Source organism: Enterococcus florum (genome assembly GCF_004309355.1).
Taxonomy (GTDB): Bacteria; Bacillota; Bacilli; order Lactobacillales; family Enterococcaceae; genus Enterococcus_A; species Enterococcus_A florum.
The window spans coordinates 1-166,876 of the sequence record NZ_BJCC01000008.1; the positions used below are offsets into that span (position 1 = coordinate 1).

A 166,876-nucleotide genomic window follows, 5' to 3' on the forward strand; every position below is an offset into this window, starting at 1 on the left:
AAAAGAAAAAACTGTAGACAGCATCCATAAAATGGACTTTGTCTACAGTCTGAGCCATCTCATTGCTGAGATGGCTATCGTTCATTTTGAGGCAAATCATTTAACAAGCCTTCAAAAAGTAGTTATACTATGGACTACTAAAGGAGGAATCAGCATGAACATACGTGTATCAGAAAGTGCTGCAACGGCGCTTAAAACAAAACTTAACAGTTCTTCATTCATTCTTGCCTTAAATGACGGGTCCAATCAATTTTCCACGGTCGGCGGCTCCTGTGCTATCGGAGACAAATTCCAAATCTTCGCTACCGATGGTCCAAAAGACAATTACACAGAAAAGCTGGCTGGCAAGCCCTTTGAGATCTATATCTCTGATGGCGAAAAGCTGTTTCTTGGCGAAGAGGTTCTGATCGATTTCAATCAACGATTGAACAGCTTTGTTTTAAAAAACGAAAGCGGCATCCTCGACAACAATATTTTAGTCAAAGCATAAGTACAAGTCCTCTTGAAAAAGAGGGCTCAGACTGTAGACAAAAGACGTTCAAAACTCGTAATTTGAGTATTGAACGTCTTTTTAGCTGATTTCTTTCGAAATTTAGGACAAAAAAATAAAGGCTCTTTGCCTTTTTATAGCCAAGTGGCTAATTTCTTTAAATTCATTGCAGCAAACACCAGCATCGTATGCGTCGCAACTTTTTCCAAGCCTCGATACTTGGTCCAACGCATCCCATGCTTTTCTTTTGCATCCGCAAATATTCGTTCAATCGTCTCTTTTCGTTTTTTATAAACGGCCTTATTCAAATCTGTCAGACGAAGATGTTCCACTTCATCCATTAAATCTCCCCAAACATGTCTCGTAATGACTCGTTGGTGGTTTTTACTTTCCGTACATGTCTTTAACAGCGGACAGTTCACACATTCTTTTGGATTGGATTTGTATTCTCGGTACCCTTCTCGAGTGACCGTTGAAAAATCGAGCAGTTGATCCTTCGGACAAATATAACAATCATAATACTCATCGTAAAGAAACTCATTTTTTGATAACAAGCCCTTTTTCCCTTTAGTCCTAGTATAAGGCAAACAAGGGCGAAGGTTCAAATGAGTCAAAAAGTGAACAAATTTAGGTGTCTTATAGCCAGCATCAGCAACCACTCGTTTGATTCCAGGAAAAAGACTCTTCGATTGTTTGACGAGTTGAAAGGCAACTTGACTGTCATGAATATTTCCAGGAGTTACTATCGTGCTGAGAACAAACCCGTTGTCGTCGCATGAAGTATGGGCGGAATAAGCAAATTGTTTCTCTCGTTCACCTTTGACGTAGTAGCCGCTTTCTGGATCGGTTTTACTTATTTTTCTTTCTTTCAGCTTCACTTCCTTTTCTAAGTCCAAAGTAAAAGGGCGTTTTCCGGCTTCGATTCGTTGACGATTGATCTCATCTTCTAATTCATCTTGATAGGCTTTCGCTTCGTCATGGGTCATTTCCTTTGTGAACTTATGCTTATTAGCATTGGCTTTAATGTGAGTCGAATCAAGGTACAAATTATCCTCTGTCACAAAACCGGCTTTGACTGCTTGTTCCAAAATATAAGCAAAAATATCCTCAAACAATGTGATTTCTCTAAACCGTCGCACATAATTTTTCCCGAAGGTTGAAAAATGGGGAATTTTTTCTTCGAAGGAATAGCCTAAGAACCAGCGATAAGCAACGTTGGTATCTACCTCCTTGATCGTTTGCCGCATGGAACGAATTCCGAATAAATATTGGATAAACACTAATTTGATCAAAATGACTGGATCAACACTTGGTCGCCCTAAATCAGAGTAAGTGGCTTCGACGATTGGATAAATAAAATTAAAATCAAGCGCGGCATCGATCTTTCGAACGAGATGATCTTTGGGAACAAGATCATCAATCGTGAGCATCGCGAATTGATTTCTGCCGTTCGTATTGTTTTTGGACATCATAAAACACCACTCCTTGTATTCGATTTCATAAATCCATTATAAAAGAAAAAACTGTAGACAGCATCCATAAAATGGACTTTGTCTACAGTCTGAGTCCTCTTGAAAAAGAGGGCTTTTTTTGTTGTCGCGTTTCATAAAAAGGCTTCCAATTAAATCGTTGACAGAAGATCAAAAACTTGATAAGTTGTTATTATAAAATGATTAAATTTTAAATTAAAAAGCATTAGGTTTATTCATTTTTATTAATATGACAATTGTTATATAAAAAAAGCCCGTGCTGGGAACACGGACCCAAGACCACTTTCTCGTCCTGACAATTTTATTATAACAGAGAAAGAAGGAAGAAAAAATGGGAAAGAAAAAAGTAGTTGGGAATGATGGTAAGCAATATATCGTAAAAGAAAAGAAGCCTTTTTACAAAAAGATCTGGTTCTGGATCGTGGTGATCCTTTTGATCGGCGGCGTTGGCAGTGGATTGACTGAAGAAGATACTGCTAAAGACACCGAACCTGATATCGACCAGCTAGGAGAACCCGACAAAGACGATGCGACTCTATTGGATGAGCCTACAGATGAGCCAAAAACCGAGACATCCACACCAGAAAGGACCTCTCCAGCCCAAACAGAAGATAACTCGCTGCCTACCGAACACCGGTCCGCTCTGAAAAAGGCTGAATCTTACGCCAAAACCATGAAGATGTCCAAGCAAGGTGTCTACGATCAATTGACCTCCGAGTATGGCGAACAATTTTCTGCGGAAGCCGCCCAGTACGCTATCGAAAATCTCTCGATCGACTGGAACAAAAATGCGCTGGCTTCGGCCGAATCCTATGCCAAAACCATGAAAATGTCTAAAGCAGGTATTTACGAGCAGCTGATTTCAGAACATGGGGAGCAATTCACTCCGGAGGAAGCCCAATATGCCATCGAAAATGTTGCCGCCGACTGGAATAAAAATGCGCTGGAAACTGCAAAAAATTATCAAGACACCATGTCCATGTCTCCTGAAGCGATTCGGGACCAGCTGACCTCGGACTACGGTGAAAAATTTACCCCAGAAGAAGCCGAGTACGCTATACAAAACTTGAATAATTGATCATTCCTCGTCATCGCTCGTCAAACGAGTGATGATTTTTATTTTTTTAAGCATATTCTTTGTGATTAAACCAACAATACGATAGACTAATAACGTGGACTACCCCACCACATTTTCCTCTGTGCCGATCACTTAGTGGTCGGCCTTTCTTTTTTTAAGTTATCAAATCTATTCCTTCTTACTGAAAAGATCGTCCATTTTTATAGCTCTTATGCTATACTAATCACAAAAATAGGAGGGCTTTCAATGCAATTCAAACACATTTTACTTTTTTCAATCAAAGACTTTAATAATAACAAGGAAAAAGATGGCTATTTCCCCCACGATGGTACTGTGATCAACGTTGTAGTTAACGCAATGTCAGGCTTAAATGCTGTGGCTGTTGGTTTTACTAACAAAAGATAACACATGCGATCACATGTACTTTCGGCACAATTACCTATTTCAACTACGATACTTTTCTTAGTATAATAAAAGGAGTAAGAAGCTCGGTGGTTTGCGATGAAGGATGTGTATGCACACCTGCAGTCTTTCCTGGCTGACCACAGATCGTTCCCCCAATGATAGTCTGTTGAAAAGACAAAACTTTCCTGATTTGGTTTATTTTACGATCATTCGGTTGCTGTTTAGCGGTACTTTCGTCTTTGTCTTTCTGTTGACCCGATAGAAAAGAGGAGTTTTCCATGGAACAAGTTGCTTATGTAGGAATTATGATCACAGGAGTCATGCTGTTGATGGCCATTCTCATGAAACAAACTAATGGCCTCTTTTGGGCTCGTTTTCCTCATGAATTCATTAGGGACTTACATGATCCGCGTTTTAAGGATGAACGTCGCATCGGCAAAATGTATTGCCATTTTACTTTCACGTATATTTCGCCCTTCTTTCTAGGATTTTTGGTGATTTTAATCATCTCTTTTGTAATGGACCATTTTTTATAGACACTCTTATCTTACAAACGTGTGAGGATAAAGGAAGGTTTCTGACAGACAAAAAAAGACTGCGAATTGTTTATCCGCGGTCTTTTTTGCATTCTTTAAGCATCCTCTATTCGTATCATTTTCTTCCTATATTTTCGCCAAATCATCTAAATCAATTCTATCCGATAATAATCGAACACTACTTTATCTTGAAAGCCTAATGATTGATAAAGCTGATGGGCCCTGTGATTGGTCGTCGCTACTTCCAAATAAATTTGCTCCGGTTTTTTTGTTAAAATCTCTTGAATCGCCGTTGACAAAACAGTACGTCCAATTCCCTGCCCTCGATGTTCTGGGTTTACCACCAAGCCATAGATTCCAAAACGTCCGTCTACTTGATCTACTCTCAAGCAAGCCAAAAGCTCTTCCCCCTCTTTGTACAGCAGCGTATGTTCTAAATCATCGGCACTAAGACTGTAATCTGCCCCTTCATTCATAAAACGAGCAATTTCTTCCGCCTGATCCAGAGTCCCTTTCTCGAACTGTACAGTAGATAAAGCCTTTTGTTTGAAGTATTCCTGCTCCAGCTCCATATAGGCCTCAGAACAATCATAGCGGCACTCCGCTTGTTCCATAATTTCAACAAGCTTCTTATACTGATGATCCACGATCAACAGACACTGCTCGATCTGCCGATCCTGACAATACTTGCGCAGGTCATTCACCATTTGAAAAGAGTCTTCTCCTTCCAAAAGCAGCAGCGTTGCTTCAAGCTCTCGCGGTGCAAAGGTGGATAACCAAGCATACCCAACAAGTCGTTTTTTTCGCCAAAGCAGCAAATGATGACTCGACTGCTCCTCAGAATCCAAATAATTCAGGTCCAATTTATGCGCAATCCCGTTTTCTTCGATCTTAAAGCGTAATTCTTGCACTGCCTGCTTCTCCTCTGCGCTCAGTTTTTCTGTAAAATATCGATTCTCTATCACACGATTTCTCCTTTTTATCTGATGAACTTTCATTTCTACTGGAATTCCCCTACACGCTCTTTCACTTTAGTATAAAGAAATCTTTATTGGTTTGCTAGATGGACCAACCGTTATGTATTGCTAGAAAAATCCAAGCTCGAAAGATCCCTCGATAATCACTGTTTCCTTTCAGTATTCTAGAATAAACTCATCTCAAGAAAATACCCAAATCATTGAAGTAATAACTGAACACACCTTTGCTCTTAACTAATGAACCGTTCACTGTATATAACAATAAAAAATTGTTTATATTTACAGATAGAAGATTTTAGTGAAGCAAACACTCTCATCTGATCACATAAAAAACCTGCCATGCTGAACATGACAGGAATGATCTATTTGAAATAAAGCCTTCTCGTGAAGTATTTCAATAAGAATGGTGAGGATAAGGTGGTGAACAAAATCACCAAGATGATCGATGAGTAATAGTTTCCTGTGACCAGATGAGTCTGAAAGCCTAATTGAACGATGATCAACGCCATCTCGCCGCGGGAAATCATCCCGGAACCGACCATCAGGCTGCTTTGTCTGCCGAAGCCGGAGAGTCTGCTGCCGATAAATCCACCAGCCAGCTTTGAAATAATCGCAATGATGGTAAAAAAGAGAATAAACACGATTTGCCTGCTGAGTGCATCGAAGGTTACTTCAAGCCCAATGCTGATAAAGAAAACTGGAATAAAGACCGCATAGCCAATCGCTTCGATGTTGTACCGTACATCCTTCCAAACACTGGTTTGACCGATCGCTATCCCAGTCGAAAAGGCCCCGATGACCGAACTCAATCCGATAAAATCAGCCAGGTAAGACATACTCAAGCACAACGTCAGAGAAACAATAATCACGGAAGAGCGGGCGAATATTTTTTTACTTAAATTCATCAGATACGGCGCACCCCAACGAATCAGAAAGAAAACAGCGATGAAAAAAAGGACTTGTGCGATCAAAAAGAATCCCAGTGGTTGTTCGACACCGCCGACGTCACCGCCCAATAAAGGGGTACACAAACTAATGATCAAAACGACTAGGATATCATCTACCACCGCAGCACCCAATATCGTCGAACCTTCCTTGGTTTTAACCACATTCAGCTCTTTTAATACCTCCACCGAGATACTGACCGATGTCGCCGCTAAGATTAATCCAATGAAAAAAGACTGATTTATCGGTACGCCAAAAAGACCTCCGCCTCCTGTACCCAATACCAAGGGAAACAAGATCCCCAGCAAAGCAACAAAGACTCCTGGTTTAAAATACTTTCGTAATAAGGGGAGATTGCTTTCGATCCCGGCTAGAAACATCAATAAAATGACGCCAATCTCCGAAAAATCCTTCACCAAAATATCCGGGTGAACGATTTTCAAGCCACCATTTCCCAGCAAGATCCCCACGAGTAATTGCCCGATCACCATGGGTATCCCCATTCTTCGAGAAAAGTGGCTTGCTACGGTAACACTGACCAAAATCAGACACAACACACCAATAAAATCCATCTTATCTCCTCCACACTCGCAAACAAAAAAGTTAGCGTTAAGCCAATTGTATCCGTTTTCAAAAAGGAAGTCTATGGAAAAATAAGATTTATTAAAACACTTTTTAAAAAATGAGGGAGGTTAGGCTGCCGCTCATGAAACGATTCCTAAAGAAATAATCTGCAAATTATTGTGTTTCTTCATCCGCCCCTTCGCTAAAAATTAACACTCTTTTTTTCCTGAAGCAGGAAGGAAAGAAAAGAGCCTTTCCCATCATATACTTTGAAGAGACCGATGTCGTCCTCCTACTCATCCAAATACTCACCTTTTCCAAAGGCGGAGCCAAATTTCAAACCAAGTAATTGCGCCGATCGTGAATAGGATTAACCAAATGTATTGTGGGATTGCTCTGGAATATTCAAAATAGTACAGACCAAAAAATGTTTAGATTCCAGATTATATCTATTTTTTTGCTGTTTTTCTGAAGTAGTATCCTTCGATTACTTCCACTAAAAAACCTTCTCACCCGTTCTGTGAGAAGGTTTTGTTGGTTTGGTTAAGAAAAAAATTATATGGCTGGAGCCGCGGTGACTTCATCCAGCAGCTTAACAAATTCGTCGTATTGCTCGTCAGTCAGCAAGGATTTGTTATTCTCCTTCAGCTGTTCTACCGATGCACTATCTAGCTGTCCGCCAATTTGGCGGATATTGTTCATTAACTCTTCGTAATATTCATCTGTATCGTACCCTAGACCGTTCATAGCCTCCTGCGTCGCCTGTTCCGTCAGCTCGTCCAGCGTGATGGTATCATTCTTCTCTGGAATCTTGACCGCTTTTCCTTTGTCTTTGCTTTGCGTATCAAAGGTCAATTGAAGATTGATTTTTTTCCCATCGTTTTCCGTAGTGGTCGAAATTTTCATCTTTTGAGTCTTCTTTTTCGGATTAATGGCTACTTTAACACTCATTTTTTCTGCATCCTCAAGTGTTTTTTTCATCTCAGCGACAGCTTCTTTTTGTTTTTTGCTGCCGTTCTCTTTTATATAATTACAGTAGCCCAGCAATTCTTTTTTCGTAAACGTATGTGTTAGAGTATCCTCTTTTTTGGCAAAAGAGTCTCCCTCTAAGGTCTCCACGTACTCTTTGAACAGTTTCTTGTCTGAGAAGCCCGTAGTTCCGATACTTCCCGAACCTTTTGATGGCAAGGTCTCTTCTAATTCTTCTTCATCCATCAAAATGTACTTGTCCTTCAGCTGGTCATTCATCGCACCCCCGATGTTTTCCCCCGACAAGCTCCCCGCAAAATTCATCAGTGCTTGATAAAAATTACTGGAAACATAGGCTTTTTGGTTTTTTTGATCCAAGATCATCTCTAATGGAATCTTCTGTCCCAGCATGTCGATATCCATGTCCATCGCCAGAGCTTCCTTTTTCTTGTCAACAGAATAATCCCCGCTCATTTTCAATGCTTTCAATTGATTGGCGATCATATTGTACATCGCTGTTTCAGATGCATCTGCCGTGTTTTCCCCCGAAATCGTCAGATCATCAATCGCCATTGAGAATGTTCCCGCAGTTTGACCCGATTGACTTGCTAAAGCCTCCGAGAATTCTGTTTGAGGCTTTGCTCCGCAGCCGGATAAGCCAATCATCACCAACAATACTGCCCCCATTATCTTGCCCTTTTTCATCTTTTGTCCTCCTTTTGATAGTTCTATCATATCAATGGACAGCCGTTGGAACAATCAAATATTGAAAAAAGGAATAAGTCCTCGCATTCACGAAAAAATTCATGTTTTTAGTAATTTTTCGGGTATTTCAATGTTTTGGGATCAGCCCCACTCTTGACGTTGACGGTTGCTTTGGATCAAGGTTGCTGCGGGGATCTCAGGATGATGGTATCTGCGCCTTTTTTGAGTCTTTTCTTTAAAGTTAATGGCTTTTTCCGGACAATACTGGACACAAGCGAGGCATTGTTCGCAATGGTTCAAAAAAGCTGGTTGTCCGTCATGCATTTCAATATTGTTTACGGGACATACTTTTTCGCATAAGTTGCATGAGACACAAGCTTGACTGATTTGGTAATGACGGTCGGAGGTCTGGGCCCGCTGGATCTGCCAACGATAATAGCGGTCAAGCAATGGGATGTTTCTTCGGGTCTGCTTAATTGTTTTCATCCGCAGGTCTTCCACGATGTGCTGCAGCGCCTGATCAGCCTGAATGGTCTTTTGTTCCAGCTTTCGGCTCAAATCATACATCACGACATAGTTGGAAAACATTTTTAGCTTGGCACTGTAATGCAGGGCTTGACCCTTCTGACACAGCAAGCCATTCAGTTGAGACAAGGCATTGCCGGACAATTCGCCGAAAGTGGTGATCCCATAGACATACTCGCAGCGGCACTGAGAAAGATCCAGTTGTCGAATAAATCGTTCTGCCTGACGCGGCAGTCCTTGAAAATACGTCGGATAAATAAACCCAATGCTTTCATATGTTCCTGTTAGTGAAGGACACACCGGACAGCTCATTGATTGGATCCTGCACGGACGGAATGCTTTGCCAATGGTTTTTGCTGCATGCAGACTGTTGCCGGTACCAGAAAAATAGAAAATCAGATGTTTCATTGCTTCCACCTCGCTTCATTTTTTTCAGCATAACACTGAATCTTACTTGAGGGTCAATATGGTAAAATGAAGGAAATAGAGGAGCTGATCCAAGGCTATTCAGACATCCTCGCGATCATTGCCAGTCTGCCTCTGATGAATGCGTTTGACGAGCTTTCCGATAAAAGACAGGAGACGATTTTGCTGATCGATCAGCACTACAAGCGATTGTCAAAGACGATTTGAGAGCAATCAAAAAGACATGCTGCCGCAAATCGTTTAAATCGATGCTTGCTTATTTGGATGGTCAATCAGTCGATAGAAAACCTGTTGACTCTTTGAAATTCGAGGGCGGTTATGATAAAATAGGAACGAAAAGAGGAGTTGTGGCAACAACTCCTCCTTGCAGACCGTTTAAGACGGTGGCATCTTTTTTGGTTCAAAAATAGACCGTCAACTCGCCAAAGTTGAGACGGTCTATTTTTTTTGCTCTTTTTTGAACTTCACCCACGCCAAGAAGGAATCACTGGCCTTCGCGATCGCGGTCACGATCACTGCCGCAGCACCTATCAGAGCGATGAGTTGATCCATGGAGAACAAATCAGGCAATCCTTTCTATCTGAGTACCGCCGATAAGTTTTTAAACTCATAGGCATCTGTCCCTTCGATCGTTTTGCCAACCGTCACAAACTTCCTGCAACTATGATTGTACCATAACAAACGAAAGAGCGGGAACGAACGTTTGTCTATTGAGGTTTATTTATCAGAAAAGGAACTTTCCCATAATCGGAAAGTCCCAAAAATACGTCTTAATACAGTTCCGTTCTTCGATCCTCAAACACGGGCATTGCTTGACGAGCTTCGGCCACACGTGCTGGGTCGATCTCGATCGTTCCCGTCTCTTCTTGCTCCCCCAGCTCCAGCAGAATCTCGCCAAAAGGATCAATAACCAGCGAATGACCAGCGAACCGGTTTGCTGGGTCCTCGCCGGCTCGATTGACCCCGACGACATAGGACTGGTTTTCGATCGCTCTGGCCTGCAGCAGCTTGCGCCAAGCAGCTAAGCGTTGGATCGGCCATTGTGCAGGCACCACAAACAAATCGGTTCCTGTTTTACTGACTTGTCTGCGGAACCATTCAGGAAACCGCAGGTCGTAACAGATCATCGGCGAAACCTTGAAATCTCCCATTTGGATCGTCACGCCTTGATCGCCAGCTATCAAATACTGTTCCTCCTGCATCAGACGGAACAAATGGACTTTGTCATACCTTCCTAAATGCTCGCCAGAGGGCCCACACAAAAAGCAGGTGTTGCGGTAGTCCTTTTCTTGTTTCACCGCCACAGAGCCTCCTAAAAGGTAAATTTCGCAGTCTTGAGCCAGTTTACTCAGTAATGTTCGGGTCCGCCGCCCATTTTCGTCTGCGATTTCCGATAGACGCGTCAAATCATAGCCGGTATTCCACATTTCAGGCAGGATCACCAGCTGATCTTTTGCCAACACCATTTGTTTGATGAGTCTTTCTACTCGAGCAAAATTTTTCTCTGGTTCGCCGTAGCAGATATCCATCTGTATCAAAGTAATTTTCATTTGTTAGCTCCGATCTAAACGTTTTGCGATGCTGTTACCGATCGATTGGACCACTTGGACTAATACGATCAATAAACAAATTGTAGCATACATCACAGTGGGCTCGTTCCTTAAAAATCCGTATTGGTAGGCGATGCTGCCGAGACCTCCTGCACCAACCAGACCAGCCATAGCCGTAGCCCCGATCAAGCCGATCAATGCAATCGTCAATCCGCGGATGATCCCGCCTCGCGCTTCCCTTAGCAGTACGGTTTTTACGATATTAAAGTGGCTGATGCCCATGGACTGGTAGGCTTCGATGACACCTTGGTCAACCTCCAGAAGCGAGGTCTCGACTAAACGAGCCAAATAAGGAGCGGTATACACGATCAACGGCAGCAGGACCCCTCGCACACCAATCGTTGTGCCTACAATCAATTTCGTTAACGGTAAAATCAGGAACAGCATAATGATAAAAGGTAGAGAACGCAGAATATTGATCCCCCAGTTCAACACTGCATACGTCGCTGGATTACTGTTCAAGCCGCCTTCACGGCTCAAAACTAGAAACACCCCTAAAGGAATCCCGATAAGGATCGACACCAGCAGTCCGATGCTGACCATGATCAGCGTCTGCCCCGTCCCTTCCACGATGACCGATCCCCATTGTTGCGCAAATGTGCTCATGCGTGTACCTCCTCAATAATAATTCCTTGCGAAGCAATATAAGCTTTCGCCTCAGCAAATTCGGCTTCTGTCCCGCCTGTCAGCTGCACCAGCAGCTGGCCGTGGCGCTGGTCTTTTAAATAGCGGATATTGCCGCTCAAAATATTTGGCAGCAGATCATATCGTTTGGCAACCTGAGCCAAAACAGGCTCTGTAGCTTCCTCACCGATAAATTGCAGATGCAGCAATCGCCCTGTCGACTTGTATCCGTCCAGTACTTCTTCTGGCACATCATAGTGTTCATTCGCCCCGATAAACCGTTTAGTGGTTGGATTTTGAGGTTGAGTAAAGACTTGAATCACCGGGCCTTCTTCGATCACTCTTCCCTCTTCCATCACTGCTACCCGATCGCAAATCCGCTGAACGACATCGATTTCATGCGTGATCAAAAAGATCGTGATCCCTAAGTCCTTGTTGATCTTCAGCAGCAATTCCAAGATCGCTTCGGTGGTTTCTGGGTCTAAGGCACTGGTCGCTTCATCGGACAGTAGGATCTCTGGTTCATGAGCCAACGCACGAGCAATCGCCACTCGCTGTTTCTGACCGCCGGAAAGTTGTGCAGGATAATTGTCCTTGCGATCAGACAAGCCGACTAACGCCAAATAGGTATTGACTCGTTTTTCGATCACCTCCGCAGAGATTCCTTCCAGCTGCAGGGGTTTCGCAATGTTTTCATAAACGGTGGCGGTTGAAAGCAAGTTGTAGCCTTGAAAGATCATGCCAATCTTGCGCCGAGTCAGAAGGAGCTCTTTCTTGCTCAGCTGATTCAAATTTTGGCCGTTGATCCAGACCTCCCCTTGCGTCGGAGCCTCTAAAAAATTGACCATGCGGATCAAGGTCGATTTTCCAGCACCTGAATAGCCGACGACACCAAAAATCTCGCCCTTTTGAATTGTCAGATCGACGGCTTTGACCGCTTCGACCATATTTTTTTTCTGTTGGTAGGTTTTCGATACGTGCTTTAATTCAATCATGGTCTTCCCCCACTTCAATGTGTTTAAAATGCTGGCACGACAGATCCCTTAAAGGTCTCGTCGATAAACTGTTTAGTCTCTTCTGACTGGTAATACTCCCGCAATTTTTCAATGACTTTGTCATTTTTATTAGCCACTCGAACAGCGAACACGTTAAAATACGGATTGTTTTCCTGTGGTTCATGGTAAACAGCGTCATCATTGATCGTCAGACCAGCACCAAAGGCAAAATTGGTATTGATGGCGGCTGCGGCCAGTTCGCCCAGCTGCTGCGGGATCTGCGAAGCCTCCAGCTCAACGATTTCGATTTTTTTAGGATTTTCTGCTACATCATTTTTGGTTGCTTGGACTTCGACGCCGTCTTTTAGTTTCAAAACACCGGCCTCCTCTAGTAGTTTTAATGCGCGATATTCGTTAGTCGGGTCATTTGGTACACCGACCTTGTCTCCTTCCTTTAACTCATCCAGCGATTTCAACTTCTCTGAATAGACGCCCAGTGGAAAAACAACTGTTTTAAATGCCTGCTCAATCTCATAATTTTTGTCCTTCGCCTGTTGCTCCAAAAAGGACAAGGTTTGGTAGCTGTTGCCATCTAAATCGCCGTCATTCAACGCAGTATTCGGCGTGTTGTAATCATCAAAGGTCTTTACTTCGATTGTCAGACCATCCTCGTTTGCTTGTTTTGCCACCTCTTCTAAGATTTGCTGGTGCGGACCCGAAGTCACCCCGATCGTCACCTTATCCTCGTCTAAGGCCGCCTCTTTTTTATTGCTGCCTCCACAAGCAGCCAACAGAAGTCCTCCGGCTATTAAAACTGTTCCTGCTAAAATCGTTTGCTTGATTCCTTTTTTCATGAATGATTCCTCCTCAAATTTTTTGCCAAAAGAAAAAAACTCGCCCTTTTCCACCCACTAAGAGTTGGAAAAGGACGAGCTTACTCGCGGTACCACCTTTTTTTGCAGAATGTCTCACGACCTCTGCCTTAACTAGTACGTGTTCATACTAGAGCGTTCCTAACGAGCGCTACCCCGTCACCGTCTACCTATCGACAGTGCCGTTCAGAGACCATTTTCTACACACGTCCGCATATCTGGCTCTCACCTGCCCAGACTCTCTTTGATGCTTCGTTGTCTATACTTTTCTCTTCATCACGTTTTTCTTTTTAGCGATTTGTTATGAGTTGTATCATACCCAGACGAAATTCATTTGTCAACAGTCAATTTTCATCTTTTTCACAGTTGACTTTAATTTTAGAAAAGCTTAGACTAATCTCAATTTAAAAAACTAGGAGTTGACGATGTTTTATGGATATCACCGTTGAAGTTCGACCCGGAGCGAATCGCTACGCCACCGGCAAAGGAATTTTGCAGGATCTGCCTGCTTATTTAGTTCCTTTTAAAAAGGTTGCTGTGGTCACTGGAGAAATTTCTTTTCAAATTTTTTCCGACTATTATCAAAAAGAATTCAATTATCCGCTTTATCGCTATAACGGCAGTGCCAGTCGTGAGGATGCACAACGAATCGCTGATGAGATCGGTGAAGCCGATGTGATTCTGGCCATCGGCGGCGGCCGTGTACTGGACACGGGCAAACTTGTTGCCGAGGTCATGAATATCGAAATGATCGCCGTCCCTACCCTGATCTCAAACTGTGCACCCTTCACACCGATCGTGGCGGTCTACCACCCGGATCGAACATTTCGCGAGATGGGCTTTATGCCTAGAGCGCCTTTTCTGACCTTGATCGATTATCAGTTTTTACTGGTTACACCACAAGATTATTTTGTCGCTGGCATTGGCGATACAATCGCTAAATGGTATGAGATAATCGGCATCACCAAGCAGCTGAGTGAAGAAGAAAAAACGGCCTACATCCGCTTGGGAATCGCCAGCGCGAAAGTAATCCTAGACATTTTATTAAGCGATTCGATCGAAGGAATCGCTGATCTTAAAAAGCAACAGATTACCCCAGCGTTTGAACGCGTTGCGGATACTATCATTGGTTTGGCAGGTGAAACCGGCGGCTTTGCAGCCACTTATGGACGCTCTGCCGGTGCCCATGCTATTCACGATGGTCTCTCCTACCTAGAAGCGACTCATGCACAGCTTCATGGAAACAAAGTTGCTTACGGAATATTGGTTCAATTAGCACATACCAATGAACTTGATGAGATCAAAAAGCTGCACACGTTCTACAAAAACACAGGATTGCCGACCAAGCTTGCTGAATTAGATGTTTTAGACACAAGTAAAGAAGGTTTAGCACCTTGTACACAGCATGCTGCATCTCTAGAAGAAACCTTTAGAATGATCGATCCTGAGATAACCCCAGAACAGGTTTATCAAGCGATCCAAATCGTAGAGTCTCTTTAATTAAAGTTTACCCCCAACCTATTGAAGTATACTTCAATAGGTTTTTTATTGTTTATATTTATACGATGAAGTAAACCTTATTTAGTTTAATCAATTTAGGGTTTACTTTTTTTACAAGGTAGACCTCATTTAATAAAACAAGTTTTCACTTCAATTCATTTATGGTTTACTCTATACTAGAAATATAAAGTAAACTTCATCGCTTCATTTTAAAGTAAACTTTATTATTTATGAAGTTTACTTTTTCTTTGTCTATATACATTTATATCAATATTCATAGAACAAAAAGGTTTACTTTTTATATATAAGGTTTACTTTTATCGAATCATGTATATATAAAGTAAACTATATATCTACAATTCGATTTGCAGTTTACCTAATAAACATTAAAAGTTTACTTTTTAAAGTGAATTTCACTGACTTTATAGCTATTAGCCATGTCAAAAGTTTACTTTTATTTAGAAAAAGTAGACCTTATTTTTAAATAAAGTCTACTGTATAATATTATTTCAAAGTAAACTTCAATTAAAAAGTAAACTTCATTATACAAATATCTATATTAAAGTGTACTTCAATTTTTATATATTGTTTACCTTTTTACTCTTTTAGGTATACTTTTTTTTGCGTAAAAGCTTTTATTACAACACTACGAACTATAAATAGTTTACTCTTATTTTAATAAAAGTGAACTCTATTTATATTTTAAAGTTTACTCCATTTTTTTAAACAGTTTACTCTAATTAATCTTGGTGAAAAGTATCTTTTTAGAAATTTAAGTGACCTGTTCTATTTATCGAATTAAAGTAAACCATTATTCTTTTTTTTAGTTCCGTCTAATAAAGTTTACCATATTATTCATCATTATAGTAAACCGTATTGTAATTTTTTGCTTTTTATAGTAAACTTTAAAAGAATATGAGCAGAATAGGAGTTTACCGTATGGCCAATAAAAAAGCAGAGACCTATGTAGTGGGGAATTTTAAAGGTGGAGTAGGGAAGTCGACAACTGTCCAAATGTTGTCCTTTGAAAGTGCCTTTCGAAAGCATCGAAAAACGTTAGTGATCGATTTAGACCCTCAGGGCAATACCAGCGATGTGTTGTCTTTAACGGCTGAAAATTTCGGAAACATGGATCTCCCTGATGAATTCGATTCGACGATTTGGGAAGCTGTTCGAACAGGGGATATCGCGGGATCTATCTACAATATCCTTCCAAATTTGGACTTGATTCCTGCGAATATTTCTTTTTCTGATTTTCCAGATTATATGATCGAAAAATACCCAAGCGACAAATTGTCGCAATTTCAATATATGGAACGCTTGATCGAGCCTTTGAAACAGATTTACGACGTCATCTACATTGACGTTCCGCCAACAATCAGTACGTACTCAAATGCTGCAATGTACGTAGCGGAATATGTCATTGTGATCCTGCAGACTCAGGTAAAATCCCTAAAAGGGGCTCAGAACTACATTGATTATATGAATTTCTTCGTGGAGCAGTACGATACAGACCTAGAAGTAGTAGGGATCGTCCCGTTCATGATGCAAAAACGTGATTCTGTCGATCAGGAGATCTACGAAACCGCAAAGGATATCTATGGTGACCATCTTCTAAAAACGGTCGTCTTAAACCAAAGTCGCTTAAAACGCTACGATGGGTCCGGGATTACCTATGATATCAACAAGAATGGTAAGGTAGAGCAGTGGGATAACCGTGCACACGAGGTTTTCATGCAAATCCTTGACGAAATTGATGAGCATCGTATTTTATTATCAGAAGTGGAGTAGGGGGAGGTTAAATGGCAAAGAAAATGAAGCTTGACTCGCTTTTGACCGCGAACAAGAAGAATAAAGGCATTGAAAAGATGTCTGAATACACTAAACAAGATAAAAAAGAAGCGGAACAGCCAAAACCTAGTTCAAAAGATCTTCTAGCCAATGCACCGATCAAACGGGAAATTCCTGCTAGACAGCAACATTCTTCGTTTAGGACTACGCAAGACGCACCTTTGCGGACAACATATCGTCAACCAGAACCTGTTTCAGAAGAAAATAATCATGAAGCGGGGAAAAGAGGGCGTAAACGGCAATACTATGATCCACGTTTAAAGGCGCTTGAAATGCAGAAGATCTCTGCACGAACAAAAATCCGGATTCAAAACCTGATCAATGCCAAATTTGACGGCTTTACACCGGATAAAATGTTTGATTGGCTCTATGAATACTACATTGAGAAAGAGTTGTCAAAGGATGACCGAAACTTCTTGAACCATGTCGAAGAAACCGCCATGGAAGAGTACAAAGAGAAGCCAAAGTACCAGAAATTATTTAAAGAATTAGAAAACGATGAGAAATAGCGGTAAAAAAAGTAAACCACAAAGTACTTTCTAAGGTATTTTGAAGTTTACTTTTTTTTATTTTATTCAAGAATAAAGTAAACTTCAAAATGTTGTATTTCAAATTCGAAAGTTTACTTTTTTTTAAGAATTACCTAGTCTTCCTTGTGGATAAAATTTGCTTAAACTCGCATATCTCTCTGGGTTTATCCACAGTTTCTTCGAAAGAGGGCAGAGGAATTTTTTAAATTTAAGTTTACCTTTTTAACTTTTTCAAATTGAATTATAGTTTACCCAAAAACATTTAAAATCTATTTTGAAGTTTACTATAATTCATTTAGCAACATTTATAAAAGTAAACTTCAAAAAAAGATGTTCACAAATCGCTTTACAACGGCGTTTATATCTATTATTCTTAACATGTAAATAAATGAATCAAAAAAAGAGTCCAAAGATTTGGCGATCTTTAAACTCTCAAGGTTTGAGCTAATTTTGGCGAATTAGCTTGTCACATATAAATTAAGCGTATCGGCTAGAAAAATTGGCGTTTGTCTAACCTTTCTTTATTATACTATAAAACATCTTTTTTCTCAATCATTTATAGTGTGACGACTCTCAAATCCTTGTTTTTTTATGATTCACGGATGAATATGGAGGGAGCACTATGACCACAATTTCTTCGCAGCTCATGACTGCTGCTAACTTACCCAACAGTAACTATCTACCAATCGATCTAAATTTGATCAACAATCCAAAATACCAAGAATTGCCAATCGAGGCTCTGTTTTTGCATGCCTTGTATACCATGCGCATGACTTGCAGTATTTACAATAGCCAAAAGGACGGCAGCTGGTTGGATCAGGACGGCCTGCCTTATATCTATTTTTCAAACGAAGAGGCGGCAGATCTATTAAAAGTTTCTGAGAGAAAAATCACGAATCTAAGAAACACGTTGGCCAAACTCGATTTGATCAAGGTGGTTCGCCATGGTCTGAAACACTACCGAATCTATGTAGCAAATCCTCAGGCTCCTGCTGAAGACAGCGAAGTCAAATTGGCCTTCAAAAATTATACGACATCAAAACAACTGGTATCTGCCGCAGATTTTACAGATACTGTCCGACCTGCAAAATCTGCGGGCACGAAAACGCAAGATTTGCAGACAAGTACACAAAAACAGCTAGAAAAAACAACAAGACCAACAAATGCAACATGCGCTGCCGCTTCAAAGATGACGGACACTGCTCCTGTGGAAAAGTCCGAGAGCTTAATCGCAGGCTTAAAAGCACGGTATGTCCACCTGATTCCAGCGCAGGTATTTACTCGTTTTCTGCCATTTTGCGAAGGGGACTATCAGCAGGCCAAGTGGTATGTCGATACGATCTTCAAAGCTAAATTTGTGAGCAATCGGCAATTTATTCAGGCAGGAATACCCGCTGAATCGGATGTTCTGACCTTTGAGGGCAATGATTATTACCAACAAGGCTTGGCTGATGCTGTAGCCAAAGCAGTCGAGCAGATGTATCGGTACAAGCAGGTACGCAATCCGCAAGCATTCTTTTTTTCCTTCATGAAGGGGTATTTTACGGAGAAAACCCGGCAATATTTGGTGGATCACTATGAGCTGACACCTGAATTGGAACGAACATTTTCTTGTATTTCTCACGTACTCTCCACTGAAAAATGGAAAAAAATTCAAGAAATTGCTTAAAAATTCGGTTTTTTTGCTTTTAAGAGCGGCTCTCTCTGCTATAATGTAGCAGAGTATATTCAGAAAGGTTTGTGTTATGAAAAAATTTACAGGCACTTTTTTTGCGTACAGTGGGCTGGTCGGCTTGATTGTGGGCATGATTGCAGCGCTGTTTATGGGGTTTGTTGAGATCGGGAACCAGTGGCTTTGGCAGACAGTCCCCAATTCGTTAGGCAACCCTAGTTTGTACCCGCTCTTGGTATGTATCCTTGGAGGGCTTTCGATCGGTTTTTTTGTTCGCTATTTTGGCAAATACCCGAAAACAGCAGCTGAAATTACCCAAGAGATCCAAAAAAAGGGCAGATTCGACTATAAAGAAGCGACAATCGTGCGCACGGTTTTAGGCTCCTTGCTAGTATTGCTATTCGGTGCCAGTGTCGGACCAGAAGCGGCAGTGATCGGGATCATCGCTAGTTCATTAACCTATTTTGCAGATCGTTTAAAGGTTAAACCAGCCGTTCGAAAAGACTTTTTAGAGTTCGGCAGCGGGACGGTCATGGGCGTGATTTTTATGGCTCCGTTGTATGGTGTTGGCAGTTCGTTGGAGAATGAACGCTGGCAGGATCTATCGGAAAGTAAAATAAAAAAATATGTGTTGTATATTTTTGCGACATTTACGGGCTTTATCAGTTATTTGATCACGTATAGCTTCTTTCCAAATCAAGAACAGATTTTTGCGATCCATCGCATGTCAACGTCAATGACTGTTCCCGGCTTTTTATTGCTGGTACCGGTGATCGTATTGGGCGCACTATTTGGGAAACTATTTTCTTTCTTGCTGGAAAAAACGGAGTCCTTTAACCAGCGTATCAAAAATCCAGTTCCATTAGCGGTGGCTGCAGGGATTTTATTGGGGATTATGGGGATGATCTCACCGGTCTTTCTTTTTTCCGGGGAGCATTCGATTTTGAGTTTTACTAGACAAGCTGCGACGATGAATGCCTTTGTAATCTTGGCGTTCGGCGTTGGCAAGATGCTGATTACGATGGTTTGCTTGGCGTGTAATTGGCGTGGGGGATCGATTTTTCCGATGATTTTTTCAAGCGTGGCGATTGCGTTCGCGGTCGTTCGTGTGTTTCCTCATTCGCCGGGTCTGCTGGTGGCAATTTTTACTGCCAGCGCCTGCGGAGTGATCTTGAAAAAACCGTTTGCGACCGCCTGTCTATTTTTACTGTTTTTCCCAGTGAAATTGTTTCTTTGGGTATGGGCGGCGGCATTTTTAGGCAATGCATTGTTCAAATGGCTTCCGAGGCTGCAAGAACTTAGTGAGAAACAAGTCAACTCAAAAAAGAAAGTTCAGAAAAACAAGCCAGAAAGAAAGAGCCGAACCAAACGCTAAAAAGAGCGATCACACGACGTGGGTCGCTCAGACTGTAGACAAAAGACGTTCAAAACTCGTAATTTGAGTATTGAACGTCTTTTTAGCTGATTTCTTTCCTTTTTAGTAAACCAAAAATCCGATGGCGCCTGCCAAAACCAGTAAAGTGATTGGGCTGAGCTTCTTTTTACGCAATAAAACAAAAAAGACGGCAAACAGCACAATGGGGATCCAATTAAAGCTGCGAACCTCATACCAGTGAAGCGTTCCGCTGAAGGCAAGGGTGATCATGGACAAACTGGCTGCTGCGATCAAACCGACCGTTGCAGACTTTAAGCCGGAAAAGACTTGCTGCATTAGGACATTTTCTTTATTTTTGCTGAAAAAGTAATCCAAGGCCAATGCAATCGCACACCCGGAGCTGATACAGGCGACCGTTGCAAAAATAGCTCCCAAAAGTCCTGCGACCTGCAATCCAACGAACGTGGCACTATTGACGGCTAAAGGTCCGGGGGTCATTTGGGAAATGGTCACGATATCACTGAATTCCTGGATCGTCAGCCATTGCTGCTCAGCGACGATTTCGGCTTGGATCAATGGCAAGGTCGCATACCCGCCGCCAATACTAAGCAGCCCAATAAAGAAAAAGCTGCGAAAAATTTCAAATAACATCATGCATTAGCCACTCTCCTTTGAAGAACTACGAACACTGCCGCCAAAATTAAAATCCACAAAGGATGAACATTGAAAAAGGCATTCGCCACAAAAGCAAAAAACGGAAGGATCATCAGCCAGAGATTTTTCTCCCGCCGCAGAGCGAAGTACATATCGATCACTAAATCAACAATGATCGCCGCAACGGCTGCTTCCATCCCTTGCAGTACAGCTCGAACCATAGGGTTGTTCTGAAAGGCAGAATATGCCAAAGAAATCAACGACAAAATGACGAAAGAAGGCATGATCGCCGCAACTCCGCTAACGAAGGCACCTTTGTACCCGCGAGCTTTTTTGCCTACCAGGACAGATAAATTCACAGCGATGGCTCCAGGTGAAGATTGAGCGATCGTTGCCAGGTCCAGCAATTCTTCTTTTGATAAATCACCATGATTCACAAAGTATTTTTCCATCATGGGAATCGTGACATACCCACCACCAAAGGTAAAGGTGCTGATAAAAAAGTTATATCCAAATAAACGAACATAGGATGAAGACATAGTTTTCCCCCTTCCTAACTAAGTATACGAGACAAAAGGTCATAAGTGAAATACAATGTATTTATCAAATCTATAAGTGAATACTTATTAAGGAGGGATCTTAAGTGAATATTCGACAGCTAAAATTGTTTCTAACTGTAGCGGAATTGGAGAATATTACGGAAGCAGCGGATAAATCATTCATTTCCCAACCGGCTGTCAGTCAAACGATTCAAGAGCTGGAATCGGAGATCGGTGTTCGATTATTTGATCGTCCAGGAAAATCGATCCGATTAAATCCTGCCGGAAACGCCTTTTTTCAACGGGTGAAGCATTTCATTCGTGAATATGAATCCTTGGAGGACTTTGCAGGCTATTTGGAAAAAAAGGCACCAATGAAGCTCGGGGCAAACCTGACGATTGCCAATTTTTGGTTGCCGCAGTTATTGCCTGCGTTTATTGAAGAAGGCAATCATCTCACGGTTAGAGCGGATTCAGCTGAAACGATTGTTACAGCTTTATTGAATCAGGAATTGGATATGGCCTTGCTAGAGGGAGTGATCACGAACAAGGAGCTGACGGTCGAGGTCTTTGACCAGTATGAATTGGTGGTCGTGGTCGCTAAACACCATCCCTTGGCCCAGAAAAATCAGCTGACGGTCGAGGAATTTATACGCTATCCGCTGCTCCTGCGAGAGCAGGGAAGTGCACTGCGGGATACTTTGGACAGTTGGTTATTCATCCAACAAAAGCAGGCAGATCCGATGATGACCAGTATCAATTCACCTGCACTATTGGCCATGGCGGCGACTGGTACGGGAATAACTTTCTTGCCGGAGCAATTGGTCACGCAATCTCAGTACCAGGAACAGGTCGTCTGCTTGCGATTTCAAGAAAAACGCTTGTTTAACCCTGTCCAGCTAGTGTATCAAACGGAACATCTCTTCACAGAGACGATGAGCCGGTTCCGTGAGCGAGTGCTAAAGCAAAATCAAGGGAGTGATGAATATGGAAGCAACAACGGATAGTGTACTGCAATTTCTTATGCCGATCTTTCACTGGATCGTTTTTTTGCTGAATATGGTCTCCATATTTATTATTTTGTGGGGAGCAGCGACGGCCAGTAAAGATTTTTTCTTGAATTTGATAAGAAGTCAGACCGATCAGGTGGATCTTGCATTGGAAAATAATTTCATCAAAGCCTATTTAGGCAGCTATGTCCTGTTAAGCTTAGAAATTTTGATCGTGGCAGATATCATCGAGTCGATTCTGAACCCCACCTTTCAAGACATTATCAAATTAGCCTTGGTCGTAGTGATTCGGACAGTGATTTCTTACTTTTTGCACCGTGAGATCGAAGAAAGCCCCATGCAACAGGAAACCAAAAACCGTATGCATGCAAAATGAGGATTTGATAATTTTTTGTGAAAACGGTTTGACCGGGTAAATGTTGCTTGATACCCTGAAACTAGATGCAGGCGATAAGTTTAATCAAACTAAAAGAAAAGAAGGTATCGGAAAGATGAATGAAATGAAGATTCGCGCATATTTAGAAAAAGAAAACCTAGACGCTTTTTTCATTGCCAAGCGGGTCAACGTACGCTTTACCAGCGGCTGGACCGGAGATGACTCATTTATTTTACTGACACGAAATGAGCAATTTTTCCTAACGGATCCTCGGTACACAGAACAAGCCGCTATCGAAGTACCTCATTACGAAATCATCAACTGGCGTTTGCCAGGCAAGACTGTCGGTGATACTGTGGCTCGTTTGGCCGAAGAAAAAGGCTTAAAAACAATCGCTTTTGAAGCCGATTATTTAACGTATGACATGTATTCTGATTTTACTAAGAAAGCCATCGCGGAATTTGTTCAGGCGGGTGGAGTGATCGACCGGATGCGAGCGATCAAATCGCCAGAAGAAATCCAATACATGCGCAATGCCTGCGAGATTTCCTGTCGAGCGTTCACCCGTATTTTAGAGGATATCCGTGTTGGTGTGACCGAAAAAGAACTGGCGGCAAAATTATCTTTGTACATGGTGCAAGAAGGTGCAGATACTCAACCTTACGGCAACATTCTGATCTCTGGAGCGAATACTTCCTTGCTGCACGGCATCCCTTCGAAAAAAGCAGTTGAATATGGCGACTTCGTTTTGATGGACTTTGGTTGTCAGTACAATGGCTATATGTCCGACATGACACGTACGGTAGTAGTCGGAAAAGCCAGCGACAAGCAGCGTGAAGTCTATGAATATGAAAAACAAAGCTTAGAAGCCGCTGAAGCAGTCATGAAAAATGGTGCTCCCGTCAAGGATATCTATCAAGCTTCCTTGAAACCATTAGAAGGAACCGAGTATCCGCAGTTTACGTACCGCAATATCGGCCATAGCATTGGTCTGTTCGTTCATGAATTGCCGTATATTGATGAGCAGTACGACGATGTTTTGGAAACGGGAATGGTGATGACCATCGAACCTGGGATCTACATTCCAGACTGGGGTGGTGTACGCATTGAAGACCAAGTATTGATCACCGATGACGGCTATGAAAATATGATCAGCATTTCTCATGATTTGATTGAATTGTAAGAGGAAAATAGGCTATACTAGGGCAACGACAGCTTCCGCTGTCGTTGTTTTTCCAATTGTAAGTCCTGCTTTTCTCAGAATTAATTAATAGAAATAGATAGAGGAAACTGAGCTGAATCCACCAATCGCATCATTTAGCAGAATGGTATGCGTACGAGAATAAAAAGGATTTTCCCCAGAGCTCCCCTCAAAACTTAATGAGTTAGCCGTCCAGCATTTTTGTACGATGAATCAGTTTAGAGCAGAACATCAACAACGGAGCCAAACAATAAAAACAGGAGCTATTCACTACCTTAGCATCCACTAGAAAAGGAGGTCATCGTGTGAACGAAAAGGACCGTTTTGATTTGATTTATGATATAGGAGAAACCTTGCTGGAAAACGGAGCCGAGATCAAACGGATTGAGAGCACCATTCGACATGTCGCCGATGCCTTGAAGCTGGAGGATTTTGACAGTTTTGTGCTGATCAATGGTATTTTTATGACCGCCCGTCTGAAGGATGAAACCGTACAGGCTCGAGTCAAAGATGTTCCAATTTCACCGATCAATCTTGGACGCATCGAAGAGATCAACACCTTATCACGCCGCATCACAGAGGGCAAATATACGCCGGAAGAAGCCAGGGAACAGCTAAATCGGATCAAGCAGGAGAATTTTTCTTCCACCCCATTGAAGGTCTCTGCCTATGCTTTTGGCAGTGCGTGCTTTTGCTATATTTTTGGCGGAACGCTGTGGGATTCGATCGGTGCGCTTTTTCTAGGATCGCTTTTGGCGATGTTCACTTTTTTTGTAGCACCAAAATTAAACATGTCGCAAATTATCTGGAATATCTCCAGCAGTATGTTTGTCAGTATTTTGGCCTGTTTGATGGTTCAACTGATTCCTGTTTTACAATTGACCAGTTTAGTTACTGGCGGGATCATCTCGCTGTTGCCGGGAGTGGCCGTCGTGAATGGTATCCGCTATTTGTTTGATGGGGATTACAGCTCTGGCTGGGGACAGATGATTAATGCACTGATTACTGCCTTGTGTATCTCTGTCGGTGTCGGGATGGTTCTGCGTGTTTTCAATTGGTTTTGGTTGTAGAAAGGGAGGGATGAGCGGATGACCATGCTTCTTCAGGTAATCGCTGGCTTTTTTGGAACGATTTCTTTTGCCATTTTATTTGAGGCACCAAAAAAGTATTATTTGTATTGCGGAGCGATCGGTGCATTTGGTTGGTTGATCTATCTTGTCATTATGCATTTTTGGACCATGCCGATTACCGCGACGTTCGTAGCTTCATTGGCGTTGATCTATTTATCTCGTGAAGCCTCTTTTGCTTTGAGGGCGCCAGTAACAATCTTTTTGATCTGCGGAATCTTCTGCTTAGTACCAGGATTAGGAATTTATAATTTTACTTATAACTTTTTCATTGGTGATTCGATCCAGGCCGCACAAATCGGTATTCAAGTGTTAAAAATCGCCATCGCGATCTCTTTAGGGATTACTGTGGGCTATGAGCTGTCGCCTAAGTGTTTTTTTACCTATCGGAGACGCCAAAAAGCATTAAAATAAATATACATTTCTGCTCGAAAATCCGACGGCTTTACGATCCCTTGCGATAGTGCAAGGGATTTTTTGTTCATAAAAATACAAGAATGAGAATTGTTTTCAATAAAATAAGAATAGGATTAAACTGAAAATGTTATTTAAATCATATTCTCATGGCGTTTTAATATAACTATAGGGATTTCTGAAGGCATTTTTTGTCGAGAACAAAAAGTGTCTATTTGGCGTTGAATCTTCATTAATAGAGGGTTTTAATGAGAAAAAAGCGGATTTTTGCGGAAATGTCAAAAGAATTGTTTCATAATCATGAAATTTATAGTAAACTTATAAACGGGGTAAATAGGAAAAAAACATTTTTTTAATAAGTATCATTTAGAGAGCATTCTTATTTTAAGTTATTTTATCTTGTGTATCAAGAAGTGTTTTTTTTTGTGAAAGAGAGGACAGAGAGATTCTTTCTCTACTATCCAGCCTCGTACTATGAAAAGTGGTAAAAACAGGAGCGACTGTTTTTAATAAATGTCTGTAGCGAAAAAAAGCAAAGGAGTGAAGGATTTTGAAGAAACAACGTGTCGAAAGAGTTATCGAAAAGATGAAGGAACAAGGTTATGGTCAACTGTTGGTATCTGATCCTGCAACGATTTTCTATTTAACAGGACGCTGGATCCATCCAGGTGAACGTTTATTGGTATTGGTGATTACTCCTGAGAACAAAAACACATTGATTGTCAACAAATTATTCCCGATCGAAGAAGATTTGGGTGTAGAAAAAGTATTTATTGATGACACAGATGATGCGGTCGCAAAAGTTCTTGAATACGTGAAGACAGATGAAAAGATCGGTGTCGATAAATTCTGGCCGGCTAAATTCTTATTGCGTTTGTTGGAATTGATTCCCGATGCTAAATTGGGCAACGGTTCTGAAGTGACAGACGCGGTTCGGGCGATCAAAGATGAAGAAGAAAAACAATTGATGCGTGATGCACAAGCGGACAACGAAATAGCAATCGATCGATTGAAAAAATTACTGCCGGAAGAATTGACAGAAGCAGAAATGGCCGACAGATTAGGCCAGATCTACAAAGAATTAGGCAACAGCGGCTTCTCCTTTGACCCGATCGTGGGCTATGGTGCCAATGCTGCCGACCCTCACCATGAAACAGATGATTCCACAGTGAAGCCTGGCGACAGTGTTATCTTGGACATCGGCGGAGTGAAAAATTCTTATGCGTCTGACATGACCCGGACCTTCTTCTACAAAGAAGTTTCTGACAAAGGTCGTGAAGTGTATGAAATCGTTAAAGAGGCTAACCAGCGGGCGATTGACATTGTAAAACCAGGTGTGAAATTGTCTGATGTAGACGCGGCTGCGCGTGATTACATCACAGAAAAGGGCTATGGCGAATACTTCACTCACCGTTTAGGACACTTTATTGGGATCGAATGCCATGAAGCAGGCGACGTTTCTGCAGCAAATGACAATGTGGCCGAAGTCGGGAATATCTTCTCGATCGAACCAGGGATCTACATTCCAGGAGAAGTCGGTGTGCGGATCGAAGATTTAGTGATCGTGACTGAAGACGGTTGTGAAAACCTGAACCATTATCCAAAAGACTTAGAAATCATCGGCTAACAGATATCTTCTTCGATCCGCCTTCAATGCGGATCGAAGAAGGATTAGTGGTTCCCAAGAACCAAGGAAATCAGACTCATTCATGAAAATTTAGGAGGATGAAGATGAAAGTAGAAGAAGGCTACATGCCTTATTTAGGTCATCAAACGTATTACCGAATCGTCGGAGAAGAAGCTAACGGCAAAAAACCATTGATCTTGATGCACGGCGGACCAGGATCGACCCACAATTATTTTGAAGTATTAGATGAAATGGCTGTCGATGGCCGCCAGTTGATTATGTACGATCAATTGGGTTGCGGAAAATCAGCGGTACCTTCAGATCCTTCCCTTTGGACGAAGGAGACCTGGGTCAACGAATTGATCGCGTTGAGAGAACATTTAGGATTAGATGACGTTCATTTGCTGGGCCAATCTTGGGGCGGCATGCTGGAAATCATTTATTTGTGTGATTATCAGCCAAAGGGAATCAAGAGTATGATTTTATCCAGCACTCTTTCTTCTGCCAGCCTTTGGGCACAGGAACAGCATCGCATGATCTCATTCATGTCCGAAGAAGATCAAGCGGCGATCGCCAAAGCCGAAGCAGAAAACAACTACGATGATCCTGCTTATTTAGCAGCCAATGATCGTTTTATGGTACGCCACGCAGCGGCTGTGCCGACAGAGGACTCTCCTGAGCCTTTGCGTCGCAAGAAGGTGCCGGGAACAGAAAGCTATGTGACGGCTTGGGGACCAAACGAGTACATGCCGACAGGAACTCTGCAACCTTATGAATACACAGACAAATTGCCGTCGATTGATGTACCGACACTGATCACCAGCGGCACCAACGATTTGTCTACGCCGCTGGTTTCTAAAACAATGTTTGATGCGATTCCAGGAGCAACATGGGAATTATTTGCCCACAGTCGCCATATGCCATTTGTTGAAGAACGCGAGAAATACATGGATCTATTAGAAACGTGGCTTTCTGCTCACGACTAAAATATTTTTTTAAGAAAGAAGGAACATCATGGAAACAACTCCGGTTAAAAAGAAAAAACCTTTTGGCTTTTATGTCTGCGCATTAGGGTTTACCTTTGAGCGTATGGCATTTTATACTGCCAAATATATGCTGGCGATTTGGATTGCAACCAACGCAGCATCGGGTGGTTTAGGGATGACAAGTGCACAGGGAGTTCAAATCTCTGCTTGGTTTGTAGCAGCTACTTATATCACACCAACATTTGGAGGCCTAATTGCCGATTATTGGCTAAGTCCACGAATATCTGTTGCGGCGGGGATGATTATGATGGGAGCTGGGTATGTGATGACCTGGTTCGCGGATTCAATGGCTTTGGTTTGGGTAATGATTATTTTGGTCGCTGTCGGTACTGGATTATTCAAAGGAAATCTCTCAGGGGTAAACGCGCTATTATTTGATGATGAGAAAGAATTGAACGAGGCATTTTCTGTCCAGTATTCCTTTGTTAACATTGGTTCATTCTGTGGGACCACATTCTTGGTACTGTTGATTGATCCATTTGGATTTAACTTTGTATTCCTGATTTGTGGTATATTGCTGTTTATTGATGCATTATGGTTTATTTTCAACAGCCGTTCATTAGGTGAAGCAGGTAAGAAACCATTTAAGGTTGATCAACGTCAATTTGAATCTGCTGGTAAAAAGGTAGAGGGAGCAAATACAAAACTAACTTCTGGTGACTGGAAGCGGATCATCGCTATTATCTTGGTAACGTTGTTCTCGGTAGTTTTCTGGACGGTGTGGTATTTGGCTTATATGCCAGCATACTTCTACTTTGGGCACGGAGATGGTGCAGGATTCTTAGAACGGGCAAACTGGCTAGTTGGAAGCTTCAAAGTACCAACTTCTTATTTTGATTCTATGAATGCTTTGACTTGTATTATTTTAGGTCCTGTTTTAGGACGTTTGTGGACTAAATTGGCCAAACGCCCTCAAGGAGATATGAGTATGTTCAAGAAAACTGCACTAGGAATGATCCTAGTGGGTATTTCTTATGTGGCAATGGTCGTTGCGGACATGGTCGGTCAAGGAAGTACATCAATTATCTGGTTAGTATTGGTCAGCATACTTATGTCAGTTGGTGAAATGATCTTCTCTCCTTTAGGAAACTCATTTATTGCAAAACTGGCACCAGCGAAACTAATGGGATTACTATTAGGCGTCTGGACAATCGCAGTATTTTTCTCTCAAATGATTTATCCAGTCATTTATGCGTTGCTAGAAACTGATGTTCCAGGAGATTTCCAAATGGGCTATGGTGTACTAGCCGCAGTCGTTATCGCTTTAGGATTGATTCTATGGTTCGGCAGCAAGTCGTTGGATAAATTGGAGACAGCCGAATAAGTATTTTGCTAAAAACCAATCTCTTCGGAGGTTGGTTTTTTGTCTCAAAAATGCAAAAAATCAGCTCCTTAATCAGGTATACTGAAAGAATCAAAATAAAGAAGGAGAAGATTGATTCGCTGAAGGTTCGTTCACGAAAAGCCCAAGCCAACTCGGTGTGGCTGTTGTATTTCTGCTCTTTTTTTCTTAACTACATTCAAGGATTGCTTTATTTGACTCAGCTTCCGATTGTTTGGATCAAAACGATTGGAATAGTGGTTCCATTGTTTGATCTGTTGTTCGTGGGAGGCCTGTTGTTTTATTTCCGGGAACCCGTGTCTGCTATTGGACTAAAAAGAGAGCAGCTGGCTCAAAGTTTTTGTATAGGGGCCATTGGCGGTCTGATACTACTGCTTGGTGTTTCTTTTTATGAAGCAAGTCATCTGCAAAAAGTAAACCCAGTCTTGGGATCGATCGGAGTACATAGTCTGGTCTTGTTTATTATTGGGGTGGTCTCAGAAGAGGTCTCGTTTCGAGGCTATATCGAACCAAGAGTGAGCGCTGCTTTTCATAGTGAAGGAGCTGGTATTGTCATTACCGGTCTGATGTTTGTGCTGAGCCATTATCCAGTGAAGTGGGCTGTCAGCGGGTTTTCTTTGTGGACGTTGGAAGGTTCTTATGTCGTTGTGCTGTTCCTGCTGCATCTTTTTTGTTCAGCGGTCTATCGGAAAACGGGTTGCTTGTATGGGGCGATTTTGCTGCATTTGCTCTATAACGTGGGTTCAGCAGTACTGATCCTTTGATTTATAAACGAAACAAAGCTTTTGCATTGTGGGAAGGCTCCATTTACAATTCGTTTATAAATGAGAGGTAGTATAACAACAAACAACCTTACCCCTTTTGCATTTTTATCGCCTTTCCTGACGGCTACTCACCGGCAGGTCTTTTTTGTTTAAGCTTATTGGCCAATAAAGAAAAAATCGATCTAGTTGAACAAAGTTATTTTCGTTTATTATGTGAATCAATATACATATATATTGCATTGATTGATTCTTAAACAAACGATCAGCCGTCCTTATAGAAAGGCAGTTTTCCCAAACACCTTCCTTGTAAAAATAACATATATAAGGTCGAGTGTCGACAATCAAAAATAACTAAATTAGAATTCGAGTAGAATTGAATTAGAAAAAACTTTATTCTGTTTTATTTGACTTATCATTGTGATATTGCGATTGGAACCGTTTTTTATACATGGGGTTATTTATTAATTCACAAATTTTAAAAAGACTAAAAAAAAGCTTGTGATAGCAGGGTTAGATTCGCGAAAAATATCAATTAAATAGCGAAAGAACCTTTTATAACTAACATGAATATGATATGATTTAAACGAACTAAGGGCGGCTGATTTGCTCAAGTTCGAACAAGTATAGATGCAGGGGAGGTGAAATGAATTGACACAAATTCTTATACCATTGAAGCAACATGTCGGCGCTCCGTGCAGAGGAGTCGTCAAAGCAGGAGAAGATGTCAAACGAGGCCAATTGATTGCGGAACCAAATGGTTTAGGGGCAAAAATTCATGCGAGTTTTTCTGGAAAAGTGGTTGATGTGAGTGAAGAAAATGTTGTTTTGACAATTGACGAAGAACAAGATTTTTCAAGCTATGTTCCGATTCCGGAAACAGAGTCGATGGAACAGGCAGTTGAAGAAGCAGGAGTCGTAGGAGCCGGCGGGGCTGGATTCCCAACTTTCTTGAAATTGGCTTGTGAAATCCCTAACGGTATGTTTATTGCAAACGGTGCTGAGTGCGAGGCTTTATTGGCTCATAATGTGAAACAAATGAGCGAGCAGATTGATCAATTGATTCGCGGTGTGAAATACTGCATGGAGATGACGAAAGCACCAAAGGGTGTGATCGCTGTTAAAGGCAAACACCGTCAGTTAGTGATGCGCTTGATCAAGGCGACGGAAGCCGAAAAGGCGATTTCGGTTTATCAATTGCCGGATATTTATCCAGCAGGCGATGAACGAATGATCATTCGGGAAGTTATGGAGATCGTTTTAGAACCAGGTCAGATCCCAACAGAAGTGGGAGCGGTCGTAGACAACGTAGAAACGATCAAACGAATTGTTGAAGCGATTGAAGACCGTAAACCATTTATTGACAAGGATTTGACCGTTTCAGGACGGGTCAAGCAAAAAGAAACGGTGTTTGTGGATGTACCGATCGGAACGCCGGTCAAAACATTGATCAACAATGTTGGCGGCTACGTGGAGCCTCACGGGGAGATCGTGATTGGCGGACCAATGACTGGTCGCAGCGGTGAAGAAACGACACCGATTACAAAAACCAGCGGCGGTGTACTCGTTGCCATGCCGTTTCCACAGGAAAAACGTAAAGTCGGTTTATTGATTTGTGAATGCGGCGGCTCAGCAGAACGAATGACTGAGATCGTCAACAACATGGGTGCAGAAGTCGTGGCGTCCGAACGTTGCAAACGAATGGTAGAAGTAAATGGAAGATATAGGTGTGCCTTGCCAGGTATATGTCCAGGTCAAGCGAAAACAGTCATGTCCTTGAAGAAACAAGGCGCTGAAGTCGTTATGACCGGATCCTGTTCTGATTGAACAAACACCGTCATGGGTGTAGCTCCTAGGTTAGGAGTTCCGGTTTATCATCATACAGATCACGTACTGCGAGCAGACGGGCACAGACTATATCGTAAATTACCGACAAATTAAGAAAAAAATCTTAGGAGGAATTAACGAATGTCTATTACAGCAGAAACTGCGAAAGAACATGCAAAAGATCCTGCAGTATTATGTTGCCGTGCCGAAGCAGGCAAAGTGATCGCACCAGATGATTTAGAAGATCCAGCGATCTTTGAAGATTTGGAGGATTCAGGGCTGTTAGAAATCCCTGAAAATGCGTTAACAATCGAACAAGTACTTGGTACTACGTTAAAGGAAACCACAGATGCGTTGATTCCTTTAACAAGAGAGATTCTTGATGGGGTGAAAGAAGTGGAAGCAGCGCCAGCACCAGAAGCGGCTGAAGAACCAGCTGCACCTGCACCGTCTGAACCTGTTCACCCAGCAGCACCAGCAGTACCGTTTGCTGGAGGAACCATCAAGATCCACATTGCGGAAGGAAAAGGCATTGACTTAGAAGTCCCTATGTCAGTTGCTGGATCAATGGGCGTGGCAGCACCGCCTGCACCTGCGCCAGTTGCACCAGAACAAGCAGCCGCTCCTGCACCGCAGGCACCAGCTGCGGAGGCAGAGGTAAAAGAAAAAGTTATTCGTTCCGTTCGTCGTGACTACTTAAAAATCGACAAGGTAGAGTTTGGCGAAGAAACGAAAATTGAAGGAACCACCTTAATCTTACGTAAGATGGAAGAGATTTGTGCCGAAGCCGTTGAGCTAGAAGAACTCGTGGAAAGCATGACCTTTGAAATCATTACGCCAGATCGTTACAACGAATACAGCGAAACCATCATGGACGTTCAACCGATTGCCGCAAAAGCAGAAGGCGAAATCGGCCATGGGGTAACGCGAGTATTAGACGGTGTAGTATTGGTGGTCACAGGAACAGACGCAAATGGTGTTCAAATCGGCGAATTCGGTTCATCTGAAGGCGAATTGGATCGCAACATCATGTGGGGACGTCCTGGTGCACCAGAAAAAGGCGAAATCTTCATCAAAACACAAGTAACGATTAAAGAAGGCGCCAATATGGAACGTCCAGGTCCATTGGCGGCTCATAAAGCGTCGGATTATATTACCCAAGAGATTCGCGAAGCCATTAAGAAAGCAGACGAAGCGTTGGTTAGTGAGTCAGAAGAAATCGTGCAAAAACGCCGTTTCGGCAACAAGCGTGTCTTGATCGTGAAAGAGATTATGGGTCAAGGGGCGATGCACGATAACTTGATTATGCCGGTTGAACCAGTCGGTACCCTTGGTGCAAAACCAAACGTTGACCTGGGCAACCTGCCAATCATGTTGGCACCAACAGAAGTATTAGATGGCGGGATCCATGCATTAACCTGTATTGGACCAGCATCAAAAGAAACGTCTCGTCATTACTGGAGAGAGCCATTGGTGATGGAAGCCATGGAAGATCCAGAAATTGATTTAGTAGGTGTGATGTTTGTGGGTTCACCGCAAGCAAATACCGAAAAATACTATGTGTCCAAACGTCTAGGAATGACGATTGAAGCCATGGATATTGACGGCGCGATTGTTACCACTGAAGGCTTCGGGAATAACCATATTGACTTTGCGTCACATATCGAAGAAATCGGTAAACGCGGCGTGAAGGTTGTGGGTGATTCTTACTCAGCCGTTCAAGGGGCGCTAGTTGTCGGAAACCCAGAAATGGGCGCAATGGTGGATAACAACAAATCAAAACAAGGGATCGAAAATGAAATCTTGTCGAACAATACGTTGTGTAAAGAAGATGCCATTCGCGACTTGGCTATGTTGAAAACACTGATGGGCGGCGGCGAAATCAAAGCGGCTGAACGCAAGTGGAATCCAAATGTGAAGCTAAACAATATTGAAATCATTGAAAAGACTACCGGTAAGAAAGTAGACCTGGTGGACAATGAACAAATTTTACCTAAGAGCAAAAAACGTCAAGAGATTTACGAAAAAGACTAGATTTAGGTGACGAAAAAATTATGGACAGACTCAAATACATTTCAACGGAACAAATGTTTGAGGGAATTATTGTTGAGCTTCACGATGCAAGCGTAACAATCGATATCAAAGGACGTTTGGGTCAATTAAAAATTCCTCGACGAATGATCATATCTGAATACGATTTAGCCATTGGTCAGGAAGTCGGATTTTTAATGACCTATCCAGAGGTTTTGGAAGAGGAACCAAACGATCATTATGTTCAGGCGATCAAAGAGCATGAACGACGTCGTTTGGAAAATCAGAAAAACCGCGAGCAGACACACAGAGAGGAGAATTAACACATGGGCTTAACTGTCTTTGAAGGATTGCAGTCAGAAATTTTCGTGCCAATCACGCCGAAATCTGTCTTCACTCCGGTCAAAAAAGAGCTGAAAGAAATGCGTGTTGCCTTAGCTACGGCAGCAGGTGTTCATTTAAAGAGTGACAAACGATTCAATTTAGCAGGGGATACGACATACCGCGAAGTACCAGATGGCACGCCGAGTGATGAATTAATGGTGTCTCACGGCGGGTATGACAATGCCGATGTCAACCGAGATGTGAACGCAATGTTCCCAATTGATCGGTTGCATGAATTAGTCAAAGAAGGCTTCATTAAAGAAGCAGCACCAGTACATTACGCATTTATGGGCGGCGGGGGCGACCAAGAAGCATTTCACGATGTGACGGGTCCAGAGATCGCACAAAAACTAGTGGACGAAGAAGTTGACGCTGTCGTAATGACCGCTGGCTGAGGAACCTGTCATAGAACTGCCGTGATCGTGCAGAGAGCTATTGAGGAAGCGGGAATTCCTACTATTTTAATTGCAGCATTGCCACCAGTAGTACGTCAGAATGGATCACCACGTGCGGTTGCACCGATGGTACCAATGGGCGCTAACGCTGGCGAACCACACAATATTGAGATGCAAACAGGTATCTTGAAAGATACGTTAACCAACTTAGTAACAATTGAAACACCAGGAAAGATCGTTCCATTACCTTACGAATATATTGCACATGTATAGAAGTTAGGTGAATTTATGCGAGGCGAACCACTAAAAATCAAAGTTTTTCATATGAGTGAGGTCACTATTGGCGACCAGTTTCATATGGCACACGATCGTCTACAGATCAACAAACACTTTGATAGTGAATGCCCCGATATTCAGGAACTAACCATTCAAGTTCTCCAACCCAATCAACTAGACGTTGAGACCAATACCATCATGGATGTCATGCCGATATCCACGAAGGTATTGGGTACGTTGGGAACAGGCATCACCCATACCTTGACAGGTGTCGCAGTTGTCATGACTGGTGCCATTGAGGAAGGGGAACAGATGCATGAGTTTGGTTCATCCGAGGGATTCTTGCGGGATCACTTGAGGTTGAATCAATCTGGAACACCGAAAGACACGGATTTTATTATTTGGATTGATTTAGTGGCGAAAAAGGGCACTCCTTTTAACCGTGAGCTAAGTCTAAAAATGTTTGAAATCGTGGATCGTTATCTTCAGGAAATTCGGGAACGAATGAAAATGCTGGAGGGCAATCAGGCGGTTGAAACCCATGTTTATGAAGAAACCAGCCATTCTGGAAAACCGAAAGTAGCCTTAGTCAAACAGGTCGCCGGTCAAGGCGTTATGTATGATATGCTGCTGTTTCCAGAAGAACCAAGCGGGTTCAAAGGCGGCGTCTCGATCATAGACGTGAACAACATGCCGGTTTTTCTTTCCGCAAATGAATATCGCGACGGTGTTATCCGTTCAATGGTATAGTCTGAAATCGGACAGGAGGAGACGTTTATGGGGATCGGCCCATCAACCAAAGAAACCTCGCTGCATCATTTTCAAGACCCTTTAGTGGACCTGTTATCGCAGGACCCGGACATTGATTTCCAAGGTGTAGTCGTGGTGGGGACACCGCAGAGCAACAAAATGAAGCATTTAGTCGGCCGTCGAGCAGCAGCTTGGCTTGAAGGAATGCGCACGAATGGTGTGATTGCTTCAACAGACGGCTGGGGAAATTCTGATGTGGATTTTGCCAATATGCTGGAAGAAATCGGCCAAAGGGACATTAGCGTGATCGGATTAAAGTTCATTGGTTCACAAGCGAAGTTTGTTGTGGAAAACAGCTACACAGAACATGTTTTGGATTTTAATAAATCTGAAAAGGGCATCGAAACTGAGGTAGTTGGTGAAAATACGATCAATCATCTTGATGCAGTCAAGGCATTAGCTTCAATCAAATTGAAAATGCGAAAAGACGATCAGAAAATTAGGTAGCAGCAAGTCGTATCCAATGTATTGTTAACGGCTGATTGAGGAGCGAATTGCACTAGCTAAAAACCTGGAGGGTAAAATAATGAAAGTATCAAAAATGATCTCAGCGATCGATACACACACAGCGGGAGAAGCAGCACGTTTGATTATTGGAGGAATTCCTAAATTCCCTGGTAAGACAATGGCTGAAAAAAGAGAATATTTAGAAACACAGCAAGATGCACTACGTCAAATGTTAATGTTAGAACCACGGGGTCACCGCGATATGTTCGGCGCATTTATTACAGAACCTGTTCACGATGAAGCCGATTACGGCATCATCTTCATGGATTCAGGCGGGTACTTGAACATGTGCGGACACAATACGATCGCTGCCATGACTTCTGCAGTCGAACAAGGCTGGGTAGAAGTGAAAGAAGGCGATCGCGAAGTCAAAGTCGTTCAAGACACACCTGCAGGAATCGTTCGTGGAACAGTCCACTTGGATGAGGACTTCTCAGCAGAGTCTGTTTCATTCGAGAATGTGGAATCATTCCTTTATAAAGAAAACGTCAAAGTCAATGTTCCTGAAGTTGGCGAATTGACAATGGATATCTCATTTGGCGGAAGCTTCTTTGCGATTTTGCCTGCTTCCTCTGTAGGATTAGAAATCAAACCAGAAAATGCCTCTAAATTCAATGATTTGGGCATGATCATCCGCGATGCGGTTAATGAACAGGTTGAGATTCAACACCCTACTTTGGAACACATTAAGAGTGTAGATTTGGTCGAATTCTACGGACCGCCTACCAGCCCCGATGCAACGTACCAAAACGTGGTTGTCTTCGGTGATGGGCAAGTCGACCGTTCGCCTTGCGGAACAGGGACAAGTGCTAAACTTGCGACATTGTACGGCAAAGGTGAAATGAATGTTGGAGATACGTTTGTTTATGAGAGTATCCTATGCACGAAGTTTAAAGGTGAAATCGTAAAAGAAGCAGAAGTGGGCGGATATAAAGCAATTATCCCTCGTGTATCTGGTTCAGCGTATGTCACTGGATACAATACATTCTTAGTTGATCCGAAAGATTCCTTGAAGGATGGATTCCTATTAGGATAGAAGTGAAGGAGGGGTAAGTACCATGGTAACAATTATTTTAGCGATTTATGTTGGATTGATTTTACTGCATGCAGTAAACATGGGACGCGACTGCATCAAACACAAAGATGATTTAGGACATGGCAATTGGATTGTTTCAGGAATCATCGGGTTTATTACAGACTTTTTAGATACCTTAGGAATCGGAAGCTTTGCTCCAACCACCATGTTGTTGGATTTCACTAAGCAGTTAAGTCATGACCGCTTGCTGCCAGGAACTTTGAATGTTGGACACGGGATTCCCGTACTGGTAGAAGCATTCATCTTTACAACTGTAGTAGAGGTATCTCCAGTAACATTATTTGCTCTAGTTGGTTCAGCAACAATCGGTGCGTTTATCGGATCAAAATTCGTAACCGGTTTGCCAGAGAAGAAAGTTCAACTTTGGATGGGCTGGGCCTTGATCGTGACAGCTGTCTTGATGTTTGCACGTCAACAAGGCTGGATCGATATTCTAGGTGCAGATAATACTGCGACTGCCTTGACAGGTGTTAAATTGGTCATCGGTGTGGTTATCAACTTCTTCTTAGGGGCATTGATGACAATTGGTGTTGGTTTATATGCACCATGTATGGCAATGGTTTATATGCTAGGGTTGAGTCCGCTGGTTGCTTTCCCAGTAATGATGGGTTCATGTGCTGGCTTGATGCCGGTTGCAAGTTTGAACTTTGTGAAAACAGGTGATTATGCACGTAAAGTAAGTTTAGCGATTACAGTCGGCGGAATTATCGGGGTATTTATTGCTGCGAAATTCGTTACCGGATTGGATTTGAACATTCTAACTTATATCATCATTCTAGTTATCATTTACACTGGTATCACTTACATTCGTAAGAGTATGAAACCAGCTGCAGCATAATTGTAATATGGTATGATTAAAACTACTTCGTCCTTCTTTTGAAGGACAAGTAGTTTTTAGTGTTTCAATCCAAATTTAGTAGGAGGAAGAAAAATGGTACAGATCGTTTTAGTCACTTTGGGTTTATTCGCACTGCTGCACATTGTTGTTTTTGGAAGGGACTTAATCAAACATAAGGATAATCTAGGGAGCGGCAGCTGGCCGATCTCGATCGGGATCGGGTTTGTGACCGACTTTTTGGATACGTTGGGGATCGGGAGTTTTGCACCGACTGCGATGCTGTTGGATGTCACTAAGCAATTGGACACACCGAAAGATCTGCCGGGAACATTGAATGTTGGACACGCACTTTCTTGTTTATTAGAAGGCCTTATTTTTATCACTGTCGTGGATGTTGATCCAATTACCTTGTTCTCTTTGATCGCGGCTTCGATTGTAGGATCATGGCTGGGCTCAAAGACCGTAACAAAATTGCCCGCTTCTACTGTCCAATTTTGGATGGGTTGGGCTCTGATCGTTACAGCTGTCCTAATGGCACTGCGTCAATTAGAGTTGATTGACCTCTTAGGTGCTGGAAATACAGCCACTGGATTGTCAGGCGGCCTGCTGATCGTCGGAATCATCGGAAATGGAATTTTTGGTGCGTTGATGACGATCGGTGTTGGTTTGTATGCACCATGTATGGCTATGGTTTACATGCTGGGATTAAGTCCATTGGTTGCTTTTCCGATCATGTCGGGTTCATGTGGCGCACTGATGCCTGTGGCCAGCGTAAACTTTATCAAAGAGGGTGCCTATTCTCGGCGAGTTAGTTTAGGAATCGCTCTTGGCGGAATTGTTGGAGTAATCATTGCAGCAAAATTTGTGACTGGCTTAGATTTATCGATCTTGGTTTGGATCATTATTTTCGTAGTTATTTATACTGGAATCACTTATATTCGCAAAAGCCGCAAACCGGCTGCAGCATAAATCAAAAAAGAATCCAATTCTTGCAGGTTTTAACTTGCGAGGGTTGGAATTTTTTAGGTTAAAAATAGAAATAGCGAACAAACATGATGACAATCAATACCAGCATGCTGGAAAGAAGATGCGAGGTTGTTAGCTTCAGCATGTTCAAGTCGATCGCCAAGATGGTGACACCGCCAACTGCACGGATCTCAGTTGTCATAAGATCCAACAATTGGTTGGACAACACATCCGCGAACAGGTGAAAGTCTCCTTACATAAAACCAACTTGTCCTCGTTCATAGCAGCAGGATTCATCCCCTTTTGAAATGGCTCTCGCTGCAGAAATTCCAATTAATTTTTATTGATAATTTGCCTAGAAAACTTACATAGAGAAACGCAATACAACCTGTTATAATAGGAAAAGTGGAGGATGATATACCTATGGAAACTATCGAACAACTAATCGTCTGCGGCGGATGCAATGCAAAGATCGGTCCTGGAAATTTAGGAGAATTATTAGCAGATCTACCAAAATCTACCAATGAAAATCTATTGGTTGGTTTTGATTCAGCTGATGACGCAGCGGTAATCAAGCTGCGTGATGACTTGGCGATCATTCAAACGCTGGATTTTTTCCCAACGATGGTCAATGATCCGTACCTATTTGGAAAGATTGCGGCCGCCAATGCCCTCAGCGATGTTTATGCGATGGGGGGAGAGGTGCTGTCTGCGCTGAATATTGTGGCTTTTCCGGAAGAAAAGGATCTAAAGGTTTTAAAAGAAATCCTGCGCGGCGGGGCGGAAAAGGTGCGGGAAGCCGGTGCGATCTTGGCTGGTGGACACTCAATCCACGACGCTTCAGTAAAATATGGGCTGTCGGTTACAGGCACGATCGATCCAGCAAAGATTTATCAAAACAATACTTGTCAGGCCGGCGATCATTTGATTTTGACCAAGCCTTTAGGCGTCAGCATCATTACTGTCGGCTATAGTGCCGGCGAGATCAGTCAGGCTGGATTTGAGAAGGCTACAGACAGCATGCAAATGTTAAACAAATATGCAATGGACATTATTCGCCCATACAAAGTCACCAGCTGTACTGATGTCACAGGCTTTGGACTGGCAGGGCACTTGTACGAAATGCTGGACGAGCGATATTCTGCAGAAATTTATTCTGAGCAATTGCCGTATTTTGAAGAAGCTTATACTGGTGCGAAGGAATTTATTTTAACGGCTGGCGGCCAGCGCAATCGAAACTACATGGCGGAGAAAATCAACTTTGTGGTGGAGGATTTTGCGATCGAGGAATTGTTGTTTGATCCGCAAACATCTGGCGGCTTACTGGTGAGTGTACCTGCTGAACGGGCATCAGCTCTAGTTGAAGAGCTGCAAGCAGCGAACGTTCCGGCGAAGGATTTTGGTGTTGTCACGGAACGCATAGAAAAAGACATTGTCGTTTATTAAGGAGTGATCGAATGTATAAAATCAATGCCATTGGGAAAGCTTGTCCTTTGCCGGTGATCGAGACCAAGAAAGCATTAAAAGAACACGATGTTGTAGAGACATTGGTGGACAATGAAATTGCGACCCAAAATCTGAAAAAGATGGCTGATCAGCTAGGCTACATTTATCAAATGGAACCAACAGGAGACAATTACAACGTGGTGATCGCAAAAGGCAATCAGGATCTAGTCGAACTGACAGACCTAGAAGAAGTACAAGAGGTCGCAACAACAGACGACTACGTGGTGGTGATTGATACTAACGTGATGGGACGCGGCTCAGATGACCTTGGAAAAAATTTATTGAAGATGTTTATCTATTCGTTGACTGAGCAAGACGTGCTTCCGAAACAAGTAATCTTTTACAATGGCGGTGTGTCATTAGTAACGAAAGAGTCAGATTCCTTAGAAGATCTGCAAACATTGGCGGAGCAAGGTGTGGAGATTTATGCTTGCGGTGCCTGTCTGAACTTCTTCGAACTGACAGAGCAGGTAGCTATCGGTGAAATTACCAACATGTATCGAATCGTGGAAATGATGCGTCAAGCACCAAAAGTAGTAAAACCATAAGAGGAGCAAATGATGCAAACATATGGAGTGACCCTTTTTGACTCGACCCACGAAGCGATGAAGGCCGAGAAGGCGGCCAAAGAGGCCCAACTAAAAGTGCGAATTATCCCGACACCAGAGAAAATCCATGCTAGTTGCGGCTTTTCTTTAAAATATGAATTGAGCAATGAAGCCGACTTGCTGGCCCTTTTCCAGCAGATGGAGATTCAGACAGAAGGGTTTTACCATGCGACACGCGACGGGTTGAAGACCGAGTATGAACGAAGAAAGGATTAGCAGATGGCACATATCGTAATAGGGACGGCCGGACATATCGATCATGGGAAAACCACTTTGATCAAAGCTTTAACGGGGATCGAGACCGACACGACGAAGGAAGAAAAAAAACGCGGCATGTCGATCAATTTAGGCTTTGCCTATTTGGACCTGCCTAACCAGCAGCGGGTAGGGATCGTCGATGTTCCAGGCCATGAGAAATTCATCAAAAACATGGTGGCCGGCTTGCCAGGCATCAATTTGGTGCTGCTGGTGATCGATGCCGCCGAAGGGATCATGCCGCAGACCAAGGAGCATATCGACATTTTGACCTTGCTGGGCATTCAGGACTTTTTAGTGGTGCTGACCAAGGTGGATACCGTTGATCCTGAATTGAAGGAACTAGTAGTCGAAGATATTCGTGACCAGCTGGCGGAGACCCCATTGGCCGATGCAGAGATCCTCGAAACCGATGCAGTCAGCGGTAATGGAATCAAGGAATTGCTAGCGGCGATCCAAGCACGTTCTGAGGAATTGACGGAAACCAGCAGTTCAGGGCTTGCCCGAATCAATATTGATCGAGTATTTAGCGTCAAAGGCTTTGGAACAGTAATCACAGGCACCTTGCTGGATGGAAAAATCAAAACCGGTGATGAGCTGTATGTTTTCCCAAGTAAAAAGAAAGTACGCGTTCGGAATATTCAGGTACACGAACAAGATGTCCAAGAAGCTCAGGCAGGGCAGCGGACAGCTTTGAACCTGGCCAACATCGCCACAGAAGAATTGGAGCGCGGCGATGTCTTAGCGGCAAGCGAGAATCTAAAGCCGACTTGGATGCTGGACGTGAAGATCAAATGTCTGCCAGAGGTAGAGGCAGGGATTGGGCTTTGGGATCGGGTGCGTCTATTGATCGGTACTAGAGAAGTCATGGCTCGGACGGTGCCCCTGGGAACAGAATGGATCAAGCCAGGAACGGATGGCTTTTTGCAGCTGCGCTTAGAAGAACAGGTAGCGGTAAAAGAACGAGACCATTTCATTTTACGCACGTATTCACCAATGCATACGATCGCAGGCGGCGAGGTGCTGGACGCTGCTCCTCACAAACACCGGCGCTACAAAGTGGAGATCTTGGAGAGTCTGAGGGCGAAAGAGGCAGGCAGTATTGAAGAGGTTATTTTAGATTTTATGACCAATAAAAAACAGCCTTTTACTACCTTGAAGGAACTGCACGAATATTTAGGCCAATCACAGGAAGAATTGCGCCCTTTACTGCAGACCCTGGCAGAGGAACAGCAGGTCCTCGAAACCAAGGCCGGTTTTTTGGCTGAATCCAGTTATCAAAAGCTCCAAGCCAAAGCCGAAACCGTTTTGCACGACTACCACAAGAAGTATCGTCTGCGCCCGGGAATACCCGTAGAAGAATTCCGTTCACGGATGCGGGATCAGTTGTCTGAAAAAGAGTTATCCGCGTTGATCCGCCTGCTGAAGGAGCATGGCTGTATCAAGGAACAACAAGACAAAGTTGCTGCGGTCGACTTTACTGTGACTTTCAACAAATACCAGCAGGCTGCTAAAGAAAAAATTGAGCAAACTTTAAGCCAAAATGGGTATACACCCGTCAAAAAGGAAGAGCTTTTTGATCTAGACAAAAATGCAGAAGAAGTATTAGAAGCTCTTAGCGGCGATTCAGTGATTTTTTTGACCCATGAATATGTGCTGCTGGCCAAAACCTATTGGCAGGCAGTCAAGCATCTTCGAGAATACATTCAGCAGCATCAGCAAATCACACTTGGTGATTTTCGTGATATAACGGCGTCTAGCCGCAAAGCATCGATGCTAATCTTGGAGTACATGGATAAACAGGAAATCACTCAACGTGTAGATAATTATCGAATACTGGGGGCTTCTACAGAAACGGGGGAATAGCAATGGGGATCTATTTTGACAATGCTGCTACAACTGCTCAAAAGCCGGCGGTCATGGCGCAAAAAATGGCGGAGGTCATCGGTTCAGACAGCTATGGCAATCCTTCTCGCGGGGCTCACGGCTATTCATTGAATGCATACAGATTGGTGGCTGAGACGCGTAGCCAGTTGAAGAGTCTCTTTCAAGCGACAGAAAACTATGAGGTGGCTTTTACCAACAATGCGACAGTTGCATTGAATGAGGTGCTGAAGGGACTGCTCCATTCAGGGGATCATGTGCTGACCACTTCTTGGGAACATAATTCTGTACTTCGGCCGCTTTATCAACTGGAGCAGCAGGGGGTGACGTTAGACATCGTCAACAGTCAGGTGATGACTGGGAAGTTGAATTATCATGAATTTGAGGAAAAATTACGTCCGGAAACTACCGTTGTTATGTGCAATCATGCCAGCAATGTAACTGGCAATGTGTTAGATTTAGCGTGGATCAAAGCGTTTTGTCAAAAACATGAGCTGTTTTTGGTGCTGGACTGTTCACAAACAGCCGGTGTGATCCCAATTGATCTAGAGGACGAACAAATCGCGGCGATCTGTTTCACTGGTCACAAATCATTGTATGGTCCTCAAGGGACTGGAGGCATCTGTGTCCGCAAAGATGTGCCGCTGGAGCCGGTGCTTACTGGCGGTGACGGCATGCGTTCCTTCTCGAAGACCCAGCCAAAGGAATTGCCGACATTGCTAGAAGCCGGAACTGTAAACGTACCAGGGATTGCTGCCTTGGGAGCCAGTATCGCTTGGCTAAGGGAACAAAGCGATGCGCATGATAAGCAGGCTACGCTGAGCGATTACTTTGTCGAAGAAATCAAACGAATCCCGGAAGTTGCCTTGTACGGCGATTTTTCTGCAGCACGCGTGCCAGTATTTTCATTGAATTTAGCCGAGGCCGATTCTGCTTTAGTTAGTGATCTGTTGTGGTCTGATTTTGAGATTGCTACTAGACCTGGGTATCATTGTGCGCCGTTGATGCATGAAGCACTAGGAACTGCTGAGCGGGGTACTGTCCGGTTTTCTTTTTCAAGCTTCACGACGAAAGAAGAGATCGATCAGGCACTTGCGGCCATCAAACAGCTTGTAAACGGAAAGTAGGGAAAATATGGCGAACACCATTCAACAAATTTTGGCACACTTGCCGTCAGTCGATGTGCTGCTGAAGGAACCTTCTATTAAAACACTTGAGGACCAGTACTCGCGGGCAACCATCAAAGAGGCTGTTCAGACTGTTTTAGCCGACATTCGTCAGGCAGTTCTAACGAAGGAGCGAGAAGAATTGCCGACACAAGAAGAACTGCGCGAGAGGATCCAGCAAAAATTAGCAATACACTCTTTTTCCCTGCGCAGAGTGATCAACGGGACGGGGACTGTGATTCATACAAATCTTGGCCGATCGTCTTTAAGCCCTCGGATCAAAGAACAATTAGAGGCTATCAGCTTTCATTATTCCAACTTGGAATTTGATCTGGAAAGCGGACAGCGTGGTTCTCGTTACAGCCATTTAGTGGCAATCCTCAAAAAACTGACGGGTGCAGAAGATGTGTTAGTGGTGAACAACAATGCTGCGGCGGTACTGCTGGTGTTGAGCACCTTGACACAGAAAAAGGAAGTATTGGTCTCGCGGGGAGAATTGGTGGAAATCGGCGGTGCCTTCCGCATTCCAGATGTCATCACCTCCAGCGGCGGAACCATTGTCGAAGTTGGTACCACCAACAAAACACATTTAAAGGACTATCAACAGGCGATTACTGAAGAGACCGGAGCGATCTTAAAAGTTCATACCAGCAATTATCGGATCGTTGGTTTCACCGAAAGTGTCACGATAAAGGAATTGGCGGCACTGGCTCAACAGAAACAGCTTCCTTTGATCAATGATCTAGGCAGTGGCTTGTTCATCGACATGCGTCGTTTTGGTTTGCCCCATGAGCCGACAGTCAAAGAAGCGCTGGAGCAAGGCTGCGACATCGTGACCTTCAGCGGCGATAAACTATTGGGCGGACCTCAGGCAGGAGTGATCGTTGGGAAAAAAGAATATATCCAGCAAATGAAACAAAATCAATTGCTGCGGGCGTTGCGAATCGACAAAATGACGCTGGCAGCTTTAGAGGCTACCTTCGAGCTATACTTGGATGAGGCTCAAGCGATCGAAGAGGTGCCGGTGCTGAACATGCTGGCACAGACCGAACAGGATTGTTTGAACAAAGCAGAGCGATTGGCCGAATTGCTCAGGCCGATGACGACTCTCGAGGTCAAAATTGAAAAAGACAGCAGTGCGGTAGGTGGTGGTTCATACCCTGAACATTTATTGCCAACTTATGTGGTGGCACTGAAAGGGTCTTTGAACGCTGATGAGTTGCAGGAAGCGATGCGAAATGCGGATACACCAATCATCAGCCGCATCAAAAATGACTGGAATTATTTAGATGTCCGCACGATCGATCCGCAAGAATTTACGTTGGTCATTGAAGGAATAAGCAAAAAGTTTGGAAATAAGAGCGATGTATAAGAGGCTGTGACAGTGATGATGTCACGGCCTCTTTTCTTTACAAAAAATCCGTTTCATTACTCAAAACTGAGCGAATACTGCAATAGAATCACTCACTTTACATTGGTTTACCTGCTTGAAATCCGTAAAACAAATACGTCCCCACTCGCATTCCCTTTGTCAGCTTTCGCTGAAAAAAACATAAATCATCATGATCGATACGATGCTGCAGACCTCATAAAGCGAAGGCACTTAAATCACTGATCGCTTGTTCCACTCATCGATAACTAGGGGAACGTAGAGGTCTGAACACGACAGCCGCGATATAGGAAACCCACGCTCCCTAATAATCTTAGCCAATTAATCAATTTTTTTCGTTATCTGCACCTTATCTGCATTCTCCCATCTATATCTGCAAAAAATTCTTTACCAGCCATTCTACGTGACAAAATTGTTAGTTTAGTGACACCGGCTTCGATGGAGCGCCTAAAAAAAAGCTTGTATACTTCTGAAAAAGCATAGAGGAGAGAAGCAAGAATGAAAAAAGTAATGATTGAATTTGTGGTGGTCGTCGTTTTAGCCATTGCTGGATTAAAAATCGTGGATAAGATCGTGATGGGGGGAGACAGCTATTATGTGCAAATCACCATGGATGGAGAAAAGCTACAAAAAAAAGACGACCAGGGGAGAGCCTTTGTCGATTATCAATACGTCTTGCCTGGCTACGACAAAGAGGGAACAGAAAAGCAATTGGATTTCACCTCTAACAAGGAACGTCCTTTACGCAAAGAAGCATTTTTAAAAGTCACTTGGAACAAAAATAAAGGAGTAACTTCTTATGAAGAGGTTTCCGAAAATCAAATCCCCCAATCCGCAAGACAAGCCTTGAAAGGAGCCAATTAGGATGGAAACGATTGTATCTGTTGAAAACGTCACAAAGGTCTATGGAAAGAAAAAAGAGAAAAAAACCGAAGCCTTGAAAGGGATCTCCTTTGGGATTCAAAAAGGTGAATTCGTAGGAATTATGGGCGCTTCCGGCTCAGGGAAATCAACGCTCTTAAATCTTTTGTCCACTTTAGATCAACCCACCTCGGGCACTGTCCAGATTGATAACAAAAATATCACTCATTTAAAGGGCAACCAGTTAGCTGACTTTCGGGGACAGGAGATTGGATTTATTTTTCAAGAATTTAATCTGTTGGAAAATTTAACCGCTGCAGAAAACATCGCGATTCCCTTGTCTCTGCAAGGTAAGAAACCCAAACAAATCAAAAAAAACGTGCAGGAGGTTGCCAAGCGTCTATCAATTGAAGGGATTTTGAACAGCTACCCGGCAGCGATCTCAGGAGGACAAAAGCAGCGGGTCGCAGCGGCGCGAGCATTGGTTACAGAGCCAACCATTTTATTAGGCGATGAGCCCACAGGTGCTTTGGATTCAAAAAGCGCCCGCGATCTGCTGGACACGATGACAGATTTGAACCAACGAGATGCGGTCTCGATCTTGCTGGTGACCCATGACCCCTTTTCGGCCAGCTATTGCCAGCGGATTCTTTTTATCAAAGATGGGGTCATTCACAAGGAAATCCAGAAAGAGTCTCAAGACCGCGAAGCGTTTTATCAAGAAATCCTGACCACCATCGGCAGTTTGGAACAATAGAAGGGAGATACCCATGTTAGTAAAACTTTCCTTAAACGGAATCAAAAGCCGCTTGAGAGACTATCTCGTGCTGTTCTCCGGCCTTTTGACAGCCGCGGCGATCTTTTACATGTTTGAGTCGATTGCCAGCAATAAGAGCTTTTTAGAGAGCAATTCTTTGATCTCTTCGATCGTGATCATTTTTCATTTTGGATCGGTCCTGCTAGGGATCATCACTCTCGTCTACATTCTTTATGCCAATGGTTTTTTAATGTCCATGCGGCAAAAGGAATATGGCATGTTCATGATGCTGGGCGCAAATGCCCAGAAAATTGCTCAAATGATTTTTGTCGAAACCTTTCTTATCGGTTTTTTAGCCACCCTTTTTGGTTCGACAGTCGGAATCGGTCTGACGACACTGGTGTATCGCCTATTGACGGAGCAGTTAGGGATGACGGTCACTCACTACGCTCCTGTCAGCGGCAAAGCCTTTCTGATCACCACGCTCTTTTTTGCAGTGTTGTTCTTGATCACCGCAGTGATGAATGCGTCCTCGATCACGAAAAAAACGTTGCTGATTTTATTAAAAGAAGATCAGACACCGGTTCAGGTCAAACGCAAAGGCATTTTTCTTCTGGGGGAAACCCTGCTGGGACTGATTTTTTTGAGTATCGGCTATTTTATGATGAAACAAATCGTAACCTTTCAACTGATCGGGATTGGGGTCGCGCTCGTCACAATCGTTCTTGGTACGTACTTTTTCTTTCATTCCGTCATCATTTTTGGATTATCGCTGCTGAAACAAATCGACCGGATCGCCTTCAAGCAGTTGAATAACTTTACGTTGTCGCAGTTAAGCTTTCGAATGCAGGAATACACTCGGATGCTTTCGATGATTGCAATGCTGGTTGCACTGGCGTTAGGAGCTTTGACTGTCGGTATTGGATTTCGCAATGAGATCCCTAAAATGGCCGATGCTGTCACTCCTTATGATCTAGTGCTGAACAATGCCCAGAAAATTGACCAGCAAAAGATCAATCAGCTGCAGCCCACCACCAATGCCCGCTATCATCAGAAAGAAGACGAGCAATCAGTTTATTATGTAAAAGAAGAGTTTGACCAGAATCCCTTGATTGGACACGAATATCATCAGGTAGGCACCTATACTAAGAAAAAATTCACTGGAACCAAACTTTCAAAAAATAGTACTGCACAGGATGCTTTGAGAGAAGTTGAGTTGCCTGAACAAAAGGGCAAAGAAATTCAGTTCTTGTCGCGTACCGAATTCAATGCGTTGCCTCAGGAGGAGATGGTGCTGCAATTGATTCAGGTCAAGCGTTTTATCGCTCAATTGACACCTCTTAAACAATTAGCCGCTGAAAATGGACGAAACAATCCATCCGTTCTAGACGATGCAGGGATGTCTGGATTGAATCAGAAAACAGCAGCCTATCAGGCCTACAATACATTGTTTTCCGGCTTTGAATTCATGGGTTTCTTTTTGGGACTGGCTTTCTTAGCTATGCTGGCCAGCTGCTTGATGTTTAAAATTCTATCTGGCGCACAAAAGGATGCTGTCCGCTACGAGATGCTGAATAAGATTGGAGCCAGGAGAAATTTGCTGCGTCGATCCATGGCCAAAGAAATCGGCGTCTTGTTCTTAGCCCCAGCAATATTAGGTACCGTCCATGTGCTGTTTGGGCTTAAGATGTTTGCTGGTCTGTTGAGTCGTCCATATCACCAATTATGGATTCCATTTGGCATTTTCTTTTTACTGTACTTCCTTTACTATACACTGACAGTCTGGATGTACCGCACACTGGTCTTAAAATAGCAGATCCAATTCTTTGTTTTGTTATTTTTAGACAGACTGCATCAAATGTGAAGTTTTTATGGTAAAAAAGTAAAAATTATGTCAAAAAAATAATTTGAAAAGTCAGTACTTTCCGCAGATTTTCTTGTTTTTTGATGCTCAACTCAACGATTCTATAAATTTGCTAAACAATCCCTGTTTTAAGCTCGTTCTTTTTTGAAAAAGGATTATAGTAGATAACGGAGAATTTTAGAGTAGAAAGAAGTGGTTTCTTTGGACCGAGCAAAATGGATTTTTTCCAATCGATGGTGCTTATTGATCGTTGCCAGTGTCCTGTTTTGGGCAAAAACGATTTTGGCGTACCAGCTTGATTTTTCATTAGGAGTGGAGGGGACCGTACAGCGTATTCTTTTGTGGCTGAATCCGCTGGCCACTACATTGCTGATATTTGGACTTTTTTTGTATGTGAAGAAATTTAAACCCGCATTGGTCGTTTTATTTGCGGTAGACTCGATCAATACACTGATTTTATATTTGAATATTCTGTTTTACCGCGAATTTACCGACTTCGTAACGATCAAGTCGGTACTGGGCTTTTCGAAGGTGTCAGACGGCATCTCTGGCAGTTCCTTTGCTTTGATGAGTCCGCATGACGTTTTTTATTGGCTGGACATTGCAGCTTTTCTGGTCGGATTGTTGTATGTTTTGACTAAAAAGAAGACTGTTCAAAGCCAGCCGATTCGAAAAAGTGCCGCAGTAGCCGTGACAGCACTGTCGATTTTGATCTTTACGATCAATTTAGCTGCTAGTGAAGCAGATCGCCCGCAGCTGCTGCAACGGACCTTTGATCGGTCTTATATCGTGAAATACCTTGGATTAGATGCCTTTACAGTATACGACGGAATCAAGTCAGCTCAGGCCAACAGTGTGAGAGCACACGCCTCCAGCAATGGTCTCGAGGAAGTGACCGATTATACGAAAGAGCACTATGCTGCTCCTGATCCCAAGATGTTCGGGATTGCCAAAGGACGCAATGTCTTAGTAATCCACTTAGAAAGCTTTCAGCAATTTCTAATCGGCATGAAAGTCGACGGGCAGGAGATCACACCATTTTTGAACAGTCTCTACAATGACAAACAAACTTTATCCTTCGAAAACTTTTTCCACGAGGTCGGCCAAGGCAAAACCAGCGACGCGGAAAACATGCTGGAGACTGGCACATTTGGTTTGCCGCAGGGGTCGTTGTTTACGCAATTAGGATCAGACAATATTTTCCAAGGGGCTCCGGCAATTTTGAATCAAACAGCCGGCTACACCAGTGCAGTGTTCCACGGCAATGTCGGTAGTTTCTGGAATCGAGATCATGTCTATAAAAACCTCGGCTATCAAAACTTTTTTGATCGTTCTTATTTTGATCCCGAAGATGAAAGTCTTGGGTATGGAATCTTGGACAAGGACATGCTGAAGGAATCGGTAGGGCATCTGGAACATTTGCAGCAGCCTTTTTACGCCAAATTTATTACGGTAACCAACCACACTCCATATTACACAGACGATAAACATTTTGAATTTCCATCATTGAATACGGGCAACAATGTTGTGGATGATTATGTCCGCACCGCGCATTACCTCGATGAATCCTTGCAGCAATTCTTTACGTATCTAAAAGCCTCTGGACTGTATGATCGCTCCATGATCATGATCTACGGCGACCATTTCGGCATTTCTGATACCAACAACAAGGATTTGGCAAAAGCATTAGGCAAAGATCCGAATACTTGGAGTGAGTTTGACGATGCTCAAATGCAGCGTGTGCCGCTGATGTTCCATATTCCCGGATACACCAACGGCGGGATCCAACCGCAATATGGAGGTGAAATTGACGTTCTGCCAACTCTGCTGCACCTGCTGGGGATCGATGACAAAGCTTACGTGCATTTCGGTACAGATCTTTTTTCACCTCAACACGATCAAACTGTCGCATTCCGCAATGGCGACTTTGTTACGCCAACCTTTACAGAATTAGGTGGAAAAACCTACGATAATCAAACCGGACAGCTTCTGGAGTCCACGGCTGCACTGACTCAAGAAATCAAAAAGGACCAGCAGCAGGTCAAAAAAGCGTTATCGCTTTCTGACAAACTGAACCAGGAAAACCTTTTGCGTTTTTACACACCTCAAGGCTTTACTCCTGTTGAGGCTAAGGATTATGACTATCACAAGTTGGATGAGAAAAACAGTGCCCTTGAAACCAAAAAAGGCGTAAAATCCACCAGTATTTTCTCTCAAAATGGCGGCCAGACCACTACGGATCTCTACCCGCCTCAGTAATTTTTCAAGATTGTACATGCGCTGGAAAAACCTTGAAGAAAGCTTCATTTCTCCCTGTTTCTGCCAGCGCATTTTCTCTTGATTTTAGTTATAAAAAGCAGTTGATTTCACCCTCAAAGAATGATATGATTGTTTTGTTTCGGGAGTGGATGGGTTCTGGTGTGCCCTCTGGTCTTCAAAACCAGTATGAGGAGTTAAGAGCTTCTTGGGTGGGTTCGATTCCCACACATTCCCGCCAATATGATTATAACAGCTAATTATCCTTGACTTAGAGCCTTTTCTAAGTTGGATGGTTGGCTTTTTTGTTTTTGACCCCGCTGTTTTTTTAGTTATGGTTTGTATGCTTTTATTAAGAGTTAAAATTTTAGATAAACTATTTTTTCAAAATTTTGGTTGAGAGGTTGTTTTTTAATATGCAGTTATTGTCACTATTCCACTATTAGCACTTGTAGGGGTGATGTGTATTTCAACATTGGCATTCCTTTTGGCTCCTGATTCATTGACAATTGTTGCTTCAGCTTTGTAATACCATTGTTCTCCGGATACGGTCCAATCTTGAATAATTCCTAAAACGGAGTGAATTTTGCTCCCTTTGTAAGGAAACTCCTGACTAAACTGCTGCTGAGCTAATTCTGATAAAATCGATGTTTGCTCGGAGCTAGGAATTTCAGACATTATTGTAATATTACTAGTCTCTTGCTCAGCTACGTGTAGATCTGGAGAAGTTGAAAAATCTGTAAGAGTTTCATTATTATCAAGGGTCTCGTTATCAAAGTTATCATAGTAATCCAAAAGTTTGTTGACTTTTTTTGGGTATCTTCCATCAAAGTATTGGTCTACAATTTCTGTTAACTTTTGCCCAGATTTAAATGACGCTTCACTTTCTGTGTCATTATTCAAGAAATCATGAAGAGCTTTTATTATCATAGTGTTATATTCCTCGATATCCTCTTTTAAGGATTTTTCATTCGTCGTAACACCATCAAGTTTTTCATTATTCTCTTCAATGCCTTCAATCAAATCGTTAGTTTTCTCTTCGAAGTAATCATTTGTTTCGTCACTGGTTTGTGTTTCTAACATAATCTCAGCGAATCCGTTTGCTGAATAATCCATTATGGAACGAAGATCATCTTTGTTCAAAGATTCGTTAAAACTACAACCCGAAAAAAGTATGACAATGGGCAATATTAATAACATCCACTTTTTCATTTTTATACCAACTTTCTTCCTGATCATCTTTTAGACAATTGTATCATTAGTTTTTTTTCTTACAAAAGTGAAAAATAAAAAGACGCTCAAAAAGAACGACCAAACTAAGTCGCTAAATAACCAGAATATTTTTAAGGTAAGCGATTGATTGCAGTAGCATATCTCAAAAAAGTAATTTCTCCTCATCGAAGACTCAAACAATGTGAGGTAGGGATAAAAATGGGCAAATCCTCTACAAGATTGTAAAAGATTGCCCAATAATTCGATAAATATGCAACAGAAAAAGCCTGGTTTTACATCGATGGAGTATTATCTGCTGTATTTAAGTAAGATATGACAATCATATCCACACCGATCTCAATCAGATTGCTTATATCACGATAGTTGCTACTAAGGCAAAATAGCATGAATAACCCCTCACTCACTTCAGAATGAGGGGTATTTATCTAAATATGTTTCATGTATAACTTTTTCTTCTCTTCAAATTCTTCGTTTGAAAGAATACCTAAATCTACTAACTCTTTGATTTCTTTTAATTTGGAAATTGCTTCTTCCCTTGAAACCGAAGCCCCATCTTCATTCTCATTTATGTTGACATTATCCTCTAAGTCATCTAATTGGTGTGGTTGTAAAGAAAGTAGTTCGTTGTAATCCTTAGTATCGGCATTCAGAGTTAGAGTAATTGTTTTTTCATCAAAAATACTATACAAAACTATTTTAGCAAGAGATTTTACTTCAATCTCTTGGGTTGTCTCAGTAGTTTTAATATCATGATCTGTTCTTGATTTCTCTTTTTTCTTCTTTTTATCCTTGCCTTTCGATCCTGCATAAGCACCGACAACAGTACCTACACCGGGTAATAAAGCGGAACCTATAAGCGCTCCAGCGGCAACGCGACCAGTTTTCCCTTTTTTCTTAGTTTTAGTTCTTGAATCAGTAGTAGAAGTACCGGATGAACTGCTGTCGAAAACAGTTTTATAAGTAGGACCGTCAAAATCAGTTGATAATAAATAGTAGAATTGGGGATACTTCAAGTTAAGAACAATTCTATTATCATTGAGTTGAAACAAAGTAGCTTTATCAGAAACTCCGATAGCCGAGGCCCCAGAAGCAATATCTATATCTACTTGTAAAAAAATGCCAGTATTCTTGATGTCTTCTCTCATTGAACGCAATTCTTCAAATTCAGCTTCAATGTCTCTATCCAAGTCTTCATAACCCTGAATAATATCATCAATAGTGATTTTTTTAGAGTTAAATAGACCCAAATTCAAATCCTGCTTAATTTCTGAATGACAATCATTGCATATCTTTCTATCATCAATTAGTTTAACGGTTGTTAGCATTTTCAATGGCTCTTCACAAAACCAACAAATTGTTTCACCTTTCAAGGCAAACACCCCTTTTTATTTTAATTGTATCATTAGTTCTATTACATACAAAAGAAAATGTGAAAAAAGACATTCAAAAAAACGTCTAATTTAAGTCACAAAACAATCAGAAAAGTTTTAGTGTAGTATGAATGCCAAAAAGGTATATTTGGATAATGTCAAATAAAGGTAAACAAAAATTTTATCAACGTCTACCAAACTATTTTTACTCCATTTTGAAAAATAGCTATTTTTCATAGTGTATAATGAAAACAAAATCATTCTGTTTATTTCATGGAAAAGTTATAGTATTATAACCTATGATCAATACTTTTTTATTCCCACACATTCCCGTCAATATGAGTATAACAGCTAATTATTCTTGACTTAGAGCCTTTTCTCAGCTGAATGGTTGGCTTTTCTATTTTTCTCACCAATTTGGATTTTTCTGAAGAAAAATTTCACCCCTTGTTCTTTAAAGCAAAAAATCTACTTCCAAAAGTCAATATCCTCCAATACATCACCACTCACTCCGCTATAATAGAAAAAACAGGGAACGAAGGAGCAGGTGCAGTGTTTGAACAATTAAAAGAGATTCGTTATGACAAAGAGTTGCGGCTGGAGGCGTATCAATTCAATGGAATCGTACAAGTCTTTCCCAATCATTTTCACGAGTATTATGTGATCGGCTTGATTGAGGAGGGCCAGCGGCGTTTGATCGTCAATAACCAAGAATACACGATTGGTCCAGGGGATATGATGACGTTTAATCCGTTAGATAATCATAAGTGTGAACAAACAGATGGCGGCAGTTTAAGGTATCGCTGCTTAAACATCACGCAGGAGGTAATGGCGGAAGCTTTTCATGAAGTGAAGGGATATGCAGGGCTGCCTAGGTTTCAAGTCCCTGTACAGCATCAAGCTGAAGCAGGCGGGATGTTTCGGAACCTTCACGACAGGATCATGACCGCAGGGCCAGAGCTGGAAAAGGAAGAAGCTTTTCTAGTTTGTTTAGAGCAATTGATTACCACCTACGCGGTTTTTAAAGAAGACAAGCAGATTGATTCGAAGGAGCGGCAGGAAATTCGTGTGGTATGCGACTTTTTGGAACAGCATTATGCTGAGCGAATCACCCTGCAGCAGTTAAGCAAGATCGCTAAGCTGAATAAGTTTGGCTTGATCCGGCTTTTTACACGGCACAAAGGAATCACGCCTTATCGTTACTTAGAGACCATTCGCATCAATGAAGCAAAAAAATTACTGGAAAAAGGAGTTGAGCCTGCACAGGCGGCTTTTCAAACAGGATTTTCAGACCAAAGTCATCTGAACAGTTACTTCAACAAATTTATTGGGGTCACTCCAGGTGTTTACCAACTGATTTTTCGGGAGGAGCAGCCATGAGTTTACCGCGAACCAAGAATTCCACAGGGCACTTGATGGCATTGGTCACGATTTTGATTTGGGGGACAACGTTTATTTCCACGAAAATCTTATTGCGAAGCTTTACGCCGATTGAGATTTTATTTGTGCGGTTTGTGATTGGGTATTTGGCTTTGCTGCTGCTGTATCCGAGACGTTTCAGATTGCAGAATGTTCAGACAGAGTGGTTATTTGTCGGAGCAGGGGTCAGTGGAATTGCATTATATTATCTTCTGGAAAATATTGCCCTAACGTTTACGACTGCCAGTAATGTTGGCATTATTATCACGCTGGCGCCTTTTTTTACAGCGCTGTTGTCGGCAGTTTTCTTAGAGGCAGAGAAACCCAAAAAATCGTTTTATCTAGGATTTTTAACGGCGATCGGTGGGGTTGCTCTGATTAGTTTCAACGGAAGCACGGTGGAATTCAATCCGATGGGGGATTTGTTGGCTTTGCTGGCGGCCGGGGCATGGTCGGTATATTCAATTCTGACGCGCAAAATCAGTCAGGTGAATCTTCCTACGATCCAAACGACACGCAGAGTATTTCTGTATGGCATAATAGTGATGATCCCCATGCTTTTTTTGTTGGATTTTAATTTAAAAGGGAGCCAATTTTCCTCTTTTACGGCTGTTGGAAATATACTATTTTTAGGGTTCGGAGCTTCCGCACTTTGTTTTGTGACGTGGAACAGGGCGGTCGCTCTGCTAGGTGCAGTGAAAACCAGTGTTTATATTTACTTAGTTCCAGTGGTTACAGTTGCAGCTTCGGTGTTGATCCTGCAAGAACCTTTGACCCTGATTCTAGTGTTGGGGACTAGTTTAACTTTACTGGGGTTATGGTTATCTCAAACAACATGGAGCAAGTAAAAAGGAAGACCTTGTTCCCAAATAAGCAATGTTTGATCAATAGACACCATTAATTCATTCACTGTTAAAGTCTAGAGACCGAAAAGCTTTGGAAGAGTTAAGGTCTGCATATTCCGAACTTCAGCTGAATGCTGAAGCGAACGTTTTCAGATTCTTTTTTTAACGAAATAGTAAATATCCATCTTTTATAATATAGTTTCGGTAACTAGATTGCATTATTTAATAAATGGTGTTAAGCTACAAGCAAGAAATGTACGAGAGGTGAAAGGTATGGAAAGAGAATTTAGTCGGAAATATTTGATCACCAACGAGGTTCTGAATGCAGTCACTCATGGGATTGGCGTGATTTTAAGTGTCGTTGGGTTTGTATTCTTGTTGAAAAAGGCTGTTACGGCATTGGATTACGTTTCTTTTATCGTGTACGGAATAACCCTTATCCTGTTGTTTTTAGCTTCGACCCTCTACCATAGCTTGATATTCACCAAAGCGAGAAAGGTGTTTCAAGTCTTTGATCATTGTTCGATCTTTTTACTGATTGCTGGCACCTATACACCTTTTTGTTTGTTGCGAATTCAAGGGGTGATGGGGATCGTACTGCTGACAGTGATTTGGATCGCTGCAGTTGCTGGAGTCATCTATAAAAGCCTGACTTTGACCAAAGCCAAGCGAGTTTCTAAGTTGTCCACGATTCTATACAATGTGATGGGGTGGGCAGTCGTGATTGCGTTGCCTGTCCTTTATCAAACGATCGGAGTCAAGGGGGTGCTGACTCTCGTGGCTGGCGGCGTCGCCTATTCGATCGGCTCTTTGTTTTACAGTATGAAGGAACGAAAGTTCATGCATGTCGTTTGGCACTTGTTCGTGATGCTGGGAGCGTTGCTGATGTTTTTGGCCGTCTATTTTTATTAATCAACGCACAATGGGATTCTGTTGAAGAAACGGAATCCTTTTTTGTATGAAAAAACGATCCGCCACTCATCGAGAGAACGAATCGTTTTTACAAAAATTAGTTTTTCAAGTGGTTCAAAGCAATTTCATAGGCTTCAGCTTGTGCGTAAAGTCGTTGGATTTGAATTTCGTTTTCAATAAAGTTGATAGAGTTGCCAAGATTTTCTTGTCGGCGGTCTTCTAAACGTTCGACTTCTTTTTTCGCTTCAATCAGTTTTTCATTCAAGAATTTTTCCATGATTTCCACACCTCTTTTCAAGAATCAAGCCTAGCACTTCTGTTCTTGAAAAACAAACCAGCCGCTTGTGAAGTTAGAAGTAATCTTTTTCCGAGAAGTTGGTTTTTTCGTACGTACCTTCTTCGGCAAAGAACTTATTGTAGCGCTGTTTAAATTTTCGAAAGGCAAAGACCACGATCAGCTTGATCATGGAATAGATCGGAATCCCAAATATCACACCGACCAATCCCAATAGATCACCCATAACCAGCAAAACTACTAGGATGGTCACTGGATGGATCTTTAGACGATCACCCATGACCCGTGGCACAACGAGGTCGCCATGCAGCAATTGAACGGCAAACCAGGCAATCACGAACTTGATGACCATAAAAGTTGAAGCTTGAAAAGCGATAAACAGACCTGGGAAGAAGGCTAAAAAGGCGCCAATATAAGGGACGATACTGAGAATCCCGGCAGCCATGGCAATCACAAAGGCATAGTCCAAACCGATCAGCATGAAAACCACCCAATAAATGACTCCCAGCAGAAGCGATGCGATGATCTGCCCTTTTAAAAAGGCTCCCAATTGCTGGTTGGCGATCTTCGTCAGCTCTCTGGTGTCCATACGAAACTTCGGCGGAATGATCGCAAGAAAAGAATCGTACAGCTTTTTCGGATTTTTGATTAGGAAAAAGGCAACCAGCGGTCCAGTGAACAAGGTGATGGCGATGCTGGAAACAGCAGAGAAGAAAGTGCCTAAACCCTTTGCTCCGTCTTGCCAATTATCTGCCAGATAGCTGGTCACTTGGTTCACGATGCTGTCGATGGACGCTAAAGCCTCATCCGATTGTGTCGAGAAGGGGGTGCTGTCTAAAAAGCGTTTGACCCCGTCTTGAAAATCGTTGAAGTAGTTCGGCAGGTCGCGTACCAGATCTTCAACCTGCTGCTGGATCGTCGGGAACAGTTGGAAGCCTCCCAATACCAGCAGGCCGATCACCACCACGTAGACGATCAGGATACTGATTCCGCGGGGGATTTTTTTCCTGCTGAGAAAATCGACGATCGGATTGATCAAATAATACAGCAAAAGAGCAAAGATCAATGGCGGCAAGATCGTTGAGAAGATAACGACAAAGGGTCGAAAGATAAACGAAACCTTGGTCATGATAAAGATCGTTAAGGCAGAAAGCGCGATCAAGCCTAAGACATAGTAAGAGGTTTTTCCCCCGAGAAAGCGTACCAGCGGGGAATCTTTTTCTGAGTGCATGGATGAGTCCATCCTTTCCTAAATAATCATTCATTTGTTTAAAACCTGATAATCAATGAGCCTCGACAATATACTTTGAAGAGGTTGGAACAGCTATTTGAAAGTGAGAAGTCTCACTATAACAAAATCTTGCTCTAACTTATTTAAATGAATCTCTTGCGAATAGAGAAGTCAAACATAAAGAAAGGGATAAGAGTCGCTGATATTTCATGTGTTTTCAAGGTCTTTTACTGTTCCTTTCAGTATACCGAAAGATCAAAAAACTGTACAACTTAAATGACAAAAATTTACAAGTTATATTCTTTTGAAAGCGTTTTTTGTTGTGTTACACTGAAATAGTATTAGAGATTTGAAGTCAATTGACAGAAACGAGGTGGGTAGTTTTTCGCGTTGCATTCAGTAGAGGAGGGAATTTATGTTTTCAGTGAAACAGCGCCCTGAATTGGTTGAACAATTGAAAAGCCGACGATTTGATTTACTGATTATCGGCGGAGGGATCACCGGAGCGGGACTGGCTTTGCAGGCTGCTGCTTCAGGCTTGTCTACGGCGCTGGTCGAGATGCAGGACTTTTCAGAAGGAACATCCTCACGTTCCACCAAATTGGTTCATGGCGGCATTCGGTATTTGAAAAATTTTGATGTGGAAGTCGTGTCTGATACCGTTGGTGAACGAGCAGTCATTCAAAAGGTCGCACCGCACATCCCTAAGGCAGATCCGATGATTTTACCGATCTATGATGAACCGGGCTCCACCTTCGATCTATTTTCTGTGAAGGTCGCGATGGATCTCTACGATCATCTGGCTGGAATCAAGGGTGGCCCTTATGCAAATTATATGTTAACAAAAGAAGAAGTCTTGGAACGAGAACCGCAGCTGAAGCAAGAAGGCTTGTTAGGCGGCGGCGTCTATTTAGATTATCGCAACAACGACTCTCGATTGGTTATTGAAAATATCAAACAAGCGGTCGCTGATGGCGCAGTAGCAGTCAGCCGACTGAAGGTGACTAAAATACGTCATGATGAAAATGGAAAAGCGAACGGAGTAGAGGTCAAGGATCTGTACCAAGATCAAAGCTTTGAGATTTCTGCTGATTTTGTGGCAAATACCAGCGGCCCTTGGTCTGATCTAGTGTTGGAAACAGACCAGCAGATTGATCATACGCCGCACATGCGTCCAACAAAAGGGGTTCATCTAGTGGTTGACGGCACGAAATTGCAAGTACCGCAGCCGACTTATTTTGATACCGGCAAAGAAGATGGGCGAATGGTTTTCGTGATCCCTCGGGAAAGCAAAACCTATTTTGGTACGACGGATACGGACTATACAGGTGATTTTACTCATCCAAAGGTGGATCAGTCCGATGTGGATTATTTGCTGGAGATCGTCAATGCCCGTTACCCGGACGCCAACTTGACACTGGAGGATATCGAAGCTAGCTGGGTAGGATTGCGGCCGCTCATTTCTGATAATGCCGGCTCGGATTATAATGGAGCTAAAAGCGGCAAAATCAACGACGAGAGTTTTGAACGAATCATTGATGCGGTCAAAGGATATCTGGATCAGGAAATCAGCCGACAAACAGTAGAGAGGACGATCCAAAATATTCAAACCGCCAGCGGTGATTCAAAGGATAATCCTTCCGCGGTTTCTCGCGGCAGCGATTTAACAGTCGCCAGCGACGGATTACTGACGCTATCTGGCGGGAAGTTGACGGATTACCGGTTGATGGCCCTAGGTGCGATGGAAAAGCTGAAAACGTTATATGCGGACCAAGGCAAAGAATTAAAAGTCATTGATTCAGCAAAATATTCAGTTTCTGGCGGCAAATTCGACCCCGAAAAAGTCGATGAAGAGCTGGAAGCCCTGCGCAAGAAAGGGATTGACAAAGGCCTGAGTGAAAAGGATGCGCGTTACATTGCTGACCTTTACGGCTCAAATGCACCAGCGGTCTTTGAGAAAATAGAGGAACCTGTTTTTGACGGATTGACACATGGAGAGTCACTTGCCTTACGGTATGCCCTGGAAGAAGAAATGATCATGACACCTGTGGATTATTTGCTACGACGCAGCAACTATCTTTTGTTTATCTATGAGGAACTTGACCGTATCAAACAGCCAATCGTTGACGCTATGGCTGATTTTCTTGGTTGGGATCAACAGGAAAAGCAGCAGCACATGGAGACACTCGAAGCACAAATTGCCGAAACACAGTTAAGGGATCTTAAAAACTAAAGCCGAAAATAGGAGTGAGACAATGAAATCTTATATTATGTCGATCGATCAGGGAACCACTTCATCACGTGCAATTATTTTTGATAAAGCCGGGAAAGAAGTATCGTCCTCACAAAAAGAATTCACACAATATTTTCCAAAAGCGGGTTGGGTAGAGCATGATGCGAATGAAATCTGGAACTCCGTACAGTCTGTAATCGCCGGTGCATTGATCGAAGGCAGTATCAAGCCGGACCAAATCGAGGGGATCGGGATCACCAATCAGCGTGAGACCACAGTGATTTGGGAAAAAGACGGCGGACGTCCGATCTATCATGCGATCGTCTGGCAATCAAAACAAACCAACAGTATTGCCGACGCATTAAAGGAACAAGGACATCAGGAAATGATTCAAAAGAAAACCGGATTATTGATCGATTCTTATTTCTCCGCAACCAAGGTGAAATGGATCTTAGATCAGGTCGAAGGGTCACGCGAACGGGCTAAAAATGGGGAGCTGTTGTTCGGAACGATCGATTCTTGGCTGGTATGGAAATTGACAGGCGGAAACGTCCACGTTACTGATTACACCAATGCCAGCAGAACTATGATGTTCAACATTTACGATCTCGAATGGGATCAAGAAATTTTAGACCTGTTGGATATTCCAAAAGAGATGCTGCCAGAAGTAAAATCAAATTCAGAAATTTACGGCTATACTGAAGACTATCATTTTTATGGCAATAAGGTACCGATCGCAGGGATGGCAGGTGACCAGCAGGCAGCATTAGTTGGGCAGCTGGCATTTGAAAAAGGTACGGTGAAAAATACCTACGGAACCGGTGCATTTATCGTGATGAATACTGGGGAAGAACCAATTCTTTCTGACAATGGATTGCTGACGACGATTGGCTACGGCATTGATGGAAAAATCACGTATGCCTTAGAAGGAAGTATTTTCGTAGCCGGCTCAGCGATTCAGTGGCTGCGGGACGGCTTGCGCATGTTCCCGAATGCACCAGATTCAGAAGACTACGCAAAACGAGTGGAAGACAGCGACAATGTTTACATGGTTCCTGCCTTTACCGGTCTGGGTGCACCTTATTGGGACCAGGAAGCCCGAGGTGCGATCTTCGGATTGACTCGCGGAACGACGAAAGAGCATTTCATTCGTGCGACTCTTGAATCATTAGCGTATCAGTCTGCTGACGTTGTGAAGACCATGTCTAAAGATGCTGGACAGGAAATCAAATTGTTGCGGGTAGACGGCGGTGCTTCGAAAAATGATCTGTTAATGCAGTTCCAGGCAGACATTTTGCAAACGCCAGTTGAACGGGCATCCTTCCTGGAAACCACTGCATTGGGTGTAGCCTACCTGGCTGGCTTGGCTGTTGGTTATTGGGAGAGCATCGAAGACATCAAGAAATTTATTGATGAGGGTGCTCGTTTTGATCCAAAGATGGATCAAGAGCGTACTGATGATCTGTACAAGGGCTGGCAGGAAGCCGTAAAAGCAACTATGCAATACAAGCACCAACCAAAAGAATAGCAGAACTTTCTGGCACCATCCGATACAAAATAAGAAATTTTGAGGAGGAAACAGAATGGATACCACCATGAGTACACAATTTATTGGCGAGCTCTTAGGTACAGCGATTCTAGTTTTATTAGGTGACGGTGTCGTAGCAGGAGTGAGCTTGAGAAAGTCAAAAGCAGAAGGGGCTGGATGGATCGCCATCACGCTTGGCTGGGGGGCTGCCGTAACGATCGGTGCTTATTCTGCCGGGTATATGTCGCCTGCGCATTTGAACCCTGCTGTAACGATCGGCATGGCCATGACCGGAAATATCGGGTGGGATGCTGTTACACCTTATATCCTCGCTCAAGTTCTAGGCGGGATCTTAGGCGGAATTTTAGTCTTTATCCAATACTATCCACATTGGAAAGAGACTCAGGATTCGGCAACGATTTTAGGTGTTTTTTCTACAGGGCCTGCGATTCGCAGCTTGGGAATGAACTTAGTCAGTGAAATCATCGGCACCTTTATGTTGGTTTTTGCTTTATTGGCTTTTGGAATGGGAGACTTCGGTGACGGGCTGAATCCGATCGCAGTTGGGATCTTAATCATTTCCATCGGGTTGTCTTTAGGGGGGACTACAGGATATGCTATCAACCCAGCTCGGGACTTAGGACCGCGGATCGCACATGCTTTCTTGCCGATCCCTAACAAAGGAGATTCTGATTGGGGCTATTCATGGGTTCCAATCGCAGGACCAGTCATCGGTGCTGTTTTAGCCGCTGGATTATTTATGGTGCTGCCAATTTAACCAAAAAACAAGGACAGTCTGCACAGGCTGTCCTTGCTTTGAAATTACAATTATATTGCGGAGTAAGAAATTATTGCCGAGATTACCCAGACAACTTCTCGCTAAAAAGGTCTGGTGCTAGAATAAAAGTGGAACGCCGTTTTGGCAGTAAAAGGATGGATAGTCTAATTGATTTCGGCAAAAAAGTGGAGATCTATAAACCTCTGCTTTAAAAAAAGATCTAGGAGGGAAAAAAGTGAAAAAAATCATTAATCAACCAAAGGATGTTGTAGAAGAAATGGTGGCAGGACTGGTCGGGTCCTATCCTGACTATTTGAAACAAGTACCAGAAACGTTGGTTGTTGCACGAACGGATGAGTTTGATTCGGTAGCATTGGTCAGCGGCGGAGGTAGTGGACACGAGCCTTCTCACGCAGGTTTTGTTGGCGATGGCATGTTAAGTGCGGCGGTTTGCGGACAAGTCTTTACGTCGCCAACCCCAGATCAAATTTATGAGGCCATCAAAGCAACGGACAAGGGTAAAGGGGCTTTGATGATCGTTAAGAATTATTCTGGCGATGTTATGAATTTTGATATGGCAAAAGAAATGGCAGAGATGGAAGACATTGAAGTGGCTTCAGTCTTGGTCGATGATGACATTGCGGTAGAAGACAGCACATATACCCAAGGCCGCCGCGGAGTAGCCGGAACCGTGCTGGTGCACAAAATCTTAGGTGGTTTGGCTCGGGAAGGCAAGAGTGTCAACGAGCTGGCTGTTTACGGCGAAGCGCTGGTCAAGGATATCAAAACGGTGGGGATTGCGCTTTCTGGCGCAACTGTACCAGAGGTTGGCAAACCGGGCTTTACACTAGACGATGATGAGATGGAATATGGCGTTGGTATCCATGGCGAACCAGGGTATCGCCGGGAAAAAATCAAGACCTCCAGCGAGATCGCCAAAGAAGTCGTAGGCAAATTGAAGGCTGAATTCGGCTGGCAGTCTGGCGATAGTTACGGGGTATTTGTCAATGGGATGGGAGCAACCCCACTGATGGAGCTGTTCATCTATTTTAACGATGTCAAAGCTTTGTTGGAAGCAGATGGTATCAAGGTAGCATTCACCAAAGTTGGCAATTACATGACGTCGTTAGATATGGCAGGTGCTTCAGTGACACTCATCAAACTCGACGACAAACGAGTGAGCTTGTTGAACGAGCCTGTGCATACGATTGCCTGGTAAAAAGGACAAGGAGCGAGACAAATGTTTACACCAGATAATTTGAGAGAGACCTTCAAGCGATTCAATCAAAAAATTCAAGACAAAAAAGAGTATTTAAGCGAATTGGACACACCTATTGGTGATGGCGACCATGGCAATAACATGGGTCGAGGCATGGATGCAGTATCAGCAGCCGACTTGAGCGGCGACTTGCCCGCGATTTTCAAAACCGTTGCGATGGCGTTGATCGGGAAAGTGGGCGGCGCATCTGGGCCTTTGTACGGTACCGCGATGATGGAAATGATGAAAGCCAGCAAAGAGAGTAGCGATCCGGCGACTTTGTTGACAGCTGCAGCTGAAGGTATCAAAAAACGTGGAGGTGCTCAGCAAGGAGAAAAGACCATGCTGGACCTGTGGATCCCGGCGATTGACGTAGTGAAAAACGGGGCATTGACGGAAGCAAAACTGCAGGAACTGGCTGAGAAAACCAAAGATATCAAGGCAACCAAAGGGAGAGCTTCTTATGTGGGTGATCGCTCGATCGGTCACATTGATCCCGGAGCAATGTCGTCTGCTTACCTGTTCGAGTCGATGATTGAGGCAGGTGTGTTTGATGAATAGAGGTGTTTTGCTAATCTCTCATACAAAAGAAATACCTGAAGGCCTGAAGCGGTTGATTGGGGAAGTGGCAAAAGATGTACCCGTCACAACAGCAGGCGGCTTAGAAGACGGCGGAATTGGGACTTCAATGGAACGAATCTTACAGGCAATCGAAGACAATAGTGCCGATGAGCTTCTAGCCTTTTATGATTTAGGCAGCGCCAAGATGAATTTGGAACTGGCGATTGAAATGACAGAGAAATCGGTTACCCTTTTTGATGCAGCCTTTGTTGAAGGTGCTTATACTGCTTGTGCATTGATAGCAGCTGGGGCAGAAGAGGCAGAGATCGAAACGCAGCTAGAGGCGTTGAAGGTGAAATAGCAGGTACTGGTGATTGTTCAATCAAAAAAGCCATTGAAATGTGGAGACAGCTCTCATTTCAATGGCTTTTTCAGCTGAAATGGGAAATAGGTACTTAGTCAGCATAATTTAGTCAGTATCTGAGGGTCAAGCAATCGTCGATGCACATTTGCTTGAAAAAAACCATATGGAAGCCAACATAGAATATTGCAGTGGTGCATTTCTATTTTTGCTTTATTCAGCCACTCATTTGTACTTTTGCTCAAGCAATTATTTTTTGATCCAAACAAATAATCAGAAAGGTGAAGAGAAAAGTGATAATGGCAAAACGATTTTTTTAAATCGGTTAGGCATTTTTCATGAATATAACGCTTAAAATACAAAATTCCTAAGAAACGATAGTCTGTTACATGTATACGCCGAAAGATGATAGCTGACCCTTCCATCCGATATTTCACAGCGGTTTCAGTTAAATCAATCGCTGCATTGCAGTTTCCATTTCGAATAAGATAGCTAGAAAAATTCTTTTGAGCAATCGCAACACGGTGTGAGTTTCTTCCATAACGCTCTATCGCTTTCTCAAGTGAGTACTGGAGATATCCTTTGGCTTTTTCCAGATATTTCACCTTGTCGTATTCATCATACATATAGCAATAAGTCATCCCCAGGTCATTGTAGCAAGCACGAATAGTATAGCTATCTTTAGGTAAAACCTCATATCCAACTTTCAGATATTCTTTTCGAGTAGCAAGAGCCTGTCGCAAAAAGGATCGGTCCTTTTTTTGTAAATACTTTGAATTGTAAGCAATACCAAGTAAATTAAGCAGTTTGAAATAGGCGTACAACCATTCTTGCTTTTGATCCCCAAACTGATGATCAATTTTTTTCTTGATTCTTTTTTTCATATCCTTCAAGCGGTGAATAGCTTCTGAACATTTACCATTATGGGTTAACATGCTGGCCCATTTCCGCTCTATTCGAATATAGGTCAAGTCATCTTTGGGGAGAAAATCAGCAGTCTCTTTAAAAATCTTATATCGTTCTTCCAGCAGCCAAACTGCCTTTCCTTTCATTTTCGATACTTCATAAAAAACCGTTAAGTAGATATTTCGACACTGCACCTTTTTCAACTTGTAGTTATATGAATCTTCTTCTGGGTGCAGTAGGTTGAATAAATGCCACATTTCTTCATTCTGAGCATCGCTATCTGCTTTGTAGCTAGAGAACCTTGCCCGGAATTTCAGATAATTTTGCAATAAATAGAATCGTTCTATCGTAGGTTCTTTATATTTTTGCAAAACGGCATCTGCAACTCCTAGCGTATGAAATTTTTCAAGATATTCTTCCCCATTTTCTTTGATAGAGAAAAATTTCCCTACGTTTTTAACAAAGGGACGTACAATTTCATTAATATTTTTAAATTTTATTCTCAATGCTCCTTGCGTTAAGCTGTGGCATTCGTAATTGATCTGATTGGTGGAATTATTTCTTTTAATTAACCAGCCCATTTCAAATAATTTTCTGAAGATCAGTTTTAGTTCTGTAGCCGTAATTCGCTCATTCTTGAGGACTTCATGCTGATTTTTTACCATCAATTCTACCAATAATTCTTGATTGAGTGATGTGTTTGGTAAATGAGCAAAATAGACCATGATTCTTTTTTCTTTTTGATTTAGTCCACTATTGATAAACAAGCGAAAAATTATTTCTTGGATTGTATGGTAAGTGTCATCGTTGTCACGAACTTCAAAAGACAGAAAGTCTTCAGGCAGCAGGCTGTTGCTAGTCAAAATAATTTCCTGCAATTTTTCAATAGAGAGGGAGCCCATAAACCCAACCTGAGCCAACAGCTTGATCAGGTAAGTGTGGGAACCGAGATGACGGAAGATCGTTGTAAGCATAGGTCGATCTTTTTCTGAAATCTCAGATTTGAAAAAGTGACGAAATAGGTCAAGACAGTTCTCTTCAGAAAGCGGCGGAAAGTCACACAATCTTTGACTATACGTTGGGATGGTATCATTATCCGCATTGGCTTTTGAAGTAACTAAAATCTGCCAGCCAATCTCACAAAGGGGCGTCAGTTTTTCACAGGAAAGGAGCTGTGCGGTCGTGGTTACGTTATCAATAATCAGTAGAATTGATGAGTTGTATTCAGCCATTTTACAAACAAAATCATCCATCATACTTGTAAGGAACTGATCTGTTTCGACCTTATTCAATCCTTTCAGCATTTCTGGATCAATCGCATCAAACAGTTGAAGACGAACATCCTTTACCTCATCTGAGGGGACGGTGATAAAAAGGTTCTTTCGGGAACTTTGTCTAGAATAATGTCTGGCGAAAGTCGTTTTACCCATACCGCCAATCGAAGGAAGATAGATAGGTTGTTTAAACCTAACAAATAGTTCGTCCATATCCTTTTGCTGCTTTTCTCTTCCAATGTAGAAGTTGAATGTTTGCGTGCTGATCGTAAGGTATGTTGGAAAAGGGTAAAAAGGTAAATCTTCTGTCACTTCACCATCCAGATTATCACCGCAAACCATTCGAAAAGGGATTTTTTGAAACTTATTGTTTTGAAATTCTTTCCAAAAAGCAGCAAACTCTGGAACAATGTCCTGCAAACTATTCAGTTTTTTTTCGGGTGCTCGCTGCTCGGTATCGAGATTAAGTTTGTCAAGTGCTTGATTGAATCCATCAAAAAATGGCCCTAATAAAGCAGGATTCGACAAGTATTTTTTTTCAATAGTCAACTTATTTTTTTCCAAAATAACCACATTTAAAGCTGATTTTGTAAGAGACTTACTTGGTGCTGTGTTTTTCTCTTTCCAATTCCTCAATGTCTGCAGGGTCATGTTTTCTGCATTTCTTTCACAATAATTCAAAAATTTGTTTAGATCAAAAAGCTTCGCCACACTATATCCAATAATTTTTTGTACTTCTGCTTGATTTACTTTCAAAATGACGTTCCTCCTTTCGAAAAAACAGAACGACTGTATCATCTTCATTGTAAGGCGGAGAAATAAAATAGCAAGCAAATTAATGAGATTTTCAAATTTTTTTTCAAAGAAAAAATGTGACAAATATTGGTGGAGTATTCCATCTGAACAGGTCAAAAAACCTAATAATTCAGCGTTTTATGTCCCGTTTGAGATTTTTTTTAAGATTTTAAAAAAGCCTTTTCAGAAAATGATAGAATTTTATTATTAAAAAGCAGCCTATCCAAAGTTAGCTGTTTTTAATAAAACTTTTTTAGGAAACAGGAGGAATTGAAGATGAGAGAGCAAATTTTGCAGAGTTTACAAAGGGGATTTGCAAATAGTAGGAAGGATAGACTTTTTATAAGAGCGGGTTTTATCTCTGACCCAGAAGAACAAGAAGATGAGTAATTAATCTAATGCAAGCATTTGAAGGGAAACAAATCACTATAGGCTGTTATTCTGTTCCCCATTTTATAGATAGTGCAAAGGAGTTGTTTTTTTGAATACAACTGAAGAACGCATGATCCATTCACTTTCAATCATTGCCAAAAAATTGGAGTGGTCACAGGACAAACCGGATCATATCGTTACTGCCATTCGTACTGTTGGCCACTGTCAAACTATGGCTAATACTATCGCTAAAGCCTATCCAGAATTTGAATGGGCAGCAGCAGAATTTAATGAGCTTGTCAATCAAACGCGTATGGTCAGCATCAACGATCTAATCGCTCCTTGCATGGAACTAAGCTCGAAAGATAGTCGTTCAACTATTCTTTTGGTTTGGATTTTTTTCTTAGCTGAAAATGTGAATGGTGAATTACGAGATCCAGAAAAGGAAAAATTAGCTAAAAAGTTAATGGGTAATTTTTTTAGCGATGCGCATAGAGACAATTTTGAATTACTAGGATACGATAATTTTGCCCTTTTAGGAATTCTTTGGTTGATTGATTATGATCATTTTCGTTATCGAGTCGATTGTCAAAAGTTAGAAGAAAATGAGTGCGATTGAATCAGGTCGTGGCTTTTTTGATGGGTATGCCTAAAGAATCAAACGAAAAAAGATTTGGAGTGAGGAAAATGAAATATATTGTAATACTTGCTATTATTGTCGTTCCTGCATTATGGTTCAGACATCAAACCTTTAATAAAATTGCAGATCTTATTGCTTCTCTTGAGGAATTAGAAATACAGCTGCAAGCAGCCGTTCGCAGTGGGGATTTCTCTTCTCTTGAGATGATCACACAGCATTCTCAAGAAATTAACCGCTCATATCCATTTTTGGCTAAATTCGGTGATTTTAAGAATGTCCGGAGAGAGTATCTAAATCATTATGATCATTTTATAAATCAGTTGAATAGTGTCTATAAAGAGCTAGAAATTCAGTCTCGTGTCAACAATCTAAACAAATAGCTCTAAACGTCAACTTGGACAGAGACTGTTAAAAAAATTTGAGAGGAGGTGAAATAATGGCTTATACGTATTATTTAGAAGGGCAAACAGGTTGGGATCCAAGTAAACCGAGAACTTGCCCAAAGTGCGGTGGTACATCTTACAGCTCGAATGCAATATCTGGGAAGGCCAAATGCCCGCACTGCGGTTTTGAATTTTAAAAAGAAATCATACTCAAACTGCGTAGTTTTGCAAGAAGGAATAGAAATAAAATGAGATATTTATAGCCATTAAAATGACAATAAGCTGATCATTTTAATGGCTTCTTTCTTATTCAAATTTACTGACGAATAGCCAGGTTACTTATTGCTCGTACGTTTTCTCAATAAACGCCGCCGCTCGTTTGGCACCGTCACCATCAAAAATGTGTGCCAGCTCTTGAGCTTTTTTCAGATAAGATGGTGTTTGGATGGTCTCAATCGCCGTCAACAATTTCTTCCGTGTCAACACAAGAGGGTCAAGCCGGATGGCATTTCCGTATTCCTGACAATCGTGCAGATTCATTTTCTGTTCTTGCTGCAACCCAAAGCCGATGAAGGGCTTGCCGGACAAACAAGCAGTTTGCACAGTGCCCTCTCCGCCATGAATGATTGAAAACTGCACGTAAGGGGCCAGCAAAGGCGCCGGCAGTAGGTCCGTGATGTGAATTGAAGTTCCAGCAAATGATTGAATCGCCTCCTGAACCAAGTATTGCTTCAGAGGAGCCAAGACGACATACTCGGTTTCTTTCAGAATCGCTAAAATCCGTTTCGCCAAACGCTGATTGCCTGAGCTGCCGAGGGCCAGATAAACAATCGGCTTTTCTTGAGATTCTTGGATCAGTCGCAGGATATTTGCCGGCAGCTGTGTATCCAAGTGTGCGAAAATCGGTCCGACATTATGGTAATTTGGTGGATACTCTGATACATTAGTAAATTCGCGGAAGGTCGTGATCAGATTCTGGTCGCCATCTAGCATGTCGATCGTATACTTGGGAAGCTTGAGATCGTATTGCTGAGCGATTTTCTTAAATGCTCGCGGTTTCCAGGGGATCTTCAACATCAGCTGGTCCACGCTCTTTTTTGCCCAAGAGCCTGTCTGGTGAGTCAGCTGTGGCCGTGATAAAGCATAGGGCTTAATATAAACCAAGGGGAATTTGGCGATGCGTGCGCTGAGAAAGATCGTAACGTTGCTGCCGGTCACTACTGCTCTTGGTTTTTGCTGCTGCAGAAAAGCCAGTTCGTTTTGAACTCGTTGTGCCACCATTTCCTCGGTAAAAGGATTAGTCAAGCCCTTCATTTGATCGAGGGCAATGATTTGTCTCTCTTGCTCCTTCGTTAAAACGGGAGTCAACAGAGTAAAGGCGAAACCTGCTTTCGTAATCCAGTCTGCGAAGGTTCGGGAAAAGCCGAAAAATTGGCAGTCATAACGGGGAGACAGTTGTTTGGCTACCTCGATCATGCGCGTTGTTTCAGCCAAGTTGAACGTTGCCGGGGCAAAGACGAATACCGGACGCTGTGCCATAAAACACTCCTTTTCTAGCTGGTAGAGAAGGGATCGTTCAAGCCATTTTGCTTCAGCAATTCTTCTCCAGACAACAATAATTTATTAAGTAATTGATTCAAATGAATCATTTCATCTTCTGTCAAACGGTTCAAAAAGATCGTGTCTTCCGTATGAATCTTGTAGCTGAATGCTCGGCCTTTGTCTGTCAGCTCGATCATCAGGATTCGTCGATCTGATCTGGAGGGATACCGTCTCAGCAGTCCTTTTTGTTCCAGCTTGCCGATCATTTCCGAAGCCGATTGGGGCCGCATATTGACCAGTGACACGAGTTCCTTTTGACTGATTAATGGATACTTTTTCAGAAGCGACAGCAATTGATTCTGACCCTTGTAGGCATAGCGCCACTGTGGATGGTAATTTTTTGATTTATAATAATCTTCCAGCATGGATTCCAAAGACAGGTAATTGTTAACAATTTCTTTTTTCAATTTGTCGGTCATGGTAGATCTCCCTCGCTTTCCACTTCCATTTTATCAAGGGAGACCGGTGTCGATCGGGGATTTCAAAAAAAAGAACATCTTCTTTTTGAAGATGTTTTAAAAAAGTTGGTTATTTCCGCAGATCGTCAAGAAATTCGGTTTTACCAGCGGTTTTTTCGTCTTTCATTTTGATTACACGGGCAGGCGAACCAGCGACGACAGCCCCGGCAGGAACATCCTCCGTTACGATCGCTCCGGCTGCAACGACAGCATCCTTTCCGACACGCACTCCTTCTAAAACGACGGCATTTGCACCGACCAGTACATTGTCTTCGATGATTACAGGGGTAGCACTAGGCGGTTCCAATACGCCTGCTAAAACGGCTCCTGCACCAATATGGGCACGTTTGCCGACAGTTGCGCGGGCACCTAGGATAGCTCCCATGTCGATCATCGTGCTTTCACCGACAGAGGCTCCTATATTGATGATGGCCCCCATCATGATCACAGCGTGGTCGCCGATCGATACGCGATCTCGGATCATCGCACCGGGTTCGATTCGGGCGTTGACCTCGGTGATATCCAGCATCGGTACTGCCGAGCTGCGTCGGTCATATTCAATGTGGCTTTCAGTAATCCGATCATCGTGCTCGCTCATCAAGGCCTTTACATCTTCGGCGTTGCCGATCCAGATCCAGGAATGGCCTTGGCCAAAAATTTTGACCTGATCGCTTTTGACTGCGGCTAGGTCACCTTGAACATAGGCTTTTACGGGCGTAGTTTTTTCTGCATTTTTGATAAACTTAGCGATCTCATAAGGATCGGTTAATTTTGCTGACATCAAATTCCTCACTTTTCGTCGATTAATTGTTCCATGTTGTACAGCCCTATGGTTTTGGTGCTGATATATTTTGCAGCTTTGACGGCGCCGCTGGCAAAAACATTGCGTGACAGAGCCAAATGATTCAATTCGATGACTTCATCGGGACCCGCATAGATCACGGTATGTTCTCCTGGGATCGTTCCGCCGCGGACGGCATGGATCCCGAGTTCGGAGAGAGGATTGGCCAAATCATTGTCGTGGCGGCCATAAATATAAGTCTTTTTTTCTTGAACAGCATCGTTAACAGCATCTGCCAACAATAATGCGGTTCCGCTGGGTGAGTCTTTTTTCTGATTGTGATGCTTCTCAACGATCTCTATGTTGAAATTATCTTCCAGCAGGGGCGTGATCTCACGGATCGCCTTGGCCAGAAGATTGATTCCTAACGACATGTTGAAAGAGAAAAAGACCGCAGTTTTTTTGCTGGCTTCTGCCAAATAAGCTTTGGTGTCTTCGTTCAGACCCGTAGTGGCGATCACTACCGGCAGCTGCTTGCCTACACAATAATCTAAAACAGCAGGGACCGCCGTGTAATGAGAAAAATCGATTACGACATCGGCTGAGACATCGCATTCGTCTAGGCTTTGAAAAGTTGGGAAATCGGCGGCAAACGTTTCACGATCGATCCCAGCAGCAACAGTCATGTTCTCTTGATCTGCGATGATCTCCTGTAACACTTTTCCCATACGGCCGTTTGCGCCGTGTAAAATTACGTTGATCATTTTAGACCTCCAATCCGTAGGCAGCCATTTCTTTTTTCACGCGTTCGATGGTTTCCGATTTTGCTGCACTCAATGGCAGGCGGAAGTTCGGGTCGATTTTGCCCAAAAGACCTACACCGGTTTTTACAGGAATCGGATTGACCTCGCAGAAGATCGCGTGGATTAACGGCAATTGTGCTAACTGCAACTCTCGGCCTTTTTCGTAATCGCCGTCTAAAATCGCTTGGGTCAGCGCATGGGTCTGTCTTGGCGCGATATTGGCGATAGTGGAGATGCAGCCTTTGCCACCTAGCACCATCAATGGCAGCACTTGATCGTCGTTTCCTGAATAGACAGTAAAACCTTCAGGGGCGATCCGGCAGATTTCAGCGATCTGCGAAATGTCGCCGCTGGCTTCTTTGATGCCGACGATGTTTGGAATGGTTGCCAGTTTTTTGACCATTTCTGGAGTGATGTTGAGATTGGTGCGGGAGGCAACAGAATAAAGAATAATCGGCAAATCAACGCTCTGGGCAATTTTTTCGTAGTGTAAAAACAACCCAGTATCAGAGGCTTTGTTATAGTAAGGGGTCACGACCAATAGGGCATCTGCGCCTACTGCTTCGGCTCCTGTGGATAATTCAATCGCATGGTTGGTATCATTGACGCCGGTTCCCGCAATGACAGGCAAACGTCCAGCCGCTTTTTTGACGACGGCTTCGATCACTTGGATGTGTTCTTCGTTGGTCAAGGTAGAGGCCTCTCCTGTGGTCCCACAAGCAACGATCGCATCGGTTCCTTCTGCAATATGCCATTCTACTAGTTCATCTAATCGTTTAAAATCAACAGCCCCGTCCTCATGCATCGGTGTAACCAGCGCAACTGCTGTGCCTTCAAATATGCTCAAATCAAACACTCCTTTGTGTGTAATTTCCGAACAATGTTTCCATTGCTGGAGGATAATGCTTTAGTATCTCGAATTATAACGATAAAATGAGACTTTGTCTATTTTTTCTCATTAAAAAAACAGATAGCTGAGAAAGTAAAAAAACTCGTACATATTAGTAGAAATTGAATGGACGTGATCAAAATAAAAATTTTGGATAGTTCTCACTCCAAAAAATGCGTATAATAGAAGGAAAGCGTTTTCTAAAATGAAGGGTGTTGTTACAAATATTGAAAATCTATAAAGAAGAATTACTGCCACACATTCCTAAATTGCCGTTGCCGGATTTAGCAGATACCTTGAAAGCGCTACTGGACTGGGCGGAACCGGTGACGGATCCACAAGAATTAGCCGCCTTTAAAGCACAGACCGAATCTTTTGAAAAGTCGCAGGGACAGGTGCTGCAGGAGAGATTGAAGGCTCACCAAGCCCAAACTGCGGGCAGTTGGTTGGCAGATTTTTGGCAGGAGATGTATTTAGAAAGCCGTGGTTGTCTGCAAAGCGAATCCAACTTTGCGCTGGTGATCCAGCCGAGCTATTATGACCAGATTTCCTCTAAAGCTGAAAAAGCGGCCCGATTGATCTACTGTTTATCAGCGATTTATTTTGAGTTGGTCCAAGGACATTATCCGTTAGAAAAAAACCGGGATGATCGTCAGGTTGATATGTCCTTTTATTTAAATTTTTTCAAAAGCTGCCGAATTCCAGGGAGCCACATCGATCGTTTCTATCGCGGAGAAATGACAGCTGAAAACAGTTCGGTATTGGTGATCCATCAAGGTAATTATTATCAAGTCAAGGTCACTGATGAAGTCGGCCAACCCTATTCTTTGGAACAATTAGTGAAGACCCTCCAGACGATCCTGCAGCAAAAAGATCAAGCCACCCTAGCTGAAAAGCGTCTTGCTCATTTTACAGGCTTGCCCCGCGAGGCTTCGGCAACATTGTACCAGCAGCTGAGGGCGACAAAAACCAATCAAGCTGCATTGCGGTCAATTGAAGATGCTTTGTTTGCGGTAAATTTTTCTGCCGGTCCAGACGATACGGTGGAGGAACGGATTTTTGATCTTTTGCTGAATCCTCATGATCAATTTATCACAAAAACGCTGCAGGCTACCATTACTCAACAGGGCTGGATTGGCATTAACATCGAGCACACGGCGGTAGATGGCGTTCCAGCCATGAATCTTTTGACCAGGGTCTTCAAGCGATTTCAACAGGAGCCGCTGCAGACAGGTCGTCTTTCGAAGGTGGATTTAGCAGAACGACTGGAGTGGCAGCTGACCAAAGATGACGAGGCGGCCCTGGCGGCATGTGAAACGGTGGTGGCAGCTGAGAACAACTCCTACACCATTCAGCACAAAGTCGTAAATTGTCTAGGAAAAAAACAAATCAAGCAGTCCAAAACCAGTCCAGATGCCTTTTTTCATATTGCTTTGACCATGGCACAGTTTAGAACTTTCCACTGTCTAAAGTCAGTCTATGAACCAGTAGCGATGCGGGGTTTTTATCAAGGACGAACCGAGTGTGCCCGTGCCGTCAGCAAGGAGAAAAAACAATTTATCGAATTTTTGACGGAGTATGAATGCGCAGCGGCCACAAAAGAGCAGGTGCTGGAAGCCTTTCAGCTGGCCGCCAAGGCTCACGGAGAACGTATTCGCCAGTGCCAGCAGGGCTTGGGTGTCGAACGCCATCTTTTTGGCTTGCAAAAAATGCTGGAACCGACAGAATGTCCAGATGCCTTTTTCTCGACAGATTGCTTAAAAGCCGTCACCAGCAATTTCATTTCCACCACAGGCATTCCTTACGAACTGCTGGAATCCTTCAGCTTTGGACCCGTCGATAAAGATGGTTACGGGCTGTATTATGGTCTGTTGGAAGAAAAAATCATGTTGACTCTTTCTTCTAAAAAGGAACAGGCAGAAAAGGGCAGGGAGCTGTTGGAACAAACCGAAATGGCCTTGAAAGAGCTCTACGAACTGCTAACATAATCTATGCCAATCAACCAGCCAACCCTTGGGAGTAACGGGTTGGCTGTTCTTTGTTGTGTTAATATTTGGCGCGGCGAGCCAGACGGATATACTTCCAAAAGCGCTCAGAGTCATGGTAGAAGTATATGATCCTGCCTTCAGAAGCATCGAATTGATACCCATCTCATTATAAATAAGAGCAACCATGGACTACTCCATCTTTTCTTCGATTTCACGATTTTCCAGTTCGTAGATGAAAGGCTCGTGTTCAACCACCACATATTCTTCTAGAACGTCGATCCTTTGCATCTGTGCAGGCACTTCACCAGAATAGGTAGGCGTCAAGCACAACCCGTAGCGCTCGGATCGCAGAAAACGCCAAATCCACCACACATATGCCTCTCAGAATCGTTGAGGCAGCCTATGGCTTGTCCGCTGCTTGCTGCCGCTAGTCGTAGCGCTCATTTTGACATCTTAACCCAATAAGGCAGCGGTTAAATAGGTTGATCTGGGTGAGGAGTAAGACTGGATGTGGCTGTTTGCGGTAGATGCTGGTTGCAGGTTATATGCGAGTTTGAAGGTCCACGTAAAGGCTTCATGCGGCGAGACCCCATAGTCAAAGGCGATCTGCAAAATAGTTTGACTGTCTCAGACTTCCTTCAAGGCGATGGACATTTAGGTTATTTTTTTGAACTCTCATGTGGTATAGAAATACGAATAGTCCAGAGTGTTCCTAGACATCAGGTAACTTTTGAGGGCGAGCTGCTTCCTTGTCTCGATTACACTCAGGTGGTACTGGAGCGACTTTATAAAGAATATAACAGCAATATTTTCCATATTTTTACAGCTGAATCCCATTTCTCAAACCTAGTTTTCTAGACTTTTTTTGTGATTCATAAATGATGAACGTCATGGATTGTTTTTCTGATTGGATAAATACCGCATTTATACTATAATGATTAGAAACTATCGATAGCATTCTAATGAAACTATTAGAATGCTTTTGAAGCAAAGGGTGATTCAATGATTGATCAGGAGATTCAAGCATTAGAGGAACAAGTGACGAGGACACGCCGCGAGTTGCATCAGATTCCAGAATTAGGCCTGGAGGAATTCAAAACAGCGGCGTACATTCGAGAAAAATTAAAGGCTTTTGGAATTACAGAAATCCATGAGGTGATCGGAACGGGAACGGTGGCTGTCTTGCGCGGCGAGCGTCCAGGGAAAACCATCGCCTATCGGACGGACATCGATGCATTGCCGGTGACGGAGCAAACGGGTTATGCCTTTGCCTCGAAAACACCTGGGAAAATGCACGCCTGCGGTCACGACGGACATATGGCGACGATGCTGGGATTTATTTCTTATTTAACTAGTCATCCTGAAAAAGTGCAGGGTACGCTCGTTTTTGTTTTTCAACCTGCCGAGGAGGGACCTGGCGGAGCCAAGCTGATCTTGGAAACTGGCATTTTGCAGGAGCTGGGGGTAGAGGAGATCGTCGGGATGCATGTATTTCCTGATCTGCCCGCTGGGAAAATCGCCTGTCGGCCTGGACCGATGATGGCTCGAAATGCGGAAGTGACGATCAAGATCATTGGTGTGAGTTCGCATGGTGCGCAACCGCAGCAAGGAGAAGATGCGGTGGTCGCCGCAGCAGCTGTCGTGACGGGGTTGAATTCGATTGTTTCTCGCAATATTGGCCCGCTGGAAAATGCAGTGTTGACCTTTGGGACGATCCATGGTGGGGAAGCGATGAATATCGTGGCGCAGGAAGTTGTCTTACATGGCTCGATGCGGGCTTTTGACGATCAAGTTTATGATGAGGTTTGTCGTCGGATCGAATTACTGTCCAACGGGATCGCGGAGGGCTACAGCTGCAGGGCCGAAGTGATCTTCAACCATATGTATCGGGTGGTGGACAATGATCCGCGAATGGTACGCACGTTGGAAAAGACCGCAGCAGCCTACTACGAAGAAACACCGCCGTATTTGATTGCGGAGGATTTCTCTTTATACCAAACAGCGATGCCGGGAATGTTTTTCTTCTTGGGCATTCGTGATGAGGAAAAGGGCTATACCTATCCACTGCACAGCGGGAAAATGAAATTTGATGAAACGCATTTGTTGTTAGGCATTCAGACCTTCGTCGATTTGATCGGCGCACTAAACGAGGAGGAATAAGATGGATTATACTGTAGAAAACGGACATTTGATATGGGATGGCTGCGACACTGTTGAACTGGCAAAGGAATACGGCACTCCTTTGTATGTCTTTTCGCAAACGATGATCGAAGAGCGTTTGCAAGAGTTGCAGCGAGATTTTGTCGACAAATATGAAAATGTTCGTGTGGCTTATGCCAGTAAAGCCTTCTCCACATTGGCGATGATGAAAATTATCGAAAAACAGGGCTTTTGTTTAGAAGTTCTTTCTGATGGCGAGTTGCATACGGCGATTCAAGCCGGCTTCCCCGCGGAAAAAATCGAAATCAATGGCAATAATAAATCCCTAGCGGAGGTTGAAATGGCCATCGAACACGGTGTCGGTCGAATCATTGTCGACAGCCTGCACGAGGTTGATTTGATTTCCAGTCTGGCGCAGGAAAAAGGCAAAACGATCCAAGTGCTGTTCCGAATCACGCCAGAGGTCAATGTGGCGACACATTCCTTTATTTCCACCGGGCAAAAGGATTCAAAATTTGGTATACCGATCAATGAGGAGATTCTGTTCCCGTTGGTGAAAAAAGCGATTCAGGCAAAAGGGATCGAATTTTTAGGCTTCCACTTCCATGTCGGCAGCCAGCTTTTTGAGAATGAGGCTCATCTTGGGGCGGTGGATATCGCACTGGATTTGATGAAGGAAGTGCGGACTCGTTTTGACTATGCAGTGAGCGAGCTGAATTTTGGCGGTGGTTATGGTGTGCAATATACGGACAAAGACGTTCGGCAGCCGTATTCGTATTTTTTAGATCCAATGATGGAGCGAGTGCTGAATTTCTGTGAACGAGAAGGCTTTACTCAACCCGCGGTAGTAATCGAACCCGGCCGCAGCATCGTGGCGGAGGCGGGGATTTCGCTGCATACCATCGGAGCGATCAAAGAACTACCTGAAATCCGCAAATATGTCAGTATCGATGGTGGAATGACCGATAATATTCGCCCCGGCCTTTACGATGCGGAATACACTGGAATTCTAGCCAACAAGGCTGATCAAGCACCAATTGAAACTGTGACAGTGTCCGGAAAAGCTTGTGAAAGCACGGATATCTTAGTCAAAGACCTGAAATTGCCTGCGGTTGAATCAGGCGACATTTTTGCCACTTTTTCGACAGGCGCATACGGTTATTCGATGGCCAGCAATTACAACAAATTAGCGATTCCTGCAGTAGTACTTGTCAAGGAGGGGCAATCTAACTTGATCGTGAAACGTCAGAGCTTGGAGCAGATGATCGAGAACGAAGTACTGCCAGACTATTTGAAATGAGGTGAAAGCATGGAAATACCCTTTAGTAAAATGCAAGGAGCCGGCAACGATTTTATCGTGGTCGACAATATCGGGCTGGGCTTCTCCAGTAAACAACTCAGTAGGTTGGCCGCACAAACCTGTACACGCCGGGTATCTGTGGGAGCGGACACCCTGATCGCTATCGAGGCGGCGAAGCAAAACGGGGATTTTTATGCTCGTTATTACAACTCAGACGGTTCGGAGGCTGAAATGTGCGGCAACGGTGCCCGTTGTGTGGCTCGCTTTGCCTATGAAACCGGATTAGCCAAGGAGACCATGGTGATCGAATCAATGGCCGGCGATGTTCCGGCGAAGCGATTAGGGAAACGATTGTATCAAGTTCAGCTGAACTCACCGACGGTTTACACGGAAAGCTTGGTCTTGAAAATTTCCGGGCGAGACCTGATGGTGGATTATGTGGAATTGGGCGATCCGGGAATTCCGCATTTGGTGGTTCACTATCCTGATCTGGCCATGACCGAGCTGGAAACGATCCAGACTATGGCTCGAGAGCTTCGTCACCATCCGACCTTTAAAAAAGGTGCCAATGTCAACTTCTATGACCTATTGCGAGATGGGACCGTGGTGGAACGGACCTACGAACGCGGGGTAGAGGACTTTACGTTAGCTTGCGGAACCGGCACAGGTTCGACAGCTTATGTACTGAATAAAAAAGGACTGACACCCACCAATCCAGTCATGGTAGAAGTTTTAGGCGGTACCCTGCAGGTCAACGTGGAGGGGGAGGACCTCTTTTTGATCGGGGACACCAATCAAGTAATCCAAGGTCTGATCCTTGATGAAAATTTAGAGTTCGTTTAGTCAAAAGGCGGTATTTGAAAAAATACTGCCTTTTTTTGCGAGAACGATTGTATGGAAGGAAACAACCATAGTATACTGTTAAAAGTAAACGATACCGAAAAAGAGAGAAGGGTTTTTTTGGCAAATCAAGAGTGGAAGCTGATTATTTTCGACATGGATGGCCTACTGGTCGATACTGAACGGGTCTATCGGGACGGTTGGCTGTATGCGATCAAGAAGCATGAGGTAGTAATTCCCGATGAAGTCGTCAATAATTGGGGTGGAAAAGGTACAAAGATCATCAATCAAGAAATGATCGAATACACAGGAAGTTTAGAAAAGACCAATGAAGTTCGAGCGACCCGTGAAGCTTACTTCTTTGAGAAATTATATGATCAGCAGGTAGAGCTGAAGCCGTATGCCAAAGAAGTTCTGTCTTTTGCCAGCGAGCATTATTTAGTAGGCTTGGCTAGCTCCTCTTACGAAGGACGGGCCGGTAAAATACTGGAAGCGCTGGATTTGCGAAAATACATCCAGTTCCCGGTTTTTGGCGACAATGTTGCCAACTTAAAACCTTGTCCAGATGTGTATTTGGAGGTTTTAAAACGTGCAGAGATCGCCGCAGAACAGGCCTTGGCAGTGGAAGATTCTATCACCGGTGCCACTGCAGCCAAAGGGGCTGGACTCAAAACGGTCATGGTACCTGATTCCAGTTTTGCTGCTTCATTCGAAAAAATTCCCGAAAATGTGATCAAACAAGGACCAGACCTGCGGGTGCTGTTTGGTGTGCTGGGTCGTTCTTGATTCGGTTTGCTCCAGCTGAATAAGTTAAAGTGGAACCTGTTAAAAGAGAGTTTTGCCTTTTTTAACAGGTTTTTGCGTATCTTCAGAATAGAACGACTTTGATAGGGAACGATGCACCATGCTATACTGAAGGCATCAGCTTCTTATCGAAAGAAAGTGAGGAGCACGATGCAAAAACATAGGACTATGAATGATTTGTTGTCGAAGAAGATGCTAACGGCAAAGGGGTCGGAACATATTCTCAAAGCCTTTGTAAAGGACTGCTGCGGGATGGATTTTCAATCAGTCACCCTTTTGGAACCTTATGATATCAAGAGCTACAATAAGGCTTACAAATACCGGACATCGCTGGATACGGAGATCGAGATCCTGGGCGTGACGCAAGAAGGAGAACAGGTCATGGTTAAGCTGAAGATCCCGCAGGAATTTTACAGTTAGCTGACTAAGCACTTCAGATAGGAGAATGGACGAATGATACGGGTATTTTTAGTGGAAGACGATCAAAGCATTGCTAAAAACCTGATGCTTCTGCTGCAGGCGGAAGGGTTTGAGCTGCTTCATGCGTCTTCTCGAGAGGAGGCTCTAGCTTTGCTGGAATCAGTAACGTTTGATTTGGCTTTGGTCGATATTTCTTTGCCGGACGGGAATGGCTTCACTGTCTATACGGAGATCAAAGCTAAACAAGCCGTTCCGGTCATTTTTTTAACCGCATCCGGCGATGAAGCCAGTGTGGTGACTGGCTTGACGCTTGGGGCGGAGGATTATGTGACCAAACCTTTTCGCCCGCGAGAATTGGTGGCCCGAATCAAAAATGCCTTGCGAACAAGCAGCCCTCAGCAAGCTGTCTTTCAGCTTCAGGAGCTGCAGGTCGATACCAACAGCGGAGTGGTAAAGAAGCATGGACAGGAGCTGTTTCTCTCGGCACTGGAATACCGGCTGCTGCTGGTCTTTGTCAACAATCCCAAAAGCATTATTCCCAGAGCAAGACTGCTGGAAGAATTGTGGGATGCGGCAGGCGAATTTGTGAATGACAATACCTTAACGGTTTATATCAAACGACTGAGGGAGAAGATCGAAGAGGACCCGAGCCGACCTCAGCTTATTTTGACGGTTCGAGGTACGGGGTATCGCTTAGGAGGAAATACACATGTTTCGAAATAAGGAGCTTCGACGATTTGCAGGAGGGTATGTCTTGCTTGCCATCATTTTGAGCGCCCTCGGTTTTCGACTAGGTACAGCGGCAGGAATTCTGGTTATGAGTTCTGCCGCTGTTTTTGCTGTGCTGTTCTATTGGTTTACTCGCAGAAGATACCAGCATATCAACCGGCTTTCCGCCAAAATAGATCTGGTGCTGCATGATGCCGATCGATTGATGATCCAAGAAAGCGACGAAGGGGAGCTGGCGATCCTTCAAAGCGAGATTACGAAAATGACCAGGCGAATCCGCGAACAAAATGAAGCCTTGAAACGGGAAAAAGAACGGTTGGCAGAAGCGATGGCAGATATCGCTCACCAGTTGCGCACTCCTTTGACTTCGGCCAATCTAACACTGTCTCTGATTTCCAGCACAGCAGAGGCGCAGCAACGTCAGCTGTTTGTAAGGGAAACTGAGGAATTATTGAATCGAATGGATTGGCTTCTGACGGCTTTACTAAATCTGTCGCGTTTGGATGCAGGTGTCGTCCAGTTTAAAAAGGAGGAAATCGAGGTAAAAGTGCTGGTTCAAGCGGCGTTGCGTCCATTGCTGATTCCTCTGGAGCTGCGCGATGTGACCGTAAAGCAAACCATTGCCGAATCCGTACAGGTACAAGGAGACAGGGGCTGGCTGACAGAAGCCTTGCAAAATGTTCTCAAGAATTGCTTGGAAAATGCGGAGGAGAAGGGCACAATCGAAATTGTTTGCCGCGACACACCATTGTTTGTTGAAATCAGCATCCACGATGACGGACCAGGTTTTGACGCTTCCGACCTGCCTCATTTGTTTGAGCGTTTTTATCGGGGAAAACCCTCTGAAACGGCTGGGTACGGCATCGGTTTGTCCTTGAGCAAGAGCATCATCAAGCAACAGAATGGGACGATTAGAGCGAGAAATCATCCCAAAGGTGGGGCTGTGTTTCTCCTGCAGTTTCCAAAGTGACGAATCTCTCACCGGAAAGTCACGGTGCTGAAAGGGAAAAGCTCTATTATGAAAGTAGGCAAAGAAAGGAGTCTTACCAAATGGAGCTATTGCGAATCGAAAACCTCAGCAAATTTTATGGCACTGGCGAACAGCAAGTCGCCGCGATAAATGATGTCTCACTGACGATCGAGAAGGGGGAATTTACAGCGATCATCGGCTCTTCCGGTTCAGGAAAATCGACCCTGTTGCATATGATCGGCGGGGTGGACGTGCCCAGCAGCGGCAAAATCTACCTGGATGGGCAAGATGTCTATGCCCAAAGCAATGAAAAGCTGGCGATTTTTCGCCGCCGTCAAGTCGGGCTGATCTATCAATTCCACAATCTGATCCCTACACTGAATGTCGTGGAAAACATCACTTTGCCCATTCTGATGGACAAACGTGAAGTCAATCAGCAGCGACTAAACGAACTGTTGGAGCTGCTAGGCTTGGAAGAACGGAAAACGCATTTGCCTAACCAATTATCCGGTGGACAGCAGCAGCGGGTCTCTGTCGGCCGGGCGCTGATGAATGCGCCGGCAGTCATGCTGGCCGATGAACCCACTGGAAGTCTGGACAGCCGCAACGGACACGAAATTGTCAATCTCCTAAAGCTCAGCAACCGGAAGTACCATCAAACCTTGATTCTGGTCACTCACGATGAAAATATTGCCCTGCAGGCCGATCGGATCATTGGTATTTCGGATGGTCAAGTGGTTCGCGATGAGAGGATGACGCAGTCATGAACGTCTTCAATAAAGTCACCTTGCAAAATATGAAAAAAAGCCGTACACGAACACTGGTCACTATCATCGGTGTGATCCTCTCAACGGCGATGATCACAGGTGTAGCAACCTTTGCGCTTTCCTTGCAGTCCTACATGGTTAAAGAATCTATGGTCCGGTATGGTAATTGGCATTTGGAAGTTTTTGATGTGGATGCGGCCTTTGCAGAAAAGCTGGCAAAAGATCCGGAAGTCGCGGCTGTTGTCCCCTTTGAGAACGTTGGCTATGCCACGCTTGAGGGCGGGAAAAATCCTGACAAGCCGTATCTTTTTATGGCTGGTTTTGACACGAAAGCCTTTGACACCTTTCCGATCAAAATTACAGCAGGACGTTTGCCAAAAAACAGCAGCGAAGTGTTGGTTCCGTCTCATGTAGCCGCAAACGGAGGAGTCACTTATGCTGTGGGAGACACACTCTTTCTTGATTTAGGTACGCGGCAAATGGGAGATCACTCTTTGGGACAGGACCAGCCTTATGCCGCTGAAGAAGCACTGCAGCCAGACCAAAGAAAAATCTACACGGTTGTCGGCACCTTTGTTCGGCCGATATTTGAAAAGCGCGCTGCACCAGGCTATACACTGATAACCAGGAAGGAAAGTGTAGATAAGAGCGGCAGCTGCAGTCTCTTTGTGACGCTTAAGCACCCGCGGAAAGCCAAGTCGTTTGCCAAAGCGTTGGTTGGGAAACCGGGCTATATGCTGAATGACAATCTTCTGCGCTTCATGGGGGCATCTGATGACACAGTTTTCAATGTTTTCTTGTATTCAGTAGGCAGCATCCTAGTGCTGTTGATCATGATTGGTTCGATTTTCTTAATCTACAACTCCTTTGTCATTTCGCTGAATGAACGTACCCGACAATTTGGGATTCTTGCTTCTGTCGGCGCGACACCTAAACAATTGCGTTATTCGGTTTTGTTTGAAGGAGTGTGTATCGGGGCAATTGGGATTCCGATCGGTGTCTTAGCGGGTCTGACAAGTATTCGGCTGGTGATCCAACTGGTTGCGCAGAATTTTACTACGATCACCTCTTCAGAAGTTCCGTTGACGATGACCATATCCCTGCCGATCCTGGCTGCAGCAGTGGGAGTCAGCTTGATCACGATCTTGATCTCCGCCTATCTGCCAGCCAGAAAAGCAGCGAAAACGCCTATTATGGTCAATATTCGTCAGACTAATGAAATCAAGATTGAATCCAAGCAGGTCAAAACTGCTCCTCTAGCGGCGCAAATATATGGCTTTGAGGGGATGCTGGCTTTGAAAAATTTCAAGCGCAACAAAAAACGCTACCGCAGTATCGTGTTTTCTTTAGCACTCAGTGTTGTGCTGTTTGTGTCAGCTCGTACCTTTGGCGCGCATCTCAAGCAAGCAGCGGAGCGTTCTGCAGTGGATACCGATTACGATATCGTGTTTACCACCTCAGATATGGAGGAGCAACTGTTGTTTCAGCTGTATGACAGGTTTAAAACGGTCGAAGGAGTGACCAACAGTTCGTATCAAACGATTGCCGCCTATTCGACGAATGTTGACGCAGAAACGCTTTCAGCGGACTACCGAAAAACAGCAGGAATCAAAGCTTCCAGTGCCCCGATCCAGCTGCCGGTAGAAATTCAGTTTATTGAAGACCGCGAGTACCAGCGCTTTATTGAAAGCTTGAATTTACCGCTAAAAAAATACACTGGTCCAAATGCTAAAATGGTCGCCGCAGCTAAATCCAAGGATCAGAAACATCCCCAAGGAAAACGCGTCGATCTGTTCACTCAATCTACGCAACGTTTTTCAATCGTTCCTCAGCGGGAAGGGACAGCAGTCGGCCCAGAACAAACCATCGACGTGACCTTCATTGACAAAATACCGATCGACACCTTGCCCAGTCAGTCCGGAGCAGCGGTCAATCCCTTTGTTTTTATTGTCGTGGCACCTTTCCAGTGGAAGGAACAGCTGGTGCCTTCAGGAACGCAGCTCAATCAAGGACTGACTTTTTCCTCTAAGAATCCAGCGCAATCCGTCAAGGCAATGGAACAGATTCTCAAAGAAGCATCAGTCAATACGACCTATACCTTCTACAACGTCAATGAATTATTCGAGCAAAATCGCAATATTCTGTTTGTAGTTGATGTCTTCACATATGTCTTTGTCGTCATGATTTCATTGATCGCGATCGCCAATGTTTTCAATACGATCTCCACCAATATCCGACTGCGCCGAAGAGAGCTGGCGATGCTGCGTTCTGTCGGCATGACCGATCGTGATTTTAACAAAATGATGGTTTTCGAGTGTTCCTTTTACGGAGTGCGCGCGCTGCTGATTGGAGTGCCTGCGTCCAGTATCATTTCCTGGTTGATTTACAAAGGCATCTTCATTGACGGCTCAAATATTGTGTTCATTTTCCCATGGGTTAGCCTGAGCATCAGTATAGTGAGTGTTTTTTTGATTGTTCTGATTACCATGCTGTACGCAGTCAGCAAAATCAACAAAGAAAATATTATTGATGCATTGCGGGATGACATGATCTAGTGTGACAAGAAACCTCGAAAAACTTGGTTTTCCGAGGTTTTTTGTCAACTAAGCGAAAAAATATTCATTTTCTTCCGTTTTCGTTATAGTAGGGGTAAGAGAATAAAAAGGAGAGGATCCCATTGGCAAACGAATGGACGGAACAAGAGGCCAATCAACTGCTGAAACATCATCAAGCATTCTTCGCCAGTCACCAGACAAAAGACGCCGATTTCCGTGTCGCACAATTAAAGAAACTTAGACAAAGTATCATGGATCATGAAGCTGCCTTGATGACCGCCTTGCAGCAGGACTTAGGCAAGCATCCGATGGAATCCTACGCCACCGAGATCGGCTTTGTATTGAAAAGTCTCAGAAGCATGATCAAAAAAGTTCCTCGCTGGACCAAGGACCAGCGGGTGACAACGCCCTTTTTTCTGTGGCCCTCTACCAGCCGCATTCATTATGAACCGTATGGAACTGCACTGATTATTGGGCCTTTTAATTATCCGTTTCAGCTGTTGATCGAGCCGCTTGTCGGTGCAATCGCTGCTGGAAATTGTGCAGTGATCAAGCCTTCCGAGCTGACTCCGAACTTTTCCAAGATCATCAGTCAGATGATCACTAAGACCTTTGATCCAAAATACGTCTCGGTAGTCGAAGGCGGAGTCGATACCAATAACGCACTGCTCAGCTGTCCATTTGATTACATCTTTTTCACCGGCAGCGAAAAAGTTGGCAAGATCGTCATGCAGGCGGCTGCCAAAAATCTGACCCCGGTCACTTTGGAATTAGGCGGGAAGAGTCCTGCGATCATCACCAAAGAGGCTGATCTGCATTTGGCTGCTAAACGAATCCTCTGGGGAAAGACCCTCAATGCTGGGCAAACTTGCGTGGCTCCCGATTATGTCGTGGTCCATCATCAGGTCAAGGACGCCTTTGTCCATGAAGCCAAAAAGGTGCTCGAAGAATTTTACAGCACCCGACCTGAAAAAAGCGACAGCTACGCCCGGATCATCAACGAGAAACACTTCATCCGCCTCGTTGATCTTTTAGAGAAGACCCATGATGAATGGCTGTTCGGCGGACTGGTCAATCCAGATGATTGGTATATTGAACCGACATTGGTGGAAGCCTCTTGGCAATCAGGAGCGATGGAGGAAGAAATTTTCGGTCCGATCCTGCCTGTGATTTCTTACATGAACCTCGATGCAGCGATTCAGCAGATCAATCAATTGCCCAAACCTTTAGCCATGTATATCTTTTCCCAAGATAAAAAAGAACAGCAAAAGATCATCCATGAGACCAGCTCCGGCGGTGTGGCGATCAACAACACGATTATGCATCTGGTTTCAGACAAGTTGCCCTTTGGCGGTGTAGGCAAAGCGGGTATTGGTTCCTACCACGGAAAATACAGCTTCGAGACCTTTTCCAACGCCCGCAGTATCCTCTCCTCGAAGAAGATGGATACTCCGTTCATTTTTCCGCCTTATACGGAAAAGAAGCTGGGATGGATTCGGAGGTTGTTGAAGTAGCTAAATTCTTTCCTATTTTACATCAATAAAGATCGAAGCACAGAAAGCAGTCGTCAAATGTATGGAATGTCGGCATTGAGTATGTTTTTGCCTAACAGGGATTTGCAGCGATCACGACCTCCAGTACCTGAATCCCTACGCTCTAGGTTATCCGGATGGTGAGGATATTCCTTTTGAAGGGCTGCTGGAGGAGGTCAAAAAACTCCACGGGTCAATATACCGCTGTCAATGGATTTTGAAAGCGGCTGCAGTGAATCAAAAGAAGTTGTGAAGGAAAATGCCTTGGAGCAGATGCTGACTGTGTTTTTGCTCCCGGCCACTGGTTGAAAACAGGTAGTCACGAATCTGATACAAGAAAATTCCATGATGATCAGCATCATTTCAAACAGTGTTTTCAACGATTCTGCCAAATTAGCAGCGATCGGTGTGCACAAAGTGAGTATTGGCTCAGTCCCAGTCCGATATGTCTATCACCAAACGATTCAGCTGGCGGAGCAATCAGCAAGTCATAAGATTCAGCCGTTGATCGAAAATCCGTTTGCTTATACTTAAAGCAAATGAGTATTTTGAGAAATAGCATTATTTGCGAAGCTCGTATCATCGATTATTTTACCTAAGAGAAAATAGAAAAATCTTCCTCCTTGCCCTCATCAACACCTTGCACTATACTCACTGATAGTAAAGCACTGAGAAAGAAGGAAGACACGTGAAATCGATTTTACTGATCGGACAATCCAATATGGCTGGAAGAGGTTTTGTGAGAGAGGTTCCGCCGATTTACCATGAACGAATCCAGATGCTGCGCAACGGCCGTTGGCAAATGATGGCTGAGCCGATTCATTTTGACCGGGAGGTGGCTGGAATTGGGCCAGCGGCGTCCTTTGCTTGGGAATGGGTCGAGAATCATCCAGAAGAAACGCTTGGTTTGATCCCTTGTGCAGAAGGCGGCAGCAGCATCGACGAATGGGCACCAGAAGGAATTTTGACCCAGCACGCCCTTTCCGAAGCGCGCTTTGCGTTGGAAAACAGTGAATTGATCGGCATTTTGTGGCACCAAGGCGAAAATGACAGCTTGGATCAGCGCTATAAGGTCTACGAAGAAAAAGTTCGCGCTTTGTTTGCTTATTTGAGACAGGAATTGGGCCAGCCGGATCTACCGATTTTGATCGGTGGTCTAGGCGACTTTTTAGGCAAAAGCGGCTTCGGAGCCAGTGCAGTGGAGTACCAAGAGATCAATCAGAAAATACAGCAGGTAGCTGAAAAGGACGAGAATACTTGTTTTGTGACGGCGAAAGGCTTATCCGCCAATCCTGATGGCATCCACATGAATGCCAAATCACAGCGGAAATTCGGATTGCGCTATTACGCGGCTTTTTCGAAAAAACGTTCCGTGAACCAGCCAGTGGCAGGAGAAGAGGAGTGGATTGAGAAGCAGCAGGACACACCGATTTCTCCAGCGATTGACATGTACCTGTTGAGCAAAGAGCTGGTGCTGGGGGAGATCGATTTTGATCAGTTTATGCAGAGGATGAATGAGAAGTCTTCTAAATAAACCTGAAAAACCCCATTAAAAAACCGCTAAACCCACAAAGTCTAACGGCTCACCAAAAACATCTACACATTCATCTTTCGCCCAGCCATCCATTTGATCATTTGTGGATCAGCATGGGAGAAGAATTGACTTTCGCCGATATTTAGTTCGGCGATTTTTTGTTTGTCTTCATCGGTCAAAGCGAAATCAAACACATCAATGTTTTGAGCCATCCGGTCAGGATTGACTGATTTTGTCAACACAACTACTTCTTGCTCGACTAACCAGCGCACGATGACTTGAGCGACCGATTTTTTATATTGGTTGCCAATTTCAGTCAGCACCTTATTTTGGAAGATGTCGTTTTTACCTTCTGCAAAGGGAGCCCACGCTTCGACGGCGATGCCTTCTTCCCTCAATGCAGCGATAGCATCTGTTTGTTGCTGGAAGGGGTTAATCTCGATTTGGTTGACTTGGGGTGTGACTTTGTTGAATTCGGCCAGATCCACCGCACGATCGACAGCGAAATTGGAAATACCAATGGCCCGAACCTTGCCTTCTTCCTGCAATTCTTCCAGTGCATGCCATGCCCCATAGACATCATTGTATGGTTGGTGCAATAATAACAGATCCAAATAATCCAAACCCAGACGATCCAATGACCGTTGCACAGAGGATTTAGCTTTTTCATAAGAAACGTTTTCCACCCAAACTTTCGTGGTAATAAACAGTTCTCTGCGAGGCACACCAGATTTGGCAATGCCTTTTCCGACAGCTTCTTCATTCATATACGATTGCGCAGTATCGATGTGACGATAGCCAGCTTGGATAGCATCCAAAACCGCTTGTTCAGCTTGTGCAGGGTCAGTGATTTGATATGTTCCAAAACCTAAAATAGGAATAGTGATGCCGTTGTTTAATTTGATTGATTGCATAGATTGGTTCCTCCAATAAAAAAATTTTTTTAAGACTATTTTTTAAGACTAGTCGATATTTAGCTGGATTCATTTGGCAGACTTGTTGAAATGTTTCATTTTCCACAGCTTTTCGATCTTGTCCTCGGTCATTTCACCATTGTTGAACTTGGCGATATGCTCATCGTAAGTTTCGATCTTGTATTCCAGCAAATCACGAGTCTTGGTCATCTCTGCCAACTTTTCATCGAGCTCCGCCAGCTGGTGGCGCAAAATGTCTTTTTGAGCCAGTCGTTCATCCCCATGGATTTGGGACAATGCTGCAAAGTCCACTAGCGACTCGATTGAGACCCCCGCATTTCGCAGGTTCTTGACTAAAAACACCCAGTTCAGGTCCTTTTTCATAAATACCCGATACCCGCGTTCATCTCGAGTCACCGGGGGTATTACCCCGATTCGTTCGTAATATCGAATGGTATCCACAGTAAGACCAAACATCTCGGCCACTTCTTTAATGTTCATCTTTCGCATCTCCTTTCCTTTTTAAAACAGGAATCACTCTTGCCAACAGAGTAGTTCTCATCATTGATTAATTAGAGTATAAGTTATGAAGTGGACTCCAAGGCAAGAGAAAAGTCTGTATTTTTGAAATAATTCTCTATTATTTGAGTATATGACGAAATAAAACGACTCACAGTCTTCTAAAAATCAAAAAAAAATGAAATAGTCCTTGCCTTTGAGCTAACTTCATAGAGTAGACTTTGCTTTAAAGAAAAACAAATCATTAAAAATGACAGAAGGAGAATGTGTATGAAATGTATGATAAAAATGGGGATTTTAGGAGCGGTATTGTTCGGCATCACCGCTTGTGCGAACAATGATTCAGGAGCTGGCTCCAGTAATCCGAGCAGCACGGAATCGGCAGACTTTGCCCGCTCGGTTGAACCCTCCACCGATTTAGCCAGCAAGTTTGGTAGAACATTGGTAGTGTATTTTTCTCAACCTGAAACAGAGGACCCAGATAATATGACGACTGAAGAAGACAACAGCGCAACGGTGGTCGACGGAAAGGTTCTTGGGAATGTGCAATTTGTAGGCCAAACGATTCAAGAAAACATCGGAGCGGATATTTTCCGGATTGAACCCGCAGAGCCTTATCCGACGGATCATGAAAAATTGGTTGACTTGGCTTCAAAGGAACAAGAAGACAATGTTCGACCAGCTCTAGCAGCAACGATCGATACCATTGACGAGTACGATACGATATTCGTCGGTTATCCGAATTGGTGGGGAGACATGCCGATGGTACTGTACACCTTTCTAGATGAACACGATTTGTCTGGGAAGACCGTCATACCATTCAATGTCCACGGCGGCAGCGGATTTTCCGATACGATCGCCTCCATTGCAAAAGAAGAACCAGAGGCAACCGTGGTGGAAGAAGGTTACTCAGTGAACCGCAATGACGTAGACGACAGTGAGCCGGAAATTGTAAAATGGTTGAATCGGCTGCCGTGATGGGTATGACCCTTTTTTCGCATGAAGAGACTGGCTATGCGTGTGTTTTCAAAAAAATGGGCTTATCATTAAGGGGAAAAGAAGGGAATCTGACGAGGACAATCAAAATCGATGTGTGTGGAGAAGATGTTTATATTGCCCTTTCAGAAAGGGAGGTATTTGGGAAGTGAGGATGGAAGGCAAAAGGGTCGTGCTAAGAAAGTCAGAAGAACTAACTTTTGAAGAGTTGCTTAAAGACTATAATGGTGAGATATTACAATCGGACATACAGATGATTGAGAAGATTGATCTGTAGCGTGCGTCTCTATCAAATCATTATATGTTGTTAAATCGTTAAAAGAGGATCGATGAAAGGGACATTGTTTGAAGTGCGCCCCTCCATCGATCCTTTTTCTATTATTCCAATATCTTTGGTGACTCTCCGCAAAACGCCAACACTTCATCAAAATCACGGAATATTTGTTTTGCCAACTGTTCATCCTCACGATCTAATGAAATAAAATCATTGATCTGATACACCGATAATCCCGCTCGTTTAGCAGCCAGCAGGCCATTTTTTGAATCCTCGAATACTACTATGTCTTGTTTGGAAAAGCCCGAACGTTGGACTGCCTTATTAAAAATTTCAGGATCCGGCTTGCCATTTTTATATCATCTCCGAAGGCCGAAAAGTGCAGCCGGTTCCAGACCCCGATCGACTTTAATAACTGAGTCGCTTCATCCTTATGTGAAGAAGTAGCGACACCACAGGTTACTCTTTGCGCCTCACACAAGTCGAAAAAGCGTAGTATCCCCGGTGTCAACTCAAAATGCACTTGATCGATGTATTCTTTCCGCGTCTTCATAAACGCCGTAAACAATTCCTTAAAAGGGAAATCTGCGCCGAAATAAGCCAAGAACAATTCCTCGATCTCAGTAGTCGGGCAGCCTAAAATCGTTTTGTAAAAAGTCGTATTTAGCGAATAGCCTGCCTGGCCGATCAGCTTTTCCCAGACCTGATAGTAACACTTTTCCGAATTGATCAAGGTTCCATCCATATCGAAAATCACACACTTCATTGCTTTTCTCCTTTGCCCGTTGCCATCGTTAGTAGTAGTGTATCATGAAAAAAAAGAAAAATAAGGGTTATTTTGACAAATCCTTTTTGCCAAAGCTGTCTTTAGTTTTAGTAGCAATTTCCCCTATTTCAGGTTTCGAAAATTTGACTGCATAACTAAAACGAGAGAAATAGGTTTGTACGGGCCCGCGCAACTATTTTACCTTTAGGATAAGCCAAACTGCCTTTATCCAAAGGAAGTGAGATCTCTCACGGAAAAACCAGAGATGTCCTCCGTATGTTTAGGATTTTCGTCCGTCTTTTTGGAATTCTAGTGACAGCGGCACTAAGTCTGGGGTGCTTTTTCAGACGATCGTTTGAGATGTTTTTTTGCTGGCTTTGCTTTTCGGACTTGCGAGTCAGATCATTCTGCGAGGGATGAAATAATAAATAAGCCAAGCATTTCAAATAGCAGTGAGAAGAAGCCGCAGAGTTTAGCGTCGCTATGTTTTCTTCTTTTACATTTAAGACAAAAAAACAGTCATTTAGGAAATTTCCGCTTTTTTCCGGCAGAATTTGCTACAGTGTTGATGAGTCCGAAGAGGGGGAAAGAGACAGTGATCGTTTATGCAGTTATTTTAGGGATCGTCAGCGTTTTTTTTATCGGATATAGTTATTTATTGTACCAACACAATCAGAAGGTCAAAGCAAGGATCGCTGCTGAGTATGGCAAGGCTCCGGTCTGGTCTTCGGACGAGCGGGATTATGCCAGTATGCGGCGGTATTACCAGTGTGATCCGTTGAAGGAGCCGCAGATCGACGACATCACCTGGCAGGATCTAGACATGGATCTGGTGTTCCAACGAGTAAAAAACACACAATCCAGTATCGGAGATGAATATTGCTACCGCCTATTCCGTCAGCAGCACAATTCCGACAGTGCTTATTTCGAAGCGGCTGTCCAAGCGATGCAGCAAAATGCAGAGCTGCGGCAAACGCTGCAATTTGCTTTTCACCGGATCGGCCGCAAAACAGGAAATGGTCTGATCGAACTGCTGTTGAAGCCGACAGAATTTCCAAAAATTCCAATCATTTTAATCACATTAATGACGCTATCCAATGTAGCAGCTTTGATTTGGCTGAGACTGGATCCAGACTATGGGATCTTGGCAACAACATTAGGCTTTGCGGCCTCGCTGATCTTGTTTTCAATCGTGCTGCGAAAAATTTATGCTTCTATGGTCACTTTGGGTATGTTCACTCGGATGGTGCGAGCAGCCAAACAGATCATCAAGGAAGATCCACCTGCCTTTAAACGGGAAACAGATTGTTTAAAAGCGAATCTTTCAGTGTTTAAAAATATTTCTGCATTGGCCGATTACATTATCCAAGTGTCTGGATCAAACAGTAGCCTGATGATAATCATTACTTGCTATTTTGGACTATACGGTTTTGCGTATTTTGCAGTAGTGCGAATGCTGTGCAAGCACCGCCAGCAAGCACTGGAATTGTATCGCTGCATCGGATTTGTTGAGCTATGTATTTCAACGGCCTCCTATCGAGACAGCTTGGTTTACTATTGTCAGCCTGAATTTCATGAAGAGGAACAGCTGATATTTGAAGAGATCGTCCATCCCTTGCTGAAAAAACCAGTACCGAATTCTTGTACTCTCGGCAATAAGCTTCTAATCACTGGTTCCAATGCCAGCGGAAAATCCACTTTTGCCCGTACTTTAGCCGTCAATACGATCCTTGGACAATTACTCAATACCTGTCTTGCCAAGCAATATCGGTTCCGTCCTTGCGAAGTTTATTCGTCCATGAACCTCAAGGATGATCTGACTGCAGGTGACAGTTTCTATGTTGCAGAGGTCAAATCTGTCAAACGATTGCTAGAGGTGGCTGCTGGTTCAGGTTATCCGATGATTTTTTTAGATGAACTCTTCAAAGGGACCAATGTGGTGGAACGCATCGCTGCTGCTTCTGTTATTTTGAAACGTTTTGCCTCCGAGGACTGCTTCTTGTATTTAGCTACTCATGACATGGAGCTGAGTCGAATTTTACATGACTGCTACGATAATTACCACTTTCAGGAAGTCGTAACTGCAGAAGATATTTTATTCGATTATGTGCTGAAAACCGGTGCAACTACCGGCAGCAATGCTATCAAGCTTTTGGCCCACTGCGAATATGATCCGGAGCTTGTTCGTCAAGCAGAAGCTTGTGCGGATGCGTATCGAAAGACGGGGGAGTGGGGGAAGAGCAACGTTTAAAAGAGGAAGGCCAAATGCCTTCCTCTTTTTCAATTCTTTAATAAAAACGAGAAAAAACCGAAAATTCTGACAGAACAAACATGATACACTAACTTTAAGTAATTACATACAGAAGAGTATCATGAAAAAGCTGGCTACCTTCAACCATATTCTTGATTGGAGTAATAGCTGTAAGTCTATTTTTCGTAATCGCCATTGTCAATGAATTAAGTAAAATCGAGCATGTTCGTACAGCTGCCTAACAGTAGTTTTTTTGCAAGGCGGATGTTGATTGGCATCAAAGACTCATTTTATTCGCTACCATCTGGCCCGTTATATTTGCCTAGTAACCCTTCTTTTTACGCAATCACTTTTCTTTAATACTTCCGATGACTTGATTGGAAAAAGTCACTTGTTTATTTTTCTTTTTAAAATAGATTCAACTAGTTAACAGATCTTAAAAAAGTAGGAAATCTGATTATATAGGAATGTCTCGAATGAACAATGATTCACGCGTTTACGGAAGAAAGGGAGATTGATAATCAATGATTCAATTGTATGGCATGCCTAACTGTATTTCATGCAAGAAGGCAAGTACTTGGTTGAAAAAGAAGGGTTTGGCCTTTCAGGAGAGGGATATTTCAGTTGAGCCATTGACCGAAGAAGAACTCAAACATATTCTTTCACTATCTGAAATCAGTATTGAGGAGATTATCTCCTTGCGATCCAAGGTCTATGAAAAACTAACGATCGACTTTGATCACTTATCATTTAGAGAGCTCCTGGACTACTTTAAAGAGCAACCAAACCTGTTAAGGCAACCGATCCTTATCGATTCTTTGCGATTGCAGATCGGCTTCAATGAAGAAGAGATTCAGCAATTTATCCCGCAGGAGATCCAATATACCTTGAGGGAGGATTCAGACAAAAACCTGGTGTTGTTCAGGCCAGAAACCGACTATTGATCCCTAAAAAAGGAAGGGCTTTCCCTTTCTTTTTTTGACAAAAAATCTGTTTTAACAAGTTACATTCTACTTACAGTGAAGACTTATTATTGAAGTCGGAGAAAACACTCCGCATCACCGATCACCATCCAGAAAAGTAAATATATATGCCGCAGAAGTAAGCAAATCCTCCGAAGATAAATCCAGTTGCTTCATGCCAGCTATTAAAGGCAGCACAAATCGGCGTTGCTTCAGGAGGAGTCACTGAAAAATCCGGGCACTCTCGGTGAGAATTTGCGGCGGCATCCCTCCGCAATTCAACGAAGAAGATGTTTTTCTGCTAGAAAGAGTCAATGGCATTGATTTTGAGGAACTGACTCTTTAACTAACTAAGGTACGCGAAGTGCGATAAAAAGACCGATCGTTGAGAGAAAATGAGGTGACAAGTAAGTCTTAAGTGCTGTTGCAATCAAGCATTGAGACATTCGCCGCTCTTTGTTTATAATAGGAGAAAGCGTTGAACTAAAACGACCAAAAAGGAGAGACCATTGGATAAAGAAACGATTCGTTCCCTGTCGAAGGTTGAATTGCATTGTCATTTGGACGGTTCCATCCAGTTAAGTACCTTGAGGAAATTAGCGGAAAAGGAACAATTTCCTTTAGAGAAACTGTCGAAAGCAGCAGCACCAAAAAAATGTCTGCATTTGAAGGAATACCTGGAAAGCTTCGCCGTGATTTTACCACTGCTTCAAAGTGAAGAAAATTTGGCGATCGCTGCTTATGATCTAATTGAACAGGCCCACGCGGAGGCAATCCGCTACATTGAAATCCGCTTTGCACCCAAGCTGCATCAAGAAGAAGGACTGTCCATTGAACAAGTTCTGCAGGCTGTAGTCGATGGAGTCACGCAAGCGCAGCAGCAGTTTCCTGTATATGCACAGGTGATTGTCTCTGCGATGCGCCACCACTCAGATGAAGAAAACCAGCAGCTTGTAGATGTCATTCAGTATATGAACAGTGCGGTCATTTCTGGTTTCGATTTTGCCGGTGATGAGCAGCAGCGATCGAACGACACTATCAAAGCCTGTACAGACTATGCTGCAGCAGCAGGACTGAACCTGACGCTGCACGCTGGAGAATGTGGATGTGCCCAAAACGTAGCTGCGGCGATTCGTTTAGGAGCTGCTCGCATCGGACACGGCGTGGCAATCAAGGATTCACCCTCAATCATGCAAGAGTGTGCGCAAAAAGGCACATTGCTAGAAATGTGTCCAACCAGCAACATTCAAACAAACGCGATCGAAAACTGGGAGGATTACCCTATTCGCGACTTTATGGAACAGCAGATCAACTGCTGCATCAATACGGATAATCGAACGGTTTCTCAAACAACATTGACCAACGAATTTGATCAATTGTCCAAACATTGCGGGTTAGGCTACTCTGATATGAAGCAGCTGACCCTCAATGCGATTCACGGAGCATTCGCCTCATCGCAAGTCAAGGCACAGGTTATTGATCAAATCAATACCGATTATGACAACGTGATTCTTTCAGAAAATGAATAACGCAGCCTTGTTTTCTGCTCTCCTGACTTTTAGCGGCGGGAGAGCTTTTTTGTGTTTTTCCGATTGAAAAAGAGCCGATCACTAAACATCGATCCGCTCCGGAAAAATCGGGTGGGCAGCCCACCATATTTATAAACTTTTACAAATCAGCACAAAAAAGAACCCGACCAAGAAGTTGTAAAGTAATTCACCCGTTTCCGCAGGTAGATTAAAGGGTTTCTTGGTCAAAGTGGGTCCGTATTTATTATACCAAGTCGCAGGGGCAAAGGGAATAGAGAATGGATCAAGAGTTCCCTGAGCAGAGTGACTCCACCCGGCGCCCCATCGGATGTCCCTCGCTAAACTGAATCAAATCCCACAAATTTTCGTACAAATCCTTAAAAACAGCCACTTCGCCATAGTCCGCTGATTTAGGCTCTCTGACAAATTCAATCCCTCTTTCCAGCATCGTCCGATAATCACGGTTAAAATCGTCTGTTCCTAGAAAAAGAAAGACTCTGCCACCTGCCTGATTGCCAACAAAGTCCTTTTGGATCGGCTCAGAAGCTTTCGCCAGCAAAAGCGTAGTACCGTTCGTTCCTCTTGGAGAAACCACCACCCAGCACTTGTTTTGTTCAGCCTGATAGGTATCCTCCACCAATATAAAATCCAGCTTATTCGTGTAAAAATCGATCGCTTTATCGTAGTCTTCTACGACCAAAGCAATGTGGACGATGCTTTGTTTCATGGCTGTTTCTCCTTTTCTGATTTAAAGTCTATGAGAAAATGGTTCTATAGAAAATCAGGAAATCCTATGAAAAATACCCAGTTGATGGCTTAAGAACAATCCTTAAATAAAATAGGTAAAAATTTATCATGCTGCCCTTTTAAAAAAAGTACAGCTCGTTTGAATACTGGCCGAGAATAGTACAGAAAAATCATTAGCGGGTAAAATCATAATAAAAAAATACAATAAGCCAGCAAAACATTCAAAATAATTTTCTTCAGATAAGAAAGCGAAACAGCGCTCAATTTAGTGCGGGGACACATTTCTCTTAAATCATAAAATGTTAAAAGCTAGCTATTAAGAAGAGTTACGACGATTTTTGTAACATATACTAAATGTAAAAATTAGGCAGCTTGGAAACAAGTATGGAATGGAAAGTTCATGTAGTTGGGACTATCACGTAGAAATGCTTGAATTAATAGTTAAATAAAAAAGCTCACTCTATTTTGAAAATTAAGCAGATTAGATTAAAGATTTTTGACATTAACTTTTTTTGCTTCATTTCTCCAATGTTGACCGCTTGTGAATTAGCCTTGTCAGAAACAATACGTATGGATAAAAAGTTTATGTCATTCAAAAAGCAACATTGGGCTATTGAGGCTGATTCCATGTCAACACAATCAATGTGAAATTCACTTATTAAAGTGGTTCTTTGCTCAGAAGTGGTGACGAAACCTTCACCTGTACCAAAATTACCTATTTTTAATGAAGGATCATGTTTTGAGAACAAATGAATTGCATCTTTATCGGCTTCGTAAAAGAGTTGATAAGGAAATTTAAGTTGCGATTGCTTTTTTCGAATATCGTAATGACAGTATTTCTTTCCGAGATAAATATCTGATAAAGAAGAATTAGAAGATATTCCTCCACAAATACCAATATTAAGAACCAACTCTGGAGAAAACTTTTCAAGTAGCACTTGGGTAAAAATTGAACTATTTGTTTTGCCTTGACCGGAGCACAGTAAAATAAATTGGTGGCTGACTTGATTTGATACATAAAATTTTCTGCCCAGATATTCGAATTTTTGTACGGGGGCTAGCCTGTCTATCAATGGTTGGATTTCCAGTTCCATAGCACAAACAATTCCAATTTTCATAATAGAACCTCCAAGCTTGTTTTAGAAAATTGTACCATAAAAAATAAATGAAACCTGCTAATTAAAAGTTCCGCTAACGGAGGAATTTATGAAGAAAAACGAATTAAGGAAAATGCGAAAAACAATCCTAATATTTTTAAGGAGAACTGACGTGAAAAGCAAGAACGATTGAAAATAGAAGAGCAAATCAGACTCGATGACGCTGTTGTGAAATGCACTCAAACAAGGCTTTGGCGAAAAGGTGAAGTCATAAATTAAGATATTAAGCAAAGATATTAAGCAAAGATACAGTAAGCGGAGGCATTAGAGGAGGAATGGGCGATGAAAAAGAGAATAATTTTGGTGGTTTTTTTTATGGTATTTGTATTTTTCTCTCAGCAAGCAAATGCTGGAGAAATAAATATTCCGAAAGATGTTTCCGAAAATGATTGGGCTTATGGAAGTATTATAACGAGTATTAAAGCTAATTGGATGGAATTATCCCCAGATTCAAATTTCTATCCTAATAAAGAAATGAAAAGAAGCGAGATGATTGAAACTCTAGCTAAGTTTTCAAATGCATTAATTGATTTTTCTTCTGAGGAACAGGAAATTAATGGCAAATTTATGGATGTGAATTACAAGAATGATTCGTTCGCAGCATCTTTATATTGGGCAGAAAAAAAGAAGATTGTGAATGGGGCCAATGATTCAACTTTCAAACCAAATTCAATTTTGACGAGAGCACAGATGATAGTTTTTTTAGATAATTATATCAAAAGTCAAAATTTCCAACTTCCTGACATAAATCATGGGGAAATAAATTTCCAGGATAGGAATGAAATCCCAAGTTATGCTATACAGTCTGTTGAACGGCTTTATAAAGTAGGCGTAATATCATCTAGCAATAGCAATTTTAATCCTAACGATAACTGCACAAGAAAAATGTGTGCCTCTTTTTTAGATAAATTACAGAAATCAATTAAAAATTGTACTGCTTTTCGTTTTACAGATCAAAGTGAACCGATTCCAAGCATATCAAATATCAAGCATGAAGGAGAATACTCAAAAAAAACTAAGAACCGATTAGTTTTACAATCTTATTTGGATAACACATCAAGAAAAACCGATGTAAACATTGAAATGGATAATATAACTTTTGATGACACAATTTATGTACCCTCAAATACAAAGATAAATTTCTCGAAAAATACTGAAATCAGAACACTGGGAGAGAAAAATTTTCCGATTTTTGTTTTTGCTGATAAAGAAAGAATCAAGGAATCGAAGTATGAGAAGTATGAGGGAGTTAGTGACATCGAATTCATTGGAGCAGAATCTTCTCCGCCTACGATTAATAATATGGGAAATAAAAATGTTGTTTTTGAAATGGGGCATGCGTCAAATGTTTCTATACAACAAATTAGGTTAACAAATATGTACGGGAATACTCATTTCATTGAACTAGCTGCATCAAAAGATATAAAAATAATAGGATGCTCGTTTGTTAGTCATACAATAGGAACAAAAGCAGGCAAAGAGGCCATAAATTTGGATGTTCCTGATAAAAACACAGAAGGGTTTCCTGGAAAATACAGTAGTCAAGATAATACACCAAACATAAATATTTTAATTCAAGCGAACATTTTTGAAAACTTACCATCCGCAATCGGAACGCACATGTTCACACCTGATAGTCCACATGCGAATATTGTCGTTCGAGATAACTATATTAAAAATTGTACTAGTCACGGCATTGGAATCTACAACTGGATTTCTCCAATAATTATAAATAATCATATTGAAAACATTGGAAATCCAGATGATAAAAATAATCCGGGCATGGGAATAAAAATTAATGGAGTTATTGACCCTAAAATAAGAGATAACGTCTTCATTAAAATGAACTACACAATTCGGATAAGTCCAGCTGAATATAGTAAAAATGTAAGCAATCCTGTTTTAAGTACGTATAGAAAGATCAATAACGAGATTGACTTAGAGCAAAGAATGGAGATGATAAATGGAATGTATATTTTGGAAGTGAGATATCCAAGAATAATGATTCGAGAAAGTATTTATGATGAGTATAAAAATTTTTAAATTTTTATTAGAAGACTTTAGTAACGAAAGCTATCAAGGAGGTTTTAAATATTGGAAAATAATTTAAAACAAATCACTAGTGTTGCACAAATATAGTCAGAATAATCTGAAAACTATCTCTCGCTAAAGTTTTCAAAAAGTCGAGTGCTTACGCAACGGATGAATTTTTTCCAGAAAATTTTAGTGCCTATTTAGCTGAACCCTATAAGTGACGACAACTTATCTAATCAAAATCAACCAGGTCTATATCGTTCCAGCCAAACTTCTGCGAGTTCAAAACGCAGATAATGGAAGGAGCGCTTCAGCTGAAAGAGTGTCGCTGTTGAATTCAGTTCGATCTTTATCAAATAAGTCAACAGTGTCGCAATCAGCGTAAGAATCACTTGATTGATCGCGCCTTGTTCGCTTCGTGAGTAAAGCTGCTTGATCGTCAGATTCTGTTTTAAATGCTTGAAGAACAGTTCGATCTGCCAACGTGTCTGATACATGTCGGCGATTTCAGTGGACGAAACATCAAAACGATTGGTCACGATTCGCAAGAGACGTTGCCCTTTCGTCAAAACAGTCACTAGTCGAAAACGTTCGGTGACATGATTATTTCCACCGCCTAAAATGACGTGCTGGTCACTGATGATTTGGCCATCTGTCGTCTTTCGATGGGTAGGTTCAATTTGTTCTAAGACGGTGATCGTCGTATTGGATTTTGTCCGTGTCACAAAGAAATGGCCGTCATTGTGCAAGCGGTCAAGCAGCTTGTAATCAAAATAGCCACGGTCTACGACATAGGTGGATTCCGTTTTATCCACCAAGCATTCGAAGTGATTCCGGTCATGTTCTTCGGCATTGGTGATCGTAAAACGCTCTGGATATTGAGTGTCTCTATCCAGATAACAGAGGTTCAAATGAAGCTTGATGCCTGCTTTTGTTTTCCGAAACGTTGCCCATGGAAATCGGGTTTTGTTCAGTGGAATCGTGGTCGAATCAACGAGTTGAAGACTTGTTGTTTTCGAACTGGGTCGTTCTTTCGATACTTTCCGAGACAACTGTGTAAAGATCTCCATTAGAACATCTTGACTAATTTCAGCGGTTTTACGAGAGAGTGAGCTATAGCACAGAGACTCAATCTCGATTTCTTTACAGAGTCTGCGATCCATAAAAGCACGATCCATTTCGCGAAAGCTTGGTAGTTCTTCATAAACGGCGTGTAACAGAATTTTGATTGCGGTGGTGAAATCCAGTTTTTACTATACGAATCAAATTGAAGAATCCAATTTTTGGCTTCTTTAGATAATTCGTCAAATTTAATTGCGGAAAACCATTTCTGAAAAGATGTTTTTGCGTTATACTTATCCATGCGTTGGTCCTTTTTATTGGTCTTGGATAAGTCATCCAAGAGTAGTATAAAGGACTTTTTTGTTGTTGGATAGCGGTAAATCAAGGATTTAGTGATTGGGAATTCTTTGCAACACTAGTGAAAACAAATAAAAAAAGAAATACAAAATTTATTATCTACTTTAAGTTGCGAGCGCAGAGCTTCTGATGAGGGCGAAAGAGCGATCAGAAATTCAGGGAAAGTGAAATGGTATCAGCGAAACAGAATGAAGTTGGAACGGCATTATATAAGTCGAACTGTTGCATTGAACTTTGCTTACGAGCAAGCAAAACATCTGGAATATGTAATAGACGAAATGTTTGAGGAGATGGAGGATGGCGAATGATACCGAAATTTAGAGGAGATGTCACGATGGCGGTTGGATTCATGGTAGTTGCGTTAAGTTTGATGAAAATACTTGCTTCATCATGCCAGAGTTTGGCGGTGCTTCTACACTCTCATATGCACAAATATTTAATCATACAGCCCAGTACGTTGATATTGAGACAATAGGACAATCAACTGGCCTTAAGGACAAGAATGGTACTGAGATTTATGTAGGCGATATTATCACAATCATCGATGATGAGGAAAAAGACACTGGTTTTGGTTGGAATGAAGAAGTCATCCTTCACAACGGTGCTTTTATGGCTGGTGATGACAATTTACTTGTGAATGTAAATTTCCGCAGTGTTATAGCCAATAACATCCACGAAATAAAGTTCCGCTAACCACGACTATCAAAGAGTAAATTTGAAGTATTATTTTTATTATTGATCATACAAAAAAGAGTTGATAATTTATCAACTCAAATAGTTATTCTGTAGGAGTATTATTATCAAAAAGCGTCGTACTCTCTGGATACATCTTGTAAATTTCGTGCCAAACAAGTGTTACATCGCCATAGCCAGATTCTTCTAGCCTTTGCTGCGCACGATCTGCTGCAATTTGATAGTCAGATTGAGATAAGCTGTCAACAAAAGCTGGATCAAATTTTCCACCCATAATCATATCATTTCTTTGATCAGGAGTCATCCAATTATTTACTACTGGTGTCTCCGCATTTTGAGCAGGTTGTTCAACAGCAGGTGTTTGCGGTGTCTGGTTCGACTGGTTTGGATCGACATAAGCCGCCTCGGGTGTTTGTACTTGTTGCTGATTTTGGCTAGGCTGTTCAGTTGGCGACGTTTCTGGTGTTTGAATAGATTGTGACGAACTAGACTGCTTTGATTCAGCAGCTTTGGTGGAAGACTCCTTTTTCTTTTTGATTGTTGTGCTTACGGTAGTTTCTTTTGACTTGGTAGTTGAAGCATCCTTTTTAGTATTACAAGCGGACAAAGAAAGAAGTGACAGCGACAACAATAGAATAGTCATTAACTTTTTCATGATACCCTCCCGATTTATGTCTTGTAACACAATTGTAACATTTGAAACGGATTTGTAAAGTGGTTTTAGTAAAAAAGTTTTCAATGAATCAATTTAGTGTGAGAAGGGTAAATTCTGAAAAAAATCTGCAAACTCAGCCTATCAAGAAGGTATTTATGAATAAACAAGAAATTATTGATGGAATAAAAAGAATGCAAACTAACGCTATCAAGCGAAGCTCTGTTATTTCGAATCATTTATATGCGGAAGGATTGGCCGATGGTTGTTCTGACTGCATTAAATTTGTCGAACTACTAGACGAACCTCAGAAAGTCAAAGTGCCAGCAATCATCTATATGTGGCTTGATTATTGTAAATGGAATAACTATCCATTGAGGGCTGCTATGGATGAAGGCAATATGCGGAGTTATCAAAGAGCTACTGATCGAGAGGGTTTGCCAAAATGGTTTGAAAGCAAGGAGAACCAAGACTTGTTTTCACAGGCTTGATCAAATGGTTATGAAGAGGAGGAACCAAAATATTCAGTAATGGTTGCTGGAAAATATCTTATAAAAATGTTTCATGGCAGGCAGGATCACAAATTTGTCAGTCAAGCTGAATTGGAATTTTGGCATAGCAGTGCATACAAATTAACTCAGAAGGAAATCAAATCAATCGACGAACGTTACTGGCAGTTCGCAGTGTCAGTCGAGAAAGTGTAGGTGTGATAATGGAAGAGAATATCACGATTGAGTTCGTCAGAAATTGGATAGAGAAGCATCATTTAACAAGAAAATCGTATGAGTCAGTATTGACAGATGCGCTGACTAATAACGGACATTACTACATTGACAATCCATATTTGAGAGATTGGATCAGAGAAAATACTGGAAAGTTTAGAAACATATTGCCATATGAACTTAACGAAAACCAGCAGATAGTTCTCGAGTGGTTGAAAGAAATGTTCACCGATACAGGTGATGGCTATTTTAGTGTTATTGGTTATCTTGCAAATCCAACGACCAGAGAAGACGAACAGGATGTCGCCTATATTGCTCTATCTCGTTTGAATAATCTAGAAGAGATTCACGTCCCAGCAGCGTTCGCGGAATGAGGGCTCTCAATTGAAAAAAGCGATTAGAATTTTAGAAAGCTGTCTAGCATTTAGAGCAAAAGGATTTGAGCGAAAAGGTATTGAAAAGGCAATTCAAATTTTGAAAGAGGGGGTTAAATAGTGGGATTAATCACTCAACAACCAAACGGTAAGTATACGCGAATAAGCTATGTAGTCGATGCGCCAACACATTGGAATTGGACAGAGGAAGGATTAAGCAAATATTTACATGAAACAAATTAGTATGACTTTGAGGGACAAACGGTTGATGAGTGGATGGAACGGTGGGGCAGAAGTTTCGAGACTGCTAAGAACTATATCCCTGACATAAATCTGACAGAAAAAGAAATTGAAGATTGGTTGAAAGAGGTGGCGGAATGATTCATGCAGCCGAAATCGCTGAGAAACGAGTAGAAGCAATTGATGAAGACGAAATCAGCGATATCCTATATGATTTTGCTATAACTTGGTGCAGTGATGAGTTATCGGCTGAAAAAGAAATTGAATTTGCTCATAAAATTATCGATCTGATTATGTAAATAGATCCGGTAACCGAAGCCATCACCTAGGTTTGAAAAGGAGATAAGTATGAATAGAGCATAAGTTACGAATAGCTTGAGCGACTTGGTTAGAAAAAAATACCAAGTAATTGTAATTTTTGGGCATAAATAGTAACCAAATGCGAATCCACAGTTTAAGTTTGGCAGATACACGTAGAAAGTTGTTTGATGTACCGGAGGAAAAGTTCATGTTACATGGAATATGTAGGATGACTTTATTGTTTTGAGAAGCTAAACTAATTGGAAGCTTTAACAGAAAAATCCAAGCAATTCCTTAAAAGTCATCGCAATTGGAACAGATCAAACGGCAAAAGTACAAGGTAAAGAGTATAAATCTTAAATGATTATGAAGCATCATGTAAAGGAAACTTGACAAAAACTGAATAAAGAAGTTATACTATGTGTAAAGGAAGCTTGTCAAAAATGAGAGGATCGAATTGTGAAAAATAGAGTGGAAGAGTTGAGAAAGGCACGCAAATTGAACCAAGACCAGTTTGCAAAAGCGATACGAGTCTCAAGGCAGACGGTTAGTTCCATTGAAACGGGCAAATACAATCCATCTTTAGAGTTGGCCTTTGCCATTTCAGATTTTTTTGACCTGTCTATTGAAGAAATTTTTATCAATGAGAGGAGTGCTGAAAAATGAAAAGAAATACACTGAGGGGTGGATTCTTGTACGTCCTTGTTGGGGTCATCTTTTTGCTGTGTGGAATTTTTCTAGATACAAAACTAAATAGCCTATTTTGGGGATTTGCAGGGGCTGGGATCATTCCTGGTCTAGCCATGATCTGTAAATATGTTTACTGGACACGTCCTCAAAACGTTGAAAAGTATGTCGAGAAGATGGATGAAGAAAAAATCAACCTGCGGGATGAACGCAAAGAAAAATTTAGAAACTTATCTGGTCGATATGCGTACCTATTGGGATTGATCACTATTTGTATTTCAATCGTAGTTTTTTCTATACTATCGTCTTTAGGGGTTATTCAAAATTCAAAAATCTTACTTTTCTATTTGGGCGGATATGTGATTTTTCAGTATGTCGCAGGGATTCTTATCTTCAAACATCTTGATAAAAAGTATTAAACTAAAAAATTGAGTATCTTTGAAAAGACCGGAAGAATCGATTGTGCAAGAGAAAAGACACGATTGTGAATGGGCAGCGTGGGAAAACGAATCTGATTCCACTAACGACGGATTGTACGGACAAGGAAGGAAAATATGAAAAAAACCATCTAAAAACATAGATGGTTTCAAATCGGTTAGTCAAACAAACTAATTTGTTTCTTTTAGCTTTTTGAAGGTAATCAAGGTGGCAGCTTTAACTTGCATAGAAGTGGACATATACGAATAGGTAACTAAATCCCAACCCTCTTGTGCACGTTTGTTAATCAATTGATCCAGTTCTAATAAATCGCCTTCCTCTGCTTTGTCCGTTAACCATTTAGTTTTTGTCGATAGAATTTCTGATTTGTACTCATACATGATAAAACCTCCTGATTTATTATGTTCACATAATAGCAAGAAAAAAATGAAGAAGGCACGTTTTTTCTTAAGTGGTAGAAATTAGGGCCTGAACTGCTCAAATTTATGTTGAACCATTAATGGGTACATGAACAACTAACAGAGCGTTTCCATTTAAAGACCGAAAGTGAAGAAAAAACATGAGTAACATGATCTTTTAGTCGTTTGTAAATTTTTTTATCCAAACACAACTCCCGAATAGTCTAAAATTGCATGGATCAAAACTGGAACAAATAGAGTACCGCTCTTTTTATAAGCGAAAGCAAACAAAGCGCTACCCAAAATTCCTTGACCCAATAAATCATTGGAAATTTTAGCGATTAAGTCTGCAAAGGAACCGTTGGAAATAATGGTTGGCATAATGCTGTGCATAGCGCCGAAAAGCAAACCGCTAATGACAATTCCCGTTAGGAAATTAGATTGTTGCTCAATTTGTGTAAAGAGGAATCCTCTAAACATAAATTCTTCTGCGAAGGCGACAACTACCAGATAAAAGTAGGCTAAATAAATCCCTTTGATAGTGAAATCTCCATGAGCCAAGAACATAATCACATAGACTGCTAGCAATAGCAGAGTAACCAAACGAGATTGATTCGTGATTCCTACTATAGCCAAGGATTTTTTATTCATCCATATCAAACCAAGAATGACGAAGACAAATGATAGATTTACAACAGCGTCCATAAAAAATTTGAATCCAACATTTTGTGGAGTGATATCATTTAAAGAAATGAACCAACCTTTACTCCATAAAAAGGAAGCACAAATATAAAAAAACAAGCCATAAAGAAATGTCAGACCCACAGCACCAAATACGATTTTTTTAGATTTCATTGTTTCCCTCCGTTTTTCGTATAACGCATTCCACATTGATAATCTGATGAGACTATGGAACCTTGAAATGATGGATCAGCGATTCCTGTTGGACTCAAAAGACATCTGCCAATTTTAAGCGGTTAGAAAAGTTAAGATCGAGAATATGAAGAATAGAGGAAGCTCGAATTTTATTCCTATGACCCGGATTTTATTTCCAAATGCTCGTTCTGATCTGCGTGCAGACTCATGCCTATATTTTTAAGCTAATCGGTTGTCCGTGCCAAAAAAAGTCCATTATTGTAACGAAGGAAGAGTGAAATGAACCAAACGAGCTTTGATATGATTGCCATAGATGAGGAAAATTGATGAAGCCCTTTTACGATCATAAGCCTCCTGAAAAAGTATTTATGTAATTATATCGTATGCTTGAGTAAATACTCAACTGGTTTTAAGAGTCGCTAAACGCTATTCGTGCAGTTCAGCATCCTTTGAGTTGCATTAAACTGCCCTAGGGTACTAATTAAACTGAATAATTTTGTGGCAATGGATCAAAGGACTGTCGATAATCAGAATGCAACAGTTGCCGAAGATAATCGACCAAAAGTGAAAGAGTTCAGTGATTCTTCACCACAGAAAACCGATAAAGAGATGGCAGGACTAAGAGGTCAAATAGAAAAAATAAAGCCCGAAAAAAGCGCTGAACAATGATAAGACTGAGTTAGAGTTATGGAAAACAATAGATGCAACGTTCATACAGATGGAGTTATTCTCTCTGAAAAAAGAAGCGATGAAACTGATTAGCGGGGTTTTTGTATTCCTTCTTCAAAAATGCTAAAATAAGAACATAAGTTCGATAGCGAACCAATTTCCGCTAGGAGGATGTGTGATGAGACAAGGGTCGATTTTTGAAAAATCAAGAGAAAAGAGTGAACCACTGGCTACTCGGGTACGACCAGAAACGCTGGACGAATTTGTAGGGCAGGGCCATTTGCTAGGCGAAGGGAAGCTGTTGAGAGATATCATTGAAAACGATCGTGTCTCATCCATGATCTTTTGGGGGCCACCGGGTGTCGGCAAGACGACCTTGGCTCGGATTATTGCCAATCAGACGGAATCGGAGTTTATCAATTTCAGCGCCGTTACCAGCGGTATCAAAGAAATAAAAGTCGTGATGAAGGATGCGGAGCAGAATCTGACGTTTGGTGTAAAAACAATCGTCTTTGTCGATGAGATCCATCGTTTCAATAAAGCTCAGCAGGATGCCTTTTTACCTTATGTCGAGAATGGCAGCATTATTCTGATTGGTGCCACCACCGAGAATCCGTCATTTGAGATTAACTCGGCTTTGCTCTCCAGAAGCAAAGTCTTTGTCTTAAATCAATTAGAAGAAAACGACATTGTACAGCTGCTGAAGCAGGCGATTGCCAGCCAACGAGGTTTTCCTAGTCTGACCGTTAAAACGGACGACGAGGTTTTGAATTCTATCGCCTCATATGCCAACGGCGATGCGCGCGTGGCCTTGAACGCGTTGGAGATGGCTGTTTTAAATGGGGATAAAAATGGAGATACTGTCTCCCTGAAGCAGGACAAGCTGCTGGATCTGATCGAGAGAAAATCGTTTCTCTATGATAAAAATGGCGAGGAACACTACAATGTGATTTCTGCCTTGCACAAGTCGATGCGAAACAGTGATGTTGATGCGGCGATCTATTGGTTGGCGCGCATGGTGGAATCTGGCGAAGATCCTTTGTACATCGCCAGACGGCTGGTGCGTTTTGCCAGTGAGGACATTGGGCTGGCCGATATTCGAGCACTGGAGTTAGCCAACACTGTTTTTCAATCCTGTCAGTTTTTGGGGATGCCTGAGTGTAATGTCCATCTGACGCAGGCTGTCATCTATTTGTCCTTGGCACCAAAGTCGAATGCGGTAGATGCGGCCTATCATCGGGCCAAAAAGGATGTTTATGAGACCTTCAACGAACCGGTTCCTTTGGTCATCCGCAATGCACCGACACAATTAATGAAGGATCTGCGCTATGGTGAGGATTACCAATATGCCCATGATACCGAGGACAAGCTGACCTCAATGAAGACGATGCCGCCGTCCTTGGAAGGGCATCAGTACTATTTGCCAACGATGCAGGGGAATGAAAAACGTTTCAAGGAACGCAAGGAAGCGATCGAGAAATGGCATTCTGAGCATGATCAATAAAACAGAATAAATAGGGAAAGACTGGTCGGTGGATCAGTCTTTTTTGTCATTATCTCCGCGAAGCTAGCCCCGTCCCTTCCCAGCAAATCAACTAACTACATCAAATAAAAGGTATACAAGCTAAAGAAAGTCACCGATTCTGAGAATGCATCAACTTGTGTTGCTCGATCTATTAATGCTGGAACCGTCCGCCCCCCGTCTGCCAGTGATACAGCAAAGGCTGCTTTTTCAGCTGATTCAAAAAGGGGAGATGGCAGGTCGAGATAGTCCACCGACAGCCTATACTGCATCAACTTCAACGAATTCCCCGCAGTAAAAAGATTAATCGACCCGACTTTTTCTTGTGCTGGAATGTCGGATATGCAATAGTGGACTGTAGTACACTTTAACTGAGGAGGAAACGTAGATGAATGCTTTGGAACAGATGACGAAGGCAATCGACTATATTGAAGAGAATCTGGATGGAGAAATCGATGAAAAGGAAATAGCACGCATTGCGTTGTGCTCGTCCTATCATTTCAAACGGATGTTTTTATTTCTGATCGGCATGCCTTTGTCAGAGTACATTCGTCGTCGCAGACTGACGTTGGCTGCTCTGGATCTGCAAACTACCGACGCCAAAGTCATCGACATCGCCGTCAAGTATGGCTATTCGTCAGCCGATGCCTTTTCGCGGGCGTTTCAAGCAATGCATCAGGTTACTCCTAGCCACGCAAGAAAAAAAGGCGTCCGTCTCAAGATTCAACCGCACGTTAGCTTCACATTATCATTGAGGGGGGTCTTGGAAATGAAATATCGAATTGTCGAAAAGGAAGCTTTTTCTGTCGTTGGCATAAAGGAGCGCTTTTCTTATGTCGATAACCTTGGAGCTAGTGTTGGGCAAATGTGGGGCAGTGTCACCGAGGAAATCATGGGGAAATTACGGTCTCTGGCTCGTGCGGATCCTGGCGGTCTGGTCGGCGCCTACAGCGAGATGTATGAGGACAATACAACGGACTATTATATCGGTGTAATCACAACAGAAGAGTGTCCGGAAGGGTTCGTAAAACTGGCGATCGAAGCGCAAACTTGGGCAGTTTTCGAGATCGAAGGCCCCTTGCCTCAAGCCATGAGTGATGTCTGGGGACGCATTTTTTCCGAGTTTTTCCCAACCACCGGCTACGAGCATACCCCAGCACCTGAAATCGAATGGTATTCTGCAGGTGATATGAGCAGTGAGAGGTATGAAAGCGAGATTTGGATTCCTGTTGTAGGAGGATAAATATAGTGAAATAAGTCGTCGTATCATTACGAGAAAATGATGCGGCGATTTGTTTTTGTTCGGGGAGATAAGATGTTTGATTTCTGAACATTCTCATGCGGTCGTTACTGTCGAAACTAAGAGAAATCAAGAGTTTTGGTCGCTCTATCAACTATCATTATGATAAAATACTTATAAAATTAAAAAGTTTGGGGGGAATTGAATAGTCTTAACTGATTATTTGGTGCAGAGTTATGAAAAATAGAAAAGTGTTATGGCAAACGTGTTTATTGGTTATGTTGTGTTTGCCGCTAGCGGGGTTTAAAACTGCTGAAAATGAAGAGACCTCACTGCCTGACAACTCGCAGTCGGAAGTCAACAGTACGGTCAATACACAGGCTTCATAAGTGGCAAGGCTATCTGAACGAAGATGGCATACAAGCAGAGAGTCACAAAGGCGGAAAGCGGAATTTTATCAATCAGTCCATTACGGTCACAAAAGACAATTGGACGATCTGGAAGGATTTCAATTTTAAAAATGGCAACTCCACCAAACACTTGTATGCGAACACTTATAAAGTGACGGGATGGTACCGCCATTACAATGGATCAAAATATCTTTCACTGTACGATGACAATGGGAACTGGCAAGGCTATTTGAATGAAGGTGGTGCAAAAGCTGCTGCTTCCTACGTTTTATTAAATGCACCCTATATCAATCAGAACAGTGCGGGCTTCCCAATGGGTTGTGAGGCGGCTTCTCTCTTGCAAGCCCTGCAGCAAAAAGGATACGCTCGGTCATACAATTTGAGGAGCTTTATCAAAGAAATGCCGATGTCGCCAAATAATAATCCAAACAATGGTTTCTCTGGCAAGCCCGATGATATTAAGCCGAATATTTATCATTCAATTTACGCTAAACCATTAGCTCAATGGGGAAACAAATATGGAAATGTCGCTGATATCAGCGGGACTTCTGTGGATGGATTGAAAAACGAGTTGCGCAAGGGCAATCCTGTTGTCGTTTATGTAACAGGAAATTACGCTAAACCGATTTATGGAAACTATTGGTGGGGAACGGGAATCGATAATGCTCATATTGTAACTTTGGATGGATTCAACCAATCCAACAACACGTACCATATCTCTGACCCAAATGCGGGCACATACTGGGTATCAGCGAGCAGATTTGAAGCAAGCTATAATTTAAGAAAATCTGCCGTTGTAGTGAAATAAAAAGCTAGCAAACCATTGTTTCTTGATGGTTGCTTTTTTGAGTAGCGAAAGTGAAGAAGAAGGATTTAGCAGCAAGAATCTTTTAGACATGAGTATATTAAGTTTAGAGGGATTTTGGGCAGCTGACTAGCAGTTTTCCGTTAAAATAAGGGTTTCGGAGGTCATTCTATTTTTCAGAGAATATCAAATTTTTAATGCTTTCCTTTTTGTCTGGGTGTATAATCATTGAAATACTTAAATAATGGAGGTTTGTTTTGAAAATAAATCGATTGTTAAGAAAAGCGGGAGTTGTCGCGGTGTTATTGATCTTAGGATATTTAACAGCCATTTTTGTGTCTCGGGTGTTACTGCACAGATAAGAGGCTGAAATTTGATCCTGATTTTCTAAGGCTTATCCTTATTTTAGAAGTTGAAAATGCTCTTGATTAAAGGGGATTAAGGATAGATGGACAAGTTCAATGACGTTCTTGCGAGAATTTCAAGATAGTTGTCCGTCTAGTTTGGTGTGTCCTTTTTTGTTTCAAATTATTGGAAAAGGAGCCGAGTCAAAGGTCATTAGCTAATAAGAATATAAAAGATTTTGAATTCAAATCAATACTACATATTGTATTTGTTATTGAAATAGGCTATTAAAACCACTAAATACAGGCTTTACATTACAAGGATTTAGAGGTAAGATTATCAAGGATTTCATAGACTTATTAAATGAAAGGATGGACGAGACGATGTTGCTGATAGCTGGAACGATCGGAGCGGGCAAGACGGCCTTGACCAATAAGCTGTCTTTGGAAATGAATTCGAGACCGTTTTATGAAAATGTGGATGACAATGAAGTGCTGCCGCTGTTTTACTCGAATCCGGAGAAATATACTTTTTTGCTTCAGGTTTTCTTTTTGAATAAACGTTTTCTAGCGATGAAAGATGCGTTGAAACAAAAGGACAATGTTCTGGATCGCTCAATCTATGAAGACAGTCTGCTGTTTCACTTGAATGCCGATCTGGGGCGGGTGACTCAGGACGAGGTGCAGCAGTACGACAACCTGCTGGATACGATGCTGAAGGAACTGGAAAGTGTAGCTCCGCTGAAAAGACCGGATCTGCTAGTCCACATCAAGGTCTCCTTTGAGGTGATGCTAGAGCGGATCGAAAAGCGCGGCCGCGACTACGAGCAGGTGGCAACGAATCCGGATCTTCAAGACTATTATCGGATGGTGACGCAGCGCTATGATCAGTGGTATGACAGCTTTGATTTGTGTCCGAAGATTCAGATTGATGGCGATCGTTATGATTTTGTCGCCGACCCGCAGGCAGCCGAAACGGTATTGGGTCAAATCAAAGCAAAAACGCAGGAGCTGAACCAAATGGAAATTCAACGTCCCAGCTACTGTACTGCTCGAAAGATCGAAAAAGGGATTTTTTGATCGTTTTCTTTTTTCACTATAAAAGAATAGTATCGTTCAGGTCATCGATTTGGCCAGTTAATTACAGCAAATCTTCAGCCAAACTCTTGTGGAAGTATATCGTGTTGGTGTCGGTTTCATGTTATACTAAATTCAACGAATTCAAGAAAATAGGAGTGAAGCTGAGATGAGGTTAATGATTGAAAATACTTCGTACAAAGTCTTTTAGGGCAAATTTGTACGAAGGCAAACGATTTTTTGCCCGTTAGACTTTGTCTTTTACCATTTTAAAAGACAAAGGAGAAAGAAACATGACGTATGAAATGGACCTGTCCGCATTTGCTGAGACATTCTCGGAAAAGCCGTTAGTGATCGGCGGTTTGGCGATGGACTATTATGGTATTCGGCCTCGGGGAAAAGATATCGATCTGATTGTGACTGGCGAGGATTTTGCTCGGATTTCGGAGCAGCATCCTGGCAGACAAAGAGACAAATGGGGCGATTTGATTTTGACACTAGGGGAATATGAAATTTTACGCAGTATTTTTCGGTTTGATTATGCCTTCTTTTCAGAGGGGGCGATCGAACGGGAATACTGCAAAATCATCTCTTTGGAAAAACTATTTTTCATGAAGGTTTTGGCCTATGAAAATCAGCCAGAGGTAGAAAAGCATACACAGGATTATCAATTAATGCTGACCCATTTTTTTGAAAACTTCCAAAATAGGGAGTATGTGGAGACAATGAATCAGCATATTGAAGATTATCTGAATGCGCCAGATGGAACGATCTAAAGGTGCGGCCCGAACAACATCTCTTGCTTGATGTTGTTCGGGTCTTTTTGTGTAGTTGTTTTGAAGAGGCGATTGCTTCATAATAGAAGTTAACGAGGAGGGTGCTATGTTTCATTTGATGTTGATACTTCTGCCATTGCTTTTTTTGGTCATGATTTTATCGATCCTCTTATTTGGAGCGACCATGCTTTTGATCAGTTTATTTGGTGGGGCTGCGACGGTACTGTGGATCAAAAATCGAACTGCAAAAAGGCTGCTCTTCATCGGCTTTGCGATCGTGTCGTTAATCGGTGGAATGTGCTTGTTTCCCTTTGTAGGGATCTACGCGAATCTAACGATGCCGCTTTTTCGGACTATCACTGGCATCTTGCTCAGCCTGATCGTCTTTTTGGCGATGGGTGGAATTAAGATTTCGATGACAGTTCAGAACAAAACGGGAAGAACATTCTTGTGTATTTTGTATGCTCTAGCCGGGGGGGGGGGGAGCAGCTTTATTGGCGATTTTTTTCTATTTGCGGAAATAGGAAGCTGGAAAGATTCAATGGGCCATCTTGATTGCCAGCAGTTGCTTCAGCAGGTTTAGGTCCTTAGCTGTTCGTAGCTCTAAATAACAAGAGCGACCTTCCATGTAGGCTGTAGAGGAGAGAATTCGCTCGATGATTTCCTCAGGTAGATCGGACGTCTGTGCTGCTGCGACAGCTTTTTTTCCAAGCACAAAGGTGTTTCGGATAAATCCGTCCATCGGTATCAGATAAAACAGAGTTCTTTTTTTGCACTTTATAGTGTAGCTCCAGCCAGCTTTTTTACTGTAGAATTTCCATTCCCCAGTAACCTTGTCCGGTGAACAGACCTTTTGAGTGTGTTCAAATGCTTCTTGCCAAAGGGTATAGCTTTTGCCCAAGGCCTGCTTCAACGCTGCTTCGTCAGGCTGGATTTCTTTTTTCTTAAAAAAACTGGTTGTCATTTGATTACCTCCTTTTCTTACTATTGTAGCAGATCAATATGACAGCTGATGACAAGTTTCTTTTTTGGTTAATGACAGGATAGAGTCGATTCGGAGGGATTGTCCTATGCACATTCAGCGGTTGTTTAAGCTGACGATGTATTTATTGAATAAAAGGGCTGTGAAGGCTCAGGAGCTGGCGGATTATTTTGAGGTTTCCGTGCGTACTATTTTTCGTGATTTGGATGTTCTCAGCAACGCAGGGATCCCTATTTATACGGTACAAGGAACAGGTGGCGGGATATTTATTGATCCGGACTTTGTTTTGAGCAAAGCGACACTGACGAAAGAGGAGCAGACTCGGCTTGTGGCTGCCCTGCAAAGCTGGACGGTAGCGGACCGGCAGGAGACGACTTTTTTGCTGGATAAATTAAGAGGATTGTTTCAAACAGACGGATCGGAGCTGATCGAGATCGATTTTTCTCGCTGGGGCCATTCGGATAAAGCAACCTACGATGCGGTCATGACGGCGATTACTCAGCATCGAAACCTAGCGTTTTCTTACATTGATTTGTACCAAGCGGAAAGTACACGCACTGTTTGTCCGCTCAAACTGTTGTATCAAGAGAGAGCTTGGTATTTGAAGGCTTACGAGGAATCAAAAGGCCATCGTATATTTAAACTGAATCGGATTAACGATGTGGTGATCTTAGAGGATTCCTTTTCTCGTTCCACTGTTCCTCTGGAGCAAACCTTTAAACAAGAGCCGCAAAAATTTGATTGTATTTCTTTGGAAGTATGTTGCACAGCAAAGGTTGCGGATCGTCTGTACGATGAATTTCCTTCGAAGTCAATTGTGAGGCAAGGGGGGAGCTATTTACTGAAGATAGAGGTCCCGCAAACGCCATGGCTGGAAAGTTTTCTTTTGTCTTTAGGAACGGAGGCAGAGGTGATCCGTCCGTTGGAGCTGCGGAATCAGTTAGCCAAGACGGCTGAGGAATTGTATCAGAAGTATAGAACTACTTAATAGATGATCAGAGCAAAAAAAGATAGCGATGTGAACGGTGGGTTCCTGTAGTGACCCGAAAAAGTTAGACTTTTTAGGAGTGGAGAGGTGTTAAGCGGTGTTTCAGTGGACATCCAGAAAGGAGAATTCGTGTCAGTCATGAGCCCTTCCGGTTCAGAAAAGTTGACCCTGCTGTATGTATTGAACAGGATGGACACGATCGATCAGGGCAATGTCCAATTTATGGAACAGGAGTTGACGGCCTGTAAAGAAACCGAACTGGCGGATTTGCGTCGTCCGCACATGGGCTTTGTGTTTCAGTAGCCGATCTTTCTCAAAATTTTGACGATTCTGGGCTATATTATTTTACCAGTGATACGGAGACAACCGCAAAAAGTCTCTGAACTGACGGCACAAGCACAGGAGCTGCTGAAAAAAACCGGCATCGAGGATCTTGCGATGTGCATGGTGACACACGATGCCAAGGTGGCCGTTCAAAGTGAACGGACATTGTTTATGAAGGACGGCGAAATCGTGGATGAGCTGAAGCTTGCCAAGTTTGTTGGAAACGATAGCGATTAACGGATCGCACAGGTGAATGAGAAGATGTTGTTGAGGATTTTAATATTTGGTTAAAAGGCTGTTATCCATTTTACCAGTGGCGCTGAGCGTTATTGGTGAATGGGACGAGCCTTTTTCTCATAAATTTTTCAAATAGAGCACAAAGGCTCACCGGAAGAGCTGGACACGACGGGGCAATACATTGCAGTCGATGGTGGATGGTTGACGATTTGATTTCCGAGAGCTGGCAGTGAGAAGAAAGAGCAAGAGAAACCGACCTTCAGCGATACGTTTGAAGGTCGGTTTCTTATCGGATCGTAGTAAAGCACTGCATCAGGTTTTCGATGAAGGTATCAAAGGATTTCGACTGACTCAGTCGATGCACATTTTGCTCATCTGTACAGATCAGAGCCAAATCATCAAAAAGTTCTCGAAATAGATGCCGATTGTGATAGTTAATGGAGAGCAGAAAAACCAATGTAACTACTTGGGAGCCCCACTGGATTCCTTTTGGAGCTGCAACAATGAAGATGCCGGTTTTTTTAGCATCCATTGTTAGCGTGTGAGGCAGAGCAACTGGACCGAAAGCGGTAGAAGACAGTTTTTCTCGTTCCATCAGCTGAGTAAAAAAATCGTTGCCGACAAAACCGTCCTGCTCCATTTGAGTGCACAGCTCCTGCAAGAGAGGCTCACTCGCCATTTTTTTCTCTCTATAGATAAAATGCTTTTTATCCACTACTGACAAGAGATTTTTGCTGAATTGTTCTTTGCGTTTGATTTCCTTAAGTTCAAAAATCTTCTCAGATACTTGCTGCCGATCTTCTAGCGTGAAAAAAGGGTTGATCACGACATAAGGGGTGGTCGTGATTTGCTTTAATTTGATTGCGGAAATAATGAATTCCGTTTGAATATGCTGCAATTCTTTTTCATTGGTGAGAATGTTTGTAATATCGAGATCATCACCAAAATGGTTTTGTAGTTTCTTCATTACTTGGATGTTCATGTTGTAATAAAGCGGAACGAGCAGGGCACAATTGATTTTGGAAGTCCGTTGTTTCTGCACTTCCAGAGCGTAGCCTAAATGAAAGGCAATGTAGGCAATCTCGTCTTCAGTGATGGTGTGCGCCAACTCTCTTTGAATCACATGAGACACCTGAACAGCACAGTCATAAATCAGCGGGCATTCTTTTTTTAATGTCTCGGTCATTGGGTTTCGACAAGAATAGTCATTATCCAATCGAAAGAGTAGGTTTTTGATGTGTAACGTAAAACGAATCAAGAATTCTGGTTCATTGTTGTCAATAAAATACAATTCTGATACTTTTGAAAGGATTTTTTTTACAAGATCGAGACAGCGCTGGTCAGCGACTTCACGCAATTCTTCTGCAGAGATTTGTGTGAAGTTGACGTTCGTACCATTTGCAGAGATCAGTAAGGCCAAATCACGGACTTCTTCTTTAGGAAAATGCAGGTTGTAATGGTCTGCTATTTTTCCCGCGATGTCTGCAGCAATCTGATTGATCAAAGGTGGAATCGAACTGGGCGTTTGATTGTCGGCTTCGGAGAATTGAAAGTTGCTTTTCATCCGATCAATCGCGATCGCCAGATGGATGATGATATTGATCAATGCATAATCATTCGTAAAAAAATCATAATTGGAGAAAATTTCTGCAACGATCTCTTTGATATAGTCTAAATCAAAATCAGTAAAGCTTTCTTGCAGCTTTGTGATATCTACAAAGTTTTGCTCCAGCTCAGAAAGCAAAATCGCGTGGATCAGCTGACGTTTGGCTTTTTCCGATCCGCGTAGTTGAATAGAATCGCTGTCTTGAATAAGCACAAGGGAATGCTCAGCGCATTTCCTTTTTATTTTTTTCAAATCCTTCATCAAGGTAGATTCGCTGACGAATAATTCTTCGACTAAGTCATAGATTGCAAGGGCTTCTTCTGTCGCGGTAAGCTTGAGCAACAGATAAGCCATTCGCTCAGGAGGCGTTTCCGGCGTGCCTACCTGGATATTTTCTTGGACATTCGCTAGACGGACAGGATCAACCCGATACCCTTTGTTGGAGGAGAGAATCAATCCGGGTTCGTTTTCTTGGATCTCTGAAATATAGGATTTGATTGTTCGCTTTGACAAAGAAAACTTTTCCGCCAGCTGCGTGGAAGCTGTCCAGGAAGCTTGCTCGTTCAGGTAGCGTAGAAGCGGTAAATATTTTACTTTCAAAAAATCCTCTCCTTCACCTGCATGGTGCAAATAAATATTTGTTTCACCATATGCATTTTCTTATAGTATAACTATAGATGGTAGCGCTATCAATCTACTTTTAAAGTCTCTTAGAAAAAAACTATGCTTAAAAACGGGAGGAATCATCGTGAAAAAACTAAATGTATTACTCGTTTGCGGGTCTGGAGCAAGCTCTGGATTCATGGCAGCGAATATCAGAAAAGCGGCTTCCGCAAAAGGAATGGAATTAAAAATCACTGCTCGTGGAGAAAGCGAGATCGAAAACTACATTGATGAAATTGACGCATTAATGGTCGGCCCACATCTGGCCTATATTTTAGATGAGGTAGAGGAATTTGTAGGAGATGCACCGGTGAAGGTCATACTAATGAAACCCGACTATTATGCAACATTAGACGGTGAAAAAGCCTTGGAGCATTTATTAGAAGAGATGAAGTAGATTGAAAATAGGAGGGTTTAAAAATGAATGCGTTGATCCACTGGTTAGAAACGAGTTTTACCCCGAGAATGAATAAGATCAATAATAATGTTTGGATTGTTACACTAAAGGATTCGATTATGCAGGCATTGCCGCTGATTTTCTTAGGTTCCATCTTTTGTATGTTGGCAATATTGAATGAGTATTTTCCTTGGCTGCCTAATTTTTGGATACCGTTTGGGTGGACAATGGGCATGATCTCGTTGATCATTTCGTTCTTGATCCCTTTTAATTTAATGGAGAAAAAACGATTGCGCAAGCAACGGATCAATGCGGGGATGGCTGGTATCATTTTATTTCTTATCATTATCACCCCGCAGGTCATCACAGACGGACAACCTGGATTTAATCACAGTGCTTTAGGTGCAGGAGGGATGTTCGTAGCTATCGTTGCTGGCTTGTTTGCCGGGTTTGTCCTAAATTTGTTCGGAAAGTTCTCCTTTTTCAGTGACGAGTCAGTCATTCCAGACTTTGTTCGTTCTTGGTTTGATGCGATGCTGCCAATCGGCATCGTGGTTGTGGTTGGCTGGATAGTCGTCGATATTATTGGCTTTGATGTTTACAATTTTGTTTTAGCTATCTTTATGCCGTTACAAAATATTGTTGAGACGCCGTGGGGATTTTCTTTGATGCTGTTTGTTGTTTGTTTCTTATATTCTTTGGGCATCTCTACCTGGGTATTGACGCCGGTCTTAAACCCAGTATTGCTGGCTGCAATTCAGGCTAATATCGATGGAACGGCTACCAATTTAGTAACTGACCCAACGATCTACTCCGCGTATCTGTGGATTGGCGGAATCGGTTGTACGATGCCATTAGTGTTTATGCTGATACGCTCAAAATCAAAAAAATTAAGAGCCTTGGGAACAGCCTCCTTGGCACCAACGGTCTTTAATATCAATGAACCGATCGTCTTTGGTTGTATCGCATGGAATCCGCTGCTGATGATTCCCATGTGGCTGCAAGGAATTATTTTACCTTTGATCGTCTGGCTGTTCACGAAGGTGATCGCCTTTGCACCAATCCCGATGGAAATGTTTCAGATGTGGTATTGTCCTTTTCCGATTGCAACTTGGCTGACGACTCGTTCTGTCTCAGGACTGTTACTCATGCTGTTGATTTTTATCATTGCATTCGCGATTTGGTATCCATTCTTTAAAGCCTACGAAAAACAAGAAATGGAAAAAGAGGCTGAAGTTGTTGCAAAGGGGTAATTTTCAAATTTGGAAGAAGGGTTGATAGATGCTTAATGAACAGTTAGTCCAAGATGCCATGCAGATTATCTTACATGCTGGAGATGCACGAAAGTATTGTATGGAAGCACTAAAAGCGATCGAGAGCGATGATTTTGAAACTGCAGAGGAAAAAATGTATTTAGCAAACAAAGAAATCGTCCAAGCGCACCATATCCAAACCGATGTAATCACGGCGGAAACTTCTGGGAAAGCGGGGCAGTATTCGGTCTTATTTGCCCATGCACAGGACACACTGATGACGATTTACAGTGAGCTGAATATTGCCAAGCGGATGCTAGCCATTTTCAAAAAGTATGACCAGCGAATTCAGCAGATAGAATATCAGATGAAAGGCAGGGAGGAGCATGAATAAAGTACCAGAAGGGTTTCCTAAGCACTTTTTATGGGGAGGCGCAATCGCAGCAAATCAAGCTGAAGGAGCTTGGGACAGTGACGGCAAGGGCTGGTGTGTTGCTGACATCAACGAATTCCGTGACGATGTAGCGTTAGAAAAAAAATCAAACATGGAGACGACGATTGCTTATGTGAAAGAGGCCATGGCAAGCACAGATCGTATTTTTCCAAAACGCTGGGGAATCGATTTTTATCATACCTATAAAGAGGATTTAAAGTTACTGGCGGAATTAGGATTGAAAACCTTTCGAACCTCCATCAACTGGTCGCGAATTTTTCCAAACGGGGATGAATCTGAACCAAATGAGCAAGGATTACGGTTTTACGATGAACTGTTTGATGCGATTATCGCCAATGGGATGGAACCAATGATTACGATGTCGCACTATGAGATTCCGATCCATCTGACGACAGCGTATAAAGGGTGGTACTCTCGTGAGGTCATTGATTTCTTTGTTCGCTATGGTCAAGTGGTCTTGGACCGCTATCATGATAAAGTAAAAAAATGGATTATTGTAAATCAAATTAATTTAATCGTTCATGAGTCGTTTAACCACTTGGGGATCGGAGAAGATGTCGTAACTGATTTGTTGTCCGCCAAGTACCAAGGGGTCCATAATGAGATGGTAGCGAGTGCTTTGATTACAAAATACGCTCATGAGAACTACCCAGACAATGAAATCGGTATGATGCTGTGCGGCGGACCTTCCTATGCAGCTACGTGCAAGGCAGAGGATGTACTAGCCACAGTCAAACTGAATCAAATGGAGTATTTTTTCGCAGATGTATTATTGCGTGGGTATTATCCTGGGTACGCATTTCGCTATTTTGAAGACAAAGGAATCCAGGTCGTGTTTGGCAGTGGGGATGAAGAAGCTTTGAAAAATACAGCAGACTTTCTATCATTTTCTTACTATTACACACAAATATGCGATGAAGAATCCTACACGAAAGATTTGGGACCGCACCGCAACAAAGAATTGGATGCTAACCCTTGGGGCTGGACGATCGATCCAACAGGATTACGCATCGCATTGAACGAATTTTACGATCGCTACCAGTGCCCGATTTATATTACTGAAAACGGGATCGGTTATTTTGATGAAGTAGAGGAGGACCAGATTCACGATTCCTATCGGATTGATTATTACCGAGACCACATTAAGGCAATTAAGGAAGCGATCAAAGATGGTGTTGATCTTCGCGGTTATTACGCTTGGGGCCCGATCGATATCATCAGCTGTTCTTCAAGTGAGATGAGCAAGCGGTATGGGTTCATTTATGTTGATTTGGATGATTATGGCCAAGGCAGTGGAAAACGGTTGAAGAAAGATAGTTTTGCTTGGTATCAGCAGGTGATTCGAAGCAATGGCGAAGTATTGGAATAATTGAAAAAGTAGCGTGTTGAATAGAACCGACCTCAAAATAGCAAACTTTTTGAGGTCGGTATTTTTTTGGCTATATAGTAGGCATTTATGCCAAGAAACCAAGCAAAAAAAGAAATCCTGCCAAACAAGTAATGAAGAGGAAACGAAGCTAAAATCGATTTCGTGCAAATGTAAGCGGCGATTTCAAGGACACAGTCCAGAAAAACACCTGCAGTCAGTTCTGTTGAAGAGGGAACATTTTTTTGGGCTGACCTTTGCAAAAGTAAATATCTTTACCATCAGATCAGTCTAAACAGGAAAAAGAAATCTGTTCTTTTATCTCTAAAAGAGGCTTTTTACATTCCTTGTGAATCTGTCGTTTTAGAGTCATCTTTCACTAACAAATTTGTGGAATTTTGCCAAAAGATTGGTCTGACGCAGTAAATTCAAGGTTGAGTTTTCTTGTTTAACCAGAGATCACAAAATACATTTTATCTGTTTTCTTTTATAATACTGTTTATGAGAATAACGGCAGTTATTCTAAATAAGCAATAAGGAGAGAGCAAAATGAAAAAATGGACATCTTTGATCACTTTGACCGCTTCGGCTGCAGCAGCAATGATGGCAGCAAGCCCGGCATTGGCTGCTGGAACAGGGGACAATAATATCTCGAGCAATACGAAGGCGGGGGAAGGTTATGTTGCCACTATGGCTGAAAACGAGGGTAAATCAACAGTCCAATTCACTATCACGCCTGGGGATCTGACCTTGGATCGCGTCCCTGATTTAAATTTCAGTCAGCATGATTCTAAAGGTAAAAACGTCAGCGTCAATGCGCTTGCCAGCAATGGGGTGGTATTGGATTTGGTTGACAATACCGTAGATACCAGTTCGGTCACTTCGAAAAATAAAACCGCATTTGACGGAAACAATGACGGGGGGCTGCAGGTCACTGATTATCGCTTTAATCAAACCGGATGGAACGTTCACGCTTCTTTGAGCGACTTTACGAAGGATGGTGGAGACGCAGACGGTGTTGAAGGTACACGTAAATTGGACGGTATCCGCTTGCTGTTGAAATTGGCTGCTCCTGATAACACCAACGAAGAAGGTGCGAATATTTCAACCATCGAAGACGGCACTGCGATCGTTGCGGGTGGCGGAGCGGTTCCTGTTTTAAGGACCCAAGATGGAAAAACCGCCAATGGAACGACAAAAACAACAACTGCATCAGGGACTACTCTGGAGATTGCGAAACAGGCCGATGTTCAACCAGGCACCTATCAAGCGGATATGACCTGGACCTTGTCAAACACAGCCACTCAAAAACCTGCAGGCACTCAATGAAAATCGGACATATGACGATGAAAAGAATCTGTTTATCGACTGTATTCGCGGGTATCGTTTTGGCTTTTCTGACTACGCCAACGATGGCACGAGCAGCTTCAACTGGTTTTGCGCTTTCAGCCAAGCTGCCGGAAAATCAAATTAGTGCCAACACTTTTTTTGATTTGAAAGTCGTTCCTGAGCAGCGGGAGGCACTGACTCTTGTAGTCAAAAATCTGGAGGATCAGCCTGTAACATTAGAGGTTTCACCAAACCCTGCGTTCACCAACAACAATGGAGTGATCGAATACAGCCAGTACGACTATCCGAAAGATAGCAGTGCACAGTACACCTTGCCAGAGCTTTTTTCTGAACCTCAGGAGGTTTCATTAGCGGCAAACGAGGAAAAAGAGGTCACGTTTCAATTGACTGTTCCTAAGACACCTTTTAATGGAACGATCTTAGGTGGAATCTATGCCCTACGAAAAGCCGACGAAAAAGATAGAAATGCGCCAGCGATCCGAATCAACAATCAATTTGCAATGGTTTTGGGCGTTGCATTAACGGAGGACCCCTCGCAAACCATCCTGCCTCAGCTTCGACTGAATGCAGTTCAAGCGGGAGTAGTCAATGCCCGGACGTCAGTTACTGCGAACCTGCAAAATAGTCAGCCTCAAGGCTTCAGCTCGATGAGTGTAGAGGCCAAGATCTATCAAAAGGGCAGCAAGACGGTGTATCGAAAATCGAAGAAAAAAGACTTGGAGATGGCCCCGAATTCTAATTTTGATTTTGCGATCGACTGGCAGGATCAGCCGATCGAGGCGGGTAAGTATCAATTGACTTTGATTGCCAAATCCGGTACAGAGCGCTGGCAGTTTACACGTGATTTTTCAGTGACGGCGCAGAATGCGAAAAAGGTCAACGAGGAAGCCTTGAATTTGAAAAAACCGAGCTTTAACTGGTGGCTGCTCCTTCTCGCACTTCTGTTACTTTTAATATTACTGCTGCTAGCTTATAAATTAGGCAAGCGAAAACAAACCGAGTAGGAGGCGAAGGGTGATGAAAAACAAAAGAAACCTGATCCTTTTGACCATTTTCCTCTTTCTTCCACTGCTCTTGATGAGAGACCAGCAAGCAGATGCGCAGCAAAGTACGGTTCAGTTTACCGTTTCCCCGGGAGAACCGCTGCCCTCAATTCAGATTCCTAACGGGACCAGTGTGCCGGAAGTACATCAAAGCATGTGGAGAAGGTACCCGCAAACCAACGATCAAAAGGATTGGCTGCTGCTTTTTTTGGGGATCGAACTGCTGCTTTTGTTCCTCTTCCTGATGATTGATTTGAAAAGGAGGCAGGCAGATCACCATGAACAAAACAAGTAAAGGCCTTTGGACGTTTTTTCTTCTACTAATTAGTTGGACCGCTGTTCCTGCGGATGCGGCCATTCCAGCTCCACCGCCTGACACGATCCGCATCCAGCAGCAGACCGCTGATCAGTCGCTTTTCCGATCTGTTTTAGGCTATAACGGAACGCAGGCACCGCGGGTCAGCTTTACGACCTCATCAAAAATCAGTTCGGATGGTTCGTATGTTCAAGTAATCGATGCACCTGACCAAACCGGGGGGATCTGGACCAATGATCAGCCGGGTGCCGATCTGCGGATGGATTTGACCAAAGACTTTGATGCGGAAATGTATCTCTACTTTGGCGATCGAAGTACCCAAGTCGGAGACGGCATGGCACTTGTTTGGCAAGCCGATCCACGTGGAACTAATGCGATCGCAGTCAGCGATGGGCAGGGTGGATTGCCCCGTGGCGCACAGCTGGGCATGGCCGGAATCGAACGTTCAACCGATTCGAATGAGATCAACAGCAAGTATGCCATTCAAAAGAGTTTTGCTTTGGAATTCGATATGTACAAAAACAGTGAGTACATGGATCAGGACGTTGCTGACAGCATGGGGGATACCAATGCCGATATTGCCTTTGCGTTTCCAGGCGGCGGACAGGGGGACTTTTTGCCTAGCGGATATTCGGCACCGGTAATCACGCGTGAAGGATTTTTTCAATGGACCAAGGTGTATCATACCTCGCAACACCACTATCAACCTCAGATCGTACCGATCACCAGTTTGACGGACGGCACGTGGAAACGATTTAAAATTAGCTGGAACGCCGAAACCAATACCTTTAGCTATGAGCTGCAGCTCAATCAAAACGAGGTCAAAACGGCCAGCATCAGCTTTGATCCAGTCGCTGTATTCGGCAAAAATAAGGATATCTATTGGGGCTTGACCGGCTCCACTGGAGCATACTATATGGAAGGTGCTTTGGCTTTTCGCAACATCGCTGGCTTATTGGACACAAACACCCAGATGACCATCACTGACCCAACAGGGAAGGATGTCAATGGCCAGGAAATCCCCGTGGATCTTCCACTTACGTATACGATCAAAGGTAATTATGTGGGTGGAAACTATGACCGATGGTCGAACTTAAAGATTTCTGTGCCTGTGCCGGATCAGTTGTCAGCAGATGACAAGACGTTTGCCGAAAGTCTAACTGGACAGATCGGCGATAAGACGTTTACCGCTGCCGATATCGATTCTTCAGTTGAAGACGGCCGCCTCAACATTCGCTTCAACGACCCCAGCTGGGCGATTCTGGCGGAGCAGCCCTTGAGTCTGCACTTTACACTGTTGCCGGAAAAAGCTGGACATGTCCAGCAGGCTGTGGAGATCCAAGGAGATTATGCGACGCGCTCCTCGCAGGTCTACCAATTTTCAGTGGTTGACAAGCCGCCGATGATTGATTTTGTGGGGATCGATCCAACGATACCTTTATCGATCAAAACTGATCAGCCTATAACCATCCAAACCAAACTTGACCCAGGCAGAGGGACAATCGCCTCAGTCACTTATCAAATCAATAATTTGAAGGATCATACACTCAGCACTCCAGCAAAGCTAAGCCAAACAGCAACAATCGATCTAAAATCCCATCAGCTTGATACAGGGAACTATGAGGTACTTGTTTCTTTGACAAATAGTTATGGGAAAACTGCGACTAATAGCGTGCAGCTGAATGTCGAGGCCGGCAATTTAACGTTGGATCAGGTTGCGGATTTTTCCTTCAGCTCGATACCTTATCCAGAGTTGGCAAAGGAGAAACGCCTGACACTGCCACCGTCTGAAAAGCAGCCGATGCAGCTAAAGGTGACGGATCGTCGATACCAGCAGGATCCTTGGAAGCTGGTTGCCCGACTGACCGATTTTACTATTGATGGAAAAGCAGCGCCGATCGAGGCAATCTTGACCATCCAATTGCCTGACACAAAAGAAATTGCTTTGAAAAAGGATCAACCGATCGTTGTTTATGAAAACCCCAAAGGCGGCTCGTGGACTTCTTCAATTGATCAGGCTCAGCTCAACTTTTCTTCGTTAAAGGCGGTCCTTCCTGGTGCGTATCAGGCCACTATCGAATGGCAAGTCGTTGATGCGAATCATTAACCTAGTGAACCCTCTCTTTTTTGAGAGAGGGTTTTGCATGGTTCGGCTAATTTTAGAAAAGAAATATGCTAGAATAAAGGTGATTATACGAGGAAATCTTTCACATCAAGGAGTTGAAAAGGATGGGGAACACATTTACTGCAACAATCGAACGTTTTGAGATGCAGGGCGGCTGGCATTTTGTTCCTGTGCCAGAGACGTTGAGTGAACCGCTGGGCTATTTGGCAGCTCATTTTGGGTTTATCCCGATTACAGCCAATGTGGGGGATACTAAATGGGACACTTCGATGCTGCCAAAAGGGGACGGCACTTACTTTATTGCGTTACCGGCAAAGGTACGGTCGAAAGAAAAGCTGTCGTTGGGACAGGAGATTGATACGTCCTTTGAAGTCAGAACACGGGAAAAGAAAAAGGAACTGTTTTAACGTTTATTAACGAAGCAAGGATCGACTGTACAAACCGATCCTTGCTTTTTTGATGTTTAACGATCAAGTGAACCTATTTGAAGAGATTGATACGTTTGGCTTGATATCATTTGCGATAGTTTTTGTAGTATCGTGTCTTACTTTATACCTCATTATTTTTCTAACATTCTGATCGATTCTCTTTGGTATTTTTTGTTCTTAAATTCAAGTTTGAAAGGATTTCTATTTCAACAAACTTAGCTGGTAGACTTTTTTCCTTGAAAAAAGTCTAAAAACTGCTTGACAAATTGTAAACGCTAACATACACTTTAGGTGTTCATTTGTTCTTATATTGTTCAAAATATCAAAAAAGAGGAGGAAACATCATGGATCAGTACAAAGTGCTAATCGCGTGTGGGAGTGGTATCGCAACAAGTACCGTGATCGCTAACCGGGTGAAAGATCTGCTGCAAGACAACGGATACAAAGTTAAGGTGGATCAGGTAAAGGTTGTTGAGGTAGAAAAAATGGCACCTCATTACGATTTGATCGTAGCCAGTACTCAAATTCCAAGCACAGTAACAACACCTTACGTGTTTGCTATCAACTACTTAACGGGTGTGAATAAAGAGGGGACTGACCAAGAGATTTTGAACAAGATGCAAGAAATTGCGTCACAATAAGGGGGAATCGCAGTGGAAATTTTAAACTGGATCTTAGGATTAGGTGCGTCGGTGATGCTTCCGATTATTATGTTCTTCTTTGGGTTGATCATGGGAGCTGGCTTATCACGTTCTTTTAAATCGGCTATTACGATTGGAATTGGATTCACGGGAATCAACTTAGTCATTAATTTATTAACATCCGAGTTGGGACCTGCTGCACAGGCAATGACTGAGCGCTTGGGATTGGACTTGAAGATCATCGATATTGGCTGGCCAGCGATGGCGTCTATTTCATGGGCGTGGGTTGCTTCAGCATTGGTTATTCCGATCGTTTTGGTGATCAATTTTATTATGCTGACATTGAAGCTGACGAAAACGATGAATGTCGATTTGTGGAATTATTGGCAATTTGCTTTTGTAGGAGCTGCGGTCACGGCGATTAATGGAAGTGTAATGTGGGGATTAGTCGCAGCCGGATTATCTTCTATCATTGCTTTAGTGCTGGCTGATTATACGCAACCTTACATTGAAAAATTTTTCGGAATGCCGGGAATCTCACTGCCGCATTTGACGGCGTTGGGATTCATGCCGATCATCATTCCTTTAAACTGGGTGTTGGATCGGATTCCGGGGATCAATAAACTTTATGCAGATCCTGAAACGATTCGTAAACGTTTCGGGGTATTTGGAGAACCTATGTCGATGGGGCTGATCATTGGTTTATTGCTGGGGATCTTTGGCGGTTTAGGGATCGAGAAGGTCTTGCAATTGGCGATCACAATGGCATCCGTTATGTATCTGATGCCGAAAATGGTTGCTATCTTGATGGAGGGATTGATTCCAATATCTGAAGCGGCTCGGGATTTCATGACGAAGCGCTTCGGCGACCGTCAGATTTTTATCGGTTTGGATGCAGCTGTATCTCTCGGGGAACCTTCTGTCATAGCTGTTGGCTTGCTGCTGGTACCAATCACGATTGGTTTGGCGTTCATCGTTCCGGGCAATCGTATTCTGCCTTTTGCAGATTTAGCCGTGATTCCTTTCATTGTTTGTTTGATTACTGCGATGTCTAAAGGAAACGTCATTCGCTCGCTGATTACTGGAACAATCGTCATGACGCTGGTGTTATTGTTTGCCACCAATCTATCACCCGCTGAGACCATCATGGCAATGGATGCAGGTGTCCAAATTCCGGAAGGGGCAACACAGATTGCCAATTTGGACCGTGCGAATTTTATTACCTGGGCATTGGTTCGGATATTTTCATTATTTTAGGTAGAGGAGTATAGGAATGGGCAAAAAATTATTTTATGAAGAGCTAGTTTTTCTGGATAAAAAATACCACGACCAAGCTGAGTTCTTTCGCTCTATTTGTGCAGATCTTCAGCAGTTAGGCTGGGTGAAGAGCTCTTTCTACCAAGCCATTACAGAACGAGAGGCGGCATTTTCGACGGGATTGGAAACACAGCCCTTTTCTGTAGCGATCCCGCACACGGATGCCGAGCATGTCGAAAAGAATTTTATCGCATTTGTTAGAGTTGTTGAACCAATTTCCTTCGTACACATGGGAATACCCGATAAAATGGTTGAGGCACAAATGTTGTTTGTCTTGGGAATCGCTGACGCCTCTAATCAGGTAAAGATTCTCAGCAACATGATCGAGCTGCTATCAAATGAAGCGATGATGAAGCAATTGATCAGTGCACAAGATCCAGCAGACATCGTCCAGATCATGAATCAAGCAGTGAGTCTCTAATGAAAAGTCCGCTTGAAACCTTTAAGGGCAAAAGTGTTGTGTTTTTGTTATAATGTTTTGGGGGAATATTACATTAGTTTTGGAGAGAAAATATTATGGATAACGAAAAAAGATTATTGATTGAGGTTAGCGATTACTACTACCATGAAGGTAAAACGCAACAACAGATAGCCAATGAACTAGGGTTGTCACGCATGAAAATTTCTAGATTGCTGCAAAAGGCCAAGGACAAAGGCATCGTTAAAATATCGATCGATTATGGCGGCGTTTATTTAGAAGTTGAAAAACAGCTAAAAAGGAACTATTCGCTCGACAAAGTCATTGTTGTGCCAAATATCGAAAATAATCTGAAACGTGAGCTAGCCAATGCAGCAGCATTTTATCTAAATAATACGTTACACAAAGAGGATCTAGTTGCCGTTGGATGGGGGACAACGATCCACGAGATTATTCAATACTGCGAGGGAGATTTCAAGAAACAAATTTCATTTTCTCCTATCATTGGCGGACATGGAAAAAGTCAGCTGAATCTTCATGCGACCACTATCTGTTCTGATTTGGCGGCTGCTTTGAATGGTGAGGCCTATTCATTACTCGCTCCAGCTTTTGTAAATTCGAAGAAGGATAAAACCGCTTTAATGAAGGATACTTTTATCAACGAGGTTATTTCAAGGACAAAACAGGCAAATAAAGCGCTATTTAGTTTGGGTTCTCCTTCATTTGACCGCAGTACGATCCATAAAGCTGGTTATTTCAGCGAGGATGAACTGAAGCGTATCAAGGCCAGTGGAACTGTCTGTGATTTAGTCTCAATTGCTTTTCTTAATGAAAAAGGGGAGACGATACTAGAAGAGATTACAGATCGCAGCATCGGGATCGATTGGAAAGATCTGAAAAGTATCCCTGAGAAAGTCTGTGTTGTTGGTGGCTTTGAAAAGCACAAGACAACTAAGATAGCGATTGAGGCGGGCTTTGTCGATGTGTTGATCACGGATATTGATACAGCAGAATTTTTATTACAAGGATAAAGGCTTGAGGTCGATGGTTCATCGATCTCGGGCTTTTTTGTGCGCTGATTAGAAAGAATTGGAACAATCGTTAAAATGAACGATATATGAGAAAAAGAACGAAGCGGTATTGACAAGTCTTTTTGAAAGCGGTATTATGATTTTGAACAAAAGAACTTGTAATGAACAAATGAACAACAATAACAAAGGAGGATATAGATGGACTATGTTGATTTAACTGACGAGGTCAAATTGTCTAGAGTTGTCTTGGGTTTTTGGCGGTATCTTGATTGGAAATTAAGCAAATCAGAGTGTATTGCCTTTATTGAACAGGTATTGGATCTGGGAATCACGACAATGGACCACGCGGATATCTATGGAGATTATACGGTAGAAGAGGCTTTTGGAGAGGTATTGGCAGGACGAAATGATCTGAAGAAGCAGATGCAGGTAGTCACTAAATGTGGCATCGTTTATCCGTCTGCAGCGGCGAGAGTGAAATATTACAATACCTCGACCGAACACATTATCCGGCAAGCCGAAAGTTCTTTGAAAAAGATGCAGATCGAAGCGATCGACGTGTTTTTGTTGCATCGTCCTGACTGGTTTGGCGATCCGGAAAATGTTGCTGAAGCTTTCTACCAGTTGAAGAAAGCTGGAAAGGTCAAATCATTCGGTGTTTCCAATTACTTGCCCCATGAATTTCGCATGCTGCAAAGTTATTGCGAGGAAAAATTGGTGACTAATCAAGTAGAGGCCTCTGTTTTATGTATGGATAATTTTGAAAACGGCACGATCAATTTGTGCCTTGAGAATCGAATTCATCCAATGATCTGGTCTCCTTTGGCAGGGGGAAGGATATTTACCAGTGATCAAGCACATGTCAAAGCATTGAGAAAAGTGCTGACCGTTATTCAAGAGGAGGTTGGCGCACAATCGATCGATGAGATTGCTTTTGCTTGGCTGCTTTCGCATCCTGCAGGGATGATCCCGATCACAGGCTCCGGAGAGATCGACTTTGTCAAGAAACCAGTTGAAGCCTTGAAGTACCCATTGACTCCTGAACAATGGTATATGATCTGGACTGCGGTCCATGGTGTAAAAGTTCCGTAACAATGATTCATTCTAAAAACAAGGAGACTAACATTTATGGAAATGACAAAAAAAGAATTTGTAAAATATGTAGATCATTCATTACTTAAACCCCATTTGACTAAAAAAGAAGTCATCGAAGGATTAGAATATGCGAAGGAGATTGGTTGTGCCTCCGTCTGCATTAACCCGCACAATTTAAAACTTGCACAGGAGATTTTAGCAGGAACAAAAGTAAAGATTGGAACAGTGATCGGTTTCCCTTCTGGTGCACACACGACGTTTTCGAAAGTTGTTGAGACAAAGGACGCTTATAGTAACGGAGCAGTCGAAATGGACATGGTGATTGACATCGGTGCATTAAGAAACGGGGAGTATGAAAAAGTACAAAAAGATATTGAGGCGGTCGTTAATGCCAGTCCGGCTATCGTTAAAGTGATTCTTGAAGATGCTTATCTGACTAAAGAAGAAATCAAAAAAGGAGCTGAACTGGTGGAAGCGGCTGGAGCTGCCTACGTCAAGACCTCAACGGGGTTTGCTGCATCCGGCTCCACTGTCGAGGATCTAAAGATCATGCGGGAAGCTGTTTCTAAAAAAGTAAAGGTCAAAGCAGCAGGGGGACTGAACAATTTGCAGGATTGTTTAGCAGCAATCGAAGCAGGAGCTGACCGAGTCGGTATTAGTAAGACGAAAGCGATTTTAGCAGAGTTTTAGAAGGGGGGATAGGGGAAATCATGGTGATTTCCCCTCTTTTGCCAGACAGAGAGTGGGTACACGTTGAATGTGAACAACACTGCGAGGTGGAGCCAATGAAATTTATAGATAATTATGACCTGTTCATTTTTGATTTTGATGGGACGATCGCGAATACATTACCATTGTATTTTGAAAGCTTTCGCAAAGTTCTTGCATCCTTTAATCAGAAGGAATTTGACGATCAGGAAATCGAATCGTGGTTCGGTCCGAATGAATTGGGAATACTAAAGCAGCGGCTGAAAGACCAAAACGATCTTCCAAAAGCTGAAAAAATGCTCTATTCGGTTTATCAAGAGGACCATGAAACCTTAGTCAAAACAGACAAAAATATTCTAATCATGTTAAATCGACTCAAAAAGTACAAAAAACAAATCGCCATGGTTACCGGAAAATGCCAAAGAACGTATGAGTATTCAGCTCGTGCATTGAATTTGGAGGAAACCTTTCAATATGAGATCACTGGAGATGATGTGAAGAATCCTAAGCCAAACAGTGAGGGATTGGAAAAAGTCATTGCTTATTTTCAGATCGATTTAAAACGAGTCCTTTATGTTGGAGATTCAGATATGGACATTTTAGCCGCCGAACATGCGGCGATCGACTCAGTAGGAGTGACTTGGTTTAACCCTCACAAAGCGTTCAAAAATACCCCAACTTATCTGAGTACATCACCGTTGGATCTGATCAATTAAGGAGAAATACAATGAATGCGCTTAAATTATATGCCAAAAGAGACCTTCGATTTGAAGAACAACCGTATCCTAAAATCGAAAAAGGGACCGATGTTATCATTCAAATCAAAGCTGCCGGCATTTGCGGATCAGACATCTCTCGTTACAAAAAGCAAGGGCCCTATGTCCCAGGGATGGTGTGGGGACATGAATTTTCAGGAATAGTGGTGGAAACCGGCAGTCAAGTTAAGGAAGTCACAGTTGGTTCCCGTATTTCTGGAGTTCCTACACTTACTTGCGAAGATCAGTCGATCAACCTTTGTCGCTACTGCCGGAAAGGAGAATATGCGCGTTGTGAACAGTTGACGGTAGTGGGGGCTTACTATCCTGGCGGATTCGCAGAATACATTAAACTGCCTGAAAAAAATTGCGTACTTTTGCCGGATTCGGTGGATCTCGAGACAGCAGCAATGTTGGAGCCTGCTGCGGTCGTGCAGCATGGATTATTCCATACGAATTTAACAATAGGCGACACGGTCGTAGTAGTAGGGTGTGGAACTATTGGATTGTTGGCGATTCAACTCTCTGTTATTTATGGAGCGCGAAGGGTCATCGCTGTGGACATTTCTGAAACATCGCTACATCGTGCTCAGGCCAACGGAGCCACAGTATTGATTAATGGAAGAACGGAGAATATCTTGCAAAGAATCATTGAGCTTACAGAAGGCGATATGGGCGATGTTGTCGTAGAAGCAGCGGGATCGATTGATTCTTCTGCGCAGGTTTTTGCTTATGCGAAAAAGGGAGGCGGAGTCGTTTTCTTAGGGATTCCCTATAGCGATATCCAAATCGAGCGATTCTATTTTGAGAAAATCGTCCGAAATGAATTAACGATCTGGGGCTCTTGGAATTCTGTTTCTGCTCCATTTCCTGGGAAAGAATGGGAGACGATCATCCATTTAATCGAAAAAAAGAAACTGCAACCGGAACGATTGATCACCCATCGGATAAAGCTGCAGGAAGGACCGAAAATTTTTGAAGAGCTGATGAAGGAAGAAACTTCTGACTCCTTTGGGAAGATTCTTTTTGTACCATGAGTGATAGGAGTAAAATAAATAGGTAATATCAAATCCGTATTGCAAGATTACTCTACGTAATCTTGTAATACGGATTATTTTTTCTTGCTATGATGAAATTGCCGTAATAATTTTCGTATCCATTTACTAATTTTTAGGAGGACTTTCTTTCGCTGGGTATTTGTCATTTTTTGGATCAAAGCCATATTGAGTGAGTTGAAAATCTGCGTGAATCATTTTTGTAAAGCGACAAATACCATCTTTTGGAAAGATGGTCAAAGGAGTTAAAATATGTACTAGATCGTAGGTGTCTTGTGAAGAAATATTGAATCCACATGACTTAGGCTCCAACTCTATTTTCTGCCGTTCTCATCCTCAGAGGTAGAAGAAGGGCTGGCCGTTTCTGTAACTTGAAAGCTTTATGAGAGGAACTTTATGCGAAGTGGCGTTCCATTCAAACGATCATGAATTGTCTCGACCTTTCGTGTTTTTTAGTGTAGCATGATTGAGTAGTTCAAAAAGGAGAGGACACGATGGCGGCAATTATCTTTGATGTGGATGACACCTTGTATGACCAATTAACCCCATTTCAGCTGGCTTTTACTATGAATTTTCCGAATACTGAAATTCCGGTAGAACAGCTTTTCAAGTACAGTCGGATCTATAGCGATGAAGTTTTTGAACTGTCAGAAAACGGGTCAATCAGCAAGCTGGACATGCAGATTTATCGTATCAGAAAGGCCTTGGCCCATTACGATATTCAGATAACAGATGAGCAGGGCGCAAAATTTCAGGCAAACTATCAGTATTACCAAAGTCAGATCCAGCTAGACCCAGCCATGCAGGAAGCGCTAGACCTGTGTGTGGCGCATCATTTTCCCATTGGGATCATCACCAATGGGCCAGCCGAACACCAGAAAAAGAAAATCAAGCAGCTGGGCCTGAACCGCTGGGTGCCAACAGAACAAATGCTGGTCTCAGGCGAGTGGGGCGTTGCCAAACCGGATATTCGTATTTTCGAGTTGGCTGAAGCAGTGATGGATCTGAAGAAAGAAACCACCTATTATGTAGGCGATTCCTATGAAAATGATGTGGTTGGTGCAAAGAACGCTGGTTGGAAGGCCGTTTGGATCAATCGACGGAATCATGCGGAGTCTTCAGAGATCAAAGCGGATATTCTGATTGATCAAGAAACCACCATTAAAAATTTTCTTCTGTCGCTTGTGTTGACGGGAGCGTAAACTATGTAAAGACTGATGAATGTATGAGTGCCGTTGGAATTCATCGGTTTTTGCTTTTTTGGAAAGGATCAAACTTTGCAAGGAAATGTGATGTTCACCAATTGTGACCCAGCCTATACTTTCAGTATGATAAGAATCTGTTATCAAAAAAAGGAAGTGAAGAGGGATTTAAGCTGGAATAATGATGGATCAAAGCAGCCGTTGAGAGGCTATTCGGTTTACAGGCAACAGGTGAAAACGCAACTCTTCTTGAAATCGGCCAATGTCCAAAACTGTGTGCAAGCAATCTTAGAGTTGTCACAAGATATTGCTAGTCGAAACTAGGTAAATGCAGACGATTTGGGCGGCTACGTAAATGGAGGAAAGGCTGGTTGATGGAAATTAAGAGTAACGTAACTTGTTAAATTGGACATGAGTGTTCAGTTTAACAGTTTTTTTTGGTCCAAAATACCGATCAAGCTCATGTCGAACCTGACCGGTAACATTTTTTTAAGAGAGAGGGGTATCGTGGCGTTTTTGCTGGTTTCGGAATTTTAACGGACTGATATGTACATACTTTTTAAAGGTCTTGCAATAATATGAGGAGTCCGTAAATCCAGAACTGCTGGCTATTGCATAAATGGGAAGATCTGTATCAATTAGTAAATCCTTGGATTTTTCTAAACGATACAGTAGCAAGAACTCACTAAAGCTAATGTTCATTTCTTTTTTGAATAGTCGGCTGAAATACTGCGCGTTCAAATAAAGCGTTTTGGCTAGTTCGCTGACTTGAATGTTTTCCAGATAATGCTTCTCAATATAAAGCAAAGCTTGCTGAATAAATTCATTCTGGGTAATCTGAGAGGTTTCCGGCATAAAGGTGGTATGGCCTTGATTGGTTTGAAAATTAAGCAAGATTCGATCGATGGCGTCGGTCAGCTTTTTCGTCCGAATCGGCTTAACTAGGTATTCTACGACTCGACAATTAATCGCCTCTTGAGCATGCTGAAAATCAGAATAGGCAGTCAAAATGATCGTTTGAACATCTGGTAAAAATTCCAGAATTTTGCGTTGGGCAGACAGGCCATCCAGTTCGGGAATACCAATATCCATTAGAATGATATCGGGCTTAAAAATTTTGGCCTTTCGAATGGCTTCTTTTCCACTTGAGGCGATACCAACAATGCTAATGTTCGTATAAGTCTCAGTAATGATGGTTTCTAATGCTTCTTTTTCAAAATTTTCATCTTCAACAATGAGCAATTTATACTTCATTTATGCGCGCTCCCTTTTCTTTAGCTGTCGAATATCAGTAAACGCAGGAAAGACAATTTTAACAGTTGTCGAAAACCCCTTCTCTTTTTCTATTTTCAGACCATACGTTTCACCAAAGTAATCTTTTAACCGCAGATGGGAATTGTTAACACCCAGTCCAGGATGCTTTTTACTGGCAGAATAGTCCAAAATAGTCGACTGGACAAAGCCAGACATGCCTACTCCGGTATCGCTAACGCTTACGACAATAGATTCTTCTTCCAGTGAGATGGTTATTTTTACATTGCCGCCTTCCAGCAGAGGTTCGATCCCATGAATGATGGCGTTTTCAACAATAGGCTGCATAATCATGTTCGGGATGCAAAATTGAAGCAGCTCTTCCGGTGCATGAATGGTATAGTCGAGTCGATTTTGGTATCTCGTTTTTTGAATATAAAGATAACGTTTGATATTGGCAAGTTCACTTTCCAGGGTAGGAAATTCTTCTGTTTGCCGCAAATTATAACGCAGCAGATCGGACAAGGTGTAAATCATTTCCTCGGTTGCTTCTGCTTTTTCTTTAAGGGCGATTCTGGCAATTGTGTTTAAAGTGTTGAAGAGAAAATGAGGATTGATTTGTGCCTCGATCGTTTTCAGTTCTGCACTCTTTAATCGTTTTTCAAAGGCCAGCTTCTCTTGATACTCCTTCACAAATTGCTTTTGAGCAATTGATTTCAAGCCCATTTCCTTCAGGTAATTGGCAATTAATTCATAAAGGTCAATGCAATCTTGTAAAAAGCTTTCTTCGACAATCGCAATCTGATCGATAGCCGCTTGTAATTTTGTCTCGGGCAGCTCTAGCTTTTTGGCAAGGCTTTTCACATCAAAATTCTTCCGAGGATCCTCTTCGCTGTCTGGATCGTTGATCAGAACTTGTGCCCCTAGCACCGCTCCTAAAAGCTCTCCATCAACGATGATCGGCACACAGCAATCCTTCAACCCAAGGTGACAATCATACATAATCGAGCGATTTTCGGAGAAGGATTTCTTCTCAGCTCGTGCATCGCAGGCCACACATTGCTGCGCTCCTACTTTTGAGGAACGTACTAAATTGCAAAATGGTGTAAAGTTGTTTAAATCTCCTACAGGATTCCCTTCGGAGTCGACAGTGACTACTGAGACATCTACTAATTTAGAGAGTTTATACTGTACGTTTTGCAAAAGATCGATATCAATGACATCTGTCAAGTGCAGCTTTTCCTTTGAGTACACATTGATCCCCCCAGACGAAGTTGAATGATTTCCCTCATTATATCAAATTTTTTTAGCGAATTGTATGACTCGATAAGGAACATGAGAGAGACAATTCTATTATATAAAGTCATATTAGTTATATTTTTTTAAGTCTATTCTGACCAATTATTCGTCCAGTCAAGCAAATAAAAGGAAACGCTTTCCCTCTAAACTGATAGGTGAACAAAAAATTTTTAGGAGGTTATGTTATGAGTCAGGAAGCTTTGGGCATGATTGAAACGAGGGGATTTATCGCTTCAGTCGAAGCCGCTGATGCAATGGTGAAGGCCGCCAACGTTCAATTAGTAGGTTCAGAAAAAATTGGATCTGGATTGGTAACGATGCTGGTCAGAGGAGATGTCGGTGCCGTGAAAGCAGCGGTGGATGCAGGTGCAAGTGCTGCGAATGCGGTAGGAGAAGTCGTGTCTACCCATGTGATCCCTAGGCCGCATACAGATATCGAATCGGTCATTTTGAAAAATCAATAAGGTTGAGGAGGAAGAAAAATGAATGAAGAATTATTAGAAAGAGTCCTATCTGAAGCACAGAAAAGGGTAAATGATTCAGCACCTGTTCCGAGCAGTCAAAAGGTACACTTAACAGAATTTGTGGGCACCGCCATGGGAGATACGATTGGTATGGTGATCGCCAACATCGATATGCAGCTGCATGAACATTTAGGCCTAGACAAAAAATATCGTTCGATCGGTTTTTTAAGCGCTCGGACAGGCGGTGCTCCTCATATTATGTCAGCAGATGAAGCCGTGAAGGCGACAAATACGGAAATTGTGAAAATCGAAATGGCTCGAGACACCAAGGGTGGAGCAGGACACGGTGCGACTATCATTTTTGCTGCGGAGGATGTTTCTGATGCGCGTCGGGCTGTCGAAATCACTTTGGCTTCGGTAGAGCGAAACTTCGGCAATGTTTATGGCAATGATGCGGGACACATTGAGCTGCACTACACAGCCCGAGCTAGTCAGGCATTGGAGATGGGCTTCACGGCACCCGTTGGCAAATCCTTCGGTATTATCGTTGGTGCGCCTGCTGCGATTGGTTTGCTGATGGCTGATACTGCTGTAAAAACTGCGAACGTGAATATTGTAACCTTTGCCAGTCCAGATCAGGGAACAGCCCGTTCCAATGAAATTATTGTGACAATTACTGGTGATTCAGGTGCCGTCAAGCAAGCGTTGCTTAGTGCACAGGAAGTTGGATTAGCTTCGCTAGAGGCATTAGGCGGAGCAGCACCGTCATCATCGACACCAACCTTGTTTTAGGCAGAGGTGGCAGATGAAAAGTATACAATTTTCTGATGAGCAGTTGTCTAAAGTTGCCCACAAACTATTGCAGCAAATCAAGGAAACACAAAAAAGATCAGAAAAGAACCAAATTCCAGTGGGGATTTCCAATCGACATATTCATCTCAGTCAACCGGATTTTGTCACCTTATTTGGATCTGGTGCGGAATTATCCCCTAAAAGTTACTTGTCTCAACCAGGTCAGTTCGCGGCGAATCAAACGGTCACGGTGGTTGGTACAAAAAAGACGATCCACCATGTTCGGGTATTAGGCCCGTTTCGTTCAGTGTCTCAGCTTGAGATTTCTCGTACGGATTCCTTTCAATTGGGGATCAAGGCACCAGTAAACGAATCAGGAAACTTATCAAATGCGGGGTCTGCACTGATTGTTGGACCTAAAGGGGTCATTCACTTAGAACAGCACGTGATTACTGCTAAACGTCACATTCATATGTCTCCAGAGGATGCCAAACGATTCAATGTAGTTCAAGGAGAAGCCGTAGCTGTCAAAACAGTCGGTGAGAGACCAGCAGCCTTTTACGACACAATTGTACGCATCAACGATCACTTTCGATTGGAATGTCATTTAGACATGGATGAAGCCAACGCAGCTGGTTTAGGCAATAAGAATGCTTTTGTCGAAATCATCAAAGACAGGTGAGACAAATGGATGCAGAAGAATTAGAAGGGTTATTAGCAAAGGTATTAGCTGAACTTGCCAAAAGACCATTTCTTCAGGTGTTGGTGGTGGGTTTTGGCAGCAATCAGCAGGAGGAACAGATTTTTTCCTTGCTGAAAAGACATAGTCAGCGATGTCAGTATCGTTTTGCCTTTTCTTCAGCCTATCAATCCTTTTTCAATCAGGAGATATGGCAAGAGATTGGCACTGTAATTTCCAGAATTGACGAACATGTACTTGAAGAAATACAGCAGACAGATTTGATCCTGATTCCTTATTTGACTAGAAGCAGCTTAGCCAAGCTTGCCGTGGGGATGGCAGACAATTTGCCGCTAACGCTGATTAATCAAGGACTATTAATGGCTAAACCGATTTTGGCTTCGAATCATTGCTGGCTTACTACGAATGAGTATGCCGCTTTTAGAGAAATCGACCAAAATACAGAGATGAAGAAGCTTTATCAAGGATACGAAGAACAGTTGAAGGTACTGGGTGTTGAAAGTTTATCGCTGTCGAGTTGGAAGAACGCCTTTGAACGATACTTGGCAAAGAAACCGTCAAATTTAAAGAATCCGTCGATTGAAACACCACTAAAAACCGTATTAACTTTAAGTGATGTCAAGAAAAATCCGCTAGATTATTTCGACTCTTCCCAAAAAATGACCGATTTGGCACGAGAGTTCCTGAAAAACTACGCAGGAGAAGGGGGACAAAATAGTGGAATATGATAAAGATTTACAATCGATTCAAGAGGCCCGTTTAGTGATCGAAGCAGCTAAAAAGGCCCAAAAGAAATTGGCAGCGATGTCCCAGGAGCAGCTGGACGTCATCGTTGAAAAAATGGCCGCTAAAGCCAGTGAAAATGCAGCTTATCTAGCTAAGCTGGCTTGTGAAGAAACTGGTTTTGGCAATCCTACAGATAAAACACTGAAAAATAAATTTGCCAGCGATGTCGTCTGGTCAACGATCAAGGATTTGAAAACAGTCGGCATTTTAAAAGAAGACACTGAGCAGCAAGTGATGGAAGTAGCCGTACCAATGGGTGTGATTGCCGGGTTGATTCCTTCAACGAATCCTACCTCAACGACTATTTATAAAGCCTTAATTGCTATCAAAGCAGGAAATGGGATCGTGATCTCTCCTCATCCTGGGGCGAAGAACGCTATTTTAGAAACAGTCAAACTGTTGCGTCAAGCTGCTTCAGAAGCGGGAGCACCGAACGGAATCATTGGTGCTTTGACCACATTGACGGCCAAGGGAACGGAAGAGCTAATGAAGCACAAGGATACTGCACTAATATTAGCGACAGGTGGAGAAGCCATGGTTCGGGCAGCCTACAGCTCAGGAAATCCAGCCATCGGGGTAGGACCGGGGAACGGTCCAGCTTTCATTGAACGAACGGCGGATGTCAAAAAGGCGGTTGCTGATATCATCGCCAGTAAAATCTTTGATAACGGTGTAATCTGCGCTTCCGAGCAATCGATTGTTACAGAAAGTGTAATTGCTCAGCAGGTAGTGGAAGAGTTGAAGAAGAAACAGGCTTATTTTCTTTCAGAAGCGGAAAGCAATGCTTTAGCAGAGTTCATTTTACGAGCAAATGGCACTATGAATCCACAAATAGTTGGAAAAACAGCGCCAATTGTTGCAAAAATGGCGGGGATCTCTGTTCCTGAGAATACAACAGTGTTAGTGTCGCCGCAAGAAACCGTGGCTTCAACGAATCCTTACTGTAAAGAGAAACTTTGCCCGATTCTGGCTTTCTATGTTGAAGAAAACTGGTTGGATGCCTGCAATCGTTCGATTGAACTATTGAATGTTGAAGGTCAAGGCCATACCTTGTGTATTCATTCTCAGGACAAAGAGGTCATTAAAGAATTTGCTCTAAATAAACCTGTTTCCAGAATATTGATCAATACACCGGGAGCCTTAGGCGGGATTGGCGGTACGACAAATCTTGCCCCAGCATTGACCCTAGGCTGTGGAGCTGTGGGGGGCAGTTCGACTTCTGACAATATCACACCTTTTAATCTGATCAATATTAGAAAAGCTGCCTATGGGGTAAAATCCCTGGAAAGCTTGCGAGCAGCAGCGCAAGAACCAACAACCCTCCCGACTTCTAGCAATGGTTTGAAAGTTGACCTTTCTGATAACGAGGTACGAAAACTCATCGAAGCAGCCTTGCAGAAATTAGCTACGACTTAGAAAGGAGCGGGGAATGAAAGAATTTAATATTTTGTCCAACGTCATCTTTGATACTTCTTTAAAAGAGTATTTTAGCCAAAGCAGTTATCAAAAAGCGATGATTGTTGCTGATCCCATGATGGTCAAATTAGGCTTCGTGGAAACAATCAGCCAACAGTTCCATCAGGCTGGCAAACGTTTTTCATTGTTTGCGGAGATTACTCCTGATCCGACAATCGAGACGATTTCTCAAGGAGTTTGGCAAATGAACCAATTTCAACCAGATTGCCTGATCGCAATTGGCGGCGGATCAGCAATTGATACGGCGAAAGGGATGGTGCTGGCGAATTATAAGTTGTCACCGACCTATCAGAAACCGACACTGATTGCGATTCCTTCCACCAGTGGGACAGGTAGTGAAGTGACTTCCTTCACGGTAATTACTAACGGTCAGGATAAAAAGCCTTACGTTGATCAGTGTTTAGTTCCAGATGTCGCGATTTTAGATGTTGAGTTAGTTAAAACCGTTCCACCAAAAATCACTGCTGATACTGGAATGGATGTTTTGACCCATGCTCTGGAAGCTTATGTGTCAACGAATGCCAGTGTCTTTACGGATGCTTTAGCGGAAAAAGCTGTGCAGCTAGTTTTTGAAAATCTGTTGCTGGTCTTTCGGCAACCTGAGGATCTGATTGCTAGACAAAAAATGCACGAAGCCTCAGCTTTAGCCGGAATGGCCTTCACAAATAGTTCATTAGGGATTAATCATAGCTTGGCTCATGCAATTGGCGGCATTCATCATTTATCTCATGGAAGAATCAATGCGATTTTACTGCCGAAAGTGATTACTTATAATGCCCAATCGGCAAATGGAGCTAAATATCAGCAGCTGGCTAAACATTTAGGTTTGCCGGCAGAAACCGCAGCAGAAGGAACCGCGAATTTGGTTTTAGCGATTGAATTATTAAATGAAGCCTTAGAAATTGAATCAAGCTTTAGTTGTTTTGGAATTTCTGAAGCAACGTATCAAAACGCAGCGTCACAAATTGCCGAATTTGCCTTAAAGGATGACTGTACCAAAACCAACCCACGTTCGGTTACCGCAGCATCACTAGCGGCGATTTATCAATCTCTTTACTAAAAATAGAGGAGTTGTCCTATGGAAAATAGAACCTTTGGAGAATGCCTGGCGGAAGCTATTGGAACCTTCATTTTTGTCTTAATCGGTATCGGATCCGTTGCGATTCTAGTGGTTACGGAAACAGCCATGTCTTACTGGGAACTGGCAATTGTCTGGGGACTAAGTGTTACCTTAGGAATTTATATTGCCGGCTTTGTCTCCGGGGCGCATTTGAATCCGGCAGTAACCATTTCTCTGGCAGTATGGAAGAAATTTCCAGCCAAAAAAGTGGTCCCTTACATCGCAGCCCAACTAATCGGCGCATTTTTAGCAGCGGCGGTAGCCTTTGCACTGTTCCATTCAGTGATTGGTGATTTTGAAGCAGCCAATAATATTACCCGCGGCGCAGCAACGGGTGCAGCTACAGCGGGAATTTTTGCTACGTCCGCTGGAGCAGGAATCAGTATGATCAATGCCTTTTTTGTAGAATTTGTGATTACCATGATTTTAATGCTGGTGATTTATGCGGTAACAGATGCTTCGAATGGAGGAGCACCTTCAAGCGGAATACCGGCCTTAGCAATTGGTTTAACGGTAGCTGTTTGTGGCCTGGCATTTGGGACCCTGACCGGATTTGCCATGAACCCAGCACGAGATTTAGGCCCTAGATTGTTTACCTTAGTTGCCGGCTGGGGAACCACTGCCTTAGGTGAAAACATGTACGGCTTAATTGTTCCCATCTTTGGCCCGGTTCTAGGCGCGATTACAGCTGGATTTATTTACTTAAAATTGTTAGTCCCGTATTTCCCAAAAGTAGAAATTGAAAATTGAGAGGAGTTTTAACATGGTAGAAAAAAGTACACGTATTGATAAATTAATTGATGATTTATATTCGGTTGATCCACGGATTGAATCCGAACGCGCAATGCTGGTGACAGAATCTTACAAGGAAACAGAAAATCAGCCGATCATTATTCGCCGAGCGAAGGCCTTAGAAAAAATAGTCTGCAACATGAGCTTAGTAATTCGTCCAGATGAATTAATTGTCGGTAATTTAACTAAATCACCTCGTGGCACGCAGATTTTCCCAGAATTTTCGAATCAATGGCTGGCCGATGAGTTTGACCGTATCGAGCAACGAACCGGCGATCTGTTTAGAATTTCTGACCAGGTGAAGCAGGAGCTTTCTGGAGCTTTCCAATATTGGAAGGGGCGTACCACTAATGAATTGGCAACCGAATTAATGTTTGATGAAACCAAAGATGCTATGAATGCTGGCGTGTTTACTGTTGGCAATTACTACTTCAATGGCGTTGGACATATTTCAGTTGATTATGGCAAAGTTTTACAAGTTGGCTTGAAAGGTATCCGTGAGGAAGCACAAGCTGAACTAGCTGCTTTAGATTTTGGTGACCCGGAAGCAGTAACCAAATCTCACTTTTTAGAAGCAGTGACTATTTCAGTTGATGCAGTCGTTCATTATGCCAATCGCTTGGCTAATTTAGCAGCTGATGAAGCCAATCGTACAAATGATATGCAGCGAAAAATCGAGTTGGAAAAAATTTCAGCCAATCTGCGTAAGGTACCCGAATATCCAGCGACTAGTTTCTATGAAGCCTTACAGTCCTTCTGGATCATCCAAGCGGTTATTCAAATTGAGTCTAACGGACATTCGATTTCGCCGATGCGTTTTGATCAGTATGTGTATCCCTTCTATCAAAAGGATGTGGAAGGTGGCGTGATCTCCGAAGAGTGTGCGCAGGAATTGCTGGATTGTTTATGGGTTAAATTCAATGATGTCAACAAAATCAGAGATGAAGCCTCAACTAAAGCTTTCGGCGGCTATCCAATGTTCCAAAATCTGATTGTTGGTGGTCAGAATGCACGAGGAATCGATGCGACGAATCCATTATCGTTTGCCTGCTTAGAAGCAACGGCTCATACGAAATTACCTCAGCCGTCATTATCAATTCGTGTATGGAATAAGACACCTGAAACATTGCTGCAAAAGGCTGGCGCAGTTTCGCGCATGGGCTTAGGAATGCCGGCCTACTATAGCGATGAAGTAATCATTCCAGCTTTGGAAAATCGGGGAATCAATTTGCAAGATGCCCGCGACTACGGCATTATCGGTTGTGTAGAGCCGCAGGTTGGCGGAAAAACCGAAGGCTGGCACGATGCGGCATTCTTCAATATTCCAAAGGTCTTGGAAATCACTTTAAACAATGGCTACAGCAACGGCAAAAAGGTTGGTTTGCAAACCGGCGATGCGGCCTCTTATCAAAGCTATGAACAATTAGAACATGCCTTCAGACAGCAAATGGAGTATTTCGTGAAATTGCTGATTAATGCGGATAACTCAGTTGATGTGGCTCATGGTCAACGAACTCCGTTGCCGTTCCTGTCTTCTATGGTTGATTGCTGTATTAAGAAAGGAAAATCGCTGCAAGAGGGCGGTGCGAAATACAACTTTACCGGACCTCAAGGAGTAGGAATTGCTAATGCTGGCGATTCATTGATGGCGATTAAGAAAGTCGTCTTTGAAGAAGGCAAGCTGACCTTGCCGGAGTTGAAAAAAGTATTAGACAGCAACTTTGGTCAAGGTGCAGCAGTCAGTGCAGCAGCTCCAGCTGAAAGCCTGACAAATGTTGATTTGACTAACCTGACGAGCGAAAAACTGGTAGACCTGTTAAAAGACTTATTAGCTGAGCAGCAAACCCAAACAACCGTAGCAGCACCTGAGGCTCCTAAAGCTGGGAACAAGGATGGTGAATACATTCGCCAGCTGTTGATTAACGGCGCGCCAAAATTCGGTAACGATAACGATGAAGTTGATGAAATCGTACGGGATGTCGCCCTAATCTACTGTGAAGAAGTTCAAAAGTACACCAATCCACGGGGCGGTACTTTCCAACCAGGATTGTATCCAGTATCTGCTAACGTTTCTTGCGGTATGGAAACACAAGCCTCTGCCGATGGACGTTACGCAGGTGAACCTTTAGCTGATGGCGTTTCACCTACTTCTGGCCGCGACCAAAATGGTCCAACGGCTGCATTGAACTCGGTGGCGAAGCTGGATCATCATATTGCCTCGAATGGCACGCTGCTGAATCAGAAATTCCATCCATCGGCGTTGCAGGGAGAAGAAGGCTTGCGTAACTTATCTGCTTTAGTTCGCGGCTACTTCGACCAAAAAGGGATGCATGTTCAGTTTAACGTAATTAGTCGTGAAAAATTAATTGATGCTCAAAAGAATCCAGATAAGTACAAAAATCTAGTGGTACGGGTGGCTGGCTACAGTGCGCATTTTGTTTCATTAGATAAATCCATTCAAGAGGATATTATTGCCCGAACAGAACAAGTATTCTAACAGGCATGAGGTGAATGGTATGAACGGGATCAAAGAAAAAACCGGGATGATTTTTGATATTCAGCGCTTCTCGGTCCATGATGGGCCTGGAATTCGCACAATTGTTTTTTTCAAAGGTTGCCCTTTGCGCTGCGATTGGTGCTGTAATCCGGAAAGCCAAGTTTTTACTAAGCAGCTGATGGTGATTCAAAAAAACTGTATCCACTGTGGTATGTGCGCACCGATCTGTCCTCATGGGGCAATCTCGTACACGCCAGAAGTAACGATTGATCGGGATAAATGTACCAATTGTGGCAAGTGTACCGATGTCTGCTTTAGCGAAGCCTTAACGATGACCGGACAGGAAATGACCGTAGGAGAGCTCATTACTGAATTAAAAAAGGACGAGGTTCATTACCGTAAATCCAACGGCGGCATCACCTTATCAGGGGGTGAAGCCTTGTCTCAGCCGGAAATGGCAACGGCACTTTTAGCAGCCTGCAAGGAACAGGGCTGGCATACGGCGATTGAGACCACAGGTTACGCTAAACGTGAAGTGCTGGAAAAGCTATTACCTTTTACCGATTTAGTTTTATTGGATATCAAGCATTTAAATAGTGTGAAGCATCAAAAATATATTGGAAAACCCAATGAGCTGATCCTAAAGGCGGCTCAGGTGATTGCGGAATTTCCAGGAGTGGAGCTGGTGATTCGAATTCCGGTGATTCCAGAATTTAACGACAGTCCTGAGGAGATTGCTGCCATCGCTTTGATCGCGAAGCAGCTTCAAGCGACTAGAATCAATTTATTGCCGTATCATCCTTATGGTTCGAACAAATATGGTCATTTGGACATGACTTATTTAGCAGCAGATATTGATACACCCTCGACGAGCAAGATGACGATTTTGCAGGAGCTGGTGGAAGGTATCGGCGTACCATGTAAGATTGGCGGATAAATGGAGGAGGGGAAAAGAGCATGGAACAAGTTGTAGATGGCAATCAGGCCGCTGCCTATATTGCCTATGCTTTTTCTGAGGCAGTTAGCCTTTTTCCGATCACCCCTTCTTCTAAAATGAGTGAACTGATAGAGGTTTGGTCGAAGCAGGATAAGCAAAATATTTTTGGCAATCCAGTGGAACCGCTAGTGATGGATTCAGAAGCGAACGTAGCTGGTTCACTGCACGGTCTTTTGAAAGCGGGAGTTTTAAGCAGCACCTTTACTTCGTCGCAAGGTCTTTTATTGATGATTCCAGGATTGTACAAATTGACAGGCGAGCTGTTGCCAGGAGTCATTCACGTGGCGGCGCGCTCTGTTTCCACCGCGGCTTTGAATATTCAGGGAGATCACAGTGATGTGATGGCGGTCAGACAAACTGGTGCCGCGATGCTTTCAGCCAGCAGTGTACAGGAAGCAGCGCTTTTTGCAGCGGTGGCTCACTTGGCTGCAATACGTGGGCGTTTACCCGTCATTCATTTCTTTGACGGTTTTGATACCAGCCATGAGCTGCGAAAAATACAATTACCTGATTACTCCGAATTAGCCGCCTGTATCGATCAGCAGGCAGTTCGTCTTTTTAAAAATCAGTCAGGCTCGAATTTTTCACCAAAGCTTAGTGGGACGGCTCAAGGTCCAGAGCTCCATTTTCAGCAGCAGGAGGCAGCTAATCTTTTCCAGCTTGCAATGAGTAAGGTGGTTGAAGACACGATCCAGCAGTTGAATCCGCTCTTTGGCACAAACTGTTCTTCAGTGGATTATTATGGCAGTTCAGCAGCAACGTCGGTCATTGTGCTGATGGGTTCAGTGAGCGCCTTAGCGAAGGAAGCGGTGGAGGAATGTTTAAACCATGATGAACAGGTGGGGTTACTGACTGTTCATTTGTATCGACCGTTTCCTAAACAACTTTTTTTAGAAAAACTACCGAAAAGTGTTCAGCAAATTGCAGTTTTGGATCGTACCAAAGAGCCTGGTTCTTCTGGGGAACCTTTACTGCTGGATGTTCAAAGAGTTATTTCAGAAGCAGACCGTTCCATCGAAGTAATCGGTGGAAGGTACGGCTTAGGCGGTAAGAAAACGACTGTGAATCAGCTGCTGGCGATTTTTTATGAGTTGAAAAAGGAGCACAAGAAATCAGAGTTTACGATTAGCATCAACGATGACGTGACGAAGCTTTCTTTAGCTCCTTGTGCGGTGGAGAGAAGCAAAAAAACTGATTTGACGAGTATTGAATTTTTAGGTGTCGGCTCAGATGGTACCTTATCTAGTGCAAAAGATTTCGTCCAGTTAATTGGGGCAGAAACTAGTTTGGACGTGAAGGCTGATTTTGTTTATCCAGCGACGAAGTCTCGCGGGTTCACCACTGCACGATTATTTTTCAGTCCACAGAAAATTGGCGGCATCGATGAAACCGAACCAGTCGATTATCTGGTTTGCCATGAACTAAGCTATTTGAATGATTTTAATCCACTAGAGAAAATAAAAACGAAAGGAACTTTGCTGCTGAATACTAGCTATCGCCAAGAAAACCTTACGCAGCATTTAAGCAACCAAGTAAAACGGACAGTCGCAAAAAAAGAATTGACGGTGTATTTGATTGATGCCAATCGGATTGCTCGTAGCTATCAGCTAGGGCCTAAAATTGCCCCATTAATGACAGCGAGCTTGCTGGAAAAGGGTGATTTTCAAGGAAAGTCAAGCTATCGAAAACGGATCGCTAAGCATTCTTTTATGCAGGATGAAGACTATTGCCAAGCGGTTTTTCAGGCGATGGATGCCGTCCTGGAAACTATAGATACCTTACTGGTGAATCCAAGCTGGCGAACCTTATCTGACGACACAATAAATTCAGTTAGCCCAAAGCGTTCCAAATTTCAACAGGAAATTATTGCTCCGATTCAAAGGCGTGGCGGGGATGAACTTTCCACCAGTGATTTACTGCTTAATGGAATGGCCGATGGCTCGATTCCGCTAGGCGGCAGCAGCTATTTGATAACGTCACCGGCGGAAGAAGTTCCTTGTTGGCAAGCAGAAACCTGTCGTCAGTGTAATATCTGTTCGACATTTTGTCCTCACGGTGCGATTCGCCCATTTGTAACTTGTTCAGAAAATCAAGGAACCTATAAGGGCAAACAGAATTTAGATTATCAAGTACTGATCAACCCTGAGAAATGTACCGGCTGCGGCTTATGTGTAGAGGCTTGCACGGCTAAAGCTTCTGGGACCTTAAAGATGAAGTCGTTGAGTCAGATAGAGTGGGATGCTGGAAAAAGGTTATGGGAAAAAAGTGAAACAGCTAACCAAAACAAGCAGCTTGTGACCGATAAACTAACCATTCGGGAAAGTCAATTTGTCGAGCCAGTACTTAAATATTCTGGGGCCTGTGCCGGCTGCGGAGAGACACCTTATGTAAAATTATTAACTCAATTGTTTGGAGAACGATTGAATATCGCAAATGCTACCGGCTGTTCCTCTATTTGGTCAGCCAGTGCTCCGTTTTCGGCTTTTCATTTAACTGAACAGCAAACCGGTCCAATCTGGTCCAGTTCACTTTTTGAAAATAATAGCGCCTTTGGTCTAGGTATGGAGCAAGGCTTCAAGCTTCGACACAAGCAGGCTTATCGTTTGCTGCAGGAAGTAGCAACTGCTGAAAACTATTCGGTGACTATTCGCCGGATGGCAGAGGACTTGGTTGCCTTGGAGGGGAAGAATCTGGCAGCTGTTCAACAATTTGCAGAATTAATTAAAAACGCCAAAGATGAGCGTTTGCAACGGCTTTATCAGCTGAAGGGTTCTCTAGTGAAGCAAACCCAGTGGCTGATTGGCGGTGATGGCTGGGCTTATGATATTGATTTTGGGGGACTAGATCATCTGATTTCCTGTGGTGCAGACTGCAACATTCTAATTTTAGATAATGAAGGCTATGCCAATACAGGTGGTCAACTGTCTAAAGGGACACCATTTGGGGCGAAGGTGAAATTTGCTTCTAAAGGAAACCGAAGACCGAAGAAAGACTTTGGCTTTTATGCGATGCAGTACGGTGAGGTTTTTGTTGCTCAAGTTTCTTTATTTTCACATCCTTCTCATACCCAAAAGGTTTTACAGGCAGCAGAGGCGTATCCTGGAACTTCAATTGTGATTGCTTACAGTCCTTGCACGATGAACAACAGCAGTTTATCTGCTGTCCAAAGCAGCAAAGAAGCAGTAAAAAGCGGCTATTGGCCATTGTTCACCTATTGCGACGGCCAAATGAAGCTCTATAGTAAAGCACCTAAGGCTGATTTATTCGCAGACTTCTTACAAAAACAACCGCGTTTTCAGCATTCAGAATTTACGCAGGCGGAAGTTGATAAAGTCTTTGTAGTAGCAAAACAACGTTACTTCAATTATCAGCTGTTAAAAGAACTTGGCAACAGGGCGAGTGGAAAGGAGGAGATGACTTGAACAGAGAATCTTTAGGAATGGTTGAGGTTCGAGGCTTGGTAGCGGCAATCGAAATTGCGGATGCGATGGTTAAAGCGGCCAATGTTTGTTTAGGCGAGCTGATTAAGACTAAGGGGAATGGTTGGATGACAGTGACGGTCTTCGGGGACGTCGGTGCAGTCAACGCTGCAGTTGATTGCGGCAAGCATTTAGCCGCTCAAAAAAGCAGTTTAATTTCCAGCAAAGTCATTCCACGACCGATTGACAATATTTTTATGGATAAAGCAGAGCCGGAAGTCGAAGAATCAGTTGAGGAACCAGCTAAAGAAGCGGTGATTGAAACCGCCGCAGAGCCAGCACAATCGGCTGAAACCGAGACGCCAGCAGAAAAAGCTGGGAACAGTAAAGAAACGGCCACGACTGAAAAATCGAAAAAAACAGAAAACAAACTGAAATCTGAGGAATCTGCAAAGAAGAACGCAGGAAAAAAAGCGAAAAAGTCGAAGTAATTTAGAGGAGGAAAAGCAATGAATGATGCATTAGGAATGGTAGAAACAAGAGGATTTATCGGAGCAGTTGAAGCAGCGGATGCCATGGTGAAATCAGCCAACGTTCAATTAGTCGGCTACCAACAAATTGGCTCCGGTTTAGTAACGGTATTAGTTAGAGGGGATGTTGGCGCTGTGAAATCAGCAACCGATGCTGGATCAGCAGCAGCATCCAATGTTGGTGAGGTAGTTTCAGTTCACGTCATTCCTAGACCCCACACTGATGTAGAAAGTATTTTACCTAAGCTGTAGCACAATTGAGGGCAGTTCTTGTCCTCAATAATGAATAGAAAGCTTCTATTTATTATTAAGGACAAGAAAGAAGGGATCTTTATGAGCCAGAATTTATTGACAGCCAATCACTTATTAACGGCTGTCAATCAAACCTTGAATCAACCTTGCAGCAAGCTGAGCGAAAATCAAAAGTTGAAGGCAGGTATTGACCTTGGAACCTCCTCGATTGTTTTAGTAGTTTTAGATGAAAGCAACGAGCCGATCGTCTGTTTATCGGAGGAAGCTGAAGTCATTAAGGACGGCCTGATCGTCAACTTTTCTGAAACAGTGCAGATTGTCAGACGGTTAAAACAGCAGGCAGAAGCTTGGCTAGAACGACCTTTGCTGTCGGCTGCCGGGGCCATTCCACCCCAAACCTTTGGGAACAATAAAAAGGCAGTAGGGCATGTCATTGAAGCTGCTGAAATAGAGGCCACTCAGATTTTTGACGAGCCGGAAGCCGCCGCAGCTGTTCTAAGGGTAGCCAATGGAGCAGTGATTGATATCGGTGGTGGAACCACTGGCATCAGTATTTTTGAAAAAGGCCGACCGGTTTATTCCGCAGATGAACCGACAGGCGGCCATCACATGAGTCTGGTTTTAGCCGGCAGTTATCAAGTGGACTTAGCACAAAGCGAGACGATTAAGCGCGATCCTGCTGGGCAAGCGCAAAATTTTCAAATCTTGCGGCCAGTGGTGGAAAAAATGGCGACGATTACCCATCGTTTTCTCATGGAGTATGGCAAGCCGGTGGAAAGTCTTTACTTAGTGGGGGGCGCAACCATGTTCCCTCAGTTTGAGAAAGTATTCGAAACAATTACTGGTGTTGAGACCTTCAAGCCAGTGCATCCGCGCTATGTAACGCCCACCGGTATTGCAATGTTAAGTCAATTATTTTAGAAAGAAGATGAGCCCATGTATATAGGAAAAGTAGTCGGAAATGTAGTATCTACCAAAAAGGAAGAGTCCTTAACAGGCTATAAACTAATGATTGTTGAGCGGATTCAGCGAAGCAATCAAGAAAAGCTGGAAGAGATTGTTGCCGTCGATCTTGTAGGAGCCGGTCGGGGAGAATTTGTGCTGATCGTCAAAGGCAGCTCAGCTCGTATGGCTGCAAAAAATCAGGAAGCGCCAATTGATGCTACTATTGTGGGTATTATTGACACTTTTGACGACTAAAAGGGAGCGAAACATATATGAATTATTTAACCTCTGAATCAGTCACTCAAGGCCATCCTGATAAGCTTTGTGATCAAATTTCTGATCATCTTTTGGATGCTTTTTTAGCTAGTGATCCGCACTCCCGTGTTGCCATTGAATGTATGATTTCCAATAATTTACTGGTAATAGCCGGTGAGGTTACCAGCCAGTCAAAGGTGAATGTGGAGGCAATCGCTAGGAAAGTATTGTCCGAGGTGGGATATACGAGCCAGCAAATCGGTATTGACGCAGAAAAATGTATTGTTTTAACCAATCTTCACCAACAATCTCCTGACATTAGTCAAGGTGTCAGCCAAATGACTGGTGACATTGGGGCTGGTGATCAAGGCAGTGTCTACGGGTATGCTTGTGATGATACGGATGATCTTATGCCTTTGCCAATCCATTTAGCTCATGAAATAGTCAAGCAATTGGATACTTTGCGTCAAAATGGACAGCTGCCCTTTTTACTGCCGGATGGGAAAGCCCAGGTGACATTCCTTTACGATGAGAATCGGCAACCCCTTAGGATTTCAGATGTGGTGCTTTCAGCGCAGCATAAAGAAGACATTTCTATAGATGATTTGCGGAGTCAACTAAAGACTAAGATCATTCAACCAGTTCTACCACCGCACTTATTAACCACAAAAACACGCTATTTAATTAATCCTACTGGGCGGTTTGTTGTGGGTGGGCCGTTCGGCGATACTGGACTTACTGGACGAAAGATTGTAGTGGATACATACGGCGGTATAATCCCTCATGGGGGAGGTGCCTTTTCTGGGAAGGATGGTACTAAGGTAGATCGTTCAGGTGCTTACATGGCGCGCTATATTGCGAAAAACATTGTTGCTGCTGGGCTTGCCCAGCGTTGCCAGGTAGCTTTATCCTATGCAATTGGCTATGAAGAGCCAGTGGCAATTGATCTTGAGACCTTTGGAACGAATAGAGTCTCAGAGGCCGATCTAAAACTTGCTGTGCTGAAAACCTTCGATCTGTCACCAAAAGGAATAATCGAAATGCTGCAATTGAATCAGCCGATATTTAAACAAACTTCGGTGTATGGTCATTTTAATCGTTTCGGCGGATTTACCTGGGAGAAAGTGGATCAGGTAGAAAGATTGAAGTTTTTGGTGATGAGGAGTTATTGATAGCATTATTAATAATTTATGATCAACCACAGAAATTCAGACTTATAAAGACTGAACACATTTGTGTTCGGGTATATAATGTAAGTGTAGAGGAGGCGGCAACATGGCAACAATAACAGTACGTGCAAGTGAAGAAGAGAAAGATTTTTTTAGTTCAAATGGCAGAATTTGAAGGAAAAAGTCTCTCTGAGTTACTAAAATCCAAAACACTAGAATCTTTAGAAGATGCATATGATGCCCAAGTAAGTAACTTAGGTGACTTAGCTGACAAGGAATACCTAGAGGCCCCAGTTTCGAGACCATTGGAAATAACTAAAAAATTTCATAAACAGATAAAGAAGATGGATCGATTTGCAGCAAAAATCATTCTAATGTGGTTATCTAAATACTTAGAAGGATGTGAGGATGCGAAAGTTTTTGGTAAAGAGCTTGTCGGAAATTATGCCGGGAAGTTACGCTATAAAGTCGGGGATTATCGCGTAATCTGTACACTTGATAATCAAAAGTTAATTGTTTTAGCATTAGAGCTGGGTCATCGGCGTGAAGTCCACAAGAAACAAAGAATCACTCTAGCCAAACATTCTTATTTTGCATTAAATTAAACGAAACCTTCTTATAAGGGAGTGAAACCCTTGCATGAAGGTTTTTATCTTTACATAAAAAACTGCAACAGCTGTTCACAAATAACTGTTGCAGCTCAGTATTTAGAGTCAGTGACGAGCAAGTTTCTTTCTCCAAGTAATCAGCCCAGCGGAAATGACGAATACCATTCCGATTACAGTCAGGTATACTGTATGTTGTTCGCCAGTTTTTGGATATTGTTTTTGTGTGGATGTTTGCTGATCGACTGTGAGGTCAGCTTTTTTAGGTGTGTCAGCTGTTTGATTACTGTTTGTTGCTATATTTGTTATCTCATCAGGCTTTTTAGGGCCGTTATCAATTGGCGCGTTGCCTACAGGAGCTGCCTGAATCCAGTTGACGAATCCAGAGAATAGATTGCCATTTATAGAAGCTATCCTTTCTTGGTCAGGAGCAATAAAGTTTAGGATATGCACCAATTCCTCTTTGGAAAGATGACTAAGTTCAACAAATCCATTGCCTTTAGGGTAAAGAGCCTGAATGTAATCGTACAATTGATCAATATTCTGAATTAGTTCGTCGGTCGTTTTATATTGGCTAGGGTTGAAAGCTAAAACCTTCTCAACTTTTTCAGGAGAGATCACATTTTCTTTGTAAGCCTTGCGCAATACTCTGACGTAGCTGCCGAAATCCATTCCAGTGATGTCGTAATTGTAACGTTCAAAAATTTTCCATGCAGTGCTCAGTTGCTGATCCGTGTAATTGTCCAATTCAACTTGACTGATTCCATAAGCATTATCTTTCAAATGATCACGAATAACCGCCGGCGTGTATTCTTTTTCCTTTTCTGTTTCAGTTTCTTTTGTTTCTACTTCATTAATCTTGGTTTCAAGTGATTCGGATTGCTTCGTTCCTTCAGTTTCTTGGGATTCTTTTGTTTCGGTCTCAGCATTCTTCGTTTCAGAAGAATTGATGGTAACTTCTGGTTCAAGTCCCTCAATTTTTGCTTCAGTATCCTTAACGACCGTACTAGGGTCGATCGTTTCTTCCGCTGCAGGAATACTTTCAAGCGTCTGTTCTTGGGTAGCTGCAGTTGGATTAGGGACGGATTCGGTCGTTTCAGCGAACGCTGTAAGGGGGAAGGTCAAGGCCAACAAACTGAATAAAGCAAATTTTTTCATCTAAATCACTCCTTGTAATCTTTTTGTAATATTATTGTAACACAAGAAATCTATTTGTAAAATAGAAAGTTTAATCTTTTCAATCTTTTTTTGCTGACTGTCTTTTGAAAGATTGTTTAGGTTTAAAAACGACTTTCGTGCTTTTTAATGTTAGATTGGTTTTATGAAACATGAATTAATCTTAATTATTACGTCAAAGTCTATTTTTGAGAATAATCCATCCTATAAAACTCATTTGTAAAAAACTGCCAAACTAGCCGGAAATTGAACCATTAAGGAAATTCCATCATCCACTCCCACCAATCTGATATACTAAACTCAGAAAAAATAGGAGGTGTCTCACAATGGAAAAAGACGACGGAAGCTCTTTAGGGATAGGAATCTCCTTAGGGCTGATCTATGGGCTCGTTTTCGATAATCTGGCACTGGGATTGGCATTAGGTGTCGCACTTGGCAGTGCAGGCGTATTTGTTCGTAAGAAGAAAAAGAAGTAATCAAAAGATTGTGTTATTAGTCTAAAAAAGCGTCTGCTTACGGCCAGATGCTTTTTTGAGTTGACAACTGATATGTACTGTTATACACTGTTTACAAAGAGAGGAATTGGCCATGAAACTTATTATTCAGCACTCATCGATGATCCCAATCTATGAACAGTTGGTTGAGCAGATCAAAGGGGCAATCATTCAGGGGACTCTGAATGAAAATGATCCGCTGCCTTCGGTGAGAGCTTTAGCAAAAGAATTAAAAATCAGTGCTTTGACTGTTAAAAAAGCTTATGATGCATTGGATCAAGAGGGGATGATCCAAACGGTTCATGGCAAAGGCAGCTTCGTCAGCGGGGTTAATCCGTCGATAAAATGGGAGGAACAGGTCAAGTCGATCCAAGAAGAGCTGGAATTAATTGTCGCAAAAGCCAAAAGAATCGGTATCAGTGAAGGTGAGCTGTTGGAACTGGTGCAGCTGATATTGGAGGAATCATAATGCTTACACTAAAAAATGTAAAAAAAACGTATCGAGAGTTTCAATTGGATTGTTCATTGGAGATTTTACCGGGACAAATCATTGGTTTAGTTGGTCGCAACGGGGCGGGCAAAAGTACGACATTCAAAGCAGCACTGGGACTGATCTCCTATGAGTCTGGGGAGATCCAACTGTTTGGCAAGCCGATTGAAAAATTGAAGGATCATGACCGACAGAAATTAGGGATTTCTTTAGCGGAATCCGGCTTCAGCGAATTTCTAATGATTAAGGATATTATTCCAATGCTCAACACGTTTTATACCCATTTCCAGAAGGAATTCTTTGTAGACAAATGTACGGCTTTTCAATTGCCCTTTGATAAACCGATCAAAGAATTTTCTACAGGAATGAAAGCACGGCTCAAGGTCTTAGTGGCGATTAGTCACCATGCATCATTGTTGATTTTAGACGAACCCACTGCGGGGTTGGATGTGGTCGCAAGGGATGAGATCTTAAACTTGTTGCAGGATTATCTTGAAAAGGATGAGACTCGTAGTATTTTGATCAGCTCACATATTTCGAAGGATTTGGAGCAGCTTTGCGATACCTTGTACTTTATTGACCAGGGAAAAATTATTTTGAAGGAAGACACAGATGTTTTGCTGGATCAGTACGGTGTTGTGAAGGTGACAGCTGAACAGTTTCTTTGGATGGAGAAAGAATACATCATTGCACTGATTTCAACAAGCTTTGGTTATCAATGTTTGACAGATCAACGAGAGTTTTATCGCGAGAATCATCCTGATTATGTTGTGGAAAAAGCAAATATTGATGAAATCGTACGCATGGTTATGGGAGGGGAGAAACATGAAGGGTTTGTATATTAAGGATATTCGAATGTTGATGAAGCACAAGCTCCTTTTTCTAGCGATGATTAGTTTGACTGTCATCAATTCATTGAATTTGGAGAATGCAGCGATCGTTCCTAGCTTGATGCTTTTCTTTTTCACATCACTGGCCTTTACAACGATTACTTATGACGAGATGGATCACGGGATGACCTTCCTATTCACATTACCGATTTCACGAAAAAAATATGTAATTGAGAAATATGGATTGTCATTCGTGATTTGCTTGATTGCTGTCGGGCTCTCATTTTTCTTGGTTAGCACTATGTGTTGGGTGCAAGGAGAGACCTTAAACATGTCCTTGTTTTTTCTTACATTGGTTTTGCTATTTATCGTAGGGATGCTCTACATTAGTTTGATGCTTCCGATTTACCTGAAGTTTGGGGGAGACAAGAGCCGACTGATCATGATTGCGGTGATGGGCGTCATTTTCTTTTTCAGTTTCTTAGGCGGAAATTTGATTGATGTTTTAAACCTTGATTTCACTGGAGTGCTGCAAAAACTGATTCAGACTCCCGCTGAACGACTAGTAGGAATCAGCGGTCTGATCACGCTTTTCATTTTATTCCTTTCTTTCAAATTATCCGTTCGAATCATCCAACGTAAAGAGTTATAATGGCTGTACGATTTGACTGAAAAGGAAAGAACGCAGCTAGCAGAAATACTCACCGCTCCGTTTGAAAAGAAATACGAATCAGGAGGCATTTAAGATTCCGATCACTTTGGATGGCTAGTCAGTAGATCGCCAGTTGTTGGAGACTTTATAGGCGTCTTGCAAATTCCATCCATACAAAACGCTGTGCCTAGGACAGTCACTAATTTTTTTGCCACCCAGAAGTTCTACAAGAAACAAGCGTTCGTGAAGTGTACGATGGCTGATTTACTAGGGGACTAAGAAGTCATCGCCGTTGACAATGTCTTTTTCAAAAAGAATTTAGCGGAATAATGAGGAATGAACAAACAGCTGGAGAATTCTGGCTGTTTTTTTCTGTTTTCTTTTCCTAGGGCTTGACTTAAACTAAGGGTGAAGTGATATAGTAAGCGAATTGGCGCAAGGAGATTTTACATAGAACGGAGTTGGACAGATGTCCATTTTTAGAAAACTGAGATGGTTTTTCATCCAAGAGAAAAAAAGGTACATGATCGGTGTCGCAGGGTTGATTATCGTGGCGATCTTCCAAGTGTTTCCGCCGAGAATCATCGGGATCATCATTGATGAGATCGACACGTCGACGGTCAATTTTCAACGAATTGCGTTGTGGGTCAGTCTATTGATTGGCTCAGGTGCGGCCCAATATGTGTTTCGTTATATTTGGCGGACCAATATTTGGGGCGGTGCAGCCCTATTGGAAAAACATCTGCGTCAGCGGTTGTTCAATCATTTTACTAAGATGGATGCGGTCTTTTATCAGGAGCATCGCACGGGAGATTTGATGGCTCATGCGACCAATGACTTGACGGCGATCCAAAACGTTGCTGGGTCAGGGATCTTGACTTTTGCGGATTCATTTATCACAGGGGGAGCCACGGTGGTTGCGATGATTTTGTTCGTGGATTGGCGGCTGACCTTGATCGCGTTGCTTCCGCTTCCGCTTTTGGCCTTGATGTCGAAGATTTTAGGAGAAAAGCTGCACGATGCCTTTCGCGATGCGCAGGAATCCTTTTCACGGATTAATGACAAAGCCCAAGAAAGCATTACTGGGATGAAAGTACTGAAAACATTTGGCTTGGAGCAAGCGGATGTGCAGGACTTTGGAAAAAAGATCGACTATGCGATCGCCAAAAACAAGCGGGTCAATTTTTTGGATGCGCTGTTTGATCCGATGATTACGATTATCGTCGGTTTTTCCTATGTCGCGGCGATTGTTGTGGGCGGAATGTTCATCATGCGGGGCATCTTGTCGATCGGACAATTGGTTTCCTTCATCAGCTACATCGCGATGCTGATCTGGCCGATGTTTGCGATCGGTCGTTTGTTCAACGTGCTGGAGCGGGGAAATGCCAGCTATGATCGGGTCGCCGAATTGCTTGGCAAGCAGACCGCGATCGTCGAAAAAGCCGAGTCTATTCAAGAGTCGGCAAAAGGCGAATTAGCTTTTGCGATCGATACTTTTCAGTATCCAGACGAGCCAACGCCGATTTTACAAAACGTTGCTTTTGAAATGAAGGATGGACAAACCATCGGTATCGTCGGGAAGACGGGGGCAGGGAAAACCACGATGCTGAAGTTATTGATGCGAGAATACGATGATTATCGCGGGTCGATCGTTTTTGGTGGTCATGATATTAAGGATTATTCATTACATGCTTTGCTGGATTCGATCGGCTATATCCCACAAGATCATTTTTTGTTTTCCACTACGATCCTGGAAAATATCCGGTTTGCTGATCCCACATTGCCACAGGAAACGGTTGAACACGCTGCTGCACTTGCAGCTATTGATCAAGACATTCGTGAGATGCCTAATGGCTATGACACCTTAGTCGGTGAACGAGGCGTTTCTCTTTCAGGTGGGCAAAAACAACGGATCTCGATTGCTCGTGCCTTGATCGTTCAGCCGGAGCTGTTGATTTTAGATGATGCATTGTCTGCAGTGGATGCGAAGACTGAAGAGGCTATTTTGTCGAATATTCGCAGCTCGCGCAGTGGAAAAAGCACGATTATCGCGGCCCATCGGTTGAGTAGTGTCATGCATGCTGACGAAATCCTTGTTTTGGATCAAGGGGAAATCATCGAACGAGGAACGCATGACGAGTTGCTGAAGCAGCATGGGTGGTACCAGCGTATGTGGGAGCGGCAGCAGCTGGAAGCCAAAATTGAAGGAGGAGAGAGCTGATGGAAAAGAAAGTGATCAATCAAACGATCCCGCTCAAGGAACAACTATCGATTGTTAAGCAGCTATTTGCCTTTGCTCGTCCTTTTTACCCGATGTTTCTTGGCGCAATCGGTTTTGCTTTGCTTTTGTCGATCACGAATGTCTTGCTGCCGCGAGTGATCCAGACTTTTATTGACAATTATTTGACCAATCAATCCGCCACGATGCAAATTATTTTCGGGTTCGCGGGGCTGTATTTTTTAGGAACGGTAATTAAAGCGGTCGTTCAGTTTTTCCAAAGCTATCTATACTCGATTGCTTCATTGAAGACGTTTCAGCACATTCGTTTCCGGTTGTTTGAAAAGCTGCACACATTAGGCATGCGGTATTTTGATCGTGTGCCAGCAGGGTCAACTGTTTCACGAGTGACCAACGATACTGAGTCGTTGTTTGAATTTTGGCAGGTGTTTTTAATGGTCGCAACGGGGATTTTTGCGGTGACTTCGTCTTTTCTAGGGATGTTCCAGATCAATCGCAAAATTGCCCTGATAAACCTGTTGTTTTTACCAATTTTGCTAGTTGTGGTGGCAACCTATCAAAAATTCAGTTCGCGAACCTACCGCCAAATGCGAGAGCGTCTGAGTCAGCTGAATACGAAGATCAACGAGTCGATCTCTGGAATGCAGATTATTCAGCAGTTCAAACAGGAACAGCGGTTGAGTCAGGAATTTGAGGACATTAATCAAGAATATTTGAAAACCAGATTGGCGATGGTCAAAATCAATTCGTTGCTGTTGGCACCGATTATCAACTTATTGTACATTCTGGCTGTGGCGATGGCATTGACCTTGTTTGGGATCGAAGCAACGATTACGCCGCTGGAGGTCGGGCTGGTTTATGCGTTCACGAGTTATGTTCAAGCCTTTTTCAACCCAATGACTCGGATGATGGATTACTTGAGTGTCTTTTCGGATGGTTTGGTGGCTGGCGGCCGGATCTTGGCAATTATGGATGAGCAAGAACTGGCACCAGCCCAACACCCAGATGCCAACAAGGTGATTACGGAAGGCAAGATTGAGTTTCGCGATGTCAGCTTCTCTTATGACGGCGAACACCGTGTGTTAAAGAACATCTCCTTTACCGTCAATCCTGGGGAAACCGTGGCGTTGGTTGGACATACTGGAAGTGGAAAAAGTTCGATCATCAATGTGTTGATGCGGTTTTATGAATTTTACGAAGGTCAAATTTTGATCGATGGTTTTGATATTCGGGAGTTTCCAATGGTGGAATTGCGCGATAAACTAGGTCTCGTATTGCAAGATGCTTTCATGTTTTATGGCAATGTGGCCGACAACATTCGCATGTTTAATCGCCAGCTGAGCGAAGAACAGATCGAGGCAGCTGCGACCTTTGTTCAGGCGGATGACTTTATTCAAAAATTACCGGGCGGGTATCAAGCCAAGGTGGTCGAACATGGTGCAGGCTTCTCTAGTGGACAAAAGCAGCTGCTTTCCTTTGCCCGCACGATGGTGACCGAGCCTAAAATCCTCGTGTTGGATGAAGCCACTGCCAATATTGATTCAGAAACAGAAGGATTGATTCAGGAAGGATTGGCAAGAATGCAGGAGGGACGGACGACAGTGGCGATCGCCCATCGGTTATCGACAATCAAAAATGCCGACTTGATTCTAGTATTGGACAAAGGCCGGATCGTAGAACGAGGAAACCACGATGAACTGCTGCAGCAGGAAGGACTTTATGCGGATATGTATCGACTTCAGGCTATGAATCATTAATCGAAAAAATCACCGTTTGCCCTATCTCTATAGCGGCAGACGGTGATTTTTAGTTTTTCTTCAAACGCTCGGTGATTGAAACCAGGTCGTTTAGTTCAGAAGTACTGAGCGGTTCAAATTCTTTTTTGTTGTAAAGCATCAATTCATAACAGTCAATGAAAGAAATGAACCTGCCAGTAAACAAAGATTCAGCCGCCTCAACTCTTTTTCCGTATGCTCGTAAGGTTTCAGAAGGCTGGCGCGGAATGCTTTTTTCTACTTGTTTTAAAATCAACGGATAGATTCTGCGTGCCGGTTCCTTGGAAAAACGGTTGAACCAGCTGATTTGAAGGCTCAGCAGGTAGCGTCTGCCAACAAAGAACCCGGCAGCAATCACGCCGGCAAGTGCAAGCAGCACAGTCAACGTGCGATTTTCCGGTGATCTCTGATCCGTTTCCTGATCTGCAGATTGTTCTTCAAAACTTGATTCTGCTGCTTCACTGGAAATCGTATCTTGATCCACCTCATCTGTGCTTTCTTCAGCTGTGTCTGCTGGTGCAGAGCTGTTTTCCGTTGAAGGTCGGTCCGGGTTAGAAAAGCTGGGAGTCGGTTCAAACGGCAGCCAGCCATAACTATCAAAATAGACTTCCACCCAAGAGTGAGCGTGTTGGTTTCGAACAGTGTACACCGTCGTATCACTATCGACCTGTCCAGCGTCGCCTGGGGCGAAGCCTTTCGTCCAACGGGCAGGAATCCCGACTGAACGCAGCAAAACGACCATCGCCGTTGAGAAATTGTCACAATAACCGACCTGCGAGTCAAACAGAAAGTGGTCGACATAATCCTGATTTTCCGGTGGAAAATCCGTATCAACTTTGGAATAACGCAGATCGCTGTTGTTTTTCAAATGGTTCTCGATCGCAGTAACTTTGCCAAGCATCGTTTCTTCATTGGCCGTCAGACTCTCAGCTAAATCTCTAATTCTTGCTGGCAATTCATTCGGCAGCTGCAAGTAATCGACTTGACTTTCTAGCGGCAGCTGCGGCTGGATCATTGCTAAATCGCTTAACTGATAGTCAGGAGTCGACCACTGATTTAAGATCTCCTTTTCACCGTTGTTGGAGTCGATGAAGTTGACCCTGCCTGTTTCTTCCAAAAAGACAAAACCAGTCGTACCTTCTGTTGCTTGGACGATGCTCCGACCATAAGGGAGCGGTACGTAGATCCCATGATTGAAAAAATGAACAGTGCTTTCCTCGGGTTCACTGAAGGCATGCTGATAAAAGGTTGTACCGTGTTCCAATGGGCTGCGGCGACTAAATTGCGATTGCTCCGGTGCTGTGTTTTCCCAACCCCTTCCAGAATAGAAATCTTTGCTTTCGACTCGCCAATAGCTGGATCGCTGCTGGGTCGCCTCGAATAAAATGGTGTTGTCGTCCAATAAAGGACCGCCCAATTGCCCGTCATTTTCACTAAATCCAGTGCGAGACGGCCCGGAAGGAGTCACATGCTGCAGCGCCTGGTAAAATCCCCGGGCATTCAAGGCATTGCGTACGGGAGCCGACCAGTTCGTCAGCGTGGTGCGAATTCCTGTGCTGGGGGCGTAAAAGGCCAGCACTCCTAGTAGGACAAGAACTACGGAAAGGCCGATCAGCCATTTGCCAGCAAGCAGCTGTTGGCGTTTAAACAGCAGGGATAGAATTCCACAGCCAAACACTACGACGAGCGGCAGGCTCAAATCAACGGTATTAAACACATTCAGCACTAGCAAATAGCTGATCAGCAGGAGATAAGCAAAATAAAAGCGTTCAAACTGAATCATCATGACGGCTAAAAGAATTACCAGTAAAAAAAGCAGGGGAAAAGCTACGATTGTACCGACCCCCAAAAGTTAGACCAAAAATCTAATATTTTGGGGGTCGATTT

Annotated in this window: 164 protein-coding genes, 1 tRNA gene, 2 pseudogenes and 1 other annotated feature; of the genes and pseudogenes, 126 read left to right on the plus strand and 41 right to left on the minus strand. The window is 42.9% G+C overall.

The window, feature by feature from the left end; all coding sequences use genetic code 11:
- Positions 1-154: 154 nt before the first annotated feature.
- On the plus strand, positions 155-490 hold the full coding sequence (locus NRIC_RS04245; protein WP_146621468.1) for an iron-sulfur cluster biosynthesis family protein: 336 nt from the start codon (positions 155-157) through the stop codon (positions 488-490).
- Between the two features lie 26 nt (positions 491-516).
- Here NRIC_RS04245 and NRIC_RS04250 read toward each other — a convergent pair.
- A pseudogene (locus tag NRIC_RS04250) lies at positions 517-1,962 on the minus strand (IS1182 family transposase).
- Between the two features lie 349 nt (positions 1,963-2,311).
- Here NRIC_RS04250 and NRIC_RS04255 point away from each other — a divergent pair.
- The 4 genes from NRIC_RS04255 (at position 2,312) to NRIC_RS04260 (ending at position 3,999) form a co-directional block, all read left to right on the plus strand.
- Positions 2,312-3,058, plus strand: a complete 747-nt coding sequence (locus NRIC_RS04255; protein ID WP_146621470.1) for an Ltp family lipoprotein — start codon at positions 2,312-2,314, stop codon at positions 3,056-3,058.
- A 246-nt stretch (positions 3,059-3,304) separates the two neighbouring features.
- Positions 3,305-3,463, plus strand: a complete 159-nt coding sequence (locus tag NRIC_RS19210) for a hypothetical protein (protein ID WP_175579993.1) — start codon at positions 3,305-3,307, stop codon at positions 3,461-3,463.
- 109 nt (positions 3,464-3,572) lie between these two features.
- On the plus strand, positions 3,573-3,725 hold the full coding sequence (locus NRIC_RS19215; protein WP_175579994.1) for a hypothetical protein: 153 nt from the start codon (positions 3,573-3,575) through the stop codon (positions 3,723-3,725).
- A 16-nt stretch (positions 3,726-3,741) separates the two neighbouring features.
- Complete coding sequence (locus tag NRIC_RS04260; RefSeq protein ID WP_146621471.1) at positions 3,742-3,999, plus strand: hypothetical protein; 258 nt, start codon at positions 3,742-3,744, stop codon at positions 3,997-3,999.
- Positions 4,000-4,145: 146 nt separating this feature from the next.
- Here the strand turns inward: NRIC_RS04260 and NRIC_RS04265 are convergent, their stop codons facing one another.
- The 4 genes from NRIC_RS04265 to NRIC_RS04280 form a co-directional block, all read right to left on the minus strand.
- Positions 4,146-4,964 carry a GNAT family N-acetyltransferase gene (locus NRIC_RS04265; RefSeq protein ID WP_175579995.1) on the minus strand — a complete coding sequence of 273 codons (819 nt, stop codon included), beginning with the start codon at positions 4,962-4,964 and terminating at the stop codon, positions 4,146-4,148.
- Positions 4,965-5,338: 374 nt separating this feature from the next.
- Entirely contained in the window at positions 5,339-6,493 is a 1,155-nt protein-coding gene (locus NRIC_RS04270; RefSeq protein ID WP_146621473.1) for a cation:proton antiporter, read from the minus strand.
- Positions 6,494-7,040: 547 nt separating this feature from the next.
- Positions 7,041-8,159: a hypothetical protein gene (locus tag NRIC_RS04275; protein ID WP_146621474.1), complete on the minus strand. Its 1,119-nt coding sequence runs from the start codon at positions 8,157-8,159 to the stop codon at positions 7,041-7,043.
- Positions 8,160-8,300: 141 nt separating this feature from the next.
- Positions 8,301-9,092: an EFR1 family ferrodoxin gene (locus NRIC_RS04280; RefSeq protein WP_146621475.1), complete on the minus strand. Its 792-nt coding sequence runs from the start codon at positions 9,090-9,092 to the stop codon at positions 8,301-8,303.
- A gap of 66 nt (positions 9,093-9,158) precedes the next feature.
- Here NRIC_RS04280 and NRIC_RS19220 point away from each other — a divergent pair, with 66 nt between their 5' ends.
- Positions 9,159-9,317: a hypothetical protein gene (locus NRIC_RS19220; RefSeq protein ID WP_175579996.1), complete on the plus strand. Its 159-nt coding sequence runs from the start codon at positions 9,159-9,161 to the stop codon at positions 9,315-9,317.
- A gap of 231 nt (positions 9,318-9,548) precedes the next feature.
- Here the strand turns inward: NRIC_RS19220 and NRIC_RS19670 are convergent, their stop codons facing one another.
- The 5 genes from NRIC_RS19670 to NRIC_RS04300 all read right to left on the minus strand — a co-directional run bounded on the left by NRIC_RS19670 (position 9,549) and on the right by NRIC_RS04300 (position 13,193).
- Positions 9,549-9,671 carry a hypothetical protein gene (locus NRIC_RS19670; RefSeq protein ID WP_265416100.1) on the minus strand — a complete coding sequence of 41 codons (123 nt, stop codon included), beginning with the start codon at positions 9,669-9,671 and terminating at the stop codon, positions 9,549-9,551.
- A gap of 209 nt (positions 9,672-9,880) precedes the next feature.
- Positions 9,881-10,660 carry a carbon-nitrogen family hydrolase gene (locus NRIC_RS04285; protein ID WP_146621476.1) on the minus strand — a complete coding sequence of 260 codons (780 nt, stop codon included), beginning with the start codon at positions 10,658-10,660 and terminating at the stop codon, positions 9,881-9,883.
- Positions 10,661-10,663: 3 nt separating this feature from the next.
- Positions 10,664-11,326 (minus strand): methionine ABC transporter permease, encoded by a 663-nt coding sequence (locus NRIC_RS04290; protein WP_146621477.1) that lies wholly within the window; start codon positions 11,324-11,326, stop codon positions 10,664-10,666.
- Positions 11,323-12,339: a methionine ABC transporter ATP-binding protein gene (locus tag NRIC_RS04295; protein WP_146621478.1), complete on the minus strand. Its 1,017-nt coding sequence runs from the start codon at positions 12,337-12,339 to the stop codon at positions 11,323-11,325. Before NRIC_RS04295 ends, NRIC_RS04290 begins: the two co-directional genes overlap by 4 nt.
- A 23-nt stretch (positions 12,340-12,362) precedes the next feature.
- On the minus strand, positions 12,363-13,193 hold the full coding sequence (locus tag NRIC_RS04300) for a MetQ/NlpA family ABC transporter substrate-binding protein (RefSeq protein WP_146621479.1): 831 nt from the start codon (positions 13,191-13,193) through the stop codon (positions 12,363-12,365).
- 67 nt (positions 13,194-13,260) lie between these two features.
- Positions 13,261-13,497, minus strand: a binding site (T-box leader).
- A 146-nt stretch (positions 13,498-13,643) separates the two neighbouring features.
- Between NRIC_RS04300 and NRIC_RS04305 the strand changes: the two genes are divergently transcribed.
- From NRIC_RS04305 to NRIC_RS04325, 5 genes are all read left to right on the plus strand, one after another.
- Positions 13,644-14,711: an iron-containing alcohol dehydrogenase family protein gene (locus tag NRIC_RS04305; RefSeq protein ID WP_146621480.1), complete on the plus strand. Its 1,068-nt coding sequence runs from the start codon at positions 13,644-13,646 to the stop codon at positions 14,709-14,711.
- Between the two features lie 939 nt (positions 14,712-15,650).
- Positions 15,651-16,502 carry a ParA family protein gene (locus tag NRIC_RS04310; RefSeq protein ID WP_146621481.1) on the plus strand — a complete coding sequence of 284 codons (852 nt, stop codon included), beginning with the start codon at positions 15,651-15,653 and terminating at the stop codon, positions 16,500-16,502.
- A gap of 11 nt (positions 16,503-16,513) precedes the next feature.
- A complete protein-coding gene (locus NRIC_RS04315; protein ID WP_146621482.1) occupies positions 16,514-17,071 on the plus strand; it encodes a hypothetical protein in 558 nt (185 codons plus the stop codon).
- A 643-nt stretch (positions 17,072-17,714) separates the two neighbouring features.
- A complete protein-coding gene (locus NRIC_RS04320; RefSeq protein WP_146621483.1) occupies positions 17,715-18,761 on the plus strand; it encodes a replication initiator protein A in 1,047 nt (348 codons plus the stop codon).
- Positions 18,762-18,837: 76 nt separating this feature from the next.
- Complete coding sequence (locus tag NRIC_RS04325) at positions 18,838-20,139, plus strand: chloride channel protein (RefSeq protein ID WP_146621484.1); 1,302 nt, start codon at positions 18,838-18,840, stop codon at positions 20,137-20,139.
- A 102-nt stretch (positions 20,140-20,241) separates the two neighbouring features.
- Here NRIC_RS04325 and NRIC_RS04330 read toward each other — a convergent pair whose 3' ends face one another.
- Positions 20,242-20,793: a chromate transporter gene (locus NRIC_RS04330; RefSeq protein ID WP_146621485.1), complete on the minus strand. Its 552-nt coding sequence runs from the start codon at positions 20,791-20,793 to the stop codon at positions 20,242-20,244.
- A complete protein-coding gene (locus tag NRIC_RS04335) occupies positions 20,790-21,332 on the minus strand; it encodes a chromate transporter (RefSeq protein ID WP_146621486.1) in 543 nt (180 codons plus the stop codon). Before NRIC_RS04335 ends, NRIC_RS04330 begins: the two co-directional genes overlap by 4 nt.
- 104 nt (positions 21,333-21,436) lie before the next feature.
- Between NRIC_RS04335 and NRIC_RS04340 the strand changes: the two genes are divergently transcribed.
- The 19 genes from NRIC_RS04340 (at position 21,437) to NRIC_RS04425 (ending at position 39,369) form a co-directional block, all read left to right on the plus strand.
- Positions 21,437-22,339, plus strand: a complete 903-nt coding sequence (locus NRIC_RS04340) for a LysR family transcriptional regulator (RefSeq protein WP_146621487.1) — start codon at positions 21,437-21,439, stop codon at positions 22,337-22,339.
- A complete protein-coding gene (locus NRIC_RS04345) occupies positions 22,320-22,718 on the plus strand; it encodes a DUF1622 domain-containing protein (RefSeq protein WP_146621488.1) in 399 nt (132 codons plus the stop codon). The genes NRIC_RS04340 and NRIC_RS04345 overlap by 20 nt, the downstream gene beginning before the upstream one ends.
- A gap of 115 nt (positions 22,719-22,833) precedes the next feature.
- Positions 22,834-23,901, plus strand: a complete 1,068-nt coding sequence (locus tag NRIC_RS04350) for a M24 family metallopeptidase (protein ID WP_146621489.1) — start codon at positions 22,834-22,836, stop codon at positions 23,899-23,901.
- A 323-nt stretch (positions 23,902-24,224) separates the two neighbouring features.
- Complete coding sequence (locus tag NRIC_RS04355; RefSeq protein WP_146621490.1) at positions 24,225-24,989, plus strand: threonine/serine exporter family protein; 765 nt, start codon at positions 24,225-24,227, stop codon at positions 24,987-24,989.
- A gap of 18 nt (positions 24,990-25,007) precedes the next feature.
- A complete protein-coding gene (locus tag NRIC_RS04360; RefSeq protein ID WP_146621491.1) occupies positions 25,008-25,460 on the plus strand; it encodes a threonine/serine exporter family protein in 453 nt (150 codons plus the stop codon).
- Positions 25,461-26,010: 550 nt separating this feature from the next.
- Positions 26,011-27,087 (plus strand): M24 family metallopeptidase, encoded by a 1,077-nt coding sequence (locus tag NRIC_RS04365; protein WP_146621492.1) that lies wholly within the window; start codon positions 26,011-26,013, stop codon positions 27,085-27,087.
- Between the two features lie 104 nt (positions 27,088-27,191).
- A complete protein-coding gene (gene pepI, locus NRIC_RS04370) occupies positions 27,192-28,073 on the plus strand; it encodes a proline iminopeptidase (RefSeq protein WP_146621493.1) in 882 nt (293 codons plus the stop codon).
- 28 nt (positions 28,074-28,101) lie between these two features.
- The gene (locus NRIC_RS04375) at positions 28,102-29,457 is read left to right on the plus strand and encodes a peptide MFS transporter (RefSeq protein WP_146621494.1); all 1,356 of its coding nucleotides are present in this window, start codon (positions 28,102-28,104) and stop codon (positions 29,455-29,457) included.
- A gap of 212 nt (positions 29,458-29,669) precedes the next feature.
- Positions 29,670-30,239: a CPBP family intramembrane glutamic endopeptidase gene (locus NRIC_RS04380; RefSeq protein ID WP_175579997.1), complete on the plus strand. Its 570-nt coding sequence runs from the start codon at positions 29,670-29,672 to the stop codon at positions 30,237-30,239.
- A gap of 648 nt (positions 30,240-30,887) precedes the next feature.
- The gene (gene prdC, locus NRIC_RS04385; RefSeq protein WP_175579998.1) at positions 30,888-32,177 is read left to right on the plus strand and encodes a proline reductase-associated electron transfer protein PrdC; all 1,290 of its coding nucleotides are present in this window, start codon (positions 30,888-30,890) and stop codon (positions 32,175-32,177) included.
- A gap of 27 nt (positions 32,178-32,204) precedes the next feature.
- Entirely contained in the window at positions 32,205-34,097 is a 1,893-nt protein-coding gene (prdA, locus tag NRIC_RS04390) for a D-proline reductase (dithiol) proprotein PrdA (protein WP_146621497.1), read from the plus strand.
- 20 nt (positions 34,098-34,117) lie between these two features.
- Positions 34,118-34,417 carry a CBO2463/CBO2479 domain-containing protein gene (locus NRIC_RS04395; RefSeq protein WP_146621498.1) on the plus strand — a complete coding sequence of 100 codons (300 nt, stop codon included), beginning with the start codon at positions 34,118-34,120 and terminating at the stop codon, positions 34,415-34,417.
- A gap of 3 nt (positions 34,418-34,420) precedes the next feature.
- The gene (locus NRIC_RS19950) at positions 34,421-34,873 is read left to right on the plus strand and encodes a glycine/sarcosine/betaine reductase selenoprotein B family protein (RefSeq protein ID WP_010757748.1); all 453 of its coding nucleotides are present in this window, start codon (positions 34,421-34,423) and stop codon (positions 34,871-34,873) included.
- A 27-nt stretch (positions 34,874-34,900) separates the two neighbouring features.
- The gene (locus NRIC_RS19955) at positions 34,901-35,146 is read left to right on the plus strand and encodes a hypothetical protein (RefSeq protein WP_207673078.1); all 246 of its coding nucleotides are present in this window, start codon (positions 34,901-34,903) and stop codon (positions 35,144-35,146) included.
- 15 nt (positions 35,147-35,161) lie between these two features.
- The gene (gene prdD, locus NRIC_RS04405) at positions 35,162-35,899 is read left to right on the plus strand and encodes a proline reductase cluster protein PrdD (RefSeq protein WP_146621499.1); all 738 of its coding nucleotides are present in this window, start codon (positions 35,162-35,164) and stop codon (positions 35,897-35,899) included.
- Positions 35,900-35,926: 27 nt separating this feature from the next.
- Complete coding sequence (locus NRIC_RS04410; protein ID WP_146621500.1) at positions 35,927-36,406, plus strand: glycine/sarcosine/betaine reductase component B subunit; 480 nt, start codon at positions 35,927-35,929, stop codon at positions 36,404-36,406.
- Positions 36,407-36,485: 79 nt separating this feature from the next.
- Entirely contained in the window at positions 36,486-37,502 is a 1,017-nt protein-coding gene (locus NRIC_RS04415; RefSeq protein WP_146621501.1) for a proline racemase family protein, read from the plus strand.
- 22 nt (positions 37,503-37,524) lie between these two features.
- On the plus strand, positions 37,525-38,400 hold the full coding sequence (locus NRIC_RS04420) for a sulfite exporter TauE/SafE family protein (RefSeq protein ID WP_146621502.1): 876 nt from the start codon (positions 37,525-37,527) through the stop codon (positions 38,398-38,400).
- A gap of 93 nt (positions 38,401-38,493) precedes the next feature.
- Positions 38,494-39,369, plus strand: a complete 876-nt coding sequence (locus NRIC_RS04425) for a sulfite exporter TauE/SafE family protein (protein WP_175579999.1) — start codon at positions 38,494-38,496, stop codon at positions 39,367-39,369.
- A 58-nt stretch (positions 39,370-39,427) separates the two neighbouring features.
- On the opposite strand, the gene NRIC_RS04430 is transcribed toward NRIC_RS04425, so the two are convergent.
- Entirely contained in the window at positions 39,428-39,607 is a 180-nt protein-coding gene (locus NRIC_RS04430; protein ID WP_307720538.1) for a hypothetical protein, read from the minus strand.
- A gap of 182 nt (positions 39,608-39,789) precedes the next feature.
- Between NRIC_RS04430 and selD the strand changes: the two genes are divergently transcribed.
- From selD to NRIC_RS19135, 11 genes are all read left to right on the plus strand, one after another.
- Positions 39,790-40,812, plus strand: a complete 1,023-nt coding sequence (gene selD / locus NRIC_RS04435; protein ID WP_146621504.1) for a selenide, water dikinase SelD — start codon at positions 39,790-39,792, stop codon at positions 40,810-40,812.
- A gap of 11 nt (positions 40,813-40,823) precedes the next feature.
- Positions 40,824-41,420, plus strand: a complete 597-nt coding sequence (gene yedF, locus NRIC_RS04440; RefSeq protein WP_146621505.1) for a sulfurtransferase-like selenium metabolism protein YedF — start codon at positions 40,824-40,826, stop codon at positions 41,418-41,420.
- A gap of 9 nt (positions 41,421-41,429) precedes the next feature.
- Positions 41,430-41,696 carry a putative Se/S carrier protein gene (locus NRIC_RS04445; protein ID WP_227873734.1) on the plus strand — a complete coding sequence of 89 codons (267 nt, stop codon included), beginning with the start codon at positions 41,430-41,432 and terminating at the stop codon, positions 41,694-41,696.
- Between the two features lie 3 nt (positions 41,697-41,699).
- Positions 41,700-43,601: a selenocysteine-specific translation elongation factor gene (gene selB / locus NRIC_RS04450; protein ID WP_146621506.1), complete on the plus strand. Its 1,902-nt coding sequence runs from the start codon at positions 41,700-41,702 to the stop codon at positions 43,599-43,601.
- A gap of 2 nt (positions 43,602-43,603) precedes the next feature.
- Entirely contained in the window at positions 43,604-44,746 is a 1,143-nt protein-coding gene (locus NRIC_RS04455; RefSeq protein WP_146621507.1) for an aminotransferase class V-fold PLP-dependent enzyme, read from the plus strand.
- A 7-nt stretch (positions 44,747-44,753) separates the two neighbouring features.
- Complete coding sequence (gene selA / locus NRIC_RS04460; RefSeq protein WP_146621508.1) at positions 44,754-46,157, plus strand: L-seryl-tRNA(Sec) selenium transferase; 1,404 nt, start codon at positions 44,754-44,756, stop codon at positions 46,155-46,157.
- Between the two features lie 516 nt (positions 46,158-46,673).
- Complete coding sequence (locus tag NRIC_RS04465) at positions 46,674-47,039, plus strand: YxeA family protein (RefSeq protein WP_146621509.1); 366 nt, start codon at positions 46,674-46,676, stop codon at positions 47,037-47,039.
- Between the two features lies 1 nt (position 47,040).
- The gene (locus tag NRIC_RS04470) at positions 47,041-47,793 is read left to right on the plus strand and encodes an ABC transporter ATP-binding protein (RefSeq protein WP_146621510.1); all 753 of its coding nucleotides are present in this window, start codon (positions 47,041-47,043) and stop codon (positions 47,791-47,793) included.
- Between the two features lie 13 nt (positions 47,794-47,806).
- Positions 47,807-49,606, plus strand: coding sequence for an FtsX-like permease family protein (locus NRIC_RS04475; RefSeq protein ID WP_146621511.1), 1,800 nt, complete (start codon positions 47,807-47,809; stop codon positions 49,604-49,606).
- 252 nt (positions 49,607-49,858) lie between these two features.
- Positions 49,859-51,916: an LTA synthase family protein gene (locus NRIC_RS04480; protein WP_146621512.1), complete on the plus strand. Its 2,058-nt coding sequence runs from the start codon at positions 49,859-49,861 to the stop codon at positions 51,914-51,916.
- Positions 51,917-52,057: 141 nt separating this feature from the next.
- Positions 52,058-52,154 (plus strand) — tRNA-Sec (locus NRIC_RS19135).
- Between the two features lie 170 nt (positions 52,155-52,324).
- Here NRIC_RS19135 and NRIC_RS04485 read toward each other — a convergent pair.
- Together NRIC_RS04485 and NRIC_RS04490 are read right to left on the minus strand one after the other, a co-directional pair.
- Positions 52,325-53,125, minus strand: a complete 801-nt coding sequence (locus tag NRIC_RS04485) for a YPYG domain-containing protein (protein ID WP_146621513.1) — start codon at positions 53,123-53,125, stop codon at positions 52,325-52,327.
- 446 nt (positions 53,126-53,571) lie between these two features.
- Positions 53,572-54,516: a hypothetical protein gene (locus NRIC_RS04490; protein WP_146621514.1), complete on the minus strand. Its 945-nt coding sequence runs from the start codon at positions 54,514-54,516 to the stop codon at positions 53,572-53,574.
- 552 nt (positions 54,517-55,068) lie between these two features.
- On the opposite strand from NRIC_RS04490, the gene NRIC_RS04495 reads away from it, so the two are divergent.
- From NRIC_RS04495 to trhA, 3 genes are all read left to right on the plus strand, one after another.
- The gene (locus tag NRIC_RS04495; protein WP_146621515.1) at positions 55,069-55,896 is read left to right on the plus strand and encodes an AraC family ligand binding domain-containing protein; all 828 of its coding nucleotides are present in this window, start codon (positions 55,069-55,071) and stop codon (positions 55,894-55,896) included.
- On the plus strand, positions 55,893-56,783 hold the full coding sequence (locus tag NRIC_RS04500) for a DMT family transporter (RefSeq protein ID WP_146621516.1): 891 nt from the start codon (positions 55,893-55,895) through the stop codon (positions 56,781-56,783). The genes NRIC_RS04495 and NRIC_RS04500 overlap by 4 nt, the downstream gene beginning before the upstream one ends.
- Positions 56,784-57,053: 270 nt before the next feature.
- Complete coding sequence (trhA, locus tag NRIC_RS04505; protein WP_146621517.1) at positions 57,054-57,692, plus strand: PAQR family membrane homeostasis protein TrhA; 639 nt, start codon at positions 57,054-57,056, stop codon at positions 57,690-57,692.
- Positions 57,693-57,789: 97 nt separating this feature from the next.
- On the opposite strand, the gene NRIC_RS04510 is transcribed toward trhA, so the two are convergent.
- Together NRIC_RS04510 and NRIC_RS04515 are read right to left on the minus strand one after the other, a co-directional pair.
- The gene (locus NRIC_RS04510) at positions 57,790-57,969 is read right to left on the minus strand and encodes a hypothetical protein (RefSeq protein WP_146621518.1); all 180 of its coding nucleotides are present in this window, start codon (positions 57,967-57,969) and stop codon (positions 57,790-57,792) included.
- Positions 57,970-58,042: 73 nt separating this feature from the next.
- On the minus strand, positions 58,043-59,218 hold the full coding sequence (locus NRIC_RS04515) for an AI-2E family transporter (protein ID WP_146621519.1): 1,176 nt from the start codon (positions 59,216-59,218) through the stop codon (positions 58,043-58,045).
- A gap of 415 nt (positions 59,219-59,633) precedes the next feature.
- On the opposite strand from NRIC_RS04515, the gene glpO reads away from it, so the two are divergent.
- The 6 genes from glpO (at position 59,634) to dhaM (ending at position 65,937) form a co-directional block, all read left to right on the plus strand.
- A complete protein-coding gene (gene glpO, locus NRIC_RS04520; RefSeq protein ID WP_146621520.1) occupies positions 59,634-61,451 on the plus strand; it encodes a type 1 glycerol-3-phosphate oxidase in 1,818 nt (605 codons plus the stop codon).
- Between the two features lie 22 nt (positions 61,452-61,473).
- Entirely contained in the window at positions 61,474-62,979 is a 1,506-nt protein-coding gene (glpK, locus tag NRIC_RS04525; protein WP_146621521.1) for a glycerol kinase GlpK, read from the plus strand.
- Between the two features lie 55 nt (positions 62,980-63,034).
- On the plus strand, positions 63,035-63,757 hold the full coding sequence (locus tag NRIC_RS04530) for an MIP/aquaporin family protein (protein ID WP_146621522.1): 723 nt from the start codon (positions 63,035-63,037) through the stop codon (positions 63,755-63,757).
- 235 nt (positions 63,758-63,992) lie between these two features.
- A complete protein-coding gene (gene dhaK, locus NRIC_RS04535; protein WP_146621523.1) occupies positions 63,993-64,976 on the plus strand; it encodes a dihydroxyacetone kinase subunit DhaK in 984 nt (327 codons plus the stop codon).
- A gap of 21 nt (positions 64,977-64,997) precedes the next feature.
- Complete coding sequence (gene dhaL, locus NRIC_RS04540) at positions 64,998-65,576, plus strand: dihydroxyacetone kinase subunit DhaL (RefSeq protein WP_146621524.1); 579 nt, start codon at positions 64,998-65,000, stop codon at positions 65,574-65,576.
- On the plus strand, positions 65,569-65,937 hold the full coding sequence (gene dhaM, locus NRIC_RS04545) for a dihydroxyacetone kinase phosphoryl donor subunit DhaM (protein ID WP_146621525.1): 369 nt from the start codon (positions 65,569-65,571) through the stop codon (positions 65,935-65,937). The genes dhaL and dhaM overlap by 8 nt, the downstream gene beginning before the upstream one ends.
- Before the next feature lie 98 nt (positions 65,938-66,035).
- Here dhaM and NRIC_RS04550 read toward each other — a convergent pair whose 3' ends face one another.
- Positions 66,036-68,873 carry an ATP-binding protein gene (locus NRIC_RS04550; protein ID WP_146621526.1) on the minus strand — a complete coding sequence of 946 codons (2,838 nt, stop codon included), beginning with the start codon at positions 68,871-68,873 and terminating at the stop codon, positions 66,036-66,038.
- A 520-nt stretch (positions 68,874-69,393) separates the two neighbouring features.
- Between NRIC_RS04550 and NRIC_RS04555 the strand changes: the two genes are divergently transcribed.
- Both NRIC_RS04555 and NRIC_RS04560 read left to right on the plus strand, forming a co-directional pair.
- Positions 69,394-69,903 (plus strand): hypothetical protein, encoded by a 510-nt coding sequence (locus NRIC_RS04555; RefSeq protein ID WP_146621527.1) that lies wholly within the window; start codon positions 69,394-69,396, stop codon positions 69,901-69,903.
- A gap of 68 nt (positions 69,904-69,971) precedes the next feature.
- The gene (locus tag NRIC_RS04560; protein WP_146621528.1) at positions 69,972-70,304 is read left to right on the plus strand and encodes a hypothetical protein; all 333 of its coding nucleotides are present in this window, start codon (positions 69,972-69,974) and stop codon (positions 70,302-70,304) included.
- Between the two features lie 342 nt (positions 70,305-70,646).
- On the opposite strand, the gene NRIC_RS04565 is transcribed toward NRIC_RS04560, so the two are convergent.
- The 5 genes from NRIC_RS04565 to dapA all read right to left on the minus strand — a co-directional run bounded on the left by NRIC_RS04565 (position 70,647) and on the right by dapA (position 74,798).
- Complete coding sequence (locus NRIC_RS04565) at positions 70,647-71,846, minus strand: glycosyltransferase (protein ID WP_146621529.1); 1,200 nt, start codon at positions 71,844-71,846, stop codon at positions 70,647-70,649.
- Positions 71,847-71,860: 14 nt separating this feature from the next.
- Complete coding sequence (locus NRIC_RS04570) at positions 71,861-72,328, minus strand: MarR family transcriptional regulator (protein WP_146621530.1); 468 nt, start codon at positions 72,326-72,328, stop codon at positions 71,861-71,863.
- A 109-nt stretch (positions 72,329-72,437) separates the two neighbouring features.
- Positions 72,438-73,148, minus strand: coding sequence for a 2,3,4,5-tetrahydropyridine-2,6-dicarboxylate N-acetyltransferase (gene dapD, locus NRIC_RS04575; protein ID WP_373862068.1), 711 nt, complete (start codon positions 73,146-73,148; stop codon positions 72,438-72,440).
- A gap of 8 nt (positions 73,149-73,156) precedes the next feature.
- Positions 73,157-73,912, minus strand: a complete 756-nt coding sequence (dapB, locus tag NRIC_RS04580) for a 4-hydroxy-tetrahydrodipicolinate reductase (protein ID WP_146621532.1) — start codon at positions 73,910-73,912, stop codon at positions 73,157-73,159.
- 1 nt (position 73,913) lies between these two features.
- Positions 73,914-74,798: a 4-hydroxy-tetrahydrodipicolinate synthase gene (gene dapA, locus NRIC_RS04585; RefSeq protein WP_146621533.1), complete on the minus strand. Its 885-nt coding sequence runs from the start codon at positions 74,796-74,798 to the stop codon at positions 73,914-73,916.
- Positions 74,799-75,067: 269 nt separating this feature from the next.
- Between dapA and NRIC_RS04590 the strand changes: the two genes are divergently transcribed.
- Positions 75,068-76,828, plus strand: a complete 1,761-nt coding sequence (locus NRIC_RS04590; RefSeq protein WP_175580001.1) for a choline/carnitine O-acyltransferase — start codon at positions 75,068-75,070, stop codon at positions 76,826-76,828.
- Positions 76,829-77,017: 189 nt separating this feature from the next.
- Here the strand turns inward: NRIC_RS04590 and NRIC_RS04595 are convergent, their stop codons facing one another.
- Positions 77,018-77,200 carry a hypothetical protein gene (locus NRIC_RS04595; RefSeq protein WP_146621535.1) on the minus strand — a complete coding sequence of 61 codons (183 nt, stop codon included), beginning with the start codon at positions 77,198-77,200 and terminating at the stop codon, positions 77,018-77,020.
- Between the two features lie 630 nt (positions 77,201-77,830).
- Between NRIC_RS04595 and NRIC_RS04600 the strand changes: the two genes are divergently transcribed.
- The 12 genes from NRIC_RS04600 to NRIC_RS04655 all read left to right on the plus strand — a co-directional run bounded on the left by NRIC_RS04600 (position 77,831) and on the right by NRIC_RS04655 (position 90,439).
- The gene (locus tag NRIC_RS04600; RefSeq protein WP_146621536.1) at positions 77,831-78,988 is read left to right on the plus strand and encodes a M20 metallopeptidase family protein; all 1,158 of its coding nucleotides are present in this window, start codon (positions 77,831-77,833) and stop codon (positions 78,986-78,988) included.
- Between the two features lies 1 nt (position 78,989).
- A complete protein-coding gene (lysA, locus tag NRIC_RS04605; protein ID WP_146621537.1) occupies positions 78,990-80,288 on the plus strand; it encodes a diaminopimelate decarboxylase in 1,299 nt (432 codons plus the stop codon).
- A 9-nt stretch (positions 80,289-80,297) separates the two neighbouring features.
- Positions 80,298-81,131 (plus strand): diaminopimelate epimerase, encoded by an 834-nt coding sequence (dapF, locus tag NRIC_RS04610; protein ID WP_146621538.1) that lies wholly within the window; start codon positions 80,298-80,300, stop codon positions 81,129-81,131.
- A 117-nt stretch (positions 81,132-81,248) separates the two neighbouring features.
- Entirely contained in the window at positions 81,249-81,914 is a 666-nt protein-coding gene (locus NRIC_RS04615) for an HAD family hydrolase (protein WP_175580002.1), read from the plus strand.
- 168 nt (positions 81,915-82,082) lie between these two features.
- Positions 82,083-82,352, plus strand: a complete 270-nt coding sequence (locus NRIC_RS04620) for a hypothetical protein (RefSeq protein ID WP_146621540.1) — start codon at positions 82,083-82,085, stop codon at positions 82,350-82,352.
- Positions 82,353-82,385: 33 nt separating this feature from the next.
- On the plus strand, positions 82,386-83,075 hold the full coding sequence (locus NRIC_RS04625; RefSeq protein WP_146621541.1) for a response regulator transcription factor: 690 nt from the start codon (positions 82,386-82,388) through the stop codon (positions 83,073-83,075).
- The gene (locus NRIC_RS04630) at positions 83,062-84,051 is read left to right on the plus strand and encodes a sensor histidine kinase (RefSeq protein ID WP_146621542.1); all 990 of its coding nucleotides are present in this window, start codon (positions 83,062-83,064) and stop codon (positions 84,049-84,051) included. The genes NRIC_RS04625 and NRIC_RS04630 overlap by 14 nt, the downstream gene beginning before the upstream one ends.
- An 80-nt stretch (positions 84,052-84,131) precedes the next feature.
- Positions 84,132-84,818, plus strand: coding sequence for an ABC transporter ATP-binding protein (locus NRIC_RS04635; protein WP_146621543.1), 687 nt, complete (start codon positions 84,132-84,134; stop codon positions 84,816-84,818).
- On the plus strand, positions 84,815-87,373 hold the full coding sequence (locus NRIC_RS04640) for an ABC transporter permease (protein ID WP_146621544.1): 2,559 nt from the start codon (positions 84,815-84,817) through the stop codon (positions 87,371-87,373). The genes NRIC_RS04635 and NRIC_RS04640 overlap by 4 nt, the downstream gene beginning before the upstream one ends.
- Positions 87,374-87,495: 122 nt before the next feature.
- Complete coding sequence (locus tag NRIC_RS04645) at positions 87,496-88,887, plus strand: aldehyde dehydrogenase (RefSeq protein ID WP_146621545.1); 1,392 nt, start codon at positions 87,496-87,498, stop codon at positions 88,885-88,887.
- A 363-nt stretch (positions 88,888-89,250) separates the two neighbouring features.
- Entirely contained in the window at positions 89,251-89,439 is a 189-nt protein-coding gene (locus NRIC_RS04650) for a hypothetical protein (protein ID WP_146621546.1), read from the plus strand.
- Between the two features lie 154 nt (positions 89,440-89,593).
- Positions 89,594-90,439, plus strand: coding sequence for a sialate O-acetylesterase (locus NRIC_RS04655; protein ID WP_146621547.1), 846 nt, complete (start codon positions 89,594-89,596; stop codon positions 90,437-90,439).
- A 62-nt stretch (positions 90,440-90,501) separates the two neighbouring features.
- Here the strand turns inward: NRIC_RS04655 and NRIC_RS04660 are convergent, their stop codons facing one another.
- Positions 90,502-91,353, minus strand: a complete 852-nt coding sequence (locus NRIC_RS04660) for an aldo/keto reductase (protein WP_146621548.1) — start codon at positions 91,351-91,353, stop codon at positions 90,502-90,504.
- A gap of 69 nt (positions 91,354-91,422) precedes the next feature.
- On the minus strand, positions 91,423-91,854 hold the full coding sequence (locus tag NRIC_RS04665; protein ID WP_146621549.1) for a MerR family transcriptional regulator: 432 nt from the start codon (positions 91,852-91,854) through the stop codon (positions 91,423-91,425).
- A gap of 288 nt (positions 91,855-92,142) precedes the next feature.
- On the opposite strand from NRIC_RS04665, the gene NRIC_RS04670 reads away from it, so the two are divergent.
- Positions 92,143-92,850 carry a flavodoxin gene (locus NRIC_RS04670; RefSeq protein WP_227873735.1) on the plus strand — a complete coding sequence of 236 codons (708 nt, stop codon included), beginning with the start codon at positions 92,143-92,145 and terminating at the stop codon, positions 92,848-92,850.
- Between the two features lie 396 nt (positions 92,851-93,246).
- Here NRIC_RS04670 and NRIC_RS19825 read toward each other — a convergent pair whose 3' ends face one another.
- Entirely contained in the window at positions 93,247-93,474 is a 228-nt protein-coding gene (locus NRIC_RS19825) for an HAD-IA family hydrolase (RefSeq protein WP_146621550.1), read from the minus strand.
- A complete protein-coding gene (locus tag NRIC_RS04680; RefSeq protein ID WP_146621551.1) occupies positions 93,426-93,908 on the minus strand; it encodes an HAD family hydrolase in 483 nt (160 codons plus the stop codon). The genes NRIC_RS19825 and NRIC_RS04680 overlap by 49 nt, the downstream gene beginning before the upstream one ends.
- 595 nt (positions 93,909-94,503) lie before the next feature.
- Between NRIC_RS04680 and NRIC_RS04685 the strand changes: the two genes are divergently transcribed.
- From NRIC_RS04685 to add, 3 genes are all read left to right on the plus strand, one after another.
- Entirely contained in the window at positions 94,504-96,159 is a 1,656-nt protein-coding gene (locus NRIC_RS04685) for a MutS-related protein (protein WP_227873736.1), read from the plus strand.
- A 524-nt stretch (positions 96,160-96,683) separates the two neighbouring features.
- Positions 96,684-97,103, plus strand: a complete 420-nt coding sequence (locus tag NRIC_RS04690) for a Spx/MgsR family RNA polymerase-binding regulatory protein (RefSeq protein ID WP_146621552.1) — start codon at positions 96,684-96,686, stop codon at positions 97,101-97,103.
- A 527-nt stretch (positions 97,104-97,630) separates the two neighbouring features.
- Positions 97,631-98,650, plus strand: a complete 1,020-nt coding sequence (gene add / locus NRIC_RS04695) for an adenosine deaminase (RefSeq protein WP_146621553.1) — start codon at positions 97,631-97,633, stop codon at positions 98,648-98,650.
- Positions 98,651-98,933: 283 nt separating this feature from the next.
- Here add and NRIC_RS04700 read toward each other — a convergent pair whose 3' ends face one another.
- Both NRIC_RS04700 and NRIC_RS04705 read right to left on the minus strand, forming a co-directional pair.
- The gene (locus NRIC_RS04700; RefSeq protein WP_146621554.1) at positions 98,934-99,377 is read right to left on the minus strand and encodes a VOC family protein; all 444 of its coding nucleotides are present in this window, start codon (positions 99,375-99,377) and stop codon (positions 98,934-98,936) included.
- A 475-nt stretch (positions 99,378-99,852) separates the two neighbouring features.
- On the minus strand, positions 99,853-100,515 hold the full coding sequence (locus NRIC_RS04705; RefSeq protein ID WP_146621555.1) for a 5'-methylthioadenosine/S-adenosylhomocysteine nucleosidase: 663 nt from the start codon (positions 100,513-100,515) through the stop codon (positions 99,853-99,855).
- A 321-nt stretch (positions 100,516-100,836) separates the two neighbouring features.
- Between NRIC_RS04705 and NRIC_RS04710 the strand changes: the two genes are divergently transcribed.
- Complete coding sequence (locus NRIC_RS04710) at positions 100,837-102,597, plus strand: S-layer homology domain-containing protein (protein ID WP_146621556.1); 1,761 nt, start codon at positions 100,837-100,839, stop codon at positions 102,595-102,597.
- Positions 102,598-102,830: 233 nt separating this feature from the next.
- Here NRIC_RS04710 and NRIC_RS04715 read toward each other — a convergent pair whose 3' ends face one another.
- Positions 102,831-103,835: an IS4 family transposase gene (locus NRIC_RS04715; protein ID WP_227873741.1), complete on the minus strand. Its 1,005-nt coding sequence runs from the start codon at positions 103,833-103,835 to the stop codon at positions 102,831-102,833.
- Positions 103,836-104,397: 562 nt separating this feature from the next.
- Here NRIC_RS04715 and NRIC_RS04720 point away from each other — a divergent pair.
- Positions 104,398-104,700 (plus strand): YopX family protein, encoded by a 303-nt coding sequence (locus tag NRIC_RS04720; RefSeq protein ID WP_146621557.1) that lies wholly within the window; start codon positions 104,398-104,400, stop codon positions 104,698-104,700.
- An 85-nt stretch (positions 104,701-104,785) separates the two neighbouring features.
- On the opposite strand, the gene NRIC_RS04725 is transcribed toward NRIC_RS04720, so the two are convergent.
- Positions 104,786-105,355: a hypothetical protein gene (locus NRIC_RS04725; RefSeq protein ID WP_146621558.1), complete on the minus strand. Its 570-nt coding sequence runs from the start codon at positions 105,353-105,355 to the stop codon at positions 104,786-104,788.
- A gap of 155 nt (positions 105,356-105,510) precedes the next feature.
- On the opposite strand from NRIC_RS04725, the gene NRIC_RS04730 reads away from it, so the two are divergent.
- The 6 genes and pseudogenes from NRIC_RS04730 to NRIC_RS04750 all read left to right on the plus strand — a co-directional run bounded on the left by NRIC_RS04730 (position 105,511) and on the right by NRIC_RS04750 (position 108,094).
- On the plus strand, positions 105,511-105,843 hold the full coding sequence (locus NRIC_RS04730) for a hypothetical protein (protein ID WP_146621559.1): 333 nt from the start codon (positions 105,511-105,513) through the stop codon (positions 105,841-105,843).
- 15 nt (positions 105,844-105,858) lie between these two features.
- A pseudogene (locus tag NRIC_RS19830) lies at positions 105,859-106,056 on the plus strand (DUF1642 domain-containing protein); the annotation flags it as partial.
- A gap of 8 nt (positions 106,057-106,064) precedes the next feature.
- Positions 106,065-106,448 (plus strand): hypothetical protein, encoded by a 384-nt coding sequence (locus NRIC_RS04740; protein WP_146621561.1) that lies wholly within the window; start codon positions 106,065-106,067, stop codon positions 106,446-106,448.
- 377 nt (positions 106,449-106,825) lie between these two features.
- On the plus strand, positions 106,826-106,987 hold the full coding sequence (locus NRIC_RS19225; RefSeq protein ID WP_175580003.1) for a hypothetical protein: 162 nt from the start codon (positions 106,826-106,828) through the stop codon (positions 106,985-106,987).
- Between the two features lie 460 nt (positions 106,988-107,447).
- Positions 107,448-107,654 carry a helix-turn-helix transcriptional regulator gene (locus NRIC_RS04745; RefSeq protein WP_146621562.1) on the plus strand — a complete coding sequence of 69 codons (207 nt, stop codon included), beginning with the start codon at positions 107,448-107,450 and terminating at the stop codon, positions 107,652-107,654.
- Positions 107,651-108,094 carry a hypothetical protein gene (locus NRIC_RS04750; RefSeq protein WP_146621563.1) on the plus strand — a complete coding sequence of 148 codons (444 nt, stop codon included), beginning with the start codon at positions 107,651-107,653 and terminating at the stop codon, positions 108,092-108,094. The genes NRIC_RS04745 and NRIC_RS04750 overlap by 4 nt, the downstream gene beginning before the upstream one ends.
- A gap of 189 nt (positions 108,095-108,283) precedes the next feature.
- On the opposite strand, the gene NRIC_RS04755 is transcribed toward NRIC_RS04750, so the two are convergent.
- Positions 108,284-108,493 carry a DUF4177 domain-containing protein gene (locus tag NRIC_RS04755; protein WP_146621564.1) on the minus strand — a complete coding sequence of 70 codons (210 nt, stop codon included), beginning with the start codon at positions 108,491-108,493 and terminating at the stop codon, positions 108,284-108,286.
- A 216-nt stretch (positions 108,494-108,709) separates the two neighbouring features.
- A complete protein-coding gene (locus tag NRIC_RS04760; RefSeq protein ID WP_175580004.1) occupies positions 108,710-109,366 on the minus strand; it encodes a CPBP family intramembrane glutamic endopeptidase in 657 nt (218 codons plus the stop codon).
- 868 nt (positions 109,367-110,234) lie between these two features.
- On the opposite strand from NRIC_RS04760, the gene NRIC_RS04765 reads away from it, so the two are divergent.
- A complete protein-coding gene (locus NRIC_RS04765; RefSeq protein ID WP_146621566.1) occupies positions 110,235-111,560 on the plus strand; it encodes a replication-associated recombination protein A in 1,326 nt (441 codons plus the stop codon).
- Positions 111,561-111,655: 95 nt separating this feature from the next.
- On the opposite strand, the gene NRIC_RS04770 is transcribed toward NRIC_RS04765, so the two are convergent.
- The gene (locus tag NRIC_RS04770; RefSeq protein ID WP_146621567.1) at positions 111,656-111,853 is read right to left on the minus strand and encodes a hypothetical protein; all 198 of its coding nucleotides are present in this window, start codon (positions 111,851-111,853) and stop codon (positions 111,656-111,658) included.
- A gap of 113 nt (positions 111,854-111,966) precedes the next feature.
- Here NRIC_RS04770 and NRIC_RS04775 point away from each other — a divergent pair, with 113 nt between their 5' ends.
- The 5 genes from NRIC_RS04775 (at position 111,967) to NRIC_RS04795 (ending at position 116,813) form a co-directional block, all read left to right on the plus strand.
- Positions 111,967-112,821, plus strand: a complete 855-nt coding sequence (locus NRIC_RS04775; protein ID WP_146621568.1) for an AraC family transcriptional regulator — start codon at positions 111,967-111,969, stop codon at positions 112,819-112,821.
- Positions 112,822-113,136: 315 nt separating this feature from the next.
- On the plus strand, positions 113,137-114,036 hold the full coding sequence (locus NRIC_RS04780) for a C39 family peptidase (protein ID WP_146621569.1): 900 nt from the start codon (positions 113,137-113,139) through the stop codon (positions 114,034-114,036).
- Positions 114,037-114,749: 713 nt separating this feature from the next.
- Positions 114,750-115,457, plus strand: coding sequence for a deoxynucleoside kinase (locus NRIC_RS04785; RefSeq protein WP_146621570.1), 708 nt, complete (start codon positions 114,750-114,752; stop codon positions 115,455-115,457).
- 290 nt (positions 115,458-115,747) lie between these two features.
- Positions 115,748-116,230, plus strand: coding sequence for a hypothetical protein (locus NRIC_RS04790; protein WP_146621571.1), 483 nt, complete (start codon positions 115,748-115,750; stop codon positions 116,228-116,230).
- A gap of 106 nt (positions 116,231-116,336) precedes the next feature.
- The gene (locus NRIC_RS04795; protein WP_146621572.1) at positions 116,337-116,813 is read left to right on the plus strand and encodes a hypothetical protein; all 477 of its coding nucleotides are present in this window, start codon (positions 116,337-116,339) and stop codon (positions 116,811-116,813) included.
- Here NRIC_RS04795 and NRIC_RS04800 read toward each other — a convergent pair.
- The gene (locus NRIC_RS04800) at positions 116,769-117,194 is read right to left on the minus strand and encodes a DUF3788 domain-containing protein (protein ID WP_146621573.1); all 426 of its coding nucleotides are present in this window, start codon (positions 117,192-117,194) and stop codon (positions 116,769-116,771) included. The genes NRIC_RS04795 and NRIC_RS04800 overlap by 45 nt on opposite strands.
- 106 nt (positions 117,195-117,300) lie before the next feature.
- Between NRIC_RS04800 and NRIC_RS04805 the strand changes: the two genes are divergently transcribed.
- From NRIC_RS04805 to NRIC_RS19480, 3 genes are all read left to right on the plus strand, one after another.
- A complete protein-coding gene (locus NRIC_RS04805; RefSeq protein ID WP_146621574.1) occupies positions 117,301-118,200 on the plus strand; it encodes a helix-turn-helix transcriptional regulator in 900 nt (299 codons plus the stop codon).
- An 87-nt stretch (positions 118,201-118,287) separates the two neighbouring features.
- Positions 118,288-118,503 carry an ATP-binding cassette domain-containing protein gene (locus tag NRIC_RS19475; protein WP_227873737.1) on the plus strand — a complete coding sequence of 72 codons (216 nt, stop codon included), beginning with the start codon at positions 118,288-118,290 and terminating at the stop codon, positions 118,501-118,503.
- Positions 118,504-118,551: 48 nt separating this feature from the next.
- On the plus strand, positions 118,552-118,761 hold the full coding sequence (locus NRIC_RS19480) for a hypothetical protein (protein ID WP_227873738.1): 210 nt from the start codon (positions 118,552-118,554) through the stop codon (positions 118,759-118,761).
- Positions 118,762-119,047: 286 nt separating this feature from the next.
- On the opposite strand, the gene NRIC_RS04815 is transcribed toward NRIC_RS19480, so the two are convergent.
- On the minus strand, positions 119,048-120,967 hold the full coding sequence (locus tag NRIC_RS04815; RefSeq protein WP_146621575.1) for a BglG family transcription antiterminator: 1,920 nt from the start codon (positions 120,965-120,967) through the stop codon (positions 119,048-119,050).
- A gap of 148 nt (positions 120,968-121,115) precedes the next feature.
- Between NRIC_RS04815 and NRIC_RS04820 the strand changes: the two genes are divergently transcribed.
- The 18 genes from NRIC_RS04820 (at position 121,116) to NRIC_RS04905 (ending at position 137,984) form a co-directional block, all read left to right on the plus strand.
- Positions 121,116-121,427, plus strand: a complete 312-nt coding sequence (locus NRIC_RS04820; protein WP_146621576.1) for a PTS sugar transporter subunit IIB — start codon at positions 121,116-121,118, stop codon at positions 121,425-121,427.
- 23 nt (positions 121,428-121,450) lie between these two features.
- Positions 121,451-122,680, plus strand: a complete 1,230-nt coding sequence (locus tag NRIC_RS04825; RefSeq protein WP_146621577.1) for a PTS sugar transporter subunit IIC — start codon at positions 121,451-121,453, stop codon at positions 122,678-122,680.
- A 28-nt stretch (positions 122,681-122,708) separates the two neighbouring features.
- Positions 122,709-123,074 carry a PTS lactose/cellobiose transporter subunit IIA gene (locus NRIC_RS04830; RefSeq protein ID WP_146621578.1) on the plus strand — a complete coding sequence of 122 codons (366 nt, stop codon included), beginning with the start codon at positions 122,709-122,711 and terminating at the stop codon, positions 123,072-123,074.
- Entirely contained in the window at positions 123,067-124,503 is a 1,437-nt protein-coding gene (locus tag NRIC_RS04835) for a glycoside hydrolase family 1 protein (RefSeq protein WP_146621579.1), read from the plus strand. The genes NRIC_RS04830 and NRIC_RS04835 overlap by 8 nt, the downstream gene beginning before the upstream one ends.
- Before the next feature lie 546 nt (positions 124,504-125,049).
- Entirely contained in the window at positions 125,050-125,829 is a 780-nt protein-coding gene (locus NRIC_RS04840; RefSeq protein WP_146621580.1) for a WxL domain-containing protein, read from the plus strand.
- Positions 125,826-126,854, plus strand: coding sequence for a WxLIP family cell surface protein (locus tag NRIC_RS04845; RefSeq protein WP_146621581.1), 1,029 nt, complete (start codon positions 125,826-125,828; stop codon positions 126,852-126,854). The genes NRIC_RS04840 and NRIC_RS04845 overlap by 4 nt, the downstream gene beginning before the upstream one ends.
- A 13-nt stretch (positions 126,855-126,867) precedes the next feature.
- Positions 126,868-127,188, plus strand: coding sequence for an LPXTG cell wall anchor domain-containing protein (locus NRIC_RS04850; RefSeq protein ID WP_146621582.1), 321 nt, complete (start codon positions 126,868-126,870; stop codon positions 127,186-127,188).
- Positions 127,172-129,316, plus strand: a complete 2,145-nt coding sequence (locus NRIC_RS04855; protein ID WP_146621583.1) for a lectin-like domain-containing protein — start codon at positions 127,172-127,174, stop codon at positions 129,314-129,316. Before NRIC_RS04850 ends, NRIC_RS04855 begins: the two co-directional genes overlap by 17 nt.
- A 122-nt stretch (positions 129,317-129,438) precedes the next feature.
- Positions 129,439-129,741: a DUF1905 domain-containing protein gene (locus NRIC_RS04860; RefSeq protein WP_146621584.1), complete on the plus strand. Its 303-nt coding sequence runs from the start codon at positions 129,439-129,441 to the stop codon at positions 129,739-129,741.
- A 365-nt stretch (positions 129,742-130,106) separates the two neighbouring features.
- Positions 130,107-130,403: a PTS sugar transporter subunit IIB gene (locus NRIC_RS04865; protein WP_146621585.1), complete on the plus strand. Its 297-nt coding sequence runs from the start codon at positions 130,107-130,109 to the stop codon at positions 130,401-130,403.
- 12 nt (positions 130,404-130,415) lie between these two features.
- Positions 130,416-131,660, plus strand: a complete 1,245-nt coding sequence (locus NRIC_RS04870; protein WP_146621586.1) for a PTS galactitol transporter subunit IIC — start codon at positions 130,416-130,418, stop codon at positions 131,658-131,660.
- 16 nt (positions 131,661-131,676) lie between these two features.
- Positions 131,677-132,141 carry a PTS sugar transporter subunit IIA gene (locus NRIC_RS04875; protein ID WP_146621587.1) on the plus strand — a complete coding sequence of 155 codons (465 nt, stop codon included), beginning with the start codon at positions 131,677-131,679 and terminating at the stop codon, positions 132,139-132,141.
- Positions 132,142-132,236: 95 nt separating this feature from the next.
- Positions 132,237-133,169, plus strand: a complete 933-nt coding sequence (locus NRIC_RS04880) for a sugar-binding transcriptional regulator (RefSeq protein ID WP_146621588.1) — start codon at positions 132,237-132,239, stop codon at positions 133,167-133,169.
- 198 nt (positions 133,170-133,367) lie between these two features.
- Entirely contained in the window at positions 133,368-134,261 is an 894-nt protein-coding gene (locus NRIC_RS04885; RefSeq protein WP_146621589.1) for an aldo/keto reductase, read from the plus strand.
- A gap of 36 nt (positions 134,262-134,297) precedes the next feature.
- The gene (gene deoC / locus NRIC_RS04890; protein WP_146621590.1) at positions 134,298-134,954 is read left to right on the plus strand and encodes a deoxyribose-phosphate aldolase; all 657 of its coding nucleotides are present in this window, start codon (positions 134,298-134,300) and stop codon (positions 134,952-134,954) included.
- Between the two features lie 95 nt (positions 134,955-135,049).
- On the plus strand, positions 135,050-135,688 hold the full coding sequence (locus tag NRIC_RS04895) for an HAD family hydrolase (protein WP_175580005.1): 639 nt from the start codon (positions 135,050-135,052) through the stop codon (positions 135,686-135,688).
- Between the two features lie 11 nt (positions 135,689-135,699).
- Positions 135,700-136,764, plus strand: coding sequence for a galactitol-1-phosphate 5-dehydrogenase (locus NRIC_RS04900; RefSeq protein WP_146621592.1), 1,065 nt, complete (start codon positions 135,700-135,702; stop codon positions 136,762-136,764).
- A 512-nt stretch (positions 136,765-137,276) separates the two neighbouring features.
- On the plus strand, positions 137,277-137,984 hold the full coding sequence (locus tag NRIC_RS04905) for an HAD family hydrolase (RefSeq protein ID WP_146621593.1): 708 nt from the start codon (positions 137,277-137,279) through the stop codon (positions 137,982-137,984).
- 489 nt (positions 137,985-138,473) lie between these two features.
- On the opposite strand, the gene NRIC_RS04910 is transcribed toward NRIC_RS04905, so the two are convergent.
- Positions 138,474-139,238 (minus strand): response regulator transcription factor, encoded by a 765-nt coding sequence (locus NRIC_RS04910; protein ID WP_146621594.1) that lies wholly within the window; start codon positions 139,236-139,238, stop codon positions 138,474-138,476.
- A complete protein-coding gene (locus tag NRIC_RS04915) occupies positions 139,239-140,489 on the minus strand; it encodes a sensor histidine kinase (protein WP_146621595.1) in 1,251 nt (416 codons plus the stop codon).
- Positions 140,490-140,719: 230 nt separating this feature from the next.
- Between NRIC_RS04915 and NRIC_RS04920 the strand changes: the two genes are divergently transcribed.
- The 16 genes from NRIC_RS04920 (at position 140,720) to NRIC_RS04995 (ending at position 157,333) form a co-directional block, all read left to right on the plus strand.
- Entirely contained in the window at positions 140,720-140,998 is a 279-nt protein-coding gene (locus tag NRIC_RS04920; protein WP_146621596.1) for a BMC domain-containing protein, read from the plus strand.
- Positions 140,999-141,016: 18 nt separating this feature from the next.
- Entirely contained in the window at positions 141,017-141,790 is a 774-nt protein-coding gene (pduB, locus tag NRIC_RS04925; protein ID WP_146621597.1) for a propanediol utilization microcompartment protein PduB, read from the plus strand.
- A 13-nt stretch (positions 141,791-141,803) separates the two neighbouring features.
- A complete protein-coding gene (locus tag NRIC_RS04930; protein WP_146621598.1) occupies positions 141,804-142,472 on the plus strand; it encodes a phosphate propanoyltransferase in 669 nt (222 codons plus the stop codon).
- Between the two features lie 5 nt (positions 142,473-142,477).
- Positions 142,478-143,218, plus strand: coding sequence for a hypothetical protein (locus NRIC_RS04935; protein ID WP_146621599.1), 741 nt, complete (start codon positions 142,478-142,480; stop codon positions 143,216-143,218).
- Entirely contained in the window at positions 143,205-144,692 is a 1,488-nt protein-coding gene (locus tag NRIC_RS04940) for an acetaldehyde dehydrogenase (acetylating) (protein WP_146621600.1), read from the plus strand. The genes NRIC_RS04935 and NRIC_RS04940 overlap by 14 nt, the downstream gene beginning before the upstream one ends.
- A gap of 13 nt (positions 144,693-144,705) precedes the next feature.
- Positions 144,706-145,812 (plus strand): 1-propanol dehydrogenase PduQ, encoded by a 1,107-nt coding sequence (locus tag NRIC_RS04945; RefSeq protein WP_146621601.1) that lies wholly within the window; start codon positions 144,706-144,708, stop codon positions 145,810-145,812.
- A gap of 18 nt (positions 145,813-145,830) precedes the next feature.
- Positions 145,831-146,622 (plus strand): MIP/aquaporin family protein, encoded by a 792-nt coding sequence (locus tag NRIC_RS04950; protein WP_146621602.1) that lies wholly within the window; start codon positions 145,831-145,833, stop codon positions 146,620-146,622.
- Between the two features lie 13 nt (positions 146,623-146,635).
- Positions 146,636-149,161 carry a glycyl radical protein gene (locus NRIC_RS04955; protein WP_146621603.1) on the plus strand — a complete coding sequence of 842 codons (2,526 nt, stop codon included), beginning with the start codon at positions 146,636-146,638 and terminating at the stop codon, positions 149,159-149,161.
- 19 nt (positions 149,162-149,180) lie between these two features.
- The gene (locus tag NRIC_RS04960) at positions 149,181-150,098 is read left to right on the plus strand and encodes a glycyl-radical enzyme activating protein (RefSeq protein ID WP_146621604.1); all 918 of its coding nucleotides are present in this window, start codon (positions 149,181-149,183) and stop codon (positions 150,096-150,098) included.
- Positions 150,099-150,118: 20 nt separating this feature from the next.
- Positions 150,119-153,580, plus strand: a complete 3,462-nt coding sequence (gene nifJ / locus NRIC_RS04965) for a pyruvate:ferredoxin (flavodoxin) oxidoreductase (protein ID WP_146621605.1) — start codon at positions 150,119-150,121, stop codon at positions 153,578-153,580.
- On the plus strand, positions 153,577-154,068 hold the full coding sequence (locus NRIC_RS19775; protein WP_307720537.1) for a BMC domain-containing protein: 492 nt from the start codon (positions 153,577-153,579) through the stop codon (positions 154,066-154,068). Before nifJ ends, NRIC_RS19775 begins: the two co-directional genes overlap by 4 nt.
- Before the next feature lie 18 nt (positions 154,069-154,086).
- Positions 154,087-154,359, plus strand: coding sequence for a propanediol utilization microcompartment protein PduA (gene pduA / locus NRIC_RS04975; RefSeq protein ID WP_146621606.1), 273 nt, complete (start codon positions 154,087-154,089; stop codon positions 154,357-154,359).
- Positions 154,360-154,440: 81 nt separating this feature from the next.
- Entirely contained in the window at positions 154,441-155,280 is an 840-nt protein-coding gene (gene eutJ / locus NRIC_RS04980) for an ethanolamine utilization protein EutJ (RefSeq protein ID WP_146621607.1), read from the plus strand.
- A 15-nt stretch (positions 155,281-155,295) separates the two neighbouring features.
- Entirely contained in the window at positions 155,296-155,559 is a 264-nt protein-coding gene (locus tag NRIC_RS04985) for a EutN/CcmL family microcompartment protein (RefSeq protein ID WP_146621608.1), read from the plus strand.
- A gap of 17 nt (positions 155,560-155,576) precedes the next feature.
- Complete coding sequence (gene metK / locus NRIC_RS04990) at positions 155,577-156,731, plus strand: methionine adenosyltransferase (RefSeq protein ID WP_146621609.1); 1,155 nt, start codon at positions 155,577-155,579, stop codon at positions 156,729-156,731.
- Positions 156,732-156,859: 128 nt separating this feature from the next.
- Positions 156,860-157,333 carry a type II toxin-antitoxin system RelE/ParE family toxin gene (locus NRIC_RS04995; protein WP_227873739.1) on the plus strand — a complete coding sequence of 158 codons (474 nt, stop codon included), beginning with the start codon at positions 156,860-156,862 and terminating at the stop codon, positions 157,331-157,333.
- 108 nt (positions 157,334-157,441) lie between these two features.
- Here the strand turns inward: NRIC_RS04995 and NRIC_RS05000 are convergent, their stop codons facing one another.
- The gene (locus NRIC_RS05000) at positions 157,442-158,491 is read right to left on the minus strand and encodes an LPXTG cell wall anchor domain-containing protein (RefSeq protein WP_146621610.1); all 1,050 of its coding nucleotides are present in this window, start codon (positions 158,489-158,491) and stop codon (positions 157,442-157,444) included.
- 344 nt (positions 158,492-158,835) lie between these two features.
- Between NRIC_RS05000 and NRIC_RS19230 the strand changes: the two genes are divergently transcribed.
- From NRIC_RS19230 to NRIC_RS05025, 6 genes are all read left to right on the plus strand, one after another.
- The gene (locus tag NRIC_RS19230; protein WP_175580006.1) at positions 158,836-158,985 is read left to right on the plus strand and encodes a glycine zipper domain-containing protein; all 150 of its coding nucleotides are present in this window, start codon (positions 158,836-158,838) and stop codon (positions 158,983-158,985) included.
- 112 nt (positions 158,986-159,097) lie between these two features.
- Positions 159,098-159,472, plus strand: coding sequence for a GntR family transcriptional regulator (locus NRIC_RS05005; protein WP_146621611.1), 375 nt, complete (start codon positions 159,098-159,100; stop codon positions 159,470-159,472).
- Positions 159,472-160,338, plus strand: coding sequence for an ABC transporter ATP-binding protein (locus tag NRIC_RS05010; protein WP_146621612.1), 867 nt, complete (start codon positions 159,472-159,474; stop codon positions 160,336-160,338). The genes NRIC_RS05005 and NRIC_RS05010 overlap by 1 nt, the downstream gene beginning before the upstream one ends.
- On the plus strand, positions 160,319-160,975 hold the full coding sequence (locus NRIC_RS05015) for an ABC-2 transporter permease (RefSeq protein WP_146621613.1): 657 nt from the start codon (positions 160,319-160,321) through the stop codon (positions 160,973-160,975). Before NRIC_RS05010 ends, NRIC_RS05015 begins: the two co-directional genes overlap by 20 nt.
- 469 nt (positions 160,976-161,444) lie before the next feature.
- On the plus strand, positions 161,445-163,196 hold the full coding sequence (locus NRIC_RS05020; protein WP_146621614.1) for an ABC transporter ATP-binding protein: 1,752 nt from the start codon (positions 161,445-161,447) through the stop codon (positions 163,194-163,196).
- Entirely contained in the window at positions 163,196-164,971 is a 1,776-nt protein-coding gene (locus tag NRIC_RS05025; RefSeq protein WP_146621615.1) for an ABC transporter ATP-binding protein, read from the plus strand. The genes NRIC_RS05020 and NRIC_RS05025 overlap by 1 nt, the downstream gene beginning before the upstream one ends.
- 49 nt (positions 164,972-165,020) lie before the next feature.
- On the opposite strand, the gene NRIC_RS05030 is transcribed toward NRIC_RS05025, so the two are convergent.
- Positions 165,021-166,838 carry a transglutaminase-like domain-containing protein gene (locus NRIC_RS05030; RefSeq protein ID WP_146621616.1) on the minus strand — a complete coding sequence of 606 codons (1,818 nt, stop codon included), beginning with the start codon at positions 166,836-166,838 and terminating at the stop codon, positions 165,021-165,023.
- Positions 166,839-166,876 lie beyond the last annotated feature (38 nt).

Excerpts from the sequence above, each read along its gene's own strand:
- NRIC_RS04245 (WP_146621468.1), top strand. The coding sequence starts at position 155 with ATGAACATACGTGTATCAGAAAGTGCTGCAACGGCGCTTAAAACAAAA.
- NRIC_RS04255 (WP_146621470.1), top strand. The coding sequence starts at position 2,312 with ATGGGAAAGAAAAAAGTAGTTGGGAATGATGGTAAGCAATATATCGTA.
- NRIC_RS19210 (WP_175579993.1), top strand. The coding sequence starts at position 3,305 with ATGCAATTCAAACACATTTTACTTTTTTCAATCAAAGACTTTAATAAT.
- NRIC_RS19215 (WP_175579994.1), top strand. The coding sequence starts at position 3,573 with ATGCACACCTGCAGTCTTTCCTGGCTGACCACAGATCGTTCCCCCAAT.
- NRIC_RS04260 (WP_146621471.1), top strand. The coding sequence starts at position 3,742 with ATGGAACAAGTTGCTTATGTAGGAATTATGATCACAGGAGTCATGCTG.
- NRIC_RS04270 (WP_146621473.1), bottom strand. The coding sequence starts at position 6,493 with ATGGATTTTATTGGTGTGTTGTGTCTGATTTTGGTCAGTGTTACCGTA.
- NRIC_RS04275 (WP_146621474.1), bottom strand. The coding sequence starts at position 8,159 with ATGAAAAAGGGCAAGATAATGGGGGCAGTATTGTTGGTGATGATTGGC.
- NRIC_RS04280 (WP_146621475.1), bottom strand. The coding sequence starts at position 9,092 with ATGAAACATCTGATTTTCTATTTTTCTGGTACCGGCAACAGTCTGCAT.
- NRIC_RS19220 (WP_175579996.1), top strand. The coding sequence starts at position 9,159 with ATGAAGGAAATAGAGGAGCTGATCCAAGGCTATTCAGACATCCTCGCG.
- NRIC_RS04285 (WP_146621476.1), bottom strand. The coding sequence starts at position 10,660 with ATGAAAATTACTTTGATACAGATGGATATCTGCTACGGCGAACCAGAG.
- NRIC_RS04290 (WP_146621477.1), bottom strand. The coding sequence starts at position 11,326 with ATGAGCACATTTGCGCAACAATGGGGATCGGTCATCGTGGAAGGGACG.
- NRIC_RS04295 (WP_146621478.1), bottom strand. The coding sequence starts at position 12,339 with ATGATTGAATTAAAGCACGTATCGAAAACCTACCAACAGAAAAAAAAT.
- NRIC_RS04300 (WP_146621479.1), bottom strand. The coding sequence starts at position 13,193 with ATGAAAAAAGGAATCAAGCAAACGATTTTAGCAGGAACAGTTTTAATA.
- NRIC_RS04305 (WP_146621480.1), top strand. The coding sequence starts at position 13,644 with ATGGATATCACCGTTGAAGTTCGACCCGGAGCGAATCGCTACGCCACC.
- NRIC_RS04310 (WP_146621481.1), top strand. The coding sequence starts at position 15,651 with ATGGCCAATAAAAAAGCAGAGACCTATGTAGTGGGGAATTTTAAAGGT.
- NRIC_RS04315 (WP_146621482.1), top strand. The coding sequence starts at position 16,514 with ATGGCAAAGAAAATGAAGCTTGACTCGCTTTTGACCGCGAACAAGAAG.
- NRIC_RS04320 (WP_146621483.1), top strand. The coding sequence starts at position 17,715 with ATGACCACAATTTCTTCGCAGCTCATGACTGCTGCTAACTTACCCAAC.
- NRIC_RS04325 (WP_146621484.1), top strand. The coding sequence starts at position 18,838 with ATGAAAAAATTTACAGGCACTTTTTTTGCGTACAGTGGGCTGGTCGGC.
- NRIC_RS04330 (WP_146621485.1), bottom strand. The coding sequence starts at position 20,793 with ATGATGTTATTTGAAATTTTTCGCAGCTTTTTCTTTATTGGGCTGCTT.
- NRIC_RS04335 (WP_146621486.1), bottom strand. The coding sequence starts at position 21,332 with ATGTCTTCATCCTATGTTCGTTTATTTGGATATAACTTTTTTATCAGC.
- NRIC_RS04345 (WP_146621488.1), top strand. The coding sequence starts at position 22,320 with ATGGAAGCAACAACGGATAGTGTACTGCAATTTCTTATGCCGATCTTT.
- NRIC_RS04350 (WP_146621489.1), top strand. The coding sequence starts at position 22,834 with ATGAATGAAATGAAGATTCGCGCATATTTAGAAAAAGAAAACCTAGAC.
- NRIC_RS04360 (WP_146621491.1), top strand. The coding sequence starts at position 25,008 with ATGACCATGCTTCTTCAGGTAATCGCTGGCTTTTTTGGAACGATTTCT.
- pepI (WP_146621493.1), top strand. The coding sequence starts at position 27,192 with ATGAAAGTAGAAGAAGGCTACATGCCTTATTTAGGTCATCAAACGTAT.
- NRIC_RS04375 (WP_146621494.1), top strand. The coding sequence starts at position 28,102 with ATGGAAACAACTCCGGTTAAAAAGAAAAAACCTTTTGGCTTTTATGTC.
- prdA (WP_146621497.1), top strand. The coding sequence starts at position 32,205 with ATGTCTATTACAGCAGAAACTGCGAAAGAACATGCAAAAGATCCTGCA.
- NRIC_RS04395 (WP_146621498.1), top strand. The coding sequence starts at position 34,118 with ATGGACAGACTCAAATACATTTCAACGGAACAAATGTTTGAGGGAATT.
- NRIC_RS19950 (WP_010757748.1), top strand. The coding sequence starts at position 34,421 with ATGGGCTTAACTGTCTTTGAAGGATTGCAGTCAGAAATTTTCGTGCCA.
- prdD (WP_146621499.1), top strand. The coding sequence starts at position 35,162 with ATGCGAGGCGAACCACTAAAAATCAAAGTTTTTCATATGAGTGAGGTC.
- NRIC_RS04410 (WP_146621500.1), top strand. The coding sequence starts at position 35,927 with ATGGGGATCGGCCCATCAACCAAAGAAACCTCGCTGCATCATTTTCAA.
- NRIC_RS04415 (WP_146621501.1), top strand. The coding sequence starts at position 36,486 with ATGAAAGTATCAAAAATGATCTCAGCGATCGATACACACACAGCGGGA.
- NRIC_RS04420 (WP_146621502.1), top strand. The coding sequence starts at position 37,525 with ATGGTAACAATTATTTTAGCGATTTATGTTGGATTGATTTTACTGCAT.
- NRIC_RS04425 (WP_175579999.1), top strand. The coding sequence starts at position 38,494 with ATGGTACAGATCGTTTTAGTCACTTTGGGTTTATTCGCACTGCTGCAC.
- selD (WP_146621504.1), top strand. The coding sequence starts at position 39,790 with ATGGAAACTATCGAACAACTAATCGTCTGCGGCGGATGCAATGCAAAG.
- yedF (WP_146621505.1), top strand. The coding sequence starts at position 40,824 with ATGTATAAAATCAATGCCATTGGGAAAGCTTGTCCTTTGCCGGTGATC.
- NRIC_RS04445 (WP_227873734.1), top strand. The coding sequence starts at position 41,430 with ATGATGCAAACATATGGAGTGACCCTTTTTGACTCGACCCACGAAGCG.
- selB (WP_146621506.1), top strand. The coding sequence starts at position 41,700 with ATGGCACATATCGTAATAGGGACGGCCGGACATATCGATCATGGGAAA.
- NRIC_RS04455 (WP_146621507.1), top strand. The coding sequence starts at position 43,604 with ATGGGGATCTATTTTGACAATGCTGCTACAACTGCTCAAAAGCCGGCG.
- selA (WP_146621508.1), top strand. The coding sequence starts at position 44,754 with ATGGCGAACACCATTCAACAAATTTTGGCACACTTGCCGTCAGTCGAT.
- NRIC_RS04465 (WP_146621509.1), top strand. The coding sequence starts at position 46,674 with ATGAAAAAAGTAATGATTGAATTTGTGGTGGTCGTCGTTTTAGCCATT.
- NRIC_RS04470 (WP_146621510.1), top strand. The coding sequence starts at position 47,041 with ATGGAAACGATTGTATCTGTTGAAAACGTCACAAAGGTCTATGGAAAG.
- NRIC_RS04475 (WP_146621511.1), top strand. The coding sequence starts at position 47,807 with ATGTTAGTAAAACTTTCCTTAAACGGAATCAAAAGCCGCTTGAGAGAC.
- NRIC_RS04485 (WP_146621513.1), bottom strand. The coding sequence starts at position 53,125 with ATGAAAAAGTGGATGTTATTAATATTGCCCATTGTCATACTTTTTTCG.
- NRIC_RS04500 (WP_146621516.1), top strand. The coding sequence starts at position 55,893 with ATGAGTTTACCGCGAACCAAGAATTCCACAGGGCACTTGATGGCATTG.
- trhA (WP_146621517.1), top strand. The coding sequence starts at position 57,054 with ATGGAAAGAGAATTTAGTCGGAAATATTTGATCACCAACGAGGTTCTG.
- NRIC_RS04510 (WP_146621518.1), bottom strand. The coding sequence starts at position 57,969 with ATGGAAAAATTCTTGAATGAAAAACTGATTGAAGCGAAAAAAGAAGTC.
- NRIC_RS04515 (WP_146621519.1), bottom strand. The coding sequence starts at position 59,218 with ATGCACTCAGAAAAAGATTCCCCGCTGGTACGCTTTCTCGGGGGAAAA.
- glpO (WP_146621520.1), top strand. The coding sequence starts at position 59,634 with ATGTTTTCAGTGAAACAGCGCCCTGAATTGGTTGAACAATTGAAAAGC.
- glpK (WP_146621521.1), top strand. The coding sequence starts at position 61,474 with ATGAAATCTTATATTATGTCGATCGATCAGGGAACCACTTCATCACGT.
- NRIC_RS04530 (WP_146621522.1), top strand. The coding sequence starts at position 63,035 with ATGGATACCACCATGAGTACACAATTTATTGGCGAGCTCTTAGGTACA.
- dhaL (WP_146621524.1), top strand. The coding sequence starts at position 64,998 with ATGTTTACACCAGATAATTTGAGAGAGACCTTCAAGCGATTCAATCAA.
- dhaM (WP_146621525.1), top strand. The coding sequence starts at position 65,569 with ATGAATAGAGGTGTTTTGCTAATCTCTCATACAAAAGAAATACCTGAA.
- NRIC_RS04560 (WP_146621528.1), top strand. The coding sequence starts at position 69,972 with ATGAAATATATTGTAATACTTGCTATTATTGTCGTTCCTGCATTATGG.
- NRIC_RS04565 (WP_146621529.1), bottom strand. The coding sequence starts at position 71,846 with ATGGCACAGCGTCCGGTATTCGTCTTTGCCCCGGCAACGTTCAACTTG.
- NRIC_RS04570 (WP_146621530.1), bottom strand. The coding sequence starts at position 72,328 with ATGACCGACAAATTGAAAAAAGAAATTGTTAACAATTACCTGTCTTTG.
- dapD (WP_373862068.1), bottom strand. The coding sequence starts at position 73,148 with ATGTCAGCAAAATTAACCGATCCTTATGAGATCGCTAAGTTTATCAAA.
- dapB (WP_146621532.1), bottom strand. The coding sequence starts at position 73,912 with ATGATCAACGTAATTTTACACGGCGCAAACGGCCGTATGGGAAAAGTG.
- NRIC_RS04600 (WP_146621536.1), top strand. The coding sequence starts at position 77,831 with ATGATTGATCAGGAGATTCAAGCATTAGAGGAACAAGTGACGAGGACA.
- lysA (WP_146621537.1), top strand. The coding sequence starts at position 78,990 with ATGGATTATACTGTAGAAAACGGACATTTGATATGGGATGGCTGCGAC.
- dapF (WP_146621538.1), top strand. The coding sequence starts at position 80,298 with ATGGAAATACCCTTTAGTAAAATGCAAGGAGCCGGCAACGATTTTATC.
- NRIC_RS04620 (WP_146621540.1), top strand. The coding sequence starts at position 82,083 with ATGCAAAAACATAGGACTATGAATGATTTGTTGTCGAAGAAGATGCTA.
- NRIC_RS04625 (WP_146621541.1), top strand. The coding sequence starts at position 82,386 with ATGATACGGGTATTTTTAGTGGAAGACGATCAAAGCATTGCTAAAAAC.
- NRIC_RS04630 (WP_146621542.1), top strand. The coding sequence starts at position 83,062 with ATGTTTCGAAATAAGGAGCTTCGACGATTTGCAGGAGGGTATGTCTTG.
- NRIC_RS04635 (WP_146621543.1), top strand. The coding sequence starts at position 84,132 with ATGGAGCTATTGCGAATCGAAAACCTCAGCAAATTTTATGGCACTGGC.
- NRIC_RS04640 (WP_146621544.1), top strand. The coding sequence starts at position 84,815 with ATGAACGTCTTCAATAAAGTCACCTTGCAAAATATGAAAAAAAGCCGT.
- NRIC_RS04650 (WP_146621546.1), top strand. The coding sequence starts at position 89,251 with ATGATGATCAGCATCATTTCAAACAGTGTTTTCAACGATTCTGCCAAA.
- NRIC_RS04660 (WP_146621548.1), bottom strand. The coding sequence starts at position 91,353 with ATGCAATCAATCAAATTAAACAACGGCATCACTATTCCTATTTTAGGT.
- NRIC_RS04665 (WP_146621549.1), bottom strand. The coding sequence starts at position 91,854 with ATGAACATTAAAGAAGTGGCCGAGATGTTTGGTCTTACTGTGGATACC.
- NRIC_RS04670 (WP_227873735.1), top strand. The coding sequence starts at position 92,143 with ATGAAATGTATGATAAAAATGGGGATTTTAGGAGCGGTATTGTTCGGC.
- NRIC_RS04680 (WP_146621551.1), bottom strand. The coding sequence starts at position 93,908 with ATGAAGTGTGTGATTTTCGATATGGATGGAACCTTGATCAATTCGGAA.
- NRIC_RS04690 (WP_146621552.1), top strand. The coding sequence starts at position 96,684 with ATGATTCAATTGTATGGCATGCCTAACTGTATTTCATGCAAGAAGGCA.
- NRIC_RS04700 (WP_146621554.1), bottom strand. The coding sequence starts at position 99,377 with ATGAAACAAAGCATCGTCCACATTGCTTTGGTCGTAGAAGACTACGAT.
- NRIC_RS04705 (WP_146621555.1), bottom strand. The coding sequence starts at position 100,515 with ATGAAAATTGGAATTGTTTGTGCTATGGAACTGGAAATCCAACCATTG.
- NRIC_RS04710 (WP_146621556.1), top strand. The coding sequence starts at position 100,837 with ATGAAAAAGAGAATAATTTTGGTGGTTTTTTTTATGGTATTTGTATTT.
- NRIC_RS04720 (WP_146621557.1), top strand. The coding sequence starts at position 104,398 with ATGCCAGAGTTTGGCGGTGCTTCTACACTCTCATATGCACAAATATTT.
- NRIC_RS04725 (WP_146621558.1), bottom strand. The coding sequence starts at position 105,355 with ATGAAAAAGTTAATGACTATTCTATTGTTGTCGCTGTCACTTCTTTCT.
- NRIC_RS04730 (WP_146621559.1), top strand. The coding sequence starts at position 105,511 with ATGAATAAACAAGAAATTATTGATGGAATAAAAAGAATGCAAACTAAC.
- NRIC_RS04740 (WP_146621561.1), top strand. The coding sequence starts at position 106,065 with ATGGAAGAGAATATCACGATTGAGTTCGTCAGAAATTGGATAGAGAAG.
- NRIC_RS19225 (WP_175580003.1), top strand. The coding sequence starts at position 106,826 with ATGATTCATGCAGCCGAAATCGCTGAGAAACGAGTAGAAGCAATTGAT.
- NRIC_RS04750 (WP_146621563.1), top strand. The coding sequence starts at position 107,651 with ATGAAAAGAAATACACTGAGGGGTGGATTCTTGTACGTCCTTGTTGGG.
- NRIC_RS04755 (WP_146621564.1), bottom strand. The coding sequence starts at position 108,493 with ATGTATGAGTACAAATCAGAAATTCTATCGACAAAAACTAAATGGTTA.
- NRIC_RS04760 (WP_175580004.1), bottom strand. The coding sequence starts at position 109,366 with ATGAAATCTAAAAAAATCGTATTTGGTGCTGTGGGTCTGACATTTCTT.
- NRIC_RS04765 (WP_146621566.1), top strand. The coding sequence starts at position 110,235 with ATGAGACAAGGGTCGATTTTTGAAAAATCAAGAGAAAAGAGTGAACCA.
- NRIC_RS04775 (WP_146621568.1), top strand. The coding sequence starts at position 111,967 with ATGAATGCTTTGGAACAGATGACGAAGGCAATCGACTATATTGAAGAG.
- NRIC_RS04780 (WP_146621569.1), top strand. The coding sequence starts at position 113,137 with ATGAAGAGACCTCACTGCCTGACAACTCGCAGTCGGAAGTCAACAGTA.
- NRIC_RS04785 (WP_146621570.1), top strand. The coding sequence starts at position 114,750 with ATGGACGAGACGATGTTGCTGATAGCTGGAACGATCGGAGCGGGCAAG.
- NRIC_RS04790 (WP_146621571.1), top strand. The coding sequence starts at position 115,748 with ATGACGTATGAAATGGACCTGTCCGCATTTGCTGAGACATTCTCGGAA.
- NRIC_RS04795 (WP_146621572.1), top strand. The coding sequence starts at position 116,337 with ATGTTTCATTTGATGTTGATACTTCTGCCATTGCTTTTTTTGGTCATG.
- NRIC_RS04800 (WP_146621573.1), bottom strand. The coding sequence starts at position 117,194 with ATGACAACCAGTTTTTTTAAGAAAAAAGAAATCCAGCCTGACGAAGCA.
- NRIC_RS04805 (WP_146621574.1), top strand. The coding sequence starts at position 117,301 with ATGCACATTCAGCGGTTGTTTAAGCTGACGATGTATTTATTGAATAAA.
- NRIC_RS04825 (WP_146621577.1), top strand. The coding sequence starts at position 121,451 with ATGAATGCGTTGATCCACTGGTTAGAAACGAGTTTTACCCCGAGAATG.
- NRIC_RS04830 (WP_146621578.1), top strand. The coding sequence starts at position 122,709 with ATGCTTAATGAACAGTTAGTCCAAGATGCCATGCAGATTATCTTACAT.
- NRIC_RS04835 (WP_146621579.1), top strand. The coding sequence starts at position 123,067 with ATGAATAAAGTACCAGAAGGGTTTCCTAAGCACTTTTTATGGGGAGGC.
- NRIC_RS04840 (WP_146621580.1), top strand. The coding sequence starts at position 125,050 with ATGAAAAAATGGACATCTTTGATCACTTTGACCGCTTCGGCTGCAGCA.
- NRIC_RS04845 (WP_146621581.1), top strand. The coding sequence starts at position 125,826 with ATGAAAATCGGACATATGACGATGAAAAGAATCTGTTTATCGACTGTA.
- NRIC_RS04850 (WP_146621582.1), top strand. The coding sequence starts at position 126,868 with ATGAAAAACAAAAGAAACCTGATCCTTTTGACCATTTTCCTCTTTCTT.
- NRIC_RS04855 (WP_146621583.1), top strand. The coding sequence starts at position 127,172 with ATGAACAAAACAAGTAAAGGCCTTTGGACGTTTTTTCTTCTACTAATT.
- NRIC_RS04860 (WP_146621584.1), top strand. The coding sequence starts at position 129,439 with ATGGGGAACACATTTACTGCAACAATCGAACGTTTTGAGATGCAGGGC.
- NRIC_RS04865 (WP_146621585.1), top strand. The coding sequence starts at position 130,107 with ATGGATCAGTACAAAGTGCTAATCGCGTGTGGGAGTGGTATCGCAACA.
- NRIC_RS04875 (WP_146621587.1), top strand. The coding sequence starts at position 131,677 with ATGGGCAAAAAATTATTTTATGAAGAGCTAGTTTTTCTGGATAAAAAA.
- NRIC_RS04880 (WP_146621588.1), top strand. The coding sequence starts at position 132,237 with ATGGATAACGAAAAAAGATTATTGATTGAGGTTAGCGATTACTACTAC.
- NRIC_RS04885 (WP_146621589.1), top strand. The coding sequence starts at position 133,368 with ATGGACTATGTTGATTTAACTGACGAGGTCAAATTGTCTAGAGTTGTC.
- deoC (WP_146621590.1), top strand. The coding sequence starts at position 134,298 with ATGGAAATGACAAAAAAAGAATTTGTAAAATATGTAGATCATTCATTA.
- NRIC_RS04895 (WP_175580005.1), top strand. The coding sequence starts at position 135,050 with ATGAAATTTATAGATAATTATGACCTGTTCATTTTTGATTTTGATGGG.
- NRIC_RS04900 (WP_146621592.1), top strand. The coding sequence starts at position 135,700 with ATGAATGCGCTTAAATTATATGCCAAAAGAGACCTTCGATTTGAAGAA.
- NRIC_RS04905 (WP_146621593.1), top strand. The coding sequence starts at position 137,277 with ATGGCGGCAATTATCTTTGATGTGGATGACACCTTGTATGACCAATTA.
- NRIC_RS04910 (WP_146621594.1), bottom strand. The coding sequence starts at position 139,238 with ATGAAGTATAAATTGCTCATTGTTGAAGATGAAAATTTTGAAAAAGAA.
- NRIC_RS04920 (WP_146621596.1), top strand. The coding sequence starts at position 140,720 with ATGAGTCAGGAAGCTTTGGGCATGATTGAAACGAGGGGATTTATCGCT.
- pduB (WP_146621597.1), top strand. The coding sequence starts at position 141,017 with ATGAATGAAGAATTATTAGAAAGAGTCCTATCTGAAGCACAGAAAAGG.
- NRIC_RS04930 (WP_146621598.1), top strand. The coding sequence starts at position 141,804 with ATGAAAAGTATACAATTTTCTGATGAGCAGTTGTCTAAAGTTGCCCAC.
- NRIC_RS04935 (WP_146621599.1), top strand. The coding sequence starts at position 142,478 with ATGGATGCAGAAGAATTAGAAGGGTTATTAGCAAAGGTATTAGCTGAA.
- NRIC_RS04945 (WP_146621601.1), top strand. The coding sequence starts at position 144,706 with ATGAAAGAATTTAATATTTTGTCCAACGTCATCTTTGATACTTCTTTA.
- NRIC_RS04950 (WP_146621602.1), top strand. The coding sequence starts at position 145,831 with ATGGAAAATAGAACCTTTGGAGAATGCCTGGCGGAAGCTATTGGAACC.
- NRIC_RS04955 (WP_146621603.1), top strand. The coding sequence starts at position 146,636 with ATGGTAGAAAAAAGTACACGTATTGATAAATTAATTGATGATTTATAT.
- NRIC_RS04960 (WP_146621604.1), top strand. The coding sequence starts at position 149,181 with ATGAACGGGATCAAAGAAAAAACCGGGATGATTTTTGATATTCAGCGC.
- nifJ (WP_146621605.1), top strand. The coding sequence starts at position 150,119 with ATGGAACAAGTTGTAGATGGCAATCAGGCCGCTGCCTATATTGCCTAT.
- pduA (WP_146621606.1), top strand. The coding sequence starts at position 154,087 with ATGAATGATGCATTAGGAATGGTAGAAACAAGAGGATTTATCGGAGCA.
- eutJ (WP_146621607.1), top strand. The coding sequence starts at position 154,441 with ATGAGCCAGAATTTATTGACAGCCAATCACTTATTAACGGCTGTCAAT.
- NRIC_RS04985 (WP_146621608.1), top strand. The coding sequence starts at position 155,296 with ATGTATATAGGAAAAGTAGTCGGAAATGTAGTATCTACCAAAAAGGAA.
- metK (WP_146621609.1), top strand. The coding sequence starts at position 155,577 with ATGAATTATTTAACCTCTGAATCAGTCACTCAAGGCCATCCTGATAAG.
- NRIC_RS05000 (WP_146621610.1), bottom strand. The coding sequence starts at position 158,491 with ATGAAAAAATTTGCTTTATTCAGTTTGTTGGCCTTGACCTTCCCCCTT.
- NRIC_RS19230 (WP_175580006.1), top strand. The coding sequence starts at position 158,836 with ATGGAAAAAGACGACGGAAGCTCTTTAGGGATAGGAATCTCCTTAGGG.
- NRIC_RS05005 (WP_146621611.1), top strand. The coding sequence starts at position 159,098 with ATGAAACTTATTATTCAGCACTCATCGATGATCCCAATCTATGAACAG.
- NRIC_RS05010 (WP_146621612.1), top strand. The coding sequence starts at position 159,472 with ATGCTTACACTAAAAAATGTAAAAAAAACGTATCGAGAGTTTCAATTG.
- NRIC_RS05015 (WP_146621613.1), top strand. The coding sequence starts at position 160,319 with ATGAAGGGTTTGTATATTAAGGATATTCGAATGTTGATGAAGCACAAG.
- NRIC_RS05020 (WP_146621614.1), top strand. The coding sequence starts at position 161,445 with ATGTCCATTTTTAGAAAACTGAGATGGTTTTTCATCCAAGAGAAAAAA.
- NRIC_RS05025 (WP_146621615.1), top strand. The coding sequence starts at position 163,196 with ATGGAAAAGAAAGTGATCAATCAAACGATCCCGCTCAAGGAACAACTA.